The following is a 230,686-nucleotide window of genomic DNA, read 5'->3' on the forward strand; positions in this document are numbered from 1 at the left end:
AAATTTAGTTAGCAATTTTTATTTGAAATCTTTTATTATAAATTTACCCAACTGTCACAAAGGTCAAACCGTTAGTTAGAATTCAATAAAAAATCAAAAAAATATGAAATTAATTCAATCAATCACTTTTATTTTATTATTTATAACACAATTGGGTTTTGCACAAAGTAAGAAAGAAAAATTAGAACAACTTTTTGATTTTTACAATCAACAAAATCTATTTAACGGTTCTGTTTTTATTTCTGAAAAAGGAGAAACTTTACTAGATAAAGGTTATGGATTGTCTAATGCAGATTTAAAAAAGGAAAATAACGCTAACAGCATTTTTCAAATATATTCTATTACAAAAACTTTTACAGCAACGGTAATTTTAAAATTAGTAGAAGAAAAAAAACTTTCATTACAGGATAAACTTTCAAAGTTCTATCCAGATTATCCCGATGCAAGTACTATTTCAATTGAAAGTTTGTTAACCAATACCTCTGGAGTTTATGACTATACCAGAGGAAATGATATGAAAGACCAAACGGAAAAATCATTTATTGAATTTCAAAAAACAAAACCTTTGGATTTTCCAGTTGGAACTGATTGGAGTTATTCTAACTCGGGATATTATTTTCTAGGCTATGTAATTGAAAAAGTAACTGGAATAAGTTACGAAAAAGCAGTTGAAAAATACATATTTAAACCATTGAAAATGAAGCAAAGTGGTTTTGCTTTTAAAAATCTAAAAAGTGAAAATAAAGTCACTGGCTATGAGATTTTTTCTGAAAAAGAACAAAAACCATCGATTGTTTATGATCCGCCTATGCCTTTTGCAGCTGGTGGAATATACTCAACTGTTGAAGATTTAAACAAATATTATAATGGACTAAAAAATTACAAAATTATATCCAAAGAAAGTTTAGAAAAAGCATATACACCTTTCAAAAACAATTATGGTTATGGTTGGATTACAAAGCCAATGTTTAAAAAAATGACAGTTGGTCATAGTGGTTATGGAGCTGGTTTTTGCAGCAATTTTGTTCAAATTCCCGAAGATGATATCTGCATTATACTGCTTACAAATACAGAAAGAGGTTTAGACACTGCCACTTATGCTATTATGAAAACTTTGTATAATTTGTATAATAAAGATTACAAAATTCCAATTGTAGCCAACGTAAGCTCAGAAACTTTAAAGCAATATGTGGGAGCTTATGAAGTAGAAAACAATTTTGTAATTTACCTTACAGTTGAAAACAATAAATTAAAAGTAAAAAGTGGAAACGGGCCCACAACTATTCTATATCCTGTAAAAGAAAATTTATTTTACGCTGAAGAATTAATGGGTGATGTAATTTTTGAAAGAAACAAGACTTCACAAATAGAGTCATTAAATTTTCATGTAGGAAATCAACTAAAAAAAGCAAAAAAAATATTTCCTTCCTGGGGAATTGTTGGAACTGCCACAGAAAAAGGCTGGGAAGGTCCTGATGCAAAACTTCTTGAAACTGAAACAAAAGGAATTTGGACAATTAAAAATGTGGCTTTAAAAACAGGTGAGCTTAAATTTCGTTTTAATAACGATTGGGCTTTAAATTTTGGAAAAGATATGAGCGACGGAATAATGCCAGGAGGAGATAACATAGAAATTTTACCAGGCGTGTATGATATTATTTTGGATATAACTGATTACGAAAAACCAAAATACAAAATTTTCAAGAAAAGCTAAAAAAACAACCTTCAGCAGCTAATGGATTTGTTGCCGTGCGTAGCACGAACATTAAACCTTTACGATACATACAAACCGCTTCAAAACAAAAACAAAATAATTATCTTACAAATCAATAGAAAAATGGACTAATTTCTTTAAATCATTCATAAAATGGTTTATAAATTGTTCCGTAAGGGTCACAACAGCCAAATGGCGCCAATTGAAGACAATTGGCGCCATTTTTTTCGTTTACTCCATTAATACGATAACTTCGAATCTTTTTTGCTTTTATTTTGGATCAAGTTCAAAAGTTGGACTTAATACAAAAATATGTTCCAAAAATTAATCTTCTTTGTTAATTTATTTAAAACCTAAATTATTTACTTTAGCTCAAAAAATATACTAGTAATGAGTATCTGTCACTAAAAACTAAATCTTTAATAAACCAATGAGCCAAAGAGAAAATGATTTAATAAAAATAAAAAGATTTTTAGTAGAAAAAGACAGTAACGGAGTGTATGAAAATGCTTTTTCTTTTATTCACACCTATGAAGAAGATGAAGAAATTCTTTTGCTCCTTTGTCAATTGTTCGAATCAGAATGGCATAAGGCTCATGAAGATATGGCCAGAGCTTTTCAGTATATTTCAAATCCTATTACTGCAACAACTTTATTTAAGGTGGCCTTTTCAGATTTTGAATACCTTAGCTGGAATGACTGTTTTCCTTTGCAGAGAAAATGTACTTGGGCGCTTGCAGACATTGGAACTAATGATGCTAAAAGATATCTGGAACAAATAGAAAAGCAGGCCAACGAAACAATAGCTGAATTCGCTACCAAAAGACTAGTGTTATGGGATTTTGAATTCAGAAGGAAAGCTACTGTTTTAGGGGAAACAAGTTATAAAAGCTTTGCAATAGCTCTTGAGAATTATTCGGAAAGTCTAAAAGAATTGCCAAAAAAGGGACAAAATCTTATTGGATTTCTAATGAAAAACCTTCATACTATTGATATTCCACCTTATGATTATATTGCAAAGGAGTATGTCGTATTATATCTTACTAATAAAAAAAATACAGCAACTTCTATCATAGAAAGTCAAGATCTTGAAAAGCCTGATTATAGTATTTTGAAAACAAATTCACTACAACTAAGTTTTCTATCTATATTACATGTTTACTGTTCGATAGGAATAGAAAATCAGGAAAGTGTACTCGCTGTTTGGCTAAAAAAAGAAGATTTTAAAGCTATTTTACAAAATGTAGAACCAAAATGGAATCCAGACTATGACTATTTTGGAAAAGAACTCGAGAGACAAACCATACAACTTGATCTAAATGAAGAGGATTTTGAGAGATTTATAAAAGAAAAAATTGAATTCGTATTAGATGTCTCTGATTTTATCATAAAACAAAAACAGCATATTAGCCAAAATCAGATTGAAAAATTAATGATTCCTAAAGAAAGAATAATTGAATTAAAAAACATTGATTTATTGGCGAGAATTAATCATAAATAAACTTTAGTTTTTATAATTTTTACATCATTTAATCTTAAAATATTTTTTCTTTCCTACATAAAAACTAAAATATAAAATTAGTAATTCCTTCAAATAATAAGCATTTGAATTCAAAGCAATTCATTCAACATGCATCAATCGAAAGTTTAACATTTGTATAGTTACCTGTTCAGATTATTAAAATTAGTAAATAAACAATTTACTACCTTCTCTTCGTCTCTACTTTTCGATAGAAAATCCAAGCTTGAATTAATTAAAAAAATCGAGAAAGACTTGTTATTTTGATTATATAATTTCAAAAAACTTTCTTAATAGCATTTCTTTTTTCTGTACTATTGTATAAAGTAAGGATAGCTAAAACAAACAGTTTTTGGTTTTAACCAATAAGTGTTTGTTTTAGCTAATTATAAAAATATGAAATCACAGAACAAAAAAATATTATTTTTTATATTTCATTTTTTGTATTTATTTAATTTGTATGCTCAAAATGATATTAATAAATTCTTTTTTAATCTGCCTTTGGAAGCAAGCAGAGACACTATCTACTCATCAATCAAAAAATATGGATTTTTAGAAGAGAAAAAAAATAGAACTGTACTTCAAGATGACTGTGTTATTAAAACATTTTACGGTTATTTAGATGCAAAAACAGCTACAAACATTTTACCTACCGCAGATAGTATCAAAATTCAATTATCGCTTGGAAGTATTTCTTCTGAAATTGACAAATATTATCAAAATTTACTAATTATCGAGAGTTATTATCATTTTTCAAATCCTCAAGCCGCAAAAATATTTTATCGAGATAAAAAAATAGAAATAGAAAAAATAAATGCAAAAAAAACAGCACAATACAACAATTTAAATACTAATATAAAAACAAGAATTAGTGATAAATTAACTGATACTGAGGACTACACAGAAGCTTCTATTGCGTTTAAAAGAGAAAGGCCGGGATATATTATTATTATCTTAGAATACCAAAGAAGTGAAGGAGAGAAAAAACTCAAACCCCAATTTATTACGAAAAAAGAATTAGTAGTTCGAGATATAGACTGCAAGAATTTATTTCGTTCTAATAACGTAGAACAACTTCCGGTTACAAGAAAATGCTCCAATAAAAATAATAAATCATTACAATACTTTAAAGAAAGTATTAAAGACTACCTCTGGAACGATGTAAATTTCGACGATTTTAATTTGACACCAGAAAGACAACAAATTGCTTTAAATTTTATTATTACTAAAAATAATGAAATTATCAATATTAAAGTTTCGCACCCAAACAAGAAACTTTGTGAAGAAGTAATGCAAAGTATAAACAGAATAAACATAATTGAACCAGCAATGAACAAAGGTATAAAAGTCGACTATTTAGCCGAGATTCCAATAATCTTTTCAATTAGTAATTAATAAATAGTAATAAGAATATAAGTACTTGTTCAAAAAACTTGAAATAATAGATCATAATCTTAGCTAACAATTTTATAAAAATCTTCAAAAAATTGGTTAGATAATTGAATGCTTCCCGCTACGAGGAAAATACAAAGCCTGAGAAGTATAAATTTCTCAGGCTTTTTTATGACAGGTATTAAACCACTAAAACCCGCTGGTCTGACAGCCAGCGAGCTTAATATTGTAAAGAATTTTTAATTATTTGATGCTGATTGCCTCCAGAAGGTTTTCTTGATCGATGAACGCTGCAATATACTGCTGGACTTCATTGCGTTTCTCGCTGGCCGTTTCAAAGGTATTGATATGAAATTCCTCATCCTGGTCCAGGATATGGATAATCTCAGTATAGCCTTTTGAAATCAGGCTGCCTTTGAGTTTAAGGATCGTATGATGCTGGCGTGCATCCAAATCTTTTCTCACCTTGAGTTGTATTGCTTTTTCCATTGTGAAAGATCTGTTAATTCGTTTTAGTGTATTTCTTTAATCAAATATAAATAGTTAGATCTGATGCACACTTCTTCGCAATGTATAGCAGAAGGAAACAAGGCATCAAATTGAAGAAACGCCAGTCTTGTTGCTGACGCTCTTCTATCACATCACACAATTGAGAAAACGATCTTAGTTTTTATTGGTCATAACACAATTTGTGTTCAACCTTGAAGATTGGTTTTCCATTAAAATATCTTCGAATATTTTCTGATTGGATGGATTATCTTTGGTAGCAACTACAGAGTCCGTTGAGAATGCAAGCAATGCCTCCTCTATCGACAGCGTTCCTTCGGCTGAATCCTTACGTCCACCGAAAGCGAACGAATCCGGGCTGCGCTGACACTGGCTGTTTACGTTGACTCGCCCAACCTGCATATTCAGCAGGTCTACCATTTTTGATACCGTTCTGAAATTTTCGCTGAAAATGCTTACCTGCTGGCCGTATGGAGATTCTGTTATACTATCTACGGGCATATTGATATTCATAAAAGGTACAACAGGAATGATCGGGCCAAACTGTTCTTGGTGAAAAATGCTCATTTTACTATTCACCGGAAATAAAACGGTCGGCTGAACCAGGGAAGCATAGCCGCTTTCGATTTCAGGCTTGCGATTGATAACTCTGGCTCCTTTTTCTATAGCTTCCGCCACCATGTTGGCCAAGAAATCCGGTTTATCAGGTTCAGCGAGCGGGGTGATTGTTACACCTTTATCCCAAGGCATTCCAACCTTCAGTTTGTTCACTTCCTCCACCAGCTTTGCGTTAAACTCATCAACAATGTCCTGATGTACATAAAGTATTTTTAGTGCCGTACATCGTTGTCCGTTAAAGCTTAAAGCACCTGCAACACATTCTTTAACAGCCAAGTCGATATCAGCGTCAGGCATGACAATGGCTGCATTTTTTGCGTCCAGTCCCAACACAGCTTTTAAACGGTTTGATTTTGGGTGCATTTTTTTAAGGCTGTCGGCAACCTTACTGCTGCCAATTAGTGCCAGCACGTCTACTTTGCCACTCTCCATCAGTGTCGGCGCAGTATCTCTTCCCCTTCCATATACTGTATTGACCACGCCCTTTGGAAATGCTTGCACGAAAGCTTCCAGCAATGGTGCAAAAAGCAAGGTGCCATGTTTTGGCGGTTTGAATAATATAGTATTGCCCATGATCAATGCAGGGATCAGGGTCGTAAATGTCTCGTTTAGCGGGTAATTGAAAGGCCCCATACATAGAACTACTCCGTAGGGTACTTTCCTGTTATGTCCAATAAAGTGATTGGAGATCACCACACGTAAATTGAGATTGTTCAGACGACCAGCCGCCTTGATCGTTTCATTAATATAATCAACTGTTCGGTCAAATTCTTTTTCGGCATCTGGGATGGTTTTGCCAATCTCCCAAACTATGAGTTTCACGATTTCTTCCTTTCGGACCAACATTTTGGCGGTAAAATCTTCCAAATGCTCTATTCTTTCCTGCATACTCATTGAAGGCCACTTGCCCCTGCCTCGGTCAAAAGCTTTAACAGCAGCTTCTAAAGCTTCCTCAGCCTCGGTCGTTGTTGCCAGCGGGTAGCTGCCGATCAGTAAGGGCTCTGTCGTACCGTCATTTTTCTGGATATGGATGGGTGAAGTCACGGTATGTGAAGGGCCCTTCCACTCCCTAAGCTCTCCGTTGATCAGGATGTTTCTTTGAAACAACGGAGCTTTTAATCTGATATTTTCTGGTATATCAATAATGGCAGGAAATAATCCTGCCATTGATGATTGTTTTATATTGTTCATAAAACATTTTTTTTAAATTTTATAATTACGTCATACCGTCATCAGCTACAAGGTCAATACCTGTTATGTAGCTGCTGTCGCTTGATGCCAGGAATAGTATGGCAGAAGCCATTTCTTCCGGCTGGCCGATGCGTCCAAGAGGTGTAACCTGCGAGAACATCGTTTTTGCAGCATCAAGTTCTGCCGGAGTTTTAAATTGAATGTCCAGGATAGGAGTTTCGATTGCGCCCGGACTTAAGTTGTTTACGCGGATGCCACGGCCTACCAGTTCAGCTGCCCAGGTTTTAGCATAATGGCGGATTGCAGCTTTAGTTGCACCGTAAGTTACATACTGTGGAAATCCTTTTAAGTGGATGCATGAACCAACCAAAACAATTGCGCCGCCATCATTCAAGAGCGGAAGTGCTTTTTGAACTGTAAAAAACGTACCTTTTGCGTTAACATCAAAAGTTTTATCAAAGTGTTCAAGCGTTACTTCTGCTGTTGATTTTACATCCACAAAACCTGCACTGGCAACAATAATATCCAGACTGCCTTTTTCTGCTTTTACGGTAGCGTATAAGCGGTCAAGATCTGCAAGTTTAGTAATATCACCCTGAACTGCGGTTACGTTTCTGCCGATTTCGGCTACTGCTTTATCCAGTTCAGACTGGCGTCTTCCGGTAATGAACACATATGCTCCTTCTTCTACGAATGATTTCGCGGTGGCAAGACCTATACCGCTGCTTCCGCCGGTTATAACGGCGATTTTGTTAGCTAACTTCATTTTATTTAAATTAAATTGTTATTGATTATTATTTATATTAATTCGGATTTGTTACTTATTATAAATCTCTTAAACCGCCGTCAAGCAGAATTTCTGCTCCCAGCATAAATGTTGACTCTTCTGAAATCAGGTACAAGGCAGCAGCGGCAATTTCTTCTGGAGTACCGACACGTTTAACCGGAGTAAAGTTGCCCATGGCCTCTTTCATTGCGTTTGCTTCATCTGTACTACCAGTTACTGTGGCAAAAACAGGCGTATCAATTGGACCAGGAGTTAAAGTGTTTACGCGGATCTTGCGATCAAGCAGGTCGGCTGAGAAGCTTCTTGCTAATGAACGTACAGCTGCTTTTGTAGCTGAATAAGCTGCGTGGTTAGGAATACCTTTGCCATTAACGGTTGAAGACACCAAGACTACTGATGAACCGTTTTTTAATACAGGTAAAGCTTTTTGAACAGAGAAGAAAGCTCCTTTAAAATTGATGTCGCTTACTTTGTCAAATTGGTCTTCGGTAAAATCAGCCAACGGCCCTAAAATGTAAACACCTGCGTTAACAATCAGAGCGTCAACTTTACCAAAACGTCCTTCTACGGTTTGATAGATACGGGTAAGGTCGTTCAGGTCAGAAACGTCACCTTGAATACCCAGGCCGTTTGGACCGATATCAGCTACAGCCTTATCTATGGATGCCTGATTTCGGCCGGTGATGGCCACTTTTGCACCTTCACTGGCAAAAATTTTTGCAATGCTTAAACCTATGCCACTGCTACCCCCGGTAACAACAGCTACTTTGTCTTTTAATTTTTCTGACATTTTATGATGTATTAATTACATCACAAAGGTGGTAGTTAATGGAGCTTTGAAACGATGAAGTATCTTATGAAAAATGCGTGAACTAGTTCACTTTTTCTTCACTTTTGCTGTTAATATTTTCGATAAGTGGTTCAAGATCTGTCATGGCACCAAATAATTTGGAAAAAAGAAATGTTTTAACAGATTACTATTTTGTTTACTGTTTTAGGAATGAAGTAATTTATTATTAACTTATAAATGCAAATCCATGTATACAAAAAAAGGAGGCAAACGATTTGTTTGCCTCCTTTTTGGAAAAGAGGGATAGATTACAACTCCCTTAGACCACCGTCTAGCAATAGTTCGGCACCAAGCATAAAGCTTGAGTCGTCTGATGCAAGATAAAGTGCTGCTGCTGCTAGTTCCTCTGCCTGAGCTACACGCTTAACCGGTGTAAAATTGCCCATAGCTTCTTTCATTACCGCTGCACCTTCTGCACTACCAGCCACTGTAGCAAATACAGGAGTATCAACCGGGCCAGGAGTTAAAGCGTTAACACGAATTTTGCGGTCAAGCAATTCAGCCGAAAAACTGCGGGCAAGTGAACGAACAGCTGCTTTGGTAGCTGAATATGCTGCGTGATTAGGAACACCTTTTCCGTTTACAGTTGAAGAAACCAATACCACAGAAGCGCCATCTTTCAACACTGGAAGAGCTTTTTGAACGGAGAAGAAAGCACCTTTGAAATTGATATCACTAACCTGGTCAAATTGATCTTCAGTGAAATCAGCCAATGGACCTAAAATGTAAACACCTGCATTAACTACTAGTGTGTCTACTTTACCAAAATGATCTGCTACTGTTTGAAAAATACGGGTCAGATCAGATAAGCTGGAAGCATCGCCTTGGATACCTAATCCGTTTGAGCCTATTTCAGCAACAGCTTTATCGATAGCTTGCTGATTACGGCCTGTAACTGCAACTTTAGCACCTTCTTGTGCAAAACGTTTAGCGATGGCTAAGCCAATACCGCTGGTACCGCCAGTAACAACGGCCACTTTATTGTTCAATTTTTGTGACATAATAATTAAATTTTTATATAGCAAAGTTGGCGCATTTGCAATTGCAGGAAGATGAACTAGCTTAAGAAAAACATGTGAACTAGTTCACACGTTTTCGCACTTTGTCGTTACAAATTTTTGAAAAGAACTCACGGGTCATATTCAAACAAGAAACAAACTTGCATTGTAATAAGCGTTTAATTAACCGAACGTAACGAGCAAAATTTGAAGAATGCTTAAGGTCAGCTGCTTATTTTCTCTGCTATTCTGCATGAAAGCAAAAAAAATGCTTCCTATAATGGAAGCATTTCTTTCGTCCGATTTAAATAATCCAATGATTATTTTATTGCAAGGAGATCAACTTTCTCAATAACTGGATCAGACGCTAATAAGTCTGGCGCTTTGGCCATTAATGCTTTGGCGATGTCACCTGCAAGGTGAGCTTCTCTGCCGCCTTCAGAAGGAAAGGTGTCAAAAATTCCAAAAGTAGAAGGGCCTATTTTTAAGGCGTACCATCTTACTGTTTCTAATTCGGCTTGTGCAATCGGCAATGCACTTTTAATAAAGTCTTCTGTTTCTTGTTCTTTGCCCGGTTTGGCTTCCAAACGGGCTAATAATGCAAATTTTTCCATATCGTAATTATTTTTTGTTTATTCTTTTTTCAATTGGCCAGTCATTTAAAACATAACTGTAATTTTTCTGATTGCACATGTCCGTGCCACAGCCAAATGGCTACCTTAATTTTATTCATTGCTTCAATTTTATAAATGTTAATAATTAGTGCGACAAAAATCCCATATTATTTCAGAAAAAAAGATGAACTAGTTCACCTTATATAAAGAATTGATAATATGTTTTCACAGTTAAGAAAATAAAATTGAGCGTCGGAACCAAACCTATTCTTGATCTTTATTCTGTTGTTATATCATAATTTTATTTTTAATGCACTTTAAAATTGAAGAACTGAAAAAATAAAAAATGACAACTTTAGAAAGCGTTTAGTTCTTTTTCAGCAGAAAAGGATCGAGATGAACTTAAAAGGACTGAAATAAAAAAGGTGTCACGTTTAGTGACACCTTGTATTAATTATTTATGGATCATACTGACCTTTTGTAGTCCATTAAACTTTAACAGTTTCCATATCACTCAGCTCAAAAGTAAGGTTAACTGAACGATCCCCTTTGGGCCGTGTACAATGCCTCACATTTGCAGGAATAGTAAAAATTTGCCCTGGTCCTAATTCAACGGTGCGGTCTTCCAGATCGATACATACCACCCCCTCCATCACCAGGAAGGTTTCATCAGAATTTGGATGATAGTGCCAGTAAAATGGTTCAGTCATTACGCCCATTCGCACGACATGATTATTAACTAATGCCAGCGGCACATTCTTGTAGCTTTCGATGCCTTCGGTTTGCTGCAGGATATCTATAACAGTGAGTGTTGGTATTTGCATATGAGTATTGTTTTGATGCTATTTAGTGTTTCGTTAGTAATTGTTTTGCCGGCAGGTGAATTCTCTTTTACATTCCACGACGAAATGTTAGTTACAATGTATAAAAATTATTGGTAATTATTTCGAGAACCTACTTAATAAATTGCTCTATCTATTTTAGTCAGGATACTTTTACTGATAAACAAATCATTACTAGTTTACATCTTTGTAAAAAAGCACATCAATCCTGATAACGCCTTTTTAGATAAAAAATGCATTACCTTTGGTTCGCAAAATGCAAAACTAGAAGTAAAATCCAAAGTATAAGTTTGGAAAAACATCAAATTTATTTACAGCAGGTACTTCTTGAAATGTTTTACCTAGATTATATCATTCCTGGAAATATAACATCAGAAAATGCAATAGTTTAAAAAAGACGCAAATTTGTAATCTTTAAATACCATGGAAGACTTTTCACCTTTTCTAAAAAATATAAAAAACAAAATCGAACTTTCACCAGAAAGCATAGAATTATTAACCGATGCATTTGAGGTGATGAAGATCAAAAGAAAGCAAATGATTATACAGCCAGGTTTTGTTGCTAAGTACCGTATTTACATCTTGAAAGGCGCTTTTCATTCCTATGTAATAGATAATAAAGGCATTGAGCATACGATTCAATTTGCAATTGAAGACTGGTGGCTTTCGGACTATAACAGCTATATTCATCAGACTCCAGCGACACAGTTTGTGGAAGCTTTGGAAAATAGTACTATTCTCCAAATTGATTATCAAACCGAGCAGAAACTCAAAGATGCCAGTTGGGAGTTGGCCACATTATTTCGACTGATGGCTGAGCATTCAGCAGCTTACCTAGCTCGGCGTATCGTATCCAATTTAACTCAAACTGCCGAAGAACGGTATAATAATTTTGTCACTACGTATCCAAAGGTAGCGGAGCGTCTACCACAGTACGCGATTGCTTCTTATCTAAATATGACCCGCGAGTTTTTATCCAAAATCCGTAATGACAAAGTGAAAAAGAAGTGAATGGACTTGATACCATTTTTGTACAAAATTGGGCTAATAAAATACTAATGGATAAGATTATACTTTTACTGCATTGCTAGGAATTGTTGATACACTACTGCTAATACGCACAGTTGAAAATGTGCCGACCTATCCTTGTTTCAACCATTTCTACTTCGCAACTTCCACCTGAAAGCTTGCAAATTTCAATGTCATTTATCTGTTTAGAAGCCGCTACGAAATCTATAAACTTAACATAAGAGATTTCACTCTCGAAATCTTCATTTCGCATTTTCAAATACTTTGAATATATAGCATCATATATGAGGTGGATATTTAATCTACTGTTCTCATTAAATATTGCTGTCTTTTGTACGCCTTTAAAAATATCATTCTGTAATTCCTCTATTTTCATAATGATCAGTCTTATATAGCTGTAATAAAAATTATTGACTTTAAAATTTTAAGATCCAAAAACATAATTTAAAACTGTCCCATATTAAAGTACAGGACAGGAAAATTAGTCAAGGGTGTTTTATCTTTTACTTATACTTTTTCTGCAAGATCCCAGATATATCCGAAAGGATCTTTAATTCTCGCTTTTAGATCACCCCAGAATTGCATTTCTGGAACTGAAATAATTTCTGCTTCCTTCTCTTTTTTGATTTCTTCAATTAAAGCTTTTACATCATCAACATACAGATAAAAGACAAAAGACGGCACATTTCCGGAAGTTACAGGAGCAACTGCTTTAAAGTCCCAGTTTTCTTTATTTAGTACAAAATTGTTTCCGCGGTAGCGTATTCTTGCAAATAGTAAGTCTCCCGTTTTCTCATCCTCCAGCTCAGAGATGTTGACCATTTCAAGCACACCAGTGTAAAAATCTATTGCTTTGGCAACATCCGGCACGCTTAAAGTGGTTGTTAGCCAATTCAATCCAGGATGCGGATGCGCGCGGTGTTCCACATTTTGAAACCAGTTTAATTTATTGTTCTTCATATCATTAATTGTTTAATGATGCAAAGATCGGCTGTAATTCAAAAGTTTTTTTTGATGTAGATCAAAATCGTTACTGCCGGCGAATTCTGCTTAAAGTTTCCTGCGTCACACGCAGGAATGAAGCAATATGTCCCAGATTAATCCGTTGCAGCAGTCCTGGCTGCTGATTAATAAGAGTAATATAACGCTCTGGTGCACTTTCTGTATGAAGCGAAGTAATTCGGTCCTCAAGTATGACGCATAGTTCTTCCGCAATTTTTCTACCAATTAAGTTTAATTCCGGGTGCTTACCGTATAAGATTTCCAGATCATCAACGCCAAGGGCATACACCTCCGAGTCTTCCAGAAATTGAATATTTTCAGGAGAAGGTCTTCCTGTATACATAGGCATGATGGCTCCAAAAATCTGATTTTCTTCTCCGAACCAGACATTTATTTCTTTTCCGTTCTTGTGAATGTAGGCTCTGAACACTCCTTTTTTTACAACAAAATAGCTGGTTAAGATCTGCCCTTCTTTTAGAAAATGATCGTTTTTTTTCTTCAGAAATATTTTTATCTTTTCTTCAATATCTTTTTCGGCAGCCGGGCTCAGTGTCCCATATTTTTTTAGTTGCTGAATTAACGGATTTATATTGTTCATGACTATTGATAACTATTGAAAAAGCAAACTTGCAATTAATTAAATGCAAAGCTATTATTTAAAGCTAAATTTATTAAATAGGAGCAGTATAAAAGTGGACTTGCTAACTTTTAAATCACAAAAGTTAAGGGAATTTTATAGATTTTCAGCTTCCTTCCATTTGTGACAGAATCGTGGCACGCGGTCATTATTATATATACAACTCAACATTGATATTTTCCTCCATTCAGAAGTTGTATAGTATCTTTACCGTTTATATAAAAATAAACTGCAACTTTTTAGGGTTGCAGTTTATTTGCTCTTTTTGCAGATATAAACCGAATACTTTAACAAAATGGCATACTAACTCTTTTTACTTTTTTCCAGAATAATTTGTTCTGCCTAAATTTCCAACTATTTGTTCTCTAAAATAAGCTTCATTTTTAGAAGTCCACTTACCTCGTTTTCCTCTTTCATTTTTTAATCGATTAAGATCCTCCGCTTTAAAGGAGGATTATTATGGTTTTACACCTCTCTTGCAAACCATATGATATACTTTTCAGTACGTAAAAGGCCATTAAAATATTAACTCAGATCAACAAAAATTAAACAAAATTGCGCAGTAAGCTTTAATGCAATCAAATTTTCTCTTGTTTCTCAATAAACTTTAAGCTGCCTGTTTATTGTTTAATAACAGCAGCAGAGCCGCTTTTGTCATTAAACTTAATGAAATAAACACCAGATGCCTGCTCAGAAATATTTACCTGCTGTCCCTTTCCTTGTTTTACTTTAATACCTAATGCAGAAATTACAGTCCATTCTAAATCTTTAGAAATATGGAATATTCCTGTTGATGGATTGGGGAAAATTTTAATTCCCTTTGATTCATCTGTCGGATTATCAACTCCAAGATTGCAGTCATGAACCATGTAACTTATATCTTTAGTGTTATTACCGCCTGTATTGGTCACTGTTAACGAAACTTCTTTATCACCTTTAGAAGTATACTTTACAGTATGAGGTCCAGCTCCTGTTGCCGTTGACGGCTGGGCGTCAGTACCAAAACTCCAATTATAAGTATCTACATTTCCTATAGAAACTGATGTAAAGCTCACTGCTGCATTAACACATCCCATTTGTGGATTCACCTCAAAATCTGCAGTTGGAGCCGTAATTGCCGATGTTAATATAAACTCCATTTTATTGATATTGATATCTGCTTCTTCAAAAAATAAAGTAATAACATGTACACCTTCTGTTAATGGAATATTAGTGATTGCAGCATTCTGCCAGTTCTGAAAACCAGTTGTATTTTGAATATTTACTGCACCCGATACATTAACTCCATCTACTTCTAAGTGTACTTTTCTATTATTATAAGGCGTCGAAATTCTTAGATTAATAGTATAATTTCCTGCAGTATTTACTTTTGCCGTGTATTTAAGCCATTCATTTTTGGCTACATAAGCGATATTAAATCCTCCTTCATTACAAGCCTCCGTTCCAACACCGTCACCCGGTCTGTAGGGAACATCTCCACCTCCATTACTGTCAAAAAATGCATTAGGTCCTACATCATAATTTTCTGCTTCAATAACACCGGGAATTTGAGCCAACGTTCCCTGATATGGGCCGCTTGGCAGTGTTACTGCGTTATAAAAAGCTGTAAAGGTCCTGGTTCCTGATGCGGGCGCCTGAAATGTTTGATTAACAGTGCCGCCCTGACTCCAATGATCAAAATCATAGCGAATATTTCCAACATATTGCGGTGTGGGAGCATTTAATGTCTGTAGGGCAGCATTAGCAACTACTTGTTTTACAGAAGGAGCTGTTACAGCTTTCTGATTGAATTCAAGATTTAATAACGCTGGGGAACTTGTAGCGGTAATATCTACCAAATTTGGTTTTATATCTACAAAAGCAGAAGCTGTTAAACCATTACTGTCTGTAACTTTTACAGTAAATCTATACCACACATTTGGTGTTTTTTCGCCTTGATTTGACGCTGTAAACGTTCCTGATTTTACTCCTTGTGGACTGGCTCCCGGATGTGAATGTCCTGCTCCGGGAATATCTTCATGGAAAAGATCTATACTCCAAGAAAAAGCGCTGGCAGGAAGTACACCGTCTTCTGCATCATTGGCCGTTGCTTCAAAATTCACAAGATCCTCAGCATTCCATTTTAGAGTGGGCAAAGGTAAATTTATGGCAACTGTTGGTTTATTACTAAAAGGCGTTACGGTTAATAAAGCCGGGTTGCTTGTTGTACTGCCTGCCGTGTTAGTAACTATAACGCGATAAGAACCAGCATTTGCATTTGTGATAGAAGCAATAGTATAAGAAGCGGCATTTGCTCCAGCAATATTTACATTGTTGAACTGCCATTGATAACTCAGTCCTACACCGCTCGCACTAACATCAAACGTAACCGGTGAGGTTTCCATTATGGTTTGTGAAAGCGGATGATTGACAATCGTCGGAGCGGCCGTTTGAATATAATTAAGTTTAATTAAGGAGCCGTTATTTCCGTAAGCACAATAATAAATAAAACCATCATTTCCTAAAAACATACCCAGTGCCTGCTGCTGTGGTGCAGAGTAAAATTCTGTTGAAACCGGATCGGCAATGTTAGGATTAAAAGATCTTATTGCGTTTCTGACGAAGTCTTTAATGATAAATAATCCTTCAAGATTAGGATAACGAGATGTATCCGGATTATACAATAGTCCATTTGTTAATGCATTTCCGATACTTCCTGTTGCGTAGGTAAAAATAGGGTTTGTAAAAAGATTGGTTTCAGTTTGTTTTCCATCACCGCCCTGAGGATGCCCCCATCCATAATTTCGAATAACTGGACTACTGATTTCATTAATCTCTTCCCAGGATGTTCCAACATCCAGAACAAACAATTTATTTGCTTTAACATTAGCTACCAGTCTCCATGGATTTCTAAATCCATAAACCCAAATACTTTGTTTTTGTAATGAACCGCTTCCGTAAAAAGGATTTCCGGGAGCAGGCAGTCCTTCTTCTGTAAGTCGGAGGATTTTACCTTTGTAAGTCTCTAAATCCTGAGAATTAGTATTCTGCTGGCTGTCTCCTACTGTAACATACAAATAGTTATTAAAGAATTTTAAATCGCCGCCATTATGAAATCCGCCGCCGATGGGCTCCAAAAGTAGAATTTCCTGTCTGCCGAGAACCTGATTCGCTGCATTAATCTGAATTCTTTCTATTCGATGTCGAATTACTCCTGCAATATTTACACTGTAAAATACATATACATAACCGTTAACGCTAAAATTAGGATGCAAGGTAAGACCTAAAAGCCCCTGCTCATTATCGGTAACGGTAGCAACTGTAAAAACAGTAGAGACGGTATTATTTTGATATACTTTAACAATTCCTGCTCTTTCTGCTATAAATATTCTTCCATCTGCGGATTGCTCCAGAGAAAGACCTTCTTTTATAACCGAACCTGGAGCTAGATTTTCAGTAATATACTGAGAGCTGGCGTGCCAGGAGATCAATACTAAAAAAGTGCTCAATAAAATTTGAAATCGTTGTGTTTTGCTCAATTTGGGATTGATTTTTCTTGTCATAATTTGTTTTTTAAATTTTTAAAGTGGCTTAAAAATTGTGCTTTTCTTTGTAAATATTGTAGGAGTATTTAGTATTATGAATAAATAATGGAATTATTTAACACATAAAAGCTTAACAAATATAATTTAAAACCAATATTAAAGCGGTCACTGAAATAGAAAAAATCTATGTAACGATAATTTTAATCAATTCTAATAAGTAGTTATAGCAAAACCAAAAAATGTAAAGACCTTGTAAACTCTTTTTAGTTTAATATAAAATATGGAAGTAGATCTGCTCCTGCAGATTAAAAAAGGTAATTCCCAAGTCTAAAAGCTTTTTTAGAATTAACTATAGGAATTTTAATTGCTTAATGATTGGAATCTGGGTTAATAATTAGGAATAACCATTTCTATATCTTTAATCTTACAGTGTAATGATGCCTCGGAATTACATCTTTCTCACTTTCAATTGAATTGTTATTTTTAAAACAAAAGATTTAGAAGTTTCTAAAATAAAAGAATTGCTAAGCAAAAATGGAAAATCATGCTATTTTTTTTCTTTAGGAGCCATACTCTGATATGACAGGCAAGCTGATTTTGAAATTTGCTTAATTTTCGGATCTTGTTTAATAGTATTCTCTAAAAATGACCGATTTGAATCACCCCATTGGTTCATGGCATCAATAACATGCATTAATGACCAGCCAATTTCTGTTAACGAATATTCCACTTTAAGAGGTAATTCGGGATAAACTTTTTTCGTTACCATGCCATGTTCCTCCAGTTCTTTGAGCTGGACATTCAGTACTCTGCGAGTCGCTTCTGGCAGTAGTCGTAAGATTTCACTTGGACGCTTGATATCCATAGAAATTGCATTGAGTAATGCTGGTTTCCATTTTCCGTTCAATACTTCCCTGGTCAGATGCAGACCGCAATCTATGGTGAGAGGAATTTTTCTTTCGTACATATTTATTCTCTTTACACAAAATTAGTCATTTTATTGCTATTTCAATACAGGGATAAATTTATCCCTAAGCACTTAGTTTCACCCATATTGTGTCGAAACAATATATATTAGAGATTTGCAAAAAATAATGAAAAACAATGAAAAATACTGCACAAATACTATTAGAAGAATACCAGTTAGGCGATTTAAAATTGAAAAACCGCATCGTTATGTCATCACTTACCAGAGGCCGTGCCGCTAATGAAGGTCTTGTACCTACACCACTAATGGCTGAATACTATGCCCAGCGTGCTTCTGCAGGTTTAATTCTGAGTGAAGGAACATGGGTGAGTTCAAAATCTATTGGTTTTATTAATGTTCCTGGTATATATACTCCTGAGCAAATAGAAGGATGGAAAATGGTAACTAAAGCCGTACATGACAAAGATGGTTTAATCTTCTCACAATTAGGGCATATTGGCTCTGCATCACACCCCGATTTTTTTGATGGAGAACTACCTGTGGGGCCATCAGCCATCAATCCGCAAACACGCTCTTATACCCCTGAGGGTTTTAAAGACTCTCTAACGCCAAGAGAGTTTACTGTTCCTGAAATTAAGCAAACAATACAGGATTATAAAAAAACAGCCCAAAATGCTAAACTAGCTGGATTTGATGGTATCGAAATACATGCACAGGCAGGTATGCTGATTCCACAATTTTTAAGTCTGGCGACTAATCAGCGTACTGATGAATACGGAGGCAGTATTGAAAATCGTTCAAGGATTATATTTGAAATTCTGGACGCTGTTTTAGAAGTCTGGGAGAGTACTCGTGTTGCCATAAAGTTTACTCCGGCCGCTGTAAGCAACGTAGGTATCATGTCTGCTGATGAGCAAACTATACCTACATTCCAATACATTCTAAAAAAACTGAACGACTACAATTTAGCTTATTTGCATATCGTTGGACCTGCGGAAGACTTAAGCGGCACGGCAGTAGAAATATTGCAAGACAATTACTTCAGTCATTTTCGCAACAATTACAGCGGTAGACTGATGGTCAACTTAGGTTTTACACAGGAAAGCGCAAATGCAATTTTGAGTGATGGTACAGCTGATCTTGTTTCTTTCGGCGTTCCATTCATTGCCAATCCTGATTTGGCAGAACGATTCAAGTATAATTTACCATTATCGAATAGCAATCCTGCTACTTACTATGTCGATGGAGAGGATGGATACACCAACTATCCAACAGCCGGATCCATTAACAATCACTAAAAGCAGTCAAAGAAAATTGAATACATTATAAAATATATGTTCCAACTTTGAATCATTAACGTAATGGACTTCATACTTTTTCACACAAAAAGTTTAGGCTAATTTTAAAAATTTCCTTGACTTTAAATATGAGATTATAAAAAAATAAGGGGCTAAAATGCCCCTTTAATTTTATCTGCATTTTTCGTTAGCATATCCATTAAATCCCCGACAGTATTCAAGAAAAGACAATTCTACCTTCAGTACAACAATCTTTTCAAAACTCTATAATATTGTAGAATTGTATATTAATTTACTGCCGTAAACCAATTAAATTTTTAAAATTTTCTTTAAATCTCAAACAGGGCATCTAAACCAAATTAGTAATGCCAAACAAAGACAGCCGCTACACATAATAAGGCAATTTCTTCAGATCAACCTCCACTCTAGAATTTAAGCCGAACTAACATTGAAAATATTGACAAAATACATGATTGTTAATGTAAATAATTAATCATGACAATAAATGTAGTATTTTTATTTACATTTGAAATATGTTAACATTTAACCATTATACTAACGATTACTAATTAAAATCGTTAAAACTTACGCCACTAACAACCAAAACCTCACAAAAAAAATCATGAATTTCATAAAACCAAGTCATTATACTTTTGCAAACCTGTTTAAAAAAGGGCTATTTCAATTCCTATTTTAGAATCTACAATCTTGCTTATTCCAAAAACAAATTACACAACAAGTGCATTTTATTTCTATTTCCCAAAAAATAGAATAGAACAATAATGCCTATTTTCGAAAAACCATAACCAATTAATGAGACAAACAATTCTACTATTATGTTGCTTTCTTTTTTTATCAAATACTTTAAAGGCACAAGTATCAGGCACAGTCAAAGGATTTGTAGCAGATACCACAAACAATTCTACGTTAACAAAAGCATCAGTCTCTTTATTAAGAGCACAAGATTCTGTTTTAGTAAAATTTACACGAGCTAAAGAAAATGGCTCTTTTGAGTTGAATAATATTAAAGCCGGTAAATTTATTTTACTGGTTTCTTATCCCAAATATGCTGATTTTGTAGACGAATTTTCTGTTGATTCCACAAAGTTAATCAAAGATTATGGCAAAATTAATTTGCTTGATAAAGGAAAATTACTATCCGAAATAATTATAAAAGGCAATAGAGCCGCTATGAAAATCAAAGGAGATACGTTAGAATTTGATCCAAAAGCTTTTAAAATAGAACCTAATGCAAAAGTGGAAGATCTGATAAAACAATTCCCGGGAATACAAATTGATAAGGATGGAAAAATTACTGCTCAAGGCGAAACTGTAACCAAAGTTTTGGTTGATGGTGAAGAATTTTTTGGTGATGATCCCACTTTAGTTACAAAAAATCTACGTGCGGACATGGTTGATAAAGTACAATTGTACGACAAAAAAAGTGATCAAGCCGCTTTTACAGGAATTGATGATGGTCAGAAAACCAAAACTCTAAATGTTAAACTTAAAGAAGACAAAAAAAATGGCCATTTCGGGAAAGTAGAACTCGGAGGAGGAACTGATAATTTTTACAAAGGCCAAGCGATGTTTAATAAGTTTTGGGATAAGAAAAAATTAGCCGCTTATGGCATTTTTGGCAACACAGGACAAGTAGGATTAGGATGGGGAGATAAAGATAAATATGGACAAAGCAGTTATCAAGTAAATGATGACGGCGGTATTTATTTTTCAAACAATGGAAATGATGAATTTGATAGTTGGGATGGACAATTTAATGGTGAAGGAATTCCAGTAGCCCAAACTGGCGGAATACATTTTGATAATAAATGGAACAACGATAAAGAATCTATCAATGTAAATTATAAAATTGGCGATATCAAACTTTCAGGAGATCGCAATGATATTAACCAGCAAAATTTAAGTTCTAGCAGCATTTATAATACTTCAGACAAGAATTTTGAGAAAAATATGACTAAAAATAAACTTGATCTGGCTTATGAAATTAAAATTGATACTACTTTAACTTTAAAATTAAATGTAGATGGATTATTTAAAAAAAGTAATTCAAGTGAAGCAGAAATGCGAAAAGGTACTGACGAACAAGGCAGTCAATTGAATAATTTGAAACAGACAACTACAAACGAGGTTGATGATAAAATATTTAACATAAATACTTTATTAACTAAAAGACTTAAAAAAACGGGGCGAACATTATCTCTTAATTTAAGCCAATCCAGTACAGACAGCAAAAGTGATGGTTATTTAAATTCCAGAGCTGAATTTTTTACACCATCCGTAATTAGTCCTGACAGCACCAAAGTAGTCGATCAAAATAAGGTCAACACTATTAGCAATACAACTTTTAAATCAAATTTAATCTATACCGAACCGTTATCCAAAAGTATATCTTTAATTCTTAATTATGGATTCAACATTAGTAACGGAAAAGCTGATCGTAAATCTTTTAATCAATCTTCAACTGGCGATTATACTGTTTTGGATTCTATCTTTAGTAATAATTATGAATTAGACCAAACGATAAACCAACTTGGAGCGATTTTTAATTACAAAAAAAATAAAACTGTTTTATCTTTTGGTTCTAAATTTAGCGGTGTAAACTTTAAACAATATGATGTTTATAAAGAGAGTTCTTTTAAGCAAAAATTTGTTAACTACATGCCTCAGATCAACTATCAATATAATTTTAAACAAAGAGAATCACTGCGTTTTTCGTATAACGGAAACACCGATCAGCCGACATTAGAACAAATACAGCCGATACGAAATAATCAAAACCAGTTAAATACGATTTTGGGTAATCCGAATTTAGATCCTTCTTTTAGAAATAATTTTAGAGGAAGTTATTATTCGTATAAAGTACTTAGCAATCAATATTTTTCGGTTAATGGATCGTACAATTTTACGTTAGATCCAATAGTAAGTAATGTGATTACAAATGATAGAGGAGAAAGTATTTCTCAATTTGTAAACCTAAAAAACAAAGCTACAACAAGTTATTATTTGAACGGTAATTTTGGCAGAACAATCAAAGCCATAGACATGTCAGCAGGAATTGGTTTAAGTGCCAACAAAAATGTTAACTATAATTACATCAATACACAACTGAATCAAACTAAAAATTCAAGTTATTCCTTTAATTTAAACTTATCAAAGTATAAAGAAAAAAAATATAATTTTAATACCAGCTTCGGACCTACTTACAACGTTGCTGATGCAAGCATCAACAAAAATAGTGACAGCAATGGCTGGGGTTTTAATGGAAATTTCTGGACCAGTGTAGAATTACCTTTCAAACTAGAAATTAGCACAGATGGTAATTATCAATATAATGGAAAAACGCAAGTGATTCAGGAAACTTTTGAGCGTTTTATTTGGAATGCATCTATCACCAAAAAATTCTTTAAATCAGATAATTTAAGAGTTTCTATAACGGGAAGAGATCTTTTGAACCAAAATGTAGGATTTAATCGTTCTGCATTCAATGGAAATATCAACCAAAGTACTTATACCACTATCCAAAGATACTTTATGTTCTCTGTAAGCTGGGACTTCAGCAAAATGGGCGGAGGAGAAATTAAACAAAACTAAAACCATGAAAACAATAATAAATCGCATCTTAATTTTAATAATTGTATTGACATGCTGCAATACTTTTGCACAAAATGACCACTTTGTACAAAATGGCGTAATCGAATTTGAGAAAAAATCGAATATGTATGCTTTGATTACAAAAAAAATAAAAGGAGAAACTGATAGTTATTATCAAGCCGCTTTTGAAAGTTATAAAAAAACCAATCCACAATTTAAAACTACAAAAAGCATTCTCAGTTTTTCAAAAAACAAGAGTTTATACAAATGGGACGAAACCAAAGAATCAGCAAGCAACAACAGTTGGATTGGAGATGATGCAATGGCTAATTTAAAAAATGTTATCGCTACAGATCTAGATACCCAAACCAGCATTACCCAAAAAAACGTTTACGATGATTTATATTTAGTTAAAGATAGTTTACGCAAAATTGACTGGAAAATTACCGATGAAACCAGAGAAATCGCGGGTTATGAATGCCGCAGAGCAAATGCTATAGTGCTTGATTCTGTTTATGTTGTTGCTTATTACACTATTCAAATTCCATTTGCTGGCGGCCCTGAATCTTTTACAGGATTACCCGGAACAATTTTGGGATTGGCCCTGCCACATGAAAATATGACATGGTTTGCTACAAAAGTTACAGAAATTCCAGTTTCTGACAAAGATTTAGCTCCACCAATTAAAGGTAAACCAACTGACAATAAAGGATTAAACAAAATACTTTTGGATGCTTTGAAGGGCTGGGGAAAATGGGCAAAAAAAACATTACAAGCCTACTCTTTATAACCATAACCAGCTATTGCTCTTCTAAGGGTAATAGCTGCATCTCATTTAGAAAATTATTTAACACTTCATCATTAATTAAATCTTCATCTCTAATGGGTTACCTCATGATACGATTTTAGTGTAAAAACTTTATAAAAACTAAAAGCAATGTAATATTCTCGTTTACACTAATACATCATATATTCGCTCTTATCCTTAAAAAGGATTCTAACAGCTGTAATAAATATCAATGGTACTGCAATACCCAATATCAAAAGACCAAAATACTGATAATAGTCTTTGATGAAATCATTTTGATGTGCTAAAAAAATATATGAAGTTTTCATTTCATTTTGTGTAATCAAATAGGAATTTGCAAAATTGTTTCCCCAATGCAGGCCTATAGGCAGTAATATACTTCCAGATCGATTAAGTGCAGTGGAAAACATGAGTATTGCAAAAAAATAATTTGATAACTGAAAAGGGAGGTTCCACATATTACCCGAAATATCATGCATACTTATAAAAACAATTGATGTCACAAAAACTGCAAAGGTATTCCCTCCTATTTGTTTAGCTTTATAAAAACCATAGCCCAGAATGTAAAACTGTTGTACAATCACAGTAGGAAACACAACAATCAGTGCAATTAATAAAGCTTTTATATCCGGAGAATGGTTTATTTGAAAGTTTCCGCCTTTAACAACAATCTGGATGCAGAGGTTCAAGAAAACAAAACAAAGTCCTAAAAGAAACCCAATCAGAATTTTATTGATTGGCTTATGACTTTTATCTATTCCAAGATAATTGAGAGATAAACCTTCCTGTTTAAACATAATCCAATTCGAAAGAATAACTAATATACATCCTAAAGGTAAAAATGAAAATAATCGGTTTTCCACCAAGCCACTTAGAAAAAGTGACAAAGCAATTAAGCATGCAAAAATTAGGAGCTGTTTTAGTTTTATTGATAATGTTGCTTTCATAATTATAGTTTTTTTCTTCAAAACTATTAATTTTAGCCTCGCTCTATTAGTTATAATTAAAATGTCATCTCAAATGTCGTCAAATGCCGTTAAAGAATTTATAGATGTTGCTGCTTATAATAAGCAGGATATTGCTGAGATTATAAAGCGTGAAAGGTTAAAAAGAAAATTGACACAAAAAGAACTCGCAGAACTTTCGGGTATAACTATTCGTGCCGTTCAGCGAATAGAAAATGCAATCGTTATGCCACGAAAATATACATTAAATGCTTTATTTGAGCATATAGATGTTCCATTAGAATTTGTTAAAAAGCAAGAACTTTCTTTTGGTGAAAAAGAAGTAATTGTAAAACCCTCAAGAATTTCAAAATTGATCCTAACTTTTGGCAGTCCTTTTTTACTTATAATTGGCTGCTATGCCTATATTCTTCAATCACCGACATTTCCGGAAAATGCATTTGAAATGTGCGTATTGATTTTCTGTATGAGTTTTATTTATTTCATTTTATTATTAAAAATTTGGAAATAAAAAAATCACTTAAAATAAGTCGTTGCACTGCTATTTTAATTGGATGATTTAGATTGAGATAAGCATCTTAATTCATAATAGTAAAAACAGCCCTGATAATAAAGCCATCACCATGTAAAATGTGTTTCGGAGCCGATGTGTTTTCTCTTAAAAATAAATCCGTAACTTCAATTAAAAGTCATTATTCTTTGATCATAATATTTCGATACCAAACTTTATCACCATGATCCTGTAATGCTATTTTTCCTTTTTTAAAGGTTCCGAATCCTGACCAGCCTGCAAATTTACTTCCTTCAATCAATTTTTTGAAATTATCATCCCAAAGTACCGTTTTCACTACCACTACTCCGTTCAAAATAAGGGTTAAGTTTCCATTTTTACTGATAATTTCAGCTTTATTCCATTCTCCAACTTTTTTAACAGGCTCTGATTTGCTTTGAATTAAATCGTATAAATCTCCTGCTCGGTGTTTGGTTATTTTTCCGTCGGGATGGCCGTCATTATCTAAAACCTGCATTTCTAAACCTGTACTGTATGTATTTGGGTATTTTGCAGGGGCTTCATTAACATAAAAAATAATACCACTATTGGCATTTGGAGCAATTTTCCATTCTAATTTTAAATGAAAATTTTCAAATGCTGCATCAGTTACTAAATCGCCGCCTTGTCCATTTTTGGCAGCTTCAGGATCAAAATGAAGTGTTCCATCTTCCACTTTCCATCCAGCGCCGGCAGTATTTTTGCCATAAGAATGCCAGCCTTTTGTGGTCTTGCCGTCAAAAAGTGGCTTAAAACCTTTCTGTGGGTATATCGTTTGTACAAAACATAAAATCAATGTTATAATGATCAATTTTTTCATTTGTTTTATTATTAAATGATTACTAATGAGAATGTTTTTTCTGTATTAATAGTTACTGAGTTTCTAATGATTTTTCGTTTTCTGAATGATAAAAATCAGAAAAAGTAATTGAAACAGTTCAGCAGAATTTTCATAAGAGTTTTTCGATGTATCCGTCGGAATTTGTTAATAATGAAAAATCTGGGAATTCATAAAATTTAGTCAAGAAAAAAATATTCTTGCATAAAAAGCCCTCTTATTAAAATAGAGGGCTTCTGTGTATTTTGTCTGAAAAATTTAACGCCAGCCCAGTTCCGGGGCTACGTGTTCTAAAATAGCCGACAGTACATGAACATTGTAATCAACACCCAGCGTGTTGGGTATAGTCAGCAGCAGCGTATCGGCTTCCTGAATAGCTTCATCCTGAGCCAGTTCTGCAATCAGCTTATCGGGTTCCGCAGCATAACTTTTTCCAAAGATAGCGCGTTTATCAGCTTCGATATTACCAAAACTATCTGTGCCCCTGCCTTGATTACCAAAATAATATCTGTCCTGATCGTTGACCAGTGCAAAAATAGAACGGCTGACTGAGACACGCGGTTCCCGTTGATGCCCCGCATTTTTCCAGGCTTCTTTGTATAACCTGATTTGTTCTGCCTGCTGGATATGGAAAGGTTTGCCGTTTTCGTCATATTTCAACGTGGAACTCTGCAGGTGCATGCCGTTTTCAGCTGCCCAAACAGCGGTTGCATTTGATGCCGCTCCCCACCAGATGCGTTCCCTAAGCCCTTCAGAATAAGGTTCCAAACGTAATAGTCCCGGTGGATTTGGAAACATAGGGTTCGGGTTCGGCTCGGCAAATCCCTCTCCGTTAAGCCGCTGTAAAAATTCCAACACTTTTCTGCGTCCCATTTCGGCATCCGTTTCACCATCCATTGGTTCATAACCAAAAGAGCGCCAGCCGTCAATGACCTGTTCCGGCGATCCCCTGCTGATTCCTAATTGTAAACGGCCTTCCGAAATTAAGTCGGCTGCTCCGGCATCTTCTACCATATACAAAGGGTTCTCATAACGCATATCGATTACCCCTGTTCCAATTTCTATCTGACTCGTCTTAGCACCAATGGCTGAAAGTAAAGGAAAAGGTGATGCCAGCTGTTTAGCAAAGTGATGCACCCTGAAATAAGCACCATCAATTCCAATTGCTTCCGCAGCAACAGCCAGATCAATGGACTGAAGCAGTGTATCGGATGCTGTACGAGCCTTATAGGAAGGATGATCGGCCCAATGCCCAAAAGATAAAAATCCTATTTTTTTCATAGACAGCAATGTTATTGTTCGCAATTGTAAATATACACATCATTTATCTGAAAGCCTGCATATGAATATTTATTCTGACAACATCTACTTTTTGGATTGTATAACAAAAATGTTAATACTTCTTAACTAATTTATGAAGGTACACTTTACAAACAAGTAATATTGAAAAACAATTCTTTCCTGTTTCGTTTCAATTCGTATATTCGGCCTTTATTTTGAAAAAAGAGAATGATTGCAAAATTGAATGAAAAAAAATCCTACCCATGGATTGTTGTTGGCTTGCTATGGTTTGTTGCTTTATTAAATTATTTAGACCGACAAATGCTGTCCACTATGAAATCAGCTATGATGGATGACATTCCTGAATTGGCTAAAGCTGAAAATTTCGGTCTTTTGATGGCTATTTTCCTTTGGATATATGCGCTTATGAGCCCTGTTTCCGGAATTATAGCAGATCGTTTTAACCGAAAAAGAATAATTATAGGAAGTCTTTTTATTTGGTCAGGAGTGACTATGACGATGGGTTATGCCACAACTTTCAATCAGATTTATATTTTGCGTGGGATTATGGGTTTTAGCGAAGCTTTTTATATTCCGGCAGCATTATCCTTAATTACAGATTACCATCAGGAAAAAACACGCTCCTTTGCAATTGCGATTCATACTACCGGAATTTATTTAGGACAAGCACTTGGTGGTTTTGGAGCCACTATTTCTAAGCATTTTTCCTGGCATTTCAGCTTTCACTCTGTAGGTTTACTCGGTGTAGTTTATAGTTTAGTGCTCCTATTTTTTTTACAGGAAAAGAAAGCCTACTTTTTTGATCCTTCAAAAAAGTCATCTGTCCGCTATGAATTCAGGGAAATGTTCAAAGGATTGGGAATATTATTCGGCAATATCTCCTTTTGGGTTTTACTCTTTTATTTCGCTGCACCAAGTTTACCGGGCTGGGCTGCCAAAAACTGGTTACCCACCTTATTTACCGAAACTTTAAATTTAGACATGTCTCTCGCGGGACCAATGGCAACGGTAACCATTTCGATGTCTTCTTTTTTTGGTGTTTTAATTGGCGGTGCCATTTCAGACAGATGGGTGATGCAACATCTTAAAGGACGAATTTACACCAGTGCTATTGGATTATTTCTTACCATACCGGCATTGTTTTTATTTGGCTACTGCTGTAATATAGAGGCTATTATTTTTGGCGCTATCCTTTTTGGACTTGGATTTGGAATATACGACACGAACAATATGCCGATTCTTAGCCAGTTTGTTTCGCCTCGCTACAGGGCTACCGGATATGGAATTATGAATTTTGTAGGTATTTCGGCCGGAGCTGTTATCACCGAGTTTTTAGGAAAAGCTGCTGATAATGGAGGAATGAGACATGTTTTTTTACTACTCTTATTTTTAGTGGTTACTGCCATCGTTTTACAACTAATGACTCTGCATCCAAAAACTATAGATATGGCTGAAAGAAATGACGTTAAGTTGTAAAAAGATTAAATCCTGAAAAATTCGTGACTGGTTGAATTCATGATTGATACTCTCAAGCTGGGAATTTTGAATATAGAAGCTTTTTTGAGTTTATAGAACTAAGCAACAAATCTTAACGAAGGAACTCAGACTTGAAGGTTTTATTTAGGCTGGGTATCATTAGCTGCTGTAGCATATAAACCTACTAAAGCTCCGGTAAATCCTCCAGCAACATTTGTTGAGAGAATATCTCCTGAAACTTCACTGCCTAGATTTTCAAAATCTACACCATTAAGTGCATAACTAAACTGGTAATTGTCTCCCGTCGCTTTTACCTGCAGACGCAATGGTTTCTTAATTTCAATTTTTGAACTTGCAATGATTTCCGACTTTCCGTTTTCTGTTCTTTCAAGCAGTATATAAGTATCTTTTCCATTTTTTGTTATTCCAAAAACATAATTAAATCGCTCGTTTTGTAAACAGACTATTCCAGCCAGATCTTTTTCTGATTCTGGTTTGTAATCTAATGTTGTCGAAAATGAAAATGCGTTATGCTGCTGTCTGTAGAAAAGTGTAGAGGTAGGTTTTAATTCTTTTATATTTACCTGAAATGGATTGATTTGCAAGCCTTTTTTTGTAACCGAAATAAAATTCTCACGCGGTCCTCTTAGTCCAATCCATCTGTAATCTAACTTATCTGAGGTAAAATTTTCGGTAAACGTAAAGTTACCGTTTGGAAAAAAACCTTCGTTTCCTGTTTTATTTTCCACCCCTTTTGGCATTTTTAATTTTGGTTCCATAGGAATTAAACCATTTTCGAAAACAGGAAAAGTTCCTGACCAGTCTACTGGCAGCATAAATGTTTCACGTCCTGTATTTACCCTGTCTTTTTCGTTCGGACGTATCCCTAAAAACACTCCATAATATTTATCGTCCGGCCCTTTTACTAAATCGGCATGTCCTGCCCAATCTACTTTATCGGTTCTGTCTTTTGGAAAATATCTTTGGGTTAAGATTGGATTGTTTGAGGATGGCTTAAATGGCCCTTTTGGACTGTCACTAATAAAAATAACTTCGCTGTGATTGTCTCCTGTACCCCCTTCTGCACACATTAAATAATAATGTCCGTCTTTTTTATACAAATGAGGAGCTTCTATCCATATTGGTTTTTTAGAAAGATCGACACCTCCGTCCACTATAATTTTATCCGTTCCCGGAATTACCTGATCTTTTTGAATATCGTATTCCCAAACTTTAATTACGCGATGCCCAGTATATAATTCTTTTCCTTTATTGGGAGCATCATTGTGCACAATATAGCCCTTCCCGTTGTCATCAAAGAAAATACACGGATCAATTCCGTTAAAATCTAATTTAATAGGACTTCCCCATCCTTTCATCGGGTCTTTTGTTTTTACTATAATATTTCCCATATTACCTGTAAATGCGGTTACGATCATGTAGAAAGTATCGTTATGCGGATTATAGGTAATTCCCGGCGCATATACACCCTGGCTAATTCCGGTGTCATGAGGGTTAAATTCGGAAACATTATTTAGGACGCCTCCCAAGTCTGTCCAATTTACCAAATCCTTGGAATGAAAAATTGGAACTCCGGGAAACATTGCAAATGATGAACATACCATATAATAATCTTCTCCTTTTCTGGTAATTGCCGGATCTGGATAACATCCCTGCAAAACAGGAGAATAAAATTCATCTGCTTTTAAGGGATTTCTTTTATAAATTTGATCATCTCCCTGATACACTACATTCGAAAATACAGGAGATTTTTGAGTTTGTTTTTTTGCAGTAGGATTTTGAGATGTTATCTCATTAAAGGAAAAAAGAAATAGTATTGTAATCAAAAAATATAAGTGTGGTTTTTTCATTGTTATTGTTTGGTTGTTAATTGTTTTTTCCTAACTAATTATTCATGCATATTAATGTGAAAAAGTCTTTCCCTTTAATAAAACAATAAGTGTGTTTATTACAAATATAAAAAACATTTCATCATACACAATCGGTTGTGTAATATATTTTCACACAAAATAGTAAACAATTCTCAACAAATACATAACCTCTACAATATTGCATAAGATTAAAGCGATAATTATAGCAGATAAAAAATTTGATATTGCGCAGCTACAGAAAATATGCAATTCGAAGAAAAAGCTTTGCAAAACTATCAACAATATAGATAACCCAAAAAGTAAAAGAGGCAACCTAAATGATTACCTCTTTAACATAACTAATACTTATTAAAACACATTATTAAAATTTCAATTTTTATTATTTTGAAAACTCTACAGTATTTAGTTTTTTCCAGCCGCCACGGGTAAAGTCAGGAATTTCTACCGGAGCTGAATTATGATCTAATGAAATTTCTGTTAATGGACTCAAACAAGACCATTCGGCCAAATCGTAAACATCCATATCTAATGGAAGCCCTTGCTGCAGACAGTGAAACAAACGATAATCCATAATAAAATCCATACCGCCATGTCCACCTACTTTTTTGGCCATTTCTTCGATATCTTTTACTATTGGGTTTTTATATTTTTCCATCAATGCTTTTTTCACATCTTCAGAAACATATTCTTCTGCGTTTAGGTTTTGGTAATTTTTAGAAATTTCTGTTCCAACTTCTTTAGAATCGACTGCATAGCCTTCGTTTGGATATTTATTGGCAAAACCTTTTGTTCCAGATAACTGATACATTCTGCTGTAAGGTCTCGGACTTGTTACATCATGCTGAATCTGAATGGTTTTACCCATTTCTGTACGTATCATTGTCATGGTGTGATCTCCGTTTCTAAAATCTTTTACATCTTCTCCGGTTTTTGCTTTAATAAAAGCCGGATTTCCAACTGCTTTTGTATCCATAGAAACCAGAAAATTCATTTTATCTCCTCTATGTATATTTAGCGCCAGACAGGCTGGCCCCATTCCGTGTGTTGGGTAAATATCTCCTCTGTGTGTTTTGTTGTACTCCATGCGCCAGTTGTTCCAGTATTCGTTCCAATACGGCTGTAATCCATGAATATACGATCCTTCAGCATGCAGGATTTCTCCAAAAACACCTTGCTGTGCCATATTTAAAGTTGTTAATTCGAAGAAATCATACACACAATTTTCCAGCATCATGCAGTGCTTGCGTGTTTTTTCAGAAGTATCAATGATATCCCAGATTTCTTTCATGGTTAATGCTCCTGGCACTTCAACAGCCACGTGTTTTCCGTCTTTCATAGCTTGTACTGCAATGCTCGCATGATGTTTCCAGTCGGTTACAATGTAAACAAGATCTACGTTTTTAAGCGCTGTTACTTTTTTCCAGGCATCTGCTCCAAAAAAGGCTTCTGCTTTTGGTTTTCCGTTTTTTACCAAAGTATCATTTGCAGCTTTTGTTCTTTCCTCGAGCATATCACAAATTGCAACAATTTCAACTCCTGGCACATGTGTTATACGAGCTACTGCACCTGTACCACGCATTCCTAAACCAATAATGGCTACATGGACAACCGGAATTGCGGGTGTTGCCAGACGTAAAACATCTGTCTGCCCTTTTGCTCTTTTTGGAGTTTCGGTTTTTATTATTTGTGCTGTTATACCGCAAACTCGCAATAGCAGAACCGCTATTAGTAAAAATTTTAAACTGGAACTTTTCATTTCTTTTTATTTAGTGATATAATTATTTTTTTTGAAATTACACTTTGATATACGTTTTGTTTTTATGCATATACCAAAGAATCAGATATAGGATTCCGAAACCTGCCACATCGCAAAACGCATCGTAATACGCTCCGGTAAATTGTTCGAAACCATAAAAAACCTGCTTTGCAATTAAGCTGAAATTCAACACATGCGACCCTACATACGCTGCGATTGCGTTGAGTCCAATTATTCTAAAGGGATATGCCCATTTCTGATATCTTTTTACGTCTACAATCCAATAAAATAAAGCTAGTAAAATAAAGCTTATTCCAGACGAAAATAGTACGAAGGAACTTGTCCATATTTTTTTGATAATGGGATGCCAAACTCCAATTATTAACGATACAATTATTGCTGTTAAACCAATCAAAACTAAATAATTGGCAATTTTTTGTCTTGGTAATTTTGACAAAAGCAATTCTCCTGCAAACAATCCGGACATGGTGGTGGCAATAAACCCAAATCCTGTTAAGAGCCATGAATATTGTGTCTGGTCGTAAAAGCGTCCAAAAACATGCTGATCGATATAGATTGGGAGGTTTTTATTGGGCAGTAATTCAAAGTCAATACCAAAAACATTGGGCAGGGAAAGCAATACGGCATATACAACAAGGCAGAAAACAAACATAATGTATCTTCCTTTTTTTGATAAATGAATGTAGGCCAGACTTGAAAACAAATACCCTACGGCAATGGCCTGAAGTGTATTACTAAAGACCTGAAATTTTGTAATATCCAGAAATAATAAGTTGCCCTGTACAATCCATCCTAAAATAAAAAGAATTACAAACCGTCTTATAATATGGTAATATAATTGTGTTTTAGATTTTGATTCTATTGTTCTTTTTCCAAGTGAGAAAGGAATAACAACTCCAACTACAAACAGAAATAAAGGCATTATAATATCATAGAAATGCGAACCTAACCATTCAGGATGTTCAAACTGCGCAGCAAGATTACTAGTAAAGTTCGTTTTGGCAGCTGTATTTAAGTTATAGAAAAAACGGTCTGCAAAAATGATCATTAATAAGTCGAATCCCCGCAGTACATCTACTGACATCAATCGGCTGTTTTCTATGTTTTTTTCCATTCTCAGTATTGTTTTTATGATCAAGTTAAATTGCTTCTTCTCTGTATTTTTAAATTTTGAAAAATAATCCCCGACTCGTTTTTATAAAATATCGGGGATTGTTTTTACCTTTTTTTCGCGACAGTTAAAATGTCATTAAACCAGAAACAAATTATAGATATATAAATTTTCACAAAACAATTGCAATAGTTTAAAGGTCTTATTTAATGACATTGCTTTATAACTGTCGACGGCAAACTAAAGCTGCAGTGTAGAAAATTTATCCGCTTCCGGGAAATTAGCTACGGCTGCCCATCCAGAAGTCATTTCTGTAATGGCAATACCTATCGAACTTCCTAATGTTCCTAACTGTGATTTTGGAATACTAAACTCAATTGCGTTTGTTGTATCAGAAAGACTTACAATTCCAGAAGAGGTTAAATTAGCACCAGATCCTGCAATAGCAGCCCAGCCCCAGCCTCCGTTTGGATCTATATGATTATAAAAAGCGCCCCATCCGTTGGTAACCATTGGACCTTCAAATAAAAATTCTGCTCCAGAACCTCCTGGCCAGCTGCCATGCAAGAAACCTGTTTTTGTATTTCCGTCTGTATTGATAAACATATCTACCAATTCCATCTGCATTTTTTTGTTTCCCTCTAAATATACATTTACGTTGGCTCCTTTTGCCCAAATTTTAATTTTCTGGATGGATCCATTTCCAGAAGTATTTTGATCTGTTATGGCAACATCATCCCAATCTTTAAACTTGCCATCTACTTTAATATCAATAATAATGATTTTTGGAGCGGTAATAGTTTTGGCGATATAAGCTTCTTCTCCAGCCTCGTTTGTAACTGTGAGCGAGACTGTAATTTCTCCTCCAATTGCGTATGTATACACAGGATCTTTTTTGTCTGAGGTATAATATAGATCTCCGAAATCCCATCTGTATTTACTTCCGTTTGTAGAAAGATTGGTAAAGGTAAAAGTGCTTCCGTCATTGGTAAAAGAAAAATCTGCTGTGGGTTTATCTGCCGAATCAGAAGACGCATTGTCGCTGGAGCACGATACCAGCAGGAATACTGCCAAAAGTGCTGTTACCCATTTGAATATTATTTTTTTCATGGTTTTTGGTTTAAATATTTTAGTAACTATTTAATGGTAACCGTTTGTGATAATTTGTTAAATCCTGTAGCCGCTTCCCATACTCCTGTATTAGCAAGACGAATAGCATAATCAGCTCTTTCACTCAATTTTGAAGAACTGTCTTCGATCTTTAAAAGCAATTCGTAAGTGCCTGCAGGAATTTCTGAAGTGCTTACAGATTCTTTCAATTCATAGTTTAAATTTGGTGTAACCAATCTTACATCAAAAGCTAATTTTTTCTTGTAAACTGTTCCGTTTGCCGTTGATCTAAATATTAAAAAGGCATTTTTTGGATTGTAAACCGGAGCAAATCCGCCGTTTTTGATTACTGCATTTAATGCTAAAGCGTCGTTTAATGCAATTGTTGTTTTGAGGTCTGAAGTTACTAACGAAAGTCTGTAACCCAGTTTTCTTTCAAAATCTGCAAAACAATTATTGTTTCTCCATTCTTGTAATACAGGTCCGTAATAATCAAGATTTAAGTACGTCCATTTTAAAAGTGACATTTCCTTTTCTGCAATACTGCAGCTGGCTACAGGAACGTCTGTCGGCGGGCATGTTTCTCCTCCTGTTGGGACAAAAAGGGCTTCATTGCTTATATAGGTTTTATCGGCAGTTACGTTTATGTAGGTACCATAATCGTCTACACTTGCCATAAAACAGTCATTATGAAATCCTACTCTCGCTGTATTTTCTGTACCATAACCCACACTTGCATTCATTGCAGTTGTAGTATTAAAAAAGTCCTGTTTGATTTTTGGCGTTCTTACCTGAATTTTAATTTCTTTCGGAAAAACTTCCAAAAGTTTGTTTAATATCAGCGTTTTATTGGCTGGCGTAGTAAGATTGTTTGTGGTATAATACCATTCTCCCCAAGCTCCGATAAATCCGGCCTGAACAAATGCAATCACATCTTTGTTTGCTGCAACAATTGGTTTTAACTGATCTAAATGTCCGGAAATTATAGCAGCAGAAGCATCACTTCCGTCTTGTGCGTCTGTATATGCAAAACGCAAAACACATTTTAAACCCGCTTCTCTAAGTCTGGTAAAATCGGTGGTAATAAGATCCAGCTGTGTCTGGCTTAAAGGCGTTGTTTTAAATTTTTCGAGATAATACAAACGCAGAATAATGCTTACATTTTCTTTCTTTAGGTTTGTTAAAGAAGCCGTTGTCATGGCTGCACCTTCAGAATTAACCTGCCAGCTGTGCATAAAACCACGTTCAGGATTCGAAAACACTTCGTTAGAAGCCTGATACGTGACTTTGTTCGTACCTGCAGTTTCTTCATTTTTATCACCGCCGTCGCTTTGACAACTCAATGTAAGGGTTGTAAAAATGCTAAATAATATTAATAAATGTTTCATTTTTTTAAGGATTAAATTAGGGGACAATTCTATATTCATAAAGTGTTTTTGTTCCTTATTGAATATTAATTGTAACCAGGGTTTTGTAAAAACTTTCCTTTACCTTCACTAATTCTTTCCAGAGAAAAAGGAAACAACGCTTTGTACGGAGCACTTTGGCTTGCAGCTCCATTTAGATCAATGGCATGTTGTGTATATTTTCCGTGTCTGATTAAGTCAGAACGATACTGCCCGTTTTCACACCAATATTCGTGTGATCTTTCTAAAAGAATCATATCATTAAAACTGGCAAGTGTTGTATAGTTCGCCAATAAAATCTCACTGATTTTAGCTCTTCTTCTCACAATGTTTACTAGATCAATAGCTTCCTGCGTTGGCGCACCAAGTCTGTTGGCAATCGCTTCTGCTTTTGATAGTAATACATCCGGATAGCGATATTCAATTATATCAACTGTTGTCAATGCTGTAGTTCTTGCCGCATCTGCATCTATTTTTAGCGGTATAGGCCCTAGCTGCATGTAGTTTGCAGGATTTTGTCTGTTGTAAGTTACACCATCTGTACCGGTGTATTCTGCAATAAGTGCTTCTTTACGAATGTCTGTTGCTTCAAAGGAATCATAAAATTTCCATGAACTTTGTATGGTACCGTAACCTCCTCTTCCAGGAAAGTTAGCTGGAAGACACATTAACTGCCATTGGTTTTCACTCGTTCCTGCATAATCTGCCGGAACTGCCCAAATAACTTCTTTACTGTCTACAGGTGCTTTTACATCCCATAAACCAACATAATCACTTTCAAGTCCGTAATAATTCATTCCTATAATTGCTGAAGACTGCTCTTCTACATCTGCCCATCTTTTTTCATGCAGGTACAATCTAATCAAAATCATTCTGGCTAATCCCTGGCTGAATCTTCCGTAAACGGCATCTTTAGGAGCTGGCAAATCTGCTGCAGCAAGCTTAAGATCGTTTTCTATAAAACTTACCATTTCAGCATTAGAAAGTCTAGCCAAAGGCTGTTCCTTCAAAGGATTCTGGAGTACTTCCAGCGGCGCAATAACAAGCGGTCCGTACAAGTCAAAAAGTTCGTATGTTAATAATCCTCTTGCGCATCTGATTTCTGCAATCGCTTGTTTCTTTACCAGATCGTTTACTTTAGACTTTTCTATTCTGTCGATACTCAAAGTCATCCCGCTTATCTTGTTGTAAAAAACATCATAAAAACGTGTAAAAGCAGTAGATGTGGCTTTGTAACTATGTAACGATGCTTCTTGCTGCACACCGTAAGGTCCCTGAAGAATTTCTGTTGTGGCATCCAGAATAAACATTAATCCGTTTTCTGAAGTCGAGTGAATTCCGTTTCCGTATGAACCTCTTAATGGATAATATGCTGATGCCACTATAGCCTGTACATCTGCTTCTGAACTAGGAAATATACTTGGGTTGATCTCATCGTAATTAATAGACTCTAAATCATCATTACATCCTGAGAATACCAGCAATAGCAGTACTATTGTATAATTTTTTAAATTTTTCATGTCTTTTTAATTAAAATTTAAGATCAATTCCTACTGTGTATGTTTTTACATTTGGATAAGCAGCTGCAACAGCATCTGTTTCAGGATCTATACCATTGTATTTGGTAATCGTAAATAGATTCTGTCCATCCAGTCTAATAGCTGCACCCTGCATGTATTTGCCAAACCATTTTTTTGGTAAATTATAGCTAAGCGATACACTTTGCAAACGAACAAATGAAGCATTTTGCAAAAAGAAATCTCCAGAAGAATATTGTGAATATCCAAAATTTGATCCCGGACGTGTATTCGTCGGATTATCTGGCGTCCATCTGTCATAGATGCTTCTTAAAGCATTTCTTCCGTTTTGGGCAACTCCTACCGCAGTTACACCATAAGCAAAATCAGTCTGATCGATAATTTTTCTACCAAACATTCCGTTAAACTGAAAATTCAATTGAAAGTTTTTGTACGTAATCGTATTCGATAAACCAGCAACAAAATCAGGATCAGAAGAACCTAGTAAAACCGTATCGGCTTCGTCAATTTTTCCGTCAGCAGCACCCGTTCTTAAAAACACACCATTTGCATCTGTTACAGGATTTCCTGCATTGTCTCTCACAAAACCGTTAACATCTTTAATTTTAATTTGCCCCGGATATAAATCTGGCTGTGCCGGAACTACTTCTCCAATCTGCATTACACCATCAGAAATTTGATAATATTGCGCACGAACAGGATCGTTATAACTTTCGTAAACAGAAGGTTTCCAGTCTGGAGCTCTTTCTTTCCAGTTGGTTTTAAATTGAGAATAGGTAAATGTACTTCTCCATTTAAAATCTGGACGGTCAATATTTACAGTACTTACTGTAACCTCTACACCTTTACTTTGTGTTTTACCAATATTGGCCCAAACCATATTGATTTCGTTATAACTATTAATTGGTTTTAATGTCAATAAATTAGAAACCACTCTGTCATAAACCTCTACAGATCCAGAAACTTTTCTATTAAATAATTCAAAATCAAGACCTATATTTTTTTCTGTAGTTGTTTCCCATTTCAAATCAGGGTTTTCTAATCTTGACGGGAATACTCCAATTACCGGAGATTCATCAGGATTTAAATACGCTGGCTGTGCATAATAAGCTCCAAAAGCATTTCCTCCAATTTCTGCATTACCTGTTTGTCCGTAACCAAATCTTAGTTTAAGCTGTGATACATAACCTGTTAATGATTTCATGAAAGATTCCTGAGAAACATCCCATCCAACTGCTACAGAAGGAAACAAACCGTATTTATTGTTTTGAGCAAATACACTGGCTCCGTCACGACGAATTGTTGAGGTTAAAATATATTTGTCTTTATATGAATAATTAAATCTGGTAAAATAAGAGATAAAATTATTTTGAGATTTAGAAGATCCCACCACTTTTGTTCCTCCTCCTGCGTTTATGTTATTCCATAAAAAAGAATCGGTAATAAAGTCACTGTTTCCTACTGAATTTCCTTCAGATCTGTATTTTTGCTGTGAATAACCAACCATTAAACTGAAGGTATTATCTTCTAATAATTTTCTGGTGTAATTTAAAGTAAAGTCAAACAAATCGTCGTTTTTCTTTTGAGTCGAGATAGAAGCTTTACCATTTTCTAATGCTCCATAAAGCGTAGTTCTTGGCAAGTAAGTACTTCTGCTGCTGTTTCCGCCGTCAAAACCTGCCTGAAATCTTGCAGTCAAGCCTTCAATTGGTTTAATCTCAGCATAAAAATTGGTCAGTGTTCTTTCTACAACACCTTCATCAGAAATAGTAAGTAATGAATATGGATTTGGTTCTAAGGCATTATCCGGATTTATAGGATAATTTCCAAATTCATCTATTGCCTGAATATTTGGTCCCTGCTGAATTGCCGATCTGATAATTCCTGAATTTTCAAATTGATCTCCTCCTAATTGAGAGTTTTGATTTTTGATTTTACTTTTGGTCAAATTCATTCCAAAAGTAATATAATCGTTTATCTTTTGGTCGATGCTAAAGTGTAATGTATTTCTTTTTAAACCAGAGTTTTTAATTACACCTTCCTGATTAAACATATTTCCGGATAAGAAATATTTAGTTGATTTAGTACCGCCTCGAAGCGAAACGTTGTTCTGCTCTACCATTCCGTCTCTTGTCACCAAACCTAACCAGTCTGTTCCTTTTCCTGCGTTTCTTATCTGATCATCAGAATAATATCTTTTGAACGGAATCCCGTTAACCGGTGCCGCATTTGCTTCTTCTAGTGTTTTTGGAGAATATGGATATACTTTGTTTATAAATTCCCAGTTTTCTTTTGCAGCGTCATTACGCAGCTGCATCCATTCCTGTAAATTCAAAACATCATAATTGTCATTGTATTTCTGATAGGAATACGATCCGGAATAATCTACTCTTACATCGCCTTCTTTTCCTTTTTTGGTTGTAATTAAAATAACACCATTTGCTGCTCTTGCTCCATAAATTGCTGTAGAACTGGCATCTTTAAGAACCTCAATAGATTCGATATCATTTGGGTTAAAAGAGTTTAAAATTCCCTGCGTACCGCCATCGTAGCGGTTTCCTGTTCCTGGCTGGCCAAGATCTGTAATCGGAAATCCATCTACAACAATCAAAGGCTGGTTGCTGGCATTTATAGAACCTGCACCACGAATCTGGATGTTAAATCCTCCTCCTGGCTGTGCACTATTCTGAACAATCTGCAAACCTGCAACTTTACCTTCTAAAGCCGTAAGAACCGAAGGCGCAGAAGACAACGTAAGATTATCTCCTTTTATAGAAGAAATAGCGCCTAATAAGTTTTTCTTTTTCTGAGTTCCGTATCCTACAATGACAACTTCATTCAGTGATTTTGATGCAGGCATCATTTTTACTGTATAATTGGCCTTATTATCTATTGCAACTTCTATTGGGTCGTAGCCTACGTAAGAAAATACTAAGGCTTGTGTATTTGAAGAAACGGTAATCGAAAATGTTCCGTCAAAATCTGTAGTTGTTCCTCTTGCAGATCCTTTAGGCAGAACGGTTACACCAATCATTGGCTGGCCTAATTCGTCAAGAACAACCCCTTTTATGGTAATATCTGCTTCCGGATCGTTTTTTAAAACTACTTCCTTACTTTCATTTCCTGAAGTTGTTGCTGCACCTGCTTCAAAAACAGTTACCGAAAGAAACAGTAAGGTAATTATCGTTTTAAAATTAAGTTTTAATTCGGGATAGCTACCGTGGAGTAACTTGTTACTTTTTTTCATATTATTTTGGTTTGGTTATTTTGGTTAATGTGAAAAGCAAGCTTTTTTGTTTAATAAAATCAGTTACAATTCATCAAACATAAAAGCGTAAAATCAATCAAATTTTATGTTCCATTTTTAATCATAATTGTCATGTTTTTTTGTTAGTTGTTTTTTGTTTTTTTTATTCTGTTTTTCGGGTTTCGTTTTTCTGGATTCTTCTGTGGATTATCGAATTTTGAATCCACTCTTTTTGGTATTGTATTTTATTAATTTTCAACAAGATCATTCTTTTTTTTCTTTGAAAACTGTAATCAAAAATGAATGCTTTTATACCTTCTTTTCAGCTAAACTAAATAATATTTTTTAATAAACAAGCTTAAAATCGAAAAAATGTGTTCGTGCACATAAAAAAAGTGTTTTCGAACACATTTTCTACTAAAAGTATTATTAAATTCTTACTTTTTTATGAATTACCACTAATGAATATTCAATAAAAATTTAATTATGACTCATTAAATATCAAAGAATAGCGCTAAAATTTTTACTATTCATTTAAATCAAATCTGCAATGAAAATTGCGTAAATTCTCCTTTAAAAAAACAATTCTAAAACACAGTTAATCTGTTGTTTTTAAAGCAGATAATCTTATACTGCCTGCTTGATTTCTTCAATAAATCTTACTGCCAGTTTATCTGCATTTTCCTGAGAATTACTCTCGGTATAAATCCTGATAATAGGTTCTGTATTTGATTTTCTAAGATGCACCCATTCCGTTTCAAAATCAATCTTTACACCGTCAATTGTGCTGTGATTTTCGTGCTTGTATTTTTGGGCCATTTTATCCAAAATCAAATCAACATTAATCTCTGGTGTTAACTCAATTTTACTCTTACTCATATAGTATGATGGATAGCTTTCGCGAAGGTTTTTGCACGATATTTTTGCGTGTGCCAAATGAGATAAAAACAAACCTACGCCTACCAGCGAATCTCTGCCGTAATGTGATTCCGGATAGATGATTCCTCCATTTCCTTCACCGCCAATAATCGCATTTGTTTCCTTCATTAATTCAACAACATTTACTTCACCCACAGCACTTGCGTAATACTGGCCGCCATGTTTTAAAGTAATGTCTCGTAATGCTCTTGATGATGATAAATTGGAAACAGTGTTAATTGTTTTTTCTGCTGATTTCCCAGTCGTTTTTCCTAATACATAATCTGCACAGGCAACCAGTGTATATTCTTCGCCAAACATAGAACCGTCTTCGCAGATAATCGCCAGGCGATCTACATCTGGATCAACTACAATTCCAAAATCAGCCTTTTCTTTTACAACCAATTCTGAAATATCGGTTAGATGCTCCTTTAAAGGTTCGGGATTATGCGGAAAATGTCCGTTTGGGTCACAATATAATGCAACACATTCTACTCCCAGTTTCTTTAATAAACTTGGAATTGCAATTCCTCCCGTAGAATTTACGGCATCAACTACTACTTTAAAATTGGCATTTTTAATGGCTTCAACATCAATTAAATCTAATTTTAAAACCTCGCTAATATGTCTTTCTATATAATCATCTTTCTTTTGATATTGTCCTAAATCATCTACTTCTGCAAATAGAAAATCCTCTTCTTCGGCAATTTTTAAGATTTTTTCACCATTTACAGCATTTAGAAATTCGCCTTTATGATTCAATAATTTTAAAGCATTCCATTGCTTCGGATTATGACTTGCAGTAATGATAATACCGCCGTCTGCATGATCTAATGTTACTGCAATTTCAACCGTTGGTGTTGTAGACAAACCAAGATCTATTACATTAATCCCTAAGCCAATAAGCGTGTTTGCAACTAAATTGCTGATCATTTCTCCCGAAATTCTAGCATCTCTGCCTAAAATTACGTTTAGTGTTTTTGCTTTATTCTGCTGTTTAAGCCATATTCCGTATGCGGCTGCAAATTTTACAGCATTTACCGGAGTCAGATTTTCATCTACAACACCGCCAATAGTGCCTCTTATTCCTGATATTGATTTTATTAATGCCATGTTTTATTTATTCTTATTTTATTTTTTTTGCTACTCCCGATAATTATCAGGATAAAAGATTAACACAGATTTATTTAAAGAATTATTTTAAACCATATAAGTAATTTAAGTTCATATTAATAGGGTTTTCTTAAATGCACTTTGCTTTTTAAGTTCTTATCAATTCTCAAACTTAAATTTACTTACATAACTTATATGGTTTAAAAACTACTATTTAACTCAATCCAAAATCTTAGTCCCTCAGAACCTTTGAACCTTTGCAACTTTTAAAAAACCCATCTCACAAAAGCCTCCATCGCAGCATAACTTGCCAGACCTAACTCATTGTAAACATTGGCCGTTTCTCTGTTTCTGTCTTCGGCTCTCTGCCAAAATTCTCTGGCATCAGTTCCTTGAAAAACAACTCCGTCTTTTTGAGATTGGTGTTTGAAGATTCCATGACGTTTTGCCAAAACCTGATCCGGGCTCATTGGCACCGCCATTTCGACTTCGTCAATTCCCCATTCCTGCCAAGCACCGCGGTATAACCATAACCAGCAATCGTCCATAAAAGGTTTTGGTTTTAAAGCTTTTACAGCTTCAAAAATTGCATCCAAACAAACTTTATGCGTTCCGTGCGGATCTGCTAAATCTCCGGCTGCATATATTTGGTGCGGTTTAATTTTTTCGATTAAATCCATCGTCAATTGAATATCTTCTTTTCCAATTGGCTTTTTCTCGATTGTTCCTGTTTCGTAAAACGGAAGTTCCATAAAATGAATCTGATCGTCGGTTAAACCAACAAAATGACTGGTTGCTCTCGCCTCTCCTTTTCTAATTAATCCTTTTATATAGCGTACTTCTGGAATGTCGATTTCGCTGTTCTTCTTATTCTTTAAAAAAGTAACCGCTTTTTCGTAAATCGCATCAGCCTCAGGGCTTTTGATTCCGAATTTTTCGTTGTAATCAATTACGAAACTTGCAAAACGCAGCGCTTCGTCATCCGCGACAGCGATATTTCCAGACGTTTGGTAGGCAACGTGTACTTCATGTCCCTGCTCCTGCAGACGCATAAAAGTTCCTCCCATACTAATAATATCATCATCTGGATGCGGACTGAAAAGCAAAACGCGTTTTCTTGCCGGCTCTGCTCTTTCCGGACGATTAGCATCGTCTGCATTTGGTTTACCGCCTGGCCAGCCTGTAATGGTATTTTGTAATTTATTGAAAATCTTAATATTAATATCGTAAGCCGGACCAGAATCTGCCAGTAAATCACTCATTCCGTTTTCGATATAATCGGCATCGGTAAGCATTAAAATTGGTTTTTTAAGTTTTAAAGCCAAACCTAAAACCGCTTTTCTAGTCAGTTTATCTGTCCAGACTACTTTTTCTACCAGCCACGGGCTGTTGATTCTCGTTAGTTTTGAAGAAGCTTCTTTATCTAAAATAAAAACTGCATTATCGTGTTCCTGCAAAAATGAAGCTGGAACTCGATTTGTTACTTCATCTTCTACTGATTTTTTTACAATATTTGCTTTTCCTTCACCCCAAGCCATCAAAATAACTTGTTTGACTTCCATGATTTTTTTTACTCCAAGCGTGATTGCTGTTCTTGGTGTATTGCTTAATCCAGAAAAATCTTTACTTGCAGCAACTCTCGTAATATGATCTAAAGCAACCAAACGGGTTTTAGAGTTTTGAAGCGAACCCGATTCGTTAAAACCAATATGTCCGTTACCTCCAATACCCAAAATCTGCAAATCGATACCGCCCAAAGCTTCAATTTTAGCTTCATAATTGTGGCAGTAACCTGCAATTTGTTCTTTGGTCAAAAGTCCGTCTGGAACGTGGTAATTTTCAGGTAAAATATCAACATGATCAAACAGTAATTCTTTCATAAAACGAACATAACTGTTGATAGAGTTAGGCTCCATTGGATAATATTCATCCAGATTGAAACTAATTACGTTTTTAAAACTCAATCCTTCTTCTTTATGAAGACGCACCAGTTCTGCATATAGTCCTTTTGGAGAAGAACCTGTTGCAAGACCTAAAATACAAGGTTTATTTTCTTTTTGTTTGGATTGAATTAATGTTGCAATTTCCTGAGCTACTGATTTTGAAGCATCAGTTGAATTTTCGAAAACAATGGTATTGATGTTTTCAAATCGCTTTTCAAATCCTGTTGCTTTGTCTATTGTACTTTTTAACATTGTGAATATTTTTAAACTGTTTTTTCTTTTTAGATGGAATGTTTTTATTTCAAAAAAGACATGATTCGAGTAATAGCTCCTTCAAATTGTAATTTGAGTGCTTTACGTAATCCGCTTTTGGATTGAAATAAAATGTTTTTTTTAAGCTGTTGAACTTATTTTTTAACACATAGAAACATAGATTTTATTTTGACAAAAAGGCTATAAAAAGAAACTAGTTTAATGCTACAATAAACTGTTTCTCTATGTGTTAAAAGTTCACCTTACGTCTACCAACTTCTATATTTGTGCCCCTTATAAGCAAAGAACAAAATCATACTGTAAGCCGGTAATAAAATCAGGTATGCAATTTGATTCCCGCTTTTGGCTGTTTCATGAAGACCCGAAGCTGCATTTGAAACATTAATGGCATCGGCAACAAAACCGTATAATAGCGGAAATACTGCGCCTCCAATAATTCCCATAATCAATATAGCGCCTCCTATTTTTGTAAAACCTCCCAAATCCTGAAGTGCCATTGGCCAAATTGCCGGCCAGCAAAGTGAATTGGCTAATCCTAAAAGGGCAACTAAAATAATAACTACGGGTAATTGCGGAATTCCCGGTAACTGAACCATCATTTTAGGGGAAATCAAAACTATTAGCAGTACCAAAATAAACCCTAGAAAACCTGAAGCTTTTAAAGCAAAAACCTGGGAAACATATTTTGGAATCAGCGTTATTCCTAAAACGTAGCCCAAAACCATTGCAGTCATGGTAAACGATGTTAGTTTGAGATAAAAATCACCAGTTTCTCCGTAAACTCCTAATTGTTTTCCAAAACCTCCAATTGAATCTCCAGCCAATACTTCGGCTGCGATATAAACCATAAGTGTGATTACTCCAAAAACTAATTGCGGATGTTGGAAAGCTTCTTTTATTTGTTTGAAAATGCTAAGATGCATTACCTGCCCGTCTTCGTCTAAATTGATTTCCGGCAATGGAGAAAATTTCACCAAAATGGCTAAAACAAACATAATTATAGCCATATACAAATAAGGACTCTGCAATTGTAAAGCCAATAAATCTAATGCCTTTTCTTTATCTGCTGCACTTAAAACTGCTATTTTTTCGGCTGTATAGTCGCCAATATTAGACAATACCAAAGAAGTTAAGGCTAAAGGTGCCAGAAAACCTGCCAATTTATTTGCAATACCCAATACGCTGATTCTTGCGGCGGCACTTTCGCGCGGGCCAATAACGACAACATACGGATTTGCTGCAGTTTGCAAAACAGCCAAACCGGTTCCCATGACAAATAAAGCGATTAAAAAGAGCCCAAAAGTCCTTGCTTCTGCTGCAGGATAAAACAAAATCGCTCCAATAGCAATAACAAGTAATCCCAGCGAAATTCCGTTTTTGTAACCTACTTTTTCTATTAGAAAAGACGACGGAATTGCCATTACAAAATAAGCTATATAGAACGCAAAGGTTACAAAATACGCTTGTGATTCAGTCAATTCGCACGCTAATTTAAAAAACGGAATCAGAGGCCCGTTTAACCAGGTTACAAATCCAAAAATAAAGAATAAGGAAGTTAAAATAACCATCGGGATTAACGTGGTATTTTGTTTTTTTTCTAAAGTAATACTGACTTCTGACATATTTAAGCTTTATTTAAATTGTGAAATTATTTACTGACCAATTCCTGATGGTAAAAAAGTATGGTTTCTTCTAATGCCTGATCTATTGTATAGGAAGGCTTAAAACCTAATTGATTGAATTTTGACGGATCTGCTTTTGAATGTTTGATATCGCCGGGTCTTTCGTCTAAAAATTTTATCTGCGATTTTGAATTAGTGATTTTTATGATTTTCTCAGCCAATTCTAAAACTGATGTACTGTGCCCTAACGCGACATTGTAAGTTTCGTTACCCACTTGAGATGCCAGAATATTTGCTTTAACAACGTCTTTTACATAAATAAAATCACGTGTCTGTAATCCGTCTCCATAAATGGTAATGGGTTCGTTTTGAAGTGCTTTATTTATAAAAATTGGCACCGCAGCGGCGTAGGCAGATTCTGGATTTTGTCTTGGACCAAATACATTAAAATATCTTAAAGATGCTGTAGGAACCTGATATTGATCTAAATACATTTTTAGATAATATTCTCCATCTAGTTTTGTAATCGCATACGGCGTCATGGGTTCTGGAAACATGGTTTCTACTTTTGGCAGAACGGGATTGTTACCGTAATTGGCGGCCGAGGTAGAAAGCACGACTTTACAATTTGAAGTGTTTTTTGCTGCTTCTAAAATATTGATTGTTCCTATTGTATTAATTTCGATGCACTCTTTAATTTTCAGCAACGATTCCGGCACACTAACTAAAGCCGCTAAATGAAAAACTCCACTGGCTCCGTCTATTATTTCATTAACTAAATTTTCATCACGAATATCTCCTTTAACGAATTGAACATTCAATCCTTTTAAGTTTTCCTGAAACCCCGTTCTAAGGCTATCATATATTAAAACCTCATGTCCTTCATTCGATAAATGTTCTGCGATATGACTTCCTATAAAACCAGCGCCACCGGTAATTACGTATTTTTTCATTTTTATTGTTTTAATGATGCAACAAACTCCAAATTGTAATCTTCCAATTCTTTGAAATGTTCAGACATGCTTTCTATGAGCTTAAACTGATTTTTAGAACGGTCAAAATTATGCTCCGGATATTCTGTTTTGTAATACACATCGTCGTTTAAAAAATCGGTCAAAAAACGAAGCGCCATAATAAAAATCATCGATTTGGCTCCCAAAGGCAGATATTTGATTTCTAAAACCGAAAGTGACGTTTTTGTTTTTTCTAAAAATCCTTTTACATACGCTTTATAAAAATCTACATTGAAGTTGACAAGATTTAAATCTCTTTCGTCTTCGGCTGCAGTATTGCAGATTGTTCTTATCGCATCTCCAAAATCATAATGTACAATGCCGGGCATAACGGTATCGGTATCAATTACACAAAGACCTTTTTTATTCAAATCAAAAAGTGCATTTGATATTTTAGTGTCGTTATGGGTAACTCTGAGTTTTATTTTTCCAGCTTCTTTCAGCTTTTGCAAAACATGCATTTCTTCTTTCAGCTCTTCTACCAGTTCAATATATTCTTTTGCCAATTCTAATCTTTGCTGCGAAGCTTCTTTTAAAGCGGTATCAAACTGACTGTAACGGAAAGACATATTATGAAAATCGGGAATTACTTCTATCAGTTTTACGGCATTAAAATCACTCGTAAGATTTAAGAATTCTCCAAAAAGCTTTCCTCCTTCATAGGCAATTTCTACATTATTTACGGTTTCAAAAGTGATTCCTCCTTCTATATAAACCATCATATTCCAAAAATTCCCATCTATGTCCTGATAATAAGAAGCACCTTTTTTTGTATCAATAAAAGTTAAAACACGGCGCTTTAATTCCTCTTCTGATAAATGTTTTAATTTTTTCTGCAAATGCCTGCTTACCATTACTTTGTTGGCAATAAGACCGGGAACATCTTTAAAAACACCGCTGTTTATACGTTGTAAAACAAAATGCTGGTTATTTTGGCTTGTGATTAAATAAGTATCATTGATATGGCCGGAGGCTAGTTCTGTATATTCTTTAAACACTTCGATATGATCGAACTGTTCGAATATAAATTTTAAATGTTCGATTATCATATTACCAGAGATTAGTGGGATAAACGTTTTGGCTTCTTAATTTTTCTATTTCTTTTTTTACGATTTCTTTATCTTCTTTATACGTGACCCCAAACCATTTTGCATTTGACTGTAATACTTCCAGCGATGCGTTTTCTGATTTTAATATTTCGTTGACAACCGATGTTATAAAAAATTCTGCTTTTAGATCGTGTTCATTTTCTTGTAGAAATTCTTCAAAAAGAGTACCTCCAAATTCAAAACATTTTGGCGTAAAGCCCCAGAAATTCATCGAAACAATGGTATTTTCATCAATCGGAATAAAATCTCCGTTATCATCTTTACGCATCAATTTGCCGTTTATTTTTTCGATGTGCGTGCGTTCTGTAACATCCGTAAGGAAATTATTTTCGTCTACCTGACATTCGCCTCTGGAAACAAATCCGTGATCGGATACTGTATTTTTCAGTAAATAAGCCATCATATTAAAATGATAGGATTCTTTGTCCATTTCTGTCAATGCTTTTGCCATGATTTCAAACGCTTCTCTTCCATAAAAATCATCTGCGTTTATAATGGCGAAATTTTCTGTTACTTCGTCTTTTGCCATTAATAAGGCGTGGCCGGTTCCCCAGGGTTTTGTTCTTGCGGGATTTTGGTATTTTGCGGGAACATTATTAATTTCCTGAAAAACATATCCTACTTCTGCTTTGCCTTCTAATTTTTTGTTGAAGATTTCTTTGCATTCTTCTTCTATATTTTTACTGATAATAAACACGAATTTTCCAAAGCCTGCCTGAAGCGCATCATAAATCGAAAAATCCATAATTGTATCGCCTTCCGGAGTAAAAGTATCCAACTGTTTTAATCCTCCATATCTGCTTCCAATACCTGCCGCCAAAATCACGAGAGTAGGTTTACTTTTATTCATTTTTAATATTATATTAATTGGTTTATTATTTTTGGTTTTGTGCGATAATTTCCTTTTAAACTTCCCCCGAAAAATCAAAAAAAACTGCGCATTCTCTATCACTAATAATTCTACCCGAAAAAGAAATAAAATATATTAATATGATAAATTTTAAGTTAATAAGATTCATTATCTTAATATTATTTGGCTAAAGTATATATTAATATCTGATATAAAAAGAAAAAAGTGTTAAAATGTGTTCGAACACATTGAAAATGTTTTCGAGCACATATATTTTAATATTTTCTTATATCTGTTTTTTATATATATTTGTTTCTATATGGATAAAATCTACACTATAAAGGATATAGCAGAACTTGCAGGCGTCTCTAAGGGCACTGTAGACAGGGTTTTGCATAAAAGAGGAAAAGTCTCGCAAACGGCTCTTGAAAAAGTAAATGAAGTATTAGATCAGATCGATTATCAGCCTAATTTGATGGCCAGAAGTCTGAAAAATACCAAGATATATTCTATCTCTGTTTTACTTCCGGATCCTAAAAACGACTCGTACTGGCAGCCTTGTATTGATGGTATTCATGAAGCGAGAAAAGAATTTAAATCGTTTAATGTAAAAATTGAGATCTTTTTATTTGATCCTACAAGCACTGCTTCTTTTGTTGAAACCAACAAAATGCTCCTGCAGACTTCTCCAGATGCTGTTTTATTAGTGCCTTTGTTTTATAAAGAAGCTATTGAAGCTATAGAAAATTACAATTCTCTGGGTATTATCTCGAGCATTTTTAATAACCAGCTTAAATCCAGTTCTATAAAAGGTTTTGTTGGTCAGGATTTATTCCAGAGCGGCAGAATCGCGGCGAGGCTTCTTGATTTATTATTGAAGAAAGGATTAATCGGAATTATTCATATTGATGAGGATTATGAAAATGCGATTCACATGCAGGAAAAAGAAAAAGGTTTTAGAAATTACTTTGAAAGTCTGCCAACAGATACCTTTGAAATTGTAACCTTTAAGGTAAAACATCCACAATTTAAAAGTTCGCTAAAAGAGTTTTTATTAGCCAATCCTAAAATTGCGGGGCTTTTTGTAACGACTTCAAAAGCGTATCAGGTTGCAGAAGTTACTTCAAAAAATATAGCGCACAAAGTAGCACTTGTGGGTTATGATTTATTAGAAAATAATATTGAATATCTAAACAATAAAGTAATCGATTTTCTAATTCACCAAAACCCAAAAAGACAAGCTTATCTGGGTGCTGCGAGTTTGATCGAATATTTTATTTTCGAAAAAGAAATAAGCCCGGAAAAACTTTTACCAATTGATATTGTAAATACTGAAAATGCTAAAGATTACTTTTCGTAAATAATTATACAATTTCTATATATTTTGAGGTGAAGCCAGATTTAAAACACCAAAAGAGCTTGCAATGTGAAAGTTTGGCGTTTCTGTTTCCGGATTTACCCACGTAATCCATGTTGGCTCAAATGCTTCATTTCCTTTTTGGGTATATTTTGCCCTAAAAATTCCTGCTTCGATTGTATTGTCTTTTATTAAATTGAATGCTTTAAGTGATACAATACTAATGGCTATTTCAACTTCAAAATAATCTTTATTTATTGTTGATTTTACTTTTAAATCTTTATTAGGCCAATTCCAGTTATAATCAAATACTTTATGTGGTTTTGCGATAAAATCCATTATTCTTGGCGTTGGATCAATTTCCAGACAATAATACGGATCTAAAGAGGCATCGCTTCTCATAAATATTTCTACACGATCTGAGTTTGCAATACTGGCTTTTGTATGATCTGTTTTGTCAATATGAATTTGGTCGTCAAAAACTCTAAACGAAAAATAAATAGTATCCAGATCCCATAAAGCTCTAAATTCTATTTTATTAATTTCCACGTCTTCCCAAGGCGAGCAAAAATCGGTAAGAACAATGGCATTTTCCCATATTGCGTTATTAGCTAAACCTAGGGTTAATGTATTTTTCCCGATGCAATTTACTGTATATGTTTTCATTCTGTATTTTATTAAAAAAACTTTAATGCACTAATAGCAATCAGTGCATTAAAGTAAGTGTTATTTATGGGCTCGTAAAAATTATTTCACATATATTTTATGACTCGATATTTTATTATCTGCAGTAATCTGAACTATAATAATCTGCGGATTAATCTTTAAATCTGATATCTGAATTTGTGCCGCATTTACATTGTAAAATTCTTTTTTGAGCAATGCTCTATTATTCAAATCAAATAAAGAAACGGCTGCCGTTTTTACTTCTTCGCCAAAATTGATATTTAATTGTTCTGAAACAGGGTTCGGAAATACCGAAAAAGTTGTTACTGGTTCTTCTTGTATTTCTTCTACAACTTCAACTTTTGCAGCTTTGGCTGTAGAACCGGTTTGCAATTCAGAGCAACCAATATCTACACGGCCATTTCGCTTGCGGGTATCTTCATCAAAATCTAAAATTCCAGAATACGTACTGTTGTAAGTTGGATCTCCTTTGTCTGTGGCAAATGCGCCGCTAGCTAACGTAAAGTTGAATGCTGCTGCGTTGACAAATCCGGGAACACCTACTACAGCATTTACATCCTGACCTGTTGCTGTTGCAAATTGCGCAGCATTATAAGATCCTGTTGCAGTGCTTCCGTTAAAACTTACGCCTGTTAAATCAATTATAAAATCGGTTCCTCCTTCTCTGTAATAAAGATTGTAATTGGATACAAAACTAGAAACGGTATAACCATAAGAAGCTAAAAGTGCTTTTTTGCCTGTTGTAGCATACAAAATATTATTTTTGAAAGTAATTCCGGAACTGTTTTGCAGATGTACTTCGCCGCCATAAATATCTGCAATTGTTCCTACAGCAACGCCGCCAACAGTTGTAACTCCATTAATTACTGCTCCGGTTCTGTTTTTATAAAAGGTATTGTTGAAAATCTTTGTATTACCTACACTTGTAGTGTAACCGCTGCCAACAACACCTCCAAAAATAGCTCCTGTAATCACATTGCTGTAAACAGAATTATTGTTTACATAATGTCCTGTAGATTGTCCACCATTTCCTGTAGCCGTATTTTGTTCTGAACCAACAGAAATACCAACACCACAATTATAGACTTCATTTCTCTGGACCGTACAATTTAAAGCTCCGTCTATATAAATACCCGCGCTGTTTGCTACGGCACTCATACAATTAAAAACTTCGTTGCCAGAAATCACTCCGTTTCTTGCCTGATTATTGCTTGTTGCACCTGTAGAAGTGTAATTTCCGGCAGCTACAATTCCGATATTGGCAATATTATAAACTGTGTTTCCAGAAACAGTAAATCCGTTTACGTTTCCTGTTAAGGTTACAGCTTCTCCCCAACCCGTTGCGCAATTAGTTACTTCATTATTTTCCAGTTTTACATTGGTAATAGCGTAAGTGCCGCTTCCTCCGTCTACTTTTATTGCGTTGGCAACAATACCGCTGTTTGCGGGAATAGACGACAGATTGTTACTAATCCAGCCTATGTTTTTGACAATGCAGTTTTTGATCGTAATGTTATTAAGATTTGCCGTTGCTCCTGAATTTGCCAAAATCCAGATTCCTTTACTTCCGTTACTAATTTTATTAGAAATCGTTAAACCGTCGATTGTTACACTACTTGTATTTACAATTCCTAATACATAAGTGTCTGTGCTTGTCCAGCCAGAAGCATTGATGATCACTGCTGCTGAACCATTTTTTTGAATGGTCAATGGCTTTCCGATATAAATTGGACCTGTTGCAGGATAAGTTCCCGAAGCAACCAAAACCGTTCCGCCCGATGGCGCTGCCTGTACTCCTTTTACAATGGTTTTATAGGGCAAGGCCGCCGTTCCTGTACCTGTGGCATCATTTCCTGTAGTCGAAACATAAGTCTGGCAAAAGCCTTGTACAAAACAAAATAAAATTAAAAAAGTAATTTTTTTGATTTTCATAATCTTTAAAAATTTTGGGTTAATAATTAAACACATTACTAGGATTCTTATAAAATATAATTTCGAAATTTATCATGTGCAACAGGGTTTTAAACCCTAAAAATTAGACATAAACAGGTCATAGTCGATTGGTTAACTTTTTTGTTTTTAACCTATTAACTTCTTTAAAAAAAACTTTTATATCGTATTTTGAACTAAAGTAAATAATGTCTTTTAATTAACAATAAAAAACATCGAAAAAATGTGCTCGAACACATAAATACGTCAAAAAATCAATATTTGTAATATTTTTCAAACAAAACAATAGTCAGATAGAAAGTAAAAATCATATTTATAAAATAAAAAATTACAATTGGGTAAGAATGGTAATATACAATTAAAAAAATGGGATAGATTTAGAGTACAAATTATTTGGAGTTTTACTACAGCAACAGCAGATTATATTCTTGAATATAAAAAAAGAAAGCCCGGTTAAATAAACAACGAAATAAAGTCCTATCGTTTTATAATTATATAACACCTCAACAAAATTCTATAATTTAAAGCCTCTTCATTACTTGTACTTTTGGTTAAAGATTAGTTCTATAACAAACAGCAATCAAGCACCTTATGAAACATCCTCAATTTAATACCAAATCCTTTTCAAGCCAGAATAATAAATTCCATACACAATCCGATACCCATTTTATCGATGCAGAATTTATTTTTGAAACCCAAAGCAGCACTGAGCTGATTGACCTGCATTATAAATACGAAGACGAACCTGACTTTGACTGCGAATTCCTAAACACTGCCGTTTATGACTATAACGAAAACGAAAGCATGATCGATCCGGAACCGGAAGAAGACCTGACAGACCATTATAATGATCATAACTGGGATATGAATATCTACGACCCTTATCAGGAATCCTTTAATTACTAAGACAGCGAAAGGACTCCAAATTGTAATTCAATAAATATTTCCTATGAACCCGATACTAAAGAAAATCTCCGGTGTACTGTTATGCTGCCTGGCCTTCGGATCAGCTCAGGCGCAGCAGAAAGACAACGGTAAATGCCGTTACACTAAAACCCCCGAGGGCTGGCTGATGGTGCTTCGCGAAGGCGACAATGTCATCGCCCTGCTGGAAAACCTTGCCAGAGAACAGCAGATTCCTTCGGCGCATTTCACTGGTATCGGTTTTGCACAGCAGGCCGTATTTGGCTTTTATGATTTTGAGAAAAAGAAATTCAAACCCAAAACGTTTTATAAAGTAGAAATGAGCAACCTTACCGGATCTATTGCCTGGAGTGGTAATAATCCTTCTATTCACATGCACGGGACAGCCACAGATAAGACGTTCAAAGCTTACGGCGGGCACATCTTATCCCTTGCGGTGGGCACCGGTTCCATGGAAATCTATATCACAGTATATACCGAAAAACTCGAAAGAAAAAAAGAACAACCTCTAGATGCCAACGTGTTACAGTTGCCGTGCATCGAGTAAAACAGTATGATAAGCACAAAGAAATATAGCTTTTGGTTACATTTCGCGTATGTTGAAACAAAAAAAGCTCCAGATTTTCTGAAGCTTTGTCTTAACTGTTACAAAAAAGTACCGAACCTTTCAAAATGGCAGGTATACCCGTTTGGATTCTTCACCAGATAATCTTGATGATAACCTTCCGCAGGCCAGAATTTTGTAAAAGACTCTAGCTGCGTCACAACAGGCCCGTTCCACCTGTCTGAAACGTTTACAATCCCGATGACTGCTTCAGCTATTTCCCTTTCGGTTTCACTCTGAACAAAAATAGCCGACCTGTAACTTGATCCTCTGTCATTTCCCTGTCTGTCGACTGTTGTGGGATCATGCACACGGAAAAAATAATCAAGTATCTCTTTATATGAAGTCTGCCGGGTATCATAAGTAATTTCAATACCTTCTGCATGGCCGGGATGATTTTCATAAACCGGGTTTTCATTCTCCCCGCCGATGTACCCCACTTCTGTATCCACAACTCCCTTTCGTGCACGAAAAAGATCTTCCATTCCCCAAAAGCAGCCGCCTGCTATGTACGCTTTTTTAATATGTTCCATAATCCGTATTTTAAGTAAAAATGACTTCTAAAATAAAGTGTAAGATAATAAAATTACCCCATCTTACAGCACAGAAAGGCTGAACAAGTTTTAAATAATTGAGAAAAAAATAATTTAAGATTATTTTAAAGCAGGCAGCAGCGAATTAAGGATTTCCTGCAGGGATTTTATCAAATCAGTCAAATTACCCTGCTTTTTTAGAAAGCCTGCAGTTTTATGCTTTGCAGCCAGCTCATTTAAGGTATCATTGGAATGTCCTGAATAAAATACAACAGGAATATCCCTGAGGCCTTTAATGCTGCGAAGCAGTTCCAAAAATTCACTGCCGTCCAGATAAGGCATATAATAATCCAGAAAAATAATATGAGGAAACTTTTTAGCTTCCTTCAATTTCTTAAGAGCATCTAGTGCATTATTTTCCACAACGGTATTGATTGTATCATCAACAGCCTTAACAGCTGTGCTGAATATTTCTGCATCATCGGTATCGTCGTCAACCAGTAAAATGTAATGATATTTCATACTTCTAAATTAAAAAGACCGCTGATCGTATTCCTTATTAAATTTTACGCAGATGTTATGCAATTCCCAGCAACCTTTTAAAGATCACAATAAACATACATCAGATAAGTAACTCGTTCAAAAGAGATTATCTTTTAAAATAGATTATCGTTTTAATGTATAAAACCGACACGGGATTAACTGCGTATATTCATATAAACCTGTATTATGACTGTCAATTCCTATCGTTTACCTGCAAAGATCTACAGCTACCTTTCTGGAAATCAGGACCGGCTTGTACCTTTTGAAGAGCTGTGTATCTTTGTATATCCTTCCAGCAACGAAGCACAGCGTACAAATGAAAATTTTTCTACCGAAGCCGAATACCAGACACGGGTAATGGACATCTTAATCTTCCTTTCTGATCTTAATCTGATTACCTTAAATCAGCTTACAGACGAAAGCAGCATTAATCTGTCTGGCAGGAATTAAATATAAAAATCAGACATATTCTGGCTATTATAAAGAAAAAGAAGAAACACAGCAACGACAGCATTATAGCACTCTACCAGTTCACAAAAATTATATAATGTAATGTTGACGTTCTCAAATTACAACCAAATCAAAATTAAAAAAATACAATCCATTCCTGCTGAAAATTATATAAGGAGTCCCTTACAAAGTGTAAAAGTAATACCCTTTCTTTTTCGTAACTTGAGGTTTAATTTCTCACTATGGAAGCTGCAGGCCTTTCCCAAAATGAATCCGAACGTCTTGATGCCTTAAAACGGTATAATATTCTGGAAACCCTTCCAGATCATGCTTTTGATGATGCCACTGCTCTTGTCTCCTATATCTGCGGGGTACCGATCGCTTATATTTCCTTTGTGGACCATAACAGACAGCTATTCAAATCAGAGATTGGCCTTGGCGTTTCAGACAAACCCCGGCAGATCACTTTCTCCCGCTATACTATCATGGATTCCAAGCTGATTGAAATTCCCGATACAATGCTTAATGAAAAATTCAAAGACGACCCTGATGTCCAAGGCGGGCTTAAAATAAGATTCTATGCTGGAGTGCCCCTGAGAACTCCCGACGGATACAATATCGGGGTTTTATGCGCTGCTGACCGTGTACCGCGGAAGCTCAACGAAGGGCAGCGTACTGCGCTTTTAATTGTTGCCCGCCACGTGATCAACACTCTGGAGCTCGGCATAAAAAACAGCGAGCTTGCCGGACAGAAGAAAATAGCAGAACGAGCCGTAACAGCCAAAGACAGTTTTCTAGCTAACATGAGCCATGAAATCAGGACACCGCTCAATGCCATAATAGGCTTTACCGAACTGTTGGCGGGAACCAAACTCAATGAACAGCAACGAGGCTTTGTACAAGATGTGCAGACAGCTGGCGACAACCTGCTTTTAATCGTCAATGATATATTGGACCTTTCTAAAATTGAATCGGGTGGACTTACCCTCGACCTGCAGCCCTTTGAGCTGAAAAAAGCGCTGCGTCATGTATACGACCTGCTTAAGGTAAAAGTTCCCGAGGCTGTGGAGTTCAATCTTTATCTGGATGCAGAACTCCCTGAAATGATATCCGGTGATCAGGGAAGGCTTAATCAGATCCTTATGAACCTGGCCGGTAATGCGCTTAAATTTACCAGTGAAGGCGAAGTGACAATCGCCGTAAAAAAAATCGCCGAGACAGATGAAAACTGTGTGATCCGCTTCTCAGTAAAAGACACTGGTATCGGCATACCCAAGGAGCAGCTTGACAACATTTTTGAGCGTTTTACCCAAGCGGAGGAAAGCACAACCAGAAAATTCGGAGGTACCGGACTCGGCCTCAGCATCGTAAAAAAACTTGCCGAAATGCATGGTTCCGATATACAGGTCAGAAGCCGCGAAGGCAGAGGATCGGAATTTTTCTTTACTGTTGCCTATCAGAAAACAGACCAGCAGACAAAGCAACGTGAACAGCCTAAAAACAACTTGGGTAAGCTCAACATACTGCTGTGCGAGGACAATCGTTTAAACCAGAAACTGGCACAGAATGTCATTGAGGGTTTCGGTTTTACAATTGACATCGCCGAAAACGGCGACCAGGGCATTGAATTGCTTTCGAAGCATCGTTATGATCTGGTATTAATGGATCTGCAGATGCCGCTTCGTGACGGTTACGAGACTACACAGTACATACGCGAGGAATTAAAAAGTGCTGTTCCTATCATAGCCATGACTGCTCACTCCCTTGCTGGAGAACAAGACCGCTGTTACGATGCGGGCATGGACGGTTACGTTCCCAAACCCTTCAAGCAGTACGAACTCCTGGAAGCCATTACAGCCGTCCTGAAAAAGGAACCACGTTCAATGAAACGCCATAAGGCAGATCTGTCCCGCATTGAAGAAACAGACCGTATAAAACCGGGCTGGAAAAAAGAAGTAACTTCTCAATTTATCGAAAAAGCACCTCTTGAACTTGAAGAATTTAAAAGCGCTGTTCAGCGCGCCGACTTCCAGACGGTGTTACACAATTCAGAACAGCTCCAAATCTGGATGCACCTTTTTGTTCTTGATGGGCTGAGCATGCATCTGTCGAACATTGAGCGTGAAGCGCACCAGAAGAAATTCACAGCTCAAACTGCAGACAGCATCGAAATACTGAGCTGCAGCATCCAAGACATAGTAAAGAATCTCCAGCAGCAATAGTCTGACTCATTATCTAAATCTGTGTTTTATTGCCACATACTATTTTAAATCTGTTAATTCAAAATCAGCAGATTATTAATTATTAATAAATTATCAACTAAAACTGTATCTCATGTCTGATCAAAATAAACAAACCCTGCTTAAAGCAAACGCAGCTGTAACTGCTGGAGATCATGGAGGATTTCTAAAATACTGCACCGAAGACGTTGTATGGAACTTTGTTGGGGACCGGATTTTAAAAGGAAAAGAAGCCGTCCAAAATTACATGCAGGAAACTTATATCCAGCCGCCTGAATTTAATATCGAAACAATCACTGCAGATGGCGATTTTGTTACAGCTGTCGGCAGTATCAGCCTGAAAGAAAAAGAAGGGAAAACAAACCGTTACGAATACTGTGATGTATGGAAATTCAGGGACGGACTGATGGCAGAACTCAAAGCTTTCGTTATAGAAATCAAGTAAAAAAATATACTGCTTGAAAACAAACTGAAGCAAAAAAACTTCCCTTTTTTGTTATGAGTCAAATTTGAAAAATTTAGATTTTAAATCTCTATTTTTACAACAATTATAAATGTTGTTATAGCAATTTTGAAAAATCATAGCCAAAATATTCAACAATTCGAACTTCCCTCTTCTGCAAAAGCAGGAATAATCATTGTTAATATGGAGGATAAAGACGCAGAAAATCATGACGTTTCCAAACCACATCGTGATGATCATTGTCAGTTAATGTTTGCCTTAAACGGAAAATTTAAACTAAATATTGATTTTGAAATTATAGAATTTACCAGACCTTCCTTACTTTGTATTTTTCCCGAACAAGTACATCATATTATAGCGGTAAATGATCCAAAAGGATGGATGATTAGTTTTGATCCGTCATTGGTTAATAAGGAAGTGCTGGGGGTTTTAGAAAGTAAAATAAATAATCCATTTTTATTTCAGGAAAATTCGCCTTTTTTTGAACAGCTTAGAATCCTGATGGATTTAATTGAAAAAGTCCAGTCTGAAAATACAAATAACTACATTCAAAAAAGCATTCATTCTTTATTAAATGCGCTTTTAAGCCTGATTGCCGGAGAGCTCGTTTCTACTATATCTCTTGATAAATCCAAAGAAAACCGCAGTATCATAATTAAAGAATCTTTTATAAAACTAACAAAAGAACATTATAAAACATGGAAACAGCCAGCACAATACGCCTCGGCTCTCTCGATTTCTACTGCACATTTAAATGATATTGTAAAATCATTAACAGGAAGTCCTGTCTCGATTCATATCCAGGAAACATCAATAACGGAAGCTAAAAGACTGCTGTACTTTACAGACAGCAGCGTAAAAGAGATTGCTTATCAGGTGGGTTATGATGAACCTGTCTATTTTGGAAAACTTTTTAAAAAAGTAACCAGCCTTACTCCACTTAAATTTCGGGAAAAATTCCGTGATTAGGACTATACTTCCCTTCATTCAAACTATATAAAAAGATCATCCTCTAATTAATTTTGCATTGTAATTAATATATAATCATATGCAAAACTAAATCAATATCCCAATCATTCTTGATGCTGTACGAAAAGTCGGCAATGTCTTTTTAAAAGACTATAAGCAAAATAATATTCCACAAACTATGGATGATCTTTTAAAACAATTAGAAGATATCGATACTTTGTGTCTGAGTTCTTTAAAAAAAGATTTAGCATTGCAATATCCAAATATTCCATGGCATATTGGCGATGAATTTGATACAGATGCACAAAGAAATCCGGCAGATAAAGAACAATACTGGCTTTGCGATGCCATGGATGGCGCAATACAATATCTTCAGCATATTGCTGGCTGGACTATAAATCTGGCGCTTATTCGTGATGGAAAACCTTTGTTTTCTGTGATTTTTGATCCGTTGTCCAACGAAATGTTTTGGGCAAAAGATGGTGAGGGCGCTTTTATAAATGACAAATTACTTGAACTCAGCAACAAAACAGATCAGTCAATTATGCTTGCTGTTTTTGAGTACGGACATCAGGATAAATCAAAAACTGATTTAAATGAAAAAATTGGTACTACGGTTACGAGATTGATTCAGAATTTTGGAATTGTTAGAAATTACGGACCACACGGACTGCAATTGGCTTATGTTGGTGCAGGAAGAATCGATTTATTTGTTCAGCAAGATCTCGATACCTATAATTGGATTGCGGGATTACTTATTGCTAAGGAAGCAGGTGCCGAAATCCTGACTACAGCTGGAGATTCATGGAAATGGGGAAGCGAAAGTCTGCTCGTGGCACAAAAAAGCATTACTGAAAAATATCTAAAAATTAAATCCATAATTTAAAATGAATATAGCAATTATAGGAGCCGGAGCAGGTATTGGCCTAGAATCTGTTTTATTGGCACTCAAAAAAGGCCACATTGTAACGGCATTATCAACAAATACAGATCAGATTCTAAATCATCCCAATCTTATTAAAATAAATGGCAGTGCGACATCACCAAAAGACTTAAAAAATGCTATCAAAAATGCTGATGCTGTCCTTATAACCGTTGGAACAAAAAATAAAAAAGCAACTACACTTTTTTCTGATATTGCCAAAACACTGACAGAAGTTACCGATGAGTTAAATTTTACTTCACCAGTTTTAGTGATTACTGGTTTTGGTGCAGGAGACAGTAAAAGGTATCTAAGCTTTTTTATGAAAACTGTGATTTCATTATTCCTGAAAGACCAATACATTAATAAAACCATAATGGAAGAAACCATTACAAAAAGTAATATGAAATGGGAAATCATAAGGCCTGGAATGCTTACTAACGGAGGTTCAAACTCGAATTACAAAGTTATATCGGAACTTCAAAAAGGAATGAAAGTTGGAAAGATTTCAAGAGCAGATGTTGCAGAGTTCTTAATTACCGAAGCAGAAAATCCACTAAATCTTTATAAATATGTTGCGCTGACAAATTAATAGATAAAAACACTTCGTTAATGAAGTGTTTTTTCTTTATATTAAAATTCAATAAACAACTAAATAATAATATTAAAAGCTTTTTAGTATTTCATTTTTTGACGTTTTAAATTTAGCGGCAGAATCTTAGCAACAACCGTTTTCTAAAACTAATTCCTAAAATTTTTATTTGCCTAATAACTTCAATTCAAGTTCTTTTACTTTATTTTCCAAATCAGCAATATACTTTTTCTGAGGTTGTAATACCTGCTCAATTTCGTCAACTGTGTAACGCGGAGTAATATGCTGGGGACAATTCCAATCGTAAGCCTGAATGTCAAAAATCAACATTTGTTCGGGACGAAACTTATAATCTTCAGGTTTTAAAAGATCATACAATTCTTTGTTTTCTTCTAAGTTAACAACCTTCGCATTTGCATAAAGTTTTAACCTGGCTCTTTGCGGATACGAAATCATAATTAGAGCTACTTTCTCATTTTTAGAAATATTACCCGTAGAAATATATTGTCGGTTACCTGCAAAATCAACAATTCCAATTGTTTTATTATCGATCACTTTAATAAATCCTGCAGGTCCGCCACGATGCTGAATGTACGGATATTCATTTTCTCCAAAACTGGCCATATAAAAACTATCTCTGTCACCTATAAAGTTAATTTCGTTTTCTGTCAATCCATCTACAACCGACATTTTTTCCATGCGGTCATAAGCACTTCTGCTTCCCGCTTCTTCCTGCATTTTTTTTATTGTTTCCGTAAAAGCTAATTTCCCGTAGTTCATAATAACTAATTTTAAATTGTTCTTATTTCTCTGGTTGAATTTAAATTCTGTTGAATCTTTAATGAGTAAAAAAATACTTTTACAATGAACCCGGATAAACAAAGGTCTGCCATCCTCTCATTGTTTCAATAAAACGTTCGCTCAATCCTCCCTGACGAAGATAATCTGCCATAACAGGCATCTTAGGACTGTCATAATTAGGATTAGCTTCTACCTGAATAGGAAAGTCTCGTTGTAAAATTGCTGCACGTGCAATAAGTACAAAATCACAACCTTCATCCAAAAGTTGTCCGGCACGCTGTGCACTCATAATCTTTCCGGCTGCACCTAAACGTACACCTTTGCGAGGAATCTCGGTAAAAACACTAAGCATCGTTTTTCCCTGAAAAGTTCCTTCACGAACAATTTGAGCAGAATCCCACAATGCCAAATCCAAATAATCAATCAGTTCACGATCAAAGATATCCGCCGTAACTTCTCGAAGCTCTTCCAAAAGTAATCCATAACGTTCAATTGACAAGCGCCAGCCTATCTGAAAATTAGGACCACAGGCTTTGCGAATTCCTTCAATAACTTCAATCGTAAAACGTGCACGGTTTTCCAAGCTTCCTCCATATTTATCTGTACGGTCGTTTAAATTTGGTGACATGAATTCTGAAAGAATCCAACCGAAAGCACCATGAACTGAGATACCGTCAAATCCTGCAAGCTGTGCTCTTTTTGCTGCTGAGATAAAACTGTCCCGAATTCGCTCTACCTCTTCTGTTGTAATTGCTTTGATTCCTTTTAATGTTTTGCCGGAAGCCGGAGCTGGTATTCCTCCTATTTCGGGTTTAGCACGATGCCCAGCATGATGTAATTGTACGGCAGATAATGCCCCGCCCTTACGCATGACATTTGCCATTTGAGTCAGTCCCGGCAAATGGTCATCACTGTGAATGCCTAATTGGCGCTCAAATGCAATTCCTCCGGCTTCTACTGTTGAAGCACTTGTTTGGATTAATCCATAATTGCTTTGAGCAAGCTGCTCCATCCAGGATTGGTCGTAAATAGATGCTCTACCATCATGATGACTTTGCTGGCTTGTTAATGGTGCCAGCATAAAACGATTTCTCATTGCCGGACCATGCAGCAATGTAAGTGGTTTGAATAAATCAGAAACAGACATATTTTTAATTTTTTAGGTTCTATTTATGTAAATAATTATCGGTACAAAGTTGCCCTGATTATCACTCCTAAAAAATGGATAATTTTTACTTTATAATGGATGTTTTGAATCTATTATTCTATAGCTGGTTAAAAATTGCCAAAAAATGGAGGGCTGAAAAATCATCCATTATAAAGTAAAAATCATCCATTAATTACAATTCAAGCCTGCCTGATCTTTGCAGTATTAATTTAATATTTATTTAAAATGAAAAAAACAGCAATTATTATTCTTTCTGACCCAAAAGCTGGTTCAGAAGAAGCTCTAGGACGCATATTTAATGCCTTAGCATCTGCATACGAATTTAAACATGCAGGTGAAGACGTAAAAATTATTTTTCAGGGTACAGGTATCAGATGGCCGGAACAACTAGACAAACCAGAACATCCTGTTCATGCACTTTACACAGAAGTAAAAGCTCATGTTCATGGTCTTTCTAAAGGCTGCGTAGCTGTATTTGGTACAGAAGTATCTGGTTATGATCTGTTAAACGACAATGAAGTTCCGGGAACTCCTGGTCTGCCAAGTTTCATTAATCTAAGAGACGAAGGTTACGACATTTTAATTTTCTAACCCCGTTTTCAAAAAAACTGTCCCACTTTTTCAGTGAGGGCAGTTTTTTTATTTGTTATCAAGGCTGAAGTTTCGTCATTAAAATCACTTTCCATTTAATTTTACTATAAAATGATTGGATATTTTTTTAGTATTTTTAGTGCATTCCTTAAAGAAAAAATTTCTGCTAAAAACGATCAATATAAAGAGTTTAAATTATGAAAGAAGATTTCCAGTATTACATGAACCAATGTCTTGACCTTGCCAAAACCGCATTAGATACTGGCAACCCGCCCGTAGGAGCCTTAATCGTTTTGGATGGAGAAGTAATAGGGACAGGAATTGAATCGGGAAAATCGACAGGAGATATTACAAATCATGCTGAAATACTAGCAATAAGAAATGCGTTGAAAAACGGATATTCTGACAAATTATATCTGGCCAAAATGTACAGTACTCATGAACCTTGTATTATGTGTTCTTATATGATACGGCATCATAAAATACATGAAATTGTTTATGGATCAGATGTACCACTGCTTGGTGGATTGACATCAAAATTTAATATTCTTGAAACTGAAGATGTCCCAAAATGGGGAAATAAACCAAAAATTGTCAGCGGTATATGCCTTGACGAATGTAATGCACTTACGACACAATTTTTGGAATCTTTAAATAAATTATAAGTATATGTTAGCACAATCTGTTTACACATTAATAAATCAGCAGACGGGGAACTTGTCTTTTAAAGTTTTTGAGTTTGATAACAGCAGCTATTTTGACCATATTCAGCGTAATAATTACTTCACTATAATTATTATTACCTCTGGTCAGGGTTTAGCCAAAGTTGATCTTTCTGAATATTTGTTTAAAGAAAATACAATGTTTGCCTTTTATCCGTATCAGCCTTTTATGTTGGCTTCAGAAGGTGCACTTGTAGGGGTTTGTATTCAGTTTCATCATGATTTCTTCTGCATTTACAGACATCATAAAGAAATAGCTGCAAATGGCATTTTATTCAACAATATTTATCAGCAGCCTTTTATTTTGCTTGATCAAAACAATAAAAACACACTGCTTAACATTGTCGGAGAGATCGTTAATGAATTAAAAATGGATGCTTTAAGAAAAGACGAGGTTCTTATTTCTTATTTAAAGATATTTTTGGTCCTGGCTACCAGAATTAAACTTGAGCAGCAGTCTGTAGAAGACACAAAATTAATCGACAATAAACAATTGAGAATTGTACAAAATCTTAGAAACGCAATTGAGGAAAATTTTAGAATTAAGCATTCTGCAAGTGATTATGCAGAAATACTGCATCTAACTCCAATTGCTTTGGGACGTGTTTCAAAAAATCATTTTAATATGACACTGTCAGATCTGATTTCTGAGCGAATTATTGTTGAAGCAAAACGAGAATTATATCTTACCAACAAAACAATTAAAGAGATTGCATATGAACTTGGTTATGATGACGAGTATTATTTTAGCAGGGTTTTTAAAGGTAAAACAGATATTTCACCTCAGCTTTACAGAGAAACTATCGGGTTTAACAGAGGCGCGTAAACGAAAAGAACCAACGAGTTATACTATTCTCCTGAATTTAAATCTAAACGTTTTAAAATAAGCGACCGCAAACGTTCCTGATGCTCATCTCCCCAATTTCCAATAGAGGAAATTACCGGAATTAGTGTTTTCCCAAAATCAGTGAGACTATACTCTACTTTTGGAGGTACAACGGGATATATGATCTTTGTTATTAATTCATGTTCCTCCAGTTCTTTCAACTGAATATTCAAAACCCTTCGTGAAGCATCCGGTATTTTACGTTGCAACTCGCTCGGTCTTTTATGTCCCTCATTAATAAACCAAAGTAAACGTATTTTCCATTTACCGTAAAGTACTTCACCAATCAGGTCAAGTCCACAATTAAGGCTCGGAATTATTTTTCTCTCATACATATTACAAAATTAAACGTATATCTCAAATTATGCAATAGGGGATAAATTTATCCCTATGTGAATCGTAATTCCGTACTTGTGCAAACTGTTTTTATATACCAATTTTGCCCTATAAACAATTCTTAAAAATGGGACAATTTAATTTTAACAATGAGTTATCGGGCAAGATTGCCTTGGTAACAGGAGGCACAAAAGGAGCCGGAAGAGCAATTGCCGAAAGACTTTCACAAGCTGGAGCAATAGTTATTATTACCGCAAGAAATGCGCCGGAGAAACAAAATAACATGCATTTCATTCCTTCGGATCTAACTAAAGCAGAAGAAGCAAAAAAAGTAGTGCACGAAGTGTTATCGACTTATGGGAGACTCGACATTCTTATAAACAACCTCGGTTCTTCTGAAACGCCAGCTGGTGGTTTTGCCGTATTAACTGATGAAGATTGGGAATCAACTCTACAGGCTAATCTACTTGCTCCTATTCGACTGGATAGAGCATTTTTACCCCAGATGATAGCGCAAAAAAGCGGTGTCATCATTCACATCGCTTCTATTCAAGGAAAATTACCGTTGTATGATTCTACTTTACCTTATGCCGCTGCAAAAGCTGGATTGATAAATTATAGCAAAAGTTTATCCAATGAAGTTACACCAAAAGGTGTTCGAGTGCTAACGGTTTCTCCAGGCTGGATCAGAACAGAAAATGTCAAAGTATGGTTGGAAAGGATCGCTCAGAGTTCAAATATTTCTGTTGAGCAGGCAGAGAAAAGTGTTATGGATGCCTTGGGAGGAATACCTTTCGGAAGACCGGCAGAGCCCGAAGAGGTTGCAGAATTGGTCGGATTTTTGGTTTCGCCAAGAGCAAACTATCTCACAGGAACAGAATATGTAATTGACGGTGGAACTGTACCCACCATTTAATAACCTTAAAAATAACAAAATGAACTTACCGAAAGTACTATCAGATTTAGTAAAAACACAAAATAACTTTGACAGTGTTGCTTATGCAAATTGTTTTTCTGAAACTGCCGTAGTTTTTGATGAAGGCAAAACACACATAGGAAGAAAAGAAATTGAACATTGGATTGCCGATGCCAACGAGCGATACGAAGCTGTAATGAAGCCCATTGACTTTGAAGAAAAAGAATCTGAAAGCATTTTAAAAGCAGAAGTTTCTGGAAACTTTGAAGGAAGTCCTATCGTATTGAATTATCATTTAGAGATAACTGATGGATTGATAAAATCATTGAAAATTACAGGATAAATGAGAATGGCTAAAATTAGCCATTCTTTTTTTATAAAATCATAGCAATACTATTTAGACAACGAACTAACAATCAGAAAAAAAACAAAAGTTTTCAACATGAAAACTACAACCAACAGAAATATTTTTTTTTATCTTTCCAAAATAAAATTTTTCAAAATGAACCATCTGTTTTCAATAAAAAAGTCATTTTTATACAGCTTCATTATACTGACAAGCTATTTTCTAGTTTCTTTTCATTTAAAAAACACAGAACAAACCGCAGCTGATAAAATCAAAAAAGTGCTGATTTTTTCTAAAACTAACGGCTTCAGACATGAAAGCATTCCTGCCGGAATTGCGGCGATAAAAAAACTAGGACAGGAAAATCATTTTTTAGTAGATGCTACTGAAGACTCTCTGGCAATAAATTCAAAAAACTTAAAGCAATACCAAGCCATTATTTTTTTAAGTGCGTCTGGCCATGTGTTAGGTGAAAATCAAAAAATGGCTTTACAGAAATTCATACAAAATGGGAATGGTTTTGTCGGCATTCATTCGGCCACAAACTGCGAACCAAACTGGTCTTGGTACACACAAATGATCGGCGGCATTTTTGACGGGCATCCTGAGCCTCAGAATGCTAAACTTATAATTGTAAATCATGAACATCTGTCTACAAAACATCTTCCGGCAATTTGGGAACGAAAAGACGAATGGTACAATTTTAAATATTTAAATCCGAAAGTAAATGTGCTTATAAAAATTGATGAAACTTCGTATAAAGGCGGTAAACATGGCGATAATCATCCTCTGGTCTGGTATCACGAATATGATGGCGGCAGAGCGTTTTACACAGCTTTAGGACACAGTCCCGAAAGTTACAGTGATCCTCTTTTTGTACAGCATTTACTTGGAGGAATCACTTATGCTATGAGCAAATAAAATTCCCGAAATTTTATTTTTTACGCCAAAATCCGATCCTTTTTCTTGATTTTCTCTACTCCTCTTTCTCTTATTAGTTCTGCTGCATCGAGCATTTTAATTAAATGAATATAAAGCATTATCAAATGAGAGTCGGGATCTTCATCATAAGGAGACAAGGAAAGCTCCAGGACTTGACATAGAAATAATTCAAATTCTTTAAGAGTCCTTACTTCAAATGCTTTTTGAAATACAATAAACGGATTATCGTATTCTTCTTTTGTCAGCGTAGAAAGATGAAAAACCGTTTCGCAGCTTAAAGAATCTGCCACTTTCCATTTTTTGCTTTTCTTGTTCAGGCAGTAACAAACTTTAATAAAAGATTTGACAACATTATACAAAACAAAAACATCAGAAGGATTGTCTTGTCTGTAGACTTTTGTTATATAGCAATACATTACCGCTTCGTTTAAATTCTGTTTGTAATAATCAAGATCTCCAAAATCAGAAAAGGCATCAATTGCCTTAAATGGATTTCCTGCTATATTTCCTGCTCTAAAGCTGGTTTCGAAGGATATTTTATTCTTTTTCATAGTTAATAAATTTAAAAATAATCCTACAAAATTGTATAATTTTAAAAGGATAATATATTCAAAACGCGGATATAATATCTGACAAAAGGGATATTTTACGGATATTTTTCTATCTTTGAAACTCAGGATTTTTAGCCCAAATGGCTTTACATTTGAGCCTTCAGAAAACTAATATTCGTTATGGAACAAAAAATACATCAGGGAAGAAACGTAAAACGTTTTAGAGAAATGCTTAACATAAAGCAGGAAGCATTAGCATATAATCTGGGCGAAGAATGGAACCAAAAGAAAATTTCTATGCTGGAGCAGAAAGATGTAATTGAAGACAGTTTGCTGAAACAAATTTCAGCTGTATTAAAAATTCCTGTTGAAGCTTTTCAGAATTTTGATGAAGAGCAAGCTATAAATATTATTTCTAATACTTTTCATGAAGGAGCTGTTGCGGTTGGTAACAATTCTGGACATGTCAATACAACTGTTAATCCAATTGATAAAATTGTACAAATACATGAAGAGAAAATCGCTTTATACGAGCGTATGTTGAAAGAGAAAGATGAGATGATGGTTAGGCTTGAGAAATTGATTCGTAAATAATTGTTTTTAAAGATATATTAATTTCTAAAAAGAGAGACTTTTAAGTCTCTTTTTGTTTTTCATTGTTTATTCTACTTACGAAGTAAGCAAATAGTTGTTCTTACGCTTAAAAATATTGTTGCGCAATAAATGCGCACAACTTTTTTTGTAAAATGTATCTTAGAAATGTTTGCGAGCGAGGGTAAATGGTGCAAAAGCTCGCGTTTTTCGCGAAAAAATGCGTATGAAAAGAGCAAAAAATGCGCAAAAAACGCGATAAAACTGTGCGTTTTTGCGTAAAAATCAAGCAAAAAATGCTTTGCGAACACTTGTATTTACTGACTTCCGAAAAAAAAACATACAATTTGTATATGTATTTTTTGTACACATTGCTTACTTTTGTATATTTGTACACATCAAGTATAAACAAGAAAACCTCAAATGTGCCTAGGAACACAAATGAGGCTTCAAGTCTGATTAGTTAACGACTATCAGCAAAGTCAATTAGAAAGTATGACGTAGAAAATCCAAAAATGTGTTTGCAGCACTATAAACGGATTCTTTCGGTATAAATCTAATTAATGAACTAAAGAGATTTAGAATTGTGTTCATTGACACTGAATTTGATACTGCCTTAACCTCAGTATTAACATTTTTTTTACTCTTAATTTTAACGACCCCTCTGGCGGACTTCTTTTTTTTGTTTTTACCCATGATATAAAATTTATTAAATTATTTCGACATTTAACGCTGTCTCTACGTTTCTGAATTAGTGTTTTAGTTGACATAACTTTTTGATTAAAAATTAACAATATTAATGTTTGTTGTGTGGTCGAAACCTTATACCTAGTTTTAAGGGAATTCAACGTGATGCAAATGTACGCTTATATTTTAACATTTCAAAGTTGAATTTTAGTAAATATTTTATTATTATTTAATATTTTTTCACTATATCAACCTAAGGGTTTGATTAGTAATTATTTATTAATAAAAAAAAGGTCTAAATTATTTTTAAATAATTTAGACCTTTTTTTTATTTTGAGGGAATCACTTACCCCGTGCTAGCAAAGATTATCAATTTCTAAAACAGTTTGATCACCGCTGTGCGAAGTCTCCGACTTCGTACCCGCTACTATATTCCGTTTCGATTGTATGAATTTTTCTTTGTGTCTAATTGAACCGGGTACGAAGTCGGAGACTTCGCACAGCGATGTTTTCCCATAATGATCTTATAAATCAAATATTATTTTCATAAAATCATTATAATACATAACTTAGTGTATAAGCAAATTGTACAATTCAATACAATTCTTTTCTATCCTAAAATTATAATGATTATGAGGTTCAGTATTTTTATAACAGCATTTCTATTTATAACTATTAGTTCTTGTGTATCGTCAAAAGCATCTGATTTTAAGGAATCGCTCGCTAAGTCAGAACGACAAGCATTTGATATTATTCTTGGAAAAGAAGGTTTTGGCGAAAAAAAACTCAAATATCTCATCAACAACGATTATAAAGGTGCTTTAGTTGCTGTGGAGCAACAAGCCAAGGAATTTGATAAAATTATAAATGATATTAATATGCTTTCGACTGACGGCAGAAGGTGAACCGCTTAAAAAGGCTTCTGTTGCGTATTATCAAGCTTTGAAAGAACTACATGGCTTCGATCGCAAAGAAATAGAACAGCAAGCACTTCTTCAAACACTAAAAAACAACGAATTAAATACTGCCACCGATGATCTTATGACACTTGCCAAACATAAAAAATCCTTATATACGGCAGTATATAAAAAGGAGGCTCTTCTTCATAAGGCTAATGAGAAGTTTAATGTAGCAAATGGTTTTAAATAACCAAATATCACCCCCCCGCTGTGCGAAGTCTCCGACTTCGTACCCGCTACTATATTTCTTTTCGATTGTATGAATTTTTCTTTGTGTCTAATTGAACTCGAGGACTTCGCACAGCGATGTTTTCCCCCCCGCTAGCGCGAGCATCTCGCTCGTGCCCACAACGATTATCAATTAATATCAATTTCTAAAACAGTTTGGTCATTATCTCCATAATCCTTGCTAAACATTATTTCCAATCTACAGGATTAGTAACAAAAAATAGTAGTTTCTTGACAAAACTACTTTTGAAAACCTTTAATAATTCTATCTAATTCTTCTTTCTCTTTTGTATCTCCATTTACACTGTCCATACCCGATAGCGCGGATTTGTAATCCCGCAAAGTATATCAAATTAAAAAAGAAAATCCCATTTCTAACGAAATGGGATTTTTTAAATTACCTATTATTTTTGTTTAAACCCTTTTATAATTCTGTCTAATTCTTCCTTTTCTTTTGTATCTCCGTTAGCACTATCCATATCTCTTTGTGATTTAAACCAGTCTAAATTGCTTGTCTTGGTTGTGTGATTCCATATCATTTCCATATCATTCATATATTTATATTTAATGTAAATCACTCCATTTTTTACGATATAATCCTGACATTGCCTTTTTAAAACGTACTGTATATTTTTATAATAATATCGAGGAATTTCACTTGAATCAGCAATCTTAAATAGTTGATTGTGAAATGTCTCATAGAAAAAAATGGATCTATGTAAATCCTGTCTTGGAACTACAGGACGAAGTTCAACATATCTGTTTTGCCAATAATAGTAAACTGAAAACAGAAAAGCCAAACTTGCTAAGGCTAAAATTATCTTTTTTTTCATTATTTATCTTAATTCAAAATTTATTCCTCCAAAAAAACCAATTTCAAATGTTTTATTGAAATTCTGTTGCCACTCTCCCCTCATCTCATAAGGTCTTGCCCCGCAATATTTCTCTACTAATAAAGCATCTGAGTCTTTAACATATCCAAAACTAGGTATGTAAGCATTTGCTCCTTTATGCCAATCATATCTATCCCACCATTTATGTATTATTGAACCGGATAAAACGAATTTATCTTTTACGCGAGTAATTACAAAATTAGCTTTTGATGTTATTGTACTTGTTCCACACACATAATATAATTCACGAAAAATCCCTCCTATAAATGTACGTTGTAATTCATTCGTGTACTCTTTAAAATCTCCATCTTTAGTTAGAATTTTATCAAAGTTTTGACTTTTAAGTCTGTCTTCAAAACGTTCAACATTCACCCTTTCAGCCTCAAGAACTTCATTATTGCCTCTAAGCCAATGAAAATCTATATTTTTTGTAAAGCCACTGCCGTCTAGCCACCATTGAAGGCAATCTGCTGCCATATTAAAATTTCTTTGCCTAGCTTTCTCAATCATTTCGAGATAGTTCATTTTTAACATCAAAGCTTTATCTCTATCACTTAATTGAAGGTAAAAAGCTTTTGCTTTTGAACTTCCTTGTTCATTCCAAAAAGGATCTCCAAATAATTTTTTATATTCCGAATACTCTAAATTGCTTTTTGCATTAAATAATTTGTTCTCCATAATTTATCTTAATCTATTATAATACCAAGATAAACATAATAATAAAAAAATAAGAATAAAATTACAAAAATATTTAAATTTATAAAATTAAATCAGATTTTTACATCACTATCTTAAATTTTTATCCGTACCTACAAGTATATTTTAACAGATTAAAAAGAAAATTCAGTTATTTAGCTATAAGATTCTAAGGATCAAGGCTGGCAAAAATCAAAATCCCATTTTGAACGAAATGGGATTTTTTAAGTTCTAATTATTCATTTAAAAAAACCTATAAAAACAAAAAGAATCCCCAACCAAATAGGAATCAACTCCACAGAAATCTTCGCATTAATAATTGATCTATTGTCAAAATACGCTCCATTATTTTGTTTTTAACAAATCAACAACAACCGATACTCCCCTTCATTTTCTATTGGCGCTCTATGAATACAAGGTAGCACTTCTTGTTTTGGATGATCTACGGCAAGTCGCCAAAGATGTCCTAATCCTAAATTAATAGGTTTTGCGTCTGCGTGTAACTGATAATGCAAATCAAAATAATTTTCTTTCAAAAAACTTTCAAATTCTTCTTCTGGGCCATCATGCAACTCTTTTAGTTTTGTTCGAATTTCTGGAATCAGAATTTTTTGTTTAGCTTGCGAATTAGAAACAATATCACTTGGTGCTCCGTGATAAGTGCATAAAAAAGTATCTGTGGCAATGGGCGAACGATCCACATGAAACGAATACACATCTGTGGATATGAAATCAAATTCATCATCACGTTCATAACATTTCAGTAAATTTAGAGAAGGCGAAGCACCGAAATCAGTTAATAATTGTAAATCATTTAAAATTATTTCCCTTGCGATATTTCCTTTTTCTGATAGTTGCAGTGCGATTAAATCTTCGGGAAAAACTTCTGTTATATTTTCTTCTAAAGATAATTGGGCAACAATATCTTTAAAATCGCCATCCAAATTTCTGTGCCAACATAATGCATTCATTTCTCCCTTAAAATCGGTATTTATAAGTTCAGAAAAAGTAGAAACAATTCCAATTTGCGGGTTGTCAGAAAATGTAGTGTTCATAGTATAATAGTAAGAGGCCAGTACTTCTTGTATTACAAAACTATGTAATTTATTTGCATTTTAATAACCGCTTTTTATCCCATTCTATACATTTAATATATATAACTGCTCTTTTTCTAATAAATCTGGATGTCATCAAATTATAAAATATTACTTATTTTATTTTATAAATACTTTGATGCTCTATGGTCATTAGCTATCTTTGAGTATGGACAATATGAGTGATAAAATTTTTGACATCAGAAAACAGAGTTTTCCAATAGTAGGAATTGCCACAACTCTGGAAAGCTTTGAGGAAGTTAAGGTATTTGTAAAAAATCTCCCGATTGAAAGCAATATGTCTTTTATTCTTTACTTAGAAGACCAAAAAGAATCGGAAACTGAGTTGTTTAAACAAATTTCTGATAACACAAATTTAAAGGTATCGACTATCGAGCCAGGAAATTTTTTAGAGCCTGATAAACTTTATATCTTAAAATCAGATCAAACATTATCACACAGCAGCGGTACATTATCTATATCCAACAGACGACACGGAGTTGATTCACTATCTGCTATAGACCATTTTTTTGTATCTCTTGCGTTGGCCTGCAAGGAGTTTTCTCGTGCAATTTTACTTTCAGAAAACTCTACGGACGGTTTAATGGGCCTCAATTATATTAAAGAACAAGGTGGAACTGCCTTTGCACGAATGCCTGAAACCATACAGGAAAACGGCAGACAATATCAGGATTCATTATCTGAAGCTGCTGACTTTGTTTTAAAGACTAGAGATATTCCTTCGCAGTTGCAACTTTTAGAAGCTGTTTATGATTCTAACTATTCATTGAGCACAGAAAAAGATAAACATATACTGGAAGGCGACGATGAAACTTATATTTCTATACTTAATCTGCTGCGACTAACAACCGGAAATGATTTTTCTAATTACAAAGAGCCGACAATTCGAAGGAGAATAGCCCGAAGAATGGTTATCGCAAAGATAAATACGTCGAAGTTATATCTTGGTTTCCTTAAAGATAACCCGGTAGAAGTCGACTTGCTTTTTAATGATCTTCTAATTCCCGTAACCGACTTTTTTAGGGATTCTCAGGTCTTTAAAATGCTTCCGGAAATTGTATTTCCTAAAATAATAGAAAACAAAAAAAATAACGACCGAATTAGAATATGGGTTGCAGGATGTTCGACCGGAGAAGAAGCGTATTCGATTGCAATTGCGCTGCATGAATTTCTAGCATCAAAAAAAATAGCTATAAAAGTCCAGATTTTTGCCTCTGACATTTCTGAAAGAGCAATCTCTAAAGCGCGTGCCGGAATTTATTCGCGTCAGGACGTTCGCCGAATATCAGAAAACAGGCTTTCGAGGTATTTTACAAAAATTGAAAGCTCTTACCATATCAATAAAGAAATCCGTGATTTCTGTATTTTTGCATCACATAATTTTATAAAAGATCCGCCTTTTGCAAAACTAGACCTTGTGTCTTGTAGAAATGCATTGATTTATTTGGACTCTTATCTGCAGAAAAAAGCATTTAAAACTTTCCACTACGGTTTGTTGCCAACAGGAATGCTTTTGCTGGGCAAATCAGAATCAACAAGTTATACTCCGGGATTATTTGAGCCTTTGGTTAAAAACCTTAAAATTTTCAGCCGACAAAATAGTGTTCACGCCAAAATTCCGATCTCAAGAGAAAGCCTTGACACGGTTGCTGTTGCAAAAGCAAAAACAGCCAAAAAGGAACTTTCGCAGCCTCACTTTCAAGAAGCAGCGCAAAATATTCTTTACAACAATTATACTCCGGCAGGAGTAATTGTTAATGAGAAAAAAGAAATCATTCACTTTCATGGTGACACTGGTGCTTTTTTGCTTTCTCCACAGGGTAAACCTAATTTTAATATCTTAGAAATGGTTCGGGAAGGACTTGCTTTTGAAGTTCGTTCTGCGCTTTTAGACGCTCGCAAAACTGGGCAGAAAGCAGTAAAAACTGCCATACCGGTAAAAGACAGGAAATACATGGCAGATATTGAAGTTGTTCCGCTAAGCGAAAGCTTTGAAGAAAAACATTATCTGATCCTTTTCCGAAAAAGCGTTAAAATAGTGGGAGAGCTTTTAGATGCTGACGGAGTACAAGGCAGTGCAGAGAAAAGAATCAAAACGCTGGAAAAAGAAATTGAACAGCTTCGCGAAGATATCAAAAAAGTAACTGAGGATCAGGAATTAGCCAATGAAGAACTGCAAAGTACCAACGAGGAACTTTTAAGTACGAGTGAAGAATTGCAGACTTTAAATGAAGAATTAGAAACTTCTGCCGAACAGCTTCAGTCAAACAATGAAGAGCTAATAGCGATGAACGAAGAGCTGGTAGACAGACAAGAGCAACTTGTTTTATCCCGTCTTTATGCGGAAGCTATTACGGAGAATATTAGAGAACCTTTGCTGATTATCAATAATGAAATGCGGGTTAAAAGTGCAAATGCTTCATTTTACAGTCAATTCTCTGTTAGCGAAGACGCTATTGAAAGCCGAATTATTTTTGATACGATTCTGGCTTCGGGAAATCTTGTCGATCTGCGTCCTCAAATTGAACATTCAATTTCTAAAGGCATTAAATTGGACAATGCTGAAGTGAAAATTATAATGGGCAACGGTCATGAAAAAACAATGATCATGAATGTTAGGCCAATTAGCAATAATAAATTGGGAGAGCCTCTGGCGCTGCTTGCTTTTGAAGATATTACAGATCTGCTGCGTACTAATAAAATGCTTGCATCTACTAATAATAATCTGGAAGATAAGAACAAACAACTGGCCTCTTTTACTGCTGTTGCCAGTCATGACTTGCAGGAGCCTTTAAGAAAGATCAGTCTTTTTTCTGGTATGATAACCAATAATCCCGACAATGTTCTTTCAGAGGAATCAACTTTACATCTTAACCGTATACTTGTAAGTGCCGGAAGAATGCAGCATCTTATTGATGATTTACTTATGTATTCTAAAGTTACCAGTGTCAATCAGGGAGATTTTATTGAGACCGATATAGCACAGCTTATTCAGGACGCGTGTGATGAGATTGATGATATGATACTTAGTAAAAAAGCTGTAATTACCATTGGAGAAATACCCGCTATAAAAACTATACCCGCTTTAATGCGTCAGGTTTTCATCAATTTAATATCAAATTCGCTGAAATATAGTAAAGAGCAAGAATCACCAATTATAAAAATTACTGCATCGGCAGGCAATATAGCTGATTCGGCACTTATTGATTCTGATAAAACTTTTATTTGTATATCTGTTAATGATAATGGTATTGGATTTCCAGAAACTGCCCGATTACGACTCTTCGATCCTTTTTTCAGACTGCACAGCAAAGAAGAGTATGAAGGTACGGGAATTGGTTTGGCGCTCTGCAAAAAAATAATGGATCTTCATTCTGGTTATATCACCTGCACGGGAGAAACTGGAAAGGGTTCTGAATTCAATCTATATTTTCCTATTTTTACATTAACCACAGAAACAAACTAACATTATGTCAAAATCAGGACCAATAGTTCTACTTGAAGACGATCACGATGACAGAATCTTCATGGAAACCATTTTTTCCGAACTCGGAATTGAAAATGAGCGTGTTTATCTAAAAAATTCAGACGAAGCATTAGAGTTTCTTCATAATACATCAAAATCACTTTTTCTTATTTTCTGCGATGTAAATCTGCGGGGAAAAAATGGTCTGGAACTTAAAAGAGAAATAGACAACCATAAACAGTTAAGACTAAAAAGTATTCCTTTTGTTTTCTATTCGACTTCTATTCGACAAGAACAGGTAATTGAAGCGTATACTGAACTTACAGTACAAGGTTTTTTTAAAAAAGAAAATGATTTATCAGAAGCTAAAACTTCTATAGCTACTATAATTGCTTATTGGAAACTTTGCAGGCATCCGAATATGTAATTTTAGTTACTTAGCTGTTTTGTTTTATATGCATTGTACAATTAAATATGGATAACACTATTTTAGAAGATTGCCTGCCAAGTTTAGGTGCTGAACTTATTACCGAAATTAAAAAATTCGGAACTGTTAAAACCTATTCCAAGAATGATTTTATTGTCAAACAAGGTCAGTTTGTTCGCAATTTGCCCATTGTTCTAACGGGCAGCGTAAAAGTCTACAGCAACGAAGAAGACTTACAATTTCTATTGTATTATATCCAGCAAGGCGAATCTTGTATTTTTAGTTTTGCTCATTTATTTAGTCAGGATGCTATAAATTTTTCAGCAATTCCAGAAAAAAAAGCAGACATTTTATTACTGCCTATAGAGAAAGTAAAAGAATGGATATTGAGATATCCAACATTTAACAAGCTGGTTATTGGAGAGTTTCAAAAACATTACAATGAACTTTTAGAAGCCACAAAACAAATTATCTGTTACAAACTTGAAGACAGACTTCTTACTTATTTGAAAAATAAAAGCACTGTTTCTAACTCCAAAGAACTGCCTGTTTCTCATAAAGATATTGCCGATGATTTAGGAACTTCACGGGTAGTTATTTCCAGATTAATGAAAAAGCTGGAACTTGATGGAAAAGTTTTTCAGGATGGACGAAAAATAAAAATGCTCTAGTGTAACAAATGTAACCAATATTCTTTTTTGGGTTTTCTAATATTGCATAACCAATTTTAAAAATAAGGTTATGAAAATCTCAAAAAAAATTATCGTTTTTAGCATTATGACAGCATCGTTTGTTAGTAATGCACAAACTACTGAAACCAAATCAACTCCAAATGAAATGGTAGATGCTCTTCATGGCACATTCGGAAAACATCCACATGCAAGAGCGGTACATGCTAAAGGCATTATTACAGAAGGTTATTTTGAAGCTGCCAAAGAAGCCAAAAAAATTACTAAGGCCGTTCAGTTTCAAAACAAAAAAACACCAATTACTGTTCGTTTCTCTGATTTTACAGGGATTCCGACGATTCCAGATACGGTTGGAGTATCCAATCCAAGAGGATTGGCTATAAAATTTCATTTGCCAAATGGAACAAGTTCAGACATCGTAACGCATAGTTTTAATGGTTTCCCAACCGCTAATACAGATGAATTTATAAAGCTTTTGGGCGCTATTGCACAAAGTGGCGCAAACGCACCAAAACCAACAGCATTAGAAAAGTTTTTTGAAACACATCCAATTGCTAAAACGTTCTTAACAACTCAAAAACCACCATCAACAAGTTTTGGTACGCTTTCTTATTTTGGCGTAAACTCGTATAAATTTACTAACGCAAAGGACGAATCAAAATTTATCCGATATCAATTTATTCCAGAAGATGGTGAAAAATTTTTAAGTAAAGAACAGCTTTCAAAATCGGGTCCTGATTATTTGTATGAAGAAATAAAAGCTCATTTAGTCGCCAAACCTATTAAATTTAAGCTGTATGCGCAAATTGCAGTTTCAGGAGATGCAATAGCAGATCCGTCTATTGTCTGGCCTGATTCAAGAGAGCGCGTTTTGTTGGGTACAATTACCATAACTAAAATTGGAAACAATGATTTGGAAGCAGATAAACAATTGCGTTTTATTCCAAATAACCTAACCGATGGCATAGGAACTGCTGATCCAATGCTGGAAGATCGTTCTAAAGCGTATCCGGTTTCACAAAAAGAACGTCAATAATATAACATAAAATAGAAACGATATGTCTGAAACAATTCAATTAATCCCAAACAATTCCTTAATTACAGCAACTCCCGAAGAAGGAAGACAGTTAGCTGTAAAAATGGCAAGGCTGATTATTAAATATACACAGCCAGATGCTGCAATACGAGAAAATCTACGCCCAATTTATGCCGAAAACGCAGCAATGCTTATTGCCATTGGTCAAACCGTAGCAACCGAATTTGCAACAATTGCTGCTGCGAATAATTATTGGAAATAAGCTCCAAAATATGCAGATTAGCTTAATTTGATTAAAACAAAACCCAAGTCGAAATTGACTTGGGTTTTGTTTTAAAGAATGCAATATTATCTAGTTTTTTAATCTGGGATCATATTGTTTATCCAGATAATCTAAGCCGAGAGGACCAATGGCATATACTTGAGTAACATATTCACCCGATTTGGCCAGATGAAAATGAGGAGTATTTCCTGGTAATACGACCACAGCACCTACCGGATAGGCTTGTAATTTACTTTCATCATACTTCTCTCCTATTCCAATGTAAAATACACCTGAAATTACAGTATAAATTCTGTCTTCGGGATGTACATGAGGCATTATTTTTTCACCATTTGGCACCTTTACCCTCACAATAAATGGTTCGGGTTTAGCAGGATTACCAACTAAAACAGCAAGTTTTACATTTTGAGGAAATGCAGGGAAAGATTTCCAGGTTATGTTTTCAGAATTTATTGAGTTAAACTCTTTCGGACTTATACCTTGACCTGAAATCAGTTCTGAAGCCATAAGAATAAGGCTCAGTACTAGGAATTTATTAGATTTCATAATAATTATTTTTAAAAGATTTGGCACAGCTTTTTAAAGTGTGCCAAATTCTTAATTAAATGAAGTTTAATTTATTTTTGATAATAATTTGGAAGCAACTTCTTCTGCCGATTGAGGATTTTGACCCGATAATAATAAACCGTCTTCTACTACATAAGAATTCCAATCAGGACCTTTAGTATAATTTCCCCCATGTTCTTTTAATTTATCTTCTAGTAAAAAGGGTACCACTTTAGTCAAACCAACAGCTGCTTCTTCTGTGTTAGTAAAACCAGTCACTTTTTTTCCGGCAATCAGATAGTTTCCGTCTTTGCTTTTAACATTTACTAAAGCCGCTGGCGCATGACATACAAAAGCAATTGGTTTGCTGTTATTGTAAAAATCCTGAATTAGTTTTATCGAATTTTTATCAGTTGCAAGATCCCACATTGGTCCATGTCCTCCAGGATAGAAAACTGCCTTAAAATCTTTTTGCTTAACGCTTGTAATCTTCACTGTAGTGCTTAATGCGGTTTGCGCATTTTTATCAGCATAAAAACGTTTAGTCGAAGCTGTCTGAAAAGATGCATCTGTACTTTTTGGATCTATTGGAGCTTGCCCTCCTTTTGGTGTAGCAATTACTACTTCAATTCCTTTGTCTAAAAAGTAATAATAAGGTGTTGCAAATTCTTCAATCCATGAACCTGTTGGTTTACCCGTATCTCCTAATTTGTCATGAGAAGTTAAAACAAAAAGTATTTTTGTTTTTTTGTTTTCCTGTGCAATTGTAGCAAAACTTGCTATCAATAAAAGAGCAATAAATAATGATTTAACTATGCTGCTCCAATCTATAGGGTTTAGCGCCAATACGATTTCTTTTTCTTGTGTTTTCATTTTGTTATGTGTTTAAAATTATAGTACAAAGTAAAAACACAAACAGAAGATGGTTACGTGATGTACATCACATTGTTTAATAAGCAGTCAGATCACGTTGATCTTTAATGAGTTTAAAAGACTTATTGAAGAGTATCACATTAAATTATTGATGATTTGAATTCTCTTCATTTTTTTATATTTTTTTTTAATAATACCATTTTTAATATCGAAAAAAATTGCACAAAATACATATTCTGGATTTTTGTGTACGTAAAAACGTACTTTATTACCCCATCTGCAAATTATTATTAATCAACTTTGTATCAGTTAATTAACAATTACTTAACGATCGTAAAATGTGATTTTTAATTAACAGTAATGTCAAGTTCCGGACAATTGTATGAAACATAATACAATAAAGACGTTGTTTTTATTTACCGATTCATTGATGCGGATTTCGAGAATTGGAAAAATTCTCTGTTTCAGTATCAAATGATTTTAACCACTTTTTATTATTTACTAACTATTAATTATTTACTAACCTTTAATTTTTTAAAATGAAAAAAGCCTTAAAATTAACAAGTTTACTATTTATTACTGCATTAGTGTTTAATTCCTGCGAAAAGGAACAAGATTTGAATGAGCAGCCACAAGCCGTTAACAAAGAAACATCACAAAGTGCTCAAAAAGATGCGTCGCAAAACACGAACAAAGAAGCTGCTGTAGCTGCAGCACTAGGTAGTGCGGGTGCCAGAACAATCACATTGCAAACTAATACACTATCATGTCCAGGTGGCTTGTGTACATCGTACGGTGTTTGGTCAACGGGCGTTTATACTGTTTGGTTCCAGATGAAATTTAATAACGGATTTTATTGGAGCCGAGGCGGTAAATGCGGATATGGTATCTTAATTGGTGATCAGAATACTGGCGGTGATCCAGGATGGGACGGAAATGGAGGAAGTGCCAGATTTATGTGGTATTGCCCAAATGGATCTAACTCTGCCAAAGGAAGCGGAGCTTACCTTCAACCTTATGTATATTATAAAGATCAGCCAGGACAATTTGGTAATGATTTCGGAAAAAAATATTACATACAAGAAGGAGTTACCTATAACTGTCAGATATCTGTTAAGTTAAATACTGGATCAAGTACTAATGGATACGTTAAATATTATGTAAATGGAACGGAGATATTGAATCAAACAATTCGTTGGGTTACTAATGATTCTAAACGAAATGTAAATGCAGTAAGTCTTCATACTTTCCGTGGTGGTAGTCAAGAATACTGGAAAGCTCCGGTAACAAGTTCTATTTATTATCCTAGTGCATCTTGGGATGCTCTATAATAATTTATAGTTTTTAAACATTTGCCCGGAATAAATAAAAAGCCTGAGAATCTATATTCTCAGGCTTTTCTTTTTATAATGACTTTGACTTTTAAATTTTAATTTATCAAAGAAACTTATCTTTTGCTAGCTGCCCAAAAAATAGAATTCCTAAGAAGAGTGGTGTAAACTTCATTATCAAACAAATCAGGAGAATGCCCCATAAAAATATAAATGTTTCGAGAAGCAAAATGATCATTTGTCCAAACTACAGGATGATCGCCCATTTTTACTTTTGCGTCCGGCTCATAAGTAGATTCATCTACGGAGGCTAATACATGAACATTTTCTCTTGGGCTTTTATTATAAGTATACCATTCTTCATTTTTTACCATAAAATTGGATGGAATTCCTTTTGTAACCGCATGCTTTTTATCTTCGATATTTACTTTGGCAGTAGCAAATTTTGGAATATAATCGACAAATTTTATTCCTCCCATAAAATCAGAAAACCATTTCCACATTGGATATCCATCAAATTCACCCAACAAAGTAGCATGGTGCAAACCTACCCATCCGCCTTTGCCATCGTTCATGTATTTTTGAAATGCTTTCATAGATTCATCACTCCATGTATAAGGAGGATAATCGAGTTGTATAAAAACTTTATATTGTTTTAATAGAGTTTCGTTAATGGTCTTAGTATTTTCAATGTAATCAATAGTAAAACTACTGTCAATTGCTAATTTGTTCAGCCAAGGTTTAGCAGCCAAAGTAAAAGGCAAATGATGTCCGCCATTTTCATATAAAACTAAAACCTTAAATTTTGCTTTTTTTGATTGCTGACCAAAACATTCTCCTTGAAATAAGCAGCTTGTTATTAATAAAGAAATTGCTATTATTACATTTTTCATTTAAAGTTATGATTATTTGAATTTCAATTTTATATTTCGTTAAATATTTAATTTTCAACCAAAGCAGTTATTGCTTGTAAAAACCATGCTGAATGCGGAATCCATTGTTCTGTCCAACGCCATTCGTCATTCCCGTCAACATCCATTTTAAAATCTATTCCTGAGCCGTCTCCATTTCCATCTTTACCTGTAATTCCGTTTGAGATACCGCCTCTTTCTGAACCATGTCCATAATTAGAATGCATGTAAGGAACATTATTTTGTCCAAACTGATATAAAAAACATATATCATAAGGGTTACAGCCCAATATCCACGATAATTGTTGTGAAGCATATAAATTGGATGCTTTTTTTGAACTGTCATTTTCATTATAAGAAGTGACTTTTGCACCTTCAATAACTGCTGTAGCCAATGATGCTAATCTTGCATTTTCGCCCTGCCACCACCAGCCGGTTTCATTATCATGTGGAATAAAAAAGCCGTCTTTTATTTTATCATTAAACAAAAAACTTTGTCTGGCATAACCAAACGGATTGCTTACGTTATTTGTAACAGCTATATTATAATCTAATGCTTTTTTTATGACTTTTGTAGCGGCAATTCTTTCGTTGCTGTCATTTTCTTTTTTCAAATATCGTGTCAATGCTACTACAGGCAGACCTGCATCTGCTGCATGCCAAAAAGGTCGATTTCCATCATTACTTCTAAACCAGCCTTTATCTGTCATTCGGTTTTCAAGATTATGACCCCATCTTCTGGCTTCATCTTTATAGAAACTGTCGTCTGTTGCAATCCATAATTCTGTAGCGGCCATTACAGCGCAATAATCATCAATGATGTTTTCTTTTCCGTCATCATCGTATTTTGTGTTATTTATCAATAAGTGTGCATAAGCTCTTTTGGCGCCTTCTAAATATTGTTTTGATGTAAAATCTCCATTTTTTTTCCATTGAGAAATTCGAGCAAGTGCAGCAATTGCCATTCCGCCGCCTTCTCTAAATGCACTTTGATATTCGTCTGTGGTTACACTATTGGCTTTGAGGCCTACAATTCTTCTGGATGCAGGATTTTTATCAAAATAACTAAAAACAATCATGTAAAAATAATCCTGATCAGATAGACAACGCATTAAATAATCGGCACCCCAAATGGCTTCATTATCTAATGAATCTTTTATTTTCCATTCCTTAAGCTGTTTTGGAATTTTTTCTGATGTATTAATAAGCGACCACGTTACCAACGGCGTCTGTTGAGGCGATACAAAATTAGCATAAGCCAAATGCGAAAAATATTTGCTGACATCTCCAGATGCATCACACCAACCGCCATGCACGTCTACTTTTTTTGTACTGCCAAATAACAGCATGTTTTTATCTGCTTCCAGTTCTTCTGGCGTATTAGCCCTTTGTTTATTATAATAATGTACAATTGAAGAAATGGTGCGTTTTGCCAATATGTTTTCTTCAATTGCAAAACTTGCAGAAGTATAGATTTGATCGGCTATTTTTAAAGTTACTTTGTAATTTCCAGACTTTTGAAAGGATGAAAAATCTGCTTCATAAAAGAATCTACCCAGATTCCAGTCATCAACACTTTGTGATTTCCCAACAGCTGCTGTAAATACTGTTTTATTCGTTTTGGCATCAATAATGTCAAAAGTTGCATTTGTACTTAGTTTGCCTTCATATCCTATAATGGCTATTTTGGGACTCTTAGGATCAAAACCAACTTGATTTACATAAATTATAGATTTGCTGTAAGCTGTAATAGAAATAAACAGAACTATTACAATAAATTTTAAATGTTTCCTGAATTTTATCATAGTTAAATATGGCTGTATTATTTTTAAATGAAGTTTTATCCAATCAGTGAATTCTTTAAAAAAAAGACTGTCTTTTATTAGAATTAATTGAAGAACTAATTTAACTTTTTTATCAATACTTAATTTAACTTTATTTCTATTTTCATTGCTACAGGACAATTAAACCCCTTAAAAGAGATTATATTTATCTTGCTAATTGCTTTAAAAGCAGTTTATTTATTTTAAAATTACATAAATGTTTTAAAATATTGTATCTCTGAGATCAGCAAACAAAAAAGCTCAATTCTTTCGAATTGAGCTTTTTTGTTTTGTAAAGAGCGTTTTATTAAAATACGCTAATTATCTATTTATCGTTAGATGCTGTAGTTTTTCCTAATTGAAGTCTGAAGTCTGGTCTTCTTGCATTGAAGATATCTACAAAAGTGTCTTTATTGTCATTTTGAGAAGACACATTAAAGAAAAGACTGTTTCCGTACCAGTTTTCAAGTTCTGCATTAGTAGTGGTATTGTATTCTGCAGTGACATTTCCATTACACTGATTAAAATACATTTCTTCAAATTTAATTTTCTTTAGATTAGCAGGATTTATTTCTGTCTTGCTGTCTAATAATACTGCGGGGCTAAAGCCTGACACTACACTTCTTTTTAATTCTAAAGTTGCACTTTCGCCAACATATACTGCTTCTTTTACTAAACCTGCTTGTATATCTGCTTTGATATTTTCACTATCGTTAAGCATTGTAACGTTTGATGCTGCAACCAAAGTCAATTTTTTAGTAAAATCAGTATCATTTTTCTTTTCATATGATTTTACCTCCATACATCTAGATCCGTCTTTGTTACTTGACAAATATGAAGATCTTACTGCTAATGAATTAAACAAACGACATTGAATCCCTTGAGTGAATTTAAAATCATCATTAATTGACTTATATGAAACTAGTTGAGAAACATTTACATCTCCTCCGTAAAAAGCGAAAGAATCACCTCCAGAGTAGCTTACCATTATGTTTTCTAAAACTGTTTTATTTCCTACTCCTGCAATAGTTAAACCATTAAAAGTGTCTGCACCTTTAACTTTTTTACCAGCAAATTCAATTCTTACAAATTTTAAAATTCCTGAGTTTGCTGCAACATTGTTTCCACCATAAACAGTAAGTGAAGGATCTAGATCTAAATTATAAGAACCAACATTACCAAATTTATTTATTGGCGCATCACCAAGGATGACTACTCCGCCCCAGTCGCCTGCTTTTTTTACACTGCGGTTAGACGTAAATACAATAGGATCTGTTTCTAGTCCGTTTGCAATAATCTGAGCACCTTTTGTAATTACCAATGTTCCTTTGCTTTCAAAATCACCAATAATTAATGTTCCTGGTTCAATTGTTAATACAGCATTATTTGTTACATATACATTTCCCTGAAGAATGTATACATTTTTTTTCATCAATTTTGTGTTTACGGATATATTTCCCGCCAGGATTTGATTTGCTTCACCGTAATCTACTTTATGAGGCTTAAATTCTGTCCAGTTATCAAGCCAGTTATTGTATCCGATGATTCCTTTTTCTTGTTGCGCATTTACTCCTGCTGACAGCATAAGTAAACAAATCATTAAAGTAATTTTTTTCATGGGGCTAGGTATTTGGGGTGAATAATTAGACTCTATTCGGTCTGAAGCTTTAAAAACAAGTTTAGTTTTTTGAACTTCAAGATTCACATTTGGAAAAAAATTCATTTTCAGCGACAGTAAATTGTAATTGAAAATAAAACAAAAGTGAGTGCTCCCGGTAGTGCCTTTCTACAAATATATGTATTTTTTCAAAACAATATCGATTAATTTAACATTTATTACTAATTTTTGTTATTAAAATTAAATTTCGATCTTTATAAATCATTAACTATTTGAATTTCAGCATATGTAAATTCTATTTTTACTAAAAAAAATATTATTTTATTCAAAAATCACTACTGAATCATTACTGCCCATTATTATTTTTCTTGTTAAACCAATAAAAATTCCGTGTGCAACAAGCCCTTCAATTTCATTTAATTTCTGAGATAGAGAAATAGGATCTGAAATTAAACCAAAATCAGCATCAATAATATAATTTGCCTGATCTGTAATAAACGGACTGTTTGCTGTTATTCTGATTTTACCCGTACCATTTAGGGTTTCTATTTGACGCAGTACATATTGAGAAGCAAACGGAATAACTTCAATTGGCACTTTGAATTTTCCGATTAAATCTACTTTTTTTGAGGAATCTGTAATTATGATTTCTTGTTTTGTTAACGAGGCAACAATTTTTTCTCTTAACAACGCACCGCCGCCGCCTTTGATTAATATCAAATCTGTATTAAATTCATCGGCACCATCAATGGTAATATCTATAGCATTTACAGCATTTATATCAATTAACGGAATGTGCAAAGATTCTGCAAGTTCTTTGGTTCGGTTAGAAGTTGGAACTGCTTTTATTTTTAAACCATTTTTAACCAGTTCTCCAATTTCGGTTATAGCGTAAACAGCGCTAGAACCCGTTCCTAAACCCACAATCATATTATCGCAAAGCAACTTGACAGCTTCTTTTGCTGCCAGTTCTTTTTCTTTTTCTATATCTTTTATCATTTGGTGTCGCTAAAATAAAACATACTGCAAGTTTATAAATTTCAAGCTTAATTCAAAACATTGCAGCTGCATTAAATATTGACGCACTTATTACATCAAATTGGATGTCCTTGATTATCTGTTTTAAATGATTGTGTTTCAAATTTATTAAAAAATCCTACATAGTTTCCGTCTGGTTTCTGCACTATTGTGGCGCCATCCTGCCAAATCGCATTATCTCCAGAATGTCCCCCATTTATAGGATCTCCTTGGTTTTGATGGATGTCATGAACTCCATAACCTGAATTAAAGAATTGTCCAAAAATAAATACTTTATCTCCTTGATTGAGTACTGATTCTAATTGCTGAATAGCATCTATATTATTTCCAGCTTTCCAAAAAGAAGACTGGTCCAGAACGATAATCTTAAAAGGAACGTTAGATCTTATTTCCGACGATTCAAATTGCTTCAATTTTGGAGAATACAACCATGGCGGTATTCTTAATCGCCATTCTGGAAATAAAAATAAAATCGGAATTCTTAGCGTTACCCACATTGGTTTCCATCTGATATAATCAATCGCACCGCTTACTTCGTTAGAAGCAAGATGATGCCAGCCATCAGCCATGACTGAGATTAAATTAAATTCTTTTGCTTTAAAATTGATAATTCTCCATTGCACCCGTGTTTTCTGGCTGTCAACATCAATGGCACAGCGATAATTAATATTATTGGCAACAACTTCTACATTTCCATGATAAAAATTACCAAAATTATCCGGTTCATCACGATAGTAATTCACTTTTGTACCCTTAAGTACTCCATATTTATCTAGTGGCATAACATAACTTTTTTTAAGGTTAATATATTTTGAACAGTGGCAAAATGCACTGTGTTTTGCAGTTGCTGTCTCTTTAGAGGTGAAAAATTTATTTTATCCTTTGACAGCACCTTTCATATTTTGAAATATTTTTTTTCTTTTTGTTTGAAATCTATTATCATCAAAGTAAACTTGATACCAGCTGTAACTTTCATCTAGTGGTTTTGAGAAAGTACTGTTTGCAGGATTTATTTTAGTTAAATAACGTGGCCAAAAATGAACAAATAACCTATCAAATTCAGTTAAATAAATATCTGCTGTTCTTTTATCTCCTTTAATCAGCATTGTATTTTCATCATTATTAAGAATAGAATTTGAACTGAAATTAGCCGAACCGGTAACTACTATTGGATCTTCGGATAAAGGATCAATTAAGAAAAATTTATTGTGAACATATAGAATACCCGCGCCTGTAGTTGCTTTTGTGGTTACCTCTTTGGCCCAGTTCTTTTCTGTGCCTTGATATATTGCCCCTGCAGAAACTTTTAGATCAATGTCGTTACTAGTTACTTTTTGAGCATCCGAAGCTGATTCAAAAAGCAACAGTCTTAAATAATCTTTATCGTGATTGTAAACCGTATTAAAAACATCATCCATGTTAAATGGAAAAACCATACAAACCATTTCTTTCGCGCTATCTATTAAGTCTGCATAATGTTGTAATTGAACAGGTTTTGCACCACTTATTTTCGGCAAATCTCTTGGACTAAAAAACACATATTCTCCATTTTCCAGATTGGTCAGGTCAATGCTTTTTTGAATTTCCATTGACGTTTTTGCCACAGTACCCATAGTTGGATCACCCAAAAGGCTTAACCAATACTTTTCATATTGCTTAGCAATGGTATTGTCTACTACCCAGTGTCCTGTATTGCATTGTCCAAAAATACCTGCGAGCGTAATATTGGTTGAGCCAAACCATACTTGTTTTGCAATATTGTCTTTTAATAAAACCATGAATTTATTATGAGGCTGACTTGGCTTTGTTCGTAATGTCTTTATACAATCATCAATTCCTGAATTTGTCATCATTGATTTATTGTTTAAACGAATTGTACCATTTTTATAAGTTTTATCCTCATACTGATCTTCTTTCCCGCTCACTATTAATTCTATTTTTACACCACGGTCTTTCGCAGCTTTTATTTCTGCTAAAAATTCAGGCAATTGAAATTCATAAAATGCGCCATAAATGGTATAGGTACTATCTGTGGCTTGTCTTATGAATTTTAATAAACCTTCGCTCCATAAATCCCTCCCTAGAATATCAAGCGCTCTTTTATATTCCGAAGGAGTCATTTCACTTAATGGTTTATTGTTGAAATTACGGGCATACGATTGTGAACCGGTAACTCCATAATTAAAAAAAATGGAATGTTTTCCATCATGCAGTTTTTCTGTAGTAACTACAATATCAGATTCAAAGGCAACACTAGGATTAATAGCCGGGCCAATCATTGCTTTTATAGTATAGGTGTAGGTTTTTGCGGGATCGACAATATAATCCTGCCAATAAAAAGATTGTACTAATGATCTTTTTTTAATTATTGGATCTGGATTATTTTCAAGTGATTCAAAATATTTGGTACCATTGAGATAAGTTACTTGAACCGAAATACCTGTCTTTTTATTATCTATTCTTTCTACACTAAAACCAAGAAATTGATTGCCTAATTTCGTTTTGTCAATATCAAAGGATAATAAAACAGTTTGTGTTCCAGCAACTGCATATAACTTTAAATCTTTATCTTCATTATAGTAACGCATTGATTATTATTTTTAGAAGTTTACAATTATTTCGTTTAAAGTTCAAGAGAACGGGATAAATATAAGACAACTACTTCAAATAAAAATACGTATAATTACCTATTTTTCAAACACTTATGCATAAATACAGAAAAGAATGTTTTCCAAAATACAATTAGGAAAAACATTTTAAACAAATATTTATGATTGAATATTTGTAAATTAATACCAATTGGTATAATTTTGCAGTACTAAATTAAGATAAGATGTCTAAGGCAGAGAAAACACGTCAATTTATAATAGAAAAAACAGCACCGGTTTTTAACCGTAAAGGCTACGTTGGGACTTCTATAAATGATATGATGGCTGTTACAGGTCTTACAAAGGGCAGCATTTATGGCAATTTTGAAAATAAAGACGAGGTTGGCATTGCTGCATTTAAATACAACTTAACAAAAGTAAGAGAAAGTCTTAATCTTGAATTGGACAGATCATTGACCTATAAGGAACAATTACTTTCTTTTCCTAAAAAATACAAAAGTCTTTTTCAGAAGCTGATGGAAAATGGAGGTTGTCCTATTCAAAATACAGCGATAGAATCAGATGATACACATCCCGTTTTAAAAGAGATGGCTGATAATGCTATTACAGTGTGGAAAAATTATATAGTTGATTTAATTGAAAACGGAATCAAAGCAGGAGAATTTAAAGCAAAAAACATTCAATCAGAACAAGTTGCACTAACTATTATTGCTACTATTGAGGGCGCTGTAATGATCTCAAGACTGTCTGGAAAAATAAATAATTTCAATACAATATTAGACTCAGTAACAAAAATGATTGAAGAACTAGATTGATTTTTTTTGACACTTTTTATACCGATTGGTATAATTTAAGATGAAATTTCATCAAAAATATTCATTAAGTTTTTTCAATTTAAAAAATAAAAAATATCAATATGAAAAGAGTAGCTGTTACAGGATTAGGTGTTATTTCGCCTTTGGGAAATAATGTTCCTGAATTCTGGGAAAATATTATTTCTGGAAAAAGTGGTGCCGATTACATTACAAAATTTGATACTTCAAAATTTAAGACCACATTTGCCTGCGAGGTTAAAGATTTTAACGCTGAGGATTATTTTGAAAAAAAAGAAATCCGCAAATACGATCTTTTTACACAATATGCTGTTGCAGCTTCTGATCAGGCAATTATGGATGCTGGCTTAAATTTCGAATCAATGGATCAGCAGGAAAGATCTAAAATTGGCGTAATATGGGCTTCGGGAAATGGCGGTATTACTACGTTTGAAGAACAATTAAAAGAGTTTCATGCCGGCGATGGTACACCAAGATTTAATCCCTTTTTTATTCCAAAAATGATTGTAGATATTGCAGCCGGGGTTATTTCTATCCGTAATGGTCTGCATGGACCAAATTATGCAACCGTTTCTGCCTGTGCTTCATCAAATACAGCCATAATTAATGCCTTTGATACCATTCGATTAGGCAAAGCCAATATTATGATTGCCGGCGGTTCTGAAGCCGCTATAACTTCTTCTTCTATCGGAGGATTTAACTCCTCTCATGCGTTATCGAAAAGAAATGAAGAACCTCAAAAAGCTTCCCGACCATTTGACCGCGATCGCGATGGATTTGTAGCAGGCGAAGGAGCCGGAGCTTTGATTCTTGAAGATTGGGATTTTGCAGTAAAACGCGGTGCAAAAATATATGCAGAAATTGTTGGAGGTGGTATGGCGGCAGATGCGTATCATCTTACAGGTACACCCTCTGATGGTTTTGGTGCTGCTTTGGGCATGAAAAATGCTCTTGAAGATGCAGGATTATTATTTTCTGATATCGATTATATAAACGCTCATGCAACCGCAACTCCACAAGGTGACCTAAGCGAATTAACAGCTATAAAAACAGTTTTTGGAGATTCTCTTGTTCCAATTAGTGCCACAAAATCGATGACCGGGCATTTACTTGGGGCTGCTGGTGCTATTGAAAGTATTATTTCTGTTTTGGCAGTTAAAAATGATATTATTCCAGCCACTATAAACACTGTCAATCTTGATGAACAGATTCCTGCAGACAGCAACATTATCTTAGGAGAATCAATTCATCAAAAAGTAAATTATGTTCTCAACAATACTTTTGGTTTTGGCGGACACACGGCTAGTACGATATTCAAAAAAGCAACGAATCAATAAGCTGTGAATGAAATGAATAACTCTGAAAAAATTCTTCAATATCATCTCAATCAATATCAGCCCAATATGCCTAAGATGGCTGTTTATGATATGGAGGAATATTTAAAGAAGTACGACAAAAAAATGAGGAAATTACACCTGCAGCGGTATTTCCAGATACTATGGTTTAAAACTGGTAAAGGCAGATATGTTGTAGATTCTACAGCACACGACATTGGAGAAAATACTATTTTTTTTGTTACCAAAAATCAAGTTCATTATTTTGATAAAAACACCAATTATGAAGGGATTGTAATTCATTTTAACGAACAATTTTTAACTCATAATAATAACGAAAGTGACTTTTTTTTGAATCATGACTTATTTAAAAACGCTGATCAGCTTCCTTATTCTAATTTAAATTCAGTTGATACTTTTATATTAGAGGATTATATAAATCTGATTAAAAGTGAGCTTTCAAACAAAAATGGAATCTATCAGGTCGAACTTCTTAGAGCATATCTAAAAGCTTTTATAATTCAGGTACAGCATCGTAAGGATAGGTTTCAGCAATTAAATGGACTGCCAATTATTAAAGGTGAAAAGAAAAAATTAATATTAGCTGAATTTGTTCATGCAATAGAAGAGAATTATACGAAAGAATTAAAAATCTCAGAATACGCTGCACTTTTAAGCGTATCAACCAGAACATTATCCCATTTAACAAATCAGCTTTTGGATAAAAGTCCGTCGCAGATGATACACGAAAGAATCATTCTGGAAGCCAAAAAAATGCTTTTACAAGCTAATTATAACATCAACCAAATTGGGCGTATGCTGGGTTTTGGCGATGCTTCTTATTTCGTAAAATATTTTAAAAAGTATACGGAAATTTCACCTTCCGAATTCAGAAATTTAGCTGATTAACAAAAGTTGGAGTTAATTATAAAGGCTCCAACTTTTTTAATTAAAAATATACCAATTGGTATAAAATATATACTTATGAAAAACCGTAAATATTAATTATTACAAAAATGGATTCTACAAAAAGACAAATACTATTGATTACTGTTATTGTTGCAGCAATAATGGAACTGATAGATATTTCAATTGTTAATGTTGCACTTTCGCACATGAGCGGTAATCTTGGCGCAACTTTAGAAGATACTTCGTGGGTTATAACTGCTTATGCGATTGCAAATGTCATTATTATACCAATGACTTCTTTCCTGACAACAAATTTAGGAAGACGTAATTATTATATAAGTTCCGTTTTGCTTTTTACTTTTTGTTCGTTTATGTGCGGTCATTCTTCTAACATTTGGATGCTCGTTTTTTTTCGCTTTTTGCAGGGTATTGGCGGCGGTGCTTTAATATCCGTTTCACAAGCTGTTGTATTTGAGTTATTTCCTAAAGAAAAACAAGGTACAGCAAGTGCTATATTTGGTTTAGGAATTTTTATTGGACCAACTATCGGGCCAACTTTGGGAGGTTTTATTACCGAAGATTATTCCTGGCCATGGATCTTTTTTATTAATATTCCGATTGGGATAATGGTCGCAGTTTCATGCTGGTTTTTGCTTACAGAGCCTGTAGTAAAACCAGTTGTAAAAGCCGTAGACTGGCTGGGAATTGCACTATTGGCTGTTGGAATTGGAGCTTTGCAAATAGTTCTGGAAAGAGGACAAATTGAAGATTGGTTTGAAACAGGTTATATAACGGCATTTTCTATTGTTGCCGCTTTATCCTTAATTAGTTTTATATTTTGGGAACTCCACACGCCTAACCCAGTTGTAAATCTTAGAGTTCTAAAAAGCAGAACTTTATCTATTGCCGCTATTCTAACTTTTATTGTCGGGATTGGTATGTTTACTTCTGTTTTTATGACTCCTGTTCTGGCGCAGCGTCTGCTAAACTTTTCTCCAACACAAACCGGAATGTTATTATTACCCGGAGCTATTATTGCTCTATTTGTTTTAATGCTTTCTGGAAAATTATTGCAGCGCGGTATTTCACCTATTTATTTAATCATTGTTGGATTTCTAATATTTATCTATTTCAGCTGGCAGATGACGCTGATTAGTATCAACACATCAAAAGAAACTCTTGCCATTAATTTAATATTTCGCGCCATAGGTATGGCATTATTGACGGTGCCTACAACAATGCTGGCGGTTTCTACATTAGATCCGGCAGACATTCCTCAGGGAGCGGCGCTTAATAATATGATGCGCCAGCTGGGAGGTTCATTTGGGATTTCGCTGGCAAATACTTATCTCGCGCGCCGATTTGCAGAGCATCGTGTAGATTTTATAAATAACATTACTTCTACCAATATTCTCGCCACAGAAAGATTAAATAGATTAACCGGTTATTTTCAAAGTAAAGGTTATGATTTGCTTCAAGCCAAACAAAAAGCTTTGGCTTTAACAGAATATTCCGTTTCAAAACAATCAACATTACTAAGTTATATGGACACTTATTTATTAATCGGTTTGCTTTTTGCCTTTGCTCTGCCTCTGCTGTTCTTTGTTAAATCTAAAGGAACGAATGCGGTAAAACTAGAAACCATTTCAGATCATTAAAAAGTACAATTTATACAGGTAAGACAATTTAACAGGGCGTAAAAATGTACCAATTATTCCGAGTTTTGTATAAATTGTCCAGAAACAGTCCGTGTAACTTTGCTAGTATAATTTAAACAATAATTTATCATGTCAAAAACAATTTTAATTACAGGAGCCTCAAGAGGTTTTGGTAAAATATGGGCAAAAGCACTTTTGCAACGCGACGATAAAGTGGCTGCAACTGCTAGAGATTTAAATAGTTTGAACGAGCTTAAAGCTGAATTTGGCGATGCCGTTTATCCTATACAATTGGATGTTAATGATCGAGCTGCATGTTTTGCCGCTGTACAAAAAGCCAAAGATCATTTTGGTCGTATCGATGTACTTATAAATAATGCCGGATTTGGTTTATTTGGCGCAATTGAAGAAACTACAGAAGATCAGGCACGTGCTCAAATGGAAACGAATTTCTTTGGAGTACTTTGGGTTTCTCAGGCAATAACCCCAATTTTCCGTGAACAAAAAAGTGGTCACATTATTCAGGTTTCCAGCTTTTTGGGATTAGTGGCTTTACCTGTTTTAGGACTTTACAACGCATCTAAATATGCTGTAAATGGTCTTAGTGAAACATTGGCGGCAGAACTTAAAGAATTTGGAGTTAAGGTAAGTTTAATCGAGCCAAATGGTTTTTCTACAGATTGGTCGGGAGCATCTGCATTCCAGACGGAACCTTCTGAAGTTTATGCACCGCTTAAAAAAGCTTTTTTTGAAGCAGCTGTTCCAGAAAGCTGGGGTAATCCAGAAACAACAGCACCAGCAATATTGGCATTAATAGACAGTAAAAATCCACCTTTGCATTTCCTTTTAGGAAAAGTAGCTTACCCAGCTGTTAAACAGGTGTATGCAGAACGTCTTGCCGAATTTGAAGATTGGAAAGAAGTTTCTGCTAATGCACATGGCTTCTAAAAATAGAATTGATAGTACAATCTATTGAATAGTTTGGTAGATTGTACTATTTTAAAAACATTAAAAAATGAAACATTATAAAAATCTTGCTGAAATGCATAGCGATAATGGTTTTCCAAAACCAGAAAATCCTTTAATTAGTCTTTATCATTGTGATGGCAGATGTTCGCTAAATGAACAAGAATTTACAAGTGATTTTTATATGATTGGTTTTAAAAAACTTAAAGCCGGTGTCATATTATATGGAAGAACAAAATATGACCATGAGCAAGGTTCTATGCTGTTTGTAAAACCAAGACAGATCATAGAAATGAAAAATCTTGAACACGATGAAGACGGTTTCTTAATTTTTTTCCACGAAGATTTTCTTAATGGTAAACCGCTTCGTAATGAAATTTCAAATTATAATTATTTTGAATATGAAACTAATGAAGCGCTGCATCTTTCGCCTCAGGAAGAAAAAACGGTCTGGGATATTTTTCATAAAATAGAAAATGAATACCTCAACAATCAAGATGAATACAGTCGTGAAATCATACTAGCTAATATCAGTACTTTATTAAAATATGCGCAGCGATTTTACAAGCGTCAATTTATAAACCGTTTTGAAATTTCGGGTAAAACCGTTACTAAGTTTACTGAAACTCTTACTAAGTATGTAAATAATGGTCAGCTTGAAAAAGGTCTTCCGTCAGTTAATCAGCTTGCAGAACAATTAAATTTAAGTCCACGATATTTAAGCGATTTACTTAAACAGGAAAGTGGAAAAACGGCTTTAGAGCACATTCATTTATTTTTAATTTCTGAAGCAAAAAATCTGCTTGTTATTGACAATAAAAATGTTTCTGAAATTGCTTATTCTCTGGGATTTGATAATATATCTTACTTTTCAAGACTTTTTAAAAAAGAGGTCGGATTAAGTCCAATGCAATTCAAGAAAGTAAATTTAAACTAAATCATAAAGCCTTAAAAGTTATAGCTTTATGATTTAGTTTTTAAAGTTGTTTATTTTTTTTCCATATCAATATATGCTGGATATGATTCTTTATTTGGCAAATCAAATTCTTCGTCGTAAGGCTGTGTACCGTCAGTATTATTATTGTATAATACAACACGTTTTTTACCAGTTTCCGTACTCCCTCCAATGCCATTGATAACATTTTGAATATTACCAGAACCCGCAAAACGAGTAGTACACATTTTTTCGAGTTTTACATTCGGGCTGTTAGGTATTTCAAAACCATTTTTCTTGTTTACTTTGCCATCAGTTCCAGTTAAAACCGCATAAGAACCCATTCCTATACTATGATGTTCTTTTACAGTATTGGCTACTTTGAATGCTGCATAACCATCAACTCTTCCCCCCTGACTACTCCAACTTGCTTGATTTGGTGCATCGTATGGTGGTTCATTTTGGAAGAAATAAGTACTGCCGCCCTCTCCTAACCATAATACTTCATATTCCTGAAAATGTTCTGTAAATAAGCCATAAAGCGTGACATCATCGCCAGTAACAATAAGTCCGTTTTTACATCTGTCTCTTGCCCAGCGTAAATCTCCACCACGCTGCGAGCCGTGATCTGCACGCCACAACCAGAAGTGGTCGCCCACAACATTGTTACTGTTGATTTGCATAGCAGTCTGTATTTGAATATTTTTTGATTGAACCCCGCCTACTCTACAAGTAATATCTGTAAGCAAAATAGGATTTGCAGCATGGTCTGCATTTGCTCCTTCGGCACCAATTCTAATTTGATAAGTTGTACTATTGAATGAATCCATAAGAAGACCGGCAATGATAATTCCGTCTTTATCATCAGCATAGATACATCCCCAAGTGTTTTTCTCAGTAGGTTCCAACGTCACAGAAGCTATACCAGCGCCCAAAAGTATTGCATCTTTTCTATTGACCTGAATAGGCGCATTTAATGTGTAATGTCCCGGTGTAAAAAATATATTTTTGCCTGCTTTTAGCGCAGCATTAATTTCAGCATCAGTATCGCCTTCTTTAGTAACATACCAATCTGTAAGCAAATCTTGAATTTTACCTTTACCCATATCTGTTGAAGACCAGGAAATTCCTTGTCTATCTTTTTGCCATGCCGGAATAAATATTTTGTATTCGCCGTCTTTATCTATAAAAAGAAAAGGTTTTTCTCTGATGATAGGTGTCGTAGGAATTGGAGAATTGGCTTCATCTGCTTGTGGAGGATTGACACAACCTTGCCAAACCATATTATAAGAACCTCCCATTGCTCCCGAACCCGAAGGAAAAATTGCATTTCTGGTATACCATTGCTGTTGTCCGCCCCAGTTTGGTCTGGATGTTGTAAAATGAGTGTCGGCAATAAAACCACCGCTGCCCCAAAAATTCGTATTTCCGATATCTGAAATATATTTTGAAGTACTTTCAATCAGCATTCTTCTTGCGCTGGTTGATTGAGAAACCGTCCATGCAAAATCTCGCATCACTGCTACATTTTCTACAGAACGCCAAAAGGTACAGGTAGCATTTGCTCCGCCCGAAAGATGCGGTCTGGTAAATACAGAACCCAGTTTAACATCTGATGGTAATTTACCCAAACCTCCAATATGAGAGTAGAATCCTAATTCTATAGAATTAGCTGCTGCCGATGAAGCAGAACCTGATCCTCCCGAATCGTAAGTCTGATCCTTAACATTTGCTTTGAAATAATAGGCCTGACGTTTTGTTGTCCACTCGCCATTTGCTCCGCCTAGACCAATACTGCCAAATTGCGAATTAATATCGTTTTTTGCAGTTTCTGCTTTTTCATATTTTCGATCGTAGAAATACATATTAGGACCAAAAATTTGGTTCTCTAGCGAAAGTATAATGGTTACAGCCCCACGAGTGACCTTATAATAATTTTCATACTTATCAGCATTTGGTTTATTATCTATGAATGTCAATTTAGAAGTCGAACCCACCGACACAAAATCTGATGCCAAACGACTGCCTCCTCTTGTAATTATATAATCTCCAGAAGTTCCGAATGCTGACCAAGATAATGTTATGTTATGCTTTTTCTTGTTGTAAACAATATTGCTTTCTATCTTATTATTTAGTTCGTTTTTATCCGATGGATAATATGCCGCAAAACTGCATAGCGTCAAGATAAATACAACTGCTATAAATATAGAAGTAACCTTTTTGTTCATGTGAATTTCTTTTTTAATGGTATTATTGATTGTATATATGTGGGATTTCGAAGATAGTGAATAATCTTTTAACCTAATAATTGATTGTTTTGTGATATTATAAAAATCTATCCAATCATAAAAATAGAAGAGACGACCCGATATGGGTCGCCTCTATTATTTAAGGCAAAAATGAAATTTAAATTTTATCTTCATCAGCAACAGCATCCTGCCACTTATCCCAAACTTTTACGCCGGCATCGTATCCATCATAACCAAAATTCTGACTTAACTGTCCTTTAATATTAGGCTCTATAGCAAGTCTATACGGAATTGGCCAGTAATTATTACGTTTGTCCATAGTATAAAATTTTACGCCTGGTTTTAAAGCAATACCACCTGGATATTTATTGTAAATGGTATAATGAACAAGACGTTGGTACCAGTAACTTCCTCCAGTAGCGTTTGTTCCAGATTGTTTGTCCCAAGTCGCTACGTTATATGTGTTACCCCATTCGTCTGGTTTTCCGCTAAGAGCCAAACAGTGCGAAATACGTTTTAACTCCACATTTCTCCATTCTTCCATGTAAAGCTCTCTTCCTCTTTCTGCGCAAATATCACCAATAGTTACCGTAGTATACATTTGTGACGCTTTTGCTCTTGCTCTTACCACATTCACATCCTGAGCTGCACCTGTAGCATTTCCTTGATAAAAACGCGCTTCTGCACGCAATAAATAAGTCTCTGCTAAACGATAGATATACAGATGCGCACTAGCTCCAGAAGTAGCTCCCTGAAAATCATTTGCTGCTGGATTAGCTTCTGCTACAACATCATGATAAAAGATTTTATAATGCGGGAAATCATACCAATCACGAATAGAATCTTGTGCTAAAAGTTTACCTGTTGCATCCTTCATTCTAAAATTTTGTCCAGCCCATGTTGCACTTCCACCTGCTCCAGGAGCATATTTAAGATCTTCCATATTAACCCAGTTACCAACAGTACTGTTATGTCTAAGATCTTGCTTATCCTCAATATGGTTTACAACCCACATAGGATGTTGTGAATAATAAGAACCGCTAATAGTACCAATACCACGTCCTATTGCTCTTTGGTAATCATATTTTGCATTATAATTAGTCTTATCAGTCAATGGAAAACGCGGTGCCGCTGTTTTACCATCAGGAGTAATTAAGTTAGCATCATTCCAGTTAGGTCCAAAAATTCTCATTGAGGCAAATGCTAAAAACGACTGTGCTCCTCCGTTTGGTGCAACTAATATAGCTTCCGTATTAGCAGAAATCACTTTATTCTCAGGTCTGTGTAAATCCCAGATTACATTTCTTGTAATTGGCCATGCAGTAGGATTTCCTCCTGGATCAAAAATTCCTAAATTCCCTTGTACTAAAGAGTAACCTGATTGATTAATCAAAATATTGGCTTGTGCCTCAGCATCAGCAAATCTTCCAGATGCCAAATAACACTTAATTAGCAACTGACGACAAGCACCTTTACTAACCATACCTACAAATCCTATTTTTGATTGCTCAGGTACCCATTGTACAGCTTTTTCCATATCAGCTGTAATCATTTCGATGATAGCTTCTTTTTTAGTAGAATAATAACTCTGCTTTGGAACTGCCAAAATTTTAGTAATCAATGGTATATCGCCAAATTGATATACAAGATTAAGATAACGGTATGCTCTGTGAAAATAAGCCTGCCCGATATATTTATTTTTAACTTCCTCAGATAAAGTGGTTACATTACCAATATAGGTTAATACGGTATTAGCATTTTTGATTCCTGTGTAGGCTTCAGTCCACATAAACCCAAGGTAAAGATTCTCACCACCTGCATCTCTTCTAAATATGTTAGTATCAGCAGTAGGAACTACAGTTGCAGCATAATCCGCAATATTACCAGCTGTATCCGTTTTTCCATATTGTGCCATATCAGAGAAAAGATATTCTGTACCAATAGGAACATTCACACCAGAAAAGTTAAAGTGAACATAATTATTACGCAGCTGTTTATCGCACAGTGCTAAAGTTGCCTGCAACCCAGCCTCTGTAGAAAATGTAGCATCTGGTTCGTAAAACGAAAGCGGGTCTGATTCCAGAAAATCTTTTGAACAAGAACTAGACAGAGTCGCCACTACAATAAGAGGCACTAGTCTTGAAATTTTATTTTTTATAAATCTTTTCATTTTTGAATAATTTTTAAAGTTGTACGCTTAATCCTAAATTAAACTGTCTTGTAGCCAATCCTCCAGTTTCTGGATCTCCAAAATATTTCCATTCCTTAGAAGCCGACCAAGTTGCCACGTTTTGAACTGAAGTATAAATTTTTAGATTTTTAATATGTGCACGTTCTAAAATATCTTTTGGAATCGAATATGATATCGAAATATTGTCCAAACGAATAAAACTACGATCGTACAATTTTCCTGGAGCAGCCGGAGTTCCTGCAGGTCCTTTAGCGTCAAGACGAGCCCAGTCATTGGTTGGGTTGTCAAGTGTCCAATACGGATTTACATAAGGATTGAAGTTAAATTTATACAAACTACTATCGTTGAAAGTATTCACATAATTTGAATTAAGCGATTTGCCCCCAACATTTGAATACATACTGATACCTAAATCCCAATTTTTATAAATCTTAAAATCATTACGCATCGACCACTGTACAGGAGAATTTGAATTTCCTAAAAATTGCTTGTCTTTTTCATTATAAACTGCTTTTTTATAAGCAACACCATTTGCGTCTACTGCATCTACATCATCAGCAGTATAGCTATTGTCAACTTTTGGATCTCCAGGACGTTGTCCGTATCTTTGAGCCTCAGCCCACTCATCTTTTTGCCAAATTCCAGTTACTTTATAGTCCCAAATTTGAGAAATTGGTTTACCTATAAACCATCCATTAGCTGAATCATCACCCTCTTTACTTCCAATTACATTACCACTAGCATCTTTAATATCTATTTTATTGCCATATAATGACACAATTTTATTTTCGTTATAAGATATACCAAATGAAGTACGCCATTCTAAGTTTGGTTTTTTCATATTAAGAGTACTAAGACTCAATTCGATACCTTGATTTTGAACTTCTCCAAGATTGGTTGCAATTGATGAAAATCCAGTGAAACCAGGCAGAGACTGACTCATAATCATATCATGTGTAGCAGATTTGTACATATCTACAGTAGCAGTAATACGATCATGCAAGAAACCTAAATCAAGACCAATATTTGTTGATGTTGTTTTTTCCCATACCAAATTTGGATTTGCCATACGATCAAGTGCTAAATATCTAATTTCAAGCGCTTTTCCTCCAGCATCTAAATACCCCATTGTTCCAGTATTTACCAAGTTTGCCAAAGAAATGTAAGGATCCGCAAGAGACCTGTTTCCGTTTTTACCCCAAGACAAACGTAATTTACCTGTACTCATCGGCTCCCATTTAAACCAGTTTTCATTTTTAAAGTTCCATGCAACACCAAAAGAAGGGAAAACTGCATAAGGATTTGAAGCTCCAAAAGCCGAATATCCATCACGACGAATAGTAGCTGTCAGCATATAACGATTATCAAACGAGTAGAAAAGTCTTGCCATTAATGCATCTGCTGTTTCATGTGTGTCGTTTGATCTTAGTGCACTATTTGCTAATGTTGCAGTATTAACATTGTGAAATCCTAAAGCATCTGAAGGCTGAATGTTATATGCATCCATTCCATCTGACCAAAAACGTCTTTCTTCAGCTTCCTGAACCAAAGTTGCTATGATGTGATGTTTTTCAGCAATTGTATAATCCCACGCTAATGTATTATTTAAGTTATAGTCAAATCTCATATTATTATTTCTATTTACCCCATTAGTAGCTGCAGGAAAATTTGGATTTTGTGTTGATTTGAAATAACGATCGTGGAAAAATTGATAACGAGGAGCAATATTAAATGAATAAGTAATACCTGCAGGCAATGTTACCTTTGTGTTAAAAACAGTATTCAATGTCGTATAACCTGTCTCTTTGTCAATAAATTGACGTTCGTAGTAATAGTTATAGTTTTGTCCTGAAACATTTTTCCCCATTGGCTGTCTCTCATAGTTACCATTTGCATCAATAAAGGTTCCAAAAGGGCTAGTTCTCATCATATTATTATCCCCAGAATTTGTACCTAAAGAAGGAGTAACATCTCCATCTGATCTGTCCTGAAAATTAATATTTGCTCCAAATTCAAGCCAATCCGTGATTTTAGTATCAACTTTTATATTAGAACGAGCTGATCTATAGTCGTTTCCAACAATAGCTCCTTGCGAAGTCATATAACCAAAAGACATATAATAATTAACCTTGTCACCTGCTCCGGAAACACTCAAATTATTATCACGGTTAATTCCAGTTCTAAAAGAGCTGTCACGCCAATCGTGTGTTTTATCAGCCAGAAAATTAGCCATTAATGAAGGATCGAAATTCAACCCTAAACGATTTCCCCATACTTCCTTACTACTCTTTCCTGCTGTCTGCGCAGCTGGTTGATACGCTAACCATTGCGCTTCAGTAATACCCCATTTACCTAAATCATTAGGATTTGAGAAATAACCTGGTTTATTTGGCGCTACTGTACCAGATATAAAGGCTTCGTATTGCTTAGTTGTTGGATTGACACCATAAGTTTGAGCAGTTTCCCAATCTTCACGATATTTTAAATATCCTTCTGGTGAATATACATCACGGTAAGCACTTTTACGACTTGTAGTGGTGTTTGAAGTAAAACTAATGATAGGCTTACCTGTTTTACCCTTTTTGGTTGAAATAAGAATAACCCCTGCTGCCGCTCTCGATCCATATACAGATGCTGCCGATGCATCTTTTAAGATATCAAGCTGTGCGATATCATCAGGATTAATTTCTGATAGCTCACCGTAAAACTGCATTCCGTCTAGAATAATAAGCGGTGAATTGTGACTTCCTCCAGTATAAACAGAAGTCTGCCCACGAATCTGGATATTTCCTCCTCCTTTTGCAGAAGGGTCATAACCTACTCTTACACCAGGAGTACCTCTCAACACGTCCTGAACAGTTTGCGGATTCTGATTTGCTAACTTGTCTGGCGTAATCTGAACGATCGATCCTGTTAAATCCTTTTTCTTCATTTTACCATAACCTACTACAACTACCTCTTCTAGTGAAGTAGTAGCCTTAGATAATTTTACATTAACTGAAGCTTGACCCTTGTATGCAACTTCCTGCGTTACATAACCTAAATAAGTAAATACCAATACAGCATTTTCGTTATCTACTTTTAAAGTAAATTTTCCGTCAAAATCTGTTAAGGCCGCATTTTTACTTCCTTTTTCTAAAACAGTTACTCCCGGCAGTGGCATACCAGTTTCATCATTTACTTGTCCCTTAATGCTTTTTTGAAGTTCAACATTTTCAGACTCAGTTTTACTCTTAGAACTAATAGCGTATGCCTGGACTTGAGATAAAGAAAACAATGCACATAACATCATCATTTTCTTAAATCCAGATACACAATCAGGACTTTTTTTGATCCTAATAAAATTTGTCATTTTTGGTTTGTGATTTTGGTTAATTGAATTAATTAGTTTTTTTGAAAACCATTGTAACGTTGGTGAAATTGCAACAATGATTGGTGTTGCAAAAGTGATTAATTAACGTTTTATTAAGGAGTAATAAAATCCGTTTTAGGGTATAATAAAGTATGAGTACTACTTCTAAACCTCATATTTAACCTTAAAAAAATTAATTTGTCAAAAAAAACCTAGAAAAAAAACACAATACACAAATAATTAAGAATTCATTATAATAACATAAGCTTTCAAATTGTTTTAATAAAAAAAGCGGTTGCAAAAACAACCGCTCTTCAAAAATTCTGTATATGTAAAAATTATCTTAGAAAAGGATAATCTGTATAACCTCTTGCTGTACCGCCGCCAAACAAAGTATGATTATCTGAAATTTCATTTAAAACCGCATTTTGTTTTACCCTTTGAGGATAATCAGGATTAGTTAAAAATTTTCTGCCGTAGCCAATTAAATCAACCAGATTATCTTCGATCAATTGTTCGCCTTCTTCAGGTGTTTTATTTCCCGTTGCAATAATGGCATTTTTAAAATTAGAACGAAGTTCTGTTCTAAAATCATTTGGAATTTGCGGCGCATCGTCCCAATCTGCTTCACAAAGATGAATATAAGCAATATCAAGATCATTCAAAACCTTAGCTGCTAAACCTATAGTCTGCAAGATTTCAGGATCGTTCATGTCTTTAAAACTAATAAATGGAGAAAGCCTTACACCTGTTTTTTCTTTTCCGACAGCTTTTGCAACCGCTTTAGAAATTTCAATTAAAAAACGAGTTCTGTTTTCTTTTGTACCTCCGTATTCATCCATTCTTTTATTGCTGTTGCTTCTTAAAAACTGATCAATCAGATAACCGTTTGCACCGTGAATTTCAACACCATCAAAACCGGCTTCAATAGCATTTTTTGCTCCTTGTACAAAATCTTCAATTACTTCATCAATATCTGCTTTACTCATTTCTTTTGGTTCTTCTACCGGTACAAAAGTCGCATCGCCATTTGGAGCTCCATCAAAAATATAAACACTGGTATTTTGAGCTAATAATGCAGAAGGAGCTATAGGTTGTAATCCGTTTACTTTAGAACTGCTTACTCTGCCAACGTGCCACAACTGAAGAAATATTTTACTTCCATTTTTATGTACTGCATCGGTGATTAATTTCCAGCCTTCTATTTGTTCTTTGCTGTAAATTCCGGGCGTTTTAGCGTAACCTTTTCCTTGTAAAGAGATTTGCGAAGCTTCTGTAATAATAAGACCTGCTGTACTTCGCTGTGCATAATATTCAGCCATTAAAGCATTTGGAATATCTCCCGGCTGTGAAGATCGCGAACGTGTCATTGGAGCCATTAAAAAACGGTTTTCTAAATTAGCGCCGCTTAAATTGTATGGTTGAAATAATTTTTGGTTTTTCATTTTAGTTATAATTTTAAATGCGTTTATTTTTTATTTTAAAATCAATTTATTTAAAAGCTTTTTCTATAATTAATGTTTCTTCGTAAAGTGAAAATTTGCTGATCAGATTATTTTCAACGGTAAGATGTATCGCCAAAGGCATTTTAAAATGTTTGCCTGTTTTCTTCACTGTTCTTTCTATAGTTCCAAAAACTGCCACTTCGTTACCTTGCACCATAAAAGAATGCACATCCAGTTTTTCACTTCCGTCAATAAAATAACCGAATAAGGTTTTAAACAGTTCCGAAACTTCTGCTCTCTTACTGCGATGTCCGGTCCAGGGCATATATTTAGATTCGAAAATATACCAGTCAACGTTTTCTGAAACCATTGAAGCTATTTTTTCCGGATTCTTTTCCGTTATATAGCCAAAGAACTTTTCTGCGGTTTGCTTTGTGTTGATTTCCTGATCGGAATTTACTTGTCCCTGAGCTGAAAAGCCAAGCAATAATAGTAATGCTATTAATTTTATATTTTTCATTTTTAATTGTTTTACATTTTGTTTCATACTATTGGTTTTTAATTATTGGTCTGGTTTGTTTTAAATTCAAAAAGCATACTTAAAACATAAACAACTACAAATCAATTAATTAATCTAAATTAAAAAGTTTTAGCCAACTTTATTTCGTTGTAAAACGAAAAAGAGTCACAAAATTTCGTTTCTATTTATTCATTTCTAAAAACAGCTTCCAACAAAATACCTGAAGGCGTGTGAAGAAAGATTCTTTTTTCATCAATATCTTTCAATTCCATTGTGGTGTAAAAGATTGCTAATCGATCTAATTTTGATTTAAAGTTTTCGAAACCATTCATATAAAATGCAGTATGATCTATGGCTTCTGATCCAGCATTATTTTGAAGCTGAAATCGTGGAGCTGCAAGAATGATATGAACTATCGGTTTATCATCAGCATACAACCAATAACCCGGAATCGACTTTTCGATCACATCTGGGCGTTTTCCTTCTTTTAAATCAAAAACTGTGGTAAAGAAATTTTTCGCTGCCTCTATATCTTTTGTCCTAATAGTAGTATGATCTATATGCATGATAATTGTGTTTAATTATTATACTTTGCTTCTGAGTTATCTATTGGCGTTTTAGGATCATTGATAACCATTTTTGCAATATCATCCTTTCTCATAAAAGCTACTCCTTTTTGCTTTTTGGCATATTGTATAAATTCATCCATTGCATGTACCATCGCTGGCGTTCCTCCTATTCTGTCATGGAAACTTATAGACATCATTCTGCGTTTTGTTGCTCCTTCGGCATACAATTGATCAAATTCCATTTTTAATTGTGCCAAAAATTGATCAGGGCTCCAATGTTTACCTTCAATATTTATAATATCGTTGTTACGAACTGTATAAGGCATTACGACAAAGTTTTTACCGTTTACTTTTGTGATAAAAGGTTCATCACGGCTTAAATCGTCAATGTGATATAAAAACCCAAGTTCTTGTAAAACTTTCAATGTATTTGGACTTCTGCGAAGCCAGTTTGCATTGTATCCTGTGGCTCTTTTTCCTGTAATGGATTCTACTGTATCTACTCCTTTTTTAACAAAAGCCAATTCATCAGCATAATTCATATTCCATTGATTGCTCCAAGAATATCCGTGTGCGGCAATTTCGTGGCCTCCATTTGCAATTGCTTTTGCCACTTCCGGGTATTTTATGGCAGCTTCTCCAACAACATGCGAAGTCACTTTAATATCATACTTTTTCCATAAATCTAGCATTCTGTAAATTCCTTCTTTTGCACCGTATCTGTACCAGCTTTCTGCGGGTAAATCTGGGTTTCCTTTTGGCAGTGGATTACCAGAAAATGGACTCTCTGCGCCTTCGGGTTGACCGCCGGTTTCAAACTGCATTGATACTGAAATAACCAACTGTGCTCCGTTAGGCCAGTTTTTGGTTTCTTTTACTGTTTTATTCTGTGCAGTACTGTTTAAAGATAGAGCTAACAAACTCATTATAAACAAAGAACGCAATCCTATTAAATATGTTTTCATTTTTTTATGTTTTAAATTATAAGACAAAGATATAGCGGAACAAAAGGTAATTATTTGTACAAATTCATTGTATATTTGTACAAATTCATCCTAAATTAAATATCATGCAGCGGTTTAATAGTTTTCAATCGATTAATGTGTTTTCTCTTGAATTAGAAACCTGGACATATGAATTGCATAAGCATAATTTTTATGAATTGATTTTTGTTGAAGAAGGAAAAGGAAAACATTTATTGAATGAAATTTCTTTTTCGTATAAAAAAGGAGATGTTTTTCTGCTTACGCCCGATGATGCACATGAATTTGTTATTGAAGAAAAAACCATTTTTACTTATATAAAATTTACTGAGCAGGTTTTTATTGAAAAATTAAGCGCAAACAAAAAAACGCAATGGGAAGAATCCTTAAAGAATGTCCTGACAATGAATCAATTTAATATTGGAAGTATTATTGAAAATGAGCAAGACAATCATAATTTATTTTTGCTTGTTAGGATTCTGAAAGCTGAATTTATTGATAAAAGATTGTTTGGCGACGAAGCTGTTATCGAACTCTTTGGTGCGCTTATGGTAATTATAACGCGGAATTTAAACGAAAATAAAAATATCAGAAACAGATTCTCGCACGACACTGAAAAACTGAACAATATTTTGACTTATATAAGAATCAATGCTTTGGACAATGAAAAAATGGATATAGAAAATATCGCCAGACATTTTTTTATGTCGTCTAACTACATCAGCATTTACATAAAAAAACATACCGGACTTTCGCTGCAACAGCACATCATTCAACTTAAACTCAAAACTGCAGAAAAACTATTACGCCAGAAACGATTTAATATCAATGAAATTGCCATACGATTGGGATTTAATGATGCCAGTCATTTTAATAGAATTTTTAAGAAATATAAAGCTATGAGCCCATCAGAATTCATTAAAAACACGGCCTAACAATTAATAAAAAAATCAATTTTTATAACTCACTCTGTTTTAAATTCCATTAATTATATAATCGAAGTCTCAAATTATATAAATTCTGGCAGTAGTAATATTTTAATTTTGAATGTATTAGAATCTAAACTCATTTAAAACAGAATTATGGAAAATTTAATCAATCAGGAAAATCTGGAAGATATTAGAGAATTTATTGAAGATAAAATTGCTGATATCCCAGGCAGTTATATACTTGTTGGCGCAGTCGGCTCATTGCTTTTATCTTCTTATTTGAGTAAGATAGGTAAAAAACAAGCTGCTTCGGTAATTGCAAAATTATCTATTCCTATTATCGGAATAGGGCTTGCAAAATATAAAGACGTAATTGAAGCCGGGATTGAAAATCACCTTCCTAATTACGATAATGCTTAACAGAAACATCTTTAAAAATAAATCTGGAAAAGGACTCCTAAAATATAGTTCTTTTCCAGATTTATTTTCATCTTTAAAATCGTAATCTACAATTCTATTTTTGTTTTAAATTTTTATAATAACGTTTGATGAAAATTGTCATAATAAATCTCAAGTAATAATTCTGCACCATTTGAAGAAGCCAAATCAATTAAACCAATTTCACAAAGTGCATCTATTCTGCAGGTTTGATCTTTAATTGATTTTAATTTGCCGACGCTTTTGTCAAAAACAGCGATATTTTCAATAGCATTTTTCACAATTATAATTAATTGTTTAAAATCATCTGCAGATAATTTACTTTCTTTTACATAATTTTCTAATCTGCCGCCTTCTCTATAATTTGGATAATTTTCTAATCCCATAAAAGTCAGCATCCAGACTTTATTATAACTCCAGATTGTTGTAATAATTCCGATATAATCAGCAATTAATTCATCGTGCAGGTTATTCGCAGCGTGTCCGTATTTTTTGAGTGTGTATAAATGCGTAAATTCATGTTCTTTACGTATCGAAACCGAATAAGAATCCCATAAATCTTCTGTTAATCCCAATTGATCCGCTGTAACGTTACTGTACGGTTTTGTACTTAAAATGATGAATTTATCTTTGTATAAAGATCTGTTGGGCATAACATTATCTGAAAACTCGGTGTTCCAATCGCCGGAAGGATTGTTTTGCAGCCAGTCTTTTTTGATATTATTTAATCTTTTCCAATTGTTTAAACCGTTTAGCAATACTGCTCCCATTGATGGCGGAATTGGTACGGGATTATTTTTATGTATCAGCGACTGTAGTATTTTTATAAAATCTTCTTTATTAGGAATAATTAATACCGGAATTTTGCCTGCAATACTTTGATGAAGTTCTAAACTGATGTTTTTTGAATCTTCTAATGCCAGATAAGCGGCTAATTTAATAGTATCTGTTTTCCCTCTTAAAACAACATTTTTATACAATTCAATTTTATCGATTTCCTTTTCAATTAAAAAATTCAATTGCGGATAACATTCTTTTAAGAGCGTAAAAATGTCTTTTCTTTCAGAAGGATTCCATAAAGATTCTTCCCAAAACTGAATTTCAGGATCATCATTAAAAGTAGAAATCGTAGGAACATCATTTAAAATAAACTTATTAAAAAGATAGTTTCTAAGTTCTGAAGATAAACCAATCGATACCTCTTTATCTACTGGTTCTATGGGAAATAAATTGTTCATGATTTTACGAAATTTGGCGTTTTGCCAGTTGTGTAAATAAGCCGTCCAGCTGCATTAATTCATCATATGTACCCGATTCTATAATCTCTCCTTTGTCCAGAACATAGATATGATCGGCGTTTTTTATAGTACTTAAGCGGTGTGCAATTACAATACGTGAAGCCTGAAGTTTGTCTAAACTTTCGGCAACAATATTTTGGGTTCTGTTATCGAGCGCACTTGTAGCTTCGTCCATAAATAATAATCTGGGTTTGTGTACAATTGCCCTTGCGATCATTAGTCGTTGTCTTTGTCCGCCCGAAAATGTTCCTGCACCTTCGCTGATAAGCGTGTGCATTTCCATAGGCATATTTTTAATATCCTCTTCCATTCCTGCCATGCGTGCGGCATCCCAGGCATCGTCTAATGTTAGTTCAGAATTCCCTACAATATTCTGATAAATACTCCCGGCCATAAGTGCTCCGTTTTGTAAAACAACACCAATTTGTCTTCTTACCAATTCTTTATTCATGGTATCAAAAGTATTTCCATCATAAAAAATAGAACCCATTTCGGCGTGTTCAAATCCTAAAAGCAATCGCATAATGGTTGATTTCCCGGAACCTGACGGCCCAACAAAAGCAACCATTTTGCCTGGTTTTATTTTAAATGTAATATCTTTTAAAATTAAAGGCTGTTCGGGATCGTATCTAAACCAAACAGAATTCATCTCGATATCTCCCGCCAATTCGCCAGGATCAATACTCTGATCCATAGATTCGGGTTCTTCTTCTAATATTGGTTTTACTCTTTCGTATAACGGAATAACATTTAAAGAGGTTATAAAGGCCATACTTAATCGTAAACTATCGCTCAAAAATTTATTAAAAGCGGTAATAAAAGCCATAAAAGAACCTACAGATATCATACTTATTCCCGCAGTTGTAGCGTGCAGAACGGTATAATAGATAAAGGAGAAAAAGAAAATACTGGTAAATAACGGATAAGAACTATTGAAAATTTCGACAAAATTCTGATAGTTCCCAGAGTTGAATCCCAGTTGTTTTAGTTTTGAAAATTTTTCTGCCCAAAGCGTAAAAACTCTTCTTTCGCCGCCCGTTATTCTGATTTTGCTTATTCCTGATAAAAACTCAAAAAGAAAACCCTGAATTTCTCCCTGATATTCAGAAACTTGTCGATCATATTTTAATTTTAAACAACCAATTGTAATCATAAAAGCAACTGCAGTTACGGCAAGTCCTACTCCAACCCAAGCTAAACTAGAATCGTAATAAAATAAAAGTATCAGGTTTACAAACGAGAATGCGCCGCTCAATACCGCAGTCAATAAAGTATTAGAAAGTATTTGTCGTATGGCGTTGATGCTGAGAACTCTGTTGGTAAGATCTCCCGCAGTATATTTTTTATAAAAAGTTACAGGAAGTCTCAAGATATAATCCATAACGCCTGCCTGCAGATTGATACTGGATTTTGATTCTACACGCATTTGCAATACGCCCTGAACAAGCTGTAATCCGGCGGTTACCAAACCTATAATAATCATAATGGCAAATATTTCTACATGAATAGACCGGTCTGCGGTTGGGATTACGTCATCAAAAATAATTCCTGCCAAAATAGGAATTAATAAGCCTATTACACTTCCGGCAAAGGAAGCCAGAATTAATAATTTGGCATCTTTTTTAACGCCGTTCATGGCAAAATTCAATACCTTTTTTATGGAATCCATTTTGACATCAAATCCAGAAAAAAACATATAGCCGATTGGTTCTAATGAAGCTGCTATTTCATCATTTACAACAGATTCTGAGCCAGTTGCTAAGTTTTTTATCCAATACGAACCTGAAGTTTTTTGTATAAGTGCAACAGGATCATTGTCTTTTCTGGTAAAAGCTAGTAAATGTCCGTTTTCTTCTTTCCACCAAACGTCTCTTAAGATGATTTTGCGAACTCTTATTTTGGAGCTTTTTGCAATGGCATACAATAAATTTTTTGAACTGGTTTCGTTTGGATCAATGTGTTTGGGTTCTTCAAATTTAAATTGACTGTGCTCTGCAATGATCTGACAGGTTGAATATAATAAACTTTGTTTGTTTAATTTTGAAGCTGCGAGGTACGGAACACTTTTTTTATTGCCCGTAACTATTGATTTTATCTTTTCGAGCGTGTTTTTTAGTTCGTCTTCTTCACCAGCCAGTTTGGCATCCAAACTTGTATTTTCAGAAATACTATTCGTTTCTATTATTTTGGTTAATTGTGCATAAAAATGGGCTTGCAATTTTTCTAATGAAATTAAAAAATTCACATCTTCTTCCAGAACTTCACTGGTGCTTAATATTTTAACTTCTGTCGTAGTGGATATCGATTTTATCCATAGTTTATTGGATACCGGAATTGGAAAATTAGGATGCTGATCAAAATTAACATTAAGATCTTCGGAAAATATTGAAAGACTTCCGTTGTCCAGACCAACCCAATTTACGCCGTGTGAAGGATATGCAATGGCATTTTCTTTTAAATTTATGGTATTAAAATCATCAATGGCGGTAAAAACTCTGGGTGCGTTTTGTGAATTTAATTCTGCCGATGTTTTTAAGATCCATTTGTTGATCATGTTTTTCAAAAAGAAACGATCAATATGCAAAAGGTCGCTTTTTTCTATTGCGAGTAATTTTGCTTCATTAGAAAAAACAATTAATCTGGTTGTATCTGTGTAATCTACAGGAAGTAAGCTAAATAATAGTTCGCCTTTTTTTGCAGAATATAAATATTTAAGCGCACACAGATATTCTCCGTCTACGTCAATTTTAGTATAAAATACATTTACTTCTCCCGAAATAATCATCCAGAAGCGGTCTGTATTATGAAGAATCAATGGATTTTCTACCCCAATATGTATTTTCTCGTTCATTGATTTTAGATTTTATTTTGATTCAATCAGGCTTGCATAAACTCCGTTTAGTTTTAATAATTCTTGATGAGAACCACGTTCTACAATTTTTCCCAATTCCATAACAATAATCTCATCGCAGTCAATTATGGTGCTTAATCTGTGTGCTACAATCAGGCACGTACAACCTCTTTTTTTGATATTGTCCATTATCGTTTTTTCGGTCGTTGGGTCTAATGCGCTGGTCGCTTCATCCATAACCAAAATTGTTGGGTTGCCCGATAAGGCTCTCGCAATTTCTATACGCTGTCGTTGTCCGCCGCTAAAATTGGTTCCGCCTTCCATTACAGCACTATCATACCCGTCTGTTCTCGAGGCAATAACATCGTGAATCGCCGCATCGCGAGCTGAATTAATAATTTGTTTTTCAGAAATCATCGTGTCCCAAAAAGAGATGTTTTCTTTAATTGTGCCATTAAACACAATAACTTCCTGATCTACTACGGCTAACGAACTTGTAATGATGTTTCTTGGAATTGTTTTTCGGTCTTTTCCATCCAATAAAACATCTCCTTTCCACGGATCATAAAGTCCCGAAGCGATTTTGGCAACGGTTGATTTCCCGCTTCCGGAGCCTCCCACTAAAGCAACTCTGCTTCCGGGTCTTAGTTTTATATTGAAGTTTTCTATTAATGCCGGCATTGTGGTATTGTAGCCAAATGTGATGTCTTTCATTTCAAAATAGCCAATCAATTTATTTTTAAGAACCTCATTCTCTGATTGTACGTTTTCATTTGGCTCTTTTTCTCTAAATTGATTGTCCACTTCATAATTCAATACGTCATCAATACGGCTCATGTCACTTTCTGTTTCGTGCAGCAGATTACCAACGGTAACCAATTGATTTACTGGCGTAATAAAATTATTCATTAGATAAGTAAACGCTACAAGTGCTCCCAAAGTCATTTCGCCGTCCATAATTCGGAGTGCTCCAATTCCAAGAATCATTGAGTTGGTTAATGAGGTTATCAGATTCGGAAGAACATTCAGTCTGATGGTTAACCAGCCGAGTTCTTGCTGTGCATTCATTACTTTTGCCAGATAACCGATCCAGTTGGTAAAAAAGTCATTTTCTCTTCCCGATGCTTTTAAGGTTTCTACCATACTGATTCCAGAAGTTGTGGTTCCCAGGAGTTTTCCGGTTTCGTTGCTTAAGCGTCGGCTTCCGTCTTTTCTGGCCGTTGCAACGCATTTTAAAATGACAATATTTAATCCTGCCATAAAAATTCCGATCAAAGTAAGCGTAATGTCATAAGAAAACATTAGGACAGCATAAAAAATAATCACGATTACATTTAAAGCTGCATTGGCTAAATCACCGCTTAATAACTTGGCTACTTTATCGTTTAATGAAACCCTGTTTCCTACTTCGCCACTGTAACGTTGTGTAAAAAAGGCAATTGGAAGATGAAAAACGTGCCACAAAAATTTACTGGATGTTACTAATGCTATTTTTGTTTCCAGCTTTAGCAAAAAATATTGCTGCAGATATACTAATACGGAATTGATTATAAAGATTCCTCCCATAATCAACAGTAAAGGCATTACAAAACCGGAAAATCGGTTGATTAAATATTTGTCTATAAAAACAGTAAGAAACGACGGAATTATTAAACCGGGAATTACTAAAAATAAACTGGCAATAATAATATAGATAATGCTTGATTTTGAGCTGGCAACTCTGGAAAGCAAAGACCCGATAAGTCCTTTTCTCTCATTGCCTTTTTCAAAACTTTCATTTGGTTCAAAAGTCAGCACTACTCCCGTATACGCATCATCAAATTCCTGATGGCTTACGGCATATCTTCCCTGTGCGGGATCGCTTAAATATACTTTCTTTTTGGTAAAACCTTCGAGCACCAAAAAGTGATTAAAATTCCAAAAGATAATCGATGGAGTTTGTATCTGCATTAGTTTTTCGATCGATTTTGCGTAACCTTTTGCGTCGAGTCCGCACTCTTTTGCCGCTTTTATAATGTTGGTTGCTTTTAGTCCGTCTCTGGAAACGCCGCAAGCAATTCTTAATTTTTCTAAAGGCACAAATTTGCCATAATGACCTAAAATAATACTCAAAGCCGCCGCACCGCATTCAACACTTTCCATCTGCAATACAGTTGGAACTTTGACTGGCCTGGCTATTTTTTCTATAACAAAAGTGGTACTTTCAGACATCGTTATGTATTAGTATAAATCAAAAAATTTCTTGAATGCAGGAACTACAATTGTCACTGGAGGTTCTTGTCTTATGGTCACTTTTCCCATACAGGATGTGCCTTCTTTAATAAAAATCTCCGGTCCTTTTGCCGATGTCCATTTAAAACCGCTGTACGAGTTTGGATCTTTTTCAAAATCAACATGTACTTCAAATAATGGTCCTTGTGCCAAAAGTCCTTTGGCAAGCTGATCGTTTTTTATAGAAGTAAGCATACCTTGCTGTGTTACCGGAAAATCGGAAACGTAGGTTACTTTTCCTTTTATAAAACCATATTCTTGTGGCTGTACGGTAGATGGAACTACGAGAGCTTCCATTCCTCTTCGTATTTTTTTTCCGTCCTGAGAAGGGATGTATAAAATTCCTTTGAGTCCGGCGAGTTTTTTCTCGTGCAGGTTTTTGAGTTTAAACAATGGAGTTCCAGAACCAACAACAATTCCGGCATCGGTTAAAACCTCTATCACTTCTCCGTCGTACGGACTTTTTATATTTTTTTGAAGATCATATTTTTCGGTTAAAAACTGCAGGTTTCTTTCGGCTTCGGCAATTCTTTGGTTTTGTAATGTTACTTTTTGCTGTAAATCAAAACCCAGATTATGTTGTTGTGTTGAGGTTTCTACGGTTTGTCCTTTTAGTCTTTCAATTGTATTTCTTGACGCTTCTATTTGTTGTTTGGTTACCGCTACTTCCGATTTTGTTATTAAACCTTTAGAAAGCAGCGTGTTTTCTGAATCTAACTGATTATTGAGAAAAACGAGTTTCTTTTTTTCTGATTCAATTTCTCCTTGAATGCTTACTCGGGTTTGTTTGATTAATTCGCTTTGCAAATGTGTTCCCTGACTGCCATAAGTTGCGAGTTTTCCCATTTCAAACTTTCGATCAGATACTACGGCTTTTGCATCTTCTATTTGCTGATACAGTTCGGGTTGTTTTATGGTGGCAATAATGTCTCCTTTTTTTATATGTTCTCCTATGGCTGCTTTTAGTTCTACCAATTGTCCCTGAGATGTAGCAACAACTTCGTGTACTTCTCCTCCCTGCACAACTCCTACTACATCTAGTTTTGTTTTTACAGTACCCATAAATGCCCACAAAACGCCTGTAAACAGTGCCAATGCAACTGTAACAAGCGCTATCCAGGCTTTTGGGCCTGTTACTTTTATTAACTGGTCTAATTTTTCTGGAGTTGAAAGCTTCTCTAACGCCGATTTTCTAAAAAAACTTGCTGACATAGTTTCCGAGTTTATTATTAATTTTCTGTGTTTGGAACCGTATAAAATGCATTTTGAATGACTTTAAAATCAGGGCTTTCTTTGGAGACAAGTGTTCCTGTTTCGTGTCTGAGATTTATAATGGCGTTTGAAAACTGCTGCTCTGCATTTAGATATTCTAATTCTGAAAAAGTAAATCTTTCCTGAAACAGCATTAAATTAAGAAGCGTTGTTAAACCCATCTGAAATTTAATCTGCTCGTTGTCAAAAGCAGTTTTATGAAATCCCATAGATTCTTTTGCCTTCTCGAGTATTAGCACGCTGTTGCTTAAATTATTGAGCGAAAGGTTTACGTTTAAATCTACGTTTCGCTTTGCATTATCGCTTATAACTGCCTGATCGCTTGCTGCCGTTTTATTAATAGAATAATTTCCTTTTGCCAGATTATTGTTTAAGGCAAATGCGAAGGTCAATTTTGCTCCCACGCCAACATCTTGCCCCTGATTGTGTACAAATGATGTAAGCGTTTTATCTACTCCGTTTCCTACACTGGTACTTCCGTAATAAGCAAAACCAGTTAAGTCTAACTGGGGTTTCAAATTATTTTCGGCCAATTGTAATTGCAGTTCTACTGCTTCGGTAACTTTTTGCAGGGCTTTTAGATCGCCTCGATTCTCTTTGGCAGTTTTAATAAGTTCATTTTTATTGATGTTTTCTTTGTAACCACTTTCTGCAACTACCGGAAAATCATTTACCGGATCATCCAGCTGCTGGCTTTCTTCATCAGATAAACCTATTGTTCTTCCTAAAGTTAATCTTGCGTTGTATAAATTTTGCTGTGCAACAATCGTTAATCTTTCCTGGCTGGTTAAATCAGCACTTACCTGAGCCATATCGCTCTCTGGTTTTTTGTCTGCTTTTATTAATTCTTTGGTAATCTCTAAAACGTTCCTGACTCTGGCTTCGTTTTGTATGTAAACTTCAAGGCTTTTAAATGCGGTATAATAATTCCAATACGCGATTCCCATTTGCAGGATTTCATACGAATTGGTAAACTCATAATCCAGTTTATTTTTATCAATAATTAGTTTTGCAGCCTGTTCTCCAGTGGTTACTATTTTTTTTCCTCTTCCTTTTAAAAGCGGCTGTGTCAACGAAAAATTAAGCACCCCGGTATGGTTTCCATAAAACGGCCCTACAAATTCTTCGAATGTATTGTACGGAAAATTGCTGTTGTTATATCTGTATCTTAAACTTACTTCGGCAATTTGCGATGTTCTGAATCTTTTTTGCAATCCAGCCGAAAAATCTACTGAATTGGAGTTTAATGATTGGTTTAAGTATTGACTTCTTGGATCTGCATCATAAAGATTTAATCTGCCGGTTTGATACGAAAGCTCTGAATTTAATCTAAAATCAAATGTGCTCCATTGTACCTGCAGCTCCCCTTCCGCATTCTGTATGGCATAAAAATTTCTTTTAATATTAGGACTTTTGTTAAAAGTCATATTAGAAATTTCTACTAAGTCACATTTAATTTTAGATTGGCCTTCTATATTGTTAACAGCAGTAATCCAAACCGCAAAAAAGAAATATTTAAACCTCATTTAGATCTGATGTTTTAGCATTAATAATTGATTACGCCTCTGAAAATCGGTGCAGAATTTGTCCAAAATGCGAACCTGCCTGCGTTACTCCGTCTAATATTTTGGTATCTATCAAATCTTCCTCTTCCACTATTCCGTATCCTAATTGATCTGTTGTTTTTCTTAATCTGTTAGAAAGAAATAAAGCCAGTCCGTAATAAAAATTAGCTTTAAAATCTGGATTTGCCGCAAGTCTTACTTCTATTATCTCACGCGATATTTTATATAATATTGATGTTTTTTTGGCAACCACAGAAACCGATGGCGGTCTTGTTTCTAAGAAAGACATTTCTCCTACAACTTCTCCAGAACCTAAGGTTGCAATATCTTCTTTATCACCATTATCTGCGCATACAGACAATTGACCAGATAATACGATGTACAAACTATCTATAAAATTTCCTTTCTGAATGAGTTTTTCTCCTCCTCTTAATTCTATTTTTTGTCCACTGTGAATCAACCATTCTACATCTCTGTTATTAAACTGCCCTAAGAAAAAAAGTGCTCTTTTCATAATTATGTTTTTTTAGAAGTTATACTTGTTTGTTTGAATCTGTTTTTGATTTGCAACTCTGAATTTCTTTTATTTATTGATGTCCCGCAAAGAATCGTACAAACTTCCAAAGTCTGTAATTACCGTATTGGCAGATGTTCCTCCTCCGCAGTTGTCTAATTTTTTTTCGTCGAGTTCCTGATCATTCTGCTGCATTTTTATAGGAATGTTGATATACAGAAATTCCGGGTCAGACTGGTCTGTCACTTTTATCTTTTTCCCTATCGGCAGCCTTCTCCCAAAAAACGCTTCTAATGTTTTTTCAGGGTTTTTCAGCAATGATTTTTTAAAATCATCATTCTCCCAAGCTTCTGCAATTATCCTAAAAAATACATCCTGGCCTTTTTTCTGTTCTTCTGTTAAAATCATTTTCTTAATGCTTAAATTTTTATTTTGATTCTTGCTGACAATTGTTTTAATCGCTATTTATCTCAAAGAATTGATTAATTCTTTTGGTGAGATATCATATTGATTTAAGAACAACTTTGAGAAATAATGTACATCATTGTACCCTACAGCATATGCTACCTGCGAAATTGAGTTTTGAATGTAATTATCAATCAAATGTTTAGCTTTATGCAACCTTAATATCCGTATGTATTTATTGGGCGTAAGGTGTACCAGATTTGCAATTTTTCTGTGCAGCTGTCTTTCGCTTACTGCCATTTTATAAGACAGTTCGTAAAGGTTCATATCGTTTTGGCTGATCGAGCTGTAAATTTCCTTTTCCAGATTCAACAACCAATCCTGATCTAATTTTGTCACTTTCTGCGGCGTAATTTTATTGAGACATAATTCCTGAACATTTTTATTAGACTCGTAGATATCAAATATTTCCGGACGTCCCTGAATTGTTGTGCTTACAGATTTGGATTTTATTTCATCTATAATTTCCTGTATCAAATCATTTATCTGCTTGGTACTCGAAAAAATAATCTCGTTTTGAGTTTCATTTTCTTTTGTATCCGGTTTATTCGCTGCAATAATACTTTCTAACGGATTTTTAATATTCTCAACTATCTGATTTAAAATATCAGGAGAAGACCAATCTAGTGTAGTACTTCTTATCATCTCATTCATCATTTGTAGTGGTATTAATAGTTAAATCAGTAATCCGGACACCCTCAATTTTTTAATACTAACATGCGTAATACTGGTACTGCTTGTTTTGAAATGTTTGATTAGACATTTTATCGATGGAGTGCGATGTCACTAATGCTTTATTGTTATAATAAAATTCTTGTAATCCGTTGTAATTCATGGCTACTGGTATCGTTTCAGAACCCAGATAGTTTATAGATTCTCCTATAACTTCTGCTTTAATACCCATTAATTTCATTATTCTTAAAAGTTTGCTGTCGCATTCTGCAAAGACAACACCGTGTTTCTGCTCGCATATAGGAGCAATTGCACAAACCATTAATTTTCTAAATAATGTTTTGTCTTTTACATCTTTTTTGGTCGCAAATCGGCCGATATGCCAAACAGATGATCCCTTTTCAGAATAACTATAGCTTAAAGGATCTATGTTGAATATTTTCTGAAGCGGCAGTTTTGTTTTATAATCCCATTTTATTACTCGAATTGATCCCTGAATGTTTCCTGAAAAGTCTTTGGCAACAAAAATTTCAGAATCTTTAAAATAATTTAATTCTTCATCATAAATTTCCTGAGTGTCTTCAATAATTTCTTTCTCAGTTACATTTTCACAATGATGATTGAAGTTTTCTTCTACTACGAATTTTGCTAATTCACTAAGTTGGTTTAATTCTAATCTTTCTAAGTAATTTTGAGTTATAGTCATGGGGTTTATTTCGATTGGTTCATAACAAATCTAATTTTCATACCGCGTAAATCTGCTACACTAAATAGTAGTATTCGCTTACAAATCAACAAACTACCCCAAAGGGTAGTAACCGATTTTAAGTCGTTTAAAAAAAATAATTATGAGAAATAAGCCAAATTAAGGGAGAGTCTTGTATTTACTGGCTTTAAGGGGAAATCCTACATTTTTTTAGACAGAAAAATATTTATAAAAAAGTTAAAAAATAATAAGTGTAATTATTGTTCTTCTATAAGATTAGTGTAATTATTTTCCTACATAATAAAAATTAGGTAAATTTGAGTAAAATTAGGAAGATGAAAGACCAAGATTCGAACTCATTTTTTGACTCCAGGAATACAATTTACGGTTTGACAGATGAAGAAAGAGTACAAAAATTTGATTACATAGAGCCTATAAAAGCATTTGCAAGAGCAACATACACCAGTTTATACGTTATTAATTATTTAGAGCAGGGATTTGAATATGTTTCAGAAAATCCATTATTTCTGTGCGGCAATACGGCGCAGCAGGTTTTAGAAATGGGTTATGCTTTTTATTTTAAACACGTTCCGCAATCAGATATTGAATTATTGCTGAAAATTAATTCGGTGGGATTTGATTTTTATGATAAAACTCCGGTTGAAGAAAGAATTATGTATACGATCTCTTATGATTTTCATTTAAAAAATCAGGAAGGAAAATTAATTTTAATCAACCAAAAACTTACTCCTGTTTTTTTAACGAGCACCGGAAAAATATGGAAAGCAATATGTATTATTTCATTATCGTCTGAACGTAAGGCAGGTAATATTAAAATACATAAAAGCGGAGAAAATGTCGTCTATAATTACAATCTGAAACTTGATCAATGGGAAGAGTCTAAGAAAATCTCTTTGTCTAAAAGAGAAAAAGAAATTCTACAGCTTTCTACACGCGGTTTTTCTATAAATGAAATCGCCGACGAAATATTTGTTTCTCCAGATACTGTAAAATTTCACAGACGCAAACTTTTTGAAAAATTAGAAGTAACTAATATTTCTGAAGCTATTTCTTTTGCAACAAGTAATAAGCTGATTTAGAATAAAATAACCTGCATTTCTCATCATTTTTTATTAAATATTTTTCTCAGATTAATAAATTAACCTGAGAAAAATATAATGTCTTTTAGTTTTTATTATAGTGTAATTGCTCCTTCAATTAAATTAACCTGATGTTGATAGTCTGCTAAATCTGCTTTTTTAATTTTGCTGTTTACACTTTCTAAAGCATTGGATTCTAGTAAATCAACAATTTGACCGTTTCCTAAATCAAGATTTTCTGAAAGTGTGTTTAGATAAAATACAGGAATATCTCCTAATAGCATCTGCTCTCTCTCTGAACCCAAAATTGGAGACCAGTTACCAATCGCCGCATAAGCTCTAGCCAAAAGTTCTAATTTTATCCCATAGTTAGTGGCATCTGCAAGGTATTCAGGACTGTTTAGTAGTCTTAAAATCTTGAAATACACTCCGGTTTGTCTATTAATAAAACGAATTTTTAAATCTCTAAAATGTTCAAAAGGTGAATTTTTAGAAAGCAGGAAATTTTTATTTTCTAATATCAACTTATATATTTTATCAAATCCTGTTTTAAATTCTAATTGATAATCTATAAGGTTTTCTATCTTATTATTAAGTTTCGGTTTATTAGACTTGTAAAGGTTTCTATAGACCATTTCGTGTACTTTCTGCATCTTATCTTTGTTGATGTTTTCAATACGCTGCACTGTACAATTATATTCTAACTGAACAGAAGATCCAAAACCACAAGCATAAACCGGGACATTTTGATTTTTGATAGGAAGCAGCAGACTTTCTAAAATGGTGCCTACAATATTTTCATCCTCTTCAGTATAGGTTTGTGTGTGAAATAATTTTATAGTGGGCAAAATAGTGGTTTCATGATCTATCAATACGGGACAATTACCAGATGCAATTACGTTTTCAAAATGGTAATCTCTTGCGTTTAAAAAATAGGCAACACCAACCAAAATGCCGGCTCGTTCGTAGTAAAGTTTAATATCCTCGTTAGTTTCACATTCTGAATGTTTTACGAATTCTAACCAACCATAAGTATCCTTATCAATGACTTTAAAACTCTTTAATTCTTCCCCTAAATTTTTATTTACCCAATCCAAAAACTGATTGTAAGCAAATGTAACGGCAACGTTTGTAGGTTTATAGACAATTTTGTAAGCATTATCAAACTCGAATATTATTGTAGATTCTCCATTATGCTGATCTCCAGAGTTTAAATGAAGTTCGCTGATCTTGCCTAATTTCGTCTCAAAATAATATTCTATTTCTGCTTTATCTGATTTAAATTTCTCAAATAAATTGGTAATGAATTTCAGAAATCTTTCTGTTTTTACTGCTAGTTTTCTAGCCATCATTGGATAATCAAGAAATAGATTATGAAATTTGTCTGATAAAAGAGCCAATATAAATTTTTCATAATAGTAATCTTCAATGCCATTTGCAGCATCTTGATTTTCTACTTCATTTTTATATTTAGAAAACTCTTTAAGCAGCACTAAATGAGATAATTCAAATAATTCTCTGTACAATGCCTGATTCAATTGATCCATTACATTTTGATCAAATGCTACATGAATACTTTTTAAATTTTGCTCAAGTCTGCCAGAAAAAAAATGAATAAAAGGAACAAAAAACTGAGAAAAAGCTTTTTCCTCCATGTCACCGTTATTTCTTGCAAATGTTTGAGGTACATTATTCAAAACTTCTTCCAACGTATTTATCCACAACGGAAAATCGATTTTTTCTGCTGTATCCTCTGGCAAAGAAGTCATTAAAGAAATATCGGCTATGCCTAAATTATTAAACAAACAATATTTATAAAATGCTTCATCAGATGCATTCTTGCAAATGCTTTCCTTCCAATAATTCAAATAGGAAAAATCACTTTCCCTTTTTTTAAAGAGAATTTCATTTTGTTTACTAAAAGCTAATAACTCAAAAGGAGTTAATGTAGAAAGATAGAGTTTCTTAAAAAAAAGAGTGTTTTCCATAATGTTTATATAAATGTTGAATTTAATTTTGGATCTGATAGAAAAATGGTATTGTTAATTTACATAGATGATCTATATTAATTAACAATACCAAAGATGTATATTTCATATTCCTAGAGGATAATTTTAAAAATTAACTTCTAGAAACAAATGACAATTTACCAAGTTACGCAGATAAATGACCATGAAATTTCAACTCCTTTTCCTCCAGCTACAGCTTCTAGCTCTAACTCTGAAAGCTCCATATTAGCAGGATTTGCAGGAATATTGATGTAAACTGCAGAAGTATCTGTTTGATCTGTTACAATTAGTTTTCTACCTTTTAAATCTAGAGGTTGTCCAGATAAATTTTCGATAGCCTTAACAGGATTAGCGATTAATTCTTGTTTGAAAGATTCATCTGCCCAGCTTTTTTCGATGATCGTTTTTAGGTTTTTTTCTGAGTTTGCTTGCGCTTGATTAAAGTCCATAATGTATTGTTTTAAGGGTTAATTTGATTAATTATTTATGCTTTTTTTGTTACTTATTACCAAGTAACACAGATGAATGACCATGAAATTTCAACACCTTTTCCTCCAGCCACAGCTTCTAATTCTAACTCTGAAAGCTCCATATTAGCAGGATTTGCAGGAATATTGATGTAAACTGCAGAAGTATCTGTTTGATCTGTAACAATCAGTTTTCTACCTTTTAAATCTAGAGGTTGTCCAGATAATTTTTCGATAGCTTTTACAGGATTAGCGATCAATTCTTGTTTGAAAGATTCATCTGCCCAGCTTTTGTCGATGATAGTTTTTAGGTTTTTTTCTGAATTTGCTTGTGCTTGATTAAAGTCCATAATTGTATTGTTTTAAGGGTTAATTTGATTAATTATTTATGTTTATTTTGTTACTTCTTACCAAGTAACACAGATGAATGACCATGAAATTTCAACACCTTTTCCGCCAGCTACAGCTTCTAATTCTAACTCTGAAAGCTCCATATTAGCTGGATTTGCAGGAATATTGATATATGCTGCAGAAGTATCTGTTTGATCTGTTACAATCAGTTTTCTGCCTTTTAAATCTAGAGGTTGTCCAGATAATTTTTCGATAGCTTTTACAGGATTAGCGATCAATTCTTGTTTGAAAGATTCGTCTTCCCAACATTTTTCGATAATAGTTTTTAAGTTTTTTTCTGAATTTGCTTGTGCTTGTTTAAAGTCCATGATTTTAATGTTTAAGGATTAATTATTTAAATGTTTGTTACTTTATATTTTGATGTAATTTTTTAAAGTTGGGAAAAGACTGTTTACCAAATCTCTCCAGATGGTTTGTCCGCCACCGGCAATTATTTCGAGTTGTTCTTCAGTGAGTTCAATATCTTCGACATTGGGTTCAGATGGAATATTTACAAAAACTTTAGACTTATCTGTCTGATCGTTAATTACTAATGTTTTTCCTTCAGGCAGCACAATCTTAGCTCCGGTTAGATCCTCTATTGCTTTTAGAGGATCAGAAATTAAGTTCTTTCTAAAATTGGTATCTTCCCATGCTTTAGAAATTATCAATCTTAAAACCTCTTCTTCTTTCTTGTGTTCCATGATTTGTTTCCTTTTCTGTATTGTAAAATTAGGTTTATGAAATTGTATAAAATTGCCAAATAAACTGACAAAAATACTTTTATATGTAAGTATGTTCTATCAATATAGATTTCTTAGTGTGAGAAAAGTCGTTTTTTTCTACGAAGTACATTTTTATCTCGCCTTTTCCTTTAGCGTATATATTACCGCGGTATTCAAACACAAAACAGTCTTCATCTTTAATTAAATTATAAAGTGATTCGCTTATGTTTACTTTTTCAACCATTCCGTTGCTTTCAATTCTGCTTGCAGTATTTACCGTATCGCCCCAAACATCGTATTGAAACTTTTTTACCCCTACAATTCCTGCCACAATAGGTCCGGCGTGAATACCCAGGCGCATTTCAAAAACAGGAATGTCAGCCGCAATGTTGCTTACTTTTCTCTCCATCATAAATTCCTGCATTTCTAAAGCAGCAAAAACAATGTTCTTTAATGAATTATGATCTGGATTTGGAAAACCGCCTGCTGCCATATAAGAATCACCAATCGTTTTGATTTTTTCGATGTTGTATTTGTCTGAGATATTGTCAAATGCTTTAAAACAAACATTAATTTCTTCTACAAGGTTTTGTGGCGACATTTTTTCTGCGGTCTGCGTAAAAGATTTAAAATCAGTAAAAAGAATAGAAACCAAATTAAAGTCTCTTGCATTTACGAATCCTTTTTCTTTTAGTTCTTCGGCAATTTCTTCCGGAAGAATATTGAGAAGTAATTTTTCTGAACGGTCTTTTTCTATTGTTAACTCTTTTCTGGATCTTCTTACATAATTAAGTCTGTTCCATAATGCAATAGCAATCAACATAATAAAGCCCAAGGAAATGATAATAATGTTTCTTTGTTTTTCTTTATTCTGGACTTCTTCTTTATGTTTCAGTTCAATATTGTGCGATTTGGTCACATAAGCAATACTGTCCATCAGCAAAGCTTTTTGAAACTCCATGTTTAATATTTTATTGGACGTTTCTTCAGATTGTAAACTGTCTTTGTAAGCATTTGATTTTTCGTAGAAAGCAAGCGCTAAATTGGTATTGCCTTCCGTTTTATAAGAATCATAAAGACATTTGCAGGCGTCTTTTTTTAGAGAAACTGCTCCCAAAGTATTGGCAATATCAAGTCCTGTTTTGCATTTTTTAATGGCATTTGCACTTTGTCCTAGTTTGTTCAGCAGATTTCCAATGGCAATTTGTGTACTGCCAACATATTGTAGACTGTTTATTTTTTGAGAGGTTTCGAGACAAAGATTGTAATACGACAAAGATTTGGTAAAATTGCCCTGAATCGTAAAGAGTTCGCCCAGATTATAAAGCACTTCAATTTTCTTTTGCTTGTCTCCTATTTTATCTGCAATATTCAAAGCCTGATTAAAAAAATCATAAGCTTTGGCATATTGTTTTTGCATCATGTAGATTTTTCCGGCTCCGTTTAAATTATGCGAGATTCCGATAGAATCTTTTAATTCCGTGTAAATAGCATTGGCTTTTTTAGAATAAAGCATCGCGTTAGCATAATCTTTAATGTCAACATATATACCGCCGATGTTTTGTGTGCTGGCGGCAATGATTTTTTTATCGCCTATTTTTTTCTGAATTTTAATAGCCTGATTGTAAAACTCCAACGCTTTTGGGTAATTGCCTAAATAATAATAAACAGCGCCCATATTGTTTAATGCAGATGAAATTCCTTTCTTAAAATGAACTTTCTCGTACGTCTCTTTGCATTTTGTGTAATAAGAAAGCGCTTTTAGATAATCTCCCTGATAGTAATAAGTTGTCGCAATTTTGTTGAAACTGTTTCCAATTCCTTTTTGATCTTTTAGGCTTTGATAGATTTTTAAGCTTTTTTCAAACAAAACCATCGCTTCTAAAAACTTCCCGGCATTTTGACGTTTTTCTCCAACGTTTAATATACTGTCGGCAGTTTGTTTGTTTTCAGGATGATGCGTTGTGTTTTCTGTAGAAGGCAGTTTTGTTTGTGCTTCTATTTTTAAACTTGCTCCGTTGATAATAAAAACAAGGAAAAATAAGTATGTAGATAAGGTTTTCACAAATAATACTTTAAATTAAAAAAACGCATATGTTCAACAGAGCATACACGTTTTAATTCACGTTTACTCCATGATTGAAGTTTTCTAACTAAGCGCTAAAAATCTTCGCCTGATAATTACTTGTGGTTACAATAATAGGTGGCGTGTTACCATCGCCTCCTGAAATAATATCCAATTGCTCTTCATTTAATTCCATGTCGTCGATATCAGGTTCGGCAGGGATATTAAAATAAATTGTAGAAGAATTAGACTGATCTACAAATGCAATCTTCTTTCCCTCAGGCACATGAATGGGGTGATCTAAAAAATTTTCTATTGTTTCAACAGGACTTTTAATTAAATTGTCCTTAAATACAGGATCGTCCCATGCTTTTTTCACAATAGATTCTAACGCTTTTTGTTCGGTAGTTAATTCCATTTTCTTTAATTTATGATTAAACCTAGTTATTCTACTCTTGTAAAATTATTTGCATTAAGTGATATAGAATTGCCAAATAGACTGTCAAAAAGCCTTGCCTTTTTTCACAGTACTTTTTGCAGTTTTACAATTATTTTTCTGCAATAACATTTAATGAAGAACCATAAAATTTGAATTGAAATCATAACAAAAAAAGCTGTACTCAAAACCAAAGTTTGAATACAGCTGTTTAAAAAGGAATTATTTTTATAATGAAAAGAAATCTAAGAAAATAGACTTCGTAAGGGGTTTATCTAATAGTAGTTAAATAAAATTCCGGAAATACTTTTATACGATTGTTAACCGCAATATCAAATGCAATGTTGGTACATAAACCAGCCACTAGCCACGATGCAATAGAAAGTTGCGGAGGAGAAAGATTTTTGTCTTCCCTTACATATTCATCCAAAACTTCTTCGAGCCAATCCTGGGGATCTTCCCAATATTTTTTATATTCTAAAACATAATCCACAACATTGATTTCGCTAAATTTTTCGTCTGGTTTTTTTAAAGCTTCTAATCCTTCTTCTTCTGAAATAACCAGCACCAATGCGCCCCAGCCTAAATTATACGGATGCAATACAGGAATTTTTCTACTCTGACAAATAGAATCAAATAAAAGTGGCACATCTGAAGTAAAATCCAAAGCATTTATGGCAATTTTATGGTCTTTTATGTATTCTTCAACATTCTCTGGCGTTAAAAAACAATTGTGAATCGTTATTTTTGCTTCGCTATTAATAGCCAATAATCTTTCTTTTAGCGTTTCTACTTTAGATTTTGAGATGTCTTTTTCGGTATAATTTTGTCTGTTTAAATTGGATAATTCGACAACATCGCCATCAATTATAGTAAGCGTTTCAAAACCTAGTCTTAACAGACATTCTGCAATAACACTTCCAATTCCTGCACCGCCTAATAATATCGGAGTATTTTTTATTAATTCTTGCTGTTGAGGAGTAATATAAATCCTGTTTCTTATATTTCGTTGGTTCATGTTTGTTTTTTAGCGTAATTAAATTTTACTTTTTAAGCCCGATAAAGATACTAATAGAAATATTCTTGATTTCATTTGATATGTTAATTTACAAAGTAATTTCTTCTAATAATAATACTTTATTTTTAAAATTAAGTGTAATTCTAACAGTACTATTTTATAACATTCAGTAAGGATTGTGTAAGCTTTCTTAGCGGTATTTGGAGTAATTTTATTAAAACTTTAAAACTTACTATTATGAAAACAAATAATCAAAATCCGAACAACAACGAAAAAAGTGGTTCTGATAATAGAAGCGACATGAGAAAACATCAATATAAAGATCACGATGAAATTCTAACAAATGATGAAAATTATGATACTGATACTCATAAATTTAAAGGTGAAGAACCTGATTTTGATGATCAGTTGAATAATGAAGATAAAAATTAAAAAAAATGCCAGTCGATTGACTGGCATTTTTTTAATTAATTTGAAAACTAACTTCTTTATGTTATTTTACTTTTTCAACAGCAGGCGGCATCCATTTGCCATTAATAATTTCTTCTTTAGGCCAATAGGCACGCAGGTATAATGAAAAATCAGTTTTTGGTGCGGGAAGCCAGTTATCTTTTAATGCTGCAGAAGGTGCAGAAGCCTGTACATAAATTGTAAGCGAACTGTCTGGGTTAAATTTTAAAGTTTTATTCTTAGTACCCAAAGAATATCGTTTTATCTCATTTGGCACAAAAAAATGATGTTCATCATACAAAGTGAGCGACCAAAAACCCTCAATTGGTGGTGTCTGACCTTTTAGAAATGTTATTGTATATTTTGAAGCTCCGTTTAAGCGTGTTCCAGAAGCGTCAAGATCCTGATATAAATATTTTGTTTCATTAGCGGCATTTACAAGAATATTAGATTTTGCAACTGCTGTACGCGCAAAATAATCAGTGCCAAATGTGGCCCCGTTATTTACTGTTGTCCAATGATTGGATAAAGGCGAACCCCAATTTCTAAATTGCAGTAACGGATCTATCATTTCTGCTTCAACTTTAATAAGTTCTTCTGTAAGTGTTTTTTTGAGCGCAGGATCTTTTTTTACCATAGCAAGAAGGTTTTTTATCTGTGCATAACGCGCTTCTTCTCCTGGCAACGGAGGAGCATCTTTTAATACTAAAGGAAGTTCATCAAAAAATTTATCCGGAAAAACCCATTTGGTTTCACCCCCTGGACCATCTTTCATTGGTGATTCTAATTTTGGCAGTTTACTCCAATCCTGCTGTTTCATTTTGCCATCAAACTTATCAAGCGGGTAAACATCGATCTGGTTGATTACTTTTTGAACTGCCTGACGATCTTGTGCATTATCATCCTGAAATACACGAGGAACAACAAATGCCGTGTTGGTTGGAGATTTAAATACTTTTGTAATGCCTTTAGGAACTTCTCCTTTCCAATTTGGTCCTGTAACAAGATAAAAACCGGGTTTTGTATTGTACATTTTACCAAGTCCGGCAAAAGAATCTGTGCGAAGATCAACGATCTGGTACACCCAAAAACGACTGCCAAAATCAGGCACTTGCACTACAACCGGGGTTTCATCCAGAGCCGCAATTGCCGCGCCATATACCACATCTTGATTAGGACAAGCCACCCATCGTTGTTCTGGCTCTATATAATCGTGCAGCATAGACAATGTATTTAAAGGGGCAAAAGGTAAAACACCATTCATCAATCCTGCCTTTGGTGCTTGTTTAAAAGCTAATCTTCGATTATAAATATTGACCATTGGCCACGCCCAGAAATAGGTATCTCTTGCCAGCATTTTTGCATAAGATTCGGTTACTTTGACTGTAGTGTCAGGCTCTTTTATTGCAAAACTTGTAGTATCTTCTATTACAGTTGTTCCGGCTGTATCATTATTAATAATCGTTTCTTTTTTACAGCTGGTTGTAATTAATAGAATCAGAATGAAAAGTTTAATCGCCCTCATATAATTTTATTTTAAAATTGACAGGAATAAAATTATTAAAAACCAGAAAACCTCTATGAAAATTAAGTATTCAAATGGTTTCATTTTATAAAATGAAACCATTTTTTATAAAATATAATTTGCATTTTCCTTTAAACGATTCGCAATTTACTTATAGAATAACAGGCATTTATTTTAATTATGAAGCATGAATTTTAGGAAATAATTTAATGATAAGTCCTTTAAGACGATTTTGATAATCCTCTATCAGCCAGTCTTTATAACTTTTACTTGCATGGTCGAGGCATTTTACGTACTGCTTTACACGCCATTCTATTTCAGGCGCTAAAGCTTCTGCAAGAGCTACTGCCTGAGATAATGTTTCAGCATTATCCATACACATTTTTGCCTGCTGTCTTATCGATTGCTGTATAACCGTTTTTGGTTTCTTATCGGTATCAATTGCTTCCTGATAAGCACTTTCTATATCAAAAGCCATTTCCAGCGTATTCGGAAATTGCGCCCGTAATTCAGCAGATATCGCATGAGATTGTACCGATGAATTTCCTGTACATTGATAACTCATTTGTTTTGCAAAAGCTTCTGGATTTTCAAAACCAAATTTCCAATCCACAGGTTCCTGCCATTCTCCAAAACGCTGTATATTATTACCCAGATCTGTAATTCCAAAAGTCTTTTTTGAGGAAAGTTTCCTTGCGCCGCGACCAATCATCTGATGATAAAGTGTAATAGATGTTGTTGCTCTGTTAAGAATAACGTGCTGTACTGTAGGTTCATCAAATCCGGTGGTAAGTATAGAAACCGAAGTAAAAACTGCATCTTTTGTTTTTCTAAACCATTTTAGAATTTCTTTACGTTCTTCATCAGAAGTTTTATTGTCTAAATGTCTGATCGCAATTCCTGCCGTTTTAAAAACTGCTTCGACCTGCTGCGAAACTGCAATTCCATTATTAAAAATAAGCGTCTTTTTTCCTTTTGCATTTTCATTATACGCTTTTAAAAGCAATTCCAACATTGCCGGAGCGCCATAAAGTTCATTAGAAGAACTTACCGTATAATCGCCGTGAATTCCGGTTTTAAGCGAATTTAGTTCAACTTCATATACAAACGATTTTGGTTTAGCCAGAAAACCATCATCAACGAGCGTTCCTATACTTTCTCCTGTAAGCAGCAAATCATAATTCCTATTCATTGGTTTAGAAACATCTGAACTAAAAGGAGTTGCGGTAAAACCAATTACAAAAGCATTTTTAAAATTGGCTAACAGCTTTCTAAATGAATTATGATGCGCTTCGTCAATTATTAAAAGACCAACCTCTTTTGTTGTAATCTTTTTTGCTTTAATCCTGTTTCTAAGCGTTTCTACCATAGCGACGTAACACTTACAATCGGGTTTAAAATTACCGCTTCCGCTATTGATAATACGATTTTGTACTCCCAGGTTTTTTAGCGTTTTAGAAGTTTGTTTGCACAACTCTTTGCGATGCGTTAATATAGTTACCGTTTTGCCATACTGCTCAATAAATCTTCTGGCAATTTCCGAAAACACCACCGTTTTTCCCCCACCTGTAGGCAGTTGGTATAAAATATTAGAATTATCCTTGTTTTGTATTAAATCAAAAATTGACGCAATATCTCTTTCCTGATAAGAATGAAAGGAAGTTAGAGCTGAAGTAGAATTTTTCATGTTTAATTAATTTCTATAGCAAAATTAACTCGTGTAGATGTTTGATTAATTATAAGATTTCTTTTCAGTATTACATTATTAAATTTCAATTTGAATTCATTCCTGTAATAAATTCAATTTTACACAAGAAAAACTAAATAACTGTGAATTATGTAATTACAAACCTTTCAGCTGTAAGATTATGGCGTAGGGACAACTGTACATTTGTCTTATAATAATTTGAAAAAATTATTATTAACTCAATCTCCATAAAAAACAACTTAAAAAAATACTATCATGAATTTAGCCTCAGAAACTCACCGTTACGAAGACCAGTTTTTCCAATTTGATCAAACGTTATATCAAAACAGATATAGCACTTCTTCCAGAGATCATTCGATAACTGAAAATGCAGAACCAGACTACGGTAATGATCTGGTAAATGAAAAATTCGATAATGAGAATATTGGCAATGAACAAACTGATAATGACGAATTCAATAACGAAGAATTTGACAATGAAGGTCTGGAAGATTTAGATGAAAATGATGAAGCAGGCACTGATCCTGATCGCAATATTTAAAATAAAAAAAAGACCGTCTAAATAGACGGTTTTTTTTTTGACTTTTTTTAAGCTAAAATTCAAAGCTTATTTTGCTTTTGAATTTGTTGTAGTTGAATCTGCAGCATTTAAGTCCACACTTGAAGTTCCTTTTTGTACACTTCTCGCAGAACCAGAACCTGTAGAACCTTCGCCTGTTGCACCAGTTGTACCAGTAGTACTTACATTAACAGAATCGGTAGTTGGGCCTATGGTATCAACATTAATCGTATCGGCTTTAGAATAATTATCTGTTGGTGCGTTTTCGCTCTTTTTACAGGAAAAAGTAATTGCAGTTAAGAAAATTATCATTGAAATTTTAATTGAAGTTTTCATAATAACGATTTTAATGGTTTGTATACTTTCAAAAGTAGTCCTATAATTATTTTTCCAGTTATATTATTCTATGTAACTCTTACAGAATTAATTACGATAATTTAAATTGAGTTTTTTTATACAAAAGCTTGATTTAAAAATATGTTACATCAAAAAAATATTAGATTTCAGCTAATACCGAATGGTATTTTATTATATTTGTTCTGCTTTATATTTAGAACAGAAAAATGACTACTACCGAATTTATATTAGATAAAGTTGCTCCTCTTTTTAACAAACAAGGATATGTTGGAACGAGCCTTACTGACATTACAAATGCAACTGGCCTTACTAAAGGGGCCATTTATTGTAATTTTTCTAATAAAGAAGATTTGGCTTTAAAAGCATTTCAGCTCAATATAGATTTAGCGATAACACCATTATTTCACTTAGTTGCTGCAAAAAAGAATAGTCTAGAAAAACTTTATACGATAACAAATTATCAACGCGTCTATTATGATTTGGTAAAAGATCGTGGCGGATGCCCGATGCTGCGTGCAGGAATTGACACCAAATTTATCAATCCGTTATTGTTTAAAACAGCACAGAACATATCTCATAAATTCACTATCGGTTTAACTAATATCATTAAAGATGGTATTACTAATAATGAAATTCTGCCAAATACCGATCCGGATAAATACGCAAAAACGATTTTATCATTAATTGAAGGAAGCTCACTTTTAGCATTTACTCATAATGACGAAACGTATATAACAAGCGCTATGGACTTCATTGACAGCGCCATAATTGAAAAAATTAAGAAATAAAAAATTTTTAACCTTTCAGATACCGATTGGTATTTAATATAATGATTAGCAAAATGGAAAAAATATTAAAAACGAAAAGAAAAATCAGGTTTCAGGATTGCGATCCTTTTAATCATCTTAACAATTCAAAGTATTTGGAGTATTTCATTAATGCGCGCGAAGATCAAATCGCAGAACATTATGATCTTGATGTATTTAAATACATGCAGACAACAGGATTAAGCTGGGTTGTTGCTTCTAACCAAATAAGTTATGTTAGGCCGGCTTTTACAATGGAAACGGTGATAATTGAATCTCAGTTGATTGAGTATTCTGAGAATCTTCTGCTTGTTGAAATGAAAATGTGGAATGAAAATGAAACCGAATTAAAGTCTATTTTGTGGATAAAGTTTGTTCCCTACAACATTCAGACAAAAAAAGCTGTAAACCATTCTGAGGATTTGATGCAGCTCTTTGAATCGGTTGTTGTGCCTGTTGAACAAACTATTTTTGAAAATAGATTTTTCGCCATTATTCAAAAACTAAAAAGTAAAGCACATGCCTAAAACAGCCACTATTGAGGAATTTATTGCAATGGTAGAAAGCAACGAACACGATAAAGCAATCGAAAAATTTTATGCTGTTGATGCTTCTATGCAGGAAAATCAATCTGAGCCCAGAGTTGGAAGAGACAATCTTGTGGCAAACGAAAAAAATGTACTTTCAAAAGTCAAATCATTAGTTTCCAAATGTATTCGTCCATATTTTATAAACGGAGATACAGTAGTAATTCAATGGTTTTTTAGATTTGAATGGAAAGATGGAAGCATTTCTGAAATTGAAGAAATCGCGTATCAAAACTGGGATGGCGAACTGATAAAAAAAGAAAAGTTCTTTTATGATTCTAAGCAGTTTACCACTAAATAATATTTATTGAAACACATAGAAACATAGATTTAATGCATCAAAAAGATTGCAAAAAGAAATATGTTTCCAACACATAGTTTGGCTAATGTGCCTTTTAATAAGTGAAAAAACTTTTTCTGCCTACAAAACTATGTTTCTATGTGTTTAAAAATAATTGCTGACAGGGAAATTTAAACTCCCGCAATAAGTTCTTCCGCTTTCTTGTACGAAATTTCAGGATTTGCTCCCGGAGATGCTGCCACTAACGCACCAACAGCACAGGCAAAATTTATAGCTTCTTGTGGTTCTTTTCTAGTCAGTAAAGATGAAATTAAGGTTGCAAGAAAAGAATCTCCTGCTCCTACTGTATCCACTACCGTTACCGGATATCCGTCACTGTGATACAATTTTCCATTCCAAAACAAAGAAGCTCCGTCTTTTCCTTTTGTTACACATAAGGCGTTTGTATTGGTTTTTTGAGCGATAAAATCCATGTTTTCATTCAGGCTTTTATAAGGCGAATCCATAGCTGTTGCTATTTCTAATAATTCTTCATCATTAAACTTTATAAAATCTGCCGACTCCATTAGTTTCTGAATGACTTCATAAGAATAATGCGGTTTTCTTAAATTGACATCAAACACTTTATAAACATGATATTGCAGTAGTTCTTCTAAAGCTTTGCGAGAAACGGTATCTCTGCAAACTAGGCTTCCAAAAATAAGCACATCGGCTTCTGAAACTATCTTTTTGGCAGTATCATTGAGCACAATTTTGTCCCACGCTGCGGGATAATTGATGTTATAAGTTGCAGATCCGCTCTCGTTTAAAGTAACCTGAACCAAACCTGTAGCAAACTCATCTGATTTGATTATTGAATTGGTTTCCAGACCGAGTTTTTTAACCTCATCAATAATCGCAATTCCGTCAGCATCATTTCCAACGCAGCTTATCATGCCAACCTCACAGCCCAATGTTTTCATGCGCAATGCAACATTAAGCGGCGCGCCTCCAATTTTCTTTTCGTTCTCAAAAACATCCCAAAGCACCTCACCGTAGGATACTGCCCTAAGGCTCTTTCCGTTATTCATTATAAAATAATTTATTGTTGTTGTTCTTTTTTTTAATCCAAAACCCAGATCTAAATGGGTAAAGATTAAAGATACAATATTAAAATTGCTTTTGGAAAGATCTACTGCTGTGATTGATATTTTTTAGGTTTCATCCCCATATATTGCTCAAAAACCCTTGAAAAATGACTAAGATTTGTAAATCCCAATCGGTATCCAGCTTCAGAAACGGTGAGTCTTTTTTCTTTTAATAATTGTGCAGCTTCCTGCATTCTTGTTGACTGATAATATTCAAAAACGCCTTTTCCAAAAGTCTGTTTAAAAAGTTTACGGAGCTTTGGTGCGCTCATGTGCGCTTCTTTGGCAAGTAAAGCTATATTGGGCGGTTCGTTTAAATTCAATTGTAAACGCGATTTTATGGCATATACGGCCTTAATATCATCAATATGCATATTGTTACAGGTAAGGCATCTCTTTGCACTAATAAGGCGAAAATATAACACAGCAGTTCCTCGCATTTTAATTTATAATAATAACTTTCAAAACTTTCGGGAACGGGCTGATGCAGCATTTCGCTGGCAGTTTTAATAATCTCGGGTGAAATTCCGGTTTCAAATAGAAAATTATCTTTTACTTCTAAAATTGTTTCTACCACCGAATGCTGAATGGCACCAAAATATTGTCGCAGAAATTTCCTTGAAACTACAATTCCTATACTTCCAAAATAAGTGTTAGACGGCATATCCATTACAGAAGAAACGGTCTGCATACAGATTAGTACACTCGCTTTTTCTGGCACTAAAGGTATTTCTGGATTTGTTGGCGAGGGAAAAACTCCACTCAGAAAAAAACCAACATTTTCTTCGCCATCTGCCAGCAAATTGGTACGCTCAAGAATTACATCTTCATTAAGATGATAATTCCGAATCATCATTTTTAAATCATTTCCCCAGCCAAAACCCGTAATGTATCCTGAACCTTTATTCTCAGGAATATAAATAAAACGTCCGCTAAAAGCAGTTCCTATTGCCTGGGCAAACTGTGCCATTACTCCAGATCCTTTATCGGTTACCGCTATTTTCATTTACGACTATTTTTAGATTATAATAAGCTATTTTATCTGTAAAAATAAAAATAATTTTGTCACCATAAAAGAGAATTAATTATTTAATATAAAAGATATGTTATTAGAAAACAAAGAAATAGCTATAATTGGCGGTGGTCCTGGAGGTTTAACACTTGCGAGATTACTACAATTAAAAGGTGCGAATGTAAAAGTTTACGAAAGAGATTTTAATTCAACTGTTCGCGTACAGGGCGCAACACTCGACCTGCATTTTGAATCTGGCTTAAAAGTTATTGAAGAAGCGGGCTTAATGAATGTTTTTAAACAAACTTACAGACCGGGCGCAGACAAAGGCCGCATTATTGATATAAACGGAAATATAATCTATGACGAACATACTAAAGAATCTACAGAAGATTTTGGCAGTGAATATTTCAGACCTGAAATTGATCGAGGTCCGTTAAGAAATCTGCTTTTAAATTCATTAAAGCCAGATACTGTGGTTTGGGACAGTCAATTTAAATCAATGTCGCAGCTTGATAATGTTTGGAAAATAGAATTTAAAAATGGTACTACAGCAACGGCAGATATTATTATTGGCGCAGATGGCGGTAACTCTAAGGTAAAACCTTATCTAACATCTTTAAAAAATTGGTTTGCCGGACTAGTAATTGTACAGGGAAATGTTCCTAATTCTGAAATAACAACACCCAAAATTCATCAATTATTAAAAGGCGGTAAAACATATAGCTTTGATGGGAGGAAATACTTCATTTTATCGTCAAAAGGCGATGGAAGTATTGATTTTTATGTCAGCTGTAAAAAAGATGAAAACTGGGTTCAAAATTCCGGAATCAATTTTTCAGACAAAATGCAGGTTTTGGCTTGGTTTAAAGAAGAGTTCAAGGATTGGGATTCTATGTGGTTTGAGTTGTTTGAAAATGCAGAACTGCCTCTTTTGCTTCGTCCGCAGTATTGTATGCCGTTGAACGAAACTTGGGATTCAAAATCAAATATCACATTGCTTGGCGACGCCGCACATCTTATGCCGCCTTCCGGTGAAGGCGTAAATCTGGCGATGCTTGATGCTTTGGATTTAACGGAATGTCTTACCGGAAATGATTTTTCAAGTATTGAAAGCGCAATTGCAGCTTACGAAAAACAAATGCAAACAAGAGCTGTAGAAGATGCCAAAGATTCTTTGGAAATGGCAGATTGGATGCATGGTGAAAATGCAGAAAGGAAGTTATTGGAAATGTTTGGTGAGCTTTAATCTTTTTTGCCACGAATTACACAAATTTCACTAATTAATGATTTAATCTTTTAAAAGCATTTAATATTAAATACATCAGAATAAATTAGTGGGAATTCGTGTAATCTGTGGCAAAAACAAACATTTATATCAAATTCAACAAAGTAAATTCGTGAAATTTGTGTAATTCGTGGCAACCTCTTTTTAAATTTTATCGCCTTTATGCAAATTTAAAATTTTACCATACGCAACCGCTGCTTTATGAACTTGCACCGTCCAGTCTTCGGCTGCGTTATCGTCGGCGCCGTCAGAAATATATTTTAGGCATAAGAACGGAATATTTTCTTTCATAGCAATTAGAGCCAATGCGTAGGCTTCCATATCAACTACGTTATATGCTGTTGCAGAATGCCCCATTTCAAAATTATCTCCTGTACCGCAGATGCCTTCGGGAAGTCCTTCCATTGTTAAACCGTATTCCAGTATGGGCTCAATTCCAGACAATGGCGTTTCGTAAAGCGCAAATCCCAAACCGCGAACATCCATATCACGTTGTATAAATTTGGTACAACAAACTACATCCCCTTTCTGAAAAAAACTGCTTCCGGCTGAGCCAAGATTTACAATTAATGAAGGCTTTTTAATTTGAATTGCTTTTGCCAATTCGTAAGCTGCATTTACTTTTCCAATTCCTGTAATTAATGCATTATGTCCCACAAAAACTTCTGCAGCTTCAGAGGCAAGTGCAAAAGAAAACAATACATTATCAAGGGGAAATATTTCTTTGTCATTAATTTTTATCATGGAAATTGTTTTTTAGAAAGTGCAAAAATAGGGTTTAAGAAGTAAGCGGACAATACTGATTTTAATGATTTATTCGTTTTTTTATCTTAAATTGTAATACTATTAATACAGTATAAATCTGTTGTTTTTATATTTATATTTTATGTAAATTTGAGTAGCATGCACTTATTGAATACTTTATACGTTTTATAATTGTGCAGACAAAACAATATAAGCCAAAAACAATTGTAACCACTAACCCCAAATACTACAAGGAATGAAAACAAATTTTGCTATTACATTCTGGGTACTTTATATGCTCTTTTTTGCAATTCCATTTCCGATGTTTTTATATTACGCTATCAATAGCGAATTTGACGTAACTACGCTAAAAGACAAAAATCCTTATATCGCACTGGGGTTTCTCTTACTGTCTATAATTTTATGGTTCATTGTCCTGATTGGTTATTTTAAAAAATGGATCCTTCAGATCTTTATCTCAAAGAGCAACTTAGAAAATATAAAAAGAACCGGTGTACTGCGTGAAGCAAAGATTATAAGTGCTGTAAAAATTTCAAAACCTAAATCAAAATTAAATACTTACGAACTCGATTTGGTTTTTAAAAATCTAGGCGATGCAGAAATTCGTCATAAAACAATCCTGAATGATGCCAAACCTCATGAACGCCGTTTTGAGGCCGGAAAAAAATTAAACTTACTGCTTAGCAGGGATTTGAAACAAGAGCCATATTTTATTATTTCAACTGCAAACGCAAGTATAAATCTGCAAAGTTTGGTTTTAAGGATTTTAAGCTGGGTAGTTCTAACGACAGCTTTGATTTGCTATTATATTTTCTCTTATAATTACGAAAGTTATGGCATGGGCTGGCGTTTTATGTGTATCGGTCATCCGTTAATTATCTGTCCGCTTTCACTACTTATGTTTCGTTATCTTCTTTATTTTATATCTAGCAAATTAAATGGCTTAACCGGCAATGATTATATTTTAATTAAATTTAAAGGAATGCAAACTCAGGCCAGAGTACTCAAAGTGAGCCAGAACGGAACGTATATAAATGAAATGCCAATGATGATTTTTGAACTCGAATACACAGACAATAAACATCATGTACACAGAGGCGTTATAAAAAAAGTTATCGGGCTTCTTGAACTCGATATTACGAAACAGGAATATCTTGAAATTTTTTATCTGCCAGAAAATCCGACACGAATTGCTTTTGCCAAAGATTTTAAATAACCTATATAATGAAAAAAATACTTATTTTAATAATGGGCTGTTCACTGTTTTTAAGCTGCGAACAGATTTCAAAAAGTATCAGCGAAACCATTACGCCTACTGATACAATAGGAAAAAAAGAAGCCGACAAACCCAATACCGAATCTTTTGAAAAGTCACAAGCCGAAGCAATTGCAAAAGCACAGGCAGATGTACAAACTATGGTAAATACAGTAATAGAAAAACATTCAACAACCTACACGCAAAGTCATACGGAGGGTAAGGCAATTAATTTTCTAACCAATAAACAAGCATTAAAAAAAGCAGAAGAAGCACTTCGAAATCTGCCTCAATATGCCGGGAAAGAAATTTTTATTTATTCTACGCTCTATTTTTACAATGATGGAACTATCAATGTTATGCTGCAGCATCCGGAAAATCCGAAATATGTTGATGCTTATGAATTTAGAGATAATAAATGGTCAGAACCAAGACCAATTCAGTTATCGGTGCATGATGATATAAAAGGCCGTTTGATTTCGCTTAATAAAACCAGTTTTGTAAATGCTGCAACGATTACCGATATTTATAATAAAAAAGCACAGGAAATTGAAGGCGCAAAACCGCTTACAAGTACTTATCTCACGATTTGGAACAATCAGATAAGATGGTATCCGGCAAGTATAAACGGAAGCCGGGAGAGATATTCTATTCAATTTAATGATAACGGAACTTTAAAAGCCTTTAAACAGGATTAATATTTAAATTAAAGTCCAAACTTAAGTTTCACAGCACTTTTATAGGTTTCTCCTACTGGAAGTTGTTTTTTATTGATTACAATTTTTCCTTTTTCAAAAAAATCAATTCGGTTTATGTTTACAATATAAGATTTGTGTATTCGAAGAAAATCCTTTGGCAGTAACTCTTCCATGTTTTTCATTCGCTGTAAAGTCATAACTTTTCCAAGCGTCGTATAAAAAATCACATAATCGCCTAAAGCTTCAATGTAGAAGATTGTACTAAAATCAACTCTTTGCAGTCGGTATTCTGTTTTAAGCATGATATAATCGTTACCAAAAACAGGAAGCAACGGCAGAATACGCTGTTTAGCTTTCGCAGCAGCGATTGAAAAACGATCAAACGTAATAGGCTTTAAAAGATAATCTATCACATCATATTCATAACTCTTAAGCGCATATTCTTCATACGCCGTTGTCAGGATTACCTTTATTTGACTTTCTTTTATAGCGTCTATTAATTCAATTCCCGTAAGATCCGGCATCTGAACATCAGCAAAAACCAAATCTGCTAATCCTTTTTTTATAAATGCTAATGCTTCAAGCGGATGCGTAGTTTGAAGCGCCAATTCTAAACCCGGCGTTTTCTTAATATACCCCGATAAAAGCCTTATAGCAGGATGTTCGTCATCTACTACAAGGCATCTAATAACTTCTTTATTTCCCATGCTGCAACTGTAAATTCACGATAAACCAATTATTTTCATGTTCAATTTCCAATTGATGTTTATCTGGATAAAGTAATGCAAGTCTTTGTTTTACATTTTCTAAACCTATACCGCCGCCTTCGTCTTTTCTTTTCGTTCCTATTTTATTTGCGCAAGAAAAGTACAATCGATCTTTGGTATTGTTTATTACTATTTTAAGCCAGTTTTCAGCTGTATTTACCTGTCCGTGTTTAAAAGCATTTTCTACAAATGGTATTAATAAAAACGGAGGAATCAAGGAATCGTTCGCATTAGAATTTTTATCTACAGAAATACTCGACGGATATTGAAATCGAAGTTGTTGCAGCGAAATAAATTTATCTAAATATTCCAGCTCTTTTTCTAAAGTAACTTTATCATTTCCTTCATACAACATATACCGTATAAGTTCTGAAAATTCTGCTATTGCGGGCAACGCCTGTGTGTTTTCTTCATAAACCATCGCATATATGTTATTGAGATTGTTGAATAGAAAATGCGGATTGATTTGTGAACGCAGAAAAGACAATTCCGTTTGCTGATGCTGTAATTGCAAAGCTAACTGTTGTACTTCTTTATATTGCAAATATCGAATAAGATAAAACAGCGTGGCAAAAGCAATCTGTGCAACAAACATAAAAAACGAAACTCTAAAATACTGACTCATTCTAACCGGAAATCCTTCGGTAAAACGAACCCAAAATAATCCTAAAAAGAAAGAAGCTACATAAGCCGAAAAGACAAGGCCAACTAATAAAAAATATCGTTTTGCCGGATGATAAATACAGCAAAAAACATACACTGAAAAAGCTAGTAAATAGTAAATAATTAAATCTCCCGAAACCTGAATCCATTCTTTGAGTGTATGGCTTTCTTCAGCTAAAAAAAATCTTCCGTGGATAAGTCCGGGAAGCTGTCGTGCCAGTATTGCAACTCCGTAAAAGAGGAGAAAGACAATGGTAAAAAGAGGAATCTTTTTTTTCATAAATCAAAGTTATCAAAATAAATCCTTCGATATTAATAATCTACATCGTGTTTGTCGAGGCATTTACCGTGTTGAACGATAAACCATTACGAGCGCTGTTATTCTCTTCTACTTTAGCCTAAACTATTATCTAAAAATTATGAAAACATTTATTTACGCAGTCTGCATTTTATATTTCTGTCCTTTAAATCTGTTCGGACAAACCACAGCGATGCAGCTTTATTTTGATGAACTGGCAAAACTCAAACAACACAACGGTAACCTGTTGCTCGCAGAAAACGAGAAAGTTATAATGAACTTTACTTCGGGTTTTGCAGATTTTCAAAAAAATCAAAAGAATACCGTAAATTCCAGTTTTAACTTGGCTTCGATTTCGAAAATTATAACGGCTACGGCTGTTTTGCAATTACGGGATAAAGGTAAATTGCAGCTTGATGAAAAGGTAAACAAATACCTTTCTGATTTTCCTTATAAAGAAATAACGATTCGGCATTTGCTTACGCACACTTCTGGCCTGCCCGATTTGGAACTTTTTGAAGATTTGGTGAAACAATATCCAGATACTATTGTAAGCAATCAAAATGTAATTCCGGAACTTCAAAAATGGACACATGGTTTGTATTTTAAACCTGGTGATGAATTTCGATATTGCAATACCGAATATAATGTATTGGCGTTATTGATAGAAAAAGTAAGTCATAAATCGTTTTCTGACTATCTGCAAAAATATATTTTTGACCCTGCAGAAATGAAAGATGCGTATGTAAATAATCCTTTCTTTTTTAATAAAAAAAGAAATTTCGTTATCGCAATACCGCAAATGAAACCGCATCCGGGCTACGATTCTACATTTGTACCTACAGATTCAATAAGTCGTTTTAAATATCTTACTTACAACAATAACGGAACTGTTGGGCAAGCCAATATTATTTGTACGACCAAAGATTTACTTCGATTTGATATTGCTTATTTTAAAGGAAAATTACTAAGTGAAAATTCTATAAAGGAAGCTACAATGCCTATTAAACTCAATAATAGCAAGATTTATTATCATCCAAATATGGATACAATGCCGGGCAATGGAACAATGTGTTATGGTCTTGGCTGGGAAATTTTCGATCAGCCAGAATTTGGAAAATCGGTCGGACACGGAGGTTTTAAATTCGGGCTTGCTACTTTTTATCTTCATAACCTCGAAAAAAATCAGACTATTATTGGTTTTGATAATACTGCCGGAAGTGAATTTGGACGGTTTATTTTTTCTTCTGAATTGTTATTGAATGGTTTACCGCCAATGCAATTTAGAACTCAAAAATCATTGGTAACGCTTTATGGTACTCATTTGGTAAACGCAGGTGCAAATCACGCTGCTAGTATTTTTAATGCACATAAAGCTGATACTGCGTATTATTTAAACGAAGGCGAAATGAATGATCTTGGTTATAATTTATTTTATATGTCTTCTTTTAACGGTCATAAGGAATTGGCTTTGGAGGTTTTTAAATTAGCTACATTTATTTTTCCGGATAGTTTTAATACTTACGATAGCTTTGGGCAATTATTAAAAGACAGCAATCATACACAAGATGCTATTTTGATGTACCAGAAGTCGCTGGAATTGAATCCTGATAATAAGGATGGCAAAAGAATTTTGTCTGAACTCCTGCAAATAAATCAATTAGAAAAAGATACCTTAAAATAAATCTGGACTACCATACAAACCTAAACTGGTTCAAAATAGTATATTTGTCCATTCTTACTTTTGATTCATAAATCTAAAAATCAAATTTACTAAGTATGAAAAATACAAACGGAATACCACAATTATTTTTACGTTTTGCCCTCGGATTGGGTTTTATTCTTCCTGTAATGGACAGAATTGGATGGATGGGAAAACCCGGTTCTGGCACAGTTGCCTGGGGAGACTGGTCGCATTTTATTGATTATACCAATACGCTTATGCCTTTTTTAAACCGATCTTTGGCAAATGTTATGGGACTAACGGCGACGATTGCCGAAGCTATAATTGGGATTTGTTTAATATTAGGATTCCAGATAAAATTGGCATCACTTGCAGGAGCATTGATCACCTTTACTTTTGCCCTATTTATGATTGCTTCATTAGGAATTGGCGCGCCGTTTCAATATCCTGTTTTTGTATTTACTGGTGCTGCATTGGTATTATCACAAGTTGAGACCTACAAATGGAGTATTGATAGTTCTATCAAAAAATAAAAAAACTTCTCTTAAAATAATAAAAAGAAGCTTGTCTCTATAAGACAAGCTTCTTTTTATTATTGCTGGTTTATGTTTTTATTCCTCAATTTCTAAACATGTAGAAGGCAAAAAAAGACTTATAAAATGTTCTTCGATTAACTCATTAATCTTAGCATGGGCATTTTTGATCGAAAGTTCTAATGATTCAGCATCAAATGCTTCTCCATCAACTGCAATTTCTTTAATATCTGTTATTCCGATAATATTGAAAACCGTTTTTAGATAAGGACTCTGAAAATTCATGTGTTCATTATACTGACCTATTTCATAACCCTGCGCCCCTCTTGAAAGCAGTAAAAACAACGTTTTATTTTTTAATAATCCCATATATGGATTTTTAGGATCATTAGGATTAAGTTCCCAAGTCTCATTGACTCTTAAAATCTGATCAATATACGCTTTTAGCGAACTTGTTACAGACCAATTGTACATTGGAGCGCCAATTACAATAATATCGGCTTCTTTTAATTCGCTGATAAGTTCATCGCTGAATTTTAAAGCTTCTTTTTCTTCCGCTGTTCTATTAGCTTCTGGTGTAAATGCGCCGGCAATCCATTTTTCGCTTACGTGCGGTATATTGCTTTTTGCTAAATCTCTAAATGTTATTTGAGCATCTGGTGCGTGCTGTTTCCAGGATTCAACAAAAACTTCGGTCTGTCTTCTGCTTCGGGATCTACCCTCGCGCGGACTTGAATTTAATACTAATAATTTTTTCATATTGTTAATTTCGGCAAAGCTAGTTTGATATTTACATACAAAAGTTAATGTAGTTCAAGAAATACAATCAAAGCTTTGGATATATAATTTTAGGTTTAAAGAGTTTTTGCAAAATGATGACATGCCAAAACATATCCTTTGCTAAGATATAATCTGTGAGCAGGATGCAAAGCAAATCCGCTGTCTAAGTGTACCGCATTTATGCCATTTTCTTTTGCCATCTGATCCACATAATCTAAAAGTTTACCCGCATAACCACGTCCTCTGTATTCTGGTAATGTAAAAAGATCATCAATGTAAATTATCTTTCCAGTTCTGAGCATATTCATTGTTCTAAAACCAACAAAACCTGCCGCTTTTTTACCATCATCTGATGGAATACAGGCCAATTGAAAATTATCCGTATCAATCATCTCTAATGTCTGATCAATAAGCTGTTCTGGCGCCACACTTGTTCTAAATTCTAAAATTGCTTCTCTTGCAAATTCAATATCTGCCGAAGTCTTTAAATTTAATATTTCCATAATATAATTATTTAAAGGCAAAATTAGAAGACAAGCAAAGGTGTATTATAGACCAGATAAAAATAAAAAGATAGTCCAATTAATATTCTAAAAAAAAAGCTATTAGATTTTTTTTTACGCTACATTATAAATATAGCCCACGGTTTCAACCGTGGGAACGCAATAAATTAACGCAATGTTATCACGCCCGTCTCCCACGGTTGAAACCGTGGGCTATGTTTTAATACGATAGATAATTATAGCGTTTGTACCGTCTTTTTTATAATATGCACAGCTTCCGTTAATTGTTCTTCATTTAAAGAAGCAAATCCAAATCGGAACGCGTTAAAATGAGCATCTTTTCCAACGCAATATGAACTTCCGGTTATAGAAAGCCCTTGTAGGTTTGCTTTTCCTATAATTTTTAATAATTCATATTCGGGTTTAAATTTTAGCCAAAGCGCCATGCCCCCAGTTGGTTTTGTAAAGTTTGCAACATCACCCAATTCAGCCCTTATCAAGTCAGAAAGAATATCACATCTTTGCGAGTATAATTTATTTACTTTTTGAATGTGACGTGCCAAATCGCCATTGTTTATAAGACCTGCGATCGTTTCTTCCATAATAATATCTCCTTTAAGGTCAATCAGGATTCTAAGACTTGCAGCAGCTTTAAGAAATTCTGCTGTGGCAATCATATAACCCAATCTAAATGGCGCACCCAAAACCTTCGTGAGCGATCCGATGTAGATAACATTTCCTCCGTGATTCATCGTGGCAAGAGGCAGATAAGGATCGTATTTAAACTGGAAATCATAATCGTAATCATCTTCAATAACTGCAAAATTGTAGGTATTAATTAACTGCATTAGATGCTCACGTCTTTCAATACTCATCGTTACCGTTGTTGGATGATGATGATGCGGTATGATATACAATAACTTTATCACGTTTTTTTCGAGAATTTTTTCCAATTCATCGGTACGCATACCTTCATCATCCATTGGAATTCTAACAAGCTCTGCTCCTAGTTTTTTAAACAATGCTTCGGCTATAAAATAAGTGGGTTCACTGACAACGACTTTATCTCCGGGTTTAATAATTAATGATGCTGCAATATAAATGGCCATTTGGGCACCGCGAGTGGTAAACAAATTTTCAACCCCCATATCTATACCGCGCGTTTGGTTTAGAAATGTACGAAGTGATCTTTTGAAATTGGAAGTGTCGTTTAGATCAAAACCAGTATTTCTGGATGAAGTAGCGGTATCTAAAGCTTTTTTGAATTGGTTTGATATTGCCTGAGACGGCAGCATCGAAATATCCGGAAAACCGTCATCAATTATTAAAGGATTTTTATTTAAAGAAACTACTGGGTGAATTATGGGTTCTAATCTATTGAATTCAAAATTTGCTTTATTAGCAAAAGGACTCAGGCTTTTGTTATTATAAGATCGAGGTCGTATTACGGGCAGGTTTAGAGATACGGTATAGCTTTTTCGGGGAAGATTATCTACCCAGTCTTCAGACACTAATATCTCATAAGCGGCCATTATGGTTTTTCTATGAAGCTGCAAATCAAAAGCTAGTGTTCTACTGCTGGGTAAAGCCGTTCCGGGAGAAAGTTTTCCTTCCTGAATTAAGGATATAAACTGCAGCGAAATCTGTCTGTAAACGGGAAGCGTATTTTTTTTATCAATTATGATAAGATTTTTATAAGGAAGCATAGCAATAATTTTATAAGAATGACAACAGGTTTTCTTTCCCCGAAAGGGTCATTCAAATATAATAAAAACTGGACTATTAATAAAACATTTTCTGGCCCGTGGTTCATTTTACGAGTCGTGATAATTTTGCTGCAATAATAAATGATTCCAAAAACTATATTAATCCAAAACTCATGATCGGTAAATTAAATTTCAACCAATTTGTTCACGATTTCTATCAAATTTTAAGTCAGTTTGATCAATCTGTTTCCAATTTAGGGCTTAATAAAATACAGCAGGAACTTATAAAAATCAGAGCATCGCAAATCAATAAATGCGGATTTTGCCTCAACATTCACATTAAAAAAGCAATAAAATATGGAGAAAATCCAAAAAGAATACACACACTTAGCGCGTGGAGAGAAGAACAAAATTTGTTTACCACAGAAGAACAAATTATTCTGGCGCTTACAGAAGAACTTACCACAATATCCAATCAAGGCTTGAGCAGTGAAATTTATAATTCGGCAGTACATACTTTTGGAAACGAAAAAACTGCTAAAATAATTTTAGCAGTAGCCAATATAAACGGATGGAACAGAATTACGAAATCTTTTTATTTACAGCTGTTTTAAAATGAAACCATAAAGATAATTGTCTTCTATTTAATTATTTAATTTGGAGTAAAACTTAAATAATCAAGGTTTAAATTCCCATTTGTTACAATATGCAATGTTAGTAATTGCTTTCCTTTTTGAAGTTTAATATTTCCCAGCGCTTTAGATTCGTTCCAATGATGCCATTGTCTCCACGCAATCGTATCGCGATCATCGTGAGTAGATTCTATTTTCATAAGTCCGGTTGCATCTTTACCATTTACAGCAATAGAAATTTCGCCATCGCCGTTGGAAGTATAAAGTGCGCCAATTTTGTAAGTTCCAGTTTTATTAACCCGAACACTGTAATTAACCCATTCTGTTGGCTGTGTCCAGCCTAAATAAAGCTGTCCAATACTTCTGGGAACTTTATTAAACGGATTATTATCGATATCACCATCTTTAGAATAAGAGATATCTGCTCCGTCTTTCAGCCTAAATTCATTAAGTGGATTTCCGTTTACGGGATTTAGTTTTCCGCTTCCGTTATTTTCAGCATCTGTGTCGTGATAGGCTACGCCCTCTCCTCCTTCATCGTAAAGTTCGCATTCTATTTTACCCGGAATCTGCTGAAACTTGCCTTTCCAGGGTTTTCCAATTTCTGCTGGTTTTATAAAAGATGCCAGACTAATTACGGTAATGGTACAAATTAGTGTTTTCCAGATTTTCATAGTGATGGTTTATTTGGATGTAATTATATTTTAACACATAGTAACATAGTTTTTGTTACGCTTAAAAAAGACGTTTCACTAGTTTCAAAACACATAGCTGTTCGGTAAGCTTTGTCAAAGTTTCAAACTTTGACAAAGCTGCCTAACTTAAAAAGCTTTCACTAGTTTCAAAACACATAGCTGTGTTACTTTGCCAAAATTTGAAATTTTGACAAAGTTGTTTAACTCTAAAAAAACACACAGCTATGTGTTAGAAACGAGTTTCTTTCTATACTCTTTTTATTTAAACAAAAAAACCTATGTTTCTATGTCTTTAAAAAACTTCAACGTTTATCGAATCTCAACTGTAGCAATAGAATGCGCTAAACTTGTTGTTTTTGCAGCTTTTCCTTTTATCCAAAGAAAATACTCCACATCTGCATCGGATTGATTCATAACCACAATTTCTAATTTTCCATCTGAATTTACAAAAGCGGTAGACAAAAGTTTATTACTGCTCGAAGAACAGGCAATGCGTTTTGCTCCGGGTTTAATAAATTTAGAAAAATGTCCTAAATAATAATAGCCGTTGGTATAAATAAGATTTCCGGTTTTTAAATCGGCATGAATTGGCGACATACAAAAATTCTGTACGTGGTTTGGGCCGCCTTTTTCATCTAATAAAATATTCCAGTCTGTCCAGGCAACAGTTCCAATGTTGAAATCATTAATCATAGACATACCGTATTTTTCGCCAAAACTCCATTCTGTTAAAAGTTTTTGATCAAAATCCGCCGCACAGCCTTCGGTCAAAATAAGTGGTTTATCAGGAAAAGCTTGTGCAACACGTCGTTCGTTTTCAAAATTCATTCCGTTTTTCATCCAGTCTTCGTACCAATGGTATCCAACTCCCCAAACATATTTAGCCGCATCTTTATCTTCCAAAACTGTACTCACACGCTGATACATTAAATCACGATTATGATCCCACATGATTAATTTTTTCTTAGAAAGTCCGGCTTTACTCATTGTTGGGCCTAGATAATCTTTGATAAAATCACGTTCTTCTTCGGCAGTAAATATGCACGATTCCCAACGTTGTACTGCCATTGGTTCGTTTTGCACGGTATAACCCCAAATCGGAATTCCTTCTTTTTCGTAAGTATTAATAAACTTTACAAAAAAGTTTGCCCAGCTCTGACGCATTTCTGGTTTTAATGAACCGCCCTGCAAAACATTATTGTTGGTTTTCATCCAAGCCGGAGGGCTCCATGGTGATGCGTACAAGGTTAACTGCCCTCCGGCTTTTGCAATAGCTGCTTTTATTAATGGAATTCTATATTTTTCGTCATGGCTGATATCGAAGGTTTTAAGTTCTTTATCATTTTCTTTAATATAACTGTAAATATCACTAGAGAAATCACAGCTTTGCATATTGGTTCTTGCCAAAGTGTAGCCAATTCCTTTTTCTTTATCGTAATACGCAGTCAGGATTTCCTGCTGTTTGTCTTTTGGAAGCTGATAAAATACTTCTGCAGAAGCATCTGTAATCGCACCGCCAATACCAAGCATGGTCTGAAAAGTTACAGACGGATCTACAAAAACAGCAATTTCTTTTTCTGTAGTCTGTGGTTTAGCACTAAACTGAAGTGTTTCTGTTTCTGTAAGTTTCTTATCTGTATTTTTTGCCGTAACAAATACTTTGGCTGTTTTTCCCGCCAGCGGATCTGAAACTGTTTTCTGAGCCAAAACATTGGGCGTAATTGACAAAATAAGAAATGCGGCAGCTAAATAATTTTGAATGTTGTGGTTTTTCATATTTAGATAATTAGTTGTCGGTTTTTAAGATGTATTCTATCTCAAGAAGTTCATCATCTGTAAAGGTAATATTTTGCAAAGCGCCCACAGAATCAATAACTTGCTCTGGTTTACTGGCACCAATAAGCACAGACGAAATGCGATTGTCTTTTAGAATCCACGATAGAGCCATTTGCGCCAGACTTTGGCCGCGTTTTGCTGCGATTTCGTTTAAGTTTCTGGCTTTATTAATATTAGCATCCGTTAGCACATCTTCTTCTATTGCACCATTTCCTCTGTGCGATGCCGCTCTCGAGTCCTGTGGAATTCCGTTTAAATATTTATTGGTAAGAAGTCCTTGTGCAAGCGGTGAAAATGCAATACTTCCAACACCGTTTTGTTCTAATACATTCAATAATCCATTTTCAACCCATCTGTCAAACATAGAATATCTTGGCTGATGTATAAGACAAGGCGTTCTTAAATCTTTTAGTATTTTAATCGCATTTTGAGTTTCTTCGGGATCATAACTTGATATACCAACATACAACGCTTTTCCCTGACGCACAATTAAATCTAATGCTCCCATTGTTTCTTCCAACGGTGTATTGGGGTCTGGTCTATGGTGATAATAAATATCTACATAATCTAGTCCCATTCTTTTAAGGCTTTGATCAAGGCTGGCAACCAAATATTTTTTAGAACCCCAATCCCCATATGGCCCATCCCACATCTGCCATCCGGCTTTAGTCGAAATTAAAAGTTCATCGCGATAGTTTTTAAAATCTTCTTTGAATATTTGTCCAAAAGTAGTTTCTGCAGATCCCGGAGGCGGGCCGTAATTATTGGCTAAATCAAAATGTGTGATACCGTTATCAAAAGCGGTATGCATTATATTTCGGGAGTTTTCAATATCATCAATTGCGCCAAAGTTATGCCACAATCCAAGTGAAAGTGCCGGTAACATTAAGCCGCTTTTTCCGCATCTGCGGTATTCCATATTCTGATAACGATTTGTATCTGGTATATAAGTCATAATTATTTTTTTATAAGCCTGCAAAAGCTTTGGTAACAATTTCTAAATCTGTAACTCCTCTAAAACCGCTAAATCCTATCGAAAGACAAGTATCGTCTTTAAGGAAAATCGGTTGTCCGCCCTGCCATCCAATAAGATCCGGCGCTTCGATTCCGTTCGCATTTTCATCAACAAGTTTATTAAACACTAATTTTTCATAATCGCCCGTTTTAACTCCTGTAAGCCAAACCTGACTCGCTTTTGTCCATGCAATTTTATACGATTGACGTAAACGCGGTTTATCCTTTCCATACATTTTTCCGTAAACAGTGCCATCTTCTGTAATAATACATATAGCAACATTTCCGTTGGATATTTTTTGATCTTCTTCTATTAGGACATAATCCGCTATCAGACTTTCTACATCTGATAAAGCATGATTAATTCTAGCATTTAGACTTAAGTTACTCATGGTTTTTAAACTTTTATATTTTTCGAGGTTTCAAAGATTAATCTTTCTTTAGAGAAATTTCTTAAACTAGATCAATGAAAATATTAAATAAAATCATCTTATATTTACTTTCTCAAAAACCAATTCATTTAAAAAATGTACCAGAAAATTCAAGGATATCTTTCAAGATTTGCAAGCCTTTCAGCAGAAGAGCTTACACTTTTTGAAAATAATATTGAATTTAAAAAAGTTCCTAAAAAGACCATTTTATTACGTGCAGGCGATGTCTGTAACTTTGAAGCCTATATAAATAAGGGAATTATAAGGGAATATTTTATTGATGATAATGGCGAAGATATAACACTGCAATTTGCTTCTGAAGATTGGTGGATAAGTGATATTGTTAGTTTTGAAGATCAAACGCCAAGTGACCGTTATATTGAAGTTTTGGAAGATTGTGAATTAATGATGCTCAGCCGTGAAGCAAAAGACAAACTTCTTCGCGAAATTCCGCAATTAGAGAGAATGTTTCGTTTGATGATTCAAAGACATTTAGCTAAAGTACAAAAACGGTTATTTAAGAAAATTTCGACTCCAGCAATGGATCAATATATCGAATTTATAAATCGTTATCCATTGATTATCCAAAGAGTTCCACAGCATTATATTGCTTCATATCTGGGAATTACGCCCGAATTTTTAAGCAGATTGCGCACGAAGCATCTTAAAAATGAGAAATAATCGGTTTAGATTTAGTTTTTAAACAAATAGCTTTATTAATATGTTAGCGTCGAGTAATCTTTGTCAAAGTTTAAAACTTTGACAAAGATTACAGTAGTGAAATCCTTTCTAACCACAATAAAAACTATGTCTCTATGTGTTGAATAAATTTCATCCAGCACATTATTATAGCTAAATTAGATGCTTTAAATAAATAAAATTTACAATTAGTATAAAACCCAATTATGTTAGATCAATCTGAAGGCAACATTGCAGATCAAGACATTCTAATGTCTTTACAGGAAATTGGACCATCTTATTTTAAAAATATACCTCAATCTTCTGATTATACAGTTTTCTTTTTGACGGAAGGAAGCGGCACTTACTTTGCTGATATTGGTAAATTTGAATTTAAAGCACCTGTACTGTTATTTTCGACTCCGCTTCAAAAGCTTTCTTTTATACAAGATGAGGAATTAAAAGGTTTTGTGGTAAATTTTCACAGTGATTTTTATTGTATCGAATACCACAAAAAGCGTGTCGCCTGCAACGGATTATTATTCAATAATATTTACATCGAACCTTCGGTTGTATTAGATTTAAATCAATTGGAGTTTTTTAAATCGCTGTCTTTAGATATAATGAATGAATTTGCTTCGAGCGAACTAGACGAAATGGTGCTTCGCTCCTATTTGCAATTGTTTTTGGCGAAATCCAGCAGTATAAAACTAAAAGCAATGGCAAGTCCTGAAGTCGAAAAAGCGAAAGACGAACAAATGGAAGCTTTTAGAAATCTTCTAGAAGCCAATTATTTAAAACTGCATAAACCTGCTGATTACGCTGAACTTTTGGCAATGGCACCTAATACGTTGAGTAAAAAATGCCAGCAATATTTTGGTAAATCTCCATCGTTAATGATTCAGGAACGATTGGTAATGCAGGCCAAAAAAGAGCTGCATCTTACCAATCACAGCATCAAAGAAATTGCCTTTGCATTGCATTTTGCTGATGAATTTTATTTCAGCCGTTTCTTTAAAAAATTTACAAAAGTCTCGCCACAATCATTCCGCACAAGCGTTGGAATTTCTATAGTCGCACAACAGCCTGAATAAATAATCAAATACCCATAAAATTAGGTTGCACAAAAGTGCAGGACATATCCATTTTTGTCCATGTTTTCCCCTTTCCCTCAGATGTAATTTTGATGTTATAAATAATTAACCTTTTTACAACATGAAAAATTCAATTTTACACTCAATTGCAGCCCTTGACGGGTTAGGAAAAAAAGTCATTCGTTATGGTATTGTCATCGTTTTTGTATGGATCGGTGCGCTTAAATTTACAAATTATGAAGCAGACGGAATCGTTCCTTTTGTAGCCAATAGTCCGTTTATGTCGTTTTTCTACAACAACCCAGATCAATACAAAACCCACATGAATCTTGAAGGCGCATTGGTACTGGCTAATCACAATTGGCACGAAGCAAACAACACTTACGGATTTTCTTATGGACTTGGTGCTTTTCTTATTCTACTAGGCATTTTTCTTGCCTTATATAAAGTAACACCATTCTTAAGCATGATTGCGAGTATCCTAATTTTTATTATGACTCTGGGAACATTGTCTTTCCTGATTACAACTCCCGAAAGCTGGGTACCAAGTTTAGGAGATCCCATCCACGGTTTTCCTTTTCTTTCCGGACGCGGAAGACTTGTGATTAAAGACATTGTTATTCTTGGAGGAGCAATTATTACGATGAGCGAATCTGTAAAAATATATTTGTCTCGTCAATCTAAAACCTGGTAAATTTCGATATAAAGTTCTCTTTAAATCAAAAAGCTCAATTCTTAGGAATTGAGCTTTTTCGTATATTTTAAATTTAGACTAATGAAGTACCTCCATCAATAATCAGGGTTTGTCCTGTACCATATTCTTGTTCTAATAAATAGACAAAGGTTTTTGCAATGTCTGTGGCTTCACCAACTCGTTTTACAGGCAGTGTATTGCCTATATTGGTGTACATTGCTTCTCTGTCACTTTCAGAAATATTACTCCAAAGCTCCGTTTTTATCACTCCTGGCGACACAATATTTACCCTTATTGGAGCTAATTCTATTGCCATAGCTCTGGAAAAACCTTCCATTGCCGAACAAATACTAGCCCCCAAAGCCCAGCCTTTATTAGGTCTGTTGCTGGCAATTCCGCTGGTAAGTACAATAGAACCTGCGGCGCTTATACAAGGTGCTGCATATTTTACAGCTGTAAAAGCACCCCAAAAACGAATATTAAAATAGTTGCGAGCGGTTTCTAGTGAAGTATCTTCAACATTAGAAAGAATAAGATTTTCTCCTGCTGTAAAAATGAGATGATCAAATGAACCGATTTTTTCAAATAGATTTTTCATTTGTTCTTCATTAGTTACATCTGTGGCATAACCAACACTTTCGTTTCCTATTTCCTGCAAAGCTTTATCTAATCTCGATTGATTACTCGATACTATAATTACTTTGCTTCCTTTTGAAACTGCCAATTTTGCCGTTGCCAATCCAATACCTGAACTACCGCCAATAATCACTACTTTTTTGTCTTTTAAATTTTCCATTTTTATTGTTCTTAAAAATTTTATTTTATGGAACAAAAGTAGAGAGCCGATTATGGAAAGGATTTAACAAATGTTAAAAAGCGACTAGAGCTTATTTTTTTTAATTCTGCTTAATGATTGCTTTGCAATACCGAGATAAGAAGCAATATCTGTCTGCGAAACTCTGGATGCAATATTAGATTGCCTCACAATAAATTTTTGATACCGCGCAGTTGCGTCTTCACCGAGATATAAATTACGTAGTTCTACTTTATTCAACAACGATTCTTGAAAAATACCATCCAGCATTTTTTTAAAATAAGGAACAGAATTATACAATAAATCCAGGGTTTTTTTCTTAAAAATGATTACTTCAGCATCGCAGGCAGCTTGAATTCGATCATTTGAAAGAATGTTTTCCTTAAAGCTTTTTAATACTGTACAAAACTGATTTTCAGCAAAAAAGAAATGAATCACTTCATTTCCTTTATCACTAATGCCGACTATTTTTAATACGCCTTTGCAAACAAAAAAAATCTCATTTGCAAGTTTTCCTTCTTCCAATAAAATTTCACCTTCTTTTATTATTTTGTACTCTATATGTTCTTTAATAACAAGTTTATCATGAGAAGTTATTTCTTGAAAAAGGCCTAAATAATCAAAGAGAGATTCAAACATACTTTATACGTTTTAAAGTTTGTTCAAATTTAAATAATAATTTTTATCGTCAATTTTTATTTCTTTAAAGGAACCAAAACAATATTAGGTTTCGGCGCCGGATTCATACCAAATCCCATATAAAAACTCGTATGCGGCGGTTGGTTGTAACCCACATTCTGCCACGCAATACTTAATCTGTACTGCGAATCGTGCATCAAAGTATATTGTCTAATTTCTGTTGGAATTGTAGTCGAGTAAATACGCAGCTCTTTGTTATCTTCAGATCTTAAGATTAATTCTTCTCGCCAATCGCCCAAAATATCTGCCGAAAGTGCCGGCGTAGATTTTGTTCCATTATTAGATACCGCGCCTTCTGCGGTAAAAAGTCTGCCAACATTATACTTGTCAATATAATTAGAATTGAGTAATTCTCTGGAAGAATCGCCATCCCAATAAATTACAAAATTGGTAGAAGTTGGTGCTTTTCCGATGTTATTTCCTTTCATATCATGCAAATATGGAGAACCCGACCACCAGCATTGCGCGCCTTTTCTAGTTGGATCGATGTTATCTGCAACACCGCGGCCAACATCTTGGTTTGGAGAATCTGTAAACAAAACTTTTCCATCAGCAGCCGAAAATAAAGTTACTCCCGGACCTGTAGTGCCATTTTCGATTTCGTGAATTCCGTACACTTCCAAACCCGGAACATCCAAATCTAAATCTGTTACATGCAACGCATCTCCGTGTCTGAAACCCGTTGTGTATAAACCTTTTCCGTTATCATCAACACACATAGATCCGTACACAATTTCGTCTTTTCCGTCATTATCCACATCCGCAATAGAAAGTCCGTGATTTCCCATTCCAGAATACGGATTTTCGGCATCTTTGCTGTCAAAAACCCAACGCGAAGTCAGTTTTTTATCTTTAAAATCCCAAGCCGCCAAAACCGTTCTTCCGTAATAACCGCGGCACATCACAACACTTGGGTGAATACCGTCTAAATATGCCACACAAGCCGTAAAACGATCAATCCTGTTTCCTTTCGTGTCGTTTCCACCGCTTCCGCCACGTCCGCCCCAGCCTGCAAGATCGCCGCGTTCCATAATATAATCAACCGTTGTAATTACTTTTCCTGTTCTTCCGTCAAAAACCGAAAGATATTCCGGGCCTTTTAAGATTTTTCCATAAACCGGAGAATCCGGATTTCTATCAACCCAGTCTTTTGTGCCGTCGCCAATTACCGTGTTTGCGCTGTCTGTAGCTCCGTCAGCCGTTTTGCAGACAAACTCAGAAATTCCGTCGCCATCCAGATCATAAACCATAAATTGAGTATAATGTGCGCCTTCGCGAATGTTCTTTCCCAAACAAATCTGCCAAAGAAATTTTCCCTCTAAAGTATACGCCTGAAATATAGGCGGATCTGTAATTCCTTTAAAAGAATTATCGAGACTTTTTCCTGTCATATGTACAATCAAATCGTATTTTCCATCTCCGTCTAAATCCCCAACAGAACAATCATTCGGAATATATCCTTCTATCGCCTTTATCGGAATTGACAAATAAGCTTTGTCAGGACTTTTAGCCGAAATAGTAAAACTTCCCGAAGCGTCTTTTTCCTTTCCTTTTAAAACTGTTTTTACAAACCATGTATTTTCCTGTTCGCTATTGGCTTTGGTATCAACAAAATTTGTGGCGCCCGTAATCGATTTATCGTTTAATTTTACTGCTTTTTGAGTACCGCTTTTTCGATATAAATTAAAAGCCAAATCATCGGGATCGGTTCCTAAAACACGCCAGCTTATAAAAAATTGGTTGTTGTTTTTTATTGCAACCAGGCCTCTGTCAAGGTTTTCCATTTGTCTTTGGCTGAACATATTTAGACTTAGAAAAAGCATTATTAACTGAAAGATTTTATTTCTCATAATGTTATATGTTTTGACTGTGAATTTTAACCCCAATGACGCCAGGATTTACGCAAGGTTCGCAAGGCTTTTTTTATTTAATCTCGCAAAGTCGCAGAGTTGCAAAGTTTTTTCGTTTCCTGCAAGGTTTCCAAAACCTTGTAGGTATTATCAAAATTCTTATTCGCATTTTTTGTCACCCCGAGGAACAAGGGATGACAAGATTGGGGTTACGATTTGATAGTTAAAATAACCGCAAAGTTTTTTCCTTTGTCCCTCTGAACCTCTGCACCTTTGAACCTTTGAACCTCTCCTAAAAAAACTTCTGAAATCCCTCACTCTGCACCTTCCAGCTTCCATCTTTAGGAAATCCAGGATTTGCTTCTGTAGATCCATCCCAGCCCGCGCACATCATAGCAACTGCAGTCAGTAAACCGCCGTTTCCGGGAAGATAAAGCGTTAGTCTTTCTGCCTGATAATTATGTCCGTTTTTTAAATATGTATTTGTAGTTACATTCATAAATAAAGCATCAATAGCTTTTTCCGGCATTTGCAAACGCGCTGCAGACATTGCTGTCATCGGGAAATCCCAGCCCCACGTTTTATCCCAAGACCATGTTTTCCAAACCAGATCAAATGTGTTTTTCATTATTTTTTTATCCAAAAGAGACGTTTCCGGAAGCATTCCAAAAGTTCCTAAAACCGATGGATGATCTGTTTTAAATTCTGGATTGGTATAGGAGTCTTTTGCACTTTCTGTTGCCAGATATACATTATCCTGAATCGGTAACGGAGATAATTTTGCCAAAACGTCTTCCCATTTTTCAGGTACTTTTTGGCTTAATTTTTTCTTCCATGCAATTGCTGTTTTCAAAGCCCAATTCCAGTACGCTAATTCATAAGTTGGGTTAAAAGTTTCCATCGCCTTAAAGCGTTCTTGTGCCGGAATCACGCCTGGTCCGAGAACATAACGATCATTTTTAGCATCATAATTAGCGAATGAAGCCATAAAATCTGCCGTTGCAAAAACACGTTCGCTGTATAAATTTAAAGTTGTGTTTGTTGGTTTTGCACGATACATTAATTCGGCATACGTAATAAAATGCGGTTCCTGCCAAATTAAAAATGAGCCTACAGATGACGGACTTTCGTTTCCGTCTGCATCGACCATTTTCTGCCATCTTGCGCCTTCAAAACCTTGTCTTTTGGCGATTCCTTTTGCTTTTTCAAAAACCTTTTGATACCACGGAAGATTTTTTTCTAACAATTCTGGTCTGTTCCAAAGTGCAAAATGTACGCCGTGCCACCAATGCATTTCTAAGTGCGGTTTTCCGTACCAGCTGTTATAGGTTAAACCCGTTTCTTGTGGCGGTACTTTTCCTGTACATTGCAATTTGGTTAGATATTGAGAGAGAATTACTCTGCGTTCCAGTTCTTTGGCGCGCGGATCTGTACTTCCTGAAAAATCGACCGCTGCTCCACTTTGCCAAAACTGTTCCCAGCCTTTTATACTGCTGTTTTCAATATCAGAAAAGGAACTATTTTTAATCGCTTTTTTATCTGCTAAAGCAAAAAGACAGCTGAATTCTAAAGCATTAGAATTCGAAGCTTCTACAACAAAATGATGTTTTCCGGTTTCTTTAATCTGCGCATTTCCTTTCCAGTTCAGGTTTACATTATAAGAAATGCTGTCCATAACGTGCGTTATAACTGCTTCGTTTTTTGACTTTACAGCCAAAATACTTTTATAATCTTGTTTTCCTTCATATTTGGTTCCCATATCTGCCCAATCTCCTGTTGGAAACGGAATTCTCAAACTAACTTTTAATCGTTTTTGAAGTAATAAATCTGATTTTACTTTAACACCAATCGCATCTTTTTCCTGATGAGAAGCCGTTACAACCGTTACAGGAGTTCCTTCCACTTCAAAATAACTTTCAATTTCTCCCGTCCATAAATTCAGTTTTTGATTGATCGCTTTTATGTCTTGTGGTTTTGCCGGACTTCCGTCTTTCAACGTAATTTCAAAACCTAAATTCCCTAATTGCAATAAATGCGGATTTTGGCGAAACCAGTTTACAGCATCCACTTTTCTTTTCGGTTCTTTTATCTGAACGGTATAAGAAATATTTCGTCCATATTGTTGATAATCACGCAAAGTCTCAGAAAACTTATAATTTTCGGTATTTTTATAACTGTCCCAGCCCCATTCTGACTGCGTTCCCAACGGAATTCCGTTTTGATAAAACTTCGGAAAAGTCTGCAGTCCCGTAGCATCAACAGTAAAAGCAAAAGCACCGTTTCCAACCGTTAAAGAAGCCAAAGTGTCTATCGCTGTAATTTGAACATTGTGTCTGGTTACCAAAGCCTTTCGGTCTATTTTCTGTGCAAAAAGCGAAAACGAAAACAGAATTGCAGTAATTAAGTGATACTTTTTCATGTGGTTATTTTTTTCATAGTTGTGAGGTTCTTGTTTCAGGTTTCAGGTTTCAGGTTTCAGATTTCAGGTTTCAGGTTTCAGGTTTCAGGTTTCAGGTTTCAGGTTTCAGGTTTCAGGTTTCAGGTTTCAGGTTTCAGGTTTCAGGTTTCAGGTTTCAGGTTTCAGGTTTCAGGTTTACTTACTTTGCGGGGCTTCGACTCCGCTCAGCCTGACAATGTACAGAACAATTGTCATCCTGAGCGAAGTCGAAGGCTTATTATTGCATTATCAAATTTTCTAATTGACTAATTATCTAACAATCTAATTTTCTAACTATCTAATTTTCTAACTATCTAATTATCTAATTAAAGTCACACTCATCAAACCAATCACAACATCATTTGCAATGGTTTTTAAAGTCATATTTTTTAATGTTTTTTCTTTATTTAAAGGCAATTCCAAAATCGTTCCCGCACCGCCATCAACACCATAACTTGAAAATCCTTTTATGTTGGTGAAATCTTTAAAAGTTCTGGAAATTTCGCCAGTTTTAAAATAAACTCTTGGCGGCTTCGGAGCGTCTGTTGTAAAAGCTAATCCATCGGTAAAATAATCCTGTTCAATCGGCCACCAGTTTTCCGGGTTTTTTAATGGTAAAATTTCCGAAGTTCCATCTGTATAATTTACTGTAATTTCACCGTTTACGATTCGGCTTTGCATTGGGTTTGTCGTTCCAGCCATGATAAAATAAACGTGCGAAGCTTTTCCGTTTAACGGAATATTGACTCTTTCCGGAAAATTATCCCACATTGATGTGAAGATTATATTTTTCTGATTTTGATCTGAAGGTGTTTGAAACGGAATCCCGTTTGGTGTTGTAATTTGCCCATTCGCTTTTGCTTTTTCGCGTAAGCCGGAATCATCAATTTTTACCGAAACATTTGGATAACACCAATTTCCAATTCCCTGTTTGGGAAGCTGCAAAGTCACGGTTTTTGGTCTTGGCGATAAATATTCATAATTAAAAATATCAGTAACTTTTGAATTGAAAAACGGACTAAGTGAAACCGTTTCTGTTTTTACAGCTTTATCCAGCGGAATATCCCAATTTACAGCTTTTTCATCTGCTTGCTTTTCTTTTTTTACACTTACGTGAATGGGCTGCCACCAAGTAAAATCGCCTTGTTTCAATTGTACAAAAAAGACTTTATTTCCAGCCGAATTCACTTTCGCCTTGAGCGAAAAATCACTTTTATTACTATCTGCTAAAACTTGCTGCGGGTCGTAAACAGAAACCATTTTCGCTTTTGTATTGATTTCTAAACTTTCATTCAAAACAAAATTCTCTTTTGATTTTATTTCTTCTAAAGAATTTCCTTTCCATTTTATTTTAATATCATAAACTGAATTATTCGGAACTTCAATACTGATTTTAGGTTTTCCAATACTTTCAGAAACAGCTTTCCAAGAAGCAGATTTTCCGTTTACTAAAATACTTTCTACAGCTTCGTAAGATGCATTTAGAATCAAATTCAAACTCATTTTTGCCTGAAACTGACTTTTAATCAAATATCTTTCTTCTTTATTTTCTCTTTTAAAAGCAATAGAAACATCTGGAATTTCTAAAGATGCATTTTCCCATTTCTCAGGAAAACCTGGTTTAATCGTTAAAACTCCTGCCAAAGCATCGGGCTGAATTCCAAAAAGTCCTTCGACCAAAGTTCGCGAAGCCATACCAATTGGATCGGCAAAATCACGGTACAATTCACCGCGAATAGCATCCTGATACATAAGCTGTTCAAATCCGCCCGGCGACGCTCCCAGATACATACTTTCTATCAAAGCACTTTCCCACATTTTAAAAGCTTTCTCCGATTGACCGCCTTGCCAAAAAGCCAGCGAAGTATGCAATTGTTCCGCCAAAGCCACATTATTTATAGACCAAGTATAAGGCTGCCAATTGGTTGTGCTGATAACATAAAGGTCTTTTTTGTCTAAACCTTCGGCAGAAATTGAAATATGCGGAATCTCATTATCGACATAATTGAGCATTTGGTAACTCTCAAAAGGCGTTGATAATTCGGAATCTATGGTGTGATAAATGCTCCAAATTCCCGGCACATCATGCAATAATCGATTTCCCAAAGCATCTTTATATTCGGCAAAAATTCCTTTTTTCGGAACCCAAAGTTGTGCGTTTGTGGCTTTTAAGATTTTATCGGCTTCATTAGAAAACGGAACATTATCTTTCTGGATTTTCTTTGCAATTTCAGCAACAGTTTTATTGGCATAATAATTATAAGCCGACGAATGAATCACGCCGCCACCGCTATATTGCAAGGCATCGCTCGCCCAAATTGAAGCGTATGCATCGTAAAGCCCGTCATTATCAGCGTCAAAATTTCTTTTTTCCCAATTCAGATGTCGTTCAATCGTAGGCCACATTTCTTTAATGAAAGAGGTGTCGCCCGTCCATTTAAAATGGCGTAACATCTGGTCTATAAAAACCAGATTCATATCATAATGATGCGCCACATTATTCTTGTTCGGGCTTCTGCTTATGTAACCGCTGCTAAACATAGACGTTCCGATTTCTTCTTTTTGGCGCGCTAAATTTTTCAACGTATCAAAAACAACCGGCCCCGTTAAAGGCTCTAAAACCTGAGATTTGCTGTAACTCGTAAAATGCGATTTTGCACGATCGTGCCAGCCTAAAGGATCTGCGGTATACGCACCGCGCCATGCATTTAGATACATTCTCCAGGCAATCGCGCCATGAAGGTACGCGGGGCTTTCCCAAATTCCGTCGGAAGCAATTGCCAGCGCAGCGCCTAAAGTATTAATATAAGGATCTGGGGTTGAAACCTTGACTCTGTTCGCCAGCAAAAGTGTTTCCTGAATTGATTTGTCGTATAATTTTGCAATTGACTGCTGCGTATTTTCGGTTTTTGATTCTGTTTGAAGAAGCCAGTATAATCCAGTTTTAGAAATCGTTTTTATTTTTCCTGTAATAAGCGGCAATGATTCTTCTTTTGAATTAAAAAGTTCCAAAGGTGTATTTTGATGATCTGCATTCGCAAAATGCGTTTCAGATTCTGGAAAAGATCCACTCAAACTTCTATTATTTCCCGTTTTCTGTCTGTTACTTTCTGAGCCATAATCCAGCAGAAAAGATTGTTTTTTAATCGTGTATTTGTTGTTAACACAATATTGAGGCTGTAAATAAAAAACCGATTCCGGATCTGCGCCAATATCGCCGTCACGGCTAAATTTCTTTCCGGTCGCACCGCCAAAAGCCCAAATTAAATCGGTGTTTTTATCGATATTTTCCCCGTAAACTTTTACTATAAAACCTTCACTTTCTTTTAGTGCGACAACATCAACAAACAATTTTCCTTTTCCTAAAATAGCATCTTCAATAATATATTGCATTGTTCCTAAAACATATTTTGTATCAATTTTAGAAACTTCAGTAATCCATTTGCTGTCTTTTCCGTTGATCAAACCGAACTTTAAATTCCCTCCCATTCCCGGCATGTACATTGCAAATTCCGGAAGATCGCCGGTTTCTACCCTAAATCCTGTGTTAGATCCGTACAATGCTCTGTTGAATTTTCGAGTTCCGTTTTTTAATACAAAACTATTTCCGTCTGGCGCATAATGTATTTTTCGTACTTCTTTTTGCTGTCCGAAAACTATGGTCGAACACAAAAAAAACAGAGCTGTCAGGAATTGTAAAGTATCTTTTTTAATCTTCATAAAGTGAAAAGTATTGTCAATTATTAAAATTTGAATAATAAAATTTTATATCCTTTATTTTATCAATTTCATAACATTGATGCAATTTCTTTGTTTTTTACTGGTATACTATCCTGTACCTACCTGATTATTCTTTATTAATATTTTAAATATTTACTTACTTTTTAACATCATAGTACAGGATACTACAAGAATATCAAATTATTATATTTGAAAATACAATTATTAAATTATCATAAATTGATAAAATGTAAGGCATTTTTATTTGTTATTCTTAGTATTGCCATTTTCGGTAATTTCTCCACTGTATATGGGTTTAGCAATCTAAAAGTAGATTCAAAGTCCAAATTTCCTAAATCAATAACTTCCTTATTGTTTGCTTTTGGAACTGCTGAAAATCCACAAGGAAAATTAGTTTCAACTCCAATAGCTTATAACGCAGCATCAGGTTATGGTTTTGATTTGAATACAGCTTCAAATGTCAAAATCAATTCTAATACGTTTTCTTCTCAAAAACCAACTTATTTTTCTGTGAATGTTCCTGAAGGAAATTATCAGGTAGAAATTACAATGGGAAGTTTGAAAAACAAATCGAATATTACCATAAAAACAGAATCGAGAAGATTGTTACTGAATCAATTTGCCATTAAAAAAGGAAAACAAATAACGCGGACTTTTAATGTAAATGTTAGAAACACTAAAATTGACGACAAAACCAGCATCGTTCTCAAAGACAGAGAAAAAGATATTCTGGATTGGGATAATAAACTTACGTTGGAGTTTTTAGGCGACGTTTCTATTCAAAGTATAAAAATTACGGCTGTAGAAAATTTAACTGTACTTTATTTGGCCGGAGATTCTACCGTAACCGATCAGGATGTAGAACCTTGGGCTTCGTGGGGACAATTTATTACCAATTATTTTGATGATTCTGTAGTCGTTGCCAATTATGCTTATTCGGGTTCTTCTTTGAGTTCTTTTAAAAATTCAAATCGATTGCAAAAAATACTTTCAGTAATCAAAAAAAACGATTATTTGTTTGTTGAATTTGGTCATAATGACGAAAAAATAAAAGGCGAAGGAAATGGCGCGTACGGATCGTATTCTGATTTATTGAAAGAATTTATTCAAGCTGCAAAAGACAAAGGCGCCATTCCGATTTTGGTAACGCCGACGCAACGCCGATTCTTTAATGAAAATGGAACTTTAAAAGAAACACACGGCGAATTTCCTGATGCAATGCGTGCCGTGGCTCAAAAAAACAATGTTTCACTTATTGATATTACCAAATTAACGACAACTTTATACGAAGCCTGGGGCGATGAAACTTCCAGAAAAGCATTTGTACAATATCCTGCAAACACTTTTCCGGGACAGGAAAAAGCATTAGACGACAATACGCACTTTAATAGTTTTGGAGCCAACGAAATTGCTCTTTGCGTTCTTAAAGGAATCCGCGAATTGAATCTTCCGTTAAAAAATCAAATCTTAAAAGAAACTCCTGCTTACGATCCTAAAAAACCAAATTCATTTTCGTCATGGAATCTGCCAATGAGCGACCGCTTTGAAATTGCAAAACCAGACGGAAATTAATGACTAACTTACTAACTATGCGACCAAACCAAACTCTTCAAACTATTGTTATTTCGGCTTTTTCGCTTTTCTGTTCGCTGCATACAACGGCTCAGAAAACCGAAAAAATTTACCTTTCGGGAAAAGATTTTGAGCATCCTGTACAATGGGATTTTTATTGTACGGATGGAAATAACAGCAAAAAATGGTCAACTATAAATGTTCCGTCGCAATGGGAATTGGAAGGTTTTGGCGAATATACCTATGGGCGCTGGTATAAAGAACTGAACCAAAAAGAACCGAGTAAAGAAGAAGGTTTATATAAATATGAATTTGAGGTTCCTTCAGATTATAAAGGCAAAAGGGTGCTGATTGCATTTGGCGGCGCCATGACGGACACAGAAGTAAAAATAAATGGAAAACTTGCCGGAGCGATTCATCAAGGCGGTTTTTACGAGTTTAAATATGATATTTCTTCATTATTAAAATTTGGTTCTAAAAACATTTTGGAAGTTCATGTCTGGAAACAATCTGCCAATAAATCGGTTAACGCTGCAGAACGCAGAGCCGACTGGTGGCTTTTTGGCGGGATTTATCGTCCGGTTTGGCTGGAAGTTTCTCCAAAAACGCATATCGAACATATTGCGGTAAATCCAAAAATGGACGGTTCTGTTACGGTTGATTTGAGTTTAAAAGATATCCCTAAAAACGCCACTTTAGAAGCCTCTCTTAAAGGTTTAAACGGAGAAAATTTTCAGACTTTTAATTTTCCCCTTAAAGCGAAAACTACTAGAGAATCTATTTCGGCACAATGGAAAAACATTAAACCGTGGAATCCCGAAACGCCTAATTTATATAACCTGGAATTGGTTTTAAAACAAAACGGAATTGTGCTTCATCAATATGAAAAACGAATTGGTTTTAGGACTTTAGAGTTTAAAAAACAAGACGGAATTTATGTAAACGGCACTAAAATTATCATGAAAGGAATTAACCGCCATTCGTTCTGGCCGGAAGGCGGAAGAAGCACCAGCAAGAGAATCAGCGAATTGGACGGAAAATTAATAAAAGACATGAATATGAATGCGGTTCGCGGGCATTATCCGCCAGACGAGCATTTTCTGGAAGTCTGCGATTCGTTAGGACTTTTTGTTTTGAATGAATTGGCGGGCTGGCAAAACTCTTATGATACCGAAACGGGAACAAAATTAGTAACCGAAATGATTACCCGCGATGTCAATCATCCATCGGTAATTATTTGGGATAACGGTAACGAAGGCGGCTGGAATTATAATGTCGACAAAGTTTTTTCAGATCTTGATCCTCAAAAGAGAATTGTGATTCATCCGTGGGCTGATTTTAATGGCTGGGACACGCATCATTATCCGACTTATTTAACGGGTATGCATCGTTTTAATGCCGGCGAAAATGTTTTTTTTCCGACTGAATTTATGCACGGAACTTACGATAACGGACACGGCGCGGCGCTGGAAGATTTTTGGAATCGCTACAAAGAAAGTCCGCTTTTTGCGGGAGGTTTTATGTGGGCAATGTTGGATGAAGCTGTAAAACGCTCAGATTGGACGGGTGATGTAAAATTTGACTCAAAAGGTTCGCTTGCAGCAGATGGAATTCTGGGTCCGCACCGCGAAAGAGAAGGAAGTTATTATACCGTAAAAGAAGTTTGGGCGCCGATTCAGTTTCAGCAAAAACAGGTTACAGAAGGTTTTGACGGTTCTTTTTTAATTAAAAACGATTATCTTTTTAGTAATTTGAATTCCTGTAAAATGGAGTTTAAAGTATCTTCTTCTGATAAAAATGTACTGTATACCGATGGCGTTGCTAAAGAAATTGCTTCGGGTAAAATTGAGATTCCGAGTATAGAAACTGGCGAAACGCGCAAAATAAATTTTACGGTTCCGAACAATTTTGCCGATGGTGATGTTTTATCAATTACCGCTTTTGATCAATTTAATAAAGAAATTTATACGTGGACATGGCCGATTCATAAAGCGAAGTTTTATGCCGAAAAATTTCTGAAAGTTGAAAATTTAAAAGCAAAAGCAACGACAAATAAAACCGGAAACGAAATCACGCTTAAAGGAAATAATGTTACGGTAACTTTTGATGCTTTGACAGGAGAAATCGTGACTATTAAAAACGATAAAAACACAATTCTGCTGACAAATGGCCCGCGCCCAATTGGCATGAAAGCCAAATTAAAAGATATTCAGATTTCGCAAGAAAACGACAAAGCTATTTGTACAGCAACTTACATTGGCGGTTTATCTTCTATAAAATGGATTATGGAACCTGACGGAAGATTTAAAATGGAATTAACCGCTCTTAAAAATGCGTCTGGCGGTGAAGGTTTTGACGGTGCTTTTTTTGAAGATAAAATCAGCGCTTTCGGAATTACGTTTAGTTTTCCTGAGAAAGATGTTACGGGTATAAAATGGTTTGGAAGAGGCCCGTATCATGTTTGGAAAAACAGAATTAAAGGAACGACTTACGGCATTTGGGAAAAAGCATATAACAATACGATTACGGGCGAAAGTTTTGAAAATCTTATTTATCCTGAATTTAAAGGTTATCATGCTAATTTATTGGGTGCGAATCTAAAAGCAGGAAATTCTTCGTTTAAAATTTTCAGCGAATCGGATAATTTATTTTTAAGATTATTTACGCCGGATCTGCCTAAAAATGGTTTTCCGGGAAGTAATCCACAGCCTGAATTTCCGGCGGGTGATATTTCGTTTATGTATGAAATTCCGGCAATGCGTGATTTTAAACCTTTGGAACAGCAAGGCCCACAGAGTCAGCCGACTAATATTAGAATTAAAAGCGGCGATGACGGGATTAAGATGAATTTATGGTTTGATTTTAGGTAGGGATTTTGGTTTTAGGTTTCAGGTTTCAGGTTTAACCTTTGTCGATTTAACTTAACGCAAAGTTTTGTCATTTCGACTGAAAGGAGAAATCACACTAGAAACTCCACAAAGTAATTCGTCAATCTTTGTGGTTACGCGTGCGATTTCTCCTTTCAGTCGAAATGACAACATTGGGATTTTTTGCATTTTATAAAATACATTTTTCAAAATATGAAATTCATTAAACTATTTTCAGTCTTATTTCTAGCTCTTTTTCTTTTCAATTTTACTCCAAAAAAAGATAATAAACCAACACTTTTTATGGTTGGAGATTCGACCGTAAAAAACGGAAAAGGTCTTGGCGATGGCGGGCTTTGGGGCTGGGGAGATTATATCGGACAGTTTCTGGATACTACTAAAATCAAAATCGAAAATCATGCTTTGGGTGGTACGAGCAGTCGCACTTTTCAGGATAAAGGTTTGTGGACTGCGGTTTTGAATAAACTTAAAAAAGGTGATTATGTTTTAATTCAGTTTGGGCATAATGACGATGGGCCTCTTAACGACAGCCTTCGCGCACGCGGCACCATTAAAGGAATCGGCAATGAAACGGAGGAAATTGACAACATTCTGACCAAAAAACACGAAACTGTTCACAGTTACGGCTGGTATATTCAGAAAGTAGTTCGCGAAGCTAAAGCGAAAGGTGCGATTCCGATTGTTTGTTCGCCGATTCCCCGAAACGATTGGAAAGACGGCAAAGTACCGCGCAATAATAAATCGTATGGTTTATGGGCAAAACAAATTGCCAAGAAAGAAAAAGTGACTTTTATCGATTTGAATGATAAAATGTCCGTGGAATTAGAAAAATTGGGCGAAGCCAAAGTTACGGGGACTTATTTTTACAAAAAAGATCATACGCATACTTCTGCAAAAGGTGCTGTTTTATCAGCTTCGGTTATTATTAATCAATTAAAAGCGAGTAAAAATTCTTTAAAAAATTACATTTTAGAAAATCCAAAAATTGTACTTCCGGCCAAGAAAAAAGTCTTTTTAATTGGCGATTCTACTATGGCTGATAATAAAGACGTTAACGCTGTTGGCTGGGGTGTATCTTTTCCTAAATACTGTGATACGACCAGAATTGAAGTGATTAATAAAGCCCGTGGAGGCAGAAGTACACGAACTTTTGTTTATGAAGGTCTTTGGGACGAAGTGAAAAATCAATTACAACCGGGAAATTTTATTCTGATTCAGTTTGGACATAATGATGCCGGAGCTGTTGATAAAGAAAAACTAAGAGGTTCTTTAAAAGGAAACGGAGACGAAACTCAAGAAGTTACACGTCCTGATGGAACAAAAGAAACGGTTCATACTTTTGGTTTTTATATGGAGAAATTCATTCGTGAAGCCAAAGAAAAAGGCGCGATTCCGATTGTTTTGAGTCAGACGCCGCGAAACGAATGGCCAAATGATAAAGTGGAACGAAGAGCAGATACTTACGGAAAATGGTCTAAAGATGCCGCCGAAAAAGAAGGTGCTTTTTATATTGATTTGAATGATATTGTGGCTTTAAAATATGAAGCTTTGGGCAAAGAAAAAGTAAAAGTATTTTTCCCGAAAGATCATACGCATACAGGCGAAGAAGGTGCTGATTTGAATGCGCTTACCGTGGCAGAAAGTATTAAAAAATTGAAAGAATGTAATTTGAAAGATTATATCGAAATTCCTAAATAGTATGGTCTCGAATTTGGCTAAAGCCCTTTTCTAATTGCATATTTTTAACCTCCAGCTAAAGCTGGAGGCAATTCAAATTTTACTTTTTAAATCAACAAAATTATTTAGTTTTCCTGCAAGGTTTCCAAAACCTTGTAGGTATTACTTTTAGCTCTTATAATTTGATCTTCTTTTTGGAATATTGATACCTACAAGGTTTTGGAAACCTTGCAGGAAGAGCATAAAAAATCTTAGAATCTTAGCTACTCAGAACCTTAGAACCTCTTATTGAACTAACTCCTTATTCAAATAAACATTCTTAAAAGTCACTCCATTTATCAGACTTTTATCAATTGCTGTTTTGGTCGCTTCTATGTTTAAGTTTTCGAAAGTGAAGTTAGACAAACGTACATTCGGATCATTTTCTACTCCGTAAAAAGTCTCACATTTTAGGTCTATATTTTTTAGCGTAACATTGTCTCCGTAAGAAAGCGGGACATCTGGACGACCTTTTAAATCGAAAAATTGTTTCCAGGCAAAAACTGCTAAACAATTTTTTGCAGATCCTTTAATATCTTCAACTCTAATATATTCGTAACGTTGCGGTGTATCCGGACGCATTTTTAACCATAATAATCTTGATGCTCCATCGATTTTGCAATTGCGCATAATTATATTTCTGTTATGAATTGCTTCGCTGCCGTTTGTTAAAGCCGAATGGCAAAATCCGAAATTACAGTCTTCTATAATAATGTTTGTGTTTGGGCCATTGTTTTTATCCTGATCTGCGTATGGGCCTTTTCCTCCTTTTAGAGCAATTGCATCATCATTAACCGACATATAACAGCCTTTTACTAAGAAATTGGTACAAATATCAACGTCTATAGCGTCTGTACTTGGCGCTTTGAATTCTATATGAGGAGAAAAAATATACAAATCGAGCATTTTTACATTGTTGCATTTGTAAAAATGATTCGTCCAAAAACCGGAATTAATCAATTTTACGTCTTGTAATTGAACGTCGTTGGAATTCCATATAAAAACCAATCTTGGTCTTGAAACTTCTAGATTGGTACATTTTGGATTTTCTTTGCGTCGTTCCCAAAAAGCAGCCCAATATTTTTTTCCGTTTCCGTTGATGGTTCCTTTTCCAGAAATGGAGAAATTATCAACGCCGTACGCATTTACCAAAGCAGCATAATAATCCAGATTTTGCCCTTCCATTCGCGAAGGCGTAATTGGATAATCTGCAATATTATCAGAACCTTTAAGCACACCGCCTTCTGCAACATACAAAGTTGTTTTGGGTTTAAAGAATAAAGCACCGCTTAAAAAAACGCCTTTCGGAATCACGATTACTCCTCCGCCTTGTTTCGATGCTTTATCTATAACTGCTTGTATTTTAGCCGTCTGAACAATTGTACTGTCCTTGCCTACTCCATTTTCGGTAATAACATATTGTTTTCCTAAATCTTTGAGCTGGAGTTTGGTATAATCTTTAAACCAATTCGAAATAACCGAACCATCCGGAAATTTATCATTGGCATAATTTTGTGAAAATGCTGCCGGAGCAAATCCCAAAATGCAGATAATTAGTTTAATGTATTTTTTCATGATTACGATATTTAGTTTTTTGTTTGATGTTTCAATATTTTCATTAGACTATTTTAAAAATAAATCCTGACGAAGTTTCATATTTTCCGCCTTGCGATGCGGTAAACATGTAGGTTGCTTTTCCGTTTTGAAATAGCAACTGCGGACGTTCGGCACGACCGTAACGATTAAGATGTTTTGGCGCTTCGGGTTGTTTAATATATTTATCTAATGGCTGATACGCAACTAAAGGTTTACTCCAATTGACTCCATCATCAGAATCCATATAGAGACCATAATCCATGCCGAAAACACCCATATCTCTGGCGAGCATTTTAAACTTTTTATTTTCGTACCAGACAAAAGCGTCTTCACATTGTTTGTTATCTCCCAATTTTGAGAAATCAATTACTGGATTTCCTTTATACTTTTTATAAGGACCGTGCAGGGATTTAGAAACAGCCAATCCGTATTTTCTGTTTCCTTTGATGGGAAATTTTGGATGTACATATCCTTCTGTATCTAACGATTTGTAATACAACCAATATTCTCCGTTTGGATGTTTTACAAAAGACGGATTTGTAGTCAAAAGATCGTCCCATTCTCCTTTTTCTCCGGGCAATAATAACGGCTGATCTGGTCGTTCCCACGGGCCGTAAAGCGAACCTGCGGTTGCTAATCCGATACGTTTGGTATCCATTTTTCCGTTTGAATTTCCTAGAAAGAAAAGCGCATATTTTCCGTCTACATAATGAATGCTTGGATTATGGCAGGTTGTAGCATCCCAGAAACCTTCTCCTCTTGGAGCTAAAATTGTGCTGACATATTCATACGGGCCTTCTGGTTTATCGGCTACAGCATGAGCGATTTCTGAACCGTTTATCCAGCCGCTCATTGATTTTGATTTTTTCCATCGCGAGAAAAATACATGAATTTTTCCGTCTGGACCTTCAATCGGGCTGTTGCACCAAACGTAATAATCTTCAAATTCTAAAGCGCGTCCGACAGGTCGAAGTCTTTTTTCGAAATCTGACAGTTTTGGATCGTCTAGAAAAGTGCTGGCTTCTGCCGAAAATGGAATACATAAAGCTGCAACTGCTAAAGAATTTCCGATTATAAATTGTCTTCTGTTCATATTTTGGAACACGGGTTTTAAGGGTTGAACGGGTTTAGGCGCGGATTTTTTTTGATTTTTCTATTAAATTTTACCAGTGAAAATCTGTTTAATCTGTAAAATCTGTGGCCAAAAAAACTTTATTTATTTTCTACCCAATCATCGGTTCTAAAAGGCGATGCCGGTAAATTTTCATTGTTAAATAAATTCGGTTCGGGAACTGGTTTCCAAGCAAAACGAACGGCTTCTGGATTTTTTACTTTTGAGGACGAAACTACGATTGTCTTTCCGTCAATTTTGGCATCGGCTGGATAGAAAATCTGGTCGTTTCCTGCAATTTCAAATTCTTTCAAAGGCTCTGCGTTTTTCTTAAATCCAGAGTCAGCATAATCAAAAAATAATTGTGCTTTGTCTTTTTTGATTTTCATGTGATTGTAAATTGGACCTGAATAAACCAATTTATCTTCGCCATACGTTTTATTTCTGGCAATTATTGCTAATCTGTGTCCAACTGTTTGTTTATCAATTGGGTGGATATTCTGTGCATCGCCAACATCGGTTGTTACGACCATTCCACTATTCGGAATTGCTTTTAAAGCCATTAATTGCGCTTCTCTTATTCCTGCATTTTGTCCTTTGTGTGGTGCAATTTGTACATAATAGAATGGAAAATCGCCTTGTTTCCATTCTTCTCGCCAGCTTTTTACCATTGCCGGAAATAATGTTCTGTATAAAAGTGCATTTCCGGAATTGCTTTCTCCCTGATACCAAATTGCGCCTTTAATAGTGTAATTTACAACAGGATGCAGCATGGCATTGTACAAAACGTATGAGGTTTTATTGGCTTCTTTTTTCGGTTTTTTCAATTGTGATTTTGGCGCACTGGCTGCACTTGCAATTCTTTCATTCGTTAAAGCCAAATAATAATTTTCGAGTTTTTCCTGAAATATTTTTTCGTTTTTTGCATCTTCCTGAAGAATCGGCAAGAAAGCTGTATCTTCTTCTAAAACATTTTGGGCTGTCCAAGCTTCTGCTTTTGTACCGCCCCAAGAAGTTGATATTAAACCGATTGGTACATTTAATTTTTGATACAATTCTCTTCCGAAGAAATAGGCTACGGCAGAAAAGGTATTGATACTTTCCGGCGAGCAAACTTTCCAGTTTCCGGTAACATCTTCCAGCGGTTTTGGCGAAGCATTCGTTACAACGGTAAATAATCTGATGTTTGGATATGAAGCATTTTTTACTTCTTCTTCATAGTTTTTTACTCCGGTTTTCCATGTTGTGCCTTCTCTTCCAACAGGAAAATACATATTCGATTGTCCGGAACAAAGCCAGACTTCTCCAATAAGGATATTTTTTAAAACAATTTTATTAAAAGCATTAATTTCAATATCATATTGTTTTTCACTTCCTTTTGGTGTATCAACAGTAACTTTCCAGTTTCCTTCTGCATTGGCAATAGTTTCTATGGTTGTGTCTGACCATCCTAATCGGATGTTTATTTTTTCATTTGGTGATGCCCATCCCCATAAATTTACTTTTGCATTTTGCTGTAAAACCATATTATCTCCCACTAAAGACGGCAGTTTTACCTGTGCTTTAATGGACAATTGAGTTATTAAAAGAATAAAAAATAAAAGAAACTTTTTTGAGTAAATCATTGTATTTTAATTTATTACTGGAGTTTTAAAGATAAACTACTATAACGATATCGGTATCCTGTTCTTTCCTGTTTTTTGAATAATAAATAAAGCATTGTGTGTAATTAAAACAATATATTTTGACACGGATTTGACGGATTCGTTATCACGAAGACGCGGATTTATACGTATTTTACTACGAAATCTAAAAATCCGTATAAATCCGCGTTTTTGCGGTAGCAAATCTGTTTCATCAGCGTTTAATTTTTTAGATATAATTACATCCAACAAGTTAATAAATAATAAAAAAAAGCTGTCTCAAAAAAGAGACAGCTTCCTAACAAAAAACAAAATATTAAAAAAAAATTTGGGGCAAGTTTTTTTTAATCGTATCCTAAGTTCTGGTCGTAAAGTCCCGGAACGGTTAGGATTTCCGATAATGGAATCGGATATAATAATGAATTTTTATCAATTGTTCTGATTTTTCCTTCTGTGTCTTCTGCCGTTTTCCAGGCATTCATTAACGTAAGTGCGTTACCAGATCTAATTAAATCAAACCATCTTGTTCCTTCTGCAAAGAATTCTTTTCTTCTTTCGTCAAATAATTGGTCTAAAGTAGTGTTAGCCGCATTTGCCGTTAGTCCTGCTCTTGTTCTTACCTGATTCATGATTCCGTCAACTTCTGCCTGAGTGCCTCCACCACCGTGAAGTGTACATTCTGCCATCATCATTAGTACATCTGTGTAGCGTATTACCATAAAATCTACACCCCAGTCTTCACGTCCGTTTCCGTAACGTGCAGCATCAATGTATTTTTTGAAAACAGGAAGTGTATAACTTCCTTTATACGTTCCAGATGCTACAGTGTAACTTGTAGCGATTCCTGCCTCTTTTCTTTTATCGGCTGGATTAATTGAGTTTATAAATCCTGTAGAAATTGGTCTTGCTTCTAGAGCTCCTTGTGCAGATAATCCAAGTGATGCGAAGTAAGGTTCATAACCTAATTCTACCATAAAGTTACCTCCAACCGGAGTTGAAATGTTTTGTGTATAAGGAATCGTTAATACATTTTCTTTGTTTGTAATTCCTTCAGTCTTAAAAATCGCTGCGTAATCTGTACCAAATGTGTATAGACCGCTTTTTTTAACTTCGTTTAACTGTTGATACGCTTTATCCCATTCGTTTAAACCTAGTGTTGCACCGTCAATTCCGTAAGTTGGACTTGAACGCGTCATGTACACTAAACCAAGTAATGCCTGCGCTCCATATTTTGAAACTCTTCCAAAATTAGCTGCATCATACGCTGGTGAAAGATCTGGAATTGCAGCCTGTAAATCAGAAATTATCAAATTATAAACTTCTGCAACTGGAGTTCTTGGTATTTTTGCCGCTTGTTCTGCTGTTACTGTTTTATCCAATAACGGCACTCTACCGTACCATCTTACTAAATCAAAATAACAGAATGCTCTTAAAAATTTAGCTTCGGCTACCATTGATGTTTTGTCTGCCGGAGTTGTAAATATTAAATCTCCTTTTTCTGCCAGTTTTTCTAATAACTGATTGGCTTTGTAAATAGCGTTATAGTTACTCGTGTACGCTTCTTTCACGTAAGTGTTAGAACTAATATTAGTATAAAAACTATTAATCCCTTCCCAATCTCTTGATGCTGTTGTAGTGGCAAACAAATTGTCTGATCTTGTTTCGCTCAAATTCATTAATCTGTTGGCATAACCGTATGTTCCTGCTCCGTGAAAAGCTAACGAATAGGTAGCATTTCTTGCCTGAATAAAATCATTTGGAGTAGCGTAAAAACTTTCTATCGTGCCCGATGATAAGGGTAACTGTGTCAACTCATCTTCGCAAGATGTCAGTGCAAATAACATCATAGCACTCGCTAAATAAATATATTTTTTCATTTTATTTTAATTAAAATTAATGTTAAGACCTAATACTAGTGACTTTGCCAAAGGAGCTCCTCCATAATCTACCGGTACAGAGAAATCGCTGTTTGAACTTGCAGATGTATTTACCGCTTCTGGGTTAAAACCAACTCTGTATTTGTTCCAATAGAACCAGTTTTCTCCGGTTACATAAAGTCTCATATTATCAATTCTTTTAATACCTTTTATTGCTTGTCTTAAGTTATATCCAATTGAGATACTTCTGATACTTACATAATCTGATTTATACAACCAGTCTGAGTTTGCCTGATATCCAAAAGAAGTTCTCCAGTTTCCTCTTACCGCAGGATCAACATCTAAAGAGTTTTCTACAGAACCCATTCCTGTACGGTCAATTGCTCTTCCTGTTAATCCGTAAACCGTTCCTCCGTTTTGACCTTGTACTAAAACACTTAAGTCTACATCTTTGTATTTAAAGTTATTTGTGATTCCCCAAGTTACTTTTGGCGTTGGATTACCCAAATCTACGCGGTCATCAGAATTGATTTTTTTATCTCCGTTTTGGTCAATATATCTAGGATCTCCCAAAACCAATTTGTTTCCTCCAATTGTAGTTCCTCCAGCATCAATATCTGCCTGAGTTACCACACCATTTTGCTGTAATCCGAAAATCGTGTACATTGGTTTTCCTACTTCTAATTTGATAAACGGAACACCTCCATCGTAAGCATTAGAGATTTCAATTTTAGACTGTCCTGGTCCTAATGCCAATACTTTGTTTTCGTTATGACTGATGTTTGCTGATGTTCTCCACTCAAAATTATTTGTTTTAAAGTTCAACGTATTCAACTCAAACTCCCAACCTTGATTTTGTACTTCTCCAACATTCGTAAGGTAGCTTGGGAAACCTGTATTGCTCAAAATTGGCACTCTTAAAAGTAATTCGCTGTTGTTTTTTCTATATACTTCGAATGTTCCAGAAATTCTGTTTTTTATGATAGAGAAATCCAAACCTAAATCAACACTTCGTGATTCTTCCCAGTGTAAATCTGGGTTTGGAATAGATGCTGCTCCCTGCCCGATTGCTGCTGCTCCGCCAATAGAATAATTATAAGTGGCAAGAGTTGCATAAGAAGCATAACTTCCGATATTGTTACTTCCGTTGATACCTGTACTTGCTCTAAGTTTTAAGTCTGAAAGCCAGTCAACATCTTGCAAAAATGATTCTTGTTTTGCTCTCCATGCCAATGATACTGAAGGGAATACACCCCATTGTTTCTCCGTTCCAAATTTTGAAGATCCGTCACGTCTGATACTACCCGAGATAATGTATTTTTCTTTGTAGTTGTATTGCAATCTGGCAAAATAAGAAAGTAATGTACTTTTTTCTGCCGATGTAGAACCCAAAGATCCTGTTGGCAGTGTTTCTACACTTGAGCTGTTGTAAAGTGCTCCGGAAGAAAGTGTAGATTTTGTAATTTCATAAGAGTTAAAAGATTGTCCTAAAAGCAAATTGAAATTATGGTTTCCGATAGATTTATCATAATTTAAAGTATTTTCGTTTACAAAATTTTGTCTTCTAAACGTATTGTAAGAACCTCTAATACTAGCAATTACATCGTTTGGAGTATAACTTTCTGTTGTATTATCAGAGTTATCAAAGTTTACTGTACTTTTAAAAGTCAAACCTTTTGCAAATTCATAACTCGCATAAGTAGAAATCAAAGTTCTGTACATGGAGTTTTTTCCAGTTCTTGCCAAAGCATTCAACATATTGGTTGTACTGCTTCCCCACGCATATCTTGTGGTATATTTTTCTCCGGCAGCATTTGCAGCACTTTCAAAAACAGGCGTTGCAGTAAGTGCTTTAAACAACGTATTGTCTTTTCCTTCTACACCCGGATCATTTTTTACAGAATAAGATGGTGCGATGTTAATCCCCATTTTAAAACTGTCTGATAATTTTACATCAACATTTGCTCTTGCAGAAAACAAAGTGTAGTCTGTACCTACAATGTATCCTGTATTTTTTTGGTAGTTAGCAGATACATAGTAATTTACTACGTCTGTCGCTCCAGAAGCAGATAATTGATAGTTGCTAAATTCTCCTGTCTGAAAAACTTTATCCTGCCAATCGATATAATCTAATCCTGGGTGACCCGGCATATCCCATCTGTCATCATACAAATACGTATAATATCTGCTGTTGCTAGGAATAAGAGGTGCAGTTGGATTTTTTGCATTATAAGCGGCAATTCTTTGAGCCGTAGTCTGGCTTGCAGAAGCTCCTGCAATTCCAGAACCAACCCATTGGCTGTCAATCATTGTTTTTGCTCTTCCAATCCATTGTTCTGCAGTCAACATATCCACTCTATTTGCTTCTTTGTTTACACCGCCGTAAGTATTAAAAGTAAATTTTGGTTTCCCTTTTTTTCCTTTTTTAGTCGTAATTAAAACTACACCATTAGAAGCTCTGGATCCGTAAATAGAAGCTGCCGCAGCATCTTTTAAAACTTCAACAGAAGCCACATCATTTGGGTTCATATTATCCAGCGGACTTCCGTTAGAAAATCCACCATTGCTGTTTGATCCTTCCGTGTACATCGGAAAACCATCTACAACATACAAAGGCTCATTTCCTGCCGTAATAGAACCTGCTCCCCTGATTTCGATACTAAAAGGCTGTCCCGGTAAACCTGTAGTCTGTTTAACGCGAACTCCGGCAACCTGCCCAACCAAACCCTGATCGATTCTTGAAATAGGTCTTTCTGTAAAATTTTCCGTTTTGATTCCGGAAATTGCACCAGTAGTTAATTTTTTCTTTTGTGTTCCGTAACCAATAACCACTACTTCGTTTAGATTTGCGCTTTCGGCATCCAAAACAACACTGTAGTTATTAGAAGCTCCAACTTTTAATTCTTGTTTCACAAATCCAATAAAAGAGAATATCAAAGTTTCTCCTTGCGAGACCTTCACAGAATATTTTCCATCAAAATCTGTACTCGCACCACGATTAGTCCCTTTAACGATTATGTTCACTCCCGGAATAGAAAGTTTGGACGCATCTGTAACTGTTCCCGTAACCACTTTTTCTTGCGAGTAGCCCTTTGCATGCAGTAACGCAAACAGGACTAAAACTAGCAATAGATTAAAATTGTTTTTCATAAAAGTTAAATTTTGGTTAATTAATTAGTTTTCCAAATTTATTTAGAAGGGATATGCGCCCCATCCTGTAGTATCCTGTTAATCGTCAATTCATTATATATTTTTTGTATTTTTTTTAACACTTAAAACCCTTACAAATGGCTGATTTACAACGTTTAATTCGATGACAAATTCATAAATACATTATCAAAAATTTTAGTAAAATATTTTTTTATTATTCATATTTATTTAATTAAAAAAATAAAGAATAGTAAATAATATCGCTATTTTCTTATTTATTTTGCTTTCTATTAAACAGGATGCAACAGGATAGAATTAGTGGGAAGTAATTCTATTTTTACTTCATTACTGCTAATAATTCATCTCAAATTAGGATACTGTAATACATTTAAGAATGGCTCCATAACCAATCAAAACCAACAACAATGAGATTAAAAAAATCATATTGCCTTATTACTTTAGTATTGCTTTCTGGCTTTGCTTCTTTTGGGCAAAACGCAGCATCTCCGTGGCCAAAATCTTCTAATATCAATCAGCCGTGGGCGCGTTGGTGGTGGATGGGAAGTGCAGTGGATAAACCAAACCTAAAGAAAAGCCTTGTAGATTTTTATAAAGCCGGAATTGGCGGTGTAGAAATCACGCCGATTTATGGAGTAAAAGGTGAAGAAAGCAACTTTATAGACTATCTATCTCCAAAATGGATGGAAATGCTGGACTATACCATTCATATTGCCGACAGTTTACACATGCAGGTCGATATGGTTTTAGGAACCGGCTGGCCTTACGGAGGCTCTCAGGTAACTTTGCCAAATGCTGCTACCAAACTTATTGTAGAAAAATATGCCCTTAAAAAAAACGAAACATTCGATAGAAATATAGTACTAGACAGCACTAAAGAAAAAACGCCTGCCGAACTTTTGTATGTTGTTGCTTACGCGAAAGATGGAACTTCGATCAACCTGACAGATCAATTAAAAAAGAATCAGGTAAACCGAAATGATAAAGGTATTGAAGGAACTCACATTGCTTTACCCAATTTATCTGAACCTAATAAACTAAAATGGAAAGCGGCAAAAACCGATTATACAATCTATGCCGTTTTTAGCGGTAAAACAGGACAGCAGGTAAAAAGAGCCGCGCCGGGCGGAAAAGGTTATACGCTCGATCATTATTCTGAAAAAGCACTTGACGCTTATGTAGTGCCGTTTAATACTGCTTTTAAAGGTCGAGAAGGAAAAATTAGAGCTATTTTTAATGACAGTTATGAAGTTTATGGAACCGATTTTACCCCAAATTTCTTCGAAGAATTTCAGAAATTAAGAGGTTACGATTTAAAAAAACAACTTCCGAATTTACTTAACGAAACCGACAATGAAATTGGTAACCGACTTAGAAGCGATTACCGTCAAACGCTATCGGATTTATTAAACAAATTTGACAATTCGTGGACAAATTGGGCAAACTCTAAAAAATTTAAAACCAAACTTCAGGCGCATGGTTCGCCGGGAAATTTGATTGATTTGTACGCTTCTGCGGATATTCCGGAATGCGAAACTTTTGGTTCGATGCCATTTGATATTCCGGGTTTTAGACGCGAAAAAGAAGACATTCGCGAAGGCGACGCAGATCCTGTTATGCTTAAATTTTCTTCTTCTGCCGGGCATATTTCGGGTAAAAATCTAATTTCGTCAGAAACCTTTACCTGGCTTCGCGAACATTTTAAAACCGCTTTATCGCAATGTAAACCAGAAGCTGAAGATTTGATGCTAAACGGAATCAATCATATTTTTCTGCACGGTTCTACGTATTCGCCAACAAGAGCGACGTGGCCGGGATGGAAATTTTATGCTTCGGTTAATTTTAATGCCAACAACACGATTTGGGAAGACGCTCCTGCCCTTTTCTCCTATATTGCAAATTGCCAGTCGATGTTGCAGCAAGGAAAACCAGATAACGAAGTTTTACTGTATTGGCCTGTTTTTGATACTTGGGACAAATATCAAAAAGGTACTTTATTTTTTCAGTTTAAAATACATTCTTTATCCGAATGGCTTTATGAAACTTCTTTCTACGATACCACAAAAAGTTTAATGAAAAAAGGATACGGCGTAGATTTTATTTCGGATAATTTTATCGCTCAGGCGAAAGTTATAAATGGACAAATTAGCCTGCCGGGCGGTACTTTTAAAACCTTGATTATTCCTGCCTGCAAAAAAATGCCATTAGCAACGCTGCAAAAATTAATCGAATTACAGAAAGCTGGGGGTTCAATTATTTTTGAAGGACTGCCAGAATCTGTACCCGGTTTTAACGATTATAAACAGCAGGAACAAGAGCTTAAAAATCTTCTTGATATAAATAAAGTAATAACAAACCCTGTTTATGATGTATTTAAAGCATTACAAGATTCACAAATTTATCCTGAAACCCTTGTAAATACTGGCTTAAAATACATTAGAAGAAATGTAGACGGCGAAAAGCTATATTATCTAGTAAATCATACGCCAAAAACAATCGACGAATTTATTCCGTTGCAAATTGGGAACAAAGAAGTGGTAATTTTTGATCCATTGACCAGAGAATACGGAAATGCAATCGTAACCAAATCAGCTCAAAATACTTTAGTAAAAATTAGAATTGAGCCGGGACAATCTTATTTCTTAAAAACTGAAAATACGGCTTCTCAAAAGAAATGGATTTATTATGAAAAAGCTGCTGAATCACTTCCACTAAAAGGAAACTGGAAAATTACTTTTGACAAAGGAGGGCCGAAATTGCCGGCAAACGCATCGGTTACAAATTTAGAATCGTGGACGAAATTAAGTCCGGAAGCCGAAGCTTTTTCTGGAACAGCAACGTATACTTTAGAATTTAATAATTCGGATAAGAAAACCGAAAATTGGAGTCTGAATCTGGGAGACGTTCGCGAAAGTGCAAAAGTCTGGCTAAACGATGAGTTTATTGGTACAGCCTGGTCTGTTCCCTATCAATTGAATATTGGAAAATTAAAATCTGGAAAAAATATACTTAAAGTACAGGTGACCAATCTTGCCGCCAACAGAGTTCGCGATATGGAATTGAAAGGTCAGGAATGGAAAATTTTTTATGAAATCAATATGGTCGATAAAGATTATAAAAAATTCGATGCAACAAAATGGTCTCCAATGCCTTCGGGATTATTAGGGCCAATAACCATAACGCCGTTAAAACAAAACTAATTATTAAATAACGAACATTAAAATGAGAAAATTACTTTTACTTTTCGCTATATGCTTTTCATATACTGCTGTAAACGCCCAACAACCGTTTGATAAGAAACTGGTGCTCAAACAAATGATCCTTGCCAATGATTATTTTATGCAAAAATGGCCAGAAACCGGTAAAACAATTATTACCAACAAAGAACGCCCAAGTAATATCTGGACGCGCGGAGTTTATTATGAAGGATTGATGGCGCTGCACGAAATTTTCCCAAAAGATACTTATTACGATTATGCGTATTCATGGGCAGAATTTCATAAATGGGGTTTTAATAGCGGTAATACAACCCGCAATGCCGATAATTATTGTGCAGCACAAACCTATATTGATTTGTATAATCTTGAACCTGAGTCTAAAAAACTAAAAAATACTAGAGCAAATATTGCCATGTTATTAAACACTTCTCAATTAGATGATTGGTCGTGGATTGATGCCATACAAATGGGAATGCCTGTTTTTGCTAAAATGGGTGTTTTGGAAAAAGACAATCGTTATTTCGAAAAAATGTACCAAATGTATATGTACAGCAGAAATAATCACGGTGACCACGGGCTTTTTAATCCAAAAGAAGGTTTATGGTGGCGCGATGCCGATTTTGATCCTCCGTATAAAGAACCAAACGGACAAAATTGTTATTGGAGCCGCGGAAATGGCTGGGTAATTGCAGCTTTAGCAAAAGTCTTGACGATTATTCCAGAAAATGCGCCTCATAGAGAGCAATATGTAAAAGATTTAAAAGCGATGGCAGCAGCTTTAGTTCCGATTCAAAGAGCGGATGGTTTTTGGAATGTGAGTTTACACGATCCGACTAATTTTGGAGAAAAAGAAGCTTCTGGAACTGCCCTATTTGTTTATGGAATTTCATACGGAATTAACAGCGGTATCTTAAAAAAAGAGACCTATTTACCTGTGGTTCAAAAAGCTTGGAATGCTCTTACAACAGAAAGTTTACATACTAATGGTTTCTTAGGATTTCTACAATCCACAGGAAAAGAACCTAAAGACGGACAGCCTTTATCGTACGACAAAATTCCAGATTTTGAAGATTACGGATTGGGTTGTTTTTTACTAGCCGGCTCTGAAATTTATAAAATGAAGTAATATTTTTTTGCCACGAATTACACGAATTAACACAAATTAAAAATTTAAAAAAATTAGTGAAATTAGTGGAATTCGTGGCAAAAAATCTTAATTAGCGCCCTCAGGAGGTTGTACAATTCTGGTATAATCTTTTAGGTATTTATCCGGATCTGCAGCAGCATACTCGTTTTCTGGTTCCGGGAGCACGTGAATTTGAGAATCACTAACCGAAATTACTGCCGAACAAACATAAATACCAATTTTTCCTTCGCTGTATTTAAAATCTAATAAGGTCAGTTTTACAACACCATTTATAGAAAGTTCATAATAATTTCCGTAGCGGATAATCTTAAAATAAATCTGTCTATCTTCCTGAATTTCAAATTGATTCGTTTGAATATTTTCGAAAATAAAATTATTTTTTACGTCTTTTTCATTAAATCCCCAAGCTCTAAACTGCACAAAACCATTCACAAAATCAATCGAAATATAATAAGCCGTTCCTTCCTTATCACATTCAATAACAAAGCCCGTTTTTCCCATTCCTTCAACGGCTAATTTTCCTTCCCAGACAAAATCATTAGAAGGTTTTTCGAAGCAATAAATTTCATAACCGCTTCGACATCCAAAGCGCCATTTGTTTTCATTTTCAAGTTCAAATTCCGCTGTAGGATTTCCTAAAATGGGCAAAGGCAACGGCAAATCTTTTTGAAGAATTGTTTTCTGATACAGTCTTTCCCAAAAATAATAAGCCTTTAATACCAGCCTCCCACTGTGGTCAATATCTAATTCTTTTGGCGGCGGAATTACGCGATGAGTGTTGACATTTCCATCTGCAAAATAAAAATTATAGATTAAAAAATGACTGCCGTCTTTTACCACGCGCGCGGCATAATTTCCTTGTGGAAGCAGCACATTATTATGAAAAGCACAATATTCGCCCTTAAATTCTAGAGCCGACCAATAACGCACTTTTACATCTTCGCGAATAGATCCTAAAAGATAATAAGTTCCCTTAATCTCGACTACACACGGGCATTCTACATCATCATAAACATACGGGAAATGCAAAGGTTTCTGCAGCACAAACCCTTCCTTTTCTCTTTTAGCAACCGCAATACAACCTCTTCGATAAGTTGGTCCAGAGGCACTTCGGGCGCAGATTAATAAATAATCTTCTCCTTCAAACTGATATTTAAAAGGATCCCGAAAACTAATCCATTCCCGCGGATTATTGCTTGGACTTTCGTAATGCGGTGCTTCACTTTTAAAAGGCAGACCATATAAATTTTCTTTTGTCCAATGAATTAAATCTTTAGAAACTGCCCTTCCTATTTTCTGTTCAATTCCTTTATCCTGTCTTTTAAGACCTGTGTAATACATTTCATAACCTTCACCTTCAGATCTGTGGCTCACATGCATTGTCCATAACATATCGTCATCCCAATCGCCCGGATCACCTACAAAAAGAGCATTTTTTACTCGTTTCCACGAAAGACCGTCTTTAGAAACCGCGTGCGCAATGTAATCGTGATTGGGAATAATTAAATGAAATAAATGATGAATTCCGTTTTCATCTATAAAGATGTCAACATCTCCAATTTCCCAATTGCTAAATCCTGATCCTGAATACATAGTATATTTATTTAATTCGTTAGTGTAATTATTTTTAAACACATAGAAGCATAGGTTTATTTTCTAAATGCATAAAAAAAGAAATTTAAAAGAAACTTATTTCTCACACATAGCTATATGTTTATATGTAAGTGAAACGACTTTTATAGATATTCTAAAGCTATGTTTCTATGTGTTTAAATTTCACTAACGTGTTATTTAATTATTTTATAATGCTTTAATCCTTCTAAAATTCCAGACGAAGCCGAATTTTTGGCGACATAAATACTTTTAGTTGTTTCATATTCAGCTAATTCTGCGCTTCTATTGCCAACGATAATTCCTTTTATTGGCCCTCTAAACATATCAACATCATTTCCGGAATCGCCTGCAGCGATCACGTTTGTCAACGGAATAGCCCATTTGCGACACAAGAATTTAATAGCATTTCCTTTTGAAGCCCTTTTAGGAATAAAATCCAAAAACTGACCGTGACTCGGAATAATATTTACTTTGTACCAGCCCGTTCCTAAAGCTGCGATTAATTCTTCGTGATCGTAATTTTCTTTTTCATAATAATAAGAGATTTTATACGGATTCTGCGCTTCGTCTTCCTGCATTTTAATCCATTTCACGGCTTTTAATCTTTCAACAATATCATCGCGTTTCCAACGTCCGGATAGGAATTTTGCCCAGCCTTTGTCCAGCACATAATCTTTTCCGTTCGTATAATAAATTTCGGTACCAACAGAACAAATTATAAAATCGGGAAGCGGAAATTGTTCTTCGTCAATAATCTTTTTTACCAGCGTAAGATTTCGCCCCGATGCCATTGCAAAAGCCATTTTATCGGTACGATTCGTAAGATGCGCTTTTAATTCTTTTAGTCCCGGATTGTTTAATTTTGGTTCGATAAGTGTTCCGTCAATATCCGAAACCAATAAGTTTTCGACCTTTCTTTTTAAGCGGTCAATATTGATCGTAGAATAATGCTGTTTTTTAATTCCTGCGCCAGACGAAAGCGATAAATTTTCGTTTACCAATTCTACATATTGATTGACGTGGCTCAGCCAGCTGTAATGTTTCTGAATATTTATAGCGCCATTATTTGAATAATATTTCCATTGATTTTCATCTGTCAAAATATTCAAAAGTGCTTTTTTAATCTGTTTTTCATCCTGCGGATCTACCAGTTCTCCATTTTGGCAAGTCGGAATAATTTCTGAAGGCCCGCCGTTTTTAGTTACAATAACCGGAAGTCCCGAACTTGCTGATTCTATTACGGTTAAACCAAAATTTTCGTGCAAAGCCAGATTTACAAATACGCCTCTTTTTTCTGCGGCATAACGGTAAATAATCGAAACTTCATTCTCAACATCATGCTTTTTCGGAATCGCCATTTTGCCGTACAAATCGTATTTATCCATCAATAATAATAAATCGGTAAGCACCTCTTTTTCAGATTCTGGCATGGTCTGGATATCTTTTCTAATTCCTGCAAAAATTACCAGATTTGCAATGCTTTGCAGTTCTTTATCTTTGCCGTAAACTTCTATCAAAGTATGCAGGTTTTTGTGTCTGTCCGGTCTCGAAAGTGCCAAAATAAAAGGCTTATGTGGATTGGTCAGGAATTTTGAAATGGTTTCTGAAACCCAGTATTTTCGCTGTGTTTCTTCCATATTTTTATCGCTGTCCATTTCCTGATAATAATACGGAACAAATTTTCTGGTGTCAATACCCGGAGAAATGGCGTGGTATTTTGCCAATTCGAAGTTTTTATACGCTTTATACGTTTCGATTTCCTGCTCTGTAGAAGTCACAATAAATTCTGAGAGTTCTAAGGTTTTTTCTTCGGCGGCGATCCTGGCTTCAAACTTAAATTTCTTTTCCAGTTCTTCTTCCGTTTCTCCACTTTCTAATAATTTTTTCTTCTTATAAAAACCCAGCGAATGCCCTGTATGCGCAAACGGAATGTTTAATACGGCTGATAATTCTGCAGCTGCATATCCTGCATCTGCATAATGAGAATGTATCCAGTCAGGATAAATATTATGCGCTTTTATATGTTGCATTACGCCATTCACAAAAGTGTCAAGGCCTTCCCAAAGCTGTTCTTTGGCGCGGTATTTTTTCCCCAGAAAAGGAATTCGTCTGATGTGAAATTTTTCATTAACAGCTTCAACAGGAACGGCATATTCTGGAGAAAGTTTTGGATCATCAATTAATCTTGTAAACAAATCAACGTACTCAACATCTGGGTGTTGTGATAAAAACTCAGCAAGTTCATAAATGTATTTTGTTTGTCCGCCATTGTCGGCGTCACGACCAATTTCGAGGCCGGAACCCTTCAAAAGTCCGTGTATATTGATTAGTGAAATTCGTAGTTTTTTCATCATTATTATTTCTGTTAGAAATCTTAAATTATTATAATACAAAAAGCGGCCAATTTGCCGCTTTTATTTTTTTGCGTGTTTTCTGCACTCATTTTTCATTTTTAGATAGTTCTAATTCTGTTTTTGGATTGCAGAATTGTTGTCCTATTTAGAAATACAAAATTCGATAATTTGAGGTTTTTGGTGTTACAGGATTTTAGGAAATGGTTATAGTATTTGTATCTAAGGCTTGTAATTGCTGATTAGAATACAAAGTCTTATTCTATTATAAAAAAAACTTTTAATAACTATAGATAATTTTTGCTTTAGTTTTCTTTATAAAAAAGTATAAAAATATATTTAAAAGAATAACTATATCACACCAACTTACTTATGGCACATTTCGCAGATCAAGTCAAAATTACTATTGACGGCTTTTCATTAAACGTAATTCATTCAGACCTAATAGTCAGCCAGAAAATGGCAGACCATCATCATTTTTCATTCACATGGTATTATGCACCAGAAGTTGTAATTGATCCTGTCAATCAGGCAAAAGCACTTCGCAGGTATATGGGCGCCGAAGTAATATTTACTTTTCTGGTAAACGGAGTTCGATTGATGTCTAAAGGAATCATCAACGGGCTGGTTTCTATTGACCGCAACGGCAGTCCGGATGGAATTAATGTAACAGGAATCAGCCACACGATTGCGCTTGATGATATGAAAAAATCGAGAATATATCTTGAGCTTCCTTTACAAAATATTGTTCCGGGTATTTTAGCCGAAGGTCCATCCGATTTTTATCAAAAAGAAGCCATTTCTCCAACGTACCGCAAAGAATTTAAATATTTGGCGCAATACGATGAAACCAGTTTTGAATTTCTAAAAAGAATTGCTTTCCGTTATGGGCAGTGGTTTTATTTTGACGGAATGCGCACACAGTTCGGACAGCTGAAAAACAGCAAAGTAAAACTTATTAATAATGTTTCGCTTGAAGATTTTAAAATCCAGATAAATCTTACTGCACATAAAATCTCTCTGGGCGCTTATGATCCTGATAATGCCGTCAATGTAAGAAGTTCAGCAATGAAAACATCCGACGGAAGCCGTGACAGTTTTTCTGGTATTGTAGGTTATACCCAAGGAAATATTTCGCAGCCAGAATTGAGTATTGGTAAACATACCTCAAACGCTCAGGACAAAGAAGAGATCGAGCAGATGGTAAAACTGCACACTGCAGGACAAGATGCCAACAGCGTTTATTACAGCGGAACGTCTTATTTCCCGATTGGTTTAGGGCAGGTTTTCACTATTGTAAACGGAACTGTAGAGCACGAATTATTAGCCATAGAAATTACCCATTTATCGAAACTCCACGGTAATTACAGCTGTGAATTTAAAGCCATTCCGGCAGATGTTACTGCACCGCATTATACTGATGTAGAAGTTTTTGCAAAAGCAGAAAACCAGCCTGCAAAAGTTACCGACAATAATGACCCCGAAGGAATGGGACGCGTACGTGTAAAATTTAACTGGGGGAATGGAGATACAACCAGCGACTGGATCAGAATGATTCAGCCACATTCTGGTGGAGGAAAAGGATTTTATTTTATCCCGGAAATTGGCGAAGAAGTTTTGGTAGGTTTTGAAAGTGGGAATATCCAGAGACCTTTTGTAATGGGAACGGAATATAACGGACAAAATAAAAGCGGTTATGCTACAGAAAAGAATGATCTTAAAGTGATTCAAACCCGAAGTGGTAACCGAATTATTTCTGACGATGAAACAGGCGATGTTACAATCGAAAGCCAAAAAGGACAGACTATAGCAGTAATTCACGGTGACGGAAATATTAAGTTTAAAGCTCCAAAAAATATTGAGTTTGAGGCTGGAGAAGATATTGTTATGAATGCAGGAAAAGATGTAAAAACAAATGCAGGTCAAAATATTTCTGAAAGCGCAATTATAAACAAAACAACAAATGTTGGAGGCATCTTAGGTACTAGCGTTGGCTTAGATAAAATTTTAAATGTTGGAGGTGATCATAATGTTGCTATAAAAGGAAATTTAAATAAAGAAATAAATAAGGATCATACTTTATCAACTGGAAATAAAATTAAATCGTACAGTGAAAGTGGGCATGAGACACATTCGCAGACTGAGATACAAAACAACAGTGCTGAAAGTACAAGACAAAATTAAGAGCAATGAGCATTAGAAGAGTTCACAATATAACAATCATGGGAAATGATTATAGTTACAGCTATCATAACAATCTCAATAATGCAATGTTTTCTGTAAATAAAAACAAAATAAATTATCGAGATTCTGTTGGAAATTACATGACAGATGCTCCCTGTCATATCAGAATTAATTTTCAGCCTTTTAAATTAGAAAATATGGGAGACCGGATAGACAGTTCTGATGGCACTATGATTATAATGATGTCAAAGGAAGAAATTCAGGAAATTACCCAAAAAACTTTTTATGCAGAAGGACAGTTTCATGCCATAGATTTTAAAACTTTTAAAATAATCGAAAAAGAACAATAATTATGTCTGAAAATATTAGAGTTGGAGGCAACGTAAATATAAAAGTAGGAGGCACTACCAGATGGTATGCCAAAGAAGGTGTAGAAATAAATTCTAATGGATTTATAGATTATTTTGCGCCTAAATATACTTATGGTGATCCTCTGGATTCACCTGTAAAAGAAAGTGTAAAAGAAATTGAACTTATAACCACTTTAGATTTTGGTTCTAAAAATGATACAAAAGGAGGAACTAATAATCTCGGAATGCTTTTTGGGAAAACTTATGAATTTAAAGTTAAAGCTTATCACAAAGATGTTCCAAAAAACAAAACAGATATAAAATGGATGTTAAAATACCATAGCTTATCACTAAATAAATGGATAGAAATTCCGCTCGCAGCGAAAGGCGATCATATAAAGGTAGAAATGAATGAGGAAGATATGTGTGGTCGCTTTGTTTTTGTGCGGGCTTATATAAAAGATCCTATGAAAGAAGCCGAATTACCTGTCTGGAAACACAATAGATTTAGATGGTTTGACAGAATGGAAATTCACGAACAAATAAAAAATCGAGTTAAAGATCCTTGGAAAATTGATCAGGGAGGCAGTTCCCTTTGCGGTATGGCAGCCTTGTATTATGCAATGATAAAGCGCGACCCAAAGGCATACGAAAAATTGGCAAAAGAGCTTTTTAGAACTGGACAATATACTATTGGAAATTATATTCTTAAGCCTCATGAGAAAGCATTAAGTATGTATGAAACCAAGCCAACGGATGCAAATTATGTGTCTATGAAAATGAAAGCGATAGACTGGATTGTACTTGCTACAACCAGAAGTAAAGAGAGCTTAAACAGCCAGTTTGTTTATAATGGTTTTGAAAATAGCCAAGTTGACATGGTAAAAGCGGTAAATTGGCCAAATATGCTTACCAGAATGTGTAAGGAAGTTGCTGGTTTTACAAATGCAGAATCGCATGACTTAGGTTTACTACAGATTGCCAATAAAAAAGGATTGTCCGGAAAACTAAATGATGCCATTGGCGATATGGACATTCTTAATCTCAAAATTATTGATCGAAAATATAAAGAAGGTAAGACAATTTTAATGATGATTGATGCTAATATGATTTATAATATACCTGAATATAGAAATTTAAGTATAACCGAAAACTCACACTGGGTTGTTTACGAAGGTGAATTAAGTTTTATTGATGTTGGAAATAGCAAATTTGTAGGTTTTAGTATATATACTTGGGGCTTTAATCCAATTAATCAACGTAACGAACTTGGATATGAAGCAGATATTAGCCAAAGTCTAATCTATAGAAAAGAACGAATTAATTTACAATCATTTAAAGCAAATTATTATGGCTATATCGAAATATCTTAAATTAGGGAGTGTTTTTCTTTTATTGACTAGTTGTAGCGAATATTTTAATCAAGATTATTCATTTCAGGGAATTTACTTGAAAGAATGGAATTCATCAGTATGTCCAAAAAAGATTGTATATGAGAAATATGAAAGAAAAACAAATTTCACAAAAATTATTAATAGTTATTCTGATTTTGAGATCAGAGACTGTGAAAGTCAGGTATTAAAATATAATCAAAGATTATTTACTCCAATAACATTGTATAAAGGACAAATAAATTATGACATAAGATTAATAATTGATGATAGTCTTGAATTCAAAATAACAAATATTCATACCATAAGAGACACTACCAAATATGTCTTTACACTCGGCAAAAAATATTACATCAACAACACAATTTGTTCAATGATTATCAATGGACATCATTCAGATAATAAAGATGCAAAAAATAACATAGTGATTTTAACAAAATTAGGAAATGTAATTAAAAATTAAGCGAATCTAACCCATTCATCGAATGTAATATTTATAAACACGAGAGAATTTCTATTGAATCATTTAAAAGTAACAATTATGGATAGTAACAATTATGGATACATTGAAGTATATTAGTTTAATAGTATTGTTAATTTTTATAAACTGCAAAAGAATTACTTATACAAAAGACAATAGTTCTTTCGATAATATTATATTAAGAGACTGGAATTCCTCAATATGTCCGAAAAAAATTATTTACGAACGATATGTCAAAAATTCAAATTTTAAAAAATTAATTAAAACTGACTCTATTTTTGACACCCGGGATTGTGAAGAAGGATATAAAACTTTTAATCAACGAGTACTAATACCTTACATTTTAGGGACTGAGCAAAGGTTCATTACTGGAAAAATAGATTATGATGTTAGATTAGTTTTAGATGATAGTCTCGAATTTAAGATTACATTCATAAATAATAAGATTGACACAGTTTTTTCCGGTGGACGCCCTGGCGATTTGATTATCATGAATAATATTAAATCACTAATAGTTAATGGATATAAATTGGACAATACAAAATCTCCGCTTAATATTGATATTCCAACAAAATTGGGAAAAATAATTAAAAAATAATAACGGTTTGAGATTATTGATATATTGAAGTACTAGACTTTTTCTGTTATTAATATTATCAAGTTGTATAAAGTAAAATAAAAAGAAGATTGCCCTGAAAACTAAAAGATGTTATTGGTGAAATGGATATTCTTAATCTGAAAATTATTGATTCGAAAATATAAAGAAGGTAAGACAATTTTAATGATGATTGATTCTAATATGATTGAAGATATGGCCGGTTACGATCCAATGACATTAACAACTAATTCACATTGGGTTGTTTATGAAGGAGGATTAAAGTTCTTAGAAGTTGGAGATAGTAAGTTTGTCCATTTTAGTATTTACACATGGGACTTGATTTTAAACATGATTATCTTCCCGAATCAGGAAATAAAAAAGAAGTACCTACACAATACAAACTCTTGTATTCCCCCGCTGGCGCGAGCGTCTCGCTCGTGAACCCAAAGTTAAGATTGAAGATGATGTCTTGTGCTGAAATTAGATTTACAATGCGCGCACGAGCGGGACGCTCGCGCCAGCATGGGTATTCCTAGAACAATAGTTTCAGAATTTGATCTTTTAAATTTAATATGGCTTACAAAAATAAAAATTAAATAGTTTTAATAATGAAAAAAATACTATTGTCTTTAATTGTTCTATTAATTTTTATAATTATTGGTTGCTCCAATAAAAAATATACAATTTATAATGCTGTTACTGGTAGGGTTGTATCTTCAAAAGACAAGAAGCCTATTGAAGATGCAAAAATTTACGTTAAGAAATATTCTTCAAATAATTTCGATACAATAAAAACATTAAAAGATGGAACTTTCTTTATTGATGGACTAGAACTGCCATATAAATATTTACATTATCAGTTAAATTTATCTTATGATTATTGTATTGAAAAATCTGGATATACAAAAAAAATAATCACCATCAAAAATTTAAAAGAAGCAAATAATAATAATAATAATAATAAGCTTGATACTATTGATTTAGGAAATATTTATTTAGATGAATAATATAACAAAAGATAACTTATACGCCCCGCCTAAACCAGTAATATCATAAAAAACTTACAAGTAAGTAGGCTAGGTAGATGTCAAAATTAACAAAAAATCAAAACGTATTGATGTAACCCTTAGAGTAAATCTTACAGATGGTGGAGCAAAAGGTTCGGGACTGTTATACTCACACAGAAAGAGAAACTACTCCAATAGGAGAGCCTAATCTCCCCGCTGGCGCGAGCGTCTCACTCGTGAACCCAAAGTTGTCTTGTCCTGAAATAGATTTACAATGCGCGCACGAGCGGGACGCTCGCGCCAGCATGGGGGCTATTGGTATTGTTAATTTTAACCTTAATCCCTAATATAATTCAATTCTATAATTATAAATCTTATGAAAAACATGATTGGATAAGTGGTGTAATAAGTGCCCAAGGAAACATTGTGGAAGTATCCGATTGTGAATTTAAAGATAATTTTTATGACATTAATAAAAATATGATACTCGCTGATGGCTGGGACAAAATAAATGAATCAGAAAGAGAGACAGCAGATACTTTTTTTCCTGATAGTTTATCTATAAAATGGTTTTCTTACAATGAACAAAAATTTTATAATGGTGTATTTACCTTACCGTATGAGAAAATTGTAGAAAAAGCATTGGATATGGGAATAAAAAATGATTATACATCAAATAAAATTCTTCATTTCATTGCTGAAGTTCAGCCCAAAGGAAAGGTCGCAGTATGGATACAAAAGTTTAATAAAGACAATACTGATTTAAAATTTAAAATCGGCACTTACCAAGCAAAAGAAATAAAAGGAACTTGGCATATTTTTGATGATCGTTCAGAGACAGATACTATCTCAAATATTAATATTGCTCAAAAAGTTGCATTAGTATTAGAACAACATCGTTATAAACTAGATATTAAACTACCAAACGGGTATAGTCTACGTGATTCTTCATTTGATTTATTCAATCAAAAGATATGTTTTTTTAATCAAAGTAAATGGAAGGATACAATCTTTAATTTTTTACCACAAGGATTTGATTTGACATGGGGAAAAGGAAATAAAAATTTTAGAGCAGGATTTTGTTTTTACGAAAATGAGGTTTTAAAAGCGTTTAGAAAAGAATACACAACTAAAGAAAGTAGTCAAGCGGAAGAATTAATTCTGGAATTAATAGTTAACGATAATAACGATGAAATAAAGGTGATACTTAGAAATACAAAAACAAATGCAGAAATTATCTTTAAAGACAAATGCAAATCTCAATTTGATAGAAGTATCATACAAATTAGATAGTCTTTGCTATATGTTAAGGTTATAGACCTCATACACAATCCAATAAATTACGTTACAATTAAAAAAACCTCATTCACAGTTTTACAATATGAATTATTAGATTTCATTCAACATCAAAAATGGGAAGAAAATCTCAACATAAAAATTTAATAATAATCAAACACAAAACACAAATTCCTCCCTACAAACGCAATAAATAAAACAATTAAATGTTTTAATACTAAAGAACAAGTTTAATAAAACGGAATAATTAGTATAACATTTAAGATATGAATAAGATAATTTGCGCCCTATTTATAATTGGAATTTCGCTGCATGGATATGCGCAGGATGAACTCGATAATAAATTTAAAGCCATTCCGGCAAAGGAACCTAAAACTAAAGAAGTAATTCCTCCAAAAGAGATTGCTCCAAAAGTTAATCCGCCGGCAGTTGTGGAAGCTCCGGATCCTTTGAAAATAAGCCCTGAAGAACTTTTTAAAGATACTAACATCTATAAACCAGATGCTAATGTAGAAGGAATCTTTTACAGAAGAAACCAGTATTTGGGCGGTTATAGAACGAAATCATTTACTTCTACAATCCGTTTTAGAGATGCGGCTTTTGTTGATGGCGATAAAATTAAAATATACCTGAACGATAAGGTAATTGAACCGGAAGTTAGTTTGGATGGAAAATTTAAAGAATACAAAATAACTTTAGCGCCAGGCATGAACAAAATTGATTTTGAAGCTTTAAACGAAGGTTTTGCATCACCAAATACAGCTCAATATGAAGTCTATGACGACAAAGGAGCTGTTATCGCGTCAAGCCAATGGAATGTTGGCACAGGTTATAAAGCTGCCATTTTATTGCTTAAAGAATAGAAAACAGAATAATAAAAAAACGGGACAAGGAAGATTTCTTTGTCCCGTTTTTTTATGTCCTAATTTCAATTCCGATGAATCGAATTTTTGTTTTGCTTTTTATGAAACTGCTTATAAAAAGCATCAACCGTTAATTATAATTGGCATGCGGACGCACATTTACTGGTGCTTTTCCCGTAAGATCATCTCCTAAATCTGCTCGGGCTTCTTGTGCATAATCGGTCATTTTCTTCATAATTTCCGGATATAATGCAGACACATCGTACGTTTCTCCGGGATCATGCGCAAGATCGTACAACGCTAAAACAGCAGTTTTTTTGGTCTGCTTGCCGGGAACTCCGTCTCTTCCCTGCGAACCTGTATAAGACATATAATCGTGCGGAAATACTAATTTCCAGTTTTTATAACGTATGGCTTCGAGATAATTGGCATTAATTCCAAAATAATAATACATTACTTCACGAGGTGTATCCTGAACTTTGCCCGTTAAAAAAGGCAGATAATTAATTCCGTCAATTTTATTTTCGGGAAGCTTTGCTCCTGTTACAGCTGCAATTGTTGGCAGAATATCCATATTGGTAAATAATTCTCCGTTGATATCTCCGGCAGGAATATGTCCCGGCCATTTTATAAAAAATGGTACTCGGTTACCGCCTTCAAAAGTAGTTGATTTTCCTTCTCTTAAACCTCCAGAAGAACCTGCATGATTACCAAACTTTAGCCACGGACCGTTATCGCTGGCTACAATTATAAGGGTATTTTCTTCGAGATTTTCCTTTTTTAAAGTTTCCATTATTTGGCCCAAAGACCAATCGAGTTCCATAATAACATCGCCAAAAAGTCCTGATTTACTTTTGCCTTTAAATTTATCTGAAACAGCCAGAGGTGCATGCGGCAATGGATGCGCGAGGTATAAAAAGAAAGGTTCTTTTTTATTGTCTTTGATATATTTCACCGCCCTTTCGGTAAAAATAGTTGTCAATTTACCAGCTTGATCAATATTTTTAATGGTTTCTACAGGAGCATTTCCTTCGTAAATTTCGAGCTGCGGAAACTTAGACCGCATATCTTTTTCGTCTGTTACAATACTATGTCCGTCATAATCAACAGGCCAGATATCGTGCGAATATTTTATTCCGTAAAACTCGTCAAAACCATAACTTAGAGGTAAATACGGGGCTGTGTTTCCTAAATGCCACTTCCCTACCAATGCGGTTTTATATCCGTTATTTTTTAGCATCGAAGCAATTGTAGTTTCTTTAGGATTAAGTGCATATTTATCCCACGGCAATAATACACCCGACATTCCTATTCTGTTGGGGTAACAACCTGTAAGCAAAGCTGTTCGAGATGCAGTACAAATGGGTTGTGCAGATTCAAAATTGGTAAAACGTGCACCCTGTGTAGCGAGTTTATTAAAGTTTGGTGTCCGAATTCCTGTCATTCCATAAGGTTCTAAGTCTCCGTAACCCATATCATCAATATAAATAATAATAACATTGGGTTTGTCTGAATTCTTTTTTTGAGAAAATAAACTAAGACTTAAAAACAGTCCGAATAAGGTATAAAGGATTTTTTTCATTTATTGTGGCATTCTAGTTGTTAAACTGTTCTTCAAAAATAAATCAATTTATTTTAAATCTGTTTACAATTTCATGCCTATTTAAATCTCATAGATTTTAAAACTCTTTTGTATCTAAAATATATTGTTTTACATCCTTTTTTATTGGCAATTACTTTTAATTCAGGCTTAGTTTTGCTATCTTTACAGGGTATTCACGTTGAATATTTCTTATTCTAAAACAGTTATGTTAACTGATATTATCTCCAACAATCTTACCGTTATTTTTTGTGGAATCAATCCGGGATTAAAGTCTGCTTTTGACGGACATCATTTTTCCGGAAGAGGAAATCGCTTCTGGAAAGTGCTTCATCAGGCAGGTTTTACACCTCATTTGGTTGAAGCAATAAATGATACTTCAATCCTTGATTTTGGGTATGGACTTACTACGGCTGTAGAAAGACCAACTTTGCGTGCAGATGAACTTTCTAAGGAAGAATTTGCGAATTCTTTTGAAGTTTTCAAAACTAAAATGACAACATTTCAACCTAAATATATTGCCTTTTTAGGAAAAGCGGCTTACATTGCTTTTTCTGAAAAAAAACAAATTCCGTGGGGAAAACAAGACGAAGATTTCTGTGGTATTAAAGTTTGGGTATTACCAAATCCTAGTGGTTTAAATCGTGGTTTTACGCTTAATGATTTGGTGGTTGCTTACAAGGAATTCTTTTTAGAGGTTCAAAGGGGCAAAGGTTCTGAGGTGCTAAGAGACTAAGTTTCTAAGTTTATTTAGATTACTTTTTAAATCATTGAATTTGCGTCTTTGCGAGATTAATAGAAAAAATAAACCTTATTAATATTTTTTTTAAACACATAGAGACATAGTTTTTTATAACTTAGAAAAGGCGTTTCACTTTTTCACAAAACATATAGCTTAGAAGCTTAGCAACTCAGAACCTTAGCAGCTTAGAAGCTCTAAATATTGAGCAATATACCTCTCTTTTTCCTTAGACTTATACTGCATTACAAAACGCGGATGCTGTAAAGGAATTATCTTGTCAAAATACTTTTTTCTTTTATTCAAATCTAAAAGAAATTTATAATTTTTACTTAATCCCAAACAATAACAGACGTCTGTATCGCATCCCATATTTATCTGCTGTTGAATATTCCATTCTATATAAGGCTGTAGGGCTTGCAATAACTCCTTGCTGTCGAAGTAATTATAATTTATTTCTTTTCCTATGCTGTTTTTTTCCACAAAACCCAAAGGACAGACTGAACTAATATAAAACTTAGAATAAAATAGTTCGGGGCCTCCAAATGCATTGATCATTTCATAAATAAATACAGAAGAGGGTTCGTGCAGCAATTGTCCTTTGTACGGAATACCGCATTCGCTGATTAATCTTTTTGGATCTGTAAAAGGTACGCCTGTTGTGCCAGATCCCAGACGTCCGGGATTTATACCCAAAATTAATTTCCTTCTGTTGTTGTCGTTATAGTATTTATTATAAAAGGCAGAAGCTGTTTCAAAAACAGCTTCATTTTTAAACGGATTCATTACGCCAATATGATCTGGCAGAGGAGTTTCAAAATTTATCTCACGATTAAAGTTATTCACGCGCGTAGAAAAAGTTGTATTTTGATTGTCCATATTTTTTTGAAATTAGATTTCTAAATTTAAGTATTTATGCTGCCGAATACAAATCTTCTGCTGCTAAATTCTTTCGCTTTTTAAAAAACACCTGACTCTTACTAACAGCAGTAATTACTAAAATAAGCAATGCAATTCCTAAAAGTACAATCGCAAAAGTCATAAATATAGCTCTATTCGTCAACAGCTGACTTTGTTGTACAAGATTTTGAGCTATAGCCGAATTTGCCAAAGACACTGCCTGATCTGCTGTAAATCCTTTTGACGCGTATAAGTTTTTATAGAAATTTATACGCTCTACAGTATTTGAATTTTCGGTATTAATATGACCAAGAAACCCTTCTTTAAAATATTGATTGTAATACAATTGCAGATTATAAAACCCTGCAAAGGAATTCAACGTCGTTGTAAAACGGGTATAAGCCGCTATAATAAGTCCACTTGGACCTGTATTTGCCGGCGCCGACGTTAATACAAATAACATTAGCGGCACAAACAAAATTCCTGAAGCAGCGCCTTGCAGAAATACTGGCAAAAGCAGATCTGAAAAAGACAAATCGGAAGTCATTAAAAAATACATCCATAAATTGAATATCCCTAATAAGGCAAATCCGGGAATAAAAAAACTGCTGGTTGGAACTTTCCAAATTAAAATTATTCTAATGGATATTGCCAAAAAAATAACCAATCCCGCAATATTACATAAACCCAAGGTAATTACCTGAAAAAGACTCCATTTTACAAATCCTCCCGCATAATTGTAAATAAGATTCATGCTGTCTTTACTGCCGTAATAAATGATCAGCAGACAAAGGCCGATTAAAAATTTTCCGGATTTAAAAACTTCCAAATGCAATACTGGCCGTTTTGTAATTGATTGTTTGTAAAAAAATAATATACTGCCAATCAATGCGCACGCAGAACTCAGACATATTCTGGGATCTTCAAACCAATAATATTTTGATCCGTAAAGAATGGTATATGACAATGAAACTACAGCAAATGCAAAGATCACCAATCCGATCCAATCCAGCTGATACAACGGATAACGCTTGTGTCCTGTTGTGCGTCTCAACATCAATAAAGCGATTGCCAACGTAAAAATCTGAAGTAAAATCAGGTAATAATAAGTCGTTTTCCAATCTTCAGATTCTACTACAATTCCTGCCACAAAACCTACCAAAACGGTATTACTTAGAATTGTTCCGTAAAATACAGCAGAACCAACCGTTTGAGAACGTTCTGGATGCACTCTGGAAAGAATTAGCGTAAGCGTACAAACAATTACATTTCCGGTCAGCATTCCCTGCAAAAACCGAATACAGAAAAACAAAATAATATCCTGACAATGAAGACAAACAATATTCATTATAATGGCAAAAATGATATTGAATATGAGATAATTTCTGGTTTCAAAATACCTTAAAAAACGAAACTGAATGGGCAGAATCGTAATAATTCCGGCATAAGTGAGCATTACGGCAAACCAAATATCTTCTGGCTGTGCGCCAAGATAAGAAACCAGATAATTCTGCGTAAGCAAAAACATTCCCAACTGCACCAATGCCGAAAGTAATATCAAAAACAAAGCAATACGTATTCCCCAAGGCCAATCTGTTGCCCATTTTTTAAAATAAACCGGTTTCATGATTTTACTCTTTTTTTCACTGCTACGCTTACATTCATTCCCGGCACTACTCTATCGTTCTGCTCGCTTACAAATGCAATTTTTACAGGCACACGCTGTACTATTTTTACAAAATTTCCTGTAGAATTGTCTGCCGGCAACAGCGAAAATCGAGATCCTGTAGAACCTGCAATCGCCACTATTTTTCCTGTAAAAGTTTTACCATCCATTGCATCTACTTGTATTTCTGCTGTTTGTCCGATATACATGTCTGCAACTTGTGTTTCTTTATAATTGGCAGTGATCCATTTTTCGCCTTCATCAATAATACTTACCAAAGGTTGTCCGGGCTGAATCTGCTGTCCGTTTAAGATATTTTTTCGACCTAATCTTCCAGAATAAGGTGCACGAATAACGGTGTACGATAAATTAAGTTTTGCTAAAATTAAGGCTGCTTTTTTTCGTTTAACATCTGCCTGCAATAAAGCAAAATGCGTTTCTAGTTCCGATATTTTGGCAATGTTGGTTCTTAAGCCATTTTGTGCGGCGCTGTATTCGCTTTCTGCCACATCGTAATGTGCTTTTACCTGCTCCAATTCAGATCCAGTTGCGGCTTCTTCTTTTACCAGATTTTCATATCTTCTAATGTCTTGCTGTTGCTGCACATATTTGGCATGAGCACCTTTTATCTGGTCACGGCTTACTGAAGTTCCGGTTTCGGCAGCGTGAATTGCAGCTCCTAAAACAGTCAGCTGTGCATTGGCATCATCCATTACAGCTTCGGCTGTTTCCAGTTGCGCCAAATATTCTCTGTTATCCAGAACTACCAAAGTATCGCCTTCTTTAACGAGCTGATGTTCATTAAAATAAACTTTCTGAATATAACCGCCTGCCCTTGCAGAAACGGGATTAATGTACGACTCAACCTGAGCGTCGTTTGTAGTTTCGTAATCTCTGCTGTAATTCCAATATTCAAAGAAATAAACAGCGCCTAAAAACAGCACGATAAGCGCGGCAATCTTAAGAATGAAATTACCGGGATTTGCTTTAAAATTATTCTTTTTCATTTTTTCTAATTGTTTTGGTTATAAGTTTCCACTTGTGTATAAGATGCGGTAATAGATTACCAATGCATCTGTTTGTGCCTGTACGAGATGAAATCTGGATTCCTGATATAAGTTGTCAGCATCAAGTAAATCGGTTAGTAAAGACAATTGGTTTAAGTATTTGGTATTTACAATTTTATAATTGACACTCGCCTGCTCAACCGACCGCTCATTGACGGTAATTCTTTTGAGTGCTTCGCCATATTTGATATAAAAAGAAGTAATTTCTGCCTGAACATCATCGCGATGCGCATCTTGTTGCACTTCGAGTTCATTTACACGAAGTTTTCCCGCCGCAACTTTATTGTTGTTTTGGTATAATGAAGAGATGCTGTATTGCAGTTTTAAGCCAACAAAACCAACTGCATACGTCTGATTGATTGCAGCATACGGATAATTAAAACCATAATTACTGTAAAAGCTTAAACTTGGTAAATTATTACTTTGAATGCCTCTAAGTCTGGCACGCTGTATCTCGACATTTTTTGCTGCTTTTTGTATCGAAAAAGAAGAAATTCCCGCAGTCTCAATATACGGCATCAGAGAACCAATTTCTGGTTTAGCCATTCCGGCAGAATCAGCAGGGAAAATCATAACAGAATCTGGAACATTTATTAAAACGTCTAATTTTTGATTGGAAATTGCAATGTCGTTTTCATTTTGCATTAACGAAAGTTCGGCGTTAGATAATGCTACTTCAGCCCGTAAAACATCACTTTTGGTCACTTTTTGATTTTTGTAAAGTGAGTTGATATTGTTCAGTCGGGTTTGTGCTCTTTTTACCTGATCCAGAATAAATTTCTGTTGCTCATTAAACCGTACCAAATCAAGATATTGGCTCGCAGTCTGCAAACTTATATTTCCAGATAAATCCTGAGAGTTGAGTTTGGCAAGGTTTAATCTCAAATTTTGTTCCGCTTGTAAAGCACGATGTTTACCGCCTCCATAAATAGTAAATAAAGCATCTACGCCCAAAGCTCCAACTGTTGCGGTTGGTTTTCTGGGACTCGTAGCAGCATGGCTGAGTCCATCTGAAAATAAGGTTACATCAGAAAACCGCTGATAAGAACTACCAACAGTAATACTTGGCAATGCTGCGTTTTGTACATCTTTGCGATCTTCGGCGACAGCCATTTCTTCAATTCCTACTGCTTTAACCCATTTGTTTTGTTTTTTTGCAAATTGTATTGCCTCCGTCAGCGTCAATTTATAACTATTTTCTGGAGCAATTTGTGCGGTTGTGGTAAACGGATTTGCTAAAAAAAATAGCATCGCCAGAGCGAATACTAAAGACCAAATTAATTGGTCAAAACCTTTGCCTTTTTCGTCTGGCTTAAGGTAAATTTCTAAAGTTGTCATAATTAAAACTCATTAAAGTTTCACTAGACAAAGTTCCGCCAAAAGCTAGTTGTAGAATAGGCAAAATACCGTCATTATTCGTCGAAATAGCCGAATATTAACAAAAATAGAAATTTACATTTAATTGAGTTTTCTTCGATATTCGATTGGCGACATATTGGTATTGGTTCGGAAAAATTTACCAAATACAGATTGATCTGAAAAATTAAGCATTTCGCTAATCTGCAATACCGTCAGCGTTTTGTTTTGAAGTAAAACTTTGGCTTCCAAAATAATAGCATCATCAATCCATTTTCCGGCAGATCTTCCTGTATGTTTCTTAATTGCGGCCGAAAGCGATTTTGGAGTCAGAAAAAGAAGATCAGCGTAGAAATCCAGTTTGTGCTCTTTCATATAATTCACACTTAATAACTGTCTGAATTTTGCAAATAACGGATGTCCGTTTAAAGAAGACGAAGCTTCTAATGTAAGCTCGCGATAATAGCCGTCGATCTCATAAACCAAAGCAAAAATATAGTTTCGTATTAACTCGTCTTTATAATAATTACTGCCTTCCTGAGTCTGTTGGATAAGCTCGTATATTTTATTGATTTTAATGAAATAATTATCTTTTAAAGGCAAAACATGAAGGCCGTTATTTCCGAAGAAATCGTATTTAAAAAGAAAAAAAAGATCGGCGTAACGTTCTAACAAAAAGGAATCTTTAAAGAAAATAACGTCCATTTTGAGAGCATCACTGTTTTTGGTAAAATACCGAATTACAGATGGTCCTAACGTAATAATGGCAGGCGCGACAACGTCTGTAACCGTTAGACCTGCATTCAGTTTTACCGAACCTTCTTTTATATAAGCAAGCGCATAACTTTCTGCACGATAAGGTTCTTCGTGGTACGGCTGATCGCTGGAATCTACAAAAAGGTAGTCTTTATTGTGATCCGGTACGGCGAAAAGTCTGCTATGTCTTGAAAGTGAAAAGGTTTTCATTTAATACATTTTAGTTAGAACACGGATTAAACGAATTCGCAAGCGAAGACGCGGATTTACACAGATTTTTTTCATTTTAATAACAAATAAAATCCGTTTTTATCCGCGTTTTTGCGATAGCAAATCTGCGTCATCCGCGTTAAAAATTCGCTCCAATCAAAGTTAGCCAAATTTTCATTACAGAAATAAATTCAAATTGCTCAATAAGTTTGCTTTAATTTCTCTTTGATGAATTCATTTTGTTTTTAATTCAATAATTATAAACGTTTTACGAATACCTGCATCAAAAAATTATTCAAATTCATGCATAATTGCATTCTGATTATGACATACTTTTTCCCTTTTCTGACATGCATTAAAATTTTTGAAGCAACTATATTTGCCTTTCTAAAAGAGAATATCTTTAAATTTTTAATCCGAAGAAAATAATCTGTTCTTAATTAATTCTTATCTTTACTAAGGAAACTTTTGATAATGAAAAAAAATAGTGAAATACCTCGCGTTGACCATGTTAAGACTAACATTATCACTAAAGATCAATTTCATATTCTGTATCATCCCACCAATTTTCCTGTAACCAACAAACCCCATCGCCACAATCACTACCAAATTATGTGGTTTCCTGATGCAAAAGGCAGTCATTGTATTGACAATATCTGCTTTAATATGTCTGGAAATGATCTGTTTCTGGTCTCTGAAGGACAAACACATTATTATGAAAATGTAGAAAATATACAAGGTTATATTCTCCTATTTAAAGACGTGTATTGGGAAGAAGCTTTGGCAAGTGTGCATAGTTTTAAAACCTCACTTTTTAATCATTTATTGATTAATGTTCATTTACAGCTTTCATCAGAAGATGCATCAGATATTACCCATGTTATGGAAGATATTTTAAAAGAATCTAATCGTCCTGATTTTCAAGGAAAAGAAGATATCATGGCATCGTATCTTAAAATTCTTTTGATCCGTATCAGCAACTTTCAGCGTACTGTGGCTTTGCCTTCGCCTCACGCTAACAAAAATGATTATCTGCTTTTTCAGCAGTTTCTAGACCTTCTCGAAAAAGAGTACACTGTTTATCGCGATGTACTTTATTACGCGGATAAACTGCACATTACAACCCGAAAACTGGCTTCTATATGCCGGGAATATAATAGCCGTAATCCTAAAAGCCTTATTGAAGACCGCGCTTTAATTTCGGCCAAACGACAACTTCAGTTCGACCCAACGAGCATAAAGGAAATTGCAGCTGCACTCAATTTTTCTGATCAATTTCAATTCAGTAAATTTTTTAAAAAGCTTACCGGAATTTCTCCTGTAGAATATCGAGTTCAGTTTACAAAAACGGACATATAAAACTTCTTTTTTGACATGGCTCAACAGCCGAGATAGTGAGACCTTTACACTATTATTATTTCCTGCTCATTTAGTTATTTAACACCGTACCTCTTTGTTCTTTTGTATGGAGATAATATTCTTTTCGATCGGCTGTAACTGGTAAGAATAGAACCAGTTATAGCGGTGAGATTAGAAAAAAACAAGACTCTTTTTGATTGTTTTTAATTACAAAATGTTGAAATAATGGAAAACACTGCTATAAATTCTATGGACTGCGTATGCGCAAGTATAGGGAAAGAAAAATACAAAATGCTGATTCAATCTGACGGTCATTCTGTACTTGCAGATGAATCGGTTACAAATGGCGGTAAAGATTTGGGAATGACGCCTCAGTCTTTTCTTTTGGCCTCTCTGGCAAGCTGTACGGTTTATCTTTTGAGGGCTTTTGCGGATAACCGAAACTGGCCTCTTGATGGCGCCGAAGTTAGGGTTATAATGACAAAAGGCAAAAGCCATAATGCCATTAGTATGAAAAAAGAAATTGCACTTCACGGTGCTCTTTCTAAAGAACAAAAGAAACGCTTACTTCAGGCCGCATCAGAATCTACAGTTCATAACCTTCTTACGGGCGATATTTTTATCAGTACCGAATTATCAGATTAAATATCAAGACACTAACACTGCTTTTGCAGTTACTTATAATACAATTAAAATTTACAATATCATGAATAATCCAAATTATTTAAATAGAGAAAATGCAGATTATATCAATTATCTCTATGCCAAATACAGAGAAAATGAATCTACTGTAGAACCAGAATGGCAGCAATTTTTTCAGGGTTTTGACCTTGGAATTTCTATTAAACCTTATAAAAATGATCTCCCAAATACAGATCAGGACATTACTGCAAATCTTGCCAAAGAAATGAAGGTGAGTAATTTAATAAATTCTTATCGCAATCGCGGCCATTTATTTGCTAATACCAACCCAGTACGGGAACGCAGACAGCATTTTCCGAATCTTTCTTTAAAAGAGTTTAGTTTAGAACCTGAAGATTTAGACGAACCGTTTCTTGCCGGAAGCGAAATTGGACTTCCGAATGCGAGTTTAGGCTCAATTATAGCGATGCTGGAACAAACGTATTGCCAGTCTATTGGTGTAGAATACAAATACATGCGTGATCCTGAAAAATTAAAATGGTTGCAGCAAAAAATGGAAACCAACAGGAATACGCCGGAATTTAGTATTGATGAAAAAAAGATCATTCTTACCAAATTAAATCAGGCGGTTGCTTTTGAAAATTTTCTTCATACAAAGTTTGTCGGACAAAAACGTTTTTCTCTGGAAGGAACAGAATCGCTTATTCCTGGTTTAGAATTTATGATTCAAAAAGGTGTCGATCTTGGCGCAGAAGAATTTATAATTGGGATGGGACACCGCGGAAGATTAAATGTTTTGGCGAATACCATTCGTAAAAACTATAAAGAAATCTTTTCTGAATTTTTAGGAAAAAGCTACGACCCAAATGATCGTTATGCGGGCGACGTAAAATATCATCTTGGTTATACGAATGATGTTGAAACTCTGAGCGGTAAAAAAGTACGCATAAACCTGAGTCCAAATCCTTCGCATCTGGAAACTGTTGCGCCCGTGGTACAAGGACAGGCACGCGCAAAAATTGATAAACATTATAACGGAAAAGCGTCAAAAGTGGTTCCTATTACCATTCACGGTGATGCTGCGCTTGCAGGACAAGGCGTTGTTTATGAGCTTTTGCAAATGTCTAAATTAGAAGGATATCAAACCGGCGGTACCATACATATTGTCATTAATAATCAGGTTGGTTTTACCACAGATTACAAAGATGCACGTTCTAGTACGTATTGTACTGACCTTGCCAAAATTGTTCTTGCTCCTGTTTTACACGTAAATGGAGATGATTCTGAAGCGGTTTCTTATGCTTTACAAATGGCTATGGAATACAGACAGGTTTTTGGCGAAGATGTTTTTATTGACATTCTTTCTTATCGAAAATATGGACATAATGAAGGTGACGAACCTAAATTTACACAACCTCAGTTGTACAATGCAATTGACATTCATCCAAATCCAAAAGAAGTTTATTATAGAAAATTAATTGCTGAAGAAAGCATTACTCCAGAATTTGCTGTGGCAATAGAAAATGATTTTAAAACCAAACTTGATAATCTTTTAGAAGAATCAAAAGCGCAGGAAGGCATTTCTGAACAAAGACCGGTTTTTATTGATGATTGGAAAGGAATGGAATTTGCTACTGAGGAAACGATCAGCGCAATTGCAGATACAACAGTTTCTGAGGATGAAATTCTTGAGATTACAGAAAAAATTTCAAAATTACCAGAAAACGGAAAATTTCTTAAAAAAGTAGAAAGGCTATTTGATGGGAAAAGAAAAATGCTCGAAACCAAAACTTTTGACTGGGCTATGGGCGAACAGCTTGCATATGGTTCTCTTTTGAAAGAAAATTTCAATGTTCGTATTACGGGTGAAGATGTGGAACGTGGTACTTTTTCGCACCGACATGCTGTTTTAAGTATGGAAGATACTGGTGAAGAATACATTCCGCTAAACGCTTTAGAAACAAATGCAAAATTCGAAATCTATAATTCACTGCTTTCTGAATATGCTGTTCTGGGTTTTGAATACGGATATGCGATGACAAATCCGCAGGCTTTGGTAATTTGGGAAGCGCAATTTGGTGATTTCGTAAATACAGCCCAAGTTATTATTGACCAATATATTGCGAGTGCAGAAACAAAATGGAAAGTGCCAAATGGTCTTGTACTTTTGCTTCCTCACGGTCATGAAGGTCAAGGTCCTGAACATACTTCTGCGCGTGTAGAACGCTTTTTGGAGTTGAGTGCAGAGAATAATATTCAGGTTGTAAATTGTACAACACCGGCAAATTTCTTTCATGTATTGCGTCGTCAGCAACATCGTAATTTTAGAAAACCGCTTGTCATTTTTACTCCAAAAAGTTTACTTCGTCATCCTAAATGTGTTTCTGCTATTGAAGAATTTACAAAAGGGAATTTTATGGAATTAATTGATGATGAAGCTGTTGTTGCCAGCGAAGTTAAAAAAGTACTGCTTTGTACTGGAAAAATTTATTATGACTTACTAGAAAGACAAGAAGCAGATTCCCGAAAAGATATTGCCATAGTTCGTATCGAACAGCTTTATCCTACTCCTTTTGCAAAAATGGAAGAATTAATGCTTAAATACAGTAACGCAAAGGATTTTATCTGGGTTCAGGAAGAACCGGAAAATATGGGTGCATGGCCTTTCTTATACCGCAAACTACGTAAAAGCAATTTGAATCTGGATGTAATTTCCCGTAAAGAAAGCAGCAGTACTGCCACAGGTTATGCAAAAATGCATGAAAAACAACAGCTGGCAATTATTGATGAGGCGTTTTCTTGAGAGGTTTTTTGTTTCAGGTTTCAGGTTTCAGGTTTCAGGTTTCAGGTTTCAGGTTTAAAGTTAGATTTTAGTTGTTATTGTTTGATTATATGTGTGAACCTTTGTCAAAGTTTAAACTTTGACAAAGGTTTTTTTCGTTTTGTTTGTCATTTCGACTGAAAGGAGAAATCACAAACTAAACTCGACAATCTTTGACGACAAACTAGTGCGATTTCTCCTTTCAGTCGAAATGACAAAAAAAATAGCAAATTAAAAACAGATTTATTATAATTTTACATCTTATTAAACAACCTAACAACAATCAAAAATTGGTCACGATACAAAAATGTGAAGAAAATCATCTTGATTTATTACATCAAATTGCCATTCAATCTTATAATGATACGTATCAATATTTATGGCATGATGGCGGCACATCTTACTTAAACAGGTTTTATAATAAAGAACTTTTTGAAAAAGAACTTACTGCTTCTGATGTATTCTACTTTTTAATTTATGAAGATGAAAAAGCCATAGGTTTCTTTAAACTGATGGAAGCTGCAGTTGAATCTTATCCAAAATCAGATTGCATGGAATTGGATAAATTGTACCTTTTAAAGGGGCATACAGGAAAAGGAATTGGAAAGATGGTAATGAACTTTTCAATTGATTTTACACAAGAAAAACAACGTTCTGTTTTATGGCTTATGGTTATGGAAAGCAGTGCTGCAAGAGCTTTATACGAGAAGTCAGGTTTTGTTGAAATCAAAAGAAATAAACTTGATTATCCCAATATAGTCGAAGAACACAGCATGATACTTACGATGATAAAAAAGATATAAATAAATCGTTGGTTGGTTTAATTTATAAATTAAACGCTGATGAAACAGATTTGCTACCGCAAAAACGCGGATTTAAACGGATTTTTTTAGATTTATAAAAAATCCGTTTAAATCCGCGTCAAAATATATTTTTTGAATTACATCCAATTAAAAAATATACTTTTAGTTTATAATGATTTCACTAAAAGTATATTCATAAAAAAAGAGCGCTTATAAGCGCTCTTCTTGTTTGGAACTATTAACTGTAATTAAATTTTCTGTTTTAATATTCTTTCTACTCAGATATTCTGATATTAAGACGACAAACAAAGCGCCACCTCCCCAGAGGAGCATCTGAATTGTCGAAAGTCCCCAGCCTCCGAGTTTCCAGCTTAGTAATCCAAAAAAAGTTCCTATTGCGCCACCTATAAAATAGCTGGTCATATAAACGGTATTGAGCCTATTGTGTATTTCTTTTGGAAGACTGTAAACTCTTGCAAAATTGGTAATTTGTGTAGCTTGTACGCCAATATCGAGCAGTAATATGCTAACTGCTAATACAATTACAGAATCTCTTATTACTCTGATCATTACAATACTTACGATAATTAATCCGACAGTTAATAATAAGGATTTAAAAGAACTTCCTTTGTCTGCCAATTTTCCGAAATATGGAGCGATTAATGCGCCTGCAATGGCAACCAAACCGTAAAGACCGATAGTTCCTGAGTCATATTTAAACGGTGCGCCGCTTAGATAAAAAGTAAGCGTTGTCCAAAACGAACAAAAAATTCCGAAAGTAAAAGCACCTAATATTGCAGTTTGTCTTAATATTGAAAATTTAGGAATCAGCGAAAGCGTTGATTTTATTAAGGAGAAATAATTTCCTTTGAAGGTTGATTTTATATCGGGAAGGAATAATTTTAAAATGATAATCGCAAAGAATACCAATCCGGCAGAAAGAATAAAAACATATCTCCATCCTAACAAAGAACCTATTAGACCGCTAATAACACGTGAACCTAAAATTCCGACCAGGATTCCTCCAAATACTTTTCCGACTGTTTTTCCTCTGTCTTTGTCTTCGCTGACAATTGCTGCCATTGGAAGAATAATTTGTGCCGGCGTTGAACAGACTCCGATTAAGAAACTCAGCACGCAAAGCATCGTATAAGAAGTACTTACAGACATTAGCAATAATGCTATACAAAGTAAGCCGCAAAGAATAAGTGTTAGATTTTTTCTTCGAAGTTTATCTCCGAGAGGCAATAGGAAAAACATTCCTAAACCATATCCGAGCTGTGCGAGCATGTACACTTTTCCTATTTTTTCGTCGGTTACATGAGTCGCTTCTGCCATATCTTTTAGAATGGGCTGTGTGTAATGAACGTTGGCAATCAAAATTCCTGCGGCAATAGCCATTACAGGAATTACTATTTTCTTATTTATTTCTGGTTTTGTTTCCATTAGATTTTAAAATTAGTTGCACTATAAAAGCTAGTATTTAACTAACACAAATTTACGGCTGCAGCTATCTACTGGAAATGTCAATAAAGGAGAATGATATGTTTGTTTTTACAACGGAAAATTAAATTCCAATTTTTAAAATTCCAAAGGTTTCAATGTCAATATCAATTGCAAAATTCAATATCAATTACAATATCAAATTTCTAAACTCCAAAATCTATATTCTATGCTCTATATTCTAAAATCTAAAATCAACAATCTAAAATCAACAATCTAAAATCTAAAATTTACTCGGCTTACTCACATATTTATTTCCTTTTACAAAAAAGCGCCACGGAAGAAGGGCATGTTCTTCCGCGTAAGCGATACCTACACGGGGAACTTCGGCTATGTCTTCTGGGTTGTATCGAATGCCTTCATCTTCAATCCAGATTTCTTCGCCGTCCAGATCTTTTTTATTGAATGAAAGTCCGATTCCTAAAGCTTTTGCGGCAGAACCCGGACCAGACGAAATTGCGGGTTTGGTTATGGGCATATTTCTTCTGCGTTCTATGGTTTCTTTTCCAATTAATGGTTCAACAGCTCTTATTAATATGGCGTGTGGTTCGTTTTCTACAGAAGTTACCACGTTAAACATACTGTGGATTCCATAACACAAATAAACATACGAAACACCGCCCTGACTGTACATTACTTCAGTTCGATTAGTTCTGCGGTCGCCGTATGCGTGAGAAGCTTTATCGATAACACCAAAATAAGCTTCGGTTTCTACAATAATTCCGGCAGTGATTTCGCCTTTTACTTCGGTATAAAGCACTTTTCCTAAGAGATCTTTGGCTAAAAAAAGGACATCTTGATTGAGGTAATAAGATAATGGTAATTTCAAACGGACTTTATTTTAATTTTAATGATAAGGCTTCTTTCAAAATTAAAATAAATAATTTTAAATTCCATTAGTTATAAAAGAATTTCAATCGACTCTGAACCAATCAAAATCTACATAACCTCCAACAGCTTTTGTCGTGTAATTAAAAAGGCAGAATTTATTTCCTGTAAAGATTTTCAAACTGAATTTCATTGTCAATTCTTCTCCAAAACGAATAAATTTTTTATTATCAAAACTGTATTCAAAAGTGGCTTTTTGGGTTGAATTTGACACACTGGTTCTCAAATATACAACAGAAGTTTTTATAGGAACTGTGGCGATAACTTTTCCGTTATTTACCATTATAATAGCTTTTTCTCTACCGTTTTGCTGTACTCCAATATAAGCGTACGGATCCTGAAACACGCATAAACCGGCAATATCACCATCTTTCATATTGTCGGTAATTACTTTTGTGACAGCATTTGTGGTACTATTTTGATCGTATTTTATAAAAGATCTTTGGGTTAAAGTATTTAAGGCACTTAAAAAATTAGGAGCTGTTTTTACTGTTTTAAGTCTTAAAAATCCTTTTTTTACTTTTAATGACCATTTTTCATCATCAGGATTATGATTCCAGGCCCATTGCATGCCTAATTTTTCGGTATTAAATTCGTCTGAAACAGGAAGCGATTGTATCGGATACGTTTTTCCAACATTTGGCTTTTTATAAGTAGTAACTGCTTTGCCGTCAATACCAGCAACTGGCCAGTTATCAACCCATTTTACAGGCTGTAAAGATGGAACGCGTCCTAATGGACCAATATCAATAAATAACATTGTCCACCATTCTCCTGTCTGTGTCTGAACCAAAGCGCCTTGATGAATTCCAAAATTTACATTTTTTCGATCGGTTTCATTCAATACAATCTTTTGCTCATACGGCCCCCAAATATTTTTAGATCTTAAAGCAACCTGAAAACCATCTGCCCCGCCATAAGTGGAATATAAATAATAATAGCCATTTAATTTATATACATGAGAACCTTCTAATCCAGGTCTAAGATCTCCGGTATAAACCAATTTATCTTCTCCAACTGCTTTAAAATTAGTGTCTAGTTCGGTAATGTATATTTTATTATAACCATGAGCCACATAAATTTTACCGTCTTCATCAAAAAACAAACCACAGTCATGAAAACCTCTATCCAGTCTTTTGATCTCCCATTCGCCTTCGGGATCTGTGGCTGTGCACAAAAATGCTCCTTCATTGAGGGTATTAAACATTACATAAAATTTGTCTTCGTGATAATTTAATGTTCCTGCCCACTGACCGTGCGCATAACGATTACAACCATCGAGATTGTAACACGGGCTGTAATCCATTCTTTTTATAATATTGGTACAGTATTCCCAATTAACAAGGTCTTTGGATTTAAGTAATGGTACGCCGGGAAAAACAAACATAGTGGTAGAAAGCATGTAATAGGTATCGCCTACTCTTATTACATCTACATCTGGAAAATCAAACGGAATAACAGGATTTGTATAGGTTCCGTTTCCGTTATCACTATTAATATTTTGTGCCGATAAAAAATTGAAGGCTGACAGTACTACTAAAAGACATAGTGCCAGTTTATTTTTGTTTTTTATTGAATGCATAAATACTTATTTAAATTTTTAGAATAATTAGATCTTTTGAAGGAAAGTTTTAGCCACGAATTCACGATTTTTTTTCCTATTGCCGATTTGTCTTTTAATATCGTAAAGTCTTGTCCTTCCTTTATTAAAAGCAAAAAGCCGAAAGTGACTAGCTTTCGACTTTTTGAACTAACTTAAAAAAAACCAACCATTCATTTTAAACAAATGTGTGCATTTTGAATATTTTTAATAACCCGGATTTTGATATTTGGCTTTATCATCTGCCGTGATTTCCATACCATCAAGCTGTGTTGTTGGAATTGGGCGCAGATAATTGGTTGCTGCAATTGTACGCGTAAATGTTTTTACCGTATGATCTTTCCAGTCATTTGGATTTGTTGCTCCAGCTATTGTAAATGCTGCACCGTACTGAATCCATTTTTGTGTACGTGCTAAGTCGTACCAGCGATATCCTTCGCCAAAATATTCACGAGAACGTTCTGCCAAAATATAATCAACCGTAATAACAGCAGGAGTTGCTGCGGTCATAGCTGCGCTGTTGTCTTGTACTTTTGCTACGTTTCCGTTATTATCAAAAGTCCATTTTCCGGCGCGTGCACGAATAACATTTACCAAATCTCTCGCGCTTTTTCCGCCTTGAGTAGTCGCTCCTTTTACCGCTGCTTCTGCCGCAATAAAATACAATTCAGAGAATTTAGCAATCGGGAAAGGACGTGTAGTACTTCCGTTTGGCGATCCTAAACCTGTTCCGTTATCGGTACGATATGGACCTAATTTCCAGTTTCCTGGGTAACAAATTCTAGAGAAAAAACTTGGTTCAATTACAAAATCTGCTCTTCCTGGTAAAACTCCTGCACCTACAGAACTATTAAAAGTGGTGTTTGCATAATTGATACCCGGAGTATCTGTATTTAAGAATGTCAAAACCGGATCACCGTTTTTAATTGGTAAATAATTCGCATTGTATAATGTAGCATTTGTAATTCCTCCTTTTGCCCAGTTACCGCGGTAAACCGTTACAAAAGTTCCGTCGTAACGGGAATCGTTTGTTTTGTCTGCAAAAGTATTTTTAAACACTTCGATTGGCGGTGCAAGCATTGTCCACGGACGACCTAAATGTTGTTCTGCTTCACGTTGTACAGAACTCACCGCTGTCCAGCTTGTAGCGCTAGACGAACTTCTAACTCCCGTATAATTAAATTGTCCGAACCAGCTCGCGAAATAATCGGTACTGAAACCACCGCCGCTGTAACTTAAATCTCCTCCATTATATACTGAACTTGATTCTGTATGATCTGCATATAAAAGCATTTCTTTGTTACGGTCTTTTGTCGCAACATTCACATCATAAAAAGAAGGCTGCAAACCAAAAGAACCCGGATCTGAAATGGCTGTTGCAGCGACATCATACGCTTGTTGATAATACCATGCAGCATTATGTCCGTCAGGATCCACACGCTCTGCAGCCGGATACGTCGGAATACTGTTTGGATTTTCTAACCACCATGCAAAGGTTAAGTAAGCTTTTGCCAAATAAAGTCTTGCCACTGTTTTGGTTACACCACCAGTTACACGTCCCGTAACCGGAAGATCTGCAACTGCTTTTATTAAATCTGGAAAAATCGCTTTACTATATACTTCCGGCACCGTATTACGTACCGAAGAACGCATTGTAGAAGAGTTAAATTTTAATTCTCCTGCTCCTAAATCTAACGGAACACCGCCATAAGTCTGCACCAATAAAAAATAATCAAATGCTCTGAAGAATCTTGCTTCTGCAATTAATGAATTTGGAATTGTTGGAATTTTAGAAGCATTTTCTATAACACCACTTGCTGTATTAATATTTGGAAAAGCATTGTTCCAAACCGCTCCTGTATTACTTGTAGAAGGGTCAATTGTACCAACTCCAGAGAAATCCAGATTTTTGACATTTCCATCAGAATTTTGTCCCCACGTAGATTCGTCGGTCGCAATTTGTCCAACGTTCAAAAAGTAACCGTTGCCGTACATGTAACGTAAATGTCCATACATAGAAGTTACACCTCCCATTACACCTTCTGGAGTTGAAAAATAATCTGGTGTAAAAATAGCACGCGGGGTTTCTTCTAAAATATCCGAGCAACCCACAAGGAACAATGATGCCAAAGCGGTTCCTATATATCTTTTAATTTTTATATGTTTCATCATGATGATTTTTAGAATGTTATATTAAGACCTAAGATCAAATTACGAGATTCTGGTGTATTGTAACCCACAGTCAATAAACGACTTAAGTTTCCAGAATAAGCAACTGCCATATTTGCACCATCGTTTGCGTACGAATTGGTTTCAGGATCCATTCCCGATTGTTTGTGGTAAGGAGAATAAATTACCCACGGATTCTGAACTGTGCAATAAAGTCTAAGTCTTTCCATACCAGCGCTTTTTATCCAGTCTTTATTCAAATTAAATCCAAGTGTAATGGTTTTTAATTTCACATAAGAACCATCAAAATAACCTAAAGTAGAACCATATTTTGGGTTATTACTTTCTGTTGGCCCGCCCGGTAAAGGATATTCAGCACCTGTATTCGTTGGAGTCCAGTAATCAACATCAATTTGTCCTCTACGTCCGTCATTAATATTCAAATATCCGTTAGATCCATAAAGCGTACTATTCAAAAGACCACCGCTTTGTACAAGCCCAACAATACTCAAATCAAAACCTTTGTAAGCGACGCGAGTATTAAAACCACCCTGAAAATCAGGATCAGCATTAAGAACCTGTCTGTCATCAGCACCAATTAATCTAGTTGGCGATCCGTCAGGATTACGAGTTCCGGTATATTCAACCTTAATCATACCCGCTGCTCCGGCTGGCCCTTCATATTGTTTTGCTTCAGCATCAGTCTGGTAGATTCCAACTTTTTTATAATCATAAATTACGTTAAGCGGTTTACCCACAAACCACCAGTTATTTTTGTCCTCTGTAGTTCCAGAAGCAAGAGAAACCAATTTATTTTTATTGCTGTAAATGTTTACACCAGCTTCCCAAGTCCAGCCGTTGTAATTGTTTAAGATCACACCGTTTAAAGAAGCTTCCCAACCTTTATTTTGCGTAGAACCAACGTTTCCAACATAACTGCTAACCCCAGAAGTTACCGGAAGGTTTACACTCAATAATAAATCTTTTGTATCTGTAGTATAATATTCAAAAGTACCGGAAAGACGGCTTTTAAGAATAGAAAAATCCAATCCGTAGTTGGATGTAATAGAATATTCCCATCCTAAATTTGGATTAGGAAGTGTAGAAACATAATATCCTGTAGCATTTGTAGAACCAAAATTATACGGTCTTGTGCTCAAAATACCCAATGTAGCATAAGGCGCAACAGATTGATTAGAAGTTTGTCCGTAACCGCCGCGAAGTTTTAAAGCATCAATCCAGCTTACATCTTGCATAAAAGATTCTTTGCTGATGTTCCAACCAGCAGAAATCGCAGGATAACTGTGCCATTGATTTGAAGGTGCTAATCTTGAAGAAGCGTCTGTACGATACGTAGCGCTAATCATGTAACGGTCTGCATACGAATACATAACACGTGCCATATAAGACATTAAACCGCTTTTTGTATAACCTTGATTGGCATTATTAATTGTAATATCATTGTTATCACCTGTAGAAGTTTGTCCTAAATTAAAGTATTGAAAACTGTCTCCAGCAATATTTCTTCTCGAAATATTAGAGCTGTTAAAAGAAGTTTCCTCTGCAGAATACATTGCCAAAGCACTTACTTTATGTTTTTGAGCAAACGTATGATCGTACATTAAAAGACTTTCGATTGTCCAGCTTGTAGTAAGCGAATTTCCGATTGAAGCCACATTTGGATTGTTTACATTTGAATTAAAAACACCAATTCCTGTGTAAGTTCCAGTATTGGTTGAACGGAAATTTCCCCCAACATTCACACGCGCTTTTAAACCATCAACAGCCGGAATCTTCAATTCTGCATAAGCCGAGTTGTAAGAACCATAAGACTTGCTTCTGTCTGCCCATTTATCCCCAAGATTGTCCATACTTTCTCTGGTATAAACCCAGTTTTCGTCTTGCGGCATTCTCACGGTTCTTTTTAAAGTTCCGTCTGGATTATAAGGATTTGCAATTGGCGACATACTCAAAACACCGTACATCCCTAAACCTGCACCATCTGTAATATTAAAGTTATTGTTGGATGAAAAACCAATTTTAAACTGACCTAATTCCTGATCTAAAGCTGCACGAATAGAATAACGTGTGTATTCTGAACCCGGAATTACAGCTTCGTCTTTATAATAATTCGCACCAAAATTGTAATTTCCTTTTTCGCTTCCGCCAGAAATACCTATATCATGGCTGGTAACAATTCCTGTACGGTAAAATAAATCCTGCCAGTCTGTATTTACATCATCAGCTTCGTCAAGACCGTTTACCAAGTTTTTACCTGCTAACTTACGGAAAGCAACATATTTAGGGCCATCCATCATTGGGTATTTTACCGCTGTTTTGTATCCTGTATAGGCATTATACGAAATCTGCGCTTTCTGTCCTTTTGTTCCTTTATTGCTCGAAACCAAAATAACACCGTTTGCACCACGAGACCCATAAATAGCCGTTGCCGAAGCATCTTTTAAGATATCTATACTTTTGATATCGTCTGGGCTAATGTCTGCCAAAGTCCCCGAAAAAGGTATTCCGTCTAATACAATAAGCGGATCATTTCCTGCAGTAAGCGAGCGCGTACCACGAATACGAATTTGCATTGTAGCTCCCGGTTTTGATGAAGTCTGCGACATTTGAACTCCCGCAACACGCCCTTGTAATGCCTGTGTAACGTTGGCAGAAGGAACTTCTCTTAAAACACTTCCGCTGATAGAAGCCACAGAACCTGTAACCGCTTCTTTACGTTGTGCGCCGTAACCAATTACAACAACCTCTTTTAAGTTGTTAGAATCCTCTTCCATCGTTACATTAAGACGAGTTTGTCCGTTTACAGCAACCTCTTTATTTTTTAAACCTAAAAAGCTAAAAATAAGTACACCGTTTGAAGGTACATTAATAGAATAATTACCATCAAAACTGGTACTTACGCCCGTTTTTGTTCCTTTTAAATTTACGTTCGCACCCGGAATCGGACCATTTGCATCTGATACCGTTCCTGTGACTGTTGTCTGCGCATTCGTCTGGAGAGAAAGCAGCAACATTAAGATCAAAAAACCAAAGCATTTTAGATACTTTGATTGACTTGTAACAAAAAAGTTAGTCATAAAAATTGATTTAAATAATTAAAATTTGGTTTTGGGTTTAGTTAATATTTAAGTCCAGAGAAGAACGAAATATTAAGCAAGTAATAGTTTAGTTGAAACAAATATAGAAAAAAAACAATCGAACGCAATCGGTTGTGTTTATTTTTTTTACGAATACTAAAAAAATAACAACTTATAAAAACATATTTTATATTTATAAACTTAAAAAATTAAACATTTAACATTAGTAGATTTATTTAAAGAGTAAACTTTATCAATTTTAAACTTTTTCTTTCAAAAACATAAATAAATCATAAAAAGAAGAAAATAGTAAAAAGACGATTATTCGATTTTATTTTTTTTGGAAGAATTTAAATCTTAAAATAGAATCTAAACCCAAAATATCAGGAATACAGCACGTTGCAACTACCCCATTTGTACTTTAGAATAAACAGACAAACGGGAAAATAGAAAATTGATAATCTGGAGCAGAAAAACAATCGGTTGCTTCTAAAACCTGATTTTTTCTTATGTTTATAAGAAATTACCAATATAATTTTGAAGTTAAGTAGCTTTGTCAAAGTTTAAAAACTTTGACAAAGCAGAAGTAAAAACTATACATTTAAAATAATTAAACATCTTATTTTCAATTAATAAAACTTTTTTTTTATCTGTTTCAAAAATTGTATAGAATTAGACTTTCATCGCTAATTAAATCGCAAACAATTAACTTATAAATTACAGCAAAACTATTTTTTTGAACCAATTTTTATAAAATCAAATAATTTTTCTTTTCTTTACACAATCGGTTGCAATTTAATTTTAACCAAAAACACTTCGTTTAGATATAGTCCGCTGAAAAAATAAAAATTCACTATATGAAAAGAAAAAATATAGCCCATTCAATTCTATTATTAATTTCCATTTGGTGTTCTGCACAAAATAAAACACCAAAGTTTACCTATCAGGATACCAACCTAAGTTTTGAAGAACGCGTAAACGATTTGGTAAGTCAATTGACATTGGAAGAAAAAGTAGCCCAAATGCTTAACGCTGCTCCGGCGATACCAAGACTCGAAATTCCGGCTTACGATTGGTGGAATGAAACTTTGCACGGCGTGGCAAGAACACCTTTTAAAACCACTGTTTTTCCCCAGGCAATTGCAATGGCGGCCACTTTTGATAAAAATTCTCTTTTTAAAATGGCAGATTATTCGGCACTCGAAGGAAGAGCCATTTATAATAAAGCGGTCGAATCTAACCGAACAAACGAACGTTATTTAGGACTAACTTATTGGACACCAAATATTAATATTTTTCGTGATCCTCGCTGGGGACGCGGACAGGAAACTTACGGCGAAGATCCTTTTCTTACCGCAACTTTGGGAGATTCTTTTGTAAAAGGTTTACAAGGCGATGATCCTAAATACCTAAAAGCGGCAGCTTGTGCCAAACATTATGCCGTACACAGCGGGCCAGAATCGCTGCGTCATACTTTTGATGTTGATGTTACGCCGTACGAACTTTGGGATACTTATCTTCCCGCATTTAGAAAATTAATTACACAATCTAAAGTTGCCGGCGTAATGTGCGCGTACAATGCGTTTAGAACGCAGCCGTGCTGTGCCAGCGACATTTTGATGACGGATATTTTGAGAAACCAATGGAAATTTGACGGTTATGTAACTTCTGACTGCTGGGCTATTGATGATTTCTTTAAAAATCATAAAACGCATCCTGATGCCGAAAGTGCTTCGGCAGATGCGGTTTTTCACGGAACCGATATTGACTGTGGTACAGATGCTTACAAAGCTTTGGTACAAGCCGTTAAAGATGGAAAAATCAGCGAGAAACAAATTGATATTTCTGTAAAACGTCTTTTTATGATTCGATTTAGACTCGGAATGTTTGATCCCGTTTCTATGGTAAAATATGCGCAGACTCCGGCTTCTGTTTTAGAAAGCAGCGAACATCAGGAACACGCCTTAAAAATGGCAAGACAATCGATCATTTTACTTCGAAATGAAAAAAATATCCTGCCTTTAAATAAAAACCTAAAAAAAATCGTAGTACTTGGTCCAAATGCCGATAATGCGATTTCTATTTTAGGAAATTACAACGGAACTCCGAGTAAATTATCTACTGTTTTACAAGGAATTAAAGACAAATTGGGCGCAAATACAGAGGTTGTTTACGAAAAAGCAATCAACTTTACCAACGATACTTTATTGGTGTATCAGAATCTTAAAAACCAATATTCTTACGAAGGAAAACAAGGTTTTAAAGCCGAATATTATAAGAATACAGATTTGTCTGGAACACCAGAAGCAGTAAGAACAGAAGCTGAAATCAATCATTTTTGGCAGGAAGGCGAAGTTGTAGTCAACAACATCAAAGCCAATCATTTTTCTGCACGTTACACCACAAATTTTACAGCTGAACAAGACGGCTCGATTACTTTTGAGCTTAGCGCTGATGATGGCTACCGTTTTTTAATCGATGGAAAAGAAGTCATAAATGCCTGGAAAAAGAACCGCTGGGGAGAAAAAACGTTTAAATTAATTACCAAAAAAAATACGGTTTATAATTTGGTTTTGGAATATTGGCAAGGCGAAGGAAAAGCAAACGTAGCTTTGAATACCGGAAATTTTGAAAAAACGGATTTCAAAAAATTAATAGAACGCAACAAAGATGCCGATGCTTTTATTTATGTTGGCGGTATTTCTCCACAATTAGAAGGCGAAGAAATGCCGGTTAATTTTCCGGGATTCAAAGGTGGCGACCGTACTTCTATCCTAATTCCCGAAGTTCAGACAGCGCTTTTAAAATCATTAAAATCTTCTGGAAAATCAGTCGTTTTTGTAATGATGACGGGAAGCGCAATTGCTATTCCGTGGGAAGCAGAAAACATTCCCGCAATCTTAAACGCTTGGTATGGCGGACAATCGGCCGGAACGGCTGTTGCTGATGTACTTTTTGGCGATTATAATCCGGCAGGAAGACTTCCTGTAACTTTCTATAAAAGTGATGCTGATTTGTCTTCTTTTGTTGATTATAGAATGGACAATAAGACGTATCGCTATTTTACGGGGAAACCGCTGTATGGCTTCGGTTACGGATTGAGTTATACTACTTTTAAATACGATCAGTTAAAAGTTCCTGTAAAAATAAAAAAGGGCGAAGAAGTTTCTGTTTCCGTAAGAATAACTAATTCTGGTAAAACTGAAGGCGAAGAAGTAGCGCAATTGTACATCCTAAATCAGGATTTAGGAATAAAAGCGCCTTTAAAAACGCTAAAAGGATTTGAGCGAATTCATCTAAAATCGGGAGAAAGTAAAACAATCACTTTTACCCTTTCGCCAGAAGACTTATCGTATGTTACCGCAGAAGGCGATTTAAAAGAATTTAACGGAAAAGTCAAACTTGCCATTGGCGGTTGCCAGCCCGACGAAAAAAATCCAATCAAGAACAATATACTAACGCAGATTATCCAAATCGAATAAACTGCTGCTGAAATTATTCAACACATAGAGACATCGATTTTATTTTTATAGAAAAAGTAAATTAAAAGAAACCCGTTTCTCACACATAGTCCCGATCCCGAAATTTCGGGACGGGATGTTTGTATACAAAGTGAAATGCCTTTTTTAAGTTTCAAAAAACTATGTCTCTATGTGTTAAAAATTAATGCAACCATTAAATAATAAACTTCTAATTATGGTGAATCATCATTTACATTACGGTTTCAAAAATCAAAAAAAGACACTATTAAAGCTCTCGGTTTTTCTAATTTTATTACAAACAACTTCCATTTTTGCGCAGTCTATTTCATCCAAAAAAGAATCGAATCGCGAACGTATTTCTATTAATGACGGATGGAAATTTTACAAATACGCTCAAGGCGAAAGTCCCGATAATTTGATTTATGATGTTCGACCGGAAGTCAAAGAAAACATCGACGGAAAAGCCGCGGATGCAAAACCAACCGAAGCTGTAAAAGTAGAAAGTTCACAGCCAACACTAAAACCGTGGATTCTGCCTTCTGGAAATGCTTTTATAAACGATCCAGCCAAAAAACACAAACGTCCAGACGGAAATCCGGGTTCAGACTTTCCATTTGTTCAGGATAATTTTGATGATTCTCGCTGGGAAAATATTACTTTACCTCACGACTGGGCAATTAAAGGTCCATTTTATGCCGAAGAAAATGCCATTATTGGCGGTGGAATGGGCAGATTACCTATTCAGGGCGTAGCTTGGTATAGAAAGAAAATCAACATTCCGCAGTCAGATTCCGGAAAATCTATTTTTCTCGATATCGACGGTGCCATGTCTTATGCAATGGTTTGGGTAAATGGCAGACTTGTTGGTGGCTGGCCAAACGGTTACACTTCGTGGCAGTTAGACATAACTCCGTATCTTAATTTCGGAAAAGACAATCAAATTGCTATTCGTTTAGACAATCCGATAAGTTCTTCGCGATGGTATCCCGGAGCCGGTATTTATCGAAATGTATGGTTAACGAAAACAAATCCTATTTATGTAGCACATTGGGGAACAACAGTTACCACCAAAAATGCAAGCGAAGTAAGTGCTTTGATAGATCTAAAAGTAAAAATTGCCAACAATTCTGATAAAGATGAAAAAGCAGCAATTTCGACAGAAATTTTCTTCTTAAACGAAAAAGGAATAAAAAGCAATAAAGCCGTTTCTGTAATAAATCAGACAACTACTTTAAATTCAAAATCAAACACCCTTATTTCAGGTGAAGCCACAATTGTTAATCCTAAATTATGGGGGCCAGTACCAGAATTTGTTCCAAATCGATACGTGGCAATTACTAAAATAATACTAAAAGATAAAATAATAGATTCTTATGAAACTGTTTTTGGAATTAGAGATATTCAGTTTGATGCCAACAAAGGACTTTTTGTAAACGGAAAACATATTTCGCTGAAAGGCGTAAATCAGCATCACGATTTAGGCGCTTTAGGAGCAGCATTCAATGTAAGAGCAGCAGAACGTCAGCTTGAAATGCTGCAGGAATTAGGTTGTAATTCGGTTAGAATGTCGCATAATCCGCCTGCACCAGAATTATTAGAATTGACCGATAAAATGGGTTTTCTTGTTATTGATGAAATTTTTGATCAATGGGAATTGAAAAAAACGCCACTGGATATGCATTTGATTTTCCCGGAATGGAGCGAACAGGATTTGCGGGCACTTATACGTCGTGACCGTAATCATCCATCGGTTATTGTTTGGAGTTTTGGAAATGAAGTCGGCGAACAATATACCGATGTAAAAGGTGCAGAAGTTGCCAAAAGACTACAGGCAATTATAAAAGAAGAAGATACAACGCGTCCAACAACGTTGTCTATGAATTATGCAAAACCAAATATGCCGCTTCCTGATGTTGTTGATTTAATAAGTCTTAATTATCAAGGCGAAGGAATACGCGATGGCGAAGCTTATGCGGGCTTAAAGGGAATTACAACTTCTCCGTTGTTTCCGTCTTTTCACGAAAAATTCCCTAATAAAATGATTATCAGCAGCGAAAATGCGGCGGCGGTAAGCAGCAGAGGAGAATATTTATTTCCGGTTTATCAAGGAAATAGTTCGCCTATAAAAGAAGGTCAGGGTGGGAATTCAAAAACGCATCATGTGAGTTCTTATGAGTTGTATTCGGTTGATTTTGGCGCTTCTGCGGATAAGGTTTTCGCTTCTATGGAAAAACACCCGTACGTTGCCGGCGGTTTTGTCTGGAGTGGCTGGGATTATCTGGGAGAGCCTACGCCCTATTATTCGTCAAGAAGTTCTTATTTTGGCGTAATTGATTTGGCTGGATTTAAAAAAGACCGCTTTTATTTGTATCAATCGCAATGGAGACCGGATTTACCAATGGCGCATATTTTACCGCACTGGAACTGGTCTGAGCGTGTTGGAGAAATAACGCCAATACATGTTTTTACTTCTGGCGATGAAGCAGAGTTGTTTCTAAACGGCAAATCTCTCGGTAGAAAAAAAATGCAGAAATATGAATATCGCCTTCGTTGGGATGATGTAAAATATACGTCTGGAGAAGTTAAAGTTGTAGCTTATAAAAACGGCAAAAAATGGGCAGAAGACAGCGTAAAAACGACAGCCGAGCCAGATAAAATTGTTCTTACCGCAGATCGTTCTGAAATAAAAGCGGATGGAAATGATTTGTCGTTTGTTACTGTTAAAATAACCGACAAAAACGGACTTGTTATTCCGAATGCCAACAAAATGTTTCAATTTTCGATTGAAGGTGCAGCCGAGATTATCGCAACGGATAACGGCGATCCTACTGATTTAACTTCGTTTGCTTCTTTGCAGCGTAAAAGTTTTAATGGATTGTGTTTAGTAATTATTCGTTCAAAGAAAAATCAGGACGGTAAAATTGTACTTAATGTTACTTCTGAAGGTTTAAAAAGTGGTTCTTTGAATTTGAAAAGCGGCAAATAGTTATGAGTTATGAATTATGAATTATGAATTATGAATTATTTTTACCCCGCTAGCGCGAGCGTCCCGCTCGTGCACACAAAGTATTTTTGTAAACTTATTTTAGGACGAGACGAACTTTACGGGCACGAGCGGGACGCTCGCGCTAACGGATGGACTATGCAAACTCATAACTTATAATTCATAACTTATAACTACCTTACAACGTATTTATTAAAAAATGAGTTTATATAGTTGTTGGCGATTACGGGATCGCTTTTGTATTTTATTAAAAAATAATAAATAAACTTCATGTAGCAATCAGCAGCTTCATTTATGTCTGTGTTGGGAACGAGATAATTTTCTTTTTTTGCTTCTTCTAGTAAAGGGTAAACTATGGTAGTTTTAAAAGTTAAATTGTATTCTTGAATTTTGCTTTTTAATAAAGTGTTCTTTCTTAAATCATAAAAAAACATGCTGTGAAATTCTGAAAGATGATCGAAGGTAATTTGATAAATTTTATGAAGCTTCTCAACTGAAGAATCAGAATTTGACTGAACTGGAGCTAGTTTTGTTTTTAGTTGGTTGTTTATAAAATCTAAAGATTCGCTCAAAATCTGTTCTTTATTGCCGAAAAATGAATGCAGTTTTGCTTTTGATATGCCTACTTTTTTGCTAATCTCATCTATAGTCATTGTGCGTATGCCGTACTTTTTTAAAAGAGCTGCAATTTTACAGGTTACTACTTCTTGTTTTTGTTCCATAACTAAAATATTGTCAATTATATTGAATGTTATAAATCTTGTTTCTTATTTTAACCGAATAAATATTCATTTATAAGGTGAAAAATTAATTACTTATTCCTTTCCACATCATATTAAAGCATTCTTCGATTACTTGTTTTTTTAGAGGAATATATTTTTGCGCCATACCATTTGAAGCTGATCGAATGGAACCAATTATATAACAGATCATTGTAAAAGGAAGTATTTTCACTAAAACGCCTTCTTTTTGTCCTTTATTAATTAATTCATACAATGCGCTGTTTTTGCGTTCAAACTCTTTAATTTGTTTGTCAAAATTGAGTTGTATATAATTCGATTGTATATATTGATCTATAAAAACAGTTTGATTATAATGTCTGAGTCTGTACTTTAAAGTATTCATAAAGATACGTTTAAAAGATATTTTTACAGGAATTGCAATATCAAACCCAGCGTACATTTCTTTGGTAATTTTGTCTTCTACACTAAAAAACGCAGCTTGTATTAATTCTTCTTTGTTTTTGAAATAAGTGTAGATACTGCCAACTCCTATCCCTGCCTCTTTGCTTATAAGTGCGATGTTTATTCCCGCTATGCCTTGAGTTCCGGCAATAGCAAAGACAGCCTCAATTATTCGTTCTTGTTTAATAGGATCTAATGGCTTCATATACAAATATAAGTGAAAATATATTCGCTTAAGCTGTAATTAACGGAATTTTAGCAGGGCTTTTAAAAAGCTAAATTATTTAAGTGACTGCGAATTAAACAAATAAGTTTCAAAATTCTATAACTGTAAACACTTCTTTAAAAGTAATTTAGCTATAATAAATTTTAGAAGAACTCTTTTACTGTAATAATTTAAAATATATCATTATGAATATTTCAAATCAGAAAAACAATATTCCGAGTGCAAGAACATCAAATAAAAAATATGTTGCAAAAACAACCTCATCAAGAACCAATGAAAAAACATTTTCTAATGAGAAAAAATCCATTTCTTCAGAAATTAACCCTTAATTTTTAAACTGATCCTTTATCATTTTTTTATTTTCAAATTAAAATTTTTTTTACTTCTCATATTTCAGCAGATTTTTAATTTCTTATGCTGCTAAATTTTTAATTCCTACCCATTTTTAGAACAAATTGATATAAATTTTATCAAAAATTTATAAGTTTTATCTTGTTATATAGTTAAAGTTTAAATTTTTAAATTCTTACTTTTTTAGAAATTAAAAAGCATTTGTTAAAGGAAAATCAAAATCTTTTTCTTGCACCAAATTCATAATACTATCATAAAAATAGTACAGAAATAAAGGGCTTCACGCGTAAAATTATGCATTCCTATCTCGGCTAAAAAAACAATAAATGCTTGTATAATTAGCAAAATCAACACTTCAAAATTCACCTTTATCTTATTTTACAGAATTGTAGGAAAATAATTAAATAATTAACTTGCATTAAATCAGGTATAAATACCTGATTTTAAAACTGCATTATAATTTAAATTAGCCTTACAAAAATAAGCTATAAACCGATCTTTTTAAAGAATAATTTTTTATCCGCCGATCATTCACTTTTAATAATAACCGTTTAATATTTAAATACAAAAATTATGGAAGGAACAATTGGAGAAATCCGACTGATTGCTGCAAATTTTGCACCCAGAAGCTGGAGCTACTGCAATGGTGCACTACTTCAAATAAGAAGTAATACAGCACTATTTTCTATTTTAGGAACCACTTATGGAGGTAACGGAAGCGTTACTTTTGGTCTGCCGGATCTAAGAGGCCGCACCGTTATAGGTCAAGGTCAAGGTCCTGGTTTGTCTCTCTATATCTTGGGAGAAACAGTTGGTACAAACAGTGTAACACTAAA

190 protein-coding genes (1 of these 190 only partly in view) are annotated in these 230,686 nt (G+C 34.7%); 78 read left to right on the forward strand and 112 right to left on the reverse strand.

The genetic code is table 11. The annotated features are described in order from the left end of the window. The first annotated feature begins 103 nt into the window (after positions 1-103). From EV144_RS01295 to EV144_RS01305, 3 genes are all read left to right on the forward strand, one after another. A complete protein-coding gene (locus EV144_RS01295) occupies positions 104-1,714 on the forward strand; it encodes a serine hydrolase (RefSeq protein WP_134145411.1) in 1,611 nt (536 codons plus the stop codon). 430 nt (positions 1,715-2,144) lie between these two features. Next, the gene (locus EV144_RS01300; protein WP_134145413.1) at positions 2,145-3,215 is read left to right on the forward strand and encodes a DUF4291 family protein; all 1,071 of its coding nucleotides are present in this window, start codon (positions 2,145-2,147) and stop codon (positions 3,213-3,215) included. Between the two features lie 414 nt (positions 3,216-3,629). Then, positions 3,630-4,628, forward strand: coding sequence for a hypothetical protein (locus EV144_RS01305; protein ID WP_134145414.1), 999 nt, complete (start codon positions 3,630-3,632; stop codon positions 4,626-4,628). Positions 4,629-4,868: 240 nt separating this feature from the next. On the opposite strand, the gene EV144_RS01310 is transcribed toward EV144_RS01305, so the two are convergent. From EV144_RS01310 to EV144_RS01340, 7 genes are all read right to left on the reverse strand, one after another. Next, the gene (locus EV144_RS01310; protein ID WP_134145416.1) at positions 4,869-5,114 is read right to left on the reverse strand and encodes a hypothetical protein; all 246 of its coding nucleotides are present in this window, start codon (positions 5,112-5,114) and stop codon (positions 4,869-4,871) included. 174 nt (positions 5,115-5,288) lie between these two features. Beyond that, positions 5,289-6,941, reverse strand: a complete 1,653-nt coding sequence (locus tag EV144_RS01315) for an NADP-dependent glyceraldehyde-3-phosphate dehydrogenase (protein WP_134145418.1) — start codon at positions 6,939-6,941, stop codon at positions 5,289-5,291. Positions 6,942-6,966: 25 nt separating this feature from the next. Beyond that, complete coding sequence (locus EV144_RS01320) at positions 6,967-7,707, reverse strand: SDR family NAD(P)-dependent oxidoreductase (protein ID WP_134145420.1); 741 nt, start codon at positions 7,705-7,707, stop codon at positions 6,967-6,969. Positions 7,708-7,765: 58 nt separating this feature from the next. Next, entirely contained in the window at positions 7,766-8,518 is a 753-nt protein-coding gene (locus EV144_RS01325) for an SDR family oxidoreductase (protein WP_134145422.1), read from the reverse strand. A gap of 308 nt (positions 8,519-8,826) precedes the next feature. Beyond that, positions 8,827-9,579, reverse strand: a complete 753-nt coding sequence (locus EV144_RS01330; protein ID WP_134145424.1) for an SDR family oxidoreductase — start codon at positions 9,577-9,579, stop codon at positions 8,827-8,829. 317 nt (positions 9,580-9,896) lie between these two features. Beyond that, complete coding sequence (locus EV144_RS01335) at positions 9,897-10,190, reverse strand: putative quinol monooxygenase (protein WP_134145426.1); 294 nt, start codon at positions 10,188-10,190, stop codon at positions 9,897-9,899. Positions 10,191-10,678: 488 nt separating this feature from the next. After that, on the reverse strand, positions 10,679-11,014 hold the full coding sequence (locus EV144_RS01340; RefSeq protein ID WP_134145428.1) for a cupin domain-containing protein: 336 nt from the start codon (positions 11,012-11,014) through the stop codon (positions 10,679-10,681). Positions 11,015-11,455: 441 nt separating this feature from the next. Between EV144_RS01340 and EV144_RS01345 the strand changes: the two genes are divergently transcribed. Further along, positions 11,456-12,043, forward strand: coding sequence for a Crp/Fnr family transcriptional regulator (locus tag EV144_RS01345; RefSeq protein ID WP_134145430.1), 588 nt, complete (start codon positions 11,456-11,458; stop codon positions 12,041-12,043). Positions 12,044-12,143: 100 nt separating this feature from the next. Here the strand turns inward: EV144_RS01345 and EV144_RS01350 are convergent, their stop codons facing one another. From EV144_RS01350 to EV144_RS01370, 5 genes are all read right to left on the reverse strand, one after another. After that, entirely contained in the window at positions 12,144-12,437 is a 294-nt protein-coding gene (locus EV144_RS01350) for a hypothetical protein (RefSeq protein WP_134145432.1), read from the reverse strand. 131 nt (positions 12,438-12,568) lie between these two features. Then, positions 12,569-13,021 (reverse strand): VOC family protein, encoded by a 453-nt coding sequence (locus EV144_RS01355; RefSeq protein WP_134145434.1) that lies wholly within the window; start codon positions 13,019-13,021, stop codon positions 12,569-12,571. 70 nt (positions 13,022-13,091) lie between these two features. Beyond that, positions 13,092-13,661 carry a Crp/Fnr family transcriptional regulator gene (locus EV144_RS01360; protein WP_134145436.1) on the reverse strand — a complete coding sequence of 190 codons (570 nt, stop codon included), beginning with the start codon at positions 13,659-13,661 and terminating at the stop codon, positions 13,092-13,094. 659 nt (positions 13,662-14,320) lie between these two features. Further along, complete coding sequence (locus tag EV144_RS01365; RefSeq protein WP_134145438.1) at positions 14,321-17,242, reverse strand: PQQ-dependent sugar dehydrogenase; 2,922 nt, start codon at positions 17,240-17,242, stop codon at positions 14,321-14,323. Between the two features lie 529 nt (positions 17,243-17,771). After that, on the reverse strand, positions 17,772-18,191 hold the full coding sequence (locus tag EV144_RS01370; protein ID WP_134145440.1) for a winged helix-turn-helix transcriptional regulator: 420 nt from the start codon (positions 18,189-18,191) through the stop codon (positions 17,772-17,774). 137 nt (positions 18,192-18,328) lie between these two features. Here EV144_RS01370 and EV144_RS01375 point away from each other — a divergent pair, with 137 nt between their 5' ends. The 3 genes from EV144_RS01375 (at position 18,329) to EV144_RS01385 (ending at position 23,852) form a co-directional block, all read left to right on the forward strand. Beyond that, positions 18,329-19,450 (forward strand): alkene reductase, encoded by a 1,122-nt coding sequence (locus EV144_RS01375; protein WP_134145442.1) that lies wholly within the window; start codon positions 18,329-18,331, stop codon positions 19,448-19,450. Positions 19,451-20,263: 813 nt separating this feature from the next. Continuing rightward, positions 20,264-23,062, forward strand: a complete 2,799-nt coding sequence (locus tag EV144_RS01380; RefSeq protein ID WP_134145444.1) for an outer membrane beta-barrel family protein — start codon at positions 20,264-20,266, stop codon at positions 23,060-23,062. Between the two features lie 4 nt (positions 23,063-23,066). Further along, positions 23,067-23,852, forward strand: a complete 786-nt coding sequence (locus EV144_RS01385; RefSeq protein ID WP_134145446.1) for a GLPGLI family protein — start codon at positions 23,067-23,069, stop codon at positions 23,850-23,852. 167 nt (positions 23,853-24,019) lie between these two features. Here the strand turns inward: EV144_RS01385 and EV144_RS01390 are convergent, their stop codons facing one another. Next, the gene (locus tag EV144_RS01390; RefSeq protein WP_134145448.1) at positions 24,020-24,817 is read right to left on the reverse strand and encodes a CPBP family intramembrane glutamic endopeptidase; all 798 of its coding nucleotides are present in this window, start codon (positions 24,815-24,817) and stop codon (positions 24,020-24,022) included. Between the two features lie 73 nt (positions 24,818-24,890). Between EV144_RS01390 and EV144_RS01395 the strand changes: the two genes are divergently transcribed. Then, positions 24,891-25,346, forward strand: coding sequence for a helix-turn-helix domain-containing protein (locus tag EV144_RS01395; protein WP_166670521.1), 456 nt, complete (start codon positions 24,891-24,893; stop codon positions 25,344-25,346). A 181-nt stretch (positions 25,347-25,527) separates the two neighbouring features. On the opposite strand, the gene EV144_RS01400 is transcribed toward EV144_RS01395, so the two are convergent. Beyond that, a complete protein-coding gene (locus tag EV144_RS01400; protein ID WP_134145452.1) occupies positions 25,528-26,205 on the reverse strand; it encodes a DUF1080 domain-containing protein in 678 nt (225 codons plus the stop codon). A 276-nt stretch (positions 26,206-26,481) separates the two neighbouring features. Beyond that, a complete protein-coding gene (locus EV144_RS01405; protein WP_134145454.1) occupies positions 26,482-27,504 on the reverse strand; it encodes an LLM class flavin-dependent oxidoreductase in 1,023 nt (340 codons plus the stop codon). Positions 27,505-27,732: 228 nt separating this feature from the next. Here EV144_RS01405 and EV144_RS01410 point away from each other — a divergent pair, with 228 nt between their 5' ends. Further along, the gene (locus EV144_RS01410) at positions 27,733-29,001 is read left to right on the forward strand and encodes an MFS transporter (protein WP_134145456.1); all 1,269 of its coding nucleotides are present in this window, start codon (positions 27,733-27,735) and stop codon (positions 28,999-29,001) included. Positions 29,002-29,141: 140 nt separating this feature from the next. Here EV144_RS01410 and EV144_RS01415 read toward each other — a convergent pair whose 3' ends face one another. The 13 genes from EV144_RS01415 to EV144_RS01475 form a co-directional block, all read right to left on the reverse strand. After that, the gene (locus EV144_RS01415) at positions 29,142-30,872 is read right to left on the reverse strand and encodes a glycoside hydrolase family 43 protein (RefSeq protein WP_134145458.1); all 1,731 of its coding nucleotides are present in this window, start codon (positions 30,870-30,872) and stop codon (positions 29,142-29,144) included. Positions 30,873-31,272: 400 nt separating this feature from the next. Beyond that, the gene (locus EV144_RS01420; protein WP_134145460.1) at positions 31,273-32,649 is read right to left on the reverse strand and encodes a Gfo/Idh/MocA family protein; all 1,377 of its coding nucleotides are present in this window, start codon (positions 32,647-32,649) and stop codon (positions 31,273-31,275) included. 37 nt (positions 32,650-32,686) lie between these two features. Further along, positions 32,687-33,784 carry an acyltransferase family protein gene (locus EV144_RS01425; protein WP_134145462.1) on the reverse strand — a complete coding sequence of 366 codons (1,098 nt, stop codon included), beginning with the start codon at positions 33,782-33,784 and terminating at the stop codon, positions 32,687-32,689. Between the two features lie 237 nt (positions 33,785-34,021). Next, positions 34,022-34,891, reverse strand: coding sequence for a PKD domain-containing protein (locus EV144_RS01430; RefSeq protein WP_134145464.1), 870 nt, complete (start codon positions 34,889-34,891; stop codon positions 34,022-34,024). A gap of 26 nt (positions 34,892-34,917) precedes the next feature. Continuing rightward, positions 34,918-36,279 (reverse strand): DUF4832 domain-containing protein, encoded by a 1,362-nt coding sequence (locus EV144_RS01435; RefSeq protein WP_166670522.1) that lies wholly within the window; start codon positions 36,277-36,279, stop codon positions 34,918-34,920. 65 nt (positions 36,280-36,344) lie between these two features. Then, complete coding sequence (locus EV144_RS01440) at positions 36,345-37,817, reverse strand: RagB/SusD family nutrient uptake outer membrane protein (RefSeq protein WP_134145468.1); 1,473 nt, start codon at positions 37,815-37,817, stop codon at positions 36,345-36,347. Between the two features lie 10 nt (positions 37,818-37,827). Then, positions 37,828-41,082, reverse strand: a complete 3,255-nt coding sequence (locus tag EV144_RS01445; RefSeq protein ID WP_134145470.1) for a SusC/RagA family TonB-linked outer membrane protein — start codon at positions 41,080-41,082, stop codon at positions 37,828-37,830. Positions 41,083-41,709: 627 nt separating this feature from the next. After that, entirely contained in the window at positions 41,710-43,113 is a 1,404-nt protein-coding gene (gene glmM, locus EV144_RS01450) for a phosphoglucosamine mutase (RefSeq protein WP_134145471.1), read from the reverse strand. A 266-nt stretch (positions 43,114-43,379) separates the two neighbouring features. After that, a complete protein-coding gene (gene nagB, locus EV144_RS01455) occupies positions 43,380-45,308 on the reverse strand; it encodes a glucosamine-6-phosphate deaminase (protein WP_134145473.1) in 1,929 nt (642 codons plus the stop codon). A 269-nt stretch (positions 45,309-45,577) separates the two neighbouring features. Then, positions 45,578-46,951 carry a sugar MFS transporter gene (locus EV144_RS01460; RefSeq protein ID WP_243854591.1) on the reverse strand — a complete coding sequence of 458 codons (1,374 nt, stop codon included), beginning with the start codon at positions 46,949-46,951 and terminating at the stop codon, positions 45,578-45,580. A gap of 26 nt (positions 46,952-46,977) precedes the next feature. Then, on the reverse strand, positions 46,978-47,904 hold the full coding sequence (locus EV144_RS01465; RefSeq protein WP_134145475.1) for an NAD-dependent epimerase/dehydratase family protein: 927 nt from the start codon (positions 47,902-47,904) through the stop codon (positions 46,978-46,980). 2 nt (positions 47,905-47,906) lie between these two features. After that, positions 47,907-49,013 carry a phosphotransferase enzyme family protein gene (locus EV144_RS01470; protein WP_134145477.1) on the reverse strand — a complete coding sequence of 369 codons (1,107 nt, stop codon included), beginning with the start codon at positions 49,011-49,013 and terminating at the stop codon, positions 47,907-47,909. A 1-nt stretch (position 49,014) separates the two neighbouring features. Then, complete coding sequence (locus EV144_RS01475) at positions 49,015-49,923, reverse strand: sugar phosphate nucleotidyltransferase (protein ID WP_134145479.1); 909 nt, start codon at positions 49,921-49,923, stop codon at positions 49,015-49,017. 319 nt (positions 49,924-50,242) lie between these two features. On the opposite strand from EV144_RS01475, the gene EV144_RS01480 reads away from it, so the two are divergent. After that, complete coding sequence (locus tag EV144_RS01480; protein WP_134145481.1) at positions 50,243-51,283, forward strand: LacI family DNA-binding transcriptional regulator; 1,041 nt, start codon at positions 50,243-50,245, stop codon at positions 51,281-51,283. 15 nt (positions 51,284-51,298) lie between these two features. Here the strand turns inward: EV144_RS01480 and EV144_RS01485 are convergent, their stop codons facing one another. Next, positions 51,299-51,946 carry a carbohydrate-binding family 9-like protein gene (locus EV144_RS01485; protein ID WP_134145482.1) on the reverse strand — a complete coding sequence of 216 codons (648 nt, stop codon included), beginning with the start codon at positions 51,944-51,946 and terminating at the stop codon, positions 51,299-51,301. An 81-nt stretch (positions 51,947-52,027) separates the two neighbouring features. Then, positions 52,028-53,899: a T9SS type A sorting domain-containing protein gene (locus tag EV144_RS01490; protein ID WP_166670523.1), complete on the reverse strand. Its 1,872-nt coding sequence runs from the start codon at positions 53,897-53,899 to the stop codon at positions 52,028-52,030. A gap of 609 nt (positions 53,900-54,508) precedes the next feature. Here EV144_RS01490 and EV144_RS01495 point away from each other — a divergent pair. Next, positions 54,509-54,823, forward strand: coding sequence for a hypothetical protein (locus EV144_RS01495; RefSeq protein WP_134145485.1), 315 nt, complete (start codon positions 54,509-54,511; stop codon positions 54,821-54,823). Positions 54,824-54,866: 43 nt separating this feature from the next. Continuing rightward, positions 54,867-55,388, forward strand: coding sequence for a PPC domain-containing DNA-binding protein (locus EV144_RS01500; RefSeq protein ID WP_134145487.1), 522 nt, complete (start codon positions 54,867-54,869; stop codon positions 55,386-55,388). A 98-nt stretch (positions 55,389-55,486) separates the two neighbouring features. On the opposite strand, the gene msrA is transcribed toward EV144_RS01500, so the two are convergent. Beyond that, complete coding sequence (gene msrA / locus EV144_RS01505; protein ID WP_134145489.1) at positions 55,487-55,978, reverse strand: peptide-methionine (S)-S-oxide reductase MsrA; 492 nt, start codon at positions 55,976-55,978, stop codon at positions 55,487-55,489. Between the two features lie 120 nt (positions 55,979-56,098). Continuing rightward, on the reverse strand, positions 56,099-56,500 hold the full coding sequence (locus EV144_RS01510) for a response regulator (protein ID WP_134145491.1): 402 nt from the start codon (positions 56,498-56,500) through the stop codon (positions 56,099-56,101). Between the two features lie 207 nt (positions 56,501-56,707). Between EV144_RS01510 and EV144_RS01515 the strand changes: the two genes are divergently transcribed. From EV144_RS01515 to EV144_RS01540, 6 genes are all read left to right on the forward strand, one after another. Further along, a complete protein-coding gene (locus tag EV144_RS01515) occupies positions 56,708-56,971 on the forward strand; it encodes a hypothetical protein (RefSeq protein WP_134145493.1) in 264 nt (87 codons plus the stop codon). Between the two features lie 242 nt (positions 56,972-57,213). After that, a complete protein-coding gene (locus EV144_RS01520) occupies positions 57,214-59,193 on the forward strand; it encodes a GAF domain-containing hybrid sensor histidine kinase/response regulator (protein WP_134145495.1) in 1,980 nt (659 codons plus the stop codon). A gap of 112 nt (positions 59,194-59,305) precedes the next feature. Then, the gene (locus tag EV144_RS01525; protein ID WP_134145496.1) at positions 59,306-59,656 is read left to right on the forward strand and encodes a nuclear transport factor 2 family protein; all 351 of its coding nucleotides are present in this window, start codon (positions 59,306-59,308) and stop codon (positions 59,654-59,656) included. A gap of 201 nt (positions 59,657-59,857) precedes the next feature. Beyond that, complete coding sequence (locus EV144_RS01530; RefSeq protein WP_134145498.1) at positions 59,858-60,643, forward strand: AraC family transcriptional regulator; 786 nt, start codon at positions 59,858-59,860, stop codon at positions 60,641-60,643. Positions 60,644-60,749: 106 nt separating this feature from the next. After that, entirely contained in the window at positions 60,750-61,529 is a 780-nt protein-coding gene (locus tag EV144_RS01535; protein WP_262712216.1) for an inositol monophosphatase family protein, read from the forward strand. 1 nt (position 61,530) lies between these two features. Continuing rightward, the gene (locus EV144_RS01540; RefSeq protein ID WP_134145500.1) at positions 61,531-62,157 is read left to right on the forward strand and encodes an NAD(P)-dependent oxidoreductase; all 627 of its coding nucleotides are present in this window, start codon (positions 61,531-61,533) and stop codon (positions 62,155-62,157) included. Between the two features lie 165 nt (positions 62,158-62,322). Here EV144_RS01540 and EV144_RS01545 read toward each other — a convergent pair whose 3' ends face one another. Both EV144_RS01545 and EV144_RS01550 read right to left on the reverse strand, forming a co-directional pair. Beyond that, positions 62,323-62,937 (reverse strand): pyridoxamine 5'-phosphate oxidase family protein, encoded by a 615-nt coding sequence (locus EV144_RS01545; protein WP_134145502.1) that lies wholly within the window; start codon positions 62,935-62,937, stop codon positions 62,323-62,325. Positions 62,938-63,016: 79 nt separating this feature from the next. Further along, complete coding sequence (locus EV144_RS01550; RefSeq protein WP_134145504.1) at positions 63,017-64,105, reverse strand: NADH:flavin oxidoreductase; 1,089 nt, start codon at positions 64,103-64,105, stop codon at positions 63,017-63,019. A 246-nt stretch (positions 64,106-64,351) separates the two neighbouring features. On the opposite strand from EV144_RS01550, the gene EV144_RS01555 reads away from it, so the two are divergent. The 3 genes from EV144_RS01555 to EV144_RS01565 all read left to right on the forward strand — a co-directional run bounded on the left by EV144_RS01555 (position 64,352) and on the right by EV144_RS01565 (position 66,265). Next, positions 64,352-64,717, forward strand: a complete 366-nt coding sequence (locus EV144_RS01555; RefSeq protein WP_134145506.1) for a DsrE family protein — start codon at positions 64,352-64,354, stop codon at positions 64,715-64,717. A 197-nt stretch (positions 64,718-64,914) separates the two neighbouring features. Then, complete coding sequence (locus EV144_RS01560; RefSeq protein ID WP_134145508.1) at positions 64,915-65,382, forward strand: nucleoside deaminase; 468 nt, start codon at positions 64,915-64,917, stop codon at positions 65,380-65,382. Between the two features lie 4 nt (positions 65,383-65,386). Then, a complete protein-coding gene (locus EV144_RS01565) occupies positions 65,387-66,265 on the forward strand; it encodes a helix-turn-helix domain-containing protein (protein WP_134145510.1) in 879 nt (292 codons plus the stop codon). Positions 66,266-66,288: 23 nt separating this feature from the next. Here the strand turns inward: EV144_RS01565 and EV144_RS01570 are convergent, their stop codons facing one another. After that, complete coding sequence (locus EV144_RS01570; protein ID WP_134145512.1) at positions 66,289-66,660, reverse strand: winged helix-turn-helix transcriptional regulator; 372 nt, start codon at positions 66,658-66,660, stop codon at positions 66,289-66,291. Between the two features lie 104 nt (positions 66,661-66,764). Between EV144_RS01570 and EV144_RS01575 the strand changes: the two genes are divergently transcribed. The 3 genes from EV144_RS01575 to EV144_RS01585 all read left to right on the forward strand — a co-directional run bounded on the left by EV144_RS01575 (position 66,765) and on the right by EV144_RS01585 (position 68,844). Then, positions 66,765-67,577, forward strand: a complete 813-nt coding sequence (locus tag EV144_RS01575; RefSeq protein ID WP_243854592.1) for an SDR family oxidoreductase — start codon at positions 66,765-66,767, stop codon at positions 67,575-67,577. Between the two features lie 19 nt (positions 67,578-67,596). Continuing rightward, a complete protein-coding gene (locus EV144_RS01580) occupies positions 67,597-67,920 on the forward strand; it encodes a nuclear transport factor 2 family protein (RefSeq protein WP_134145514.1) in 324 nt (107 codons plus the stop codon). A 159-nt stretch (positions 67,921-68,079) separates the two neighbouring features. After that, positions 68,080-68,844: a ThuA domain-containing protein gene (locus tag EV144_RS01585; RefSeq protein WP_134145516.1), complete on the forward strand. Its 765-nt coding sequence runs from the start codon at positions 68,080-68,082 to the stop codon at positions 68,842-68,844. Between the two features lie 20 nt (positions 68,845-68,864). Here EV144_RS01585 and EV144_RS01590 read toward each other — a convergent pair whose 3' ends face one another. Further along, complete coding sequence (locus EV144_RS01590; RefSeq protein WP_134145518.1) at positions 68,865-69,416, reverse strand: hypothetical protein; 552 nt, start codon at positions 69,414-69,416, stop codon at positions 68,865-68,867. 180 nt (positions 69,417-69,596) lie between these two features. On the opposite strand from EV144_RS01590, the gene EV144_RS01595 reads away from it, so the two are divergent. The 3 genes from EV144_RS01595 (at position 69,597) to EV144_RS01605 (ending at position 71,843) form a co-directional block, all read left to right on the forward strand. Continuing rightward, a complete protein-coding gene (locus tag EV144_RS01595; RefSeq protein WP_134145520.1) occupies positions 69,597-70,010 on the forward strand; it encodes a helix-turn-helix domain-containing protein in 414 nt (137 codons plus the stop codon). A 1,316-nt stretch (positions 70,011-71,326) separates the two neighbouring features. Further along, positions 71,327-71,599, forward strand: a complete 273-nt coding sequence (locus EV144_RS01600; RefSeq protein ID WP_134145522.1) for a hypothetical protein — start codon at positions 71,327-71,329, stop codon at positions 71,597-71,599. Then, complete coding sequence (locus tag EV144_RS01605; RefSeq protein WP_134145524.1) at positions 71,562-71,843, forward strand: hypothetical protein; 282 nt, start codon at positions 71,562-71,564, stop codon at positions 71,841-71,843. The genes EV144_RS01600 and EV144_RS01605 overlap by 38 nt, the downstream gene beginning before the upstream one ends. 442 nt (positions 71,844-72,285) lie before the next feature. Here EV144_RS01605 and EV144_RS01610 read toward each other — a convergent pair whose 3' ends face one another. The 3 genes from EV144_RS01610 to EV144_RS01620 form a co-directional block, all read right to left on the reverse strand. Then, entirely contained in the window at positions 72,286-72,714 is a 429-nt protein-coding gene (locus tag EV144_RS01610) for a hypothetical protein (RefSeq protein ID WP_134145526.1), read from the reverse strand. 3 nt (positions 72,715-72,717) lie between these two features. After that, positions 72,718-73,452, reverse strand: a complete 735-nt coding sequence (locus EV144_RS01615; protein ID WP_134145528.1) for a hypothetical protein — start codon at positions 73,450-73,452, stop codon at positions 72,718-72,720. Positions 73,453-73,826: 374 nt separating this feature from the next. Further along, on the reverse strand, positions 73,827-74,525 hold the full coding sequence (locus EV144_RS01620) for a DUF1826 domain-containing protein (RefSeq protein ID WP_134145530.1): 699 nt from the start codon (positions 74,523-74,525) through the stop codon (positions 73,827-73,829). 217 nt (positions 74,526-74,742) lie between these two features. Here EV144_RS01620 and EV144_RS01625 point away from each other — a divergent pair, with 217 nt between their 5' ends. From EV144_RS01625 to EV144_RS01645, 5 genes are all read left to right on the forward strand, one after another. Then, positions 74,743-78,051, forward strand: coding sequence for a CheR family methyltransferase (locus EV144_RS01625; RefSeq protein WP_166670524.1), 3,309 nt, complete (start codon positions 74,743-74,745; stop codon positions 78,049-78,051). A gap of 4 nt (positions 78,052-78,055) precedes the next feature. Next, positions 78,056-78,478 carry a response regulator gene (locus EV144_RS01630; RefSeq protein ID WP_134145534.1) on the forward strand — a complete coding sequence of 141 codons (423 nt, stop codon included), beginning with the start codon at positions 78,056-78,058 and terminating at the stop codon, positions 78,476-78,478. 47 nt (positions 78,479-78,525) lie between these two features. Further along, positions 78,526-79,149 carry a Crp/Fnr family transcriptional regulator gene (locus tag EV144_RS01635; RefSeq protein ID WP_134145536.1) on the forward strand — a complete coding sequence of 208 codons (624 nt, stop codon included), beginning with the start codon at positions 78,526-78,528 and terminating at the stop codon, positions 79,147-79,149. Positions 79,150-79,219: 70 nt separating this feature from the next. Further along, positions 79,220-80,203, forward strand: a complete 984-nt coding sequence (locus EV144_RS01640) for a catalase family peroxidase (protein WP_134145538.1) — start codon at positions 79,220-79,222, stop codon at positions 80,201-80,203. A 22-nt stretch (positions 80,204-80,225) separates the two neighbouring features. Then, entirely contained in the window at positions 80,226-80,465 is a 240-nt protein-coding gene (locus EV144_RS01645) for a hexameric tyrosine-coordinated heme protein (RefSeq protein WP_134145540.1), read from the forward strand. A 90-nt stretch (positions 80,466-80,555) separates the two neighbouring features. On the opposite strand, the gene EV144_RS01650 is transcribed toward EV144_RS01645, so the two are convergent. Beyond that, a complete protein-coding gene (locus EV144_RS01650) occupies positions 80,556-80,993 on the reverse strand; it encodes a cupin domain-containing protein (protein ID WP_134145542.1) in 438 nt (145 codons plus the stop codon). Between the two features lie 105 nt (positions 80,994-81,098). Continuing rightward, positions 81,099-81,905 (reverse strand): type 1 glutamine amidotransferase domain-containing protein, encoded by an 807-nt coding sequence (locus EV144_RS01655; RefSeq protein WP_134145543.1) that lies wholly within the window; start codon positions 81,903-81,905, stop codon positions 81,099-81,101. 539 nt (positions 81,906-82,444) lie between these two features. Here EV144_RS01655 and EV144_RS01660 point away from each other — a divergent pair. After that, positions 82,445-83,236, forward strand: coding sequence for a polysaccharide lyase (locus tag EV144_RS01660; RefSeq protein ID WP_134145545.1), 792 nt, complete (start codon positions 82,445-82,447; stop codon positions 83,234-83,236). A gap of 116 nt (positions 83,237-83,352) precedes the next feature. Here EV144_RS01660 and EV144_RS01665 read toward each other — a convergent pair whose 3' ends face one another. From EV144_RS01665 to EV144_RS01690, 6 genes are all read right to left on the reverse strand, one after another. After that, on the reverse strand, positions 83,353-84,129 hold the full coding sequence (locus EV144_RS01665) for a ThuA domain-containing protein (protein ID WP_134145547.1): 777 nt from the start codon (positions 84,127-84,129) through the stop codon (positions 83,353-83,355). 47 nt (positions 84,130-84,176) lie between these two features. Continuing rightward, a complete protein-coding gene (locus EV144_RS01670; protein WP_134145549.1) occupies positions 84,177-85,952 on the reverse strand; it encodes a glycoside hydrolase family 9 protein in 1,776 nt (591 codons plus the stop codon). Positions 85,953-86,295: 343 nt separating this feature from the next. Continuing rightward, entirely contained in the window at positions 86,296-87,588 is a 1,293-nt protein-coding gene (locus tag EV144_RS01675; protein WP_134145551.1) for a hypothetical protein, read from the reverse strand. Positions 87,589-87,909: 321 nt separating this feature from the next. Beyond that, positions 87,910-88,587 carry a ribose-5-phosphate isomerase RpiA gene (rpiA, locus tag EV144_RS01680; protein WP_208326826.1) on the reverse strand — a complete coding sequence of 226 codons (678 nt, stop codon included), beginning with the start codon at positions 88,585-88,587 and terminating at the stop codon, positions 87,910-87,912. A gap of 95 nt (positions 88,588-88,682) precedes the next feature. Further along, positions 88,683-89,408 carry a DUF2278 family protein gene (locus tag EV144_RS01685; RefSeq protein ID WP_134145553.1) on the reverse strand — a complete coding sequence of 242 codons (726 nt, stop codon included), beginning with the start codon at positions 89,406-89,408 and terminating at the stop codon, positions 88,683-88,685. Positions 89,409-89,501: 93 nt separating this feature from the next. After that, the gene (locus tag EV144_RS01690; protein WP_134145555.1) at positions 89,502-91,214 is read right to left on the reverse strand and encodes a phospholipase D-like domain-containing protein; all 1,713 of its coding nucleotides are present in this window, start codon (positions 91,212-91,214) and stop codon (positions 89,502-89,504) included. 245 nt (positions 91,215-91,459) lie between these two features. On the opposite strand from EV144_RS01690, the gene EV144_RS01695 reads away from it, so the two are divergent. From EV144_RS01695 to EV144_RS01720, 6 genes are all read left to right on the forward strand, one after another. Further along, positions 91,460-92,050 carry a TetR/AcrR family transcriptional regulator gene (locus EV144_RS01695; protein ID WP_134145557.1) on the forward strand — a complete coding sequence of 197 codons (591 nt, stop codon included), beginning with the start codon at positions 91,460-91,462 and terminating at the stop codon, positions 92,048-92,050. Positions 92,051-92,151: 101 nt separating this feature from the next. Continuing rightward, positions 92,152-93,405, forward strand: a complete 1,254-nt coding sequence (fabF, locus tag EV144_RS01700) for a beta-ketoacyl-ACP synthase II (RefSeq protein WP_134145559.1) — start codon at positions 92,152-92,154, stop codon at positions 93,403-93,405. A 12-nt stretch (positions 93,406-93,417) separates the two neighbouring features. Then, positions 93,418-94,311, forward strand: a complete 894-nt coding sequence (locus EV144_RS01705) for a helix-turn-helix domain-containing protein (RefSeq protein ID WP_134145562.1) — start codon at positions 93,418-93,420, stop codon at positions 94,309-94,311. A gap of 107 nt (positions 94,312-94,418) precedes the next feature. Continuing rightward, the gene (locus EV144_RS01710) at positions 94,419-95,969 is read left to right on the forward strand and encodes a DHA2 family efflux MFS transporter permease subunit (RefSeq protein ID WP_134145564.1); all 1,551 of its coding nucleotides are present in this window, start codon (positions 94,419-94,421) and stop codon (positions 95,967-95,969) included. A gap of 129 nt (positions 95,970-96,098) precedes the next feature. Further along, positions 96,099-96,917 (forward strand): SDR family NAD(P)-dependent oxidoreductase, encoded by an 819-nt coding sequence (locus EV144_RS01715; RefSeq protein WP_134145566.1) that lies wholly within the window; start codon positions 96,099-96,101, stop codon positions 96,915-96,917. A 67-nt stretch (positions 96,918-96,984) separates the two neighbouring features. Beyond that, positions 96,985-97,872 (forward strand): helix-turn-helix domain-containing protein, encoded by an 888-nt coding sequence (locus EV144_RS01720; protein WP_134145568.1) that lies wholly within the window; start codon positions 96,985-96,987, stop codon positions 97,870-97,872. Between the two features lie 50 nt (positions 97,873-97,922). On the opposite strand, the gene EV144_RS01725 is transcribed toward EV144_RS01720, so the two are convergent. From EV144_RS01725 to EV144_RS01755, 7 genes are all read right to left on the reverse strand, one after another. After that, entirely contained in the window at positions 97,923-100,097 is a 2,175-nt protein-coding gene (locus EV144_RS01725; RefSeq protein ID WP_134145570.1) for a hypothetical protein, read from the reverse strand. 178 nt (positions 100,098-100,275) lie between these two features. Continuing rightward, the gene (locus EV144_RS01730; protein WP_134145572.1) at positions 100,276-102,288 is read right to left on the reverse strand and encodes a RagB/SusD family nutrient uptake outer membrane protein; all 2,013 of its coding nucleotides are present in this window, start codon (positions 102,286-102,288) and stop codon (positions 100,276-100,278) included. Positions 102,289-102,301: 13 nt separating this feature from the next. Beyond that, positions 102,302-105,661, reverse strand: coding sequence for a SusC/RagA family TonB-linked outer membrane protein (locus EV144_RS01735; RefSeq protein WP_134145574.1), 3,360 nt, complete (start codon positions 105,659-105,661; stop codon positions 102,302-102,304). A gap of 338 nt (positions 105,662-105,999) precedes the next feature. Next, a complete protein-coding gene (locus tag EV144_RS01740) occupies positions 106,000-107,106 on the reverse strand; it encodes an alkene reductase (RefSeq protein WP_134145576.1) in 1,107 nt (368 codons plus the stop codon). Between the two features lie 46 nt (positions 107,107-107,152). Beyond that, positions 107,153-107,626, reverse strand: a complete 474-nt coding sequence (locus EV144_RS01745; protein ID WP_208326827.1) for a nuclear transport factor 2 family protein — start codon at positions 107,624-107,626, stop codon at positions 107,153-107,155. Between the two features lie 185 nt (positions 107,627-107,811). Further along, a complete protein-coding gene (locus tag EV144_RS01750) occupies positions 107,812-108,192 on the reverse strand; it encodes a VOC family protein (protein ID WP_134145580.1) in 381 nt (126 codons plus the stop codon). Positions 108,193-108,203: 11 nt separating this feature from the next. Further along, complete coding sequence (locus EV144_RS01755) at positions 108,204-109,160, reverse strand: polysaccharide deacetylase family protein (RefSeq protein WP_134145582.1); 957 nt, start codon at positions 109,158-109,160, stop codon at positions 108,204-108,206. A 104-nt stretch (positions 109,161-109,264) separates the two neighbouring features. Between EV144_RS01755 and EV144_RS01760 the strand changes: the two genes are divergently transcribed. Beyond that, complete coding sequence (locus tag EV144_RS01760; RefSeq protein WP_134145584.1) at positions 109,265-110,113, forward strand: AraC family transcriptional regulator; 849 nt, start codon at positions 109,265-109,267, stop codon at positions 110,111-110,113. A 147-nt stretch (positions 110,114-110,260) separates the two neighbouring features. Beyond that, entirely contained in the window at positions 110,261-110,527 is a 267-nt protein-coding gene (locus tag EV144_RS01765; protein ID WP_134145586.1) for a hypothetical protein, read from the forward strand. Between the two features lie 113 nt (positions 110,528-110,640). On the opposite strand, the gene EV144_RS01770 is transcribed toward EV144_RS01765, so the two are convergent. The 9 genes from EV144_RS01770 to EV144_RS01810 form a co-directional block, all read right to left on the reverse strand. Further along, a complete protein-coding gene (locus EV144_RS01770; protein WP_134145588.1) occupies positions 110,641-111,783 on the reverse strand; it encodes a DUF7005 family protein in 1,143 nt (380 codons plus the stop codon). A 4-nt stretch (positions 111,784-111,787) separates the two neighbouring features. Then, positions 111,788-114,694, reverse strand: coding sequence for an NHLP bacteriocin export ABC transporter permease/ATPase subunit (locus tag EV144_RS01775; RefSeq protein WP_134145590.1), 2,907 nt, complete (start codon positions 114,692-114,694; stop codon positions 111,788-111,790). A gap of 12 nt (positions 114,695-114,706) precedes the next feature. Continuing rightward, complete coding sequence (locus EV144_RS01780; protein WP_134145592.1) at positions 114,707-116,905, reverse strand: NHLP family bacteriocin export ABC transporter peptidase/permease/ATPase subunit; 2,199 nt, start codon at positions 116,903-116,905, stop codon at positions 114,707-114,709. A 9-nt stretch (positions 116,906-116,914) separates the two neighbouring features. Next, positions 116,915-118,177 carry an NHLP bacteriocin system secretion protein gene (locus tag EV144_RS01785; protein ID WP_134145594.1) on the reverse strand — a complete coding sequence of 421 codons (1,263 nt, stop codon included), beginning with the start codon at positions 118,175-118,177 and terminating at the stop codon, positions 116,915-116,917. A 17-nt stretch (positions 118,178-118,194) separates the two neighbouring features. Further along, on the reverse strand, positions 118,195-119,763 hold the full coding sequence (locus EV144_RS01790) for a TolC family protein (RefSeq protein ID WP_134145596.1): 1,569 nt from the start codon (positions 119,761-119,763) through the stop codon (positions 118,195-118,197). 31 nt (positions 119,764-119,794) lie between these two features. Next, positions 119,795-120,316 carry a cyclic nucleotide-binding domain-containing protein gene (locus EV144_RS01795; RefSeq protein ID WP_134145598.1) on the reverse strand — a complete coding sequence of 174 codons (522 nt, stop codon included), beginning with the start codon at positions 120,314-120,316 and terminating at the stop codon, positions 119,795-119,797. Between the two features lie 69 nt (positions 120,317-120,385). Continuing rightward, the gene (locus tag EV144_RS01800) at positions 120,386-120,724 is read right to left on the reverse strand and encodes an NHLP leader peptide family RiPP precursor (RefSeq protein WP_134145600.1); all 339 of its coding nucleotides are present in this window, start codon (positions 120,722-120,724) and stop codon (positions 120,386-120,388) included. Between the two features lie 57 nt (positions 120,725-120,781). After that, positions 120,782-121,438, reverse strand: a complete 657-nt coding sequence (locus EV144_RS01805; protein ID WP_134145602.1) for a helix-turn-helix domain-containing protein — start codon at positions 121,436-121,438, stop codon at positions 120,782-120,784. A gap of 55 nt (positions 121,439-121,493) precedes the next feature. Beyond that, positions 121,494-122,159, reverse strand: coding sequence for a hypothetical protein (locus tag EV144_RS01810; protein WP_134145603.1), 666 nt, complete (start codon positions 122,157-122,159; stop codon positions 121,494-121,496). Between the two features lie 335 nt (positions 122,160-122,494). Here EV144_RS01810 and EV144_RS01815 point away from each other — a divergent pair, with 335 nt between their 5' ends. Further along, a complete protein-coding gene (locus tag EV144_RS01815) occupies positions 122,495-123,259 on the forward strand; it encodes a response regulator transcription factor (protein WP_134145605.1) in 765 nt (254 codons plus the stop codon). Between the two features lie 95 nt (positions 123,260-123,354). Here EV144_RS01815 and lanM read toward each other — a convergent pair whose 3' ends face one another. The 8 genes from lanM to EV144_RS01855 all read right to left on the reverse strand — a co-directional run bounded on the left by lanM (position 123,355) and on the right by EV144_RS01855 (position 130,369). After that, positions 123,355-125,247 (reverse strand): type 2 lanthipeptide synthetase LanM, encoded by a 1,893-nt coding sequence (gene lanM / locus EV144_RS01820; protein WP_134145607.1) that lies wholly within the window; start codon positions 125,245-125,247, stop codon positions 123,355-123,357. 158 nt (positions 125,248-125,405) lie between these two features. Continuing rightward, complete coding sequence (locus EV144_RS01825; RefSeq protein ID WP_134145609.1) at positions 125,406-125,717, reverse strand: NHLP leader peptide family RiPP precursor; 312 nt, start codon at positions 125,715-125,717, stop codon at positions 125,406-125,408. A gap of 56 nt (positions 125,718-125,773) precedes the next feature. Further along, entirely contained in the window at positions 125,774-126,085 is a 312-nt protein-coding gene (locus EV144_RS01830) for an NHLP leader peptide family RiPP precursor (RefSeq protein WP_134145611.1), read from the reverse strand. Between the two features lie 57 nt (positions 126,086-126,142). Next, positions 126,143-126,454 carry an NHLP leader peptide family RiPP precursor gene (locus EV144_RS01835; protein ID WP_134145613.1) on the reverse strand — a complete coding sequence of 104 codons (312 nt, stop codon included), beginning with the start codon at positions 126,452-126,454 and terminating at the stop codon, positions 126,143-126,145. 42 nt (positions 126,455-126,496) lie between these two features. Next, a complete protein-coding gene (locus EV144_RS01840) occupies positions 126,497-126,829 on the reverse strand; it encodes an NHLP leader peptide family RiPP precursor (RefSeq protein ID WP_134145615.1) in 333 nt (110 codons plus the stop codon). Between the two features lie 79 nt (positions 126,830-126,908). After that, positions 126,909-128,915, reverse strand: a complete 2,007-nt coding sequence (locus EV144_RS01845; RefSeq protein WP_134145617.1) for an adenylate/guanylate cyclase domain-containing protein — start codon at positions 128,913-128,915, stop codon at positions 126,909-126,911. A gap of 88 nt (positions 128,916-129,003) precedes the next feature. Beyond that, the gene (locus tag EV144_RS01850; RefSeq protein WP_134145619.1) at positions 129,004-129,333 is read right to left on the reverse strand and encodes a TOMM propeptide domain-containing protein; all 330 of its coding nucleotides are present in this window, start codon (positions 129,331-129,333) and stop codon (positions 129,004-129,006) included. A gap of 289 nt (positions 129,334-129,622) precedes the next feature. Beyond that, a complete protein-coding gene (locus EV144_RS01855; protein WP_134145621.1) occupies positions 129,623-130,369 on the reverse strand; it encodes a ThiF family adenylyltransferase in 747 nt (248 codons plus the stop codon). Between the two features lie 237 nt (positions 130,370-130,606). On the opposite strand from EV144_RS01855, the gene EV144_RS01860 reads away from it, so the two are divergent. Then, complete coding sequence (locus tag EV144_RS01860) at positions 130,607-130,801, forward strand: hypothetical protein (RefSeq protein ID WP_134145623.1); 195 nt, start codon at positions 130,607-130,609, stop codon at positions 130,799-130,801. Between the two features lie 61 nt (positions 130,802-130,862). On the opposite strand, the gene EV144_RS01865 is transcribed toward EV144_RS01860, so the two are convergent. Both EV144_RS01865 and EV144_RS01870 read right to left on the reverse strand, forming a co-directional pair. After that, positions 130,863-132,344: a DUF1254 domain-containing protein gene (locus EV144_RS01865; RefSeq protein ID WP_134145625.1), complete on the reverse strand. Its 1,482-nt coding sequence runs from the start codon at positions 132,342-132,344 to the stop codon at positions 130,863-130,865. Between the two features lie 178 nt (positions 132,345-132,522). Then, positions 132,523-134,031 carry a DEAD/DEAH box helicase gene (locus tag EV144_RS01870; protein ID WP_134145627.1) on the reverse strand — a complete coding sequence of 503 codons (1,509 nt, stop codon included), beginning with the start codon at positions 134,029-134,031 and terminating at the stop codon, positions 132,523-132,525. A gap of 276 nt (positions 134,032-134,307) precedes the next feature. Between EV144_RS01870 and EV144_RS01875 the strand changes: the two genes are divergently transcribed. Next, entirely contained in the window at positions 134,308-134,592 is a 285-nt protein-coding gene (locus tag EV144_RS01875) for a hypothetical protein (RefSeq protein ID WP_134145629.1), read from the forward strand. Positions 134,593-134,658: 66 nt separating this feature from the next. On the opposite strand, the gene EV144_RS01880 is transcribed toward EV144_RS01875, so the two are convergent. Then, a complete protein-coding gene (locus tag EV144_RS01880) occupies positions 134,659-134,946 on the reverse strand; it encodes a hypothetical protein (RefSeq protein ID WP_134145631.1) in 288 nt (95 codons plus the stop codon). Between the two features lie 227 nt (positions 134,947-135,173). Between EV144_RS01880 and EV144_RS01885 the strand changes: the two genes are divergently transcribed. The 3 genes from EV144_RS01885 to EV144_RS01895 are packed head-to-tail and all read left to right on the forward strand — an operon-like array spanning position 135,174 to position 136,661. After that, complete coding sequence (locus tag EV144_RS01885) at positions 135,174-135,755, forward strand: TetR/AcrR family transcriptional regulator (protein ID WP_134145633.1); 582 nt, start codon at positions 135,174-135,176, stop codon at positions 135,753-135,755. A gap of 53 nt (positions 135,756-135,808) precedes the next feature. Further along, positions 135,809-136,300 carry an acyl-CoA thioesterase gene (locus EV144_RS01890; RefSeq protein WP_134145635.1) on the forward strand — a complete coding sequence of 164 codons (492 nt, stop codon included), beginning with the start codon at positions 135,809-135,811 and terminating at the stop codon, positions 136,298-136,300. Next, on the forward strand, positions 136,293-136,661 hold the full coding sequence (locus EV144_RS01895) for a nuclear transport factor 2 family protein (protein ID WP_134145637.1): 369 nt from the start codon (positions 136,293-136,295) through the stop codon (positions 136,659-136,661). The genes EV144_RS01890 and EV144_RS01895 overlap by 8 nt, the downstream gene beginning before the upstream one ends. A gap of 170 nt (positions 136,662-136,831) precedes the next feature. Here EV144_RS01895 and EV144_RS01900 read toward each other — a convergent pair whose 3' ends face one another. From EV144_RS01900 to EV144_RS01905, 3 genes are all read right to left on the reverse strand, one after another. Continuing rightward, positions 136,832-137,731 carry a carbohydrate kinase family protein gene (locus EV144_RS01900; RefSeq protein ID WP_134145639.1) on the reverse strand — a complete coding sequence of 300 codons (900 nt, stop codon included), beginning with the start codon at positions 137,729-137,731 and terminating at the stop codon, positions 136,832-136,834. Between the two features lie 101 nt (positions 137,732-137,832). Then, complete coding sequence (locus EV144_RS24310; RefSeq protein ID WP_243854593.1) at positions 137,833-138,162, reverse strand: helix-turn-helix transcriptional regulator; 330 nt, start codon at positions 138,160-138,162, stop codon at positions 137,833-137,835. Then, positions 138,126-138,794 (reverse strand): hypothetical protein, encoded by a 669-nt coding sequence (locus tag EV144_RS01905; protein ID WP_243854594.1) that lies wholly within the window; start codon positions 138,792-138,794, stop codon positions 138,126-138,128. The genes EV144_RS24310 and EV144_RS01905 overlap by 37 nt, the downstream gene beginning before the upstream one ends. Before the next feature lie 97 nt (positions 138,795-138,891). Between EV144_RS01905 and EV144_RS01910 the strand changes: the two genes are divergently transcribed. After that, on the forward strand, positions 138,892-140,049 hold the full coding sequence (locus EV144_RS01910) for an FAD-dependent oxidoreductase (RefSeq protein ID WP_134145641.1): 1,158 nt from the start codon (positions 138,892-138,894) through the stop codon (positions 140,047-140,049). 183 nt (positions 140,050-140,232) lie between these two features. Here the strand turns inward: EV144_RS01910 and EV144_RS01915 are convergent, their stop codons facing one another. Next, positions 140,233-140,832 carry a nucleosidase gene (locus tag EV144_RS01915; RefSeq protein ID WP_134145643.1) on the reverse strand — a complete coding sequence of 200 codons (600 nt, stop codon included), beginning with the start codon at positions 140,830-140,832 and terminating at the stop codon, positions 140,233-140,235. 256 nt (positions 140,833-141,088) lie between these two features. Between EV144_RS01915 and EV144_RS01920 the strand changes: the two genes are divergently transcribed. Both EV144_RS01920 and EV144_RS01925 read left to right on the forward strand, forming a co-directional pair. Continuing rightward, the gene (locus EV144_RS01920) at positions 141,089-142,069 is read left to right on the forward strand and encodes a hypothetical protein (RefSeq protein WP_134145645.1); all 981 of its coding nucleotides are present in this window, start codon (positions 141,089-141,091) and stop codon (positions 142,067-142,069) included. Positions 142,070-142,077: 8 nt separating this feature from the next. Then, the gene (locus EV144_RS01925; RefSeq protein ID WP_134145647.1) at positions 142,078-142,806 is read left to right on the forward strand and encodes a hypothetical protein; all 729 of its coding nucleotides are present in this window, start codon (positions 142,078-142,080) and stop codon (positions 142,804-142,806) included. 8 nt (positions 142,807-142,814) lie between these two features. Here EV144_RS01925 and EV144_RS01930 read toward each other — a convergent pair whose 3' ends face one another. Further along, entirely contained in the window at positions 142,815-143,513 is a 699-nt protein-coding gene (locus EV144_RS01930; protein WP_134145649.1) for a LytR/AlgR family response regulator transcription factor, read from the reverse strand. Then, positions 143,503-144,516 (reverse strand): sensor histidine kinase, encoded by a 1,014-nt coding sequence (locus tag EV144_RS01935; protein ID WP_134145651.1) that lies wholly within the window; start codon positions 144,514-144,516, stop codon positions 143,503-143,505. Before EV144_RS01935 ends, EV144_RS01930 begins: the two co-directional genes overlap by 11 nt. A gap of 139 nt (positions 144,517-144,655) precedes the next feature. Between EV144_RS01935 and EV144_RS01940 the strand changes: the two genes are divergently transcribed. Next, entirely contained in the window at positions 144,656-146,218 is a 1,563-nt protein-coding gene (locus tag EV144_RS01940; protein ID WP_134145653.1) for a serine hydrolase domain-containing protein, read from the forward strand. 95 nt (positions 146,219-146,313) lie between these two features. Beyond that, the gene (locus tag EV144_RS01945) at positions 146,314-146,751 is read left to right on the forward strand and encodes a DoxX family protein (RefSeq protein ID WP_134145655.1); all 438 of its coding nucleotides are present in this window, start codon (positions 146,314-146,316) and stop codon (positions 146,749-146,751) included. 78 nt (positions 146,752-146,829) lie between these two features. Here EV144_RS01945 and EV144_RS01950 read toward each other — a convergent pair whose 3' ends face one another. From EV144_RS01950 to EV144_RS01960, 3 genes are all read right to left on the reverse strand, one after another. Then, the gene (locus EV144_RS01950; RefSeq protein ID WP_134145656.1) at positions 146,830-147,510 is read right to left on the reverse strand and encodes an FMN-dependent NADH-azoreductase; all 681 of its coding nucleotides are present in this window, start codon (positions 147,508-147,510) and stop codon (positions 146,830-146,832) included. A 95-nt stretch (positions 147,511-147,605) separates the two neighbouring features. Continuing rightward, complete coding sequence (locus EV144_RS01955) at positions 147,606-148,034, reverse strand: GNAT family N-acetyltransferase (RefSeq protein WP_134145658.1); 429 nt, start codon at positions 148,032-148,034, stop codon at positions 147,606-147,608. Positions 148,035-148,270: 236 nt separating this feature from the next. After that, complete coding sequence (locus EV144_RS01960; RefSeq protein ID WP_134145660.1) at positions 148,271-149,740, reverse strand: PLP-dependent aminotransferase family protein; 1,470 nt, start codon at positions 149,738-149,740, stop codon at positions 148,271-148,273. A gap of 173 nt (positions 149,741-149,913) precedes the next feature. Between EV144_RS01960 and EV144_RS01965 the strand changes: the two genes are divergently transcribed. Beyond that, positions 149,914-150,354, forward strand: coding sequence for a carboxymuconolactone decarboxylase family protein (locus tag EV144_RS01965; protein ID WP_134145662.1), 441 nt, complete (start codon positions 149,914-149,916; stop codon positions 150,352-150,354). 38 nt (positions 150,355-150,392) lie between these two features. On the opposite strand, the gene EV144_RS01970 is transcribed toward EV144_RS01965, so the two are convergent. The 4 genes from EV144_RS01970 to EV144_RS01985 all read right to left on the reverse strand — a co-directional run bounded on the left by EV144_RS01970 (position 150,393) and on the right by EV144_RS01985 (position 154,309). Next, positions 150,393-151,046 carry a hypothetical protein gene (locus tag EV144_RS01970; RefSeq protein WP_208326828.1) on the reverse strand — a complete coding sequence of 218 codons (654 nt, stop codon included), beginning with the start codon at positions 151,044-151,046 and terminating at the stop codon, positions 150,393-150,395. A gap of 330 nt (positions 151,047-151,376) precedes the next feature. Continuing rightward, a complete protein-coding gene (locus EV144_RS01975; RefSeq protein WP_134145664.1) occupies positions 151,377-152,843 on the reverse strand; it encodes a glycoside hydrolase family 30 protein in 1,467 nt (488 codons plus the stop codon). Positions 152,844-152,853: 10 nt separating this feature from the next. Continuing rightward, a complete protein-coding gene (mgrA, locus tag EV144_RS01980) occupies positions 152,854-153,858 on the reverse strand; it encodes an L-glyceraldehyde 3-phosphate reductase (RefSeq protein ID WP_134145666.1) in 1,005 nt (334 codons plus the stop codon). A gap of 10 nt (positions 153,859-153,868) precedes the next feature. Further along, a complete protein-coding gene (locus tag EV144_RS01985; RefSeq protein ID WP_134145668.1) occupies positions 153,869-154,309 on the reverse strand; it encodes a heme-binding protein in 441 nt (146 codons plus the stop codon). Positions 154,310-154,444: 135 nt separating this feature from the next. Between EV144_RS01985 and EV144_RS01990 the strand changes: the two genes are divergently transcribed. The 3 genes from EV144_RS01990 to EV144_RS02000 all read left to right on the forward strand — a co-directional run bounded on the left by EV144_RS01990 (position 154,445) and on the right by EV144_RS02000 (position 156,814). Continuing rightward, positions 154,445-155,029, forward strand: a complete 585-nt coding sequence (locus EV144_RS01990; RefSeq protein WP_134145670.1) for a Crp/Fnr family transcriptional regulator — start codon at positions 154,445-154,447, stop codon at positions 155,027-155,029. A gap of 224 nt (positions 155,030-155,253) precedes the next feature. After that, complete coding sequence (locus EV144_RS01995; RefSeq protein WP_208326829.1) at positions 155,254-156,120, forward strand: helix-turn-helix domain-containing protein; 867 nt, start codon at positions 155,254-155,256, stop codon at positions 156,118-156,120. A gap of 121 nt (positions 156,121-156,241) precedes the next feature. Next, a complete protein-coding gene (locus EV144_RS02000) occupies positions 156,242-156,814 on the forward strand; it encodes a DUF417 family protein (protein ID WP_134145672.1) in 573 nt (190 codons plus the stop codon). Between the two features lie 73 nt (positions 156,815-156,887). Here EV144_RS02000 and EV144_RS02005 read toward each other — a convergent pair whose 3' ends face one another. The 5 genes from EV144_RS02005 to EV144_RS02030 form a co-directional block, all read right to left on the reverse strand. Next, complete coding sequence (locus EV144_RS02005) at positions 156,888-157,610, reverse strand: SDR family oxidoreductase (protein WP_134145674.1); 723 nt, start codon at positions 157,608-157,610, stop codon at positions 156,888-156,890. Positions 157,611-157,694: 84 nt separating this feature from the next. Next, positions 157,695-158,267: a Crp/Fnr family transcriptional regulator gene (locus EV144_RS02010; RefSeq protein ID WP_134145676.1), complete on the reverse strand. Its 573-nt coding sequence runs from the start codon at positions 158,265-158,267 to the stop codon at positions 157,695-157,697. A 56-nt stretch (positions 158,268-158,323) separates the two neighbouring features. Continuing rightward, positions 158,324-160,177: a rhamnogalacturonan lyase gene (locus EV144_RS02015; RefSeq protein WP_134145678.1), complete on the reverse strand. Its 1,854-nt coding sequence runs from the start codon at positions 160,175-160,177 to the stop codon at positions 158,324-158,326. Positions 160,178-160,469: 292 nt separating this feature from the next. Continuing rightward, complete coding sequence (locus EV144_RS02020) at positions 160,470-162,596, reverse strand: hypothetical protein (RefSeq protein WP_134145680.1); 2,127 nt, start codon at positions 162,594-162,596, stop codon at positions 160,470-160,472. 336 nt (positions 162,597-162,932) lie between these two features. After that, positions 162,933-166,334, reverse strand: a complete 3,402-nt coding sequence (locus EV144_RS02030) for a DUF4450 domain-containing protein (RefSeq protein ID WP_134145682.1) — start codon at positions 166,332-166,334, stop codon at positions 162,933-162,935. A 210-nt stretch (positions 166,335-166,544) separates the two neighbouring features. On the opposite strand from EV144_RS02030, the gene EV144_RS02035 reads away from it, so the two are divergent. From EV144_RS02035 to EV144_RS02045, 3 genes are all read left to right on the forward strand, one after another. Next, positions 166,545-167,927: an SGNH/GDSL hydrolase family protein gene (locus tag EV144_RS02035; protein ID WP_243854595.1), complete on the forward strand. Its 1,383-nt coding sequence runs from the start codon at positions 166,545-166,547 to the stop codon at positions 167,925-167,927. Beyond that, positions 167,927-170,797: a glycoside hydrolase family 2 TIM barrel-domain containing protein gene (locus EV144_RS02040; protein WP_243854596.1), complete on the forward strand. Its 2,871-nt coding sequence runs from the start codon at positions 167,927-167,929 to the stop codon at positions 170,795-170,797. Before EV144_RS02035 ends, EV144_RS02040 begins: the two co-directional genes overlap by 1 nt. Positions 170,798-171,007: 210 nt before the next feature. After that, positions 171,008-172,513: a rhamnogalacturonan acetylesterase gene (locus tag EV144_RS02045; RefSeq protein WP_134145686.1), complete on the forward strand. Its 1,506-nt coding sequence runs from the start codon at positions 171,008-171,010 to the stop codon at positions 172,511-172,513. A gap of 264 nt (positions 172,514-172,777) precedes the next feature. On the opposite strand, the gene EV144_RS02050 is transcribed toward EV144_RS02045, so the two are convergent. From EV144_RS02050 to EV144_RS02070, 5 genes are all read right to left on the reverse strand, one after another. Beyond that, entirely contained in the window at positions 172,778-174,106 is a 1,329-nt protein-coding gene (locus EV144_RS02050; RefSeq protein ID WP_134145688.1) for a glycoside hydrolase family 28 protein, read from the reverse strand. Positions 174,107-174,149: 43 nt separating this feature from the next. Then, positions 174,150-175,220 (reverse strand): glycoside hydrolase family protein, encoded by a 1,071-nt coding sequence (locus tag EV144_RS02055; protein ID WP_134145690.1) that lies wholly within the window; start codon positions 175,218-175,220, stop codon positions 174,150-174,152. Between the two features lie 119 nt (positions 175,221-175,339). Next, positions 175,340-176,863: a sialate O-acetylesterase gene (locus EV144_RS02060; RefSeq protein ID WP_134145692.1), complete on the reverse strand. Its 1,524-nt coding sequence runs from the start codon at positions 176,861-176,863 to the stop codon at positions 175,340-175,342. Positions 176,864-177,225: 362 nt separating this feature from the next. Beyond that, positions 177,226-178,758: a RagB/SusD family nutrient uptake outer membrane protein gene (locus EV144_RS02065; RefSeq protein WP_134145694.1), complete on the reverse strand. Its 1,533-nt coding sequence runs from the start codon at positions 178,756-178,758 to the stop codon at positions 177,226-177,228. A 6-nt stretch (positions 178,759-178,764) separates the two neighbouring features. Further along, the gene (locus EV144_RS02070) at positions 178,765-181,908 is read right to left on the reverse strand and encodes a SusC/RagA family TonB-linked outer membrane protein (RefSeq protein ID WP_134145696.1); all 3,144 of its coding nucleotides are present in this window, start codon (positions 181,906-181,908) and stop codon (positions 178,765-178,767) included. 425 nt (positions 181,909-182,333) lie between these two features. Between EV144_RS02070 and EV144_RS02075 the strand changes: the two genes are divergently transcribed. Beyond that, positions 182,334-185,126, forward strand: a complete 2,793-nt coding sequence (locus EV144_RS02075; protein WP_134145698.1) for a glycosyl hydrolase — start codon at positions 182,334-182,336, stop codon at positions 185,124-185,126. A 22-nt stretch (positions 185,127-185,148) separates the two neighbouring features. Then, positions 185,149-186,270 (forward strand): glycoside hydrolase family 88 protein, encoded by a 1,122-nt coding sequence (locus tag EV144_RS02080; protein ID WP_134145700.1) that lies wholly within the window; start codon positions 185,149-185,151, stop codon positions 186,268-186,270. An 87-nt stretch (positions 186,271-186,357) separates the two neighbouring features. Here EV144_RS02080 and EV144_RS02085 read toward each other — a convergent pair whose 3' ends face one another. Then, entirely contained in the window at positions 186,358-187,884 is a 1,527-nt protein-coding gene (locus EV144_RS02085; RefSeq protein ID WP_134145701.1) for a glycosyl hydrolase family 32, read from the reverse strand. 194 nt (positions 187,885-188,078) lie between these two features. Continuing rightward, positions 188,079-190,259 (reverse strand): HAD-IIB family hydrolase, encoded by a 2,181-nt coding sequence (locus EV144_RS02090; protein ID WP_134145703.1) that lies wholly within the window; start codon positions 190,257-190,259, stop codon positions 188,079-188,081. A 369-nt stretch (positions 190,260-190,628) separates the two neighbouring features. Between EV144_RS02090 and EV144_RS02095 the strand changes: the two genes are divergently transcribed. The 8 genes from EV144_RS02095 (at position 190,629) to EV144_RS02130 (ending at position 198,426) form a co-directional block, all read left to right on the forward strand. Next, positions 190,629-192,440, forward strand: coding sequence for a type VI secretion system Vgr family protein (locus tag EV144_RS02095; protein WP_134145705.1), 1,812 nt, complete (start codon positions 190,629-190,631; stop codon positions 192,438-192,440). A 5-nt stretch (positions 192,441-192,445) separates the two neighbouring features. Further along, a complete protein-coding gene (locus EV144_RS02100; RefSeq protein ID WP_134145707.1) occupies positions 192,446-192,790 on the forward strand; it encodes a hypothetical protein in 345 nt (114 codons plus the stop codon). A 2-nt stretch (positions 192,791-192,792) separates the two neighbouring features. Continuing rightward, complete coding sequence (locus tag EV144_RS02105) at positions 192,793-194,163, forward strand: hypothetical protein (protein ID WP_134145709.1); 1,371 nt, start codon at positions 192,793-192,795, stop codon at positions 194,161-194,163. Next, complete coding sequence (locus EV144_RS02110; protein ID WP_134145711.1) at positions 194,141-194,644, forward strand: hypothetical protein; 504 nt, start codon at positions 194,141-194,143, stop codon at positions 194,642-194,644. Before EV144_RS02105 ends, EV144_RS02110 begins: the two co-directional genes overlap by 23 nt. A gap of 94 nt (positions 194,645-194,738) precedes the next feature. Further along, positions 194,739-195,260 carry a hypothetical protein gene (locus EV144_RS02115; RefSeq protein WP_134145713.1) on the forward strand — a complete coding sequence of 174 codons (522 nt, stop codon included), beginning with the start codon at positions 194,739-194,741 and terminating at the stop codon, positions 195,258-195,260. A gap of 608 nt (positions 195,261-195,868) precedes the next feature. Continuing rightward, positions 195,869-196,267 carry a carboxypeptidase regulatory-like domain-containing protein gene (locus tag EV144_RS02120; RefSeq protein WP_134145715.1) on the forward strand — a complete coding sequence of 133 codons (399 nt, stop codon included), beginning with the start codon at positions 195,869-195,871 and terminating at the stop codon, positions 196,265-196,267. A 321-nt stretch (positions 196,268-196,588) separates the two neighbouring features. After that, positions 196,589-197,560, forward strand: a complete 972-nt coding sequence (locus EV144_RS02125; protein WP_262712217.1) for a DUF2931 family protein — start codon at positions 196,589-196,591, stop codon at positions 197,558-197,560. A 269-nt stretch (positions 197,561-197,829) separates the two neighbouring features. Continuing rightward, complete coding sequence (locus tag EV144_RS02130) at positions 197,830-198,426, forward strand: hypothetical protein (RefSeq protein ID WP_134145719.1); 597 nt, start codon at positions 197,830-197,832, stop codon at positions 198,424-198,426. A gap of 130 nt (positions 198,427-198,556) precedes the next feature. Here EV144_RS02130 and EV144_RS02135 read toward each other — a convergent pair whose 3' ends face one another. Next, the gene (locus EV144_RS02135) at positions 198,557-200,008 is read right to left on the reverse strand and encodes a sulfatase (RefSeq protein ID WP_134145721.1); all 1,452 of its coding nucleotides are present in this window, start codon (positions 200,006-200,008) and stop codon (positions 198,557-198,559) included. A 226-nt stretch (positions 200,009-200,234) separates the two neighbouring features. On the opposite strand from EV144_RS02135, the gene mug reads away from it, so the two are divergent. Further along, a complete protein-coding gene (mug, locus tag EV144_RS02140; RefSeq protein WP_134145723.1) occupies positions 200,235-200,762 on the forward strand; it encodes a G/U mismatch-specific DNA glycosylase in 528 nt (175 codons plus the stop codon). 183 nt (positions 200,763-200,945) lie between these two features. On the opposite strand, the gene EV144_RS02145 is transcribed toward mug, so the two are convergent. The 5 genes from EV144_RS02145 to EV144_RS02165 all read right to left on the reverse strand — a co-directional run bounded on the left by EV144_RS02145 (position 200,946) and on the right by EV144_RS02165 (position 206,720). Continuing rightward, positions 200,946-201,644 (reverse strand): uracil-DNA glycosylase family protein, encoded by a 699-nt coding sequence (locus EV144_RS02145; RefSeq protein ID WP_134145725.1) that lies wholly within the window; start codon positions 201,642-201,644, stop codon positions 200,946-200,948. Positions 201,645-201,678: 34 nt separating this feature from the next. Further along, entirely contained in the window at positions 201,679-203,292 is a 1,614-nt protein-coding gene (locus tag EV144_RS02150) for an MFS transporter (RefSeq protein ID WP_134145727.1), read from the reverse strand. Next, positions 203,289-204,338 (reverse strand): HlyD family secretion protein, encoded by a 1,050-nt coding sequence (locus tag EV144_RS02155; protein WP_134145729.1) that lies wholly within the window; start codon positions 204,336-204,338, stop codon positions 203,289-203,291. Before EV144_RS02155 ends, EV144_RS02150 begins: the two co-directional genes overlap by 4 nt. Positions 204,339-204,356: 18 nt before the next feature. Next, positions 204,357-205,736, reverse strand: a complete 1,380-nt coding sequence (locus tag EV144_RS02160; protein ID WP_208326830.1) for a TolC family protein — start codon at positions 205,734-205,736, stop codon at positions 204,357-204,359. 120 nt (positions 205,737-205,856) lie between these two features. Beyond that, on the reverse strand, positions 205,857-206,720 hold the full coding sequence (locus tag EV144_RS02165) for a helix-turn-helix domain-containing protein (protein ID WP_134145731.1): 864 nt from the start codon (positions 206,718-206,720) through the stop codon (positions 205,857-205,859). A 474-nt stretch (positions 206,721-207,194) separates the two neighbouring features. On the opposite strand from EV144_RS02165, the gene EV144_RS02170 reads away from it, so the two are divergent. The 4 genes from EV144_RS02170 (at position 207,195) to EV144_RS02185 (ending at position 212,345) form a co-directional block, all read left to right on the forward strand. Next, positions 207,195-208,079: an AraC family transcriptional regulator gene (locus EV144_RS02170; RefSeq protein ID WP_134145733.1), complete on the forward strand. Its 885-nt coding sequence runs from the start codon at positions 207,195-207,197 to the stop codon at positions 208,077-208,079. Positions 208,080-208,304: 225 nt separating this feature from the next. Beyond that, positions 208,305-208,724 (forward strand): OsmC family protein, encoded by a 420-nt coding sequence (locus tag EV144_RS02175; RefSeq protein ID WP_134145735.1) that lies wholly within the window; start codon positions 208,305-208,307, stop codon positions 208,722-208,724. Between the two features lie 61 nt (positions 208,725-208,785). Continuing rightward, complete coding sequence (locus EV144_RS02180) at positions 208,786-211,524, forward strand: 2-oxoglutarate dehydrogenase E1 component (RefSeq protein WP_134145737.1); 2,739 nt, start codon at positions 208,786-208,788, stop codon at positions 211,522-211,524. A 308-nt stretch (positions 211,525-211,832) separates the two neighbouring features. After that, positions 211,833-212,345 (forward strand): GNAT family N-acetyltransferase, encoded by a 513-nt coding sequence (locus EV144_RS02185; protein WP_166670527.1) that lies wholly within the window; start codon positions 211,833-211,835, stop codon positions 212,343-212,345. Positions 212,346-212,555: 210 nt separating this feature from the next. Here EV144_RS02185 and EV144_RS02190 read toward each other — a convergent pair whose 3' ends face one another. The 5 genes from EV144_RS02190 to EV144_RS02210 form a co-directional block, all read right to left on the reverse strand. Next, on the reverse strand, positions 212,556-213,791 hold the full coding sequence (locus EV144_RS02190; RefSeq protein ID WP_134145741.1) for an MFS transporter: 1,236 nt from the start codon (positions 213,789-213,791) through the stop codon (positions 212,556-212,558). Between the two features lie 280 nt (positions 213,792-214,071). Beyond that, positions 214,072-214,677 carry a DNA-3-methyladenine glycosylase gene (locus EV144_RS02195; protein WP_134145743.1) on the reverse strand — a complete coding sequence of 202 codons (606 nt, stop codon included), beginning with the start codon at positions 214,675-214,677 and terminating at the stop codon, positions 214,072-214,074. An 84-nt stretch (positions 214,678-214,761) separates the two neighbouring features. Further along, entirely contained in the window at positions 214,762-216,318 is a 1,557-nt protein-coding gene (locus EV144_RS02200; RefSeq protein ID WP_134145745.1) for a glycoside hydrolase 43 family protein, read from the reverse strand. A gap of 225 nt (positions 216,319-216,543) precedes the next feature. Continuing rightward, a complete protein-coding gene (locus tag EV144_RS02205) occupies positions 216,544-218,505 on the reverse strand; it encodes a RagB/SusD family nutrient uptake outer membrane protein (RefSeq protein ID WP_134145747.1) in 1,962 nt (653 codons plus the stop codon). Between the two features lie 11 nt (positions 218,506-218,516). After that, positions 218,517-221,603 (reverse strand): SusC/RagA family TonB-linked outer membrane protein, encoded by a 3,087-nt coding sequence (locus tag EV144_RS02210; RefSeq protein ID WP_134145749.1) that lies wholly within the window; start codon positions 221,601-221,603, stop codon positions 218,517-218,519. Between the two features lie 857 nt (positions 221,604-222,460). Here EV144_RS02210 and EV144_RS02215 point away from each other — a divergent pair. Both EV144_RS02215 and galB read left to right on the forward strand, forming a co-directional pair. Then, positions 222,461-225,085 carry a glycoside hydrolase family 3 protein gene (locus EV144_RS02215; protein ID WP_134145751.1) on the forward strand — a complete coding sequence of 875 codons (2,625 nt, stop codon included), beginning with the start codon at positions 222,461-222,463 and terminating at the stop codon, positions 225,083-225,085. Positions 225,086-225,269: 184 nt separating this feature from the next. After that, entirely contained in the window at positions 225,270-228,071 is a 2,802-nt protein-coding gene (galB, locus tag EV144_RS02220) for a beta-galactosidase GalB (RefSeq protein ID WP_243854598.1), read from the forward strand. A gap of 191 nt (positions 228,072-228,262) precedes the next feature. On the opposite strand, the gene EV144_RS02225 is transcribed toward galB, so the two are convergent. Next, positions 228,263-228,811, reverse strand: a complete 549-nt coding sequence (locus EV144_RS02225; protein ID WP_134145753.1) for a TetR/AcrR family transcriptional regulator — start codon at positions 228,809-228,811, stop codon at positions 228,263-228,265. 85 nt (positions 228,812-228,896) lie between these two features. Next, the gene (locus EV144_RS02230) at positions 228,897-229,478 is read right to left on the reverse strand and encodes a TetR/AcrR family transcriptional regulator (protein ID WP_134145755.1); all 582 of its coding nucleotides are present in this window, start codon (positions 229,476-229,478) and stop codon (positions 228,897-228,899) included. Between the two features lie 206 nt (positions 229,479-229,684). On the opposite strand from EV144_RS02230, the gene EV144_RS24065 reads away from it, so the two are divergent. Both EV144_RS24065 and EV144_RS02235 read left to right on the forward strand, forming a co-directional pair. After that, positions 229,685-229,828 (forward strand): hypothetical protein, encoded by a 144-nt coding sequence (locus EV144_RS24065; protein ID WP_166670528.1) that lies wholly within the window; start codon positions 229,685-229,687, stop codon positions 229,826-229,828. A 595-nt stretch (positions 229,829-230,423) separates the two neighbouring features. Next, positions 230,424-230,686, forward strand: the beginning of a protein-coding gene (locus EV144_RS02235) for a phage tail protein (RefSeq protein ID WP_208326831.1). 280 nt of this gene lie beyond the right edge of the window; 263 of the gene's 543 nt are visible here — the first part of the coding sequence; it begins with the start codon at positions 230,424-230,426; the stop codon falls past the right edge of the window.

The sequence above is a fragment of the Flavobacterium sp. 270 genome (assembly GCF_004368785.1).
Lineage (GTDB): Bacteria > Bacteroidota > Bacteroidia > Flavobacteriales > Flavobacteriaceae > Flavobacterium.

Excerpts from the sequence above, each read along its gene's own strand:
- EV144_RS24310 (WP_243854593.1), bottom strand. The coding sequence starts at position 138,162 with ATGCATATTGATGATATTAAGGCCGTATATGCCATAAAATCGCGTTTA.
- EV144_RS01765 (WP_134145586.1), top strand. The coding sequence starts at position 110,261 with ATGGAAAATTTAATCAATCAGGAAAATCTGGAAGATATTAGAGAATTT.
- EV144_RS02020 (WP_134145680.1), bottom strand. The coding sequence starts at position 162,596 with ATGAAAAAGTATCACTTAATTACTGCAATTCTGTTTTCGTTTTCGCTT.
- EV144_RS01985 (WP_134145668.1), bottom strand. The coding sequence starts at position 154,309 with ATGAGTAACTTAAGTCTAAATGCTAGAATTAATCATGCTTTATCAGAT.
- EV144_RS01405 (WP_134145454.1), bottom strand. The coding sequence starts at position 27,504 with ATGAAAAAAATAGGATTTTTATCTTTTGGGCATTGGGCCGATCATCCT.
- EV144_RS01740 (WP_134145576.1), bottom strand. The coding sequence starts at position 107,106 with ATGAAAAACCAAAAATTATTTCAACCATACAATTTAAGCGGCGCTAAT.
- EV144_RS01785 (WP_134145594.1), bottom strand. The coding sequence starts at position 118,177 with ATGTCAGCAAGTTTTTTTAGAAAATCGGCGTTAGAGAAGCTTTCAACT.
- EV144_RS02040 (WP_243854596.1), top strand. The coding sequence starts at position 167,927 with ATGACTAACTTACTAACTATGCGACCAAACCAAACTCTTCAAACTATT.
- EV144_RS01935 (WP_134145651.1), bottom strand. The coding sequence starts at position 144,516 with ATGAAAAAAAAGATTCCTCTTTTTACCATTGTCTTTCTCCTCTTTTAC.
- EV144_RS01795 (WP_134145598.1), bottom strand. The coding sequence starts at position 120,316 with ATGAAAAGAGCACTTTTTTTCTTAGGGCAGTTTAATAACAGAGATGTA.
- EV144_RS01625 (WP_166670524.1), top strand. The coding sequence starts at position 74,743 with ATGAGTGATAAAATTTTTGACATCAGAAAACAGAGTTTTCCAATAGTA.
- EV144_RS01480 (WP_134145481.1), top strand. The coding sequence starts at position 50,243 with ATGGATAAAATCTACACTATAAAGGATATAGCAGAACTTGCAGGCGTC.
- EV144_RS01715 (WP_134145566.1), top strand. The coding sequence starts at position 96,099 with ATGTCAAAAACAATTTTAATTACAGGAGCCTCAAGAGGTTTTGGTAAA.
- EV144_RS01990 (WP_134145670.1), top strand. The coding sequence starts at position 154,445 with ATGTACCAGAAAATTCAAGGATATCTTTCAAGATTTGCAAGCCTTTCA.
- EV144_RS01730 (WP_134145572.1), bottom strand. The coding sequence starts at position 102,288 with ATGAAAAGATTTATAAAAAATAAAATTTCAAGACTAGTGCCTCTTATT.
- EV144_RS01810 (WP_134145603.1), bottom strand. The coding sequence starts at position 122,159 with ATGACTATAACTCAAAATTACTTAGAAAGATTAGAATTAAACCAACTT.
- EV144_RS01415 (WP_134145458.1), bottom strand. The coding sequence starts at position 30,872 with ATGAAAAAACCACACTTATATTTTTTGATTACAATACTATTTCTTTTT.
- EV144_RS01390 (WP_134145448.1), bottom strand. The coding sequence starts at position 24,817 with ATGAAAGCAACATTATCAATAAAACTAAAACAGCTCCTAATTTTTGCA.
- EV144_RS01350 (WP_134145432.1), bottom strand. The coding sequence starts at position 12,437 with ATGAAAATAGAGGAATTACAGAATGATATTTTTAAAGGCGTACAAAAG.
- EV144_RS01475 (WP_134145479.1), bottom strand. The coding sequence starts at position 49,923 with ATGAATAAAAGTAAACCTACTCTCGTGATTTTGGCGGCAGGTATTGGA.
- EV144_RS02160 (WP_208326830.1), bottom strand. The coding sequence starts at position 205,736 with ATGACAACTTTAGAAATTTACCTTAAGCCAGACGAAAAAGGCAAAGGT.
- EV144_RS01735 (WP_134145574.1), bottom strand. The coding sequence starts at position 105,661 with ATGACAAATTTTATTAGGATCAAAAAAAGTCCTGATTGTGTATCTGGA.
- EV144_RS01340 (WP_134145428.1), bottom strand. The coding sequence starts at position 11,014 with ATGCAAATACCAACACTCACTGTTATAGATATCCTGCAGCAAACCGAA.
- EV144_RS01835 (WP_134145613.1), bottom strand. The coding sequence starts at position 126,454 with ATGGACTTTAAACAAGCACAAGCAAATTCAGAAAAAAACTTAAAAACT.
- EV144_RS01410 (WP_134145456.1), top strand. The coding sequence starts at position 27,733 with ATGATTGCAAAATTGAATGAAAAAAAATCCTACCCATGGATTGTTGTT.
- EV144_RS01435 (WP_166670522.1), bottom strand. The coding sequence starts at position 36,279 with ATGAAACATTTATTAATATTATTTAGCATTTTTACAACCCTTACATTG.
- EV144_RS01780 (WP_134145592.1), bottom strand. The coding sequence starts at position 116,905 with ATGTCTGAAAGTACCACTTTTGTTATAGAAAAAATAGCCAGGCCAGTC.
- EV144_RS01830 (WP_134145611.1), bottom strand. The coding sequence starts at position 126,085 with ATGGACTTTAATCAAGCACAAGCAAATTCAGAAAAAAACCTAAAAACT.
- EV144_RS02005 (WP_134145674.1), bottom strand. The coding sequence starts at position 157,610 with ATGGAAAATTTAAAAGACAAAAAAGTAGTGATTATTGGCGGTAGTTCA.
- EV144_RS01855 (WP_134145621.1), bottom strand. The coding sequence starts at position 130,369 with ATGAACCAACGAAATATAAGAAACAGGATTTATATTACTCCTCAACAG.
- EV144_RS01800 (WP_134145600.1), bottom strand. The coding sequence starts at position 120,724 with ATGATTTTAACAGAAGAACAGAAAAAAGGCCAGGATGTATTTTTTAGG.
- EV144_RS02050 (WP_134145688.1), bottom strand. The coding sequence starts at position 174,106 with ATGAAAAAATACATTAAACTAATTATCTGCATTTTGGGATTTGCTCCG.
- EV144_RS01865 (WP_134145625.1), bottom strand. The coding sequence starts at position 132,344 with ATGAGGGCGATTAAACTTTTCATTCTGATTCTATTAATTACAACCAGC.
- EV144_RS24065 (WP_166670528.1), top strand. The coding sequence starts at position 229,685 with ATGAATATTTCAAATCAGAAAAACAATATTCCGAGTGCAAGAACATCA.
- EV144_RS02100 (WP_134145707.1), top strand. The coding sequence starts at position 192,446 with ATGAGCATTAGAAGAGTTCACAATATAACAATCATGGGAAATGATTAT.
- EV144_RS01540 (WP_134145500.1), top strand. The coding sequence starts at position 61,531 with ATGAATATAGCAATTATAGGAGCCGGAGCAGGTATTGGCCTAGAATCT.
- EV144_RS02120 (WP_134145715.1), top strand. The coding sequence starts at position 195,869 with ATGAAAAAAATACTATTGTCTTTAATTGTTCTATTAATTTTTATAATT.
- EV144_RS01950 (WP_134145656.1), bottom strand. The coding sequence starts at position 147,510 with ATGAAAAAATTATTAGTATTAAATTCAAGTCCGCGCGAGGGTAGATCC.
- EV144_RS02090 (WP_134145703.1), bottom strand. The coding sequence starts at position 190,259 with ATGATGAAAAAACTACGAATTTCACTAATCAATATACACGGACTTTTG.
- EV144_RS01670 (WP_134145549.1), bottom strand. The coding sequence starts at position 85,952 with ATGATAAAATTCAGGAAACATTTAAAATTTATTGTAATAGTTCTGTTT.
- EV144_RS01870 (WP_134145627.1), bottom strand. The coding sequence starts at position 134,031 with ATGAAAAATTCTACTTCAGCTCTAACTTCCTTTCATTCTTATCAGGAA.
- EV144_RS01490 (WP_166670523.1), bottom strand. The coding sequence starts at position 53,899 with ATGAAAATCAAAAAAATTACTTTTTTAATTTTATTTTGTTTTGTACAA.
- nagB (WP_134145473.1), bottom strand. The coding sequence starts at position 45,308 with ATGTTAAAAAGTACAATAGACAAAGCAACAGGATTTGAAAAGCGATTT.
- EV144_RS01955 (WP_134145658.1), bottom strand. The coding sequence starts at position 148,034 with ATGGAAATATTAAATTTAAAGACTTCGGCAGATATTGAATTTGCAAGA.
- EV144_RS01970 (WP_208326828.1), bottom strand. The coding sequence starts at position 151,046 with ATGAAAATCTGGAAAACACTAATTTGTACCATTACCGTAATTAGTCTG.
- EV144_RS01425 (WP_134145462.1), bottom strand. The coding sequence starts at position 33,784 with ATGGAAAAAAACATAGAAAACAGCCGATTGATGTCAGTAGATGTACTG.
- EV144_RS01375 (WP_134145442.1), top strand. The coding sequence starts at position 18,329 with ATGAAAAATACTGCACAAATACTATTAGAAGAATACCAGTTAGGCGAT.
- EV144_RS02155 (WP_134145729.1), bottom strand. The coding sequence starts at position 204,338 with ATGAAAAAGAATAATTTTAAAGCAAATCCCGGTAATTTCATTCTTAAG.
- EV144_RS01940 (WP_134145653.1), top strand. The coding sequence starts at position 144,656 with ATGAAAACATTTATTTACGCAGTCTGCATTTTATATTTCTGTCCTTTA.
- EV144_RS01635 (WP_134145536.1), top strand. The coding sequence starts at position 78,526 with ATGGATAACACTATTTTAGAAGATTGCCTGCCAAGTTTAGGTGCTGAA.
- EV144_RS01875 (WP_134145629.1), top strand. The coding sequence starts at position 134,308 with ATGAATTTAGCCTCAGAAACTCACCGTTACGAAGACCAGTTTTTCCAA.
- EV144_RS01720 (WP_134145568.1), top strand. The coding sequence starts at position 96,985 with ATGAAACATTATAAAAATCTTGCTGAAATGCATAGCGATAATGGTTTT.
- EV144_RS01525 (WP_134145496.1), top strand. The coding sequence starts at position 59,306 with ATGTCTGATCAAAATAAACAAACCCTGCTTAAAGCAAACGCAGCTGTA.
- EV144_RS01385 (WP_134145446.1), top strand. The coding sequence starts at position 23,067 with ATGAAAACAATAATAAATCGCATCTTAATTTTAATAATTGTATTGACA.
- EV144_RS01315 (WP_134145418.1), bottom strand. The coding sequence starts at position 6,941 with ATGAACAATATAAAACAATCATCAATGGCAGGATTATTTCCTGCCATT.
- EV144_RS01655 (WP_134145543.1), bottom strand. The coding sequence starts at position 81,905 with ATGAAAACACAAGAAAAAGAAATCGTATTGGCGCTAAACCCTATAGAT.
- EV144_RS01365 (WP_134145438.1), bottom strand. The coding sequence starts at position 17,242 with ATGACAAGAAAAATCAATCCCAAATTGAGCAAAACACAACGATTTCAA.
- EV144_RS01920 (WP_134145645.1), top strand. The coding sequence starts at position 141,089 with ATGAAAACAAATTTTGCTATTACATTCTGGGTACTTTATATGCTCTTT.
- EV144_RS02045 (WP_134145686.1), top strand. The coding sequence starts at position 171,008 with ATGAAATTCATTAAACTATTTTCAGTCTTATTTCTAGCTCTTTTTCTT.
- mgrA (WP_134145666.1), bottom strand. The coding sequence starts at position 153,858 with ATGACTTATATACCAGATACAAATCGTTATCAGAATATGGAATACCGC.
- EV144_RS01705 (WP_134145562.1), top strand. The coding sequence starts at position 93,418 with ATGAATAACTCTGAAAAAATTCTTCAATATCATCTCAATCAATATCAG.
- EV144_RS01790 (WP_134145596.1), bottom strand. The coding sequence starts at position 119,763 with ATGAGGTTTAAATATTTCTTTTTTGCGGTTTGGATTACTGCTGTTAAC.
- EV144_RS01485 (WP_134145482.1), bottom strand. The coding sequence starts at position 51,946 with ATGAAAACATATACAGTAAATTGCATCGGGAAAAATACATTAACCCTA.
- EV144_RS01345 (WP_134145430.1), top strand. The coding sequence starts at position 11,456 with ATGGAAGACTTTTCACCTTTTCTAAAAAATATAAAAAACAAAATCGAA.
- EV144_RS02095 (WP_134145705.1), top strand. The coding sequence starts at position 190,629 with ATGGCACATTTCGCAGATCAAGTCAAAATTACTATTGACGGCTTTTCA.
- EV144_RS02205 (WP_134145747.1), bottom strand. The coding sequence starts at position 218,505 with ATGAAACATATAAAAATTAAAAGATATATAGGAACCGCTTTGGCATCA.
- EV144_RS01695 (WP_134145557.1), top strand. The coding sequence starts at position 91,460 with ATGTCTAAGGCAGAGAAAACACGTCAATTTATAATAGAAAAAACAGCA.
- EV144_RS02215 (WP_134145751.1), top strand. The coding sequence starts at position 222,461 with ATGAAAAGAAAAAATATAGCCCATTCAATTCTATTATTAATTTCCATT.
- EV144_RS01645 (WP_134145540.1), top strand. The coding sequence starts at position 80,226 with ATGTCTGAAACAATTCAATTAATCCCAAACAATTCCTTAATTACAGCA.
- EV144_RS02225 (WP_134145753.1), bottom strand. The coding sequence starts at position 228,811 with ATGGAACAAAAACAAGAAGTAGTAACCTGTAAAATTGCAGCTCTTTTA.
- EV144_RS01335 (WP_134145426.1), bottom strand. The coding sequence starts at position 10,190 with ATGGAAAAATTTGCATTATTAGCCCGTTTGGAAGCCAAACCGGGCAAA.
- EV144_RS01305 (WP_134145414.1), top strand. The coding sequence starts at position 3,630 with ATGAAATCACAGAACAAAAAAATATTATTTTTTATATTTCATTTTTTG.
- EV144_RS01580 (WP_134145514.1), top strand. The coding sequence starts at position 67,597 with ATGAACTTACCGAAAGTACTATCAGATTTAGTAAAAACACAAAATAAC.
- EV144_RS01900 (WP_134145639.1), bottom strand. The coding sequence starts at position 137,731 with ATGAATAACGGAAAGAGCCTTAGGGCAGTATCCTACGGTGAGGTGCTT.
- EV144_RS02085 (WP_134145701.1), bottom strand. The coding sequence starts at position 187,884 with ATGTATTCAGGATCAGGATTTAGCAATTGGGAAATTGGAGATGTTGAC.
- EV144_RS01620 (WP_134145530.1), bottom strand. The coding sequence starts at position 74,525 with ATGAACACTACATTTTCTGACAACCCGCAAATTGGAATTGTTTCTACT.
- EV144_RS02075 (WP_134145698.1), top strand. The coding sequence starts at position 182,334 with ATGAGATTAAAAAAATCATATTGCCTTATTACTTTAGTATTGCTTTCT.
- EV144_RS01325 (WP_134145422.1), bottom strand. The coding sequence starts at position 8,518 with ATGTCAGAAAAATTAAAAGACAAAGTAGCTGTTGTTACCGGGGGTAGC.
- EV144_RS01885 (WP_134145633.1), top strand. The coding sequence starts at position 135,174 with ATGACTACTACCGAATTTATATTAGATAAAGTTGCTCCTCTTTTTAAC.
- EV144_RS01925 (WP_134145647.1), top strand. The coding sequence starts at position 142,078 with ATGAAAAAAATACTTATTTTAATAATGGGCTGTTCACTGTTTTTAAGC.
- EV144_RS01890 (WP_134145635.1), top strand. The coding sequence starts at position 135,809 with ATGGAAAAAATATTAAAAACGAAAAGAAAAATCAGGTTTCAGGATTGC.
- EV144_RS01360 (WP_134145436.1), bottom strand. The coding sequence starts at position 13,661 with ATGAACAATATAAATCCGTTAATTCAGCAACTAAAAAAATATGGGACA.
- EV144_RS01495 (WP_134145485.1), top strand. The coding sequence starts at position 54,509 with ATGAAACATCCTCAATTTAATACCAAATCCTTTTCAAGCCAGAATAAT.
- rpiA (WP_208326826.1), bottom strand. The coding sequence starts at position 88,587 with ATGATAAAAGATATAGAAAAAGAAAAAGAACTGGCAGCAAAAGAAGCT.
- fabF (WP_134145559.1), top strand. The coding sequence starts at position 92,152 with ATGAAAAGAGTAGCTGTTACAGGATTAGGTGTTATTTCGCCTTTGGGA.
- EV144_RS01745 (WP_208326827.1), bottom strand. The coding sequence starts at position 107,626 with ATGAAAAATATAAAATTAATAGCATTACTATTATTGCTTGGCTTTTCA.
- EV144_RS01595 (WP_134145520.1), top strand. The coding sequence starts at position 69,597 with ATGGAACAAAAAATACATCAGGGAAGAAACGTAAAACGTTTTAGAGAA.
- EV144_RS01895 (WP_134145637.1), top strand. The coding sequence starts at position 136,293 with ATGCCTAAAACAGCCACTATTGAGGAATTTATTGCAATGGTAGAAAGC.
- EV144_RS01470 (WP_134145477.1), bottom strand. The coding sequence starts at position 49,013 with ATGATAATCGAACATTTAAAATTTATATTCGAACAGTTCGATCATATC.
- EV144_RS01650 (WP_134145542.1), bottom strand. The coding sequence starts at position 80,993 with ATGGCTTCAGAACTGATTTCAGGTCAAGGTATAAGTCCGAAAGAGTTT.
- EV144_RS01665 (WP_134145547.1), bottom strand. The coding sequence starts at position 84,129 with ATGAAAAATGTAATAATAGCAATTTCTTTATTAATAACAAGCTGCTTA.
- EV144_RS01330 (WP_134145424.1), bottom strand. The coding sequence starts at position 9,579 with ATGTCACAAAAATTGAACAATAAAGTGGCCGTTGTTACTGGCGGTACC.
- EV144_RS01840 (WP_134145615.1), bottom strand. The coding sequence starts at position 126,829 with ATGGAACACAAGAAAGAAGAAGAGGTTTTAAGATTGATAATTTCTAAA.
- EV144_RS01860 (WP_134145623.1), top strand. The coding sequence starts at position 130,607 with ATGAAAACAAATAATCAAAATCCGAACAACAACGAAAAAAGTGGTTCT.
- EV144_RS01465 (WP_134145475.1), bottom strand. The coding sequence starts at position 47,904 with ATGAAAAAATACGTAATTACCGGTGGCGCTGGTTTTATAGGAAGTCAT.
- EV144_RS01320 (WP_134145420.1), bottom strand. The coding sequence starts at position 7,707 with ATGAAGTTAGCTAACAAAATCGCCGTTATAACCGGCGGAAGCAGCGGT.
- EV144_RS01755 (WP_134145582.1), bottom strand. The coding sequence starts at position 109,160 with ATGAAAACATATTTAATAGGATTGCGTTCTTTGTTTATAATGAGTTTG.
- EV144_RS01555 (WP_134145506.1), top strand. The coding sequence starts at position 64,352 with ATGAAAAAAACAGCAATTATTATTCTTTCTGACCCAAAAGCTGGTTCA.
- EV144_RS02200 (WP_134145745.1), bottom strand. The coding sequence starts at position 216,318 with ATGCATTCAATAAAAAACAAAAATAAACTGGCACTATGTCTTTTAGTA.
- EV144_RS01975 (WP_134145664.1), bottom strand. The coding sequence starts at position 152,843 with ATGAAAAACCACAACATTCAAAATTATTTAGCTGCCGCATTTCTTATT.
- EV144_RS01775 (WP_134145590.1), bottom strand. The coding sequence starts at position 114,694 with ATGAACGAGAAAATACATATTGGGGTAGAAAATCCATTGATTCTTCAT.
- EV144_RS01530 (WP_134145498.1), top strand. The coding sequence starts at position 59,858 with ATGGAGGATAAAGACGCAGAAAATCATGACGTTTCCAAACCACATCGT.
- EV144_RS01355 (WP_134145434.1), bottom strand. The coding sequence starts at position 13,021 with ATGAAGAACAATAAATTAAACTGGTTTCAAAATGTGGAACACCGCGCG.
- EV144_RS01960 (WP_134145660.1), bottom strand. The coding sequence starts at position 149,740 with ATGCTTCCTTATAAAAATCTTATCATAATTGATAAAAAAAATACGCTT.
- EV144_RS02145 (WP_134145725.1), bottom strand. The coding sequence starts at position 201,644 with ATGGACAATCAAAATACAACTTTTTCTACGCGCGTGAATAACTTTAAT.
- EV144_RS02060 (WP_134145692.1), bottom strand. The coding sequence starts at position 176,863 with ATGATTTACTCAAAAAAGTTTCTTTTATTTTTTATTCTTTTAATAACT.
- EV144_RS01565 (WP_134145510.1), top strand. The coding sequence starts at position 65,387 with ATGTTAGCACAATCTGTTTACACATTAATAAATCAGCAGACGGGGAAC.
- EV144_RS01430 (WP_134145464.1), bottom strand. The coding sequence starts at position 34,891 with ATGAAAAAAATAATATTCAAATGGGTAACAGCACTTTTGGCAGTATTC.
- EV144_RS01750 (WP_134145580.1), bottom strand. The coding sequence starts at position 108,192 with ATGCATATAGATCATACTACTATTAGGACAAAAGATATAGAGGCAGCG.
- EV144_RS01760 (WP_134145584.1), top strand. The coding sequence starts at position 109,265 with ATGCAGCGGTTTAATAGTTTTCAATCGATTAATGTGTTTTCTCTTGAA.
- EV144_RS01805 (WP_134145602.1), bottom strand. The coding sequence starts at position 121,438 with ATGATGAATGAGATGATAAGAAGTACTACACTAGATTGGTCTTCTCCT.
- EV144_RS01395 (WP_166670521.1), top strand. The coding sequence starts at position 24,891 with ATGTCGTCAAATGCCGTTAAAGAATTTATAGATGTTGCTGCTTATAAT.
- EV144_RS01685 (WP_134145553.1), bottom strand. The coding sequence starts at position 89,408 with ATGCCACTAGATAAATATGGAGTACTTAAGGGTACAAAAGTGAATTAC.
- glmM (WP_134145471.1), bottom strand. The coding sequence starts at position 43,113 with ATGGCATTAATAAAATCAATATCAGGAATAAGAGGCACTATTGGCGGT.
- EV144_RS02115 (WP_134145713.1), top strand. The coding sequence starts at position 194,739 with ATGGATACATTGAAGTATATTAGTTTAATAGTATTGTTAATTTTTATA.
- EV144_RS01725 (WP_134145570.1), bottom strand. The coding sequence starts at position 100,097 with ATGAACAAAAAGGTTACTTCTATATTTATAGCAGTTGTATTTATCTTG.
- EV144_RS01570 (WP_134145512.1), bottom strand. The coding sequence starts at position 66,660 with ATGTATGAGAGAAAAATAATTCCGAGCCTTAATTGTGGACTTGACCTG.
- EV144_RS02030 (WP_134145682.1), bottom strand. The coding sequence starts at position 166,334 with ATGAAGATTAAAAAAGATACTTTACAATTCCTGACAGCTCTGTTTTTT.
- EV144_RS01640 (WP_134145538.1), top strand. The coding sequence starts at position 79,220 with ATGAAAATCTCAAAAAAAATTATCGTTTTTAGCATTATGACAGCATCG.
- EV144_RS01600 (WP_134145522.1), top strand. The coding sequence starts at position 71,327 with ATGAGGTTCAGTATTTTTATAACAGCATTTCTATTTATAACTATTAGT.
- EV144_RS01630 (WP_134145534.1), top strand. The coding sequence starts at position 78,056 with ATGTCAAAATCAGGACCAATAGTTCTACTTGAAGACGATCACGATGAC.
- EV144_RS01880 (WP_134145631.1), bottom strand. The coding sequence starts at position 134,946 with ATGAAAACTTCAATTAAAATTTCAATGATAATTTTCTTAACTGCAATT.
- EV144_RS01770 (WP_134145588.1), bottom strand. The coding sequence starts at position 111,783 with ATGAACAATTTATTTCCCATAGAACCAGTAGATAAAGAGGTATCGATT.
- galB (WP_243854598.1), top strand. The coding sequence starts at position 225,270 with ATGCAACCATTAAATAATAAACTTCTAATTATGGTGAATCATCATTTA.
- EV144_RS01445 (WP_134145470.1), bottom strand. The coding sequence starts at position 41,082 with ATGAAAAAAAGTAACAAGTTACTCCACGGTAGCTATCCCGAATTAAAA.
- EV144_RS02105 (WP_134145709.1), top strand. The coding sequence starts at position 192,793 with ATGTCTGAAAATATTAGAGTTGGAGGCAACGTAAATATAAAAGTAGGA.
- EV144_RS01440 (WP_134145468.1), bottom strand. The coding sequence starts at position 37,817 with ATGAAAAATTTAAAAAATTATACAATAGTACTGCTATTGCTGGTATTC.
- mug (WP_134145723.1), top strand. The coding sequence starts at position 200,235 with ATGTTAACTGATATTATCTCCAACAATCTTACCGTTATTTTTTGTGGA.
- EV144_RS02175 (WP_134145735.1), top strand. The coding sequence starts at position 208,305 with ATGGAAAACACTGCTATAAATTCTATGGACTGCGTATGCGCAAGTATA.
- EV144_RS02080 (WP_134145700.1), top strand. The coding sequence starts at position 185,149 with ATGAGAAAATTACTTTTACTTTTCGCTATATGCTTTTCATATACTGCT.
- EV144_RS01380 (WP_134145444.1), top strand. The coding sequence starts at position 20,264 with ATGAGACAAACAATTCTACTATTATGTTGCTTTCTTTTTTTATCAAAT.
- EV144_RS01915 (WP_134145643.1), bottom strand. The coding sequence starts at position 140,832 with ATGATAAAAATTAATGACAAAGAAATATTTCCCCTTGATAATGTATTG.
- EV144_RS01825 (WP_134145609.1), bottom strand. The coding sequence starts at position 125,717 with ATGGACTTTAATCAAGCGCAAGCAAACTCAGAAAAAAACCTAAAAACG.
- EV144_RS01905 (WP_243854594.1), bottom strand. The coding sequence starts at position 138,794 with ATGAAAATAGCGGTAACCGATAAAGGATCTGGAGTAATGGCACAGTTT.
- EV144_RS02210 (WP_134145749.1), bottom strand. The coding sequence starts at position 221,603 with ATGACTAACTTTTTTGTTACAAGTCAATCAAAGTATCTAAAATGCTTT.
- EV144_RS02000 (WP_134145672.1), top strand. The coding sequence starts at position 156,242 with ATGAAAAATTCAATTTTACACTCAATTGCAGCCCTTGACGGGTTAGGA.
- EV144_RS01995 (WP_208326829.1), top strand. The coding sequence starts at position 155,254 with ATGTTAGATCAATCTGAAGGCAACATTGCAGATCAAGACATTCTAATG.
- EV144_RS01675 (WP_134145551.1), bottom strand. The coding sequence starts at position 87,588 with ATGAAAAAAATTACTTTAATGATTTGTTTACTTATGCTGTCAGCAGGA.
- EV144_RS02150 (WP_134145727.1), bottom strand. The coding sequence starts at position 203,292 with ATGAAACCGGTTTATTTTAAAAAATGGGCAACAGATTGGCCTTGGGGA.
- EV144_RS02170 (WP_134145733.1), top strand. The coding sequence starts at position 207,195 with ATGAAAAAAAATAGTGAAATACCTCGCGTTGACCATGTTAAGACTAAC.
- EV144_RS01400 (WP_134145452.1), bottom strand. The coding sequence starts at position 26,205 with ATGAAAAAATTGATCATTATAACATTGATTTTATGTTTTGTACAAACG.
- EV144_RS01815 (WP_134145605.1), top strand. The coding sequence starts at position 122,495 with ATGAAAGACCAAGATTCGAACTCATTTTTTGACTCCAGGAATACAATT.
- EV144_RS01910 (WP_134145641.1), top strand. The coding sequence starts at position 138,892 with ATGTTATTAGAAAACAAAGAAATAGCTATAATTGGCGGTGGTCCTGGA.
- EV144_RS01660 (WP_134145545.1), top strand. The coding sequence starts at position 82,445 with ATGAAAAAAGCCTTAAAATTAACAAGTTTACTATTTATTACTGCATTA.
- EV144_RS01515 (WP_134145493.1), top strand. The coding sequence starts at position 56,708 with ATGACTGTCAATTCCTATCGTTTACCTGCAAAGATCTACAGCTACCTT.
- EV144_RS01930 (WP_134145649.1), bottom strand. The coding sequence starts at position 143,513 with ATGGGAAATAAAGAAGTTATTAGATGCCTTGTAGTAGATGACGAACAT.
- EV144_RS02190 (WP_134145741.1), bottom strand. The coding sequence starts at position 213,791 with ATGGAAACAAAACCAGAAATAAATAAGAAAATAGTAATTCCTGTAATG.
- msrA (WP_134145489.1), bottom strand. The coding sequence starts at position 55,978 with ATGGAACATATTAAAAAAGCGTACATAGCAGGCGGCTGCTTTTGGGGA.
- EV144_RS01420 (WP_134145460.1), bottom strand. The coding sequence starts at position 32,649 with ATGAAAAGTTCCAGTTTAAAATTTTTACTAATAGCGGTTCTGCTATTG.
- EV144_RS02065 (WP_134145694.1), bottom strand. The coding sequence starts at position 178,758 with ATGAAAAAATATATTTATTTAGCGAGTGCTATGATGTTATTTGCACTG.
- EV144_RS01460 (WP_243854591.1), bottom strand. The coding sequence starts at position 46,951 with ATGTCAGAAGTCAGTATTACTTTAGAAAAAAAACAAAATACCACGTTA.
- EV144_RS01965 (WP_134145662.1), top strand. The coding sequence starts at position 149,914 with ATGATCGGTAAATTAAATTTCAACCAATTTGTTCACGATTTCTATCAA.
- EV144_RS01690 (WP_134145555.1), bottom strand. The coding sequence starts at position 91,214 with ATGCGTTACTATAATGAAGATAAAGATTTAAAGTTATATGCAGTTGCT.
- EV144_RS01300 (WP_134145413.1), top strand. The coding sequence starts at position 2,145 with ATGAGCCAAAGAGAAAATGATTTAATAAAAATAAAAAGATTTTTAGTA.
- EV144_RS01945 (WP_134145655.1), top strand. The coding sequence starts at position 146,314 with ATGAAAAATACAAACGGAATACCACAATTATTTTTACGTTTTGCCCTC.
- EV144_RS01370 (WP_134145440.1), bottom strand. The coding sequence starts at position 18,191 with ATGTACGAAAGAAAAATTCCTCTCACCATAGATTGCGGTCTGCATCTG.
- EV144_RS01710 (WP_134145564.1), top strand. The coding sequence starts at position 94,419 with ATGGATTCTACAAAAAGACAAATACTATTGATTACTGTTATTGTTGCA.
- EV144_RS02070 (WP_134145696.1), bottom strand. The coding sequence starts at position 181,908 with ATGAAAAACAATTTTAATCTATTGCTAGTTTTAGTCCTGTTTGCGTTA.
- EV144_RS02230 (WP_134145755.1), bottom strand. The coding sequence starts at position 229,478 with ATGAAGCCATTAGATCCTATTAAACAAGAACGAATAATTGAGGCTGTC.
- EV144_RS01310 (WP_134145416.1), bottom strand. The coding sequence starts at position 5,114 with ATGGAAAAAGCAATACAACTCAAGGTGAGAAAAGATTTGGATGCACGC.
- EV144_RS01850 (WP_134145619.1), bottom strand. The coding sequence starts at position 129,333 with ATGGAATTAACTACCGAACAAAAAGCGTTAGAATCTATTGTGAAAAAA.
- EV144_RS02015 (WP_134145678.1), bottom strand. The coding sequence starts at position 160,177 with ATGAGAAATAAAATCTTTCAGTTAATAATGCTTTTTCTAAGTCTAAAT.
- EV144_RS01605 (WP_134145524.1), top strand. The coding sequence starts at position 71,562 with ATGATATTAATATGCTTTCGACTGACGGCAGAAGGTGAACCGCTTAAA.
- EV144_RS02110 (WP_134145711.1), top strand. The coding sequence starts at position 194,141 with ATGGCTATATCGAAATATCTTAAATTAGGGAGTGTTTTTCTTTTATTG.
- EV144_RS02010 (WP_134145676.1), bottom strand. The coding sequence starts at position 158,267 with ATGTTTGAATCTCTCTTTGATTATTTAGGCCTTTTTCAAGAAATAACT.
- EV144_RS01560 (WP_134145508.1), top strand. The coding sequence starts at position 64,915 with ATGAAAGAAGATTTCCAGTATTACATGAACCAATGTCTTGACCTTGCC.
- EV144_RS02135 (WP_134145721.1), bottom strand. The coding sequence starts at position 200,008 with ATGAAAAAAATCCTTTATACCTTATTCGGACTGTTTTTAAGTCTTAGT.
- EV144_RS01590 (WP_134145518.1), bottom strand. The coding sequence starts at position 69,416 with ATGAAAAAGAATAAAATATCCTTCGAAACCAGCTTTAGAGCAGGAAAT.
- EV144_RS01610 (WP_134145526.1), bottom strand. The coding sequence starts at position 72,714 with ATGAAAAAAAAGATAATTTTAGCCTTAGCAAGTTTGGCTTTTCTGTTT.
- EV144_RS01550 (WP_134145504.1), bottom strand. The coding sequence starts at position 64,105 with ATGTCTGTTTCTGATTTATTCAAACCACTTACATTGCTGCATGGTCCG.
- EV144_RS01500 (WP_134145487.1), top strand. The coding sequence starts at position 54,867 with ATGAACCCGATACTAAAGAAAATCTCCGGTGTACTGTTATGCTGCCTG.
- lanM (WP_134145607.1), bottom strand. The coding sequence starts at position 125,247 with ATGGAAAACACTCTTTTTTTTAAGAAACTCTATCTTTCTACATTAACT.
- EV144_RS01585 (WP_134145516.1), top strand. The coding sequence starts at position 68,080 with ATGAACCATCTGTTTTCAATAAAAAAGTCATTTTTATACAGCTTCATT.
- EV144_RS01510 (WP_134145491.1), bottom strand. The coding sequence starts at position 56,500 with ATGAAATATCATTACATTTTACTGGTTGACGACGATACCGATGATGCA.
- EV144_RS02180 (WP_134145737.1), top strand. The coding sequence starts at position 208,786 with ATGAATAATCCAAATTATTTAAATAGAGAAAATGCAGATTATATCAAT.
- EV144_RS01545 (WP_134145502.1), bottom strand. The coding sequence starts at position 62,937 with ATGAACTACGGGAAATTAGCTTTTACGGAAACAATAAAAAAAATGCAG.
- EV144_RS02165 (WP_134145731.1), bottom strand. The coding sequence starts at position 206,720 with ATGAAAACCTTTTCACTTTCAAGACATAGCAGACTTTTCGCCGTACCG.
- EV144_RS02055 (WP_134145690.1), bottom strand. The coding sequence starts at position 175,220 with ATGAACAGAAGACAATTTATAATCGGAAATTCTTTAGCAGTTGCAGCT.
- EV144_RS01615 (WP_134145528.1), bottom strand. The coding sequence starts at position 73,452 with ATGGAGAACAAATTATTTAATGCAAAAAGCAATTTAGAGTATTCGGAA.
- EV144_RS02130 (WP_134145719.1), top strand. The coding sequence starts at position 197,830 with ATGAATAAGATAATTTGCGCCCTATTTATAATTGGAATTTCGCTGCAT.
- EV144_RS01295 (WP_134145411.1), top strand. The coding sequence starts at position 104 with ATGAAATTAATTCAATCAATCACTTTTATTTTATTATTTATAACACAA.
- EV144_RS01520 (WP_134145495.1), top strand. The coding sequence starts at position 57,214 with ATGGAAGCTGCAGGCCTTTCCCAAAATGAATCCGAACGTCTTGATGCC.